Genomic DNA, 230686 nt, shown 5'->3' with positions numbered 1-230686 from the left:
CTAATCCCCCATCTGTCTGAGGGCTACAATGAAGCATTAGAGGCTCTTCAAACCGGACATCTCTCATCGCGGACTGAATATATTCAATTTTATCAGGCGAAGGATGTACAAGATTTACTAAGGCTTATTCCAAGAAAGGATATGATCACGTTTCACCAGCTGCACCTACACCCGTTATCTGAACCATCACAAGTCGATCAAAGTCTTCTTCACACCTTGTCTGTCTATTTAGAATCCCATTGCCACATTTCAGAAACAGCCAAACGATTGTCTATTCATCGCAACACGGTCATTTATCGCCTTGAGAAGTGTGAAGAATTGCTTCGGATCAGCTTAAAAGATCCTGATGCAACATTGCGGCTGCGCTTAGCCTTCCGTATTCAAAGGTTTCTCACATCCCATCCTGATTGAATTTTTTCTTCCGAAGCTTCATATAGTTTGGAAGAGAAAAAAGAGTCTCAAGGAGGGATGACAAATGGATGATGAGCTCCGTCACATCCCGCAGCCCATTCGAAAGGATGGCGCGGGTGCCACCGACTTAGGCCCGCGTGATGTCCTTCGAGATATAGAGAACCCAGATATGCTCGTTCCCCCTAAAACCGATGCCGGAACAATTCCTAATTTAAAATTTTCATTTTCTGATACACACATGCATTTGAATCACGGCGGCTGGTCGAGGGAAATTACGAAGCGGGAGCTGCCTGTTTCAACAACGATTGCAGGTGTCAACATGCGGCTCACACGCGGAGGTGTTCGTGAGCTTCATTGGCATAAACAGGCGGAATGGGCGTATATGATTTTAGGCAAAGCCCGCATCACATCTGTAGATGCAGAAGGGCGAAATATGATCGCTGATATAGAAGAAGGCGATTTGTGGTATTTTCCACCTGGTATCCCGCACTCCATCCAAGGACTTGAGGATGGATGTGAGTTCCTTCTTGTATTTGATGATGGCGATTTTTCTGAATTTGATACATTCACGATCACAGACTGGTTTGCCCATACACCAAAAGAGATTCTATCCGCCAATTTTGGTGTTCCTAAGAAATTGTTTGACCGTATTCCGAATAAGCAGCGCTATATGTTTCAAGGCTCACCGCCGGCATCTTTAGAAAGCCAAACGGTATCTGATCCATACGGGAGCATTAAGCCGCCATTTACGCACCAGCTTCTTCGTCAAAAGCCGCTAACGACCTCAGGCGGAACCGTCCGCATTGTCGACTCACAGAATTTCCCGATTTCAAAAACGATTGCGGCTGCACTTGTCGAAGTAAAACCTGGCGGCATGAGAGAAATGCACTGGCACCCTAATAATGATGAGTGGCAATACTATTTAACCGGTACGGCCAAAATGACGGTCTTTGGAGCAGGAGGTACTGCCCGCACCTTTAATTACAGAGCAGGTGATGTTGGATATGTTCCTTTTGGTATGGGGCATTACATCCAAAATATCGGCCAAACGAGCCTTTGGTTTTTAGAAATTTTTAAAAGTGACCGGTTTGCAGATATTTCGTTGAATCAGTGGATGGCTTTAACCCCGCCTCAATTAGTGAAAGAGCATTTACACGTAGATGATGCGATGATTCGTGCGCTTCATAAAGAAAAATCACCTGTCGTGAAAAATGAGAGATGATGCGATTTTGTTTATAAAAAAACCGATCATTTTTTAGATGATCGGTTCAGATTGTTGACAAAGTGCTAAAATGATCTTGATTTTAGCACTTTGTCTTCTTTTCAGCGTGATAGAAAACCTTTGCAGTCTAGGAAGGACGGCTACCTTTGCGGAGCGAATTTGACATTCGTGAGCATCGGAGCCTAGACCTGACAAAGAATGCGAGGGTTTGTCTACACGCTGGACCGATCATTTTTTAGATGATCGATTTTTTATCATGGTTAACCCTTATCGATACCACGCTTTTGCTAAATTGTTTTTAAAATTACTATCTTTGAAAGGTACGTTTGCACTTCCAAAGTCTGTTGTATTCAATGCATGTCTTGCTGCCGGCGTTAGATCATCCCAGCCAATTAAAGGTTGCATCCCTTTACCGCTCACATTGCCGCTTACATCCAGCTCGTGGTTCAATGGCCAGTTGCTATCATAACCAACCAAAGGATTTGTTCCTAAAATACTTGCGGCACTCGGTGCTGCTTTCTTATATTGCCCATGACCTGAGTAAGCAATCGATTGAACACGCGGGCTCGCTACAGCCGGGTTGTCAATCCAAACGACAATGGATTCCCAGTCATGACGATGACCAAAGCCCGGTGATGGATTATCTTTTGGGAAATACCAAGCATACATAATCGCCCAGCTGCCATTGTACCAATCTGAACGTGAATATACTTGACCGATATTACTGCTGCATCCACCATTATGTGAACCGCTCGTTTTTAACCCTCTGCTTGTGTTTCCAGCAGCATCTACAGCTGGGAATGGTACACATCCATGCCATACTTTCAAATAAGGCTGAAATTTTTTCGCCGCTTTTTGTGTAACAGTTGTTGGATTGACTTCTCTAAAACCAACTACCTTGTCATGATCAATTTCTGCCGCATGAACTGCTGATGGCACCGCTGTACTAAACATGGTGACGATAAAAAATATAACGAAAAACATAAACTTCTTCATTTCCTATCCCCTTTTTTCTTGATTATCTCAGTTACCTCATGCTGTCGAGATTGATGTTAACATTGCAGAAAAAACCAATCAATCAATTTTTACACAAAATGTATACTCTCAAAGACCTAAATAGATGGATTCTTTCTCAGTAAAAGGTTTAAATATTGATAAACTATACTATTCATTTACATAAACTATAAAACATCTACTATTTTTAATTGGAATTTTTCTAAATGCATTTCATTCAATAAAAAAGATTGTAGATCAACTACAATCTTCCTTGCGCTGCATAAGCATGCTGCACTTTTTTCCCCCACACGATGGATGCAGCGAAACTGACGCAAAGCACCAGTGTTCCAAACATAAAAGGAAACTCAATATTCACATCAAATAATATACCCGCAAGACTTGGTCCGACGATATTGGCAAGGCTCATAAAGGATGTATTGAGACCGCCTGCCACCCCTTGCTGATTGCCTGCCATCTTGGACAGCAATGTATTGAGGGCTGGACGGACAAATGACGTAGCCGATAAAAATAAAATCGAACCTGTAAAGATCAACCAAAAGGACGGCGCAAAACGGCAGGCGATCAGCATGAAAGCCGCACCTAACAGCGCATAACGCACGACTCTCATCTCTCCAAATCGTTTCACACAGGCATTCACTAACGCACCTTGGACAAGCACCCCAGCAAGACCCGCAACCGTAATCACAAAGGCAATATCCTTCGGTGAAAATCCGTGTTTTTGGTCTACATATAAGCCGAAAATCGATTCAAAGTGAATGATCCCGAAATTGAGGACAAAGGCCAATATAAACAAAAAGCCGTACGATGTCTTTAGGGCCTCGATCATTTGTACAAAAGGATTGAAATGAATGTCCTTGTTGAGCCGCGCCTCTTCCTGCTTTTCCTTTGTTAATGTTTCAGGTAAGAATAGGATGGATAACAAAGTAGAAAGGGCGGCAAAGGAACCGGCAATGAGAAATGGAAAAGCGATCCCGTACTCAACCAAATAGCCGCCTACGCCCGGCCCAATGACAAAACCTAGTGTCATCGCTGCACTGAATAGACCCATTCCTTTCCCTCGGTCCTTTTCACTTGTGATATCAGCGATGTATGCAAACATGGCCGGCATGAGCAAAGCCCCGGCAGCACCGCCTAAAAAGCGAGACACAAACAGCATCCAAAGCTGATCAGCAAAAGCAAAAATAAACTGAGCAATCGTAAAGCCGGCAATCCCAGCAATGATCAATTTTCTTCGTCCAAATCGATCGGTCAGTGCCCCGGCAACCGGCGATAACGCAAATTGTGTAAAACCTGTTGCAGCGACAAGAAAACCGAGTGTTTTTCCTGTTGCGCCAAAGGCTTCGATGTAACTCGGCATAACAGGTACAATGAGGCCAAAGCCAAGCATGGCAATAAAAATATTGAGCATCAAAATGTATAATCTGCCCATCTTCTTCATACAAAAAACCTCTTTCTGCAAAATAAAAAAATGATGAGAACTACTTCAGTATAGCGATATCTCCGTCTATAAGTCTAGTTTTTCAAAAAATAGTGTTCTTTTCCAAATAAAAAATACCCGCCAATGGCGAGTATGATGTATCTATTCAGCTTGTTCATAGATAGAAAGAGCCGCCTGAAGCCCTGCTCCGCAATGGATAGACGCACCGTGTTTGATGAGAATCGCTTCCAGCCCCGCTAACACAAACAGCACATTTTCCTTTCGGCAGCTGTAGCCCATTGTCCCAATTCTCCATATACGGCCAGCAAGCGGTCCAAAGGAGCTTGCAATCTCAATTCCAAAATGATGAAGCAGGTCGGCACGGACCGCTTCTCCGTCAATACCGCTTGGAATGACAACACAGGTCACAACCGGCATTTTACAATCTGGATCACCAAACAATTCAAGCCCCATCGCTTCAAGACCTTTCATCAAGGCTTTTTCATGATACGCGTGTCTTTGAAAACGTTCAGACAGCCCTTCTTCCAGCACAAGACGAACCCCTTCTCGCAGTGCATAGAGCATAGTTGTCGCTTCTGTATGATGATTTAATCGTCTTGGGCTCCAATAATCCTGAAGCTGGCTTAAATCAAAATAATTGCTTTTGATTGGAGAAATATCGATCTGTTTTTGTAATTCATCCTGTGTCGCTATCCCTTTTTCTACTTTCTTTCTCGATTCAATGACAGCTGCGACTCGGTCATTATATGTAATAGGTGACATGCCTGATGGAACAGATAAACATTTCTGCGTGCCGCCAATCGCCGCATCAATTTTCCATTCGTCCACTTTTACATCGACACCGCCAATGGTTGCCACAGCGTCTACAATGAACAGCGCATCAAGAGCTCGGCATGCTTCACCGATTTGCTTGAGCGGCTGCAATCGTCCGGTGGATGTTTCACCATGAACCATGGCAACGATTTTAGGCTTGACCTGCTTTATTTCTTGGATGATGTCGGCAGGATCAAAAACCGTCCCCCATTCACATTCCATAGTATGTACCTCAGCACCGTAGCGCTGCCCTATTTCAATGAGCAGGTGACCGAAGCGTCCAAAGACGGGCACAAGCATCGAATCTCCCGGCTCAATCACACTGGCGAGCACAGCTTCAAGCCCTGAACGGGACGTACCGTCAATTGGATAAGCCCATTTGTTTTCTGTTTGAAAAAGTGACCGCAATAAGGTCATTGTTTCGTTCATTATGTGTGTAAATGCTGGATCAAATTGACCGAGAATAGGGGTGCTCATCACACGGAGCACTCTCGGGTCTACTTCTACGGGCCCCGGTGTCATTATCGTTCTTGAAGGTGTTTGCAGTTCTTTCACGTTATCCATCCTCTCTCTCCCTTGCTGTCCATCCTTATAAGCCCACTTATACAGGAATGCTCCTAAAATAGCAATCTCTTTTCCTACGAACTTATTACATAAAATTTACGAGAAATCCATTTATTTCTTCATAACAATATGATAGAAATAAAGAGAATACATTCCCTATCAAGGAGGAAATCGAATGAAAAGAACTTTATTTGGAACTGTGGCCGCCGGAATCATGATATTCGGCACATTCGCCGCCCCGCTGCCTCCAGCTGCAAATGCTCAAGCCTTCACGCTGAATGAACCAAGTCAAACGATCACCTTTTCCCCGTTACAGCTTCAAAACGAAACATCAGCTCAACAAACGCAAACTGCCGCCACAAGTCAAATCGATTCCTATTACCAATCTGCTGCTGGCAAATCAGGACCCGCTCTTAAAAAGGCTTTACACGATATCATTGATGATCATACGCAGCTATCCTACAGCCAGGTTTGGGATGCATTAAAGAAAACAGATGAAGATCCCAATAACCCAAACAATGTGCTGCTGCTTTATAGTGGTGGCTCCCGCTCAAAGCAAGCGAATGGCGGAAATGTCGGCCAGTGGAACAGAGAGCATGTCTGGGCCAAGTCTCATGGCAATTTTGGGACAAGCCAGGGGCCTGGGACAGATCTCCACCACCTTCGTGCGACAGATGTGCAAACGAACAGCACACGTGGAAATTTAGATTTTGATACAGGCGGTAATGAATACAAAGGGGCGCCGGGCAATTTCTACGACAGCGACTCATTCGAACCTCACAGCCGGGTCAAAGGAGATGTTGCGAGAATGCTCTTTTATATGGCGGTTCGCTACGAGGGTGATGACCGCTTTCCAGATTTAGAATTAAACGACAAAGTGAATAATGGAAGCTCCCCTCTTCACGGCAAAATGTCTGTGCTTCTCAAATGGCACAAGCAGGACCCAGTCGATCAAATCGAACGGAACCGCAATGAGATCATATATCAAACGTATCAGCACAACCGCAACCCTTTTATCGATCATCCTGAATGGGCAAGTGAGATTTGGGAATAAAAAAGGGCACTGCTACGAGCAAGCAGTGCCTTTCTTTTGTTCAAGAGGACAAACAAGACAATAATCGAGACTCTCCGATTTTTTCCCAAGCTTATAATACATACAGCAGGTTTTCCGGTTGGATGTTTCAAGTAAGCTGTCGTCTAGGTTTAAACTGTGCTGAAATGGATTTTGCTGAGCTCCAAATACATCCCCAGCCGCCTGCTTCAGGTACAGATAATCCTCCCGCACGCGCTGCTTCACCGCAGGTTCTTCCGCTTCCCGCATCATGCTTCGATAAAGAGAGTTGATTCGAACCGCTACATTTTCCCATAAAATACGATAAGAGAGTTTTGATGTGCGGTTCAGCACGTCTAAAAGAGGCGTGACACACTCCGTAAACAGCGCACGTACGACCTTCTCTCTCCACTCATGCCGATCTCCTTCTAGTGGAACAAACGAACACGCCGCCTCATCCACTTCAATTTTCCGATCCTTTCTAAATGCACATGCTGCTGGTGGAAACTGATAGACACCGTCATACAGCGTCATCAAATATAGAGAGGAACTGACGGCTAAATAGGCATACCGCTTTGAAAACATAGAAGCTGCTACCGCAAGATTGGGTGCATGCATCGCATCCTTTTCAGCTTCTAATAAACGTATGACGGCTGCTTCTGAAAAAAGCGCAGCAAGTGTGCGATCAGATGTCATTGGTCCATTTGTGATGTGTACCCCAAAATCAAGTAATTCTCTCTCAACCCACTCTGGCCTCATATCAAAACCCCCATCTTCTGTTTATCGATTGCGCTGTTGATATAACAAATAAATAAAGAACGGTGCACCAATAGCTGCCGTAAATACACCTGCTGGGACGTCTAACGGTAGAAATGCGGTTCTAGCCACAAGATCAGCCAGCATCACGAGAATACTTCCAACAAGCGCAGATGCTGGGACAAGCGCTATGAATGAACGTCCAATGATCATCCGTGCAACGTGCGGCGCCATGAGTCCAACAAATTCAATGCCGCCTGCAAATGCGACTGCAACACCAGCCAATGTCACACTCATCAGGAGAAAGAATAATCGTTTCGCCTGCACTTTTACCCCAAGACCTGTTGCCAGATCATCTCCAAGTTCTTTTACATTCATCGTTCTTGCTAACACCATGACAATCGGTAAAATAATCATCACCCAAGGAAGCATCGCAGTGACGTCTTTCATCGTAGTACCATATAAACTGCCCGTCAGCCAGATATATGACTTTGTCGTTGTCATCGTATCACTAAGAACAAGAGTAAATGTCACACATGCCTTCATAATGGCAGAAATCCCAATCCCCATTAGAACAAGTGTGATCGGTTTGACCCCTTTTTTCCATGAAAGCAAATAGATCAGGCACGATACCGCAAAAGCACCGGCAATCGCCCATAAGGATTGATAAGCAATGGGCACAGTACCCATCCAAAAGACGATGAACATAATCGCACCAAACGAAGCACCACTCGTAATCCCAATGATGTCAGGTGATGCCAGCGGGTTGCGGATCAATCCTTGCAAAATAAGCCCTGATACTGCAAGCGCAGCTCCGACTAAGACAGCCAGCAGCGTTCGTGGAATCCTCAGCGTATTTAACACAAAGGAATTTCCCTCCCCCTGACCGATTAAATGAAGCAGCACATCCACCGGCTGAATGAACCTGCTTCCCATACTGAGACTAAGAATAAATAAACAAAAGGCAATGGCCGTCAATAAAAGTAAAATCAAAAACGTCCGCTTTGAAAATTGAAATGAAATGCGCCCGCCTTTAGAACGCACTGTATATGTTTTAGCCACCTGTCTTCAACCCCTTGCGCACGAGATAAACAAATAGAGGCGCTCCTGCTACCGCCGTCATGACACCAATCGGCACTTCCTGCGGCATGATCAGAAAACGAGCCGCCAGATCCGCGGCAAGTAAAAGCGACGCCCCCACAACGGCACAATACGGCAGTACCCAGCGATGGTCAGGCCCGACAAGCTTTTTCACAATATGCGGCACAAGAAAACCAACAAAACCAATTGAACCGGCAACAGCGACCGAACCACCTGCTAAAAAGACGACGAGTACACCCATCGTGATTTTCAGCAGCAATGTACGCTGGCCAAGTCCTTTGGCAATATCATCTCCCGACAAAAGAACATTAATAGAACGTCCTAGAAGCAGCGCCACAATAGTCGCACCGAGAATATAAGGTAACACAGGGATTAACATATCAATGCTTCTTCCAGACACTGAACCAGCCATCCAGAACAAAATACTTTGAATTGACTGTTCATTCACGATTAAAAGACCTTGTGTAAAAGACGCAAACAGGGCAGATATCGCCGCTCCTGCAAGGACAATTTTGACCGGGGTCAATCCATCTCTTCCAATGGAACCCAATAGAAAAACGAGCATCCCTGCAATCGCTGCGCCTAGAAAGGCTGTCCACATATAGCTTGTTAACGACTCTGTTGAAAAGAAGACAATCGATATCACGATAAAAAATAGTCCACCTGCATTAATTCCTAATAAATCAGGCGCCGCAAGCGGATTTCTTGTCAATGCCTGCATGAGTGCACCTGAAATCGCCAGACTAGATCCAACGACCGTTGCGATTAAAGCTCTTGATAATCTGGATGTCATGACAATGACACTGTTTGGATCCGATTCATCAAATTGAAGAAAAGCATGGATGGTGGCTTTGAGGGAAATTGAGGTTTGCCCAAGGGAAATACTGAGCATAAAAAAGACCAACATCAACACAATGAATCCAGCAAAAAGCAGTGCCTTGCTTGAATCCTTTTTTAATAAACTTCTCATCTGATTCCCGCTTTCAATCTGTTATGGAAAAAAGGAGAAAATGGTATGTTCACATTTTCTCCTCTGTTATGACTTATTTATCAATTCCTAGACGATCGTAAATATCATCAAGCATCATGTTTGCAGCGATAATACCGCCGCCCATGTTCCAAGTGATTTCATCTACTTTATGCACTTGTTTCGCTTTCACTGCGTCAAGCTGCTTCCATAAAGGATGACTCGTCCACTCTTTATATGCTTTCTCAACCGCCTTATCTTGATCATCCATGAAGTAATAGATCACATCTGCATCCATTTGCGGAATGCTCTCTTTGTCTGTAAGTGTAATAATGTCTTGCTTTTTATCTTTGACATTCTTAGGTCCTTCAAAGCCTAGCTCTGTTAAAATCGACCCTGCGAAACCAGTTTGATAGATTCTAGCATGGTCTGCACGGAAGTTCACCACAGACACACTCATTGGCCAGTTTTTGATGTCTTTTTTCGCTTTTTCTTTGAAATCAGCGACACGGTTATCCCACTTCGTCAGCAATTCTTTTGATTTGTCTTGCTTGTTTAATGCTTCACCCATTAATTTCACTGTGTCTTTAAAAGTGAACACTGTTTCTGTTGCAACAGTTGGAGCGATTTCTTTCAGCTGATCAAAAATTTGCTCGTGGCGGATTTTCGATGCAATAATCAAATCAGGCTTGAGCTTTTCAATTTCTTCTAAGTTTGGCTGTGTTTCCTGCCCAACAATTTTAACATCCTTTAAGTCATCTCTTAAATATTTATACGTAGGTGCTTCAAGCCATGATTCAACAACACCCACTGGTTTAATGCCCATAGCGACTGCTGCATCCGTTGCTCCTTGGTACAGTGTCACAATACGCTTTGGTTTATCCTTAATATTGTCAGTTGAACCGATAGCGCTTTCAACAGTCCTTGTTTTCTCTTTACTATCTGACTTACCGTCACTGCTATTGCTGCCGCAAGCTGCAAGTAAAACGATGGAGAGCACAACTAATAGCGACCAGAAAGATTTTTTGAACATGTACCTCACCTATCCATTCTATATGTAGTCATTTCGTTTGATAACGATTCTCATTATCACAATTTGATTTTATCATAGAAAAAGATGGTGTCAATGTAAAATATAAAAATAACAGATGATAATCTCCTAACCACTAAATGACATATTGTGGAAAATATAATTCTTTCGTCTCTTTTTTGCCGACATCTATTTTCCTATAATGGAATTGTAACAAATACAAATTTTGGAAGGGGAATGATCATAATGAATTGGAAAAAAACAATGACTGGTGTCGCTCTTTCTTTTGGGTTACTTCTTTCTTCGTATGTTCCAGCAGCAAATGCTACTTCATCTTCACCAGCAAAAAGTTCAGATGGCGTTGCTCGTACAAGCAATTTCGAGACGCCCTGTCCCGCAGATATCTTACGGAAATTTCGCAACTCAAACAAGCCTTACTTATGTATGTATTCCGACACAGCTATTTTTGCAAACTCTTTCACAGCATACGGAATGAAATGGTATTTTAAAGGAAGCTCTGGACTCTATGCTTATTATGAGGGTGCTATATAATCCATAAAGTAAAAAACACCGATAAGTGAATGTTGTGATCTTTAGCAGCATTTCATTTATTGGTGTTTTTTATAGGAATTATTATCCTACAAAACCTGGCTTGTCTGTTATCTCTTTGAATTTGCAGACAAAGGTGTGTAGGAGAAAGAATTCATGATTTGCTCACTCCATATATCGGACTGATCAAATACAGATAGACCATGATCAATTATCTAACGAAAAAGACGAACGTCCACCGTTCGCCTTCTTTCCTCATTTCACTTCCTCATGCTCTTGAGCAGCATCTCTTTTGCTCGCGATAAAGAGTGCACAGGTCATAGCAAGTATGGCCAGCGCCCACCAGAACGTCGATACCGCCTCTTCATGATCAATAATAATCAAACGGATGACAGCTGTGATCCCTATATAAATAAAATAGCGAAGCGGAAAATGAAAGTTGGATTTAAAGTATTTAATAATTAAGGCAATAAACTCAAAGTACATAAAGAAGATCAGCAGTTCCCCAAGCATTCCATAATAGCTTTCTCCTTTGTTGAATAGTGTCTTATAAACAAATTGAACAATGTACCATGTTTCACTGATTAAGAGAACGCTTAAAGCGATGGCCAAAAAGAACAGACAGATATTGAGAAGGCCTTGTAAGAGATCAGGTATCTTTTGGAAGTTGTTGAATCGTTTCATTGAGTTGTCTCTCCATTCCAGTATATTTATTTGTTGTTTACATTTTGATATTCCAAAATCGCAGCACGATGTAGTAAACATCGTTCCTTTCTATACTTTCAAACTGCCCGTTCATGCGGGTCATCATTCGTTTGATGCTTCGTTCACCAAGTCCATTGCTTTCCGGCGTGACCTTTGTCTCTTTTATCACATTGCTGACATGGATCTCAAAGATTTCTTGATCGGATAAAAACGTGAGATTGATATCCTTTTTAGGATCTGCGTATTTCCGTATATTGGACATCACATTATCAAATACTCGGCCAAGCAGCTCAACATTCACATTGATATAGCTGTCAGGCAGCTCTCCTAAAAGATGAACCTTAAAGTTCTCTTGATGCAGGATGGCCACCTGATCTGACAGGAGATCGTAAACCACCTCTTTGACTGCAACGGTCTCAAGCTCAGATTCATGTTCTTTATCCAGCAAAAAATAGGCAAACAGATTGTCAGACAGATTTTTTAATTGCAGTGCTTTCCCGTAGGCACTCGCTATATATTGATCTTTACGGCTATCCGCTCCAGTCTCCTCTTTTTTCGCAAACTCCAGATTCATCATCAGCGACGTCAGCGGTGTTCTCATATCATGGGACATTTCAGTGACCAAGCTGCGGCTCTCTTCTTGCAGTTCATCAATGGCTTGAAGCTTGTCCAAAAAGGCTTTTCGCAGATCCTCAATACTTTTGGCAATCATCGCTAATTCATCATGCCCTTTTACCGTCATCTCATAGTCCAGCTCTCCGCCTTCAAGAATATGAATCTCTTGATGAATCATTTGCAGGTAGCGCAGACTTTTGCGAATGCCGAGAAGAACAATGAGGAGAAATATAAGCGTTGCCCCGAGCAGCTCGAGTGTAAAGGCAAGATCGTGGTAGCGAGATGAATAGAATCCGTCCACCATGACGCGGCCTTTACCGTCGCTAAACTGAACCGGATACGAATGATGCTTAGCGTACTGGGTCATTCTTTCTTTTCCGTACGCCGATTCATCGGCAGCCGAATAGATGGAGTCATATTGTAGCACCTCATCCTTGAAGATAGTCAAATTAATGTAATTCTCTTTTTTCACCCACTCGCCAAACGCTATTCGATCCGTTGAATACAGCTCATTCTCAGACACGTAGCGGCTGAATTTTTGAATATACTTGGCTGACTCCTGCTCGTAATACTCGTCCGAACTCAAATATCCATCAATTAAATCATTGGTGATCTTTTGCAGCGTCAAAAAGACAATACCACTTACGATTGCAGCAGCTAAAATCAACAGCGCCAGCTTTTTGGCCAGTGTATATTTACGATGTGCCAAATCGATATCCTCTTCCCCATTCAGTTTTGATATATACAGGGCGCGCAGGATCATCTTCAATTTTGGCACGAAGCTTTCGAATATGCACCATCACCGTATTATTGGAACAATAGAAATAGGGCTGCCCCCACACGCTTTCATAAATATTTTGAGCAGAAAATATTTTGTTTCGCCTGCTCATGAGCAGCTTTAACATCCGATATTCTAGATCAGACAGCTTAATTTGCTGGTTTTCTTTCCATACTTCATTAAATTCTTCACTTACCCTCAGCTTGCCCCCAACAAGAAAGGTCTCTTCCTGCTCCTTTTTTTCCTGATAGACGGTATACCTGCGTAATTGTGCAATGACTCTAGCATGAAGCTCCTCTTCTGAGAAGGGCTTTGTCATATAATCATCCCCACCGGCAAGTAATCCTTCAGTTTTATCGAATGTGCTCGACTTGGCTGTCAGAAATAGAATTGGGACGTTTGATGAGGCTCTTATGTGCTGGCACGTTTCGATGCCTGAAAGCCCTGGCATCATCACATCTAAAATCACCAAATCGAGTGAATCCTCCACAAGCTTCAATGCTTGCTCGCCATTCATCGCTCTTAGCACCTCATATCCTGCACGTGAAAGGGATTCCTGCAGAAGGTCACCAATATCCTGATCATCTTCTACGACTAATATTCGATGGGTCATGTCTCTCACCTCATGTAATGTGTTGCTCTTTCTTTTATGTCTTTACTATATATCATCTAGCTATGTGAAAAGATACAGCATAAACCTTAACAGTTTATGAATTTGAGCATACGCCATCAATTTGTCACATTTATTTTCAAAAAATTGGATCTTCATAAATTGTTAAGAATTGGGCCGTATATTGATTCATTGTAAGGATCAATGAATTGATCCGAATGACATTTATCATAACAAGAAAAGGAGCATGGATATGAATGCAAACAAAGTAGCACACGGACAACCGATGAGTCTGCGAGAAAGGGTTCATTTCTTGGACATCGTACGAGGATTCGCCTTAATGGGGATTATTCTAGTCAATTACTTTTTGATCGTGGATTCGGCCAAGGGATTTGACATACAGTCAAATGATGTCTTTCACAATGTGGTGAATTGGTTTGCCTCGGGGAAATTCATTACACTGTTTTCCTTTCTATTCGGGGTTGGTTTTATGATTTTTATGGACCGAGCTGCTCAGAAGGTAGACAGTCCGAACAAGCTGTTTGCCCGCAGATTAACCATTCTCTTAGGATTTGGCCTTCTGCATTTGACCTTTGTTTGGATTGGTGACATTTTGGCCTATTATGCAGTCGCTGGCTTTTTTTTGCTTTTCTTTTACAAACGCACAGCCAAAACCATCCTATACTGGCTCATCACACTCTTTGTGATTCAATTGCTCACACCTATTTTCACGATGCTGTTCAATACCATGGACACAACATCATCAGGCAAGCTGGATTTTACTGATTTCGAGTTGACCAGCCACAACAGTCTGACTTATTTAACATCAATTAGTGATCGGTGGACAGATATGGTCACAATGGCTTCCAGTTCTTTTTCCACCGTCTATTCTATGTTCTTCATGTTTTTACTTGGTGTGTATTTTGTGAAAATGAAGTTTTTCAAAAACATGGAGGCGAAAAAAGCGATTTGGAATCGCATTTGGATCATTTTCACAATTGCATTTCTGATTACACAGAGCAGCACGATCATAGCAGCGGTCAATCCTTTTGAAAATACGCTCTGGATGAATATAGCCTCTGCCCTTGAACAAAACGGCGGATTAACAGGCAGTATGTTCTATATGAGTACACTTGCGATGCTGTTTCTTCACGTCCCTCAGCTGCGAGGTGCTTTGATGGTCTTTACCAAAGTCGGACGCATGTCACTGACCTGTTATTTGCTTCACTCCATCATTGGCACAATGCTATTTCTAAAATACGGAGCCGGACTTGCCAATCATCTTCAGCCAGCTGGCACGTTTATGATTGGACTGGGGGTTTATGTATTCCTAGTGCTCTTCAGTACACTATGGTTAAAGCGGTTTAAATATGGTCCGATGGAGTTTATTTGGCGTCAGCTGACGTATGGGAAGGTCGATGATAAATCGAAAACAAGCACAATGCATGTGGCGAAGTAACTGACATCATAGTAGTTAAAAAGAGTGAGAAAAGGCGAACTTTAGTGGTTCGCCTTTTCTGTAGTATATTAGTTTTTTGTGATTCAATACTGGTCAATCACTTCTCGCAATTGATTCAAATAACTTTCTTTCAATTCATCTGGGTATTCAATTTTCACATGTTTCCCAAATGACATCAAATAGTGTGTCATATACGATAATTCTTCTTGATTATACCCACCCACAATATAAGGAATATGATCAATGATCTCCAATCTCATATTTGGGTAATGATTCTTCAAAAACTTTTCTTTTCCTTGTTCCGTTAATCGACATTTAAATGAGATATCATGATAAGTTTTTTCGTACGCGAGTTGCAGTTCTTTTAATTCTTCCTTCGTAAATGTATCTCTGATTTCTTCTTCAATCATCATTTCCTTCATAAAGTCACATCTATAGATGCCCCACTTTTTATTTTGAACATCATATGCTTGAGAAAACCAAATGCCATTTCGATAAAACAACTCAAGAAATTGCAGCCTCATCCATTTATTTTCATATTGAGTGTAAGTCATCTTCACTATTTGATCTTCCATTATCGCCATTAAAATCAATTCCAAATGATTTTGTTCACTAACTGGTGCGACATTATAGTAATGAATCACATCCAAAGTCTCCGTAATCATTTGCTTTCTCTCTTCAGACATTGTGGCAAACAACTTTTGGCGAATTTGTGAGTAGGATTTTTTAAATGGTGTTGCTGACACCAGGTCTAGCGCTTTAAGAGCGAAAAAAATAGCTTGAACTTCTTCTATATTGAAATATATAGGAACCAATGGAGATTGATTCACCAGTCGATATCCTCCGTGTCTGCCATTTTCAACGTAAAAAGCTAAGCCCATTGACTCTAACTCTTCTATATCCCTTAAAGCCGTCCTTTTAGAAATGCCAAATTCGCATTGTAAATCCTTTAACTGAAAAGAGTGTTTATCACTTAAAAAAATAAGTTCTTGGTTTAATCGTTCTGATTTTTTCATTTGTTTCCCTCTTAAAAAGGTGACTTCTTTTGTCACCTTTATCGTTTATACTCAGCTTATCAAAAGAAAAGGAGCATGTACATGCAAACATTAATTATTAACGCGCACCCAGATTTCACTCATCGAGAAAGTTATTCAAACAAACTGCAAACACTATTTTTAGAACAGTTTAAAGAAAGGTTTCCTCATGAAGAACCAACCATTTTGCATTTATATGGAACTGAAATTCCTCGTATCGAAAAAGAACAGCTGCTAGGTATTTGGGATAAGCAAGCATCCGAACAAACATTAACGGCTACCGAAGAAAAAATCGCCGCTGCGTCATCTGCTTTATTGGCTCAATTCAAAGCACATCATCGAATTGTGATCGTGTCACCTGTTCATAATTTCAATGTGACTTCACGAATGAAAGATTATATAGATAATATCTTTATTGCGAGAGAAACGTTTAAATATACAGAAGATGGTTCAGTTGGTCTGATGACTGACGATTATCGTGTACTTTTGCTTCAAGCAAGTGGCTCAATTTTCACAAATAACGATCGTTATACACCTCTGGAATTTTCACATCATTACCTAAAAGAAATATTTCAAAACTTGATGGGCTTTCAACAATTTTATATTGTCCGAGCACAAGGAACAGCGATTTTAGAGCAAGATGCGATCTTACAATCTGCATCTGATGATATGACGAACACCTTAGATCAGTTTTATGCACCTAGTTAACTTCTATTGAATCAAAAAGACCCAAAACGAAAAATCGTGCTTTTTTTGATAAAAATCACCTTTTTCGTTTTAGGGTGCTATAAAATCTTTCACTTGATGTGTATCGGTGAGACCCCAAGCACTGCGACTTCATTTCAATTACGACATACTTTATTTATCCCACATTCTCAACTGCTAGTAAGACTATTTTTTATAACCAATGATGCCGTTTCACGCGGATGGCTAAGAGGAAAATGATGGCCATACGGAACTAAATCAACCTTACCAAGATGCGATGGAACAGAATAGCCTTTGTCATACTCCCCCCAAATCATGTGAAGATTATGCTTTGTTGCTTCATTGAAATCACCGAGATCGTTTTTCAATAGTAACTGGTTAAGCTGAACCGTCGTATTTAAAATTCTAGGAGACGTAAAACTGTTTCTGATTTTTTCAATATAATGTTCAGGGATGCTCTCCGTGCTTTCAAACAAACCGTTACTTAATAAATAACGCTCTATCATTTTAGAAGTTGCTAATTTTAATGTCCATTTGTTCATCCATTGTGGAACATTTAGCGATTTAGCATTTTCTTTAGCAACAGGCGGCTGAAGTAAAGTGATTGAATACTTCTTATCTATGTACCCTTGTCCCAATGCTTCAAGTAAGATAAATGCACCGAATGAATGACCAATGAGATGTGCACCATTTGTCGCTTTCTCCAATAACTTTTTCACTACATTCAAGTAGATATCTAGAAGGTTTTTCTCTCGTTTAAAAGGAGATCGTCCCAAGCCAGGAAGATCCAAGATCCATACAGGTTGACCCGTTTTTTCATGAAGCTCTTGCGCTAAAGGAAATAAATCCTCTCCATCACTCAATAAACCATGTAATAAAATAAACGGTTTCCCTTCTCCTTGTAATTGGTAAAGGGTGTTGTTATCGCATAATGTTCGCTCAAATACATGATAATGCTCACCATGTTGATCCTTCATGCGATAATCCAGATCAGCTACTACGGCAGGGAAAAAGTTCACGACACTCGTCTTCTTAAACCAATCCCCTCCCATTATGTTTTTCACTGAAGCATTTGAAAATGTTCGTTTAGTCATAAAATTGAGTCCATCAGAAGGAATGTTTGTTATTTTACTTACTCCACTTTTCATTATTGTTTTCATAAGCGGCATTGGGACAGAGATTTTGGGTGCCCTCATATTCATACTTTCCGACATCACACTTAATAATTCAGCAATGTTCGGATCGTTCTCTTTGTCTTCAACAAGTGTATATGTTTGAATAGCCGGCTGTTCGATCCTGAGAACCTGCACAATAAATTTTGCAAACTCATCGTTTGAAATCAGTGGCAGCCTATATCCCTTACCTCCAGGAATCACCGGCATGAGCCCTCTTCGCATACTCGTCACAAGCAAACCTAATCCTGCTATCTGCTCTGTACTCCCTGTTTTACTACTGCCGACGACAGTTGGCGGATTAATGACAGACAGCGGATAACCTAGTGCTGACGCCTGTTGACGGATATAAAGGTCTGCTAAAAATTTTGTTCTCTCATATGGATTTTTGATTTTCAAATAATTGTTTCCTTCTTTAAACACATCAATGGCAATCCTGCTATTTTCATCATCAAAGGGACTCATATAACCGACAACATGAATAAAATGCTGCAAGCCCTTCAATTGATGAATATTTTTAGCTAATTCACCAATATATTTGGCGCCATTTAAAAAGACGGAAGCTGCCTCGTTACTTGTCGCTTGAATATCCATGGGCCCTCCTGCGTGAATCAGCACATCCGTTTTCAACACCATCTCCATATCTTTAGCACTTAGACCTAAATCCATTTTCGTCAAATCACCTTCAATAAAGTGCATCACTTCCTGTTTTAAAATGCCTCTTTCTTGAAAAATACGTGTTGCTTTACTTTTCGACCTCACTAAAAGAAGAATGTTCACATCCTCTTTGGCTAATTCTTCGACCAATTGCCTTCCAATAAAGCCTGTTCCACCTGTTAAAAATACTGTTTTCATATGAAGTCTCCTTTTAGTACTATTTAGTACTAATTTGATGTAAAAAAAATGCTTCTATTATCGAAGCAAGTTAAATAAATGATCTGCTGTTTTTGTGATGACAGTGGCATCCTTCAATGTTTCTGAAATAAATAACGCTCCTTCAAGATTTGTAATAAAAAGTGATGCCACCTCATCAATCTGAATCGTATTTCGGAATTCCCCGCTCTCTACCCCTTGTTTCAGCAATAGAGAAACTTTCTTTTGTAATCCTGTAAAAAATAGACCTATTTTTTCTTTTATTTGCGTGGCCTGTGCAGGACTTTGAATATAAAGAGTAATAAATGGACAGCCGCCCTTATACTCTCTCGACTGAACTCCTTGTGATAATTGCTTTAAAAACATTTGGATACGATCTTCAACTGAAAATTGGGTCTGAGAAATTACGTCGTCTATTGCAGATTGATACATGTCAATCCAATAATCAACGACCCCTGCTAATAATTCCTCCTTATTAGAAAAGTGATAATACACATTAGACTTTGACACTTTGCTTACACGTACCAATTCATCCATACTTGTATAAGCAAACCCTTTTTCCAAAAATAATGTTGCAGCTACTTCAAGCACACGTTTTTGATTCATTAATTTAGCCTTTGTCATAATTAGAACTATACAGTACTAATTTGAATGTAGCAAGTATTTATGTTCATTTAGAAAAAAGTTTAATTCACAGGAAAATATGATGGCTTTAATGATGATGATATTGGAGGGATGGATCTGACTTCACGAACTAAATACATCTGTCGTTTCATCATAAATGTGAATAAGAGCCATTTGTTGAGGATGAATACTGTATACTTCTCCACATTCACATAAAAAAACACAACGCCATGAAGGCTTAATTAACAAGTGGTATCACTCGAAATTAAATGCCTTCAAAAAGCGTTGTGCATCAATATTCTTTATTAACCAATAGAACCTTCCATCTCGAACTTAATCAAACGGTTCATTTCAACGGCGTATTCCATTGGCAGTTCTTTTGTGAATGGCTCGATGAAGCCCATGACGATCATTTCTGTTGCTTCTTCTTCAGAAATTCCGCGGCTCATCAAGTAGAATAGCTGCTCTTCTGATACTTTCGATACTTTTGCTTCGTGCTCTAATGAAATGTTGTCGTTTAAGATTTCATTGTAAGGGATCGTATCAGATGTTGATTTGTTATCCATGATGAGTGTGTCACACTCGATGTTTGAGCGTGCACCTTCTGCTTTGCGTCCGAAGTGAACGATTCCGCGGTACGTTACTTTACCGCCTTGTTTCGAAATCGATTTCGATACGATCGTTGAAGATGTGTTTGGTGCAAGGTGAATCATTTTCGCACCTGCATCTTGGTGCTGACCTTTACCTGCAAGGGCAATACTTAATGTCATACCACGAGCGCCTTCACCTTTTAGGATGACTGCTGGGTATTTCATTGTCAGCTTAGAACCGATGTTTCCATCAATCCATTCCATTGTTGCATTCTCTTCGCATACTGTTCGTTTTGTCACAAGGTTGAAGACGTTGTTTGCCCAGTTTTGAATCGTTGTATAACGGCAGTAGCCGCCTTTTTTGACGATGATTTCAACAACCGCACTGTGAAGTGAGTTTGTTGTGTAAACTGGAGCTGTACAGCCTTCTACGTAATGCACATGTGCGCCTTCGTCAACGATGATCAGTGTACGCTCGAACTGACCCATGTTTTCAGAGTTGATACGGAAGTATGCTTGAAGTGGAGTATCTACTTTTACGCCTTTTGGTACGTAGATAAATGAACCACCAGACCATACAGCCGAGTTAAGCGCAGCAAATTTGTTGTCAGTCGGAGGAATGACTTTTGCCCAGTGCTCACGGAAGATGTCTTCATTCTCTTTTAATGCGCTGTCTGTATCTTTAAACACAATTCCTAGATCTTCAAGGTCTTGTTTCATGTTGTGATACACAACTTCAGATTCATACTGAGCAGATACACCAGCTAAATACTTTTGCTCTGCTTCTGGGATACCAAGCTTATCAAAGGTTTGTTTGATTTCTTCTGGTACTTCATCCCAAGAACGCTCAGAGCGCTCAGATGGCTTTACGTAGTACGTAATTTCATCAAAGTTTAATGCATTTAAATCTCCGCCCCATTGTGGCATCGGCATGTTGTAAAAGTGCTCAAGAGATTTCAAACGGAAGTCAAGCATCCACTGAGGCTCTTCTTTCATACGAGAAATTTCTTCAACGATCTCTTTTGTCAGTCCGCGCTCTGAACGGAAAATGGAAACGTCTTTATCAGAAAAGCCGTATTTATATTCACCAACATCTGGCATTTTTTTAGCCATCCATTTTCACTCCAATCTTATGATTTGCCGTTATCTTCGGCAGATGCGCCTTTTTCAAGCGCCTTCCAGGATAATGTTGCACATTTGATGCGGGCTGGGAACTTTGCCACTCCCTGCAGCGCTTCAATGTCACCAAGATCAATGGAATCGTCGTATTCTTTTCCTTGCATCATATCGGAGAAAATCCGAGACATTTTCAAAGCAGTTTCAATATCTTTCCCTTTAATCGCCTGCGTCATCATTGAGGCAGATGCCATCGAAATCGAGCATCCTTCTCCTTCAAATTTCGCATCGGTGACTTTTTCGTCTTCGATTTTCATCGTGAGACGAATGCGGTCACCACACGTTGGGTTGTTCATATCGACGACAATGCTGTCGTTTAACACACCTTTGTTTCTCGGATTTTTATAATGATCCATAATCACTTGTCTGTACAGTGTGTCTAAGTTTACATTAAAAGACATTCGTAAAATACTCCTTTGTCTTACGGAGCGCTGCAATGAGTAGATCAATCTCTTCTTCTGTATTATACAGGTAGAAGCTTGCTCTTGCAGTCGCTGATACACCAAGCCATTTCATGAGCGGCTGTGCACAGTGGTGTCCAGCACGAATGGCGACACCTTCCGTATCTAGAACAGTTGACGCATCATGCGGATGGACGTCGTCTAAGTTAAACGTCACAAGCCCAGCTCGGTGCTGCGGTCCATAAACAGTCGCACCGTCAAGCTCCTTAAAGCGCTCAAGCGCGTAAGTGGCAAGCTGATGCTCGTAACGGCTGACTTCCTCCATACCGATGTCATTTAAGAAGTCAATTGCTTTTCCTAGTCCAACTGCTCCAGCAATAATCGGTGTTCCCGCTTCAAATTTCCACGGCAGCTCTTTCCATGTGGAATCATACAGATCCACAAAGTCGATCATTTCACCGCCAAACTCAGCAGGCTCCATATTATTCAAAAGGTCCTTCTTCCCGTAAAGCACACCGATGCCAGTCGGTCCACACATTTTATGCCCAGAGAATGCGAAAAAGTCACAATCTAGATCCTGAACATCAATTTGCATGTGCGGAGTGCTTTGCGCACCGTCGACGACAATGATTGCCCCATGATCGTGGGCAATTTTTGCGATCTCTTTAATCGGGTTGATGGTTCCTAATACGTTTGAGACATGTGTGACAGCGACGATTTTCGTTTGATGTGTGACCGTTTGCTTCACATCTTCAAGCGATAGCGTGCCGTCTTCCTGTAACGGAATGTATTTCAATGTGGCGCCAGTTGCTTTCGCTGCTTGCTGCCAAGGGATGATATTCGCATGATGCTCCATATGCGTAATGACAATCTCATCGCCTTCTTTGAGGTTGGCTCTAGCATAGCTGATCGCCACTGTGTTTAGTGCAGTCGTTGTACCTCTAGTAAAAATAATTTCCTGGACAGATGAAGCACGGATGAATGCACGAACTTTCTCTCTCGCACCCTCGTATGCGTCCGTTGCTCTTGTGCCAAGGGTATGAACACCCCGGTGGACGTTCGAGTTGTAAGACCGGTAATACTCATTCATTGCATCAATGACCACTCTTGGTTTTTGAGAAGTCGCTGCACTGTCCAAATACACCAAATCATGTCCGTTCACTTGCTGATGAAGGATTGGAAATTGCTCACGAACGTCTTTGATATTCATTATTTTACTTTCCTTTCAATTACAGAAATCAGCTGCTTTTTAACTCCTTCGATCGGCAGTTCTTTCACAACTGGATTTAAGAAGCCGTAAATCACAAGTCTTTCTGCATCTTCTTTGGAAATTCCGCGGCTCATGAGGTAGTACAATTGAATTGGATCAACACGTCCAACAGAAGCGGCGTGCCCTGCTGTCACATCATCTTCATCAATTAATAGAATTGGGTTTGCGTCACCGCGTGCTTTCTCACTCAGCATGAGGACACGTGATTCCTGCTCTGCATTTGACTTTGTTGCGCCATGCTCAATTTTACCAATTCCGTTAAAGATAGAGGATGCTTGATCCTTCATCACACCATGCTTCAAGATATACCCTTCAGAATTTTTACCGAAGTGGATGATGCTTGTTGTGAAGTTTTCTGTTTGATTCCCTCGGCCGACAACAACTGATTTCGTATCACCGAATGTACCATCGCCCATAAGCTTTGTGATGTTTTCAGACACGACGTCTCCATCATTCATCAAGCCAAGCGCCCATTCGATTTTACTGTCACGGCCATTTGCCATACCACGTCTATTCACATAGACTGTGACACCTTCTGCAAGGTTATCTACAGCACCGTATGTGACGCGGGCGTTTGCGCCTGTGAATACTTCAGAAACGATATTGAAGATTGCTTCTTCTGGTTTTGCTGTACTGATGTAGTTTTCTACATATGTCACAGCACTATGATCGTCTGCTACAACGATGACATGGTTGAACAACGTCGTTTCGTCATTTTCATGAAGATAAACCGCTTGAATTGGTGCTTCAAGCTCTACGTTTTTCGGAACATAGAGGAAAGCTCCGCCATTGACTAAAGCAGCATGTAAAGCTGTAAGTTTATGCTCATCCATTTTCACTGCATCTGTCATGAAGTATTGTTTCACTAAATCTCCATGCTCACGGATCGCTGTATGAAGATCAGTGAAGATCACACCTTTGTCTTTTGCTTCAGCTGAAAGAGACAAATAGGCTGGCGTTTGATCACGCTGAATGTAGACTGTCTTATCTGTGTCCTCTAAATCAATAAGAGATTTCACTTCTTCTGGAAGCTCTTCTAATGATCCAAATGGTGCACTTTCGACTGTATGCTGTTTGAAATTCGTTAAATTCCATTTTGAAATATTCGTTTTGTCAGGCTTTGGCATTGGGAGGTCTTCTGCTTTTTCAAGAGCCTGTAAGCGAAGGGAGCTCATCCATGCCGGTTCCTGATGCTTCTCGGAGAAGCTTTTGACATAATCTTGATCTACTGATAATTTCGTTTCTAATGTCATCAATAATCCTCCTAACGCTTACGCTTCTTGACCAACAGTTTCGTCTTCAATTCCTAACTCTTTTTTAATCCAATCATAGCCTTCTGCTTCTAGACGCTGCGCGAGTTCTGGTCCGCCAGATTTCACGATACGACCTTGCATCATGACATGAACGTGATCTGGTGTGATGTAGTTCAGTAGACGCTGATAGTGAGTGATCATTAAGCAGCCGAAGCTTTCGCCGCGCATTTTGTTAATTCCTTTAGAAACAACTTTCAGGGCATCGATATCAAGACCAGAATCGATTTCGTCAAGGATGGCGATCTTTGGTTCAATCATCATTAATTGAAGAATTTCGTTGCGTTTTTTCTCCCCGCCTGAGAAACCTTCGTTTAGGTAGCGCTGTGCCATATCTGGATCCATTTCAAGGAACTCCATGTTTTCGTCCATTTTGCGGATGAACTTCATAAGAGAGATTTCATCGCCTTCTTCTCTGCGTGCGTTAATAGCAGAACGAAGGAAGTCAGCATTTGTGACACCACTGATTTCAGATGGGTATTGCATTGCAAGGAAAAGACCAGCTTGAGCGCGCTCATCTACTTCCATTTCAAGGACATCTTCGCCATCAAGCAAGATGCTGCCTTTTGTTACTTCATATTTAGGGTGACCCATAATTGCAGCAGATAAAGTAGATTTACCTGTTCCGTTTGGTCCCATTACTGCGTGGAATTCTCCACCTTTTATCTCGAGGTTTACACCCTTTAAGATTTCTTTCCCTTCAATCTCAACGTGCAAGTCCTTAATTGTTAATGTCGAAGCAGTCATATATCGATACCTCCAAAATAATCATTATTCTCAATTTATTCTCATTCTAATTTTATAACAAATTAAAACTGAATACAACACATTCACGATAAGCGTGAGAGGATGCTCTCAAAATTCTAACAAAAAAAGCAGGTAGATAAAAGGATTTATGTCGAAAAGACTGTTTTCATAAAGAAAGGGCGGGAAACTGTTCTCCCCGCCCCTCAGCTATTATTAGCCTCTTATATTCATTTTTGCGAGCTGTCTTTTCTCATCTCGATAGGACTGCTCTCGTTTATATTCCACTTTCATCCTTAAGTCATGGTCTCTTTCGTACTCTGCATAGCTCATGCCATGAGCTTGATGCATGGCCTTTTCCATCTCGGCGGTATAATCCAATCCCAGTGTACTATGGTCCGAACAAATAATAAACCATTCCCTTCCTTGAGTGTAGCTTTATTGTAGCAAACGTATGCGGCTTCACTCAAAAGGGATATGACGCTCTATGACGGCATATTTTCTCACACATTCGGATGAGAAGTACTCAACTCCGTGATATGGAAAAATACCGTGTTTTCCTTCTTTTAATGCGTCTGTCCTCCAAATTCATCAATACATTGCTGAACGACTGTGATTCCTTGGCTTAGTGCTGCCCCGCCGCCAAAAGCTGCTGCCACGCTGACAACCTCCAGTAAATTCTCTTCTGTCGCCCCTTGATCGAGCGCTCCCTTTGTATGATAAATCATGCAGTATTCATCCTGCGCATGAATACTGATGCCGAGGGCAATCATTTGTTTTTCCTTTTGAGTTAATGAATCGCTTTGGAAGCACTGCTCTGTAAATTCATTAAATTTCTTTCCAAACACCGGCATTTTCTTCTGGAATTCACCCATTGCGGTTTTATAATCAGTCAGTGATTGCTGCATGGATCCGCTCATATGCTGTTCATTCATTTTGATTCCATCCCTTCAGGTCATTTGTACGTTTTTATTATGAGCGAGATTTGAAAAAATACACAAAAAACCTCGCTTTGAAAGAAGCGAGGTTGAAATGTTGTTATTCAGATACAGGCAAGACTGCACCGTCATATTTTTTGTCGATGAATTCTTTGATTTTATCAGAGTGAAGAACTTCCATTAATGCCTTGATCTTATCTGATTTTTCGTCACCTTTGCGAACCGCAACGATGTTTGCATATGGGTTGTTCTTTGTTTGCTCAAGTTCGATTGAATCTTTTTTCGGATTCAATTTATTTTGGATCGCATAGTTGACGTTGATAAATACAGCATCGCCTTCACTGTTTTCATAAGCTTTGGCAGTTAATTCAGGCGCGATTTTTTTGAATTTTAGATTCTTTGGGTTTTCTTTAATGTTCTTTACTGTTGCGTTGATTGTATCAACCTTCGGATCAAGCTTGATGACACCAGCATTTTGCAGCAGGGCAAGCATACGGCCTTGTTCAGCTACATTGTTTGTCATGATGATTGTGCCGCCGTTTGGAATATCTTTTACTGATTTGTATTTCTTAGAGTAGATACCGAAAGGCTCAAGGTGAACCGCACCAGCACTCACTAGGTTATAATCTTTGTTTGATTTATTTTCTTCGTTTAAGTAAGGGATATGTTGGAAAAAGTTCGCATCCACTTCTTTTTCAGCTAACGCTTTGTTGTACATTTTATAATCGCTAAGCACTTTCACTTTTAAATCGTAGCCTTTTTCTTTTAGAAGTGGTTTTGCTTCTTCAAGAATTTCGGCATGCGGCGTTTTTGATGCGGCAACCGTAATGGTTTTGCTTTCACTTGCGTTATTAGATGAACCGCACGCAGCTAAAATACCTGCAAATGCTAGAAATAGTGCACTTAGAATCAATTTCTTCATGAATAAATCCTCCCTTAACGTTTATCAATTTTATTTGTAATCAAATCACCGATTATTTGAATAATAAAGACGATGATCAGAATAAACACAGTGGCTACAAGTGTGACATCTGTATTACCAGATTGGTACCCTTCCACATAGGCGAGGTCGCCAAGTCCGCCTGCTCCAATTGCACCTGCAATCGCAGTAGAGCCAATCAGAGCAATTGCTGTTACGGTAATACCTGAAATAAGTGCTGGCAATGATTCTGGCAGCAATACTTTGAAAATGATTGTTGACGTTTTCGCTCCCATTGATCGTGCTGCTTCAATGACTCCTTTGTCTACCTCACGCAGTGCAATTTCGACAAGACGTGCATAGAATGGAGCTGACCCTATGACAAGGGCAGGGAGTGCTGCATTTGGGCCTAGAATCGTATGCATTAAGAATTTCGTGAACCCTAGTAAAAGAATAATTAAAATGATAAAAGGAATCGATCTGAAAATGTTGACGACAGCGCCGATGACAGCATTAATCGGTTTATTTTCCCAAAGACCGCCTTTTCCTGTAAGGAAGAGCAGGAGTCCCAGGATAATCCCGATTGCAAAGGCAAATGCCAATGAAATCAGTGTCATATACACCGTTTCACCTGTTGCACTCCAGATGACGTCTAAATCAACGTTCGGAAACCATTTCTCAAACATGTGTCATCACCTCGATTTCAACCTGTTTGCTTTGGATATAGGCGATGGCTTTTTCTACCTCGGTCTCTTCTCCATTAATGTGGATAAAGAGTGTTCCAAACGCGCCTTCCTGCGTTTGAGAAATCTTTCCTTGAAGGATGTTCACATCTACATGAAAGGATCGAATGATTTCTGTGATCAGCGGCTGCTCGGCAGAATCACCGATAAAGGACAACCGTACGACCTGACCTTCTTTTACTCGCTCTAGGACGTGCTCGATTGTTTCTTTCGCTTCCTCTGGTTCCGCAAGCTGTTTTACAAATCGCTTCGTCATTTCTTCCTTCGGCTGTCGGAAGACGCGCAATACTTCGCCTTCTTCGACAATACGTCCATTTTCCATGACCGCGACGCGATGACAAATTTTGCGAATGACGTGCATTTCGTGTGTAATGAGCACAATCGTGAGCCCTAGTCGTTTATTAATATCGGCCAAAAGCTCAAGGATAGAATCGGTCGTTTGCGGATCTAGCGCAGATGTCGCTTCGTCACATAGAAGAACCTTTGGATCATTCGCTAATGCTCTCGCAATGCCGACACGCTGTTTTTGCCCGCCGCTAAGCTGAGACGGATATGCATTTTCTTTTCCTTCTAAACCGACCAATTTAATCAGTTCATTCGCACGTTCTCTCCGTTTTGATGTCGGTACCCCTGCGATCTCAAGCGGGAACATAATATTTTGTCTCACCGTTCTTGACCAAAGTAGGTTAAAGTGCTGGAAGATCATGCTGATTTCTTGTCTTGCTTTCCGAAGTTTCGCATTCGATACTTCATTGATCCGGTTGCCTGCCACTTCAACAATTCCTTCTGTTGGCAGCTCCAGACCGTTTAATAGGCGAATAAGCGAGCTTTTTCCCGCACCGCTATACCCGATAATTCCGAATATTTCACCTTTATCAATATCCAAGTTGACGTCTTTTACGGCATCAACATTTCCGCTTTTTGAATGATACGTTTTTGATACATTCTGTAAATGAATCACAGTCTGATCACCTGCTTTCTTGCTGAATCTATAGGTTGCCATCACATACGTTATTTATTCTTCCTGCTGTCATGACTCTAGCCTGACGCCAGGTCAGTAAAAAAGACCTAACTGCAACGCAAGCAGAAAGGCCTTTTATGTCAATTACGCCTTTCTCTCATCTTTCAAAGCGCTGCGGCTTTGAGTGAATTGGCACCAATTTCAGCTATGCTGACGGTTGCCGGGTTTCATAGGGCACGTCCCTCCACCTCTCTTAATAAGAGAAAATATGTTGTTTTATGTGATGTTCATGTTTTTACTAACGTAGAATATCATGCTATCTGAGATATGTCAACGCTGTAAATCGCTAATTTCCAAGTAAACAACTACGTTATCATTTTTCGAAAAAAACCGTTCGTCAGCCAAAGCACTGCCTCTAGTCTAAGGAGCGCACGGAATGACCCTTTGACTTTGACTTGTCCTCTGCTGATTAACTGCTGTAAGGACATATCTCCATCTAATAATTGTAGAATCTCTTTCCTCTCACCATAAAAGATGAGATCCGATAACTCAATTGCAGGTAGTTTCTTCACTTCACCACGTTCATCCACAATCAATGTACAAGAGTCAGTTTCCGCCTCAAATGTAATCTTCAAGGATGATGATGAGAGCAGCGGTTTTAATAGTAAACGCTGCCCTGTGTTACCATGGGCTTTCACATTTTCCACATGTATAACCTCCCTGTCATTTGGTTATACATAACATTTCTCTACAAACATCTTCTTGTCCTTTATAAATAACTCGACAAATTTTCAAATGAATTTCTTGAAATATGACAAAAAACCGCTTTATTTAGCGGTTTCAATCATTTCATGAAGATATGGAACTGAGTGAAAGGCATAACCTTTTTGCACCAATTCTCCTTTTTTAAACATTAGAAAGCAAGGAACACTCTCGATCTCAAATGCTTTTGCAAAGCCTGGTGAATAGTTTAAATTGTTTTCGTAAAATGGCACATCCGGCTGCATGGCGTCTACGACTGCCAGCATTTTCTTTGCCAGCTGGCATGTTCCGCAAAACGGTGTATATAAGTATAAAAGAAATAAATCGTCCTCTATCTCTTTGAATTCGTGTTCTTCAATCTCTTTCATATACGTCCACCCTCATAAATATTTCGAATGAACATCAATGTTTGCAGCTAATAGGATAGATGCAATGTGGGCTGACGGTGAAGCGGCCACTTCGCGGTACGTTCTGTCGACAAAAAGATGAAGTGCTTCAGGGAATTCTTTTCGAAATTGCTTCCGCAGTTTGTCGCCTGCATCGTCACTGTCTGCTAATATGTAAACGTCTTTCCCCAATAAATCGTCCACAAGCTGGTCCAGCTTCGATGTACTGATCGTGCCATTGGTGCAAATGATGGTAACAGGTTCACTTATGACTTCTTTCAGCTTTTGTTTGTCTGTTTTACCTTCTACAATGATGACCTTTTCTATCTCGACATTCATCACGATCACCCGGCCCTTTTGACGTTGATTCACTTCTTCCTTAGATTACAATCTTTCATCCAGGTTGTAAAGATTGGGCGCCTCGTCATCAAAAAGACTGCAGTTTTTGTTCACTGCAGTCTCCTCTGTGATTAGCACCAGCCATTTTCATCGTCACAGTCTACATATTTTTCTGTCCCGTGGGTCAATGTATCCGTTAGACGATAAAAACGATTTTGATCATAGGAATATCCCGATTTCAGCTCATATTGGTTTTCACTAATCATTGTGCCAATCTCTTCATTTTGATGATAAAGCACCATGCCGCTTTCTTTGAATCGTCCAGTGACATGCTCTGTTATATCCACCTGTTCTTTTTGAAAAGACAAATTGGACACCCCCCATAAAGGTAGAGTGTCCAATTTTACATGAATTAGTCTTCTTTTGTCATTTCTTCATATTGCTCAGCAGTCATTAAGTTCTCGATTTCAGATGCATCAGCTGGTTCTACAACGATCATCCATGCTTTTTCATATGGAGAGTCGTTGACGAATTCTGGGCTGTCATCTAGCTCATCGTTCACTTCGACGATTGTGCCATTGATCGGTGCATAAAGTTCAGAAACTGTTTTTACTGATTCTACACTTCCGAAAGGCTCGTCCGCTGTGATTTTGTCTCCTACTTCAGGAAGCTCAACGAACACGATATCGCCTAGCTCAGATTGAGCAAAATGCGTAATACCGATACGCACCTTATCTCCTTCTACTTTGACCCATTCATGTTCTTCTGAATAACGTAAATCTTTTGGTGTGCTCATTCAATACCCCTCCAGTCTTTTCTTACAATCTATATTGAAGATACCACAATCTGAATGAAAGTTACATCATTTCCAGACGCTTTTAAATGTATCTTCGTTAAATCCAACTGTCACTCGTTTACCGTCTGTTGTAATCGGGCGCTTGATCAGCATTCCGTTAGACGCGAGTAATTCTAGCTGCTCGTCCTCTGACATTGCAGGAAGTTGATCTTTCAGCTGCAGCTCCCGGTATTTTTGTCCGCTTGTATTAAAGAATTTCTTCAGCTCTAAACCGCTTTTTTCGTAAAGGGCTTTTAATGTTTCTTTATCAGGCGTCTCTTCGACGATATGTATGCTGTTGATGTCTTTATTGTGTGCTTCCAGCCACTTTTTTGCTTTTCGGCATGTACCGCAAGATGGGTATTCGTAAAAATCTAAAGCCACCATTTTCACCTCCTGCAAATTGTGACAACATTTTATCACAAAATATTTTAAAAACCTAAATGTATGCTTACAAAAAGGTGCGGAGTGATTTCCGCACCTTTTAAGCCGTCCTTATACGATATATTTCTCTGCTTCAAAGATTCGTTTCGCCACTTCGCGCTTTTTAGCGATGACATTGATCGGAGTAAATCTTGTCAGCTTACGAAGGGCTGACAGACTCATGCGGAGTGAATCTCCTTCCTCCATCGCAATCAAGGATTCTTTTGCATGGGCTTCAATCTTTAAGAAAGCCTCCTGCGTGAAAATTTGTGTATAAGCCAGCTTTTGAGCGTTCTTTTCTGCGCCTGATGCAGCGATTGCCTTTTCCGTACGCAGAATCGCTGATTCAGCAGCAAAAATTTCATTGACGATATCGGCTATGTTCACAAGAATTTCTTGCTCTTTGTCTAAGGATTTCCCGTATTTCATGGCTGCCATACCAGCCACCATTAAAGCGACCTTTTTCGCATGGGCGAGCAAATATTTTTCTTGATCGAGCGGCTGATCGCCTGGCTCTTCCGGCATCATCATCATCAGCTCTTCCTGTAAGGTTTGCGCTTTTTGAAGCAGCGGAAGCTCTCCCTTCATCGCTTTCTTCAAGAATGTACCTGGTACAAGCAAACGGTTGATTTCGTTTGTCCCTTCAAAGATCCGGTTAATTCGTGAGTCGCGATAGGCTCTTTCGACCTCGTATTCTTGCATGAATCCATATCCGCCGTGAATCTGCACGCCTTCATCCACAATATAATCTAAGGTTTCAGAGCCAAGGACTTTACAGAGAGAGCATTCAATCGCATATTCCGCAATGGATTGAGCAATTTGTTTGCCGTCTTTTTGCTCTTCGTCACTTAATAGACCCATCCGCTGTTCAAATAATCCAACCGTACGGTAAACAGCACTTTCCATCGCATAGAGCTTTGCTGACATATTGGCTGCTTTTTCACCAATTAAGCTGAATTGAGAAATTGGTGTTTTGAACTGCTTACGCTGGTTCGCATATTCTGCCGACAATTGAATGACGCGCTTTGATGCACCGATTGTGCCGACTGCCAGCTTATAGCGTCCAATATTTAAAATGTTAAAGGCAATCACATGTCCTCTGCCGGCTTCACCGAGCAAATTCTCCTTCGGCACTTGGGCATCTTCAAGAATTAATGTTCTTGTCGATGATCCTTTAATACCCATCTTTTTCTCTTCAGGTCCCGTTTTGACACCTGGAAAATCCTTTTCGACAATAAAAGCAGAGAAGTGTTCACCATCGATCTTCGCATATACAACAAAGACATCAGCAAATGCGGAGTTTGTGATCCACTGCTTTTCTCCATTGAGGACATAATGGGTACCCGCTTCATTTAGAACTGCCGTTGTTTTTGCTCCAAGGGCGTCAGAGCCTGATCCTGGCTCAGTGAGTGCGTATGCCGCAATGATTTCACCAGAGGCGAGTCCTGGCAGGTACGTTTCCTTTTGCGCTTGATTTCCGAAGAGCACGATTGGCAGAGAACCAATACCGACATGAGCGCCATAGGAAAGTGAGAAGCTTCCTGCTCTAGCGAATTTTTCAGTAATGATGGCTGAACTGATTTTATCCAATCCAAGCCCGCCGAATTCTTCAGGTACATCGGCTCCTAAAAGTCCAAGCTCACCAGCCTTTTTGAGAAGCCTGACTGAATGCTCGAACTCATGATTTTCAATTTGATCTATATGCGGAACCACATCTTGTAAAATATAATCCTCTGTTGTCTTTCCAATCATTTGATGTTCATCAGAGAAATCCTCCGGTGTAAAGATATGCTCATAATTCGTCTCATCAATTAAAAAGCTTCCACCCTTTTTTACATCTTCCAATGCTTTCATCCTGATTTCCCCCTTTAGATCAATTCAAAAATTCCTGCTGCTCCCATGCCCCCGCCGATACACATTGTGACAATACCAAATTGCTCGTTTCGCCGTTTCATTTCATGAATCAGTGACAGCGTTAGTTTTGTTCCTGTACAGCCGAGCGGATGTCCGAGCGCAATTGCCCCGCCGTTGACATTCACTTTTTCTTCATCAATCCCTAAATGGCGAATGACTTGAATTGCCTGAGAGGCAAACGCTTCGTTTAATTCAAACAGTCCAATATCCTTCAGCTCAAGTCCAGCGATTTTCAGCGCACGCGGAATGGCTTCAACCGGACCGATCCCCATCACCTCGGGCGGTACACCGCCAACAGCAAATGCTCTGAATTTAGCGAGCGGCTGAAGAGAAAGTGAGGATGCTTTCTCGCGGTCCATCATCATCACACACGCAGCCCCGTCACTTGTTTGAGACGAGTTCCCTGCGGTCACCGTACCTTTTGTCGAAAAGGCTGGACGCAAAGTGGAAAGAATCTCCTCCGTTGTACCTGCTCTCACACCTTCATCCTGTGAGAATGTGAATTGATGCTCTTCTAATTGATATTGCTCTCCTACCCGTCGCTCTGTTACATCAACGGGCACAATTTCATCTGAAAACTTCCCTTCTTGAAGTGCCTTTGCTGCCTTTTGATGACTCCTCACCGCAAAGGCGTCCTGATCTTGACGTGTGACCTGATACTTTTGCGCCACTTGCTCTGCCGTGTGCCCCATGCTCATGTAGTATTCAGGTGCTTGCTCTGCCAAGAGAGCATTCGGCCGAATGGAATGCCCCATCATCGGCACCTGCGACATTGATTCGACTCCTCCGGCTAAAATCGTCTCTGCCTGCCCGAGCATAATACGTTCACCCGCATAAGCGATAGACTGAAGACCAGACGAGCAGTAGCGGTTTATGGTGATGGCAGGTACCGTATAAGGCAGTCCCGCTAGTGCTCCAATATTTCGTGCTACATTTAACCCCTGCTCTGCTTCTGGCGTTGCACAGCCAATGATCAAATCATCTATTTGACCGTCGTATTCACCGGCACGCTTTAACGTTTCTTTTACACATAATGCGCCCATATCATCAGGCCGGACATGTTTTAACGATCCCTTTTTCGCCTTCCCTACTGGTGTTCTTGCGCCAGCGACAATGACTGCTTCTCTCATTTTGACTCCCCCTTAGTTACGTAAAGGTTTTCCTTTGACGAGCATGTGCTGCATACGTGCCTGTGATTTCACTTCTCCTACAAGACTTAAAAAGGCTTCTCTTTCAAGCTCTAATAAGTATTGCTCCTCTACCTCTGTTCCAAATGGCAGTTTCCCGCCGGAAATGACATGAGCTAATTTTTTTACGATGGTCATGTCATGCTCTGAAATGTATCCAGACAGTCTCATATTTTCAGCAGCCAAAATCATCGCTGCATAGCCTGTTTCTCCCATGACCGGCACCTTTTGCTTGAGCGGCGCACGATAACCGGCTTCATCAAGAGAGAGCACCAGTTGTTTTGCATCATAGATCAGGTGATCCCCGTTCATACTAATCCGGTCGCTCACGCGAAGCATGTTCATATCCCGCGCTTCCTCAGCTGAAGTTGATACTTTTGCCATTGCAATTGTTTCAAATGTTTTCAGCGTTGCATCCTGTATAGCGGTCTGCGACGGCTTCGCTGATCCTTGCAGGTGACGAAGATATAACTCTTTATTTCCGCCGCCTCCTGGAATCAGTCCAACTCCCGCTTCCACAAGTCCCATGTAAGTTTCGCTGGACGCCTGGATAGCCGCCGCCGGAAGGCAAACCTCCGTTCCGCCTCCTAATGTCATGCCAAACGGTGCGGCTACAACAGGGCGGTCGCTATATTTCACCTTCATCATCGCCTGCTGGAAGCGCCTGATCACAAAGTCAATTTCAAAAAAATTGTCGTCCTGTGCTTCCATTAAAATCAAGGCAAGGTTTGCGCCAACACAGAAGTTCTTCCCTTGGTTTCCGATGACAAGCCCTTTGTAATTCTTTTCCGTCTCATCAACAGCGCGATTGATCATATCAATGACATCTAGTCCAATGGCATTGCTTTTAGAGTGAAATTCAAGCAAGGCGACATCATCACCAATATCAATCAGGCTCGCACCAGAATTTTTGAAGATGACGTCCTGTTTCTTTTTCAATCTAGCTAAAGAAATATGTTTGTCGTTCCCTTTTTCCTGTACGTAAGCCCCTTCCTGATAAAACGCACGCTCTCCATCAGCATTCTCTTGATAGAATGTGTCGTGTCCTTTTGACAGCATGTCTTGCACCCATGATGGGATGCTGTGGCCTTCTGCTTCCATGCGCTCGGCGGCTTTTTTGACACCTATTGCATCCCACAGCTCAAATGGGCCATGCTGCCAGCCAAATCCCCATTTCATTGCGTTATCGATAGACTGAATATCATCCGCAATTTCACCTTTTAGACGAGCTGAATATAGAAGTACTGGCGCTGTCATATTCCAAAGCAATTGCCCTGCACGGCCATCCTGATAAATAAGCGCTTTCAACTTTGCTTTTGCACCCTTTTGCTGTTTCGCCATCTCAATGCCTGGATCTTTTAGCTTTGTGCGCTCTCCATATGTGAGCGTCACTGGATCAAGCTCTAAAATGACCTTCCCATTTTTTTGATAAAATCCTTGTCCTGCCTTGCTGCCAATCCATCCTTTTTCGAGCATTCTTTCAATAAACTCAGGCAGCTGGAAAATCTCTTTTTCCTTTCCTTCTACCTGTTCATATACGTTTCGTGCCACATGAGAAAACGTGTCAAGTCCCACTACATCAAGTGTACGGAAGGTCGCACTTTTCGGTCTTCCAATGAGGGGTCCTGTGACAGAATCCACTTCTCCGATGGTGTATTTGTTCTCAAGCATTTCACGCACTGTGACAAGAAGCCCATAAGTGCCAATGCGGTTTGCAATAAAGTTCGGTGTGTCTTTTGCTTCAACCACACCTTTGCCGAGTACATCCTCGCCAAACGTTTTCATAAATGACAGTACTTCTGGATCTGTTTCCTGAATAGGAATGATTTCTAAGAGCTTTAAATAACGAGCTGGGTTAAAAAAATGTGTGCCTAAAAAGTGGCGTTTAAAATCATCTGATCGGCCTTCTGCCATTTTTTCAACCGAAATACCAGATGTATTGCTTGAAACGATGCTTCCTTCTTTGCGGTGTTCGTCGATGAGAGAAAATACGTGTTGTTTGATGCTGAGCTTTTCAGTGACGACTTCAATGATCCAGTCCGCATCGTGTAATAAGGAAAGGTGGTCTGTGAGATTTCCCGGTGTGATGTATGATAGGTTTTTTGCTGAAGTAAGAGGTGCTGGCTTTTGCTTTAACAATTTTTTCATCGCTTCTTGACTTAATCGATTCCGAACACTAGGGTGATCAAGCGTTCGCTTTTTCGCCGTTTCTTCTTTTGTCAGTTCATTTGGCACAATATCTAGCAGTGTTACTGGTATCCCGATATTGGCTAGATGCGCAGCAATGCCTGAGCCCATGACACCTGAACCAATGACAGCCGCCTTGCGAATATGTTTGCCCATAAATATCCCCCTAAATATTTTGAATGAACAGTCATTCATTTTTTGTCCAAAAAAAAGCAATGCCTCTTTCTTTATCTTAAAAGATTTTCCGAAACAGTTCAATAGCGGATTTCAAAAATTTACACATTCTCATGTGCCTTATTTTGCGGCGTATGAATTAAAGATCAGAGGGAATTGTAAGAATGGAGGTGATGTCCACATGTCTCGTTTGAAGAAAAACCCATCGAAAGCAGGCGTAAGTGCTGCAAGTGTAAAAGGAAACGCAGGTCCATCACAGGAAGCAGACCTAGGCGGGAAAAAAACCAGTCAAAATCAGCAATATAAAAAGAATCAGTAAGGAAACAAAATCGTAAGGAGGAACACAAGTTGAACAATCAGCCAATGAATATGCCCCCAGAAGTCATTTCAGTGAAGGATTCCTTGTACTTAGAGGATATGCTCAACTGGAACTTGATCGCCATGAAAAAGGCTCATTTTATGGCCGAGCATTGCCAGGACCAAACATTGAAACAAGAATTAAATCAAGTTGGCCAAATGCATCATCAGCATTATACACAAATTCTTCAGCATTTAGGCAGCTCAGGGCAAGGCCAGTCTACTGGCTTTATGCAATAGGAGGAAAAAACATGGAACAGCAAAACCAACAAAAAATCGGGAATCCACAAACTCCGGTTCCCACAACAACAAACATGAACGATCGTGATTTCGTTACAGATCTGTTGTCGACTGAAAAATATATGACAAACGGATACAACACAGCGCTCAATGAATTCAGTCATGAATCTCTTTACCAGGATATTCAGCGAATTGCGCTCGAAACACAGAAAACACAAAGACATTTATATGATGTCATGTTCCGATATGGCTGGTATTCTGTTGAAGCGGCTGATCAGCAAAAGCTCCAGCAGGCACACCAGAAATTCCAGCAAACACTGACAGATCAATCTCCGTACGGATCATCACAAATGTCATAAGAAAAAAACTGCCAGTCTGATGCTGGCAGTCAATTGTTGATAAAGGGCTAAAATGATTTTTATTTTAGCCCTTTGTCTTCTTTTCAGCGTGATAGAAAACCTTTGCAGTCTAGGAAGGACGAGCACTGGCGCGGAGCGAATTGAACATTCGTGAGCACCAGCGCACAGGACTGACAAAGAATGCGAGGGTTTGTCTACACGCTGCTGGCAGTTTTTTAACGGTCTTTATTGGCGCGATGAGCTTCGTTCAACTGTTTGATTCGTTGAATCGTGTGTTTGATTTCTTCTTTTGCTTCTGGATACGTTTCATTGAAATGCTTTGCTAGCGGCGGCATGCTTTTGGCAATATGAGAGTAGATCACCCATTGTTTCACATCTTGTTTCAGCTCGTCTGTTGATTCACCGAGCAGCAGCTCTGTATATTTATCAAGCAAGCCTTCCAGCTTTTCATCTAATTCTTTTCCCATTGACGTTCCGCTCCTTTTTCAGAAAAAAGCCTGACTCTGTGAGATACAGATGTCAGGCTTTTGACATACGATTTATCTTGCAGCAAGAAATGTTTCAGCTTGCGCTTGCTGCACAATACAGCGTCCTCTACCGTGCGGAATACATAATGGTGTTCCGAATAGAGGATCTGTTGTCACTTGGCAATTCATATCAAAAACATTTTTCACGAGATCACAATTAATCACTGTTTCTGGTCTGCCTTCTGCATAGATTGACTTGTCTTTAATCGCCACAAGATGATGAGCATATCTGCATGCGAGATTGAGATCATGAAGAACCATCACAATCGTGCGCTGCTCTTTCTCATTTAAATCAAACAGAAGATCCAAAATTTCGATTTGATGCGTCATGTCTAAATATGTCGTCGGCTCATCTAACAAAATAATATCGGTCTCTTGGGCCAGCGTCATCGCAATCCATGCACGCTGCCTTTGTCCACCTGATAATGAATCAACGGTCCGATCAGCAAGGTCTTCCATCTTTGTTGACTTCAATGCGCGATTCACTGCTTCTTCATCTTGCTTCGACCACTGCTTCAGCCAATTTTGATAAGGATATCTGCCTTGCTTCACTAGCTGATGCACGGTTAATCCTTCTGGCGCTTCTGGTCCTTGTGGAAGAATAGCGAGCTGTTTCGCTACTTCTTTTGTTGGTAATTTTGCAATGGAATGACCTTCAAGCAGGACAGAACCACCCATTGGCTTCATGAGACGGGCCAAAGAGCGAAGTAGCGTGGATTTACCGCATCCATTACTGCCAATAAATACTGTGATTTCACCCTTAGGGATTGATACATTTAGTTCATCGATGATCATTGTTTCTCCGTAGCCTAAGCTTAAACCTTCAGTAGAAATGGCACTCATTCCGCTCAAACGCTCCTTTTCTCATCCAAATTTTTATAGTAAATATCGTCTATGTACAGACGTAAAAGATCACTTATCTCAATTTAGTGTATCAGATTTAAGTGATCTTGAAAATCATTTTCAATTAAAAAATGAGAAAGTATCGTTTATTTCTTCCTTTGGAATGTACGTTTGGTCCCATCCTCGAGCTTCAGATCGATCTGAATCCGCTGATAATCATCATCTAAATTAAAAGCAGCTAATAGTTCATTTACATACGCTTCATTGATCTTTGCACTAGGAATCGGCATATCATTCAGCTTCATCTTCATCTCGCGCAAGGCTTCTTCCCCTTCATAGCGGACCCCATTCATATGATCACGAATGATTGCCTCCTCTTTGCCTCTTGCCTGACGGTAGGTCGCTTCGTATAATTCGTTTTTCTGTCCATATTGTACATGCAGATGCATATGCTGAAATGGCAGTTCCTTCATTTGAACAGCTGACAGACTTTCTGCTTCTGCTTCATGTGTTTGTTGTAACGGTTCAATTGATTGACAGCCGGACAGCATAAAGAGCAGCACTCCTATTCGTCCCGCCTTCTTCCAACACATCATGTGTTTCCTCCTATTTCACAGCATCGCTTTTTATTCTTCTCCAGGCTCCTTTTTGTTATTCAATAAAACAGCTCACTATGATAAATTTAAACAAAAAGGAGAACCGGATGATGAAAAAAACAGCCATTGTAACTGGTGCCAATAGCGGCTTCGGTAAGCTCATCACGATGCGTCTCGCCAAGCGGGGCTATACAGTGATTGCAGGCGTCAGACAGGAAGCCAATGCAAAAAAGCTCGCTGAAGAAATCGAGCATGCCTCTTTATCCGGCATGATACATATTGAAGCATTAGATGTGACTGATACGCAGTCGATTCAAGCATTTCAGAAGAAACTTCATGCCTATGCACCTATTACACTGCTTGTGAACAATGCGGGAACAGCCTTTGCTGGTTTTGCGGAGGAGGTTCCTGTTGACACGTACCGCCAGCAATTTGAAGTGAATGTCTTCGGTGTGATGGAAATGACCCAAGCGGTGCTGCCGTTTATGACGAGCGGCGCAAAGATTTTCAATATGAGCAGTATCAGCGGATTAATGGGAATGCCTGCACTTTCTCCATATGTATCCTCTAAGTTTGCGTTGGAAGGCTATACAGAAAGCTTACGGATTGAACTAGCTTCGTTGGGTATCCAGGCAGCCTTAATTGAGCCGGGCTCTTTCCAAACAAATATTTGGAATACCTCCATGAATGAGCAAATGATTCAGCCAGCAGAAGGATCAAAATACACAAAACTCTACCAAAAGATGATGGCCCATATTGATACCCAGAAATCAAACTATGGAGATCCTTGTGAAGTGGCAGAGCTTGTTGTTCGGTTAGCAGAGAAGAAGCGGCTGAAACGGCTGAGATATCTTGTTGGAAAAGGCGTACGACTTTCGTTCACAGCCAAACAGCTTCTGCCGTGGAACATGTGGGAACACCTCATACTGCGTACACTCTCTTCAAAAAAATAAGCACAAAAAAACAGGTGGATATGTTGACCTCCACCTGTTTTTTTCATTTATTCGCTCTCTGACTGTCCAAGGGTAATATCTAGATTTTTGTTCTTTCCTTCACGGATGACAGTCATTGTGGTTTTATCGCCGACTTTTGTTTCTTTGTAAAGAATTTCTTTCAACTGAGAGCTGTTCACTACATCTTTACCTTTGAACTTGATGATGACATCCCCAGATTTCAAGCCTGCTTTTTGAGCAGGTGAACCTTTTGAAACATCCTTTACGTAAATGCCTTTGCCGATTTGTTTATCAAATAAGCCGAGCGTATTTTCCTGATACGTCTCAGGCACTTGCTCAAGGTCAATCATTTGTACGCCAAGGTATGGACGTTCAACTTTTCCATTTTTCAACAGCTCATCTACAATCGGTTTGACATCGTTACTTGGGATCGCAAATCCGAGTGATTCCACACCGCTTTCGCTGATTTTCAAGCTGTTAATGCCAATGACTTGACCATCGGTATTGATCAGTGGCCCCCCGCTGTTTCCTGGGTTAATGGCTGCATCAGTTTGCAGTACATTCATCTCCACTGTACCAGATGACGTATTTGCTTCAACAGTACGATCAAGACCACTAATGATTCCTTCTGTCACAGTACCTGAAAACTGTGCACCGAGCGGATTCCCAATGGCAATGACTTTATCTCCAGCACGAAGCTTAGAAGAATCACCAAAGCTCGCCACTTTATCAATGCCGTCTGCATTTATTTCAACAACGGCTAAATCTGTCATGACATCACTGCCGACAAGCTTTGCGTCTTTTGTTTTTCCATCATATAGTGTGACCTTTAATTTATTGGCACCTTCGACAACGTGGTTATTTGTAATAATGTACGCTTTTTTGCCATCTTTTTTGAAGATGACACCAGAGCCTGTTCCAGCTTCAGCTTCTGTTTGATCACCGCTCAAGCCAAACGAATTTTGTGTAGATTGATAGTTTGAGACACCTACAATGGTGGGCTCTAAATCTTCTACCATATCAGCAACATTTGTGGCATTGGTGATTTGTTTTGTCGAGAAATTATCTGAGGCTGCCGGCTCACTTGATGCTGTCTGTGTTTGCGTGTTGGCAGCTGTATCCTGTGACTGCGGCAAAAGCGGTGTAATGCCAAGTACAAGACCCCCGCCAATAATTCCTCCAAGAATCGGGCTGAGCCATGCCGCCTTCCGCTTTTTCTCCTTTTTCGACGCACGGTCATCCACCATTTGATGAGAATGATTTGTCACACTCTCCTGCGCGGCAGATGCTTCGTTTTCATGCTGGTGAAAAACGAGTTCTTTCTCTTTTTCTGGTGCGTCTATTTGTTTCTCATTCTCTTGATGGGTATCTTTTTGCTGATTCATTTCATTTTCTTGATTCGCGTTTTCTGGATGATTCATCTTATTCTCTTCATCTTCTCTTCGGAAATCCATCGCTTGCACTCCTTTACATCATGTTTCATTCATATGTCTAGATAGGACTCAGGTCCTCTTAATGGAAAGATCATTGAAAAATACTTTATGGCAATATGTCAAATTATATAATACTTATTCATAGAAAAAAAGCAAGGTGCGCACATTGATGAAAAGCACCTATTCATCCGCCTTTTGTCTATGCCCTTTTTTCCCTTGACCTTATCATAATCAAACATTATGGGATAATGATGAGAAGAATATGTGAAATTGTGAAAAAAGCGTGTGATTGTTGACATGCCGCCTTCGTATCCCGTTATAATGACGTTGAGAGGATGTGGAAGACTTTGTCGTACACCATATATTTAGTTGAAGATGAACAAAACTTAAATGAACTGTTAACCAAATATTTAGAGAGTGAAGATTGGAATGTCTCCTCTTTTTTAACCGGAGAAGCGGCACGCGAGGCAATGAACAAGCCGCCGCATCTATGGATTTTAGATATCATGCTGCCTGATACAGACGGCTACACCCTCATTAAAGAAATCAAAGCCGCATCACCTGACGTACCGGTCATTTTCATTTCAGCACGTGATGCAGATATCGACCGTGTCCTCGGCTTAGAACTCGGAAGCAGTGATTATATTGCGAAACCGTTTCTTCCGCGTGAACTGATCATTCGGGTACAAAAGCTGCTGGAGCTTGTGTATAAAAACAGTGATACCCCGCAGCAGCAAAGTGTCACAACCGTTTCTTCTTATGTCATTCATGAGGATGTAAGAGAGGTGTATGAAGAGGATCAGCTCATTAACTTAACTTCTAAGGAATTTGACTTGCTGCTTTTATTTACACATCACCAAGGACATGCTTTTTCTCGTGAAGATATCCTCGTCAAAATTTGGGGACACGATTACTTCGGGACAGATCGTGTAGTCGATGACCTTGTTAGACGGCTGCGCAAAAAAATGCCCGACTTAAAGGTCGAGACCATCTATGGATTTGGCTATAGGATGCTGAAAGGATGAAAAACAAACCGCTCGCTTTTCAAATTTGGGTTGTGATCTCTGGCATTTTGCTCACTATTTCCATTGTCCTGATCATTCTATTTTCTAATACATTACGTGACTTCTTCACAAATGAAATTTATAAAAATATCGAAAATGAACAGCAAGTGCTGACAGAATATCCATTAAACCGAGACGGCTCGCCAAAGTCGACACCGGAAAACCGCTCCGTGCAGCACATTTTGATTCCGTCAGATGAATTAGAACAAATGGCGCAGTTTTTTCCACATGCCTTTATTGAGAAAATCCAATCGTTTGTGAAAAAACAAAAAAGCGCAACGAAACGGTATTCTGAAGAGGTGAACGGTCAGCATATCTTTTTTGTCATCAAAAAGGTATCATCAGGCAATACACCATATATTCTTCTGTCCTATGCACCAGATTCTTATCGAGACGACCTGTCCTTTACGCTGTTTAAACAGCTGATCTTTATCTTAGGCACCGTTATTTTATTAAGCTGGATTCCATCGATTTGGCTTGCCCGCTATTTATCCCGACCAATCGTTGCGTTTGAAAAGCACGTCAAACGGATTGCACAAGAAGACTGGGACGATCCTGTTATCGTTGACCGGCAAGATGAAATTGGCAAGCTTGGTCATACCATTGAAGAAATGAGACAAAAACTCATTCAAAAGGATGAAACAGAACGGACACTTTTGCAGAATATTTCACATGACTTAAAAACACCTGTCATGGTCATCCGCGGCTACACGCAGTCCATTAAAGATGGTATTTTTCCTAAGGGAGATCTTGAACAAACGGTGGAAGTCATTGAAGGTGAAGCGGAAAAGCTTGAGAAGAAAATAAAGGATCTGCTGTACTTAACTAAGCTTGATTATTTATCAAAACAACATCCCGCACATTCTTCCTTCCTACTCAGTAATACAATGCTGGAAGTGGTCGACCGAATACGCTGGTCGAAAAATGAATTGCAGTGGAACGTGGACTTAGATGATGAGGCTGCTCTTGAAGGCGATCCAGAACAATGGAGCAAATTATTTGAGAATGTACTAGAAAATCAACTTCGCTACGCAAAAAGTAAGATTGATATTCAGATGAAACAGGAAGAGGATCAAATCCGCATTGTCATTCGTAATGACGGTCCTCCAATTGAAGAACATATGCTGTCCAACCTATACGAACCTTTTAGTAAGGGAAAAAAGGGCGAATTCGGTATTGGATTAAGCATTGTCAAAAGAATCCTTTCAATGCATCAAGCGTCCATATCTATTGAAAATGATGATCTAGGTGTACGTTATACAATCATAGTTCCAAAGAAGAGACTGTAGGTTTTTGACCGCAGTCTTTTTTAGATGAATGAATACCCATTGAAATCACGGTATGTGGCTTTGATCTTTTTACCGGCTTGATACATCCATTTCTTTTCAATGGTTGTCTCTTTCGGCATTTTGACTTTTTCTACTTGAATCCCTTTTGTTCGCAAGCGTCTAATCATATCATCGATTTCTCTCATGGAACATCATCCTTTCACATATTTTGACCAGTTGGTCACCTTACTTTATAATATAAAGAATTACACTGTAAAAAACAAGTTACAATCTGATTAATTTTTGAAAACTTTCGTCGTTTATGACCGATAAGTCACATCTCTTTACGCACGTTTTCTAAGACATTTGTCTTTCGGTAAGAAAGGATGACACTCATATTGAAAAAGAAAGAAAAAATGATCATTGAGGCTGGCATGAAATTATTTGCCAGCAAAGGCTACAACACAACGTCTGTTCAAGAAATTGCGGATGAATGCCACATGTCAAAGGGAGCTTTTTACCTTTATTTTAAATCAAAGGAAGCATTGCTCATTTCGATCCTTCATTACTATTACGATAAGGTATTTACCCGGATTCATGAGGTTCAAACAGAGGGCGGCACACCAAAAGAAGCCTACCGCAAACAGCTCACTGTCTATTATGATAATATTTTGCAGCAAAAGGATTTTATTAAAATGCAGCTGAGCGACAGGGCGCTTCCACTGAATGAAGAAACGCAGCAGCTCGCAAAACAAATTAGGCTTGCGACCGTCCAGCTTCACATTGATAACATTAAACAAGTATATGGAGATGCTGCTATTCCTTATATGGCTGATTTATGTTTGACGATTGAGGGCATGAGCCACGTTTATTTCGAGCTGGCGATTTTATATGATTTTCAGCTGGAAGCAGAAGAACTTGCCACAACCATGATTCATCGTATCGATGATTTGATGGGCGGTATGATGAAGCGAAATGACCTTCCTCTCATTTCTGTAGATCAAGCGAGCGATTGGTTTGGCCCGATTTATGAACGGTCATTCGATCCGCTCACAGAATCTCTTTTAAAGGAATTAAGAGAGATTGCTGAATCACACTATGAAGTGATGAACGAACCTGAATTATTTGAAGCGCTTGGCATTCTAGAAAATGAATTAAACAAACAAAAACCAAGACAAGTCATCGTGAAAGGCATGCTGTACCAATTAAAATTATACGCACCGCTTCAAACCAACTCTGAGTCACTTTTGCGTATTTTGAAAGAGGATCATTTGTAAACACATCACTTTTAATGAAAAAAACCAGGGGCAGCCGCCCCTGGTTTCTTATTTTGCTTTCGGTGTCACCATTTCTTCTGGTTTCACAAATTGCTCGAACTGCTCCTCTGTTAGCAGTTCTAATTGAAGTGCTGCTTCTTTTAGTGTTAATCCTTCTTTGTGAGCAAGCTTCGCAATTTTCGCTGCATTTTCATATCCGATGTGCGGGTTAAGTGCCGTCACAAGCATCAATGAATTGTTCAAGTTTTTCTCAATTGTTTCTAGGTTTGGTTCGATTCCTACTGCACACTTGTCATGGAATGAGTTCATGCCGTCAGCAAGTAATTCAACGGATTGCAGGAAGTTATAAATGATGACCGGCTTAAAGACGTTCAGCTCAAAGTTTCCTTGGCTGGCGGCAAAACCGATTGTTGCATCATTCCCCATGATTTGTGCTGCAATCATAGTTAAAGCTTCACTTTGGGTTGGGTTGACTTTTCCTGGCATAATAGAGCTTCCCGGCTCATTTTCAGGAATGATCAATTCGCCGATTCCACAGCGTGGGCCACTTGCAAGCCATCTCACATCATTGGCAATTTTCATTAAATCAGCTGCAAGTGCTTTTAAAGCACCGTGTGCATACGTAATTTCATCATGGCTTGTCAGCGCATGGAATTTGTTTGGTGAAGAATTGAATGTTTGACCTGTCAGCTGGCTGATTTCCTCAGCAACATATTGACCGAACTCAGGGTGTGCGTTAATGCCTGTACCAACAGCAGTTCCGCCAATTGCCAGTTCTCTCATTTTTTCAGTTGATTCTAGAATCATTTCTTTTGAACGGTCCAGCATGTATACCCAGCCGCTAATTTCTTGGCCTACTGTCAGCGGTGTTGCATCCTGCAAGTGCGTACGGCCGATTTTCACAATCTCTTGATACGCTTTTGCTTTCTCATCAAGAGTTGTTCTTAACTGGTCAATAGCAGGCAGCAACTTTTTGTACACAGCTAAAACAGCTGCCACGTGCATAGCAGTTGGGAATGTATCGTTTGAGCTTTGGCTGCGGTTAACGTCATCATTCGGGTGAATGCTGAACTCACTATTTTTATCTTTCAAATAAGCAGTTGCTCTATTTGCAACGACTTCGTTCATGTTCATATTACTTTGTGTTCCACTGCCTGTCTGCCAAACAACAAGCGGGAAATGCTCGTCATATTTTCCGCTGATGATGTCATCACATACAGCAGCAATTGCTTCTGCTTTTTCGCTTTCAAGGTTGCCAAGACGTTCGTTGGCAATTGCTGTGCTACGTTTCAAAATTGCAAACGCATTCACAACTTCCTTTGGCATTTTCTCAGAACCGATTTTGAAATTTTCTTTGCTTCGTTGTGTTTGTGCACCCCAGAACTTGTCCTTCGGCACTTTGATTTCGCCCATTGTATCTTTTTCGATTCTAAATTCCGTCATTATGTATCCCTCCATAGCTTCTCATCACTCAACTCTATTCTATACAAAAAACGAAAATCCTTTAAGCGTTTTCAATTAAAATTTTATCTTTATTTTAATTTTAGTTCAATATAAACGCGAACATCCTTCGAATATTTGTATTTTGGGTTCGTTTTTCCGTAATCCTTTGATGTATATGTCACCTCATAATGCTTGTCAAACGACTGTAGAATACGGTCGATCTCCTCTTTTGTTCCTGCTAAACGAATCTGTGCCATCTTGTTTCCTCCAAAACCCTCATTCTTTCTTTTACCACAAAATAATGTAACACAGAATATTGTTTTTTCAAGCAGGTAATGCTAAGAAAAAGATTTGAGGCGGGTGATCCTAATGAATCAAACTCCATTAAAAGAGCACTTATACGATAATCTCTCCGTCATCCTTCCACAATTAAAGGAAATGGACGATTTGGTCCATGAGAAAAAAACGCTGCCTCACGGACAGGTTGTTTACTATTTATACATAAAAGAAATGAACGAAACGATGGAGATTCAAACCTTTTTAAAGCTGCTTCTCCAAGATCATACGTCTCTCACAAAAGAGAAGCTGGAATCCAATTTATCGATGATGACCACCCGTTCGGTGAAGACCTCTGAGGAATTGGTCGCTGCGATATTTGATGGGCATTGCGTGGTACTGATTAACGGATTTCAGCATGCGTATATTTTAGAAACGCATGGAACTCAGAAACGCAGTATAGGGGATGCTACCTCTGAAACAGTTGTGAGAGGACCGAAAATTGGCTTTATTGAGGATTTAGATACGAACTTAGCTCTTGTAAGACAGCGCTTGAAAAACCCCGATCTCAAAACGGTTGACATGAAGATTGGACAAAAGAAATACACCCAAGTGACCATCATGTACATAGATGGTATCGCTCAATCGTCTGTTTTAAAAGAAGTGAAAAAACGACTCAAGCAAGTCACCATTGATGATATACAAGACTCTGGGGTTCTTGAGGAACTGATTGAGGACAATGTGTACTCTCCTTTTCCGCAAATCCAAAACACAGAACGGCCGGATAAAGTGGCATCCGCTTTAAATAATGGACGTGTCGCCATTTTTGTCGATCATTCACCTTTTGTGTTAATTGTACCTGCTTCTCTTGCGACGATTATGCAATCACCTGATGATTATTATGAAAGGTGGATCGCTGCCTCTCTCATTCGGATGCTGCGGTTTACCTCTATCTTTCTGACATTATTTTTATCAGCCATTTATATTGCGCTTGTGTCCTTCCATCAAGGGCTTTTACCTACACCTCTGGCTATTTCGATCTCAAGTACTAGAGAAAATGTCCCCTTTCCGCCTATTGTGGAGGCACTCATCATGGAGATTACGATTGAACTGCTGCGGGAAGCTGGTTTAAGGCTGCCAAATCCGCTCGGTCAAACGATTGGACTTGTAGGCGGAGTTGTCATCGGACAGGCGGCGGTTCAGGCCCATATTGTGAGCTCAATCATGGTGATTATCGTTAGTGTGATTGCCCTTGCATCATTCACTGTCCCTCAATATGGGATGGGGATGTCGTTCCGAGTGCTCCGGTTTGTGTCCATGTTTACAGCAGCTACCTTTGGTTTATATGGGATTGTGCTGTTCATGCTCGTTCTCCTTACTCATTTAACACGGCAAAAAAGTTTTGGTACACCTTATTTCTCACCAGATTTTGTGTTCAGCTATAAAAACAAAGACAATTCCATCATTCGATTGCCTTTAAAAAATCAAAAGAAAGGAGAACGATATGGTCAATCATAAAGAGTCGATCACAAGCTATCAGGCAAGTGCCATAATTGCCAATACAACATTAGGTGCAAGTATGATGATTCTGCCACGAGCAATGGCTCAGGCTGCATCTACACCTGACGGCTGGATTGCGCTCTTACTCATGAGTGCCATTTACATTGTGTTTATTTTTGTGAATGTCCTTATGATGAAAAAAGTCCCCTTCTCCTCTTACTATGATTATACAAATGAGGGGCTTGGAAAGTGGATTGGTGCTCTTACTAACCTGCTCATTATTATTTATTTTCTTGGCGTTGCTAGCTATGAAGTACGGGCTATGTCGGAAATGGTGAAGTTCTTTTTGCTTCAAAACACACCTGTAGCGGTGACCATAATCAGCTTTATTTTGGTTGGTCTTTATCTTGTAGTCGGCGGGATTGGTGATTTTGCAAGACTGTGCCCTTTTTTTCTCATTGTCACCCTGATTATCTTATTTATTGCTTACGGACTCAGTGTTCAAGAGTTTAAGTTAGATAACCTCCGGCCTGTTTTAGGAGAGGGCTTCTCCCCTGTCTTCAAATCCCTTAACGCATCAGCCATTTCGTTTGTCGGCATTGAAATGATATTGTTTATGCCTGCCTATATGAACACGCAAAAACACACCTTTGCTTATGGCGCAGTCGGCTTTTTGATTCCTGCGATCATCTATATTTTCACCTATATTCTTGTCGTTGGTGCGTTCACGGTGAAAGAAACGGCGACTTTGACTTGGCCGACGATTGCCTTATTTCAATCGTTTGATATACAAGGAATCTTTATTGAGCGAATCGAATCCTTTTTGCTCATCGTTTGGCTTGTTCAGCTTTATACGAGCTTCGTAGGATATACGTTTTTTGCTGCAATGGGGATATCCAAACTCACAAAATTCCCCAAAAAGATCGTGCTCACGCTGATGGGAATTGTCATCTACTTTGCCGCCATTTTCCCAAAGGATGTTGATACAGTACGTGATTATTTAACTTATGTGAACCATTTATTTTTCCTTTTATTCGGTATCCTCCCGTTTCTCTTATTTATCATCGTGTTTTTGAAAAGGAGGCGGAAAGCAGCATGAAAAAGAAAACGGTCTTTGCATTACTGGCCCTTGTTCTATTAAGTGGATGCTGGGATAGTACCAATATTGAGGAGCTCAACATGGCGATTGGTTATGGCTTAGATAAAGGAGATAACGGTCATAAGCTTAAAATATCTATGCAAGTCCTTGTTCCTCAAAAAATTGAACAAGAATCCAGCGTAAAAGACCCAACAAAAATTATTGAAACTAGTGGTGATTCCGTACATCAAATATTCCGAACAACGACTCTCAAAAGTCATCGGATTTTCGCCCAGCAGCTGAGAGTGTATTTATTTTCTGAAGAGCTCATCAATGAGAATAATTTCGACCTCGTCATTAATCAATTCATTCGTGACAATGAAACGCGGAGAGGAAGCCTCGTCTTTATGACCTCTGAGAAGCCTGGAGACTTGCTGAAAATCAATGACGATGGGCAGCCAGCTTCTTCTACATTATATGATATTTCTACGAATACTAAATCGACTATACGTATGCTCAAGCCCGTTTCATTAGGAGATATTTCTTCTGCTATGCAAAACAACGTATCTTTTGCTGTTCCGAAAGTTGGTGTAGATCAAGGGAAATTAATGCTAGACGGAGCCTCTATTATAAAGAATAGACGATTTCTCACCAACATCTCTCCGTTAGCAGTGCAGTCATACAACCTGTTGACCGGAGAAGGAAAAGGCGGAGTCATTGAATTTGAATATGATCACAGCATCTATTCGTTTGAGATTTTTAAACTGAAACACAACATTGAAACGAATAAAACAGCCAGCGGAAAATATCAGTTTAATGTGTCAGTGGAGCTTGATGGAAGATTATCAGAGGATTGGAATGAGCGGGAAAATGCATTTAATGAAAAGTATCTTCAAGAGATTGAAGGTGTAGTGGAGCGTCGATTAGAGAAAAACGTAAAAGATTTCATTGGGGAATTACAACATGAGATCAAAGCAGATATTTGTGGGTTTTCTCAAAAAGCGAGTATTGCGTATCCAAAGGACTTTCGAAAAGAAGCGAAGCATTGGGATGAGATTTTTAGTGAATCGGACATTCGTTACAAGGCAAATGTGAAAATCCGTGACTTCGGGACTAAGGGCGCAACACAATCTTTATAGAGTATGTTAAAATGGTAAGAAAAAAAGGGTGTCAATCATGAAACGAGCTTTACTTTCGGCCGGCATTCTATTTTTGATTCTAGGGATACTTCTGTTAATCGTTGTATTCATGCAATCAAAAGAAGATTTCTTCATTGAAGCCGACAGCTTTTCAAGCACATTTTTGATCGTGGTTTATTATGGACAAACCCCTGCGCTCCTTCTGTTGGGAGGCGGATTATTCGTCGGACTTTCACAGATCATTGATTTGCAGGAAAAAAAAGCGGCAGCAGCAAAGGAGAGCGTAAAGCTTTTATCCGAAATGAAGAAAACCCTGGAAGAAAAATCGGCCAAGGAGCAGGAGGCTTTTCCAGTTCCTGAGCTCCATCAACTATCCGAACGTCCGATCACAGGACAGAAGGACTAATTTTACGCATGTTCTAGCAGCTTTCACTTGAAAGCTGTTTTTTTATTGAATCAGCTTATGGCGGTGCGCATACACAGCCGCTTGCGTTCGATCTTCCACATCAAGTTTGGAAAGAATGTTGGTAATATGGGTCTTCACCGTTTTAATTGTAATAAATAATTCCTCGGCAATGACCTTATTCGATTTCCCATCCGCAATCAGCTTCAAGATCTCCATTTCTCTTGCTGTTAATGAATCATGAAGGATGGACCCATTTGATGAATGACGGAGTTTATTCATGACCTTTCCAGCCACTTTCGATTCAAGTCTTGGTTCGCCGATACTTGCCGATCTGATGGCATCAGCAATTTCTCCTGCCTTGGATGTTTTTAATAAATAGCTTAAAGCACCCGCCTCAATCACAGGATAGACTTTATCATCGTCAATAAAGCTCGTCAGAACGATGATCTTGGCATCTTCAATTTCCTGACAAATTCTTTTCGTTGCTTCTATGCCATCCATCCCTTCCATGACAAGATCCATTAAAATCACATCTGGCCTTAATTCAACGGCTAGCTCTACACCTTTTTGTCCATCTGACGCTTCACCAATGACTTCAATATCAGCCTGCGCCTCTAAAAAGGCCGCAAGCCCCATTCTCACCATTTCGTGATCGTCTATTAAAAGCACTCGAATCATCGAACGTTCTCTCCTTTTCCTTCATCAAAAATGGGAACCTTCACATCAATTTGTGTGCCTTTTCCCTCAAATGACATAATCTCTGCGACACCGCCTACCTCACTTGTTCTTTCTCGAATCGATTCCAGTCCGTAGGAGGCCGTCTTCACATGGTCTGTTTGAAAGCCAATACCATTATCAATAATCTTTAGCTGCACTTGCCGGTTTCTGATGAGCAGACGCACTGTCACTTTTGTCGCCTTTGCATGCCTAAACACATTCGACAGTGCTTCTTGCACAATTCGGAAGAGGTGGTCCTCTACTCCTTTAGATAACGGAACATCATCTTCGATTTCCCAATCAATATCAATCGGCTGCTTTGCTTGGAATTCATTTAGCAGCTCAATTAAGCCTTTTTTCAAGTCTTTTCCTTCTAGAGTGATCGGTCTCAAATGAAGCAGAAGAGCACGCATCTCATTTTGTGCATCGCCAGACATTCGTTCGACAAGCTGCATTTGTTTTAAAATCTTTTCGTCCTTTTCCTTCATGCCTTCAAGAATAGCTGAGGTCATCATCGAAATCGCAAATAACTGCTGGCTGACCGCATCATGAAGCTCTCTTGCCAGCCGCTGGCGCTCTTCTGAGACCACCGATTTCTTCATTTGAACCTGCCATTCAGCCCGTTCATTTGAAAGCTTTTGCAAAGAGGCTACTTGCCCTTCCACCCGCTTCGCCATTTCATTTAATTGATCGGCGGCTAAGCCAATTTCATCATCGCCAAGAGACGGCAGTCTGTATGCAAAGTTTCCATTTTCAAACTTCAAAATCGACTCTACAAGCTGATCGAGGCGCTTCTTATGCTGATAGCCAAATACACTCCCGGCAAAAATCCCAATCGCAAGACTAACGATGAGTAAAATACAAAAAAACGGTATGCCAAACCAGCGGGTAGAAAGCAGGATCATTGGATCAAGCTGATAATAAAAAAACATCGGCAATGTCGTCATCGCCACAACACCTAGCGAGATGCCGATTCCAAGACGAACAGATTGCCACTGGATTCCTAAATGCAATTTCCTCATAAGTATCTCACATCCACATCTCCGATCAGTAGCGAGATGGAGATTTTCACTTTTCGTTTGCTCTCATCGTAATCGTTGGTCATCACATACACTTTACTGCCGAATCCGCTTCTTTTTTCATCTATGATTTTCATATCACCAATCGCGGCGGAAGCACTCACACATACTTCAATATCCTGCGGTACGTAAATATCCACATCTCCGATCAGCCCGCTAATCACGATCGTACTCTCTTCTTCTGCGATGATCGCCTTTGATAAATCAATTTTAACATCGCCAATAAAACCTGAAATCGTCAAATCACTTAATTGAAACGGCTTTTTCATGAGCCTGACTTCACCAATAAAAAAGTCATGCTCTTTACGCGGCTTTGTCTGCCTTTTTGTTTTCTTCTGATCGCCCTCTTTTTCAAGATTGACTTTCAGTGAAGGCTTCCCATCGTCTGATGTTTCCTTTTTATCGACATCAAAAACAGGTTTATTTTTCAATAAGCGATAGCCGGCATAAATCAAAAAGGCCGCAAATAAGTAACCTGTTAAACTAAATGTAATATTGAGCAGAAATTTTAAGAAGAGAAAGCCGGCAAAAATATAGGAAACTGAACCGAGCCAACGTTTGGATCGTGAGTGCAGCCAATAACCTGCGAGCGCAAAAAACACAGGCCAAAACAAATCTGCACCGATCCCGATAATTTTGAGAAATAAATTAATACCAAAAATCACAACAATAATGCCTAAAATTTGATTCCTTGTAAAACGCAGTTGACTCGCCTCCTTCCTTTTTTTCATTCATTACCGCAGCTTGAGGTTACCACTTGTCATTTCAATATCGACTAAATGTGTCCCTTTTCCCCGCGTGCCTGTAAAGCCTCGACCTTCACTATCCACTTGATCAAAGTCATACGAGTGATCGACGCTTCCACTTGTTTTTTTCACCTGAACGTTGAAATCTCCGTCATCTGGCAAATTAAATTTCGCGCTCCCTGATGTCATATGAAAGGAGACAGGTGACTCAATTGTATCAAAACTTGCCGTCAATCGGCCGCTTGTCATGCCCAATTGCAGCTCGCCTTTGACATCACTAATATCGGCACGCCCTGAAGTTGCCCCAATATCACTATCCTTCGCATCGATGTGCGACACTGCCATCCTGCCAGAGGTTGCTTTGATTTCTACATTTTTTGCTGAGAAATTCTCGGCTGTGAGGTTTCCACTCGTTGATTTGAGTATCACATCTTGAAGGGACAGCTTTCCTCCTCCGTCCATCTCACTGACGCCGCTTCCACCCGTAATCTTCACATTTTTATGATAATCTGTTGGAATTTTAACTAAAAGCTCTCCTTTTTCAAATTGAGTGAAAAACAAGAAGCTTTTATTTTCAGCACGAATTTTGAAGGTACCACCTGTTTGCTCCGCATACATTTTCCCTTTTCCATTGACAGCAGTCACGGAAATATCGGAACGATTTTCAGGTTTTACCTTCACGCGAAACCCAGAAAGAGAAATATCTAATTGATCAATCTCCTCTGTCTTTGCTGAAGCTGTTGTCACTGGTTTTTCACGGGAAAAACTTAAATGAAAGAGACCTTCATTTTTGAAAAGCATGCCAATCATTAAAAAGATACCTACAAGTATACAAATTAGACCGATTAATCGCTTCATTCATACCATCCCTTTATCTTCTGACCTTTTCATTATAAGGAAAAGCGAAACAGAAAGAAATCAAATATCGGAAGAAAAAGCCTGCTTTTCTTCCGATGTGATCTCTATACGTTTGCTTGCTGCTGTTCAGGCTTTTTCTCGAGCTTCAGCTTCTGCCATTCTTTTTCAACCTCATCGGCATAGTCTAAATGAGCATATGCCCCTTGATCCGCAAATTGTGCATAGCTGCCTGCTTTTGTTTCCATTTCTTCAATACGGTTCTCCATTCGAAGAAACTCTTTATATGCACTTTCACTGTCTACTTTATTGATGGAATCATTCATATGCTGCTTTGCCTGTGCGGCATTGGCTCTTGCAATCAATGCCTGCTTCTTGTCTTTAATATCACGCAGCTTCGTTTCTAAGTGCTGCAATTGCTCTTTCAGTTCTTTTAGTTGTTTCACAGATTGCTGGTACGCTTCCTGATATTCGTTGTGCTTTTCTTCAAAATACTTCATTTCTGTGAGCGCTTTTCGTGCAAGCTCCTCTTCTCCCGCATGATATGCCAGCTCTGCCTGCTTCTTTCGCTTTTCAGCAAATGCTTCCGTCTCTTCTGCTTTTCGCAGGAAGCCTTGCTGAATCGTTTGCTGTTTGATGATGGCATGTTTCGCTTTCGCAACATCATCCTCCATATCACGTACGTATTGATTCAGCATGACACGCGGATTCTCCAATTTATCTAACCCTTCATTGACAGTTGCAACAAACATATCTCTTACTCTTCTTAATACCATTTGATGTTCCTCCTTTTATTTTTTCTTTAAAAAGTCTTCCCATTCTTGATCAAATGACGTGTGAATCGGTTCTTCCGTATTAGGTGCCGTGTTTGGCTCCATATAAGCTCTGCTTGATGTTTTTTTGGTAGATTCACCGCTAATCATCGACCAGCCAAAATAAAGAAGTACCCCTGCAAATGCGATGCCGAGTAAAAACGGCAGGAATTGCACGACGATCAGTACACCAATGACTGCTAGAATGATCCCTAAAGTTTTACTGCCTTTTTCATATTTTTTAACACCTACATAGATGAGCCATGCCCCAATCAAAACCGGAATCAGTCCACCTAATGAACCACCAAAGAAGATGGATAAACCGACAAACAATAAAATTGAACCGATAATGGTTTTACTTGTTATTTTCATCTTCATGCCTCCTTTCTTGCTCCTTGCTTTAACTATAGTCAAAAAAGAAAGCCGGCAAAACGTGTCACAGATTGATCTTTGATTGCGACTAGAGTCGTAACAATGCTCAGACTGAACGGTTGAATCAAACAAAAAACACTCTTCGAAAAGAAGAGTGTTGCAGATTGTTGACAAAGGGCTAAAATGATCTTTATTTTAGCCCTTTGTCTTCTTCAGCGTGATAGAAAACCTTTGCAGCCCTAGGAAGGACGAGTACCGGAGCGGAGCGAATTGAACATTCGTGAGCACCGGAACGCAGACCTGACAACGAATGCGAGGGTTTGCCTACACGCTGAAACACTCTTCGAAAAGAAGAGTGTTGTTAAACGTATGGTAGAATCACAGAATAAGTTGTATCTAAATCAAGTAAGAGGCAGGTGTCGTATATTGATAAATAAAGATCAACTAGCTGATCTATTTGCTAGTCATTCTTTTCACATACAAGAAATCTATCGTTTAGTCATCCAGCCCCATAGTACATTAAGGGAGTTTAAGACAGTAAGTGCTGGCTTTCTTTTCAGTATTCGCGGGGAAGCTAGACTGAATGTTAATGGAAAGAGCTACGATTTGCAGCCAGGGTCCGTCATCCATGTAACACCAGGATGCCAGCTTGCCCTGCAGGTGATCAGTCAATCAGAATACGAGTATCATTCACTTTTCTATCATTTGAATTGTGATAAGGAATCTGACTGTGACACTGTTTTCAAGCTGGAAACGGGAGCAAATCCGAGAATCATTGAAATACTCACCATGCTCCATCAGAATGTCCATACACCTGGCGGAATGGGGAAACTTCGAGTCAAAGAATTATTTTTACGCATCCTATATCAAATACTAATGGGCTGTAAGCAGGAAGAGAGCTCTCCTCATGAAAGGGTCATTGAGGAAGCCATCGCTTATATTAGAGGACAATATATGATTCCATTAACACTTCAGGATCTCGCTGAACTGTTCGATATGAACCCTAAAAGCTTCTCATATTTTTTCAATAAATATACCGGACTTCACCCAATTGACTATGTCATCCAGTATCGTATGGAAAGAGCGCTTGAAATACTAAAGGCAGGTAATATTTCGATTCGTGACGTTGCTATGACTGTCGGCTATCCTAATCCGTTATATTTTAGCAGACTATTTAAAAAGAAATTCGGAGTGCCGCCTAGCGCATATATCGCTAAATAACTCTGTCGTATTTCTTCTCAAAACGATAGACGCCAGCCTCATTCCTTAAAGGAATTCCACAGCTCTCTATGAAATAACCAGCCTAACTGCCTCATAAATTGAAGTCGATCAAGATCATCGCTCTTCTGTCAGTCCAGATTAGATAATAATGCATATGATATTCGCTATTTGTGTATTCGCATTTCACGAGGTCCTTGCTATACTATTAAATGATAATGATTATCAATATCGATTATTACTGACTAATAATCAGCAACGACAGGGAGGCAGATGATGTGAACAAAAAAAGGCAGCTTTGTATCGGATTGTCCTTGTCAGCGACCTGGTTGAAGGGAAAAGGCTGGCAGCATCCGAGCAGCATGGTAGAACACTTATTTTCAACCAACTTTTACGTTGAGCTTGCAAAGAGAGCAGAGATGGCCAAGCTTGACTTTCTTTTTAAGCCGGATGCACTGACACTCCACATAGAGTCATTGGATCACTCCCCTGGCTTTGGCGGTCTTGATCCAACGGTTTTGCTTGCTTCGATTGCTCATGAGACGGATCGAATCGGACTTGTTTCAACTGCCTCGACTACGTTCAATCCTCCCTATGTAGTGGCGAGACAGCTCCAGTCCTTGCACTCGATCAGCAATGGGCGTGCCGGGTGGAATATTGTCCCTTCGATCGACGGGGCTGATAATTTTAGTCATTCACCCATGCCAACCTCAGAAGAAAGATATAAGAAGGCGATGGAATTTACGGATGTTGTACGCAAGCTTTGGGAGAGCTATCCAAATGAGGCGCTGCTCATCAATCGAGCGACAGGACAGTTTGCTGACAAGGAGAGAATTTCTTCTATTCAACATGAGGGTCATTTCTTTCAAATTAAGGGGCCGCTTAATGTGCCGGCTCATCCGTCAGGAACTATTCCTTTGTTTCAGGCAGGTGCTTCGGAAACGGGGCGGGATTTTGCCGCTTCAACTGCAGATGCGATGTTTGCAGCAACCCCTGATCTGGCCTCAGCCATTGAATTACGGAAAGACATGAGGAGAAGAGCATGCAAGCATGGCCGCCAGCCGGATGAGATCCGTGTGCTGCCTGGCTTGTACTTTTTTATAGGAAAAACACGTGACGAGGCGCATGAAATGTATCGAGAGGCGCATTCCCATTTAAGCACTGCACAAGGTTATGCAGCGATACAATCGATTCTAGGTCTCGATATTCGTCACCTTCCCTTAGATCAACCCGTTCCTGCCGATATGCTGCAAGGATTGGATGAGCAGGTACGCAGTCAGACTCATGCTGATTTGCTACGCAGGTTGATTGTACAAACGCAGCCTACCGTAAGAGAACTACTCTCCAGACCAGAGGTCATTGGATCGGCACACTGGGTCATCCTGGGAACAGCTGAGGATGCACAGAGAGAAATAACCAGATGGTTTGAAGCAGGCGCTTTAGACGGTTTCATTGCTCTTCCGGGTTCAGTACAATCACTAGAATTATTTTTTGACGAATTGGTCCCCTTACTCGTCCAACATGGCTTATTTAGAAGTGAATATATAGGATCCACCTTACGTGAGCATCTGGGGATGAAATAAAGCACGACTACAATAGACAGTTTGAGAGGAGTTTTGAAAAGATGAATAAGAAATTAATGATCATCGGCTTCATTTCCTTATTGATGCTGATCATGGCGGCATGCGGCGGAGGAGACAAGCCTAAGCAATCAACTACAGCCTCCGGAAGCAAAAATGCCGGAATTGAAAATTCAGGTGATGCTGCTACGAAAACAATAGAGTATCTTGGGAAAAAGTATACCATCCCGAAAAAAGCCGAAAAAATCGTCATTACTGGGGCAATGGAAGCGATGGAAGATGCCGTTGTACTTGATGTTCATCCGGCAGGGGCAATATCAGTAGGAGGAAAGTTTCCGAAAATATTTGCTTCTATCACAAGCGATTCCGAATCAATCGGTGAAAAACAGCAGCCAAATTTTGAGAAAATATTAAGTTTGAAGCCTGATGTTATTTTAGGCTCCTCTAAATTTCAACAAGTCGTACTGAACAAGTTAGAGAAAATTGCGCCGACCATTCCAATCTCCCATATCGCGACAAATTGGGAGGCTAATTTAGAGCTAATGGCCGAATTAACAGGAAAACAAACGAAAGCAGAGAAAATCCTCACTCAATACAAAACAGATGTCAAAGACGCAAAAGCTTCGTTAAAGGAAAAGCTCAAGGATAAAAAAGTAGCCATCATTCGCATTCGGGGAGCACAAGCCTTCGTATATCCAGAAGATGTGTATTTCAATCCTGTCTTGTATAACGAATTGGGTCTCGCCGTTCCTCAGCCGGTTAGCTTGGCAAAGACACAAGAAGCAATCTCTGTCGAGCAGCTCGGGGAAATGAATCCAGATTATCTATTTGTACAATTTTCTACGGATGAAAATCAAGAGGCAAGGCATGCATTTGATGACATGAAAAAGAATCCTGTTATTCGAAACATGACGGCCTTTAAAAAGGATCAGGTTTATATCAATGTGGTACATCCACTCCTTGAAGGAGGACCTGCTTATAGCCGAATCCAGTTTTTAGAAGCCTTGCAGCAGCAATTAGAAAATAAATGAGACTGCATGATTGAGATTGCATGAATCAGCTATGAAATCATGACTATGGTCATTTTTAAAAATAAATGAAGAAAAAGAAGTGGGGAGAATTGTACGATGCAGGATATGGAAGTATATGATGTAACCATTATTGGCGGCGGACCTGCTGGATTATTTTCCGCCTTTTATAGCGGGTTGCGTGAAATGAAAACGAAACTGATTGAATTCCAGCCTTTCCTTGGAGGAAAGGTTCATGTTTATCCAGAAAAGATGATCTGGGATATAGGAGGATTAACGCCTGTTTCAGGCTCTCAGCTAATCGAACAAATTGTTGCTCAAGGACTGACCTTTGAACCAAAGGTCGTACTTGAAGAAAAGGTCACCTCTATTTCTCAAGACGAAACAGGTCACTTTGTTCTCCACACCGCGTCCAATCAAAAACATTACTCCAAAACCGTCATTTTAGCTGTTGGAGGAGGTATTCTCAAGCCGATTAAATTGGATATCGAGGGTGCAGAACGATTTGAGGTTCAAAATTTGCATTATACGGTCAAATCCCTTGCACGCTTTAAAGATAAAACCGTGTTGATTTCAGGAGGTGGTAATTCAGCCATTGACTGGGCGAATGAGCTGGAGCCGATTGCCAAGCAAGTGTATTTAACCTACCGGAAAGATGCTTTAAAAGGACATGAAGCCGAAATATCACGACTTAATAACAGCTCTGTCGAATGCCTGCTTCATACCTCGATTGAAAAGCTCATCGCAGCAGACAATCATGAGCGGATTGAAACAGTTGTCCTCAAAAATAATCAGGACGATGCCTTATTTGAGCTATCCATAGATGAAGTCATAATCAATCATGGATACGAACGAGACAAAGAGTTACTTGCGAATAGCTCCATTAAACTAGAGCAGAAGGATTACTGGATTTCAGGAACTCCACTGAGTGAGACGTCAGTCCGGGGCATTTATGCAGCAGGCGATATTTTGCATCATAAAGGAAAATTGCATTTGATTGCTGGGGCTTTCCAGGATGCTGCGAATGCAGTAAACCAAGCCAAGCAATACGTAATGCCTGATGCAAGTGCTCGTGGAATGGTTTCTTCGCACAATGACATATTTATTCAAAAAAACAAAGAGCTGATGAAGCATTTGTATACGAAATAACGTGTTCATTGAACAAGCAGACTTGGAATTCCTTATGTGCTTACAGAAGGAAGACGTTTAGCACTCTTCTCATTCGAAGAGTGCTTTTCCTTATTTAGATCGAAACACGTCGGCACTTCGTTCATATTCAACATCAGCTTCACCAAGCCGATGATTCACGATTCGGGCGGCAGCAAATAAATAATCGGATAGACGGTTTATGTATGTGAGCGCAACGGCTGGAATCTCCTCCTGTTTCGCAAGCGTCACAATATGCCGCTCTGCTCTTCTAACGACTGTCCGCGCCACATGTAAGAGAGCAGCGCCTTCCTGACCGCCCGGTAAAATAAACTTAGTGAGCGGCGCAGCTTCTTCTACATAGACATCCATTCTTTGCTCGAGGACTGTCACAGAGGCTTCTGTTAATTTGCCCTCTTTAGGTGGTTTCACTGCTGCCAAATCACCGCCGCAGTCAAACAGCTCATGCTGTATAATGATCAGCTCTGACAAAAGGTCCTGAAACAATTCGCCATGCTGCCGTAATTTTGCATGCGCGAGTCCAATAAAGCTATTCGCCTCATCTAACGTACCATATGCCTCTACTCTCACATCATCTTTATCAGCTCTTCCTCCGATCAAGCCTGTTTGTCCCTGATCCCCGGTTTTCGTATAAAGTTTCAATGGTATTCCCCCTTTTTTACTGCTTTGTCCTTTTTAGTATAACCTGAGCTGAATAAGAAGCAGTTGTTTTACTAAAACATGTTGAATGAATGTCTTCAATGAAACAGAAAAGTGAACCAAATGGTTCACTTTTGAATGGCATTCAACCTTTGAAGAAGCCTTTGCACCTTTTTTCCTAATCTTTCGTGTAAAAGGTCAGCATCTTCCGTTTCTTGCGTATTGGGTGCAGCAATACAAAGGTGATGGATTGGAATGCTTGTTCTTTGCTTCATGATGTGCATAAGCTGCCCCATGAGCTGAACAGCTGCGCCGTCTGATAAAGATCGTTTCAGGATAAGCCAAATAGTCAACTCTTCCTGCTGAAGCATTCCGTAAAGGATCATATCGTCTTCGCCGTCTTCGGCGGCATATTCCGCTAATCCGTTAGCTTTCTCGAAAAACAGCATATCTTCAGCTGATTCTAGCTGCTTATGAAGCGACTCCGTTCCCGTTCCAATCGACCTTTTCCAAAAGAACCCGCCGTTTTTCTTATGTGAGGAAAGGATGCGAAGAGGCTGATTAATGGAAATCGTCATTCCTTCTGAGCCATATGTCCTCCAGCCATCCGCTATGTTTACAATTGATGCTTTAGAAGGGGTTGAAGGCTCAACCATCAGCTGAGGGTTTGCCCTAAATGGATGCTGGAGCGGTGTCACATTTGTTTCATACACACGGTTGATTCGTTCGGTGGTCAAGACGTGATGCGGCAGTCCTAACATGTCAGTCTTTCCTTCATGAAGGAGTAGCAGTCGATCACAATACAAACTAGCGATGTTCACATCGTGAAATACACCAATGACCGTTAACCTAGAAGAAGCCGTCTCTTCTTTAATTAAATCAAGCAAATCTTTTTGATAGGCTAAATCAAGAAAGCTGGTTGGTTCATCCAGCAATAAATATTCAGGCTGCTGCGCCAATGCCTGTGCCAAATACACACGCTGCTGTTCTCCTCCGCTTAGCTCATGAATGGATTGATTCTTAAACTGTGCAACACCCGTTTGTTCCATTACTTTGCTGACGACCTGCACATCTTCTTGCGTGACAGATTGCAGCCACCCTTTTTGATATGGATAACGACCGAATTGGATGGTTTCTTCCACCGTAAATGAAAAAGCTTGTTCCGTTTTCTGCGGCAGAACTGCCATCTTTTGCGCAAGCGCCTTTGGCTGATAGGATTGAACAAGCTGACCGCCGAGACGTACTTCACCGCTCTCAGGGGCTAAAATTCCTGCCACCATTTTAAGCAGGGTCGTCTTACCGCTCCCGTTTGGGCCGAGTATACCGAGAAATTCTCCTTGCTTTACTTCAAGGCTAATGCCACGAATGATCTCTTTCTCCCCATATCCACCTCTGATTTCCTTCACTTGAATCATACGTGCGCCCCCCCTCTATATTGACGAATGAGGATGATGCCAAATACAGGTGCACCAATTAACGCAGTAATGATGCCAATCGGTAATTCAGTCGGCTCAATAATGGTACGGGATAACACATCTGCTAATACAAGAAAGGAAGCACCGTTCAACATAGACAAAGGCAGCAGATGCCGATGATCCGTGATAGTTAAGAGGCGGATAAAATGCGGAATCACAAGTCCTACAAAACCGATCGTCCCTGATACCGCTACTGCACTTCCGGTCAGGATCGAGCCCGCCAGCAGCACAATATATTTGCTCCTTTTCACATGTACACCTAATAGCTTTGCCTTCTCCTCGCCATACGTCATGACATTCAAATCTCGCCCCATCAACATTAACGCAAAGGTCCCAATAAAAAAGAAAGGAAGAAAAAGCACAATATAACGCCAGCCCCTCATGGACACACTGCCAAGCAGCCAATGAATGATCTCTTTTAGATCATCACCTGTTAAAGCAATCATCAATGAAATGAGCGCACCCAAAAAAGAGCTGAAAATCACTCCAGTCAAAATTAAAGAAGAAATGCTCATCCCCCGATGAACAAGACGCGCAAAAAAGAGAACGAGACAGAGGGTCACAAGCGCTGTTGTCATACTGAATAATGGCAGTGTGAAACTGCCAAAAAGCGGGAGCTGCAAGCTGAAAAACAGGGTCGCTACGGCTCCAACTGATGCTCCTTGAGACACTCCCAGCGTATAAGGGTCAGCGAGAGGATTTTTTAATAAACCTTGAAAAGCTGCACCAGATAACGCCAGTGCTGCTCCGACTAATGCCGCTAATATGACTCTTGGCAGCCGAATGTTCATCATAATATTGCGATCGATGGAATCAATGGTTCCAAACTGTACTCCGATTAGTTCATGAACAAATATGCGAAGAATAGAAGGAATGGGAATCCCTAAGCTTCCAAAGGAGATTCCCATTCCAATGCTCATCACTAGAAGTAAAACACTTAGTGTATATGCGATGATCAATTTATTTGAACGTGTCAGGATAGACGCTTTTCGCAAGAGCCTCGACTCCTTCAACCAATCGCGGTCCCGGTCTTGATGCGAGATCCGTATTCAATTGAAAGACTTGTTTTTCTTTCACTGCTTTCATTGCATTCCAGCCGTCTCTTTTTTTCAAATCAGCTAAGCTGGAACCATCAATTGTCACGATGACATCAGGATTTCGTTTGATGATCGATTCTTCTGTCATTTGCACCCAGCCAGTTTGATCACCAGCAGCATTTTTGGCATGAATAACAGAAAGCATTTCATCCATAAATGTATTTTTACCAGTTGTATAGATTTCAGGAGCACCTGAGACTTCGACAAAGACTGTTTTTTGTTTGTCTTTCGAAATCCCCTCTGCTTGTTTCTTGATGTCATTCAGTTTTGTTTTCATCTCGTCTATAAGTGTTGTTGATGCTTCTTTCACGCCAGCTGCTTCACCGATCATATTGATTGATTTGTACACATCCTTAAAGGAGGTCGCATCATTTACAGTCAGCACTTGGATCCCTGCATCTTCAAGCTGTTTAAATCCTTCTTTTGATCCCATTTGAGATGCATGTGCTAATACAAGATCTGGCTTTAAGGAAATGACCTTCTCGACATTAAATTCAAGTCCGCCAATCTTCTCTACCTTTTCGACTTCCTTTGGATAATTGTCAAAGTCTGATCGTCCAACCATTTTATCTCCAAGACCGAGTGCATAGGCAACTTCCGTATTACTTGGAATTAACGAAACAATTCGTTTAGGCTGTTCTTGGATTTCGACCGTTTTGCCAGCTGCATCTTTAATCGATACTGGAAATGCCGCAGTGGCCGTTTCTTTATTTTGTGACCCTGTTGCTTTGTGATCTGTCTCAGCGCCTGCACATCCTGCTAAAACACCCATCACAAGCAATAACGATAGCCAAATAGCTGTTAACTTTTTCATGAGTGAACCCCCTGGTTTATGTACTGCTTAACGAAATCTCTTTCGTCAATTCTTTTCTAATTTCGGGAATATTATACTACAGTGCAGATAGGTTGTATATGTGATTTCTAAAAGCGTCTTTTCTGTTCATAAAACAAAAAAACAGCCTCTAAAAAGACTGTTTTTCACTCTTCTATTGATTGATTTGTTTTCCATTGATGACGACTTTCTGAAAAGCAGGAGAAACTGCATGCTCTAAAGATAAGGGGTACGCCACATCATCTATGACACAATCTTTCATTTTAAAATGAGTAACAGGAGAATGTGCGTATGCGGCTATTTTCACACCATATCGTCCGCCGCTGCTTTTGAGTCCTTCTACTTCAATATGACGTACAACAGGACGATACGGACCAGCATCTCCTTCCTCATACATCATGTCGATACAGATCACTTCATGCTTTAGACTTTTGACTGTATTGTTTTTAAAATAAATATGTTCAATCGTACCGCCTCTGACAGAGTTAGTTTTAATACGCAATGCCCGGTCAAGGTTCGGACTATCCATTACATTATTTTCTGCATAAACATACTTTACCCCGCCAGAAATCTCGCTCCCGATCGTCACACCGCCGTGTCCATCCCGCATCTCATTTCTACGAATGACGATGTTTTCAGATGGAACCCCCAGTCGCCGTCCATCCTCGTTTCTGCCCGATTTGATGGCAATACAATCATCTCCGTTATCAAAATAACAATCTTCAATGAGCACATTCCGGCAAGACTCCGGATTGACACCATCTGTGTTTGGTCCATGCCCAATAATTTTAACGCCGCGGACGATGACGTTACTACTTAATACAGGATGAATTTGCCACATTGGTGAATCCTTCACTGTCACTCCCTCGATTAGAACATGATGACATTGGTATGGCTGAATAAAGCTCGATCTTAAATAATGGCCTTCTCCAAACTCCCTTTCTTCTACCGGTATTCTCTTTTCCGCCATTTCAAACAAAAGCTGACGATCCTGATCTTGAGAGGGCTGGCCATTTGTCCCATACTTCCAAGGCCACCAATGATGCTCATCCCCTCTGCCATCAAGTGTTCCGGCCCCAGTAATAGCGATATTTTCTGCATGGTGTGCATAAATGAGAGGTGAATAATTATAAAGCTCAACCCCTTCATATCTTGTCAGTACAAGAGGCAGATAATCCTTTGGGTCTTGACTGAATGTCACATAGGCTTTCTCATGCAGATGAAGTTCTACATTGCTTTTCAATTCTAAAGCACCTGTCACAAACGTCCCTTCTGGGATCAGCACCCTTCCCCCTTTCAACAGATGTGCATCATCAATGGCAGACTGAATGGCATTTGTAGATAGCTCTTTCCCTTCAGCATCTGCTCCATAATGAACCACATTCAATTCACGATCTGGGAACTGCGGCGCTTTTATCTGCTTTAGCACTTGATCAATTCCGTTTGCTTTTTTATCTTTCTTCCCTCGCTTTGCTAAACGAGCAATTCCGACTCCCGTTAGTACCGTTCCTGCTGTGAGATACATCAAATCCCATTTTTTAGACACTTTCTCATCCCCCAGTCGCCTTAAAGTGTGACACCTGTTTTGAAAATAGCCAGCTCTCTAAAATTGTTTTTCTCATGATTTAACAGCTTCCCACTCGCCACATCAATAACCGTTGAAATGAATTTTTCTAACACAACATCTTCCGGTACATCTTCAAGCAGTTCTCCGGCATTAAAGTCAATCCAGTGCTTTTTTGTTTCATATAAAGCTGTGTTTGTCGAGATCTTCATTGTCGGCACAAACGTACCAAATGGTGTCCCCCTGCCTGTTGTAAATAGGACCATTTGACAACCGGAAGCAGCAAGAGCGGATGAAGCAACCAAATCATTACCAGGTGCACTTAATAAGTTCAATCCCTTTTGTTTCAGCAGCTCTCCATATTTCAATACATCTTTAATATCAGAAGTACCTGCTTTTTGTGTACAGCCAAGAGACTTATCCTCTAATGTCGAAATTCCACCTGCTTTATTTCCCGGGGAAGGATTTTCATATACTGGCTGTCGATGATCCATGAAGTATTGTTTAAAGTCATTGATCATTTGCACAATATTGTCGAAAGTCGTTTCTGATGCTGCTCTCTCCATTAAAATCGTTTCAGCACCAAACATTTCGGGCACTTCTGTCAGCACCGTCGTTCCGCCTTGTGCGACAATAAAATCGGATAGTCTGCCTAAAAGCGGATTTGCAGTAATACCGGAAAATCCATCTGATCCTCCGCACTTCAAACCAATTTTCAGCTCAGATAACGGAATGTCTTCACGATGATCTTCTTTCGCCGCATCATAAATTTCCTTGAGTAAAGCGACTCCCGTTTCTATCTCATCTCCTACTTCTTGGCTTCTTAAAAATTTCACTCTCGTACGGTCATATTCACCTAATGTGGACTGAAAATCCTCAATGTCATTGTTTTCACACCCAAGCCCAAGAACAAGTACTCCTCCAGCGTTAGGATGCTTCACCGCATTTTGTAAAATGGTTTTGGTATTTTCATGATCGTCCCCAAGCTGTGAGCATCCATAATTGTGCTTTAATACGAGGGCTGTTTCAAAAGGATGGATGTTTCCACCCATTTCAGCAGTGAATATTTGGATCATTTGATCGGCGATGCCATTCACGCATCCAACGGTGGGAACAATCCAAAGCTCATTGCGGATTCCGCTTTCGCCATTTTTTCGTTTATATCCTTTAAATGTAAGATTCGTTTTTTCATAGGGGTTTTCTGATAATGAAGGCTGGTATTCGTATTCTAGCTTGCCAGATAGATTGGTTTTAATATTATGCGTATGCACCCATTCTCCAGCAGAAATGGCAGTCACTGCATGACCAATGGGATAGCCATATTTGATAATATTCTCTCTTTGCTTGATATCAGCCAATGCAAACTTATGACCTTTGCCAACGGTCTCTTTTAAGATAATCGTATGTCCTTGATGCTGTAGCTCTTCCCCTTGCTGCAATCCTTTTAAAGCAATACCGACATTATCTGAAGGGTGGATTACAATAAAGTCTTTCATGCCTTCTCCCCCTGATTTTCATATTGATGAAGCATCATTCGGTGAACAGCCGCTCTCATCCCGTGCTTCTGTATGAGGGTAAGCTGATCAGCTACAGCTTGACTCAATCCATTTACATCCGTTAAATCTCTGCCCCATAATGATTTGCATGAAAGGATCCTCGCTGCAACCATTTCATTGGAACGATTTTCCCATGCTTCCTTCATGAGCGTGAGCACAGTTTCATCATCCTTTACCCTTCCTGCATGTGCTCTGTAGAAATAAATGAGACTGCTAAGTGAAAACACAAGTTTCATTGGCAGCTGTTTCTTTTGCTCGACATAATCAAACAATGACGGAAGATTACGGGTTCGGAATTTGGATACCCCATTCAGTGCAATATCCAGCAATTGATGCTTTACAAATGGATTGCAAAAACGATCCCAAACGGATTGTGTATAAAGAAGAAGCTCATCTTTAGGAATTTCAAGTCCTGGCAGTACTTCCTCCTCCAGCATACGCCGGATGAACGGACCAACATGCTCATCATCCACAGCTTCTTTTACAGTTTCTATACCGCATGAGTAAGCAATCGGCGCCATCGCTGTATGTGCACCATTTAAAATTCGTACCTTACTCATACGATAAGGCGCAATATCCTCTACAAAAAGAACATTTAACCCTGCTTCTTGAAAGGGGAGCTCCTTTTGTACGAAGGCAGGTGCTTCAATGACAAAAAGATGATAATATTCTGCCGTGACAAGCAATTCGTCAATATACCCTTCTTCCTTTTCTACGATTTCAGCCGCTTCCTTAGAGAATCCAGGGACAATCCGGTCCACAAGCGTATTACAAAACGTGTTGGCCTCTATTATCCATGTCATAAACGCAGGCGGCAGTTCCCACTCAGCTGCCATACTGATCACATATTCCTTCAATCGATCACCATTTTGTTCAACCAATTCACAAGGCAGAATGATCAGTCCTTTCTGCTCATCTCCAGCAAATGCTTTAAACCGGTGATACAAGAACGCTGTCAGCTTTCCTGGAAAACTGGCTTGCGGCCGATCCTCCAAACGGTCCTCCTTTTTGAGCACAAGTCCTGCCTCCGTCGTGTTTGAGAAGACAAAGCGGAGATCGAGGTTTTCCGCTACGTGTAAAAACTCCTCGTAATCCGTATACGTACTAATTCCTCTGCTAATCGATTGGATGACCATACGTTCATTCATTTCTTGCTCGGCATGATATCCCTGAATACATAATGTGTACAAGCCATCTTGTTCATTTAAAGCTGCCACTGATCCTTTTCGAGGAGGGACAACAACCGCTCTTCCTTTAAAATCTGTGCAGTCGTTCAGCTTCTGGATGTGCCAATTGATAAATCCTCGCATAAAATTTCCTTCGCCAATCTGCAAAATCGTTTCCGGATACTCAGGTGCCGGGTATATGGCTTTTGATAATCGTTTCAAATGGATTCCCCTCTCCAAGCAATATGCACACGTGAACATTTTTCTAAAAAGGTGCTGATTACTGCACCTTTTTAACTGAATCTCTGATCATCAGCTCTGTGTGAACATACACTTTTTCCATATGATCTTCTTCCTGCTCTTCACCGTTTATTACTGAAAGGATAGCTTCTGCTCCAAGTGCACACATTTTTTCAATCGGCTTTTTCACCGTTGTCAATGCAGGTGTGGTATAGGATGAAAATGCAATATCATCAAAACCAATAATAGAAATATCATTTGGACACGTTTTTCCTTTTGCAAATAAAGCATTCATTGCACCGATCGCCATGTCATCATTTGAGCAAAAGAGCGCTGTTGGCGGTTTATCAAGGGCCAGCAGCGATTCCATTGATTCATAGCCGCTTTTCATGTGATAATCGCCTTTCATCATATATTCTTTCTTCATAGGTATTTGGTGATCAATTAACGCTTGCAGGAAACCAGCTTTTCTTTCTTGAGTTGATTTAAAGCCTTCTTTCCCTTCAATGATGGCGATTTGTTCATGACCTTGCTGAATGAAATGGTGTGCAGCCTGGTAAGCTCCTTGACTATCATCTGCTAATATATTCATGACTTCATGACTTTCTACACGGCGATTCAGCACAATGATGGGAATGCCCTGTTTCTTCACATGATGGATAAACGCTTCATCGTGCTCGCTTTGACTCATGAGCAAAATGCCATCATAGCGTTGTTTATGAATGGTTGTGTAATCGTGAAAGTCGTCAATTCCTCTTACAAAGAGATTATAATACTCTGTCATGACGCTATTGACACCTTTTAACGCATCCACAAAGAAGCTTGAAGATGTGCCCTCTGTTAAACTCGTAAAAAACAGACCGATTGTAAATGATTTTTGTGATACAAGGCCTCTCGCATGGACATTCGGTGAATAATTCAGCTGTTTTGCAATCGACAAAATCTTTTGTTTTGTCTTCTCTTTAATAAAAGGACTGTTATTCAAAGCCCTTGATACCGTGGTATGAGAGACGTTTGCCAATTTTGCTATGTCTTTAATTGTGACTGTCATGCTATTCCGCCTTTTATGATTTTTTACCATCTTATCATAAAACCGCTTTCATTTTCTTCATGTAATTTTATTCGGATGCTGGAGCTGCTTCGCCCGGTCAAATTGGAAATACTGTCTGGCATTTTCATAGCTGATTCCTTTCACGATTCCCTCTAACAGATCAAGATCATATGGAGCTTCCCCTTTTTCTACCCAATCTCCGATGATATCGCAAAGCAGTCTTCGAAAATATTCATGCCTTGTATACGACAAAAAGCTTCGTGAATCTGTCAGCATCCCAATGAAACGGCTGATCAGACCAATACTGGATAGAGCCATCATCTGCTCTGTCATCCCTTGTTTCGTATCATTAAACCACCAAGCTGTACCATGCTGGATCTTCCCAGGTGCCGTCCCGTCTTGAAAGCTTCCAGCCAATGTGGAAATCACAACATTATCCCTAGGATTCAAGGAATATAGAATGGTTTTTGGCAGTGCCTGTTCTTGTTCTAAACGATCCAATATTCGGCAAAGCGGCTTGGCAATGTCTTCATCATTCATCGCATCATACCCTGTATCTGGCCCAAGCCGCTCAAACATTTTCGTATTGTTGTTCCTAAGCGCATTGATATGAAGCTGCATCGCCCAGCCCCGCTCATAGTAAGCCTGACCTAGCTTAATGAATGTTTGAGTTTTAAATTTGATCTTCTCTTTTTCCGTCAATGAATGCCCAGACATTCTTTTACGAAAGATGGCTTCCACTTCTTCTTCCGTCGTTTCTTCAAACGTCATTTCGTTAATGGCATGATCTGAGATCAGGCAGCCCTGTTCATGGAAAAAATCAATTCTTGCACGGAGTGCTGTTAAAAAGTCTTGATAGGATTGGATTGGAGTAGATGAAACCTCTGCCAGTTCATGAACATACGCTGTAAATAGGTGATTCGTTATATCAAGAGCCTTATCAGGCCGAAATCCGGGCAGCACTTGCACAGTGAATCCTTCTTCCCGCAGTTTTTGATGATAGCAAAGCGAATCGACTGGATCATCTGTAGTCACGACTGTTTCAACGTTCGATTTCACAATGAAGTCTCTTGCACCAAAACCCTCTCCTTGCAGCTTTTCATTTACTTTTTGCCAGATGATGTGTGCGTTTTTTTCGTTTAAAAGTTCCTCAACTCCAAAATATCGTTTCAATTCTAAATGAGTCCAGTGATAGAGCGGGTTTCCAAGGGTCATGGGAACAGTCTTCGTCCACGCCAGAAATTTCTCATAGTCTGAGGCATCCCCTGTGACGTGTGATTCTGGTATTCCGTTTGCTCTCATGGCACGCCATTTGTAATGATCTCCGTAAAGCCATGCTTCGGTGATATTATGGAAGGTTTTATTTTCATAGATTTCTTTGGGGCTTAAATGACAATGGTAATCTATAATTGGAAGGTCCTTAGCAAACTCATGGTATAGCTTTTCAGCCGTTTGGCTGTTGAGTAAAAACTGATCATCTAAAAAGGCTTTCATCAAACTCCCCCATCTCTCTTATAAATAAAAATGATTTGTTCACGTTAACAATTTTATTGTAATCGTTTACAAAATTGATTTCAATCCTAAAACAGGAAAAAACGATCTCCTTTAGAAAAGAAAATCGTTTTTTGGCTATTTTACAGGTGATGATTTTTTTAGGATAATCGCAATAGTTGTTCCAGTGCCTAGTTCACTTTCAACTTGAATATCACCGTCATGCAGCAAGACTAGCTCTTTTGCTATGGCAAGCCCGAGACCAGTTCCGTTCGTTGGATCATTTGTATTTGTCCCTCTGTAGTAGCGGTTAAATAGGTGATCCACCGTTTCCTGTGCCATTCCGCGGCCATTGTCTTTCATTTCGATCCGAACTTCTTCATCTGTTTCAGATAAAACAGCTGTAATATGAGTGCCTTTTTCGTTATGCTTCACTGCATTCGCCAGCAGGTTCTCAATCACTCGTCTGAACCAGGCTTTATCGATCTCAAATATGACACCATCTGTTTGATCTTCAAAGGAGGATGGATAATCCTCAGATGAGGAGCTTCTTGAGAACTCGTCCATAATGGAAGCTAAAAATTCACTGAGTTCAACCGGTTTCCGATTAATAGGCAGGGCACCATTCTTCAATCGGTACGTGAGGTTTAAATCCTCAATCAATGTCGACATGTATTCTGATTTCTCACGAATCACCTGTCCCATTTCCATGACTTCTTCCTTGGACCATTGATATTGATCGGACTCAAGCATGAGTCCATAGCCGTAAATCGTACTTAAAGGCGTTTTCAAATCATGAGACAATCCTGCAATCCATTCTTCTCTTGTGGTTTGAATTTTTCTTCGGTTTGCTTCATTCTCTTTTAACGTATGTGTGAGCTGATCCATTGTTTTTAGGATATCCTCAAATAAACGGTATTCCCGCTTAATACGGCCTTTTTTATTTTTACTGACTGGAATTCCCTTTCTATTTGTTGGTTCCTGCAATTTATTTTTTGATAAGAAAATCAGCCAGCGAATAATGTGATAAATTGGCAGCCCATAGCGATACGAATACCATAATGTCATGACAATGATAATAGTGAGCGCAAGACCTGCAATTAAGATGGTTGTATATTGATTTAAAGCGTCTGTCTCCTTATCGTAAAGCTCGTCTGGGCTGTATACTTTATTTGGAACCGAAACGATAATATAGAGGTTTTTATTCACCTTCATATAAGTGAGGTCACTTCTAAACTCCCAAGGCTTCGATTGATACTTAAGCAATTCAATATCTGTAACGTTATGCTTCAAACTTGTGTTGGTCCGAATGCCTTTTAAATATTTTCCTTCTTCATTGAACAGATGAACCGATCCGTTCATTCTCTTCAAGAATTCTTTCGTTTCAACCGAATATTGAGATAATGCAGCCAAATTTTTCTCGTGTTGCTTCAGATAATTGGCTACCTTTGTACTGTTCGTTTTGAACCCATATAACACAATAAAGCTTTCTTGATCAATCTCAATTGGCCAGAAGTACATCTTGTAATCTTTAAATTCTCTTTTTTCAAAGATCTTGATCATTTCATCCTTTTGATAGGATGTTGGAATGGATTTAGGGCGGTGATAGCTATAAACGTTTTTCTTTTTCGAATCAATCACTTGCAGCCAGCCGTCTCGTTTTTTCACTGCTTGCTTGAGCTGATCGTCGGCTTCCATTTTTCCATCCTCGTTAAAATAAAGCCAGCTCATGAGTGTATCTCCATCAGCTTTAGTTAAACCAGTTTCGGCCATGTTCTCGTAGTGTTTTGTTAAATATAAGTTCTCAGAGAACGTATTCCCCATCATCAGAATGGCAATCACAATAAACATTTGTCCGACAAAGTGAAAGAAAAGTTTTGATCGTAAATTCATAAATTATTGAAGGACCTTTGCAGGGTGTGGTATAAATTTATATCCCATACCACGGATCGTCACAATATATTCGGGCTGACTCGGATCTAATTCGATCTTTTCTCTCAGCTTTCGAATATGAACCATGACAGTGTTGTTATCACCATATGATGGGACGCCCCATACTTTCTCATAGATTTGATCTTTTGAAAGAACCACATTCGGATGATCACAAAAGTACTTCAGCAAAGAAAGAAGCTGAGCTGAGCATGCCGTCACCTCTCCTCTTACTTTCAATTCGGCTGCATGAGGATGATAGGAGAAATGGGCATAATGATATTGGCTTTGAGTGTCTTCTTGCTCCTCCTGTAAGGAGATATATGTTCGGTTTAGGTGAGCCTTAATTCTAGCCACTAGCTCAAGCGGGTTAAATGGCTTTGTGATGTAATCGTCTGCCCCCTGCGCAAAGCCCGTCAGTTTATCGACATCAGACGTTCTTGCAGTTAAATAGAAAATGGGTGCTTTCGTATATTTTCTCATTTCAGGAAGAACATCAAAGCCAGACTTACCAGGCATCATCACATCTAGAAGTAAAAGGTGGATGTCCTCGTTTTTGACAACATCTAATGCTTCATCTGCATGGTAGGCTTTATATATATGCTTGAATCCTTCTTTTTTTAGTACGCGTTCAACCATTTTTACAATTGCTTCTTCGTCATCTGCAATCAATATTTTTGCTGTTTCCACGCATCTCTTTCCTTTCTAGCTATGATCTCTAACCGTATATTACCATTGTCTAAAGTAAAAAAGTACCTCTTTTCTGCATAAAAGCGAAAAAATATGCACTAGAGAAAATAGCAGCACTAGGAAGTTTCAAACACGCAAAAAAACCCGGCAGCAGCACCGAGTTCCTTTACATCTATTATCCATTTACAGCTTCTAGCTTTCGTTCATGATTCATTAAATCATATGTTAAACAAATCGGCTTGTTCGTTCTAGGATCAAGCACAATTTCTGCATCAATATGGAATACCTGACTGAGTACCTCTTTGGTCATGACCTCATGAGGCGTACCGTCTTTTATGACTTTCCCTTGATTGAGGGCAATCATGTAATGTGAAAAACGCGCCGCATGATTTAAATCATGGATGACCATCAACACAGTTCGGCCCTGCTCTCTATTTAAGCGTTCTAACAGCTGAAGAATCTCGAGCTGATGTGCAAGATCCAAATACGTCGTAGGTTCATCCAATAGGAGCAGCTCTGTTTCCTGGGCAAGTGCCATCGCAATCCATACACGCTGACGCTGCCCGCCGGAAAGTGCTTCAATTGGCCGATCATGAAAAGCGATCATTCCCGTTTCCTCAAGTGCCCATCTGATGATTCGTTTATCTTCATTTGATAAGCGGCCAAACCCATTTTGATGCGGGAAACGTCCATATGACACAAGCTCATACACTGTCAGTCCACTAGGTGCTTCAGGCGTTTGCGGTAAGATCGCCATTTGTTTTGAAATTTCTTTTGTCGGCGTATCATGGATAGCCTGGCCATTTAAATAAACAGCTCCTCGATTGGCCTTCATAATACGAGACATCGTTTTTAAAATGGTTGATTTCCCGCAGCCATTCGGTCCAATCAGTGTTGTCACCTTGCCTTTTGGGATACTGACATTCAAATCTTCTACAATCAAACGGTCTTGATAACCGATACAAAGCTTTTCTGTTTCGAGCGATTTCATATGTTGTCTCTCCTTCCTCATTAGTTCGATTTCATCAATAAGTAAATGAAGTAAGGTGCGCCTAAAGCAGAAACGACAAGGCCAACTGGCACTTCTGATGGTGCAAGTATGACGCGGCCAAGTGTATCTGCCAGTAATAATAACAGCGCGCCAATCAACGCGGAGGCCGGTATCATTCCTTGGTGCTTTGGCCCAACAAGCTTTCTAGCCAAGTGCGGTGCGGCTAATCCTAGGAAAGAGATACTTCCTGCAACAGCAACACTCGCACCTGCTAATGCAACGGCAATCAGCATGAACAAACTTCTTTCTTTATGAACTGAAATGCCCAATCCATAGGATAGCTGATCACCCAAATTCATGATATTTAAATAGCGTGATCTGACAATCGCGAATATAAGGAAAATCACCATCCATGGCAAAACAGACAGAACATACGTCCAGCTCGAGCCATAAATACTTCCAGATAACCACACGATGGCTTGGTTAAAATCATTTGGGCTCATTTTCAATTGGATGACCACAATCGCTGCTGAAAACGCAGCATTCACACCAATACCAGTTAAAATCAATCGAACGGGTGTGATGCCTTTTTTCCACGCTAACACATAGATGAGAAATGCAGCAAAACCTGCACCTACGAACGCGAAAAGCGGCAGTACAAAAATCGTAAAATCGCCTAAATTCGCCATCGTGCCTTGAAATGCAAAGATAAATAGCACAACGGCAAAGCCAGCGCCGGCATTGACACCGAGAATACCTGGGTCAGCTAAACCATTTTGAGAAACACCTTGCCAAATCGCTCCTGATACAGCGATAGAAGCACCGACAAGTAAAGCGATGACCATTCTTGGAAGTCGGAATTCGAATAATACGAGCTCATCCATCTCACTTCCGAATCCAAAAAGTGTTTTCAATGTATCCATCGGAGAGATCCGAATTTCTCCGGTATTTAAACTAATAAGGAACACAGCTACGATCGCGAAAAAGATCATGAGCATCGTTCGTTGATATTTCTTTTTCTTTGCTTGCTGCACCATTTCCATTTAGATTCCGCTCCTTTCACGTCTAGCTAAATATAAGAAGAAAGGAACGCCTATAATCGCCGTAATGGCACCGACTGGCGTTTCAAACGGAGCGTTGACCAGCCTCGCAGCAATGTCTGCATAAATTAACAAAGTGGCCCCTAAAATAGCGGAGCATGGGATAATCCAACGATAGTCCACTCCAACTAAGAATCGAGTGACATGAGGGATCACAAGCCCGATAAAACCAATAGAGCCTGCTACCGACACGGCAGCACCCGTTAAAAGAATAACAACTAATACGCCAAGCACCTTGACCGTTTTTGTATACTGTCCAAGTCCTTTCGCCAATTCTTCACCTAAGCTCAAAACCGTGATCGAACGGGCAAGGATCATTGCAATGATTAGTCCTGCAATGGCAACTGGAATGATGATACGAATGTTGCTCCAATTCACACCTGCCACCCCGCCAGCATACCAAAAGCTCATATCTTGAGCGACATCAAAACGGATGGCAATGGCTGAGGAGATGGAGCTCAAAAGTGCTCCAACCGCCGTACCAGCTAGTGCCAGCTTTACCGGGGTCAGTCCCCCTTTTGACATAGTACCGACACCAAATACAATAGAGGCACCGAGTGCGGCTCCAACAAATGACCAAAGAATTAATGTGATAGAAGATTGGCCAGGGAAAAATGCTAATGCAATGGCAATCGCAAATGCGGAGCCATTTGTCACACCCATAATCTCAGGTGACGCCAGCGCATTTCTTGTCATTCCTTGCATAATGGCACCTGATACGGCTAAAAAGGCACCGACGAGCGCGGCTCCAACTGTGCGCGGCAGCCTCAATTCCCGAATGATTTGATGTGAAGTTTGTTGTGGATCAAAATGAAAAACGGCCTCCCATACAGTCTGTAGATGAATGTTTGCTGCTCCTAATGATACTGATAAAAACAGACCAAATGCTAAAGCGATCATTCCTATGATGATAACAGCTGCTGTTCCAAAAGGTTTCGTGACAATATCGATCGTATCGTCGCTGGTTGGCAGCTGTTTATTCGATTGTGAGCCCAAAACCAGTCTCTTCCTTTCCGTTCATGTTTATTCTCTATTAGTGATAATGATTATCAATCTCGAAGTCTAGTATATCACTTTCTTTTCTTTTTGAAATCATTGTTCTGATAAATTTCTTTATTTTCACAAAAAAATTGTGAGAATTTCACCATTTTTCTTTAGGTCTAAATTAGCCGATGCATTTTGGTTCCTATCATGTTACGATAAAAATGAAATTGAGAATCATTATCAATGAAAAATGAATAGGAGAGAATCTTTGTGAAAAAACGAACTGGATTTTTTTTGATTTCTTTATCGATCCTTATGCTTTTTACAGCCGCTTGCGGCAGCACTTCAAATAAACAATCTGCAGCGAAAAAAAATGACATGATGACATATCAGGATGTCAAAGGTGAAGTGGAGCTTTCGAAAAATCCAAAACGCATTGTGCTTCTTGCAGAAAGCTACTACGGGGACCTCGTCACACTCGGCAAGACGCCGATTGCTACAACTGCTCCCATCTTTAAAAACCCTTTTTATAAAGGAAAAACAGATGGAGTCGAAAATCTTGGAAGGACCCCATCTGTCGAAAAGGTAGCCGCTTTGAAGCCAGATATGATTATTGCTTGGGGAGAAGATGAGAAATTTGATCAATACAAAAAAATCGCCCCAACTGTAGCGGTAAAATACAACCAATACTCTTTCAAAGACCAACTAAAAGAATTCGGTAAAATGACTGGTACACCGAAAAAAGCAACAGAATGGATCACAAAATGGGATACCAAAATTGCTGAGGTGAAACCAAAGGTAAACAAAGCTGTCGGCAGCAAAACAGTCTCGATCGTATCACCATTTGATAAAGGCATTTATATCTTCGGAAACACCTTTGCCCGCGGGGGCGAAATCATTTATGACGAACTGAAATTAAAAGCACCGAAGGCGGTCAAAAAAGAAGCGATCGACAGCGGTGTCGGCTATGCGAATATTTCTCTTGAGAAGCTGCCAGAATTCGCAGGCGACTATATTTTCACAGGTCCATGGAGCGGCTCAAAAAGTAAAGGTGACCAAGTGTATCAAAGCAGCATTTGGACATCACTTCCTGCCGTCAAAAATAAACATGTATTCGAAATAGATCCAGTTGGTTTCTTCTTTAATGACCCAGTGTCACTAGAAGGTCAGCTAGAGTTTATTGTGGACCGATTGACATCTGCCTCATAAAAAAACGTTTCTCCAGAAATGGAGAAACGTCCAGATTATTGACAAAGGGATATTCCTTTGTCTTCTTTCAGCGTGATAGAAAACCTTTGCAGCCCTAGGAAGGACGAGTACCGGAGCGCAGACCTGACACCGAATGCGAGGGTTTGTCTACACGCTGAACGTTTTTCCAGAAATGGAGAAACGTCTTTCTTATACCGTTTCTTTGGCAAATCCTTTTGCCATGAATGGATAAAGCAAAATACCTACTAAGAATAGACCGATTCCAAGACCAAAGGTTTTCAAGTCGGCTGTACCTGAAATAATGACCCAAGCTGAATACCCCATCGCAACAAGTGCAATGATGCCGTCTCTCGTTCGATTTCCTTTTTGAAGCTCATACGTGTCACCTTGCATAATGACCTTAAAGCTGTAGATTGAAGACACAATATACGGAATAAGATACGCAAGTGTCGCTGATGTAGTTAAAAAGGTAAAAGCTTCATTAATCGTACGTGACATTACAGAGAAGATAAACAACTGTGACATAATATTTGTAACAGTCAAAGCGAAAGCAGGGCTTCCTTTTTTGTTTGTTTTTGCAAATACTGCTGGAAAATCACCAGCCTTGGCTGCTTGATACGGTACTTCTGAACCGAGTAAAATCCAGCCAAGCATCGAACCAAATAAACAAATAATCGCCAGCAGTGCCATGACAATTCCGCCAGCTGGCCCAATAATAAGCTGAAGCACGTCCACGAACGGTTTGTCAGAGCCTTGCAATTGATCGTGCGGCAGAACGCCCATCGTAATCAACGTGATAATCATGTAGATCGAAAGTGCGATTAAAAGACCTGTAATCGTCGCACGTTTCACATCACGCTGTGAGGATGCTCTTCCTGATAAAATGACAGCTGATTCAATTCCAATAAATGCCCATAGTGTGGAAATGGCCGCATGATGAATTTGGCCTCCAAGTCCGAGCACTCCTTCGCTGCCTGTTTCAACCGGGAAGTAGTAATGTTCAAATAATGCCGTTTGAAATGCAAATAATCCCGCAACAATAAAAAGGACGAATCCAAGCACCTTTGAAAAGGTCGTAATAAAATTCAATTTACTTGCAGCACTTAAGCTTGTAATTAAAATGGTATGTGTTCCCCATAGAAGAAGGGTACATACGATAAACGTCATGAGCTGACCAAGCGTGACCGCTTCTTTTCCAAAGGTAAAAACTTCAGTCTTCACTGTGAGAATAGGGAAAAAAGTCGTTAAATAACCAGCAAGACTTGTAATAATTGCGACATTACTAATCCAGCTTGCCACCCAATATCCCCAAACCATTGTAAATCCAGCCGCTTTCCCTTTTTTCGGATCTTTAAAAAGCGCCCTTGCATAACTTTGTGGTCCAGCCGTCAGCTGCGGCTTATGAATGGACAAATGCCCAAATACAAGCGCAATCATCAGCACACCGCCGCCTGTGACAAGCCATGCCATCGTCACACCTAAAGGACTTGCGTGCTGGGCAAGCGTACTTGGCAGCATAAAGATGCCTGAACCTACCATATTTCCGACGACAAAAGCCGTCAATAACCAAAAACCCCATTTTTTTGTCTGTTCCATTTCCGTACCTCCGTTTTATTCACTTTGGACCAGACCCGGCAGTATCTTCATTGATATATTTGTGAAGCAATGACTTGCATTCTTTATGTTCATAATGGATTACTTTTTAACAGCATACCCTTATTTTTGTGACTCAGAACATAAAAAAAAGCCTGAACAAAAGTCCATGCTTTTCAAAACATACACCTTGATCTCCGGATAGCCCTCCACGCTTCAAAGACGTGGCAGTCCTGCATTTATTCAATGCAGACCCAGCATAAAGAAAGTTGGAGCTCTCTCTACACTTCGGCGCTGATGCCTTTTTTCTCATGATCTACGATTCCATCTCTCCTATGAGTGACTCATCATCCGCGCAACCTCTACCTCACTGAGACATAGCGTGAGGATTTCTATTCATTTTTACTACACGAAGGTTATCAAACATTCTCACATCTGTCAAAGGGAAAAACATAGAAAAAAGGCAGAGAATCCTTTCTCTGCCCTTTACCTGCTTATTGTTGGTTGTTTTTCTTCTTTTGTACAGCTTCTTGAAGCGGATCGCCTGCTAGCTCTTTACTTGCTTCCTCTAACAGCTGATCTACCTGCTGATGGTCTTTCTCACTTTTCGCTTTTTTATCCTTTTGGAAAAATGACATCGCTGTTTCCTCCCTTTTCATATAATGCGGTTGCCTGTTTAATTTGTGCTACAGCGATCAGCATTATACAAGGGAAGAGGCTCAATCATCATGAAAGGTCTGTCTCATTTTTTGCAAGTACGTCAGAAAGGATTTTAAATCATCCTTTGTGAAGTCTGACATCATATGCTGAATCACCTTTCCGAAAAGACGTGTATGCTTTTCATAAATAGCCACCCCTTTTTCCGTGACTTCTAAACGGACAAGTGATGAATCGTCCTTGTCCCGTTCTCTTTGAATATAACCCTGCTCACATAATTTATTGAGTGCAATAGAGGCTGCACCAGGGTTTAAAGAGAGTCTTTGCTTCAGCTCTTCGGCATATGATACTTTGCCTTGTATCAAAATAGAAAGAGCATATATCTGTGGGGGCGTGATGTCTTTCTCTAACTCAAGTAACTTGCGGTTTAATTTACGGCTGACTTCATAATGTACAAGAACAATTTCTTTTAAAATGTCTGCATTACCCATCCGAATCGCATCCTTATCGTTAGTATCAACATGACTTCCTCCTTATTATAGAATGTTTTTCCATTCAGCCAACCTTTTTGGTCTCTTTTTCTTTAGAAATAAGCCTTGCTGAATGAATCCACCCTTGATATAGTGAGTACTTGAACTAAAGATAGAACAGGAGTACGCATCATGACAGGAAAAACACACATCATGGGCGGAATAGCCGCCTCCACAGCCGTTGCCTACTATTATGGATTCGACCCAGTGACGATGGCTGCTGCTGGATCAGCAGGTGCTCTGATCCCTGATCTTTGCCATACAAAAAGTAAAATCGGCAGAAGATTCCCGCTGCTCTCGACAATGATCAGCAGTGTGTTCGGTCATCGCACATTTACACACAGTTTATTATTTTTGCTGATCATTTATTTTCTAGCAACAACATACATTCCAAATGACAGCCTAAGTATCGGTTTACTAGTCGGGATGGCAAGCCATCTCATCTTGGATGCAGGGACAGTGAACGGGATTAAATTTTTATTTCCAGCTTCCATTAAAGTGCGTCTTCCCTTCTATGTCAAAACAGGCAGCACAGGAGAACAAGTCGTACTAGCTGCTCTCACCGTCGTTACCTGCTATTACATCGCTGTCATCTGCGGCATATCTATCCCATTCTAATGAATCAAAAAGAGTTTTCCGAAAAACACAGGATATGAATTGATCATTCCTCATTTTTTTAGTAGGTTTAAGATAAGTGTTTTTGCCTTGCAGCTGAATACAGAATGGTGAGGAGCTACATAAATGAAAGCGTTCTTCAAAAATCACTGGTTTTTAGTGTACTCCATCCTCTTCATGTGGATGAAAACATATATCATTTATCAATTCGGATTTCACATACGAACGGCCAATCTGTTTCATGAATGGCTGCTTTTGATCAATCCACTTAGCTTTTTGCTCCCTTTGTTTGGGATTGCTCTTTTTTTAAATGGAACGAAGCAAAAGGTTTTTTTATTGACCGCAAATTTGATTTTGACCGCGATACTCATTTCAAATACGATCTTTTATGGATTTTATATTGATTTCATTACGATTCCTGTATTATTTCAAGCGAAAAACATGGGAGATATGGGCAGCAGTATGACAGAATTATTTCACCCGCTGTTTTTGCTGATGCTCATTGACTTCGTGGTGCTGGCGTGGCTGTTAAAACGCAAACCTTTAGCGCCAAAAGCCTCCTTCAAGACGATCAAAATATATTATGCTGTGTGCTGCAGCTTTCTATTGTTTCATGTCAGTTCAGCCATGATGGATCACCCTCGCTTTCTGACAAGCTCTTATGATCGAGAAGTGATTGTACGAAACCTTGGGCTGTTCCAGTTCCACCTGTATGACGGCGCTGCCCAAACAGCGCGTATTGGACAAAAAGCCTTCGCAGACGAAGATACGCTTTCTACCGTAGCAAACTACACAAAAGCTGATTACAGTGCACCAAACGAAGAGTACTTTGGACTTGCTAAAGGCAAGAACGTTGTGTTCATTTCACTCGAATCAACACAGCAATTTGTCGTTGATCAAAAGGTGAATGGACAATACATCACTCCCTTTTTAAATCAACTCGCTAAAAAGAGTTTTTATTTTGATGAATTTTATCAGCAGACTGAGCAAGGAAAGACGTCAGATTCAGAGTTTATTGTCGCAAATTCCCTCTACCCATCTAGCAGCGGCGCTGTCTTTTTCACAGCGAGTGACAACGAATATGACACGTTATACAAGCAGTTGAAAAAAGAGAACTATCAATCCGTCCAATTTCATGCGAATAATAAAACGTTTTGGAATCGAGATGTGATGTATGAATCACTTGGGATTGACCGTTTTTATGATGTCGATTCGTATCAGGTCAATGAACAGAATTCAACTGGTTGGGGCTTAAAAGATATCGACTTCTTTGACCAATCCATTGATTATTTAAAAAAGTTGAAGGCGCCTTATTACAGCACGTTTATTACCTTGACCAATCACTTTCCATTTGAAATCGATCCAAGGGATCAATTGATTGATGAATATGATTCGTCCAGCGCCATTTTAAACCGCTATGTGACGACCGTTCGCTATCAGGATGAAGCCATTAAGAATTTTTTTGAACGTATGAAAGAAGAAGGATTGTATGACAATACAATGTTTGTCCTCATGGGGGATCACTATGGTATCTCCGAAGCACATCATCAGGCAATGGCAGAGCTGCTCAAAAAAGACGAGATTACACCGTTTGATGCTGTGAAATTGCAGCGGGTGCCCTTTTTAATTTACATTCCGGGGGTCACAGATCAAGCACCGCAGACAATTTCTGAAACAGCTGGGCAAATCGACGTGAAACCGACACTCCTGCACTTACTCGGTATTGAAACGAAGGATGCCATTCAATTTGGCAATGACTTATTTTCAAACGAACGGACGCCTTTTGCTGTTTTGAGAAACGGGAACTTTATTACAGATGATTATCTCTATACAAAGAACACCTGCTATGATCAAAAAACAAAAGAACCTGTTGAACAGGATGAGGTGTGTCAGCCTTATATCGAAAAAGCCAATAAAGAACTTTCCTTATCAGACAAAGTGATCAATGGGAATTTGCTGCGTTTTTATCAGCATTAAAAAGTCGCCATCTGGCGGCTTTTTCTTTTCTCTTTTTACTGAAAGCCTATGAATGGTCAAATAAGTTTGCTTATAATAAAGGATACATATGATATTGAATAATAAGAGGTGTGAACATGAAGTATGCGTTCTTCGCCTTCATCGCCATCTGCTTGCTCCTGAGTGGGTGTCAAACAGAGATGAAGTCATCGGATACAAGCAAAAAAACAGAGCTTGTGATTTCAGCTGCGGCAAGTCTTCAGGATGCACTAAAAGAAATTGAATCTGCCTTTAATGATGAGCATCCGAATGTGACATTAACAAATAACTTCGGGTCATCCGGCGCATTGAAGCAGCAAATTGCGCAAGGGGCAAAAGTAGATCTCTTTTTCTCAGCAGCTGAAGCACCCTTTGATGAGCTTGTACAATCTGGAGACATCGATCAACATTTTATCAAGGATGCCATCCAAAATGAGCTTGTACTCATTGTGCCAAAAAATCACTCTTCCTCTATTAAAAGCTTTCAAGACGCCCAGCACATAAAAGGGAAGATTGCTCTTGGCACACCTGAATCCGTCCCTGCTGGTACATACGGCAAAGAGATTTTCATAAAGCTGAACATCTGGGATCAAGTGAAAAAGAATGCTGTGTACGGCAAGGATGTGCGGCAGGTTTTAAGCTACGTAGAAACAGGAAATGTGGAAGCAGGTGTTGTGTATAAGACAGACGCCCTCGTTACCAAAAAAGTAAAGATTGCAGCTGAAGCCAATCAGGACATGCACTCCCCGATCATTTACCCAGTAGGAATCGTCAAAGGGACAGAACATGTAGAGGAAGCCAAGTCCTTTTTTCAATTTCTTCAATCAGAAACAGCCAAATCAATTTTTAAGAAGTACGGCTTTCAAGTGACATAATGCCCATGCTGACTGAAGAATTCGTATCTCCCATTTGGCTGTCCGTGCAAGTTGCCGTTGTAAGCGGGCTGCTGGCAACTGTTTTTGGTACATTGATTGGCTATTGGATGGCGCGAACATCATTTAAAGGGAAAATGATCGTAGAAACGCTCTTGATGATGCCGCTTGTCCTCCCGCCAACGGTTGTAGGGTTTTTATTGCTCGTCATATTCGGAAGGCATAGCTTGATCGGGGGCGCGATTGAATGGATCTTTCACCAGCCAGTCATTTTCACATGGTGGGCTGCAGTTATTGCATCGACGGTTGTTGCATTCCCGCTTATGTATCAATCAGCAAAGGCTGGATTTTCTACGATTGAGTCAGACATTGAAGGGGCTGCAAAAGTAGATGGTGCACATTCATTCCAAGTCTTTGCCTATATTACAGTACCACTTGCCCTGCCTTCCCTCTTATCAGGCAGCATCCTCAGCTTTGCCAGAGCCCTTGGAGAATTTGGGGCGACCTTAATGTTTGCCGGCAACATCCCAGGAAAAACGCAAACACTCCCAACCGCTATCTATGTGGCGATTGATTCTGGACGAATGGAGCTTGCTTGGGCTTGGACGATTTGTATTGTGATCCTATCTTTTATCATGCTATTGGCTGTGCGCCGAAGCAGTACATAAAAAATCCCCTTTCTCACATGAGAAAGAGGATTTTTTTATTTATTCAAACCCAACCGTCATCGTCTCTGGATTCGAGCCGACGCGCTCGTTATTGTTTAATGCATCGATTTTTTCCATGTCTTCTTTAGAAAGCTCGAAGTCAAAGATGTCTGCATTTTGTTTAATGCGTTCTTCATTGATTGATTTAGGAATTGTCACGACACCGCTTTGCAGATCCCAGCGCAAGATGACTTGAGCAACAGATTTGTTGTAGCGTGCAGCAATGTCTTTCAAAACGTCATGATCTAATAGCTTCCCTTGCATCAGCGGAGACCATGCCTCAATTTGAATCCCTTTTTCCTTTGCATATTGACGCAGTTCAACAAGTGTCAGTTTCGGGTGAAACTCCACTTGGTTCACAGCTGGAACAACCTCAGCATCTTTTAACAGCTCTTCTAAATGCTGAATATAGAAGTTGCTGACTCCAATGGCTCTGACTTTCCCGTCTTTATAAAGCTTCTCAAGTGCGCGCCAAGTGTCTTTAAATGTATCTGCATTTGGTCCAGGCCAATGAATCAAATAGAGGTCTAAATAATCAAGACCTAATCGGTTTAAGCTTGCGTCAAACGCCTCAAGTGCTTTATCATAGCCTTGATCTGTGTTCCATACTTTAGACGTAATAAATAAGTCTTCTCGTTTCACGCCAGATTCTTTAATTGCTTTTCCTACGCCTGTCTCATTTTTATAAACAGCTGCCGTATCAATGCTGCGATATCCGTTCCGTATGGCTGCTTTTACGGCATCTACCACTTGATTGCCGTCCTCCACTTTGAATACACCTAAACCAAACCAAGGCATTTCCACTCCGTTATTCAGTGTTACGGTATCATTCAAGCTTTTGACCATTTTAACAACCACCTTTTTTATAGATTCCATCTCTTTCATTATCTCATGTTGTGCTTCAAAACTCTATTATCAGGCGTTTCTCTTCGCTTCGATGGCTAAGAGCAGCGCACCAGTCATGCCAGCCTTCTCCTCAAGTCTAGGGGAGACAATGTATGTATCAAGCGGCGGCAGGTCTACATAATCATTTACATAAGCAGCTAGTTTCTCCCGAATGAGTGGGAATAGCTGCTTTTGCTTCATGACACCTCCGCCCATGATGATGCGCTCTGGGCTTAAAATGAGCGAGTATTGCATAAGCGCCTGCGCTAAATAATCGGCTTCAAGTGCCCAAACCGCTTCGTTCTGCGTCAGCTCTTTGGCAGGTTTCCTCCACCTTTTCTCAATCGCTGGTCCAGCTGCCAGTCCTTCTAAACAATTTCCATGTGACGGGCAGACACCTGCAAATGGGTCAGATTCATGCTGCCTGACAAGGATATGCCCCATCTCAGGATGTGAATGACCGTGTAGAAGCTCATTTTTCACAACAGCTCCCGCACCAATGCCCGTACCGACCGTGATATACAAACAGCTGCTTAGCCCTTTGGCTGCCCCTTTTGTTAATTCACCTAGTGCTGCGGCATTGACATCGGTTGTAAAGGATACGGGGACACCTAATTGCTTCTCAAGCTCAGGAATGAACGGGTAATGCTTCCACTCCACTTTCGGTGTGTTCATGATATAACCGTATGAAGGATTGTCCTTTTGAACACAAATGGGTCCAAAGGAGCCAACCCCTAATGCTGCAATGTCATGCTCCTCGAAAAATGGAATGAGCTTTTCTATTGTTTGATCCGGGTGCTCTGTCGGAATCGTCATTTCCTCTAAGATGTCTCCATGCTCATTACCGATTGCACAACAAAATTTTGTACCCCCAGCTTCAATTGCTCCATAATAGGTCATCATTGATCTCCCCCCTGCTCGTTCTCTTTCTTCATCATAAAACACGGGGGAGAAGATGACAACATCACGTATTGGTGAGCAGAACTGCTTCCATGTCATTAATATATTCCCTTAAATGATGGGCAATATCACGATTGATCTCACCATCTTCATATAAGGTTTGTATTTCATTTCGAATCGTCTGTACAGCTTGGAAGTTAAGCTCTTTTTTCTTCCGGTCAAATGAACGGTCTTTTTGCTGGAAGAAGCTTGGACCGTGTTCACAGCGGTAAATCACTTGGTTGTAAAAACCAATAACTTGGTGACACGTTTGCTGGTTTTCATCTGTCATATGCTGTTTGATCGAGTCTACCGCAGCTTCAGCCGTTTTCTTACGGATTTGTTTGTACGAGTCCTCTTTTTCTAAAATACCGTTTGAAATGTGCTGATTCGGCCGCCATAATTGCAGCCATTGAAGCAAGCGGAGAAACTTCACCTTTGAAAAACGAATTTTGAATGAGTTTGAATACAGCATTTCCAGCTCATGAAATCTCTCTTGCAGCTCATAAGCTTCTTCCTTGTCAATTTTCTCTTCCTCAATTAATTGTTGAAGTTTCATCTGCTCTGCTTTGATACCATGCAATCTGATTTTTCGCTCTTGTTTTCTCATCCCGAATTGGTATGGTTCACGCTGGATATTTCTCAGCTTCATGCGGTAATCATTGATAAGTGCAAGGGATACTTCCCTGTTGTCCTCATTCATCCCTTCTTTTAACGTTTTAATAGCACTTCTCAGCAGTTTTCGTTTTGCATGCTGAATCTTTGTATCCAAGTCCACATCGACTTGTTTATCTTTTTTCTCAGATAAAAGAGGCAGTAACACACTGGCTAAAATGAGTGTACATAAGATCACGCCTGCTGCGAGGAAAATAATCAAGTGCCGCTCTGGAAATGGTGATCCGTCCGCGAGCGTAAATGGGATAGAGAAGGCACCGGCTAATGTCACAGCCCCGCGGACACCAGAGAATGTCATGAGCATCGAGGCGCGAAACTTCGGCTTTTTCACATTTTGCTTTTTCGTTGCACTCCATTTTCCTGCCCAGAACAGCCATACCCATAAGAACCGCAGCACCATGAGACAGAGCGTAATAATTAAGATGTAGCTAATCACCTGCATGTTGTTAAAGGATTCATCTTGGAAAATGACTGTAGAAACATCCGGAATCTGCAATCCAAGTAAGACGAAAACAAGTCCGTTTAAAATAAATAAAATAATATTCCATGTGTTTGATGAAGCAATTTGCAGTTTGGCTAAATTCGCTTCCATTCGGTCTTGCTCAATGGCATGTGTCACACCGCCAGCCACAACGGCTAAAATTCCGGATACACCGATTTCTTCCGCTGCTAAATAGATCACAAATGGTGTAAGGATTTGCAGGATGATATGCATTGTGACATCGTCCATTCCTAAACGGCGGAGAAAATAGCGAAAACGAATGATAAAAAAGGATAGAATAAATCCAGTCAATAAGCCGCCTGCTGCAATCAGTACAAAACTAAAGGATGCCTGAGCAATTGAAAAGGCTCCCGTCACCGTTGCGGCAATGGCAAATTTAAAGGCGACAAGTCCTGAGGCATCGTTCATCAGCCCTTCGCCTTCCAGCAGTCTCATGATGCCCTTTGGCATATTCACACGGCTGGATAAAGCACTTACTGCCACCACATCTGTCGGTGATAAAATCGCTGCAAGCGCAAATGCTGCTGGAAGCGGTATGCTTGGAATCATCCAATGAATGGTATATCCCGCTACAACGACGGTCGCAAACACTAAACCAAGCGCTAAAAGGAGAATCGGTGCTCTTAATTTCCATAGCTCGTCCCTTGGGGTACGCTTCCCGTCATTAAATAACAGCGGCGCAATAAATAGAACGAAGAAGAGTTCAGGATTTAAAGAAATATGTAAACCTGAAGGAAAAGCTGCCACCAATATTCCTAAACCCACTTGAATTAACGGAACGGGAATAAAGGGGACAAAACGATTGATAATATTAGATGCTGCAATGAGTGCCAGTAGTACGAGCACTGCCAAAAAAATCTCCACTAGTACATGTCCCTCCTATGTATATTTTTCGTCAAGTTTTGCTTACATGCAAAGATGTGTTCATTTCATCCATCCGTCCGATCAGAAGTGCTTCTTTAGTATTCCGCAAAAAGTGAAACCAACACATAACAATCCATCTAGGCAAAAAAAGGCTGAATCTAGATATTCAGCCAGCTGACAAAATTTTCATCATATGTATTGTTCAAATGATGAACAAAATACCCTGCTTTTATTTTACACGAAAACTCCATCATCTGCTGATATTCAGCTCTTATTAAACACAAAAAAAAGAGCGGAATCGCCCTTTTTTCGTTTTACCCTTTATTTAAAAAATAAGACCTGGCGGGAAGACGCCATTTGAATAAGTAGGAACAAACCCTGCATACTACGAGGATGACAAACAGCAAATATAAAGCAAGCTCTCCTTGCGCTAAGCCGAGTCCGACGAATAAGCCTCCAAGAGCTGCCCATACGGCGTAAATCTCTGCTTTTAGCACAAGCGGCTTTCGTCCTGCTAATAAATCACGCACAATTCCGCCGCCGCTTCCAGTCAAAATGGCTGCCACAATGACTGCACTGAGCGGGAGTTCTCTTTGCACAGCAAATAATGCGCCTTGAATCGCAAACGCTGCTAAACCGATCGCATCCGAGAAATTTCCCCATGTGCTCCAGTGTTTGAGCAAAAGCTTTGGAAAAAGAAACACAATCGTAATGGATACAAGGGCAATCGTAAACATTTTGCCCTGTGACCATAAAGCAGACACCGGCAGACCAATTAATAGATTCCGAATCGCCCCACCGCCAAATGCTGTCACAATCCCTAAAATGTACACACCAAGAATATCGTACTCTTCCTCCATTGCCACAATCGCTCCACTGATGGCGAATGCGACAATGCCAATGATACTTAAGACTTCCCATGCCATTTTCCGCTTATCTCCTTACCTTTATCTGATCATCTAACACTACTCCCTTAATGTATATCTGACACAGGTGAAAAGCAATACAAATTTTCTTTAAATTTTATCTTTTTGCAAAAATAAAAAATAGCCCGCTTTGAGCAGGCTATATTATTCAATCTTCTTTTGCATTTAACAGCAGCATACTTATGATGATGAGAATAAATGCAATAAGGGCTAGTAATGGAATGGTAATAAAACCAAACCAGTTCAAATAATCAACGGAACAAGGAATACCGCTCAGGCAAGGGCGAATCGATGCAAAGCCAGGTATCTTTTGTTCCATATAATGATAGATAGAAAAACAAGCGCCAATCACAGCCAAAGGCAGAACGTAATATTTCACTTTCACATCGCCTCTGAATGTCGCAATTCCAAGTAGAAGCACGAGCGGGTACATGAAAATGCGCTGAAACCAGCACATATCGCATGGGATAAACTTCTTTACTTCACTTAAATACAGGCTGCTCATCGTCGCAACGATAGAGACGATCCAAGCACTGTATAAGTAAACAAGCTTATTCTTCATGATTTTTTCCCTTTGAGCTCTTGATCAATTAATTCTTTGATTTCATCATAGTCATAAAAGTTTTGGACTTGTTTATTGTTAATGAAAAGAGTTGGTGTTGCATTCACTTTATATTGGTTCACAAGCTGATCGTCTGTGTTCAGCTGCGGCTGATATGTTTTCTTCGATAGGTTATCTTTAAGCTTGTCCGTATCTATTTTTGTTGTCTTCTTCGCTAGCTCCGTCAGCTTAGCAGGCGTAACCCATTCTGCTTCACTATCTGGCTGTGCTTGATAGACAGCTTCATGAAATGCCCAAAAGTTTTTCGGATCTTCTTTCCACACTTCTTCAGAAGCTAGTGCTGCAAGCACAGCGCCATCTCCATGAACAGGAAGTGGTAAGTTAATAAACGAAAATGATACATCGCCTTTATCTATGTAGTCCGCTTTCAGTTTTGGGAAAATGTCTGTTTCAAATGATTTACATGAAGGACATTTATAATCCCCAAACTCGACAATTTGCACGGCTGCGTTTTTATCTCCCATGACAGGCTGTCCTTTAATAGAAGGCTTACTGTCAACCGTTTGTGCTTCTTTGCTGTTGTTGTTCCCAATGACGACGAATAATCCGATGAGAAGAGCTGCGATAATGGTTAAAATGACAGCAAATTTAATGGATGAAGATTGATTATTTTTTTTACTCACAAAAGCACCTACCTTATCTTTTTCATTCCTTCAAAAGAAAAAGGATAATAGCTTAGAATAATGCCATTATCCAACTTCTTCTATTTTAACAAGAGGGGATTCATTATGAAAGATGGTATTCATGAATTTTTCCTTACAATTTTATTTCATCACCCTCATGGCATTTAAAACAGCGAGTACGGTCACACCGACATCCGAGAAGACGGCTTCCCACATGGTTGCAATACCAAATGCACCGAGTAATAGGAAAACCCCTTTAACTCCAAGAGCAAATGCAATGTTCTGCCATACAATTCTTCTTGTTCGTTTAGCGACAGCGATGGCTTCTGCAACTTTTGATGGCTGGTCTGTCATAATGACGATATCAGCCGCTTCTACCGCTGCATCTGAACCAAGCCCGCCCATCGCAATACCTATGTCTGCTCTTGCTAATACCGGTGTATCATTAATGCCATCCCCAACAAATAATAATTTTTCTTGAGGCGCTTTTTTCTGATCAATTTCTTCTAATTTTGTTACTTTATCCTGCGGCAATAATTCTGCATGAACTTCATCAATGCCAATTTGCTGGGCGACCGCTGTTCCGACTTGCTTGGCATCACCAGTCAGCATGACAGTTTGAATGCCAGACGCTTTTAGAGCAGATACGGCTTCAATTGCATCATCCTTTAATTCATCTGCAATCAAGATCGATCCGGCAAACTCACCGTTAATCGCCATGTACACAACCGTTCCGCTTCGTTTTTCTTTTTCATACGAAATGCCTTCTCGTTCCATCAAGCGATGATTTCCCGCTAAGACTTGTGAACCACTGATGGTCGCTTTAATTCCATGTCCTGCAATATCCTCATATGCTTCAATCTGGCTTTCATCAAGCGGCGAACCATATGCCGCTTTAATTGATTCAGCGATCGGATGTGAAGAATGAGCTTCTGCTAAAGCTGCAAAAGAAAGCAGCTCCTCTTCTGACCACTTTTCGCTAGTTGTCACGATATTGGTCACCGTAAAGTTTCCTTTTGTGAGTGTGCCCGTCTTATCAAATACAGCATAGCTCACAGAGTTCAGTGCTTCTAAATAGTTACTACCTTTTACAAGGATGCCTCGTTTAGAAGCTGCCCCAATTCCCCCGAAGAATCCTAATGGGATGGACACGACAAGCGCACACGGACATGAAATAACAAGGAAAACGAGTGCCCGGTAAACCCAGTCAGACAATTGTGCTGATGGAATGAGAAGCGGCGGCACAAAGGCAAGCAGTAATGCCAATACAACAACAGCCGGTGTGTAGTATTTTGCAAACTTTGTGATAAAGTTTTCTGTCTGCGCTTTTCGGCTACTCGCATTCTCAACCAAATCTAAAATTTTCGTCACTGCCGATTCGCTTAGCCCTTTTTGTACTTCAATTTCAAGAATCCCGTTTTGATTCACAAATCCTGCAAGAACTTCCTTACCTGCTTCTACATCCCGCGGCACAGACTCCCCTGTTAATGCGGAGGTATCCACGAGTGAAAAGCCTTCAATGACAAGGCCATCAAGTGGAATTTTTTCGCCCGGTTTCACGACGATACGGTCACCGACTTTTACTTCTTCCGGCTTCACTTTTTTCGTTTCATTTCCTACTTTGAGATTCGCATATTCAGGGCGAATATTCATTAATTCACTAATGGATCGTCTTGAACGATTCACTGCTGCCCCTTGGAACAGCTCTCCAATTTGGTAAAACAGCATCACTGCCAGTGCCTCTGGATATTGCTGAATCACAAAAGCGCCAGCTGTTGCAATGGTCATTAAGAAGTTCTCATCAAATACTTGGCCTCGCACGATATTTTTCAGCGCTTTAAAAACCACATCACCGCCGACTAGTAAATAGGCTGCGAAAAACGTAATGAATTTTAGTAAGCCATCTTCTGGTATAAAATAAGCTGCTGTTCCAATGACTGCACCGCCAATTAATTTCAGCACAATCGCTTTTAAATTCTTTGTCCCATGATCATGATCGTGATGATGGCCTTCTTCTTTTGGTGATACACTCACATGAGGTTCGATGGATTGAACCGTTTTTTCAATACGCTTTGACATCGTTTCTTGCTTATCTGCATGTGTGACAGTCAATGTCCCTGTCGCAAAATTAACGGAACAAGCTTCAACGCCATCCATTTTGCTGACACCTGTTTCAATTTTACGTGCACAGTTTCCACAATCAAGACCGTTTAATACGTATTCATCCTTCATTTTTTTCATGTTCTCACCTTTTTTCTATATGATAAGTAACGTTCCCTGGATCAATGAAACCTATTAAAAATCAAAAACTTTATATATGAGCATATATTCATATATTGGATTACCTTTATTATATGAGGAGTTCTTGTCTTCTGTCAATCATTTATGAAGAAATCATTGTTTTTTTGTGTCCGATTCTGTCATACAGATTTTCAATAAATCAAGCCTCATGTCCCCTGCTCCCCGCATAACATAAAAACGATCATTTTCAGTTTTTCTCTTTACAAAAGAAGGACAGACGCTTAGAATAAAATAAAAGTTTCCCTAAGGAAACAAATTAGCATTAGAGAATCATTTCATCCTTTAGTCAAAATTATTTATTTTATGCATATATCTTTAGGAAGTGCAATCATGATTGAAAGGGGCCGCAAGAGATGTCAAATGCTTTAACAATCGACCGTCTTCATGTCTCATATCACGGACAGGATGCATTAGAGAACGTCTCTCTTTCCATACAGGAAGGGACAATGACAGGAATCATCGGTCCAAATGGTGCTGGTAAATCGACGTTACTCAAGGCATGTTTGGATTTAATTGAAAAAGACCAAGGGGATATTCGTTTTTTTGAACAGCCCTTTAAACAAGTGAGAAAACAGATCGCCTATGTACCGCAGAGAAATGATTTAGATTGGACGTTTCCCATTCATGTACTGGATACCGTACTACTTGGAACATATCCGAAGCTCGGACTAATGAAACGTCCAAAAAAAGAAGACCGGGCATATGCGTATCACTGTTTAGAAAAAGTTGGAATGCAGGACTTTGCCAAAAGACAAATCGGTGAGTTATCCGGCGGGCAGCAGCAGCGTGTCTTCCTTGCAAGGGCTCTTGCTCAAAACGCACAGCTCTTCTGTTTGGATGAACCGTTTGTCGGGATTGATATGGCAAGTGAAGAAACGATGATGCGCATTTTGAAGGAATTACGAGATGAAGGGAAAACCATTTTGGTTGTCCATCACGATTTGAGTAAGGCGGATGATTATTTCAGCCATCTTGTTCTGTTAAATAAAAAACTCATCAAAGCAGGGCCTGTACACGACATCCTTCGCCCAGAGATCATGCTGGAAGCATATGAAACACAGCTGCCATTCTTAAAATCAGCAGGAGGAGACGTGTAATGGAATTTTTAACCGGACTCTTTGAATATGCTTTTTTACAAAAAGCACTATTTACATCCGTGATGGTAGGCATCATTTGCGGCGTTATCGGCTGCTTTATCATTTTACGCGGCATGGCCCTGATGGGAGACGCCATTTCACACGCCGTACTGCCAGGTGTCGCCATCTCTTATATGCTTGGAATTAACTTTTTCTTCGGTGCCGTTTTAACTGGCGTATTAACAGCGATTGGGATCGGTTACGTGAGTCAAAACAGCCGCATAAAAAATGATTCAGCCATCGGCATTGTCTTTACAGCCTTTTTCTCAATCGGGATTATTTTGATCACATTTTTGAAAAGTTCAAGTGACCTATATCATATTCTATTTGGAAACGTACTAGCTGTTCGATCATCTGATATGTGGATTACACTTGGCATCGGCATTTTTATTTTGCTAGCCGTTATCGTTTTCTACAAGGAACTGCTCATTAGTTCATTTGATCCGGTGATTTCTTCAGTTTACGGTTTGCCGAATCGTATGATTCATTATTTTCTCATGACCTTATTGACCCTTGTAACCGTTGCATCACTGCAAACCGTTGGGATTATTCTTGTCGTTGCCATGCTGATCACGCCGGCAGCCACCGCTTATCTCTTGACAGACCGGCTCTGGATCATGATTTATTTATCTGCTTTTTTCGGTGCTGTTTCTGCTGTCATCGGGCTAGGGCTTAGCTTTACGTATAATTTATCGTCTGGTGCTTCCATCGTGCTGGTCGCCACCATTTTATTCGGCAGTGCCTTTATCTTTTCACCAAAGCAAGGCATTCTATGGAGATCATTAAAATCTAAACGAAAACGAACACACTTAAAAAAGGAAGCGTCTATGTAAAAGGAGGACATATATGAAGAAGGTATTCGCAATCCGTTTGACCGCAGTATTCATTGCCCTTATGATCATCGCAGGCTGTTCGACCCAGCAAAGTAATTCCGGTAAAGATGACGGCACAATAAAAGTTGTAACGACCTACTCCATTCTTTATGACATTGTGAAGGAAGTAGGCGGGCAGCATGTCTCTATTCACAGCATTGTTCCCATTGGTACAGACCCACACGAATTTGACCCACTGCCAAAGGATGTTCAATATACGACGGATGCAGACCTTGTTCTATATAATGGCTTGAACCTTGAAACAGGAAACGGCTGGTTTCAAAAACTGCTCGAGTCGAGCGGCAAGGACGGGGATGATGCACCTGTAGCCGAGCTGAGTAAAGGCGTCAAAGTGAAGCATTTGTCTTCAAAAGGGCTCGAAAGCCAGCAGGACCCCCACGCATGGCTGAATGTTGAAAATGGGATCCTTTATGCCCAAAATGCCCGAGATGCGCTCATTCAAGCGGACCCTGAGCATAAAGAGGATTACAAAAAAAATGCAGAAGCCTATATCAAAAAGCTTCAAGCTCTTCATGATGAAGCAAAAGACAAGTTTGATCAGCTGCCAAAAGACAAAAAGCTCCTAGTCACAAGTGAAGGAGCATTCAAGTATTTTGCAGAGGCGTATGGACTGAAAGCCGGCTACATTTGGGAGATCAACACAGAAAGTGAAGGAACACCAGGACAAATGAAGCGCATCATTCATTTTGTCAAAGATCATCAAGTTCCTGCTCTCTTTCTTGAAACAAGCGTTGATAAACGAAGCCTTGAAAGCCTCTCTGAGGAAACCGGGGTTCCAATCAAAGGGAAAGTCTTCACTGACTCTATTGGAAAAAAAGGTGAAGATGGAGACAGCTACTATAAGATGATGAAATGGAATATTGACACCATTTACAAAGGGTTGTCATCATAAGGAAAGACAGGTGGAGTGAATCCGCCTGTCTTATTTGTCAGCCTGCTATATTTTCTGGGTGTTTTTTCGGCCAAATGACGTAGCTGATGCTAATGACAAAATCAATGGCTAGGATCATTCCCCATGTATTGACAAGCTGCATCAGGGCTTCCGTCCGCTCTGGTGCTTGGATGAGATAGGTCAAACCATATAACAGCCCCGCTCCGATGACATAAGAAATGACATGCCGAGCCCAGCCGACCATTTCATACATAGAACGCTCTTTACCGTACTTTGGTTTTCCCTTTGGCTTTGGGCCTCCTGCAAATCGATAGGCAAACCTAGCATCTGCCCATTTCACCATTTGATGTCCGAAGGCAAGACTCACACCAATATAAACAGCCGCAAGCCCGTGGATGACAGTCGCCACAGCACCCTGTCTTAAATCTATAAAAGTAGCCGCAAGAAGGATGAGATCTAACACCGGCGTACAGACAAGAAAGAAAGCACCCCACTTTTTCTGTTTAAACACATAACGAAGCGTTAGACCCATTAGAATAAACAGCCAAAAACCAATTTCACATGCCACAATCAATAACCCGACCAATTCCCCCACATCCTTTTTAATACGATTGTATTAAATAAAAAATAACACAGGTGTGTTAAAAAAACAACTGCTATGCTAAAATCAATGTATGCCAAAAATCGTCGATCACCATAAACAAAAACAAAAGGTCGCTCAAGCTGCAATGAGAGTGATTAAACAAGAGGGATTGGAAAGCGCTTCTGTACGAAAAATAGCAGTAGAAGCTGGAATTTCAGCCGGCTCTATGCGTCATTATTTTTCCACACAACAAGAGTTGTTTCTATTCTCCATGAATTTAATTCAGGAAAGAGTCAAGGAGCGGATTACAGGGCTTCCATTAAACGGTTCAACGGAGGAAAATGTCATCAATTTATTGGAGCAAGTTCTTCCACTTGATGAAGAACGAAAATTTGAAATGGAGGTGTGGCAGGCTTTTACAGTCAAGGCACTGACTGAACCAGATTTACAGCCGCTCAATGCAAAGATGTATGACGAGCTTTTTCAAACGGCCCAATATTGTTTAATGAAATTGAAAGAGGATGGGCTGCTGCTAGATGATATCGATCTTTTATTAGAAACTGAGCGGCTTTATGCGGTCATCAATGGGCTTGCATTGAATGGAATCGTGCAGCCCGAACGTATACCGCCTCAGCTCATACGCTCCGTGCTGCAAATGCACCTGCAATCCATCACAAAAAAAGACATGTCTCCCTAATTGGAGAGCATGTCTTTTTTAATCTTCCATAAAAATACGTTTTGCTTCGTAGTAAAGCACCTGCACAAATTTCTTCACATTGATACGGGTGTGTTCTTCTCTTCCGCTCATCTCTTTCGTCAATTCACTCATTTTCTTTCGCACGATGGTGAAATCGAAAAATTTTGATGCGTAATTTTCAAACGTTGGATGGGAAAAATCGGTTAGTCCAAGTGATGCGATGTGTTTCAATGATTGGTTGATCGCACGCCTTACCCGCTGCTCGGCTGCCTTTGCTTCTCTTGCGATGTCTGCCGATGTGTAGGGCTCACTTAATTTATCCTCCGTAATCCCAGTGAAAATGATCTTTAAAGAAGGAAAGGAATCATGATGATCAGCATGCAGCGCTAAATACTGGTCTGTAAACAGAATCATATCTAATAAATCTTTAGACCCCTTCTCACCAACAATACCAAGCTCCGCCAGCAAAAACTGCCCTGCCTCTGCAAGACTTTTCCCCCGCTGCTTCGTTTTCGTCTGACCGCGCTGCTGAAATTGCATGACCGATTTAAGTGAGTGCTGAATATTTTCAATTGAATGCTCTAAATGAAGACGTTCAATCATGAGATGGAGGACGCTTAAGACCTCTACCCGATTGATCGGCTTTGTCACATAATACTCAACGCCAAGCGTATACGCCTGTCCGATTAATTCCTTTGTTTCAACCTGTGACAGCATTAAATATTTCCCGTGAAACTCATCCTTGATTGCTCGAATCGTTTCAAGCCCGTCTCTTTCTGGCATCAATAGATCAATACATAAAATATCAATGTGCAAATCATTTAAGTAGCTGGCTGTTAACTCTGCGCCATCCTCTGCTTCCCCAGCCACAATGCCAAGCTCTTCATCTTCAATGAGCTGAGCCAGTGAAGAACGAACGGCTTCATCATCATCAACAATAAAAAATCTCATCTCCCAATCCCCTCTTTTCTACTGACTTGATCTACTGGTATCGTTAATGTGAAAATCGTTTGTTTATTTGGGATACTCTTCATCTCAACACTTCCGCCAAGCTTCTCCGCTGTATCCTTTACATACGCAAGCCCGATACCGCTTGATGGATTCCCAACCTGGTCGTATTTTAAAGTGAAACCTGGCTTAAAAATAACATGATGATTACGTTCTTTAATGCCAGGCCCGTTGTCGCTGATTTGAAAAATCACCTGGTTCTCTTTCTGTGAAATAGAGAGCGACACCTCTCCATCTACAGGAATGGCTTCAACAGCGTTGGATACGATGTTATTTAACAAAGATAGAATGGTATACACGTGATAGGCGGGGTGCTGCCCATCTTCATCATAATGAAAGACGATGTTTTTTTTAAGAGATTCAGCATAATTTTCATGAATGCGAATGACAAGCCCAGCAATATGAGAAGGACTCTCATAAGCCTGGAAATTTTCCTCATGAATCAGCTTTGATAAGGCAGAAAAAATCCGCTGGTTATCCTTTTTGATTTCATGTACCTCTCCTGCAATCTGCAAAGCGGTTTTACCGAGCTTTTTTAAATCCAATGATTCCGCATCCTTTGCGTGGTGAAGGGATTGATACAATTGATAGGATGTGGCCGTAATGTGCTCAGCATGTGCGAGTGTTTTATGAAAATATGTAGATTCCGTGTAAAGGTTAGACAGAAGCATCAGCAGATGTTCCTTTTCCTTTTTCATCTGACGCTCTCTCGCCTGCTCTTCATATAAGCGAATCATTGTATAACAAGCTAACACGAAAAAGCTTCTGAAAATCGCCAAAACAAATAATTGAAACAGCGTCCGCACCGTTAAAATTTCATCCATGGTGCCTCGAAGTGCAATGATCTCAACAATGCTTGCGCACAGCTCCATGATGATGCCTGTTGCTCCAATCAGCCAAGGCTGGTCGCGGAAACGTCTGACCTTCAATAAATAAAAGAGTGTACCATAGACGACATAATAAAACAGAGAAGGAAATCTTAAAGAAACCGCCTCTTCCAGAGGAAGATGCCCTGTCACGGCTGTATCAAGCAGCACGCGAAACGCAAAAACAGATATCCCAGCGATGATGCCGCTTGCCCATGCAGGGAATCTTTTCATTTGAAGCAGGATAAAGAAAAAGACAACGGTTCCAAAGCTGACCCGAAAGCTGTCCTCAAATGGATAAAATTTAAACTCTCCGCCAATCGGCGTCAGTACAATGAGCAGCACAATTAAATAAGGCTCTGTATTCAGCCATTTTTTCAGTAGATTCAAACGCAGTCACATCCCTAATAATTGACGATAGTATACTATGTGAGCTAAAGAAAAACAAACCTCCATGAAAAAGCGCACACCGGAACTTTGCCGGTGTGCGCTTCTCATGATGCCGCTTAATCTTCTAAACGATCCTTTTCTAAAAGTGATGCGCCAGCAATACCTGGTTTTGTCATTTCAAAAGGATTTAAGATGACATCAAGCTCTTCCTCTGTTAACACATCATTTTGCAGACAAAGCTCACGTACAGATGCGCCTGTAAGGATGGCTTCTCTTGCAATTCGTGCAGCCGCTTCATAACCAATATGCGGGTTCACCGCCGTCATGACACCGGCACTCTTTTCTACATATTCTTTTAATCTAGATTCATCTGCTTTTAGGTCACGCAAGCAGTTGTCCACGAAGGACTCGAATACATTTTTCATCATGCTGAGAGATTGAAGCAGGTTGAACACCAACACTGGTTCCATAACGTTCAGTTCAAGCTGGCCAGCCTCTGATGCAAGACAGATTGTGTGATCGTTCCCAATGACTTGGAATGCCACTTGGTTCATGACCTCAGGCATAACTGGGTTGACTTTCCCTGGCATGATGGATGAACCAGGCTGTCTCGGCGGCAAGTGCAGCTCACCAAAGCCTGCTCTTGGACCTGAAGCCATCAGACGAATATCGTTCGCCATTTTGGACATGTTCATCATACATACTTTAAGCGCAGCAGATACTTCTGTATAAGCATCTGTATTTTGCGTTGCATCGACTAAGTCTTCAGCACCAACTAACGGTAATCCGCTAATGTCAGATAGATAGCTAACCACTTGGCGAATATATTTAGGATCTGCATTCAATCCAGTTCCGACTGCTGTTGCACCCATATTGACTTCATATAAATGCTGTCTAGACTGCTTGATACGTTTAATATCACGAGCAAGAACTTTTGCATACGCACTAAACTCTTGTCCAAGTCTGATTGGAACAGCGTCCTGAAGATGCGTACGTCCCATTTTGATGACATGATCGAATTCCTGCGCTTTTTCGGTCATGACTTGATGCATGTTTTCCATCGTATAAAGTAGTTTTTCAATCATATTCAATGTTGAAATATGAATCGCTGTTGGGAAAACGTCGTTTGTTGACTGCGACATGTTCACATGCGTGTTTGGACTTAGCTCAGTATAAGCGCCTTTTTCCTTTCCTAGTAGTTCAAGCGCTCTGTTTGCAATGACTTCATTGGCATTCATATTCATTGAAGTGCCAGCCCCGCCTTGAATTGGATCGACAATAAATTGATTGTTCCATTTTCCTTCGATGACCTCATCTGCGGCTTCAACAATTTTTTCTCCAAGGCCAGAATATAGTCGCTGTGTATCCATATTTGCAAGTGCGGCTGCCTTTTTGACAATCCCTAATGCTTTGATGAGTTCCTCATGAATACGGTAGCCTGTAATTGGAAAGTTCTCCACTGCACGTAATGTTTGAATTCCATAATATGCTTGAGTGTCTACTTCCTTTTCACCTAGAAAGTCACGTTCGATTCGAACTTGCTTGTCCTGTAGCTTCGTCATTTGAAAAGATCTCCTTTTTACGCTGCTTTTGTTTGTTGTTTTAATTCCTCAATATACTTCTTCGATTTCTCTTGATCAAATACTTTTTCCCACTTAGACATGACAATGGCTGCAAGTGAGTTACCAAATACGTTCACTGTTGTACGAACCATGTCAAGAAGTCGGTCGATCCCAACGATGAAGGCAAGTCCTTCAAGCGGCAGTCCCATAGCACCAAGAGTTGTGATGACAACCACGATTGATGCACCTGGTACACCAGCCATTCCTTTAGATGTCAGCATTAAAATTAATAGTAACGTAATTTGCTCATAGATGGAAAGCGGCATGCCGTACATTTGTGCAACAAATATCGCAGCAATGGATTGATAGATAGCACTTCCATCTAGGTTAAAGGTGTAGCCTGTTGGAATAACGAACGACGTGATCGCTTTCGGGCAGCCGAACTTCTCCATTTTGTCCATTAATCTAGGCAGTACAGCTTCTGAACTTGCTGTTGAGAATGCAAGAATGATTTCTTCTTTTAATACTTTGAATAGTGTAAAGACGCTTGTTCCAGCCATTTTAGCAATAATGCCAAGTACAACAATGACGAAGAATGCCATTGTACCGTAAACGACAAGTACCAGTTTACCTAGCGGGAGAAGCGCTCCGACCCCGAATTTGATCACCGTCACACTGATGAGCGCGAATACACCAAATGGTGCAAACTTCATCACTTTATTTGTCACCCAGAACATGGCTTCGAGTATGCCCTCAAAGAATCCTAATACTGGTTTTCCTTTGTCTCCAACTGCGGCAATTCCTAATCCGAATAAGACTGTAAAGAAGATGGTTGGTAATAGATCACCTTCAGCAATAGATTGGAAAACGTTTGTCGGTACAAGATGTACCAACGTTTCAGAGAAAGTCGCTTTTTCAGAAGAAGCCTTAGATGTCTCTTCATATTTAGAAATATCGCCTTTCTCCATGTTGCTCATATCAATTCCTGTACCAGGATGGAAGACGTTTGCTGCAAGCAGTCCAACTGCTAAAGCAATCGTAGTCACAATCTCGAAGTAAAGAATGGTTTTTCCGCCGAGTCTTCCGATCGTTTTCATATCCCCTACACCTGCAACTGCTACAATCAATGCAGCAATAACAATTGGAAGAACGATCATTTTAATTAAATGGATGAATATATCGCCAATCGGCGTTAACACATTAATAACGGTTTCATTTTGATAAAACAGCGCTCCCACGACAACACCCAGAACAAGTGCAATGAGTATTTGAGAAGCTAACCCTAACTTTTTCATACGTGAACCCCCTTTTTTTGATAACGCTTTCTTTGTTGCTTAATCGCATCTTAACGACGAACCTACAAAAAACGACAAAAAGGAACAAAAAGAAGTGAATTTTTTATGAAAAATCTTTAAAAAGGTGGGTTTTTCCACAATATTGTTAAAAAAAGACTTCGCTTTTGGCGAAGTCTTAATGATTTTGCATCTGTTCACTTGGTGTATGTTGATTTGGAAAAAATTCATCATAAATCGCATATCCAATGAGTACAAGAGCAACATAGAACAATGCACTAATGGTCCAAATCCATTTGACATTCAGCTTCATTCTGCCACTCCCTCTCTGACTGGCTTCAATCGCTGCAATCTGAGCGCATTTAGCACTACGGACACGGAGCTAAAGGCCATTGCCGCTCCTGCAAGCCATGGCGCAAGGAAACCAAATGCAGCGATCGGTATCCCAATACAGTTATAGGCAAGCGCCCAAAATAGATTTTGCTTAATGTTTCTCATTGTTTTTTGACTAAATTCCAGCGCATCTGCAATCGCATGGAGATCTCCCGTCATGAGCGTAATATCTGCTGCTTCCATGGCAACGTCTGTCCCTGTTCCCACAGCCATCCCAATATTCGCTGTTGCAAGAGCTGGGGCATCATTGATACCGTCTCCGACCATGGCGACTTTCTTTCCTTGTTTCTGAAGCGCTGCAATGTGAGCGGCTTTTTCTTCAGGCAGCACTTCAGCAATGACATGATCAATGCCTGCCTGTTTCGCAATCGCCTCTGCTGTTAGTTTATTATCACCTGTCATCATCACAATGTGAATCCCCTGCTCTTTCAGACGAGCGATGGCTTGAGGAGAAGATGATTTGATCGTATCTGCGACCGCGACAATGCCAGCGACTTCGCCGTCAATCGCGACAAGCATAGCCGTTTTTCCTTGCTCCTCCAGCGTTGTGACAGATGATTCGACTTGATCATATAGGATATGATGTTTCTGTAATAGCTTACGCGTTCCAATCAAAAGCTTGTGTCCTGCTGCCTTTGCTTCAATTCCATGACCTGGATCTGCTTGAAAGGCTTCAACTTCGACCGCTTCAAGACCTTGTTCCTTCATACCGTCTGTGATCGCTCGGGCAAGCGGGTGTTCCGACTGCTGTTCTGCCGATCCTGCTAGCTGCAGCAGCGTATCTTCTGTCCAATTGGCATATGCCAGCACATCTGTCAGACTAGGCTCTCCTTTTGTCACAGTACCTGTTTTATCTAACACCACCGTGTCGAGTGATTGAGTCACTTCTAAATGCTCTCCGCCTTTAAACAGAATGCCTGATTCAGCCGCACGGCCGCTGCCAGCCATAATAGAGGTAGGTGTAGCAAGTCCGAGCGCACATGGACATGCGATAACAATGACGGCTATAAAGGTTTCAAGTGCTGACGTCACATTTCCAGGGTCAACAAAGAAAAACCATATGAGGAATGTGAGCACAGCAATTCCTACAACGATGGGAACAAATATCCCTGATATTTGATCTGCCATTCTTTGAATCGGTGCTTTTGAGCCCTGCGCTTGTTCTACGACTCGGATAATCTGGGAAAGTGCCGTCTCTTTTCCGACTTTTGTCGCTTTTATTTTCATAAATCCATTTTTATTGATCGTTGCTCCGATGACCATATCTCCTGCGGTTTTATCAACTGGCAGGCTTTCTCCTGTAATCATGGACTCATCTATTGCGGTTGTCCCCTCTATGATCTCTCCATCTACCGGCACTTTTTCACCCGGTTTGACAAACACAAGATCATTCACTTTCACGTCAGAAATAGGCACAGTCATCTGTTTGCCATCTCGCTCGATAACCGCTTCTTTCGCTTGTAAGCCCATCAGTTTTTGAATCGCTTCTGATGATCTTCCTTTTGCTCTTGCTTCCATTAATTTTCCGAGCACGATCAACGTAATGAGGACAGCACTTGTTTCATAATAGAGGGCTGCCTCATGTGTGCCTCGAATCGCTGACTGGATGCTTTCGTATAAACTATAGAAAAACGCGGCAGATGTCCCAAGTGCGACAAGAACATCCATATTGGCACTTTTATTTCTTAAAGCCTTATACGCACCTACATAAAATGGCCAGCCGACAATAAACTGCACAGGCGCTGCTAACGCCAGCTGAACCCATGGATTCATGAACGCTTCAGGCAGCCATATAAAGGATGTGAAAGAAAAATGGCTAACCATTGCCCAAAGAAGCGGCAGTGATAAAATCATTGAGAATAAAAAGCGTGCCGTCTGCTTCTCTATTGCTGCTTGGCGGTGATCTTTTTTTCCTTCCTCTGCTTGATCTACGTCTGGTTCAATTAAAGAATATCCTATAGACTGCACTGCATCTTTTATATCATTTGTAGACGTTTGGCCCGGATGATATGTGACCTGAAGTGTCTCAAGCGCAAAGTTTACAGACCCTTGTTCGACACCGTCCATTCGGTTAATTTTTTTCTCGATTCGGTTTGCACAAGCCGCACACGTCATTCCCTCTATATCAAATTCTGCTTGCTCCATCGCCACATCATAGCCAAGAGATTGAACTTTTCGCTTCAAATCATCTGGTGTTAGCTGCTCCGTTTCGTAGACAATATGGGAAGTTTCAAGCGCCAAATTCACACTAGCATCTTCCACACCTTCCAGCCTGTTCAATCCCTTTTCGATGCGGCCTGCACAGGCAGCACAGGTCATCCCCGTAATTTGAAAGTCAATTTTCTTTTTCATTGATCTCACCTCTCCATATACTCCATGGGGGTATTATATTTTTAAAAAAATACGTGCTGTCATGCAGCACATATCAGATTGTTAAAATGATCTTTATTTTAACTCTTTATCTGCCTTCTTTATCATCGTGATAGAAAACCTTTGCAGTCTAGGAAGGGCGAGCACTGGCGCGGAGCGAATTTGACATTCGTGAGCACCAGCGCACAGACCTGCGCGCGAATGCGAGGATTTGTCTACACGCTGAGACGTGCTGTAATACAGCACGTATGTTCATTTATACGACATCATACCCCTGTTCTTCAATCACATCAGAGATACGGTGTAATGTGACTTGATCCGGGTGAAATGAAACCTCCACCTGTCCTTTGTCTAAATGGACTTTCACAGATTCCACACCTGCTAATTCTCCTACATTTCCTTCGACTGCTTTCACGCAATGTCCACAAGACATGCCCTGCACTTGAAGTGTTGCTTGTTCCACTTGTCATCGCCTCCATCAATCATTTTCTACAATTTACTATACCCTAGTAGGGTATCAATGTAAACATATATGCTACGATTTTGTCAGTTTCGTAAAGACCGTCATTAACTCTTCAATAGCTTCATCCCCATTGCCGCTCTTGATAGCATCTGCTACGCAATGATGTGTATGCTTTTCCATCAAATGAAGACTGACTTTTTTCAAAGCAGCATTGACTGCGGAGATTTGATTCACAACATCTATACAGTAACGATCGTTTTCAATCATTTGCTGAATCCCGCGAACTTGTCCTTCCACTCGTTTCAAACGATTGATCAATTGGTCTTTTTCCTTCTCGGCTCTAGGCGAGGCCATATGTCTTTCTTCATGTTCTGTCATGTGATCACCTTTTTTCCATTATGACTTGTCTTTACCTAAATTAAAGCATATCTCCACCGGAAAAGGCAAAGATATGCTAAGAACCGCATATAAAGCTATGTTTGTCCTAATTTGTTAATTGTTCGATATCCTGCAAAAGATTGACGGATTGCTGAAGTTGTTTCATCAATTCCTGCTGATCCTCCAGTATGGAGGCAGCATCGATATCGCCTGCTTTCAATTGTTGTAAATACGTTTGGATTTCCTCTGACAGCACTTTATTTTTTTCAATGATTTGTGCATGCAGGTCTTCTGCCATTTTTGGCGCTGTGACTTCATTAAAATCTTGAATATCTGCCTTCAATGATTCAAGCTGCTGCGTTAATTCTGCTTTTTTGGCGGCATTTTGCACAGCTTCTTCAGCGAGTTTTGGAAAGTCCTCTGTAAATTGCTGAATGTCTGTCACATAGTCATTTGCCTCAGTGACATATGTCGTTGTATCGTTGACCTGATCAAGCAAGCCGGAGCACCCGCTTAATACAAGCGTTCCGGAAAATAGGAAAGACATCACATATTTTTTCAAGATCGATCATCCTTTCATCTGTAGGATTAAAAGCATCATTTGTTCCGCTTCCCTATCACACAGATGCAAAAAGACCTTAAAAATAGCCAGACCTTTGCCTCATATGTGATGGGCAAAGGTCTGGCTAACATTGTTCATGCCGGAATGGCCGAGAAACAACGAATGTTTCTGTAATGACGACCAGACCGTAAAAGCTACTCCCCTTTAGGAAACCGTTCAAATGTTATAGTTATCATATCGAATGTCGGGACAACAGTCAATTCAGAAGATCCTGCTCATGATACAGCACATGGCCCTTACCAGTTGATGCATAAATCCGGTTCCGTCCTAGGCGTTTTGACATATACAAGGCCTGATCCGCTTCAAATAGAAGTGTTTCTAATACACAAGGATCATTGGCTGTATGAGCAATTCCAAAGCTCGCTGTCACTCGAACTTTTTCCTCTTCATTCGTAAAGAAACTCGCTTCAAACGAATGTCTGATTTGTTCAGCGATATGACATGCCTCTTTAAATGACTGATGAGGCAGACAAATGGCAAACTCTTCTCCCCCATATCGTCCAAATAAATCATCCATTTGTAAGTGCTCCTGACAAATAGAGACAACATGACGCAGCGCTTCATCTCCAATATGATGTCCGTGTGTGTCATTGATTTGTTTAAAGAAATCAATATCAAACAGCATAATAGCCGTATCCTGTACATCCTCTTCCAAGATCATCTGCGTTCGTTCAATGAAAGAGGAACGATTGAAAATATTTGTCAAACCATCGATATACGCACGACGCTCCAGCTCTTCCTGCAGCAAACGCTGCTCTGTTACATCACTGATCACAATTTGCCTGCCCTCGATCTCTCCTCTTCTATTAAATAGAGACGAAGCGGTCAAATGATAATAGCAGGACTGGTCTTTTTCCTTTTTCCACATTAAATCATATTGCGAATGATCCTGCGGAGAGCGCAGCCATTGAATGAACGCTGAATCTTTGATGATTGCTGAGAAAATATCGTCGACTTTATAGCCAATTCCCTTTTTATTCGCAAGTGCTGGAATAATCGATGCAGCAGCGGGATTGTAGTCAATGAGTGTCCGATATCGATCTAAAATCAGAACCCCTTCAGACATATGCTCAAACACACGCTCCATTGCAATGGGAGACAGCTTAAACAGCTGGAACGACATAATTGCCCATAAATAGAGTGCGTTGGTGATAAACATTACCACAGGAACCGGATCAATATGTAGGGGTGTAACGCCTAATAAATAAATAAAAGAAGTCATAATTGGTAATAACATTCCCACTAACAGTATCAGAATCTGCTTTAAATATTCTTTTTTTGTGACACGTAAAAACCAAAGCAGCATAAAAATAGCAAGCATCGAACAGCCAAACGTATAAACGCCATGGATGATATACCAATAGCCAATCGTAAAATCAGCCAATAAAAACCCATCTACTGGATTCATCGTGATGCCTCGATAAAATAGTGAATGTAAAGAGTTGGTGAACACCATAATGGTTGTGAGAGTTGGAATCAATAAGATGAGAAGCACGCGGCGCTTTGTGAAATATTGGTGGAATCCCGTAAATTGCAGCACAATCAGCAGACTGAGCGGTGCGATAAACGGTAGACCTATGTATTGAAAACAAACCCAGAACATGATTTCTCCAGGGGTACGAGCCAATAATTCAAACGTATGCCCAAAGATATAAATCGCAGTTGCTCCAGACATGTACATAAACAATTGACAGCCAATATACCGATGGCGGTTTGCATGAGCAATGATTGATAATATCACGGACAGAATGCCAGAAACACTCATGATCACAATAAAATGTAAAACAATCGAATCCATGTAAACGCCCCAATTTCAGTTATTTAGAACTAGTCTAATCTTACTATATATGAGGACGTCTCAAATGGGAAGATGTGATTTTGAATTGGTTGGAGGTTTTTTGTAAAATTTCGGGCGTTATCTATTCTCGATCTCTTATATTTTCACTACTTTTTGCTTAATTTGAGGAAGAAGTATGTTGCACCCAGAAAAATATCTGTACAATGTGGGGATGAATGGAGAGGAGACTCGAAAGGAATATGACTTTTTGGATGATTATGACGGGGCTGTTTATGCTGATTCTTTTGGAAAAACCGTTTAAAAAGAGAAGTTCTGGATTGTTATTTTTGATCAGTTACTTGCTGCTGATTGCGGTTTATGTGATTCAGACAACGTTTGTGGAACTTGTGCCGGATGGATTTTTGATGATGATTGCGGCGGTTGTCGTTTTTCCTTTGTTTGTTCGGTTGGTGACTTCTTTGAGAGACCGTACATAAGAAAAGAGATGCTAGATCAGGCATCTCTTTTTCTGTTGTGAAACAAGTTCAGTTAATCATCCCTTAAAAAGTTCCAGCATTATTTTTCTAAATCAAGGTTTTGATTTGTCCTTTGGTGTATCTTTAGCTTTCTCATCTTCAATTTTACTAACTTTCTGTTTTTGCATGGTCCATTTCTTCTAATACTCAAGAATCCTTCGATGGATGAACTTAAACGAAAAGCTGGTAAAGATGAGCCGACGATCCTAAAGGAGTTAAAAATCTTGTGTCAAGAAATGAATTAGAATGGGGATAAAGAGAAGAAGGAATGGTGGCTTAAGTAATGTAAAAAGGCCGCCCAGGTGGACGGCCAATTTTACATATTACTCTTATTCATATTGAGCAGGAGCAATTTTGGCTACTGGCGCACCACAAAATAGCATGAATACGAATAACACGCTCGGCTTAATTGCAAGGCCCATACCGCCTAAGTATACTGCCACTGTCATCCAATCTCCCTTATCTATTGCTTTTTGCAGATGCTTTAAAGTACCTTTAGCGATGCCAACTGCATCCTCGACACAGCGAGTTACCGTGTTACTTTTCGTGGTCGCTTCTTGATTCATTAATTTTGCGAAAGCGATCATTCCATTTTTTTCTGCATCTGTATAAGGTGATTTTGCAAGCTCTTCTTTATTAATGGTGTAGCCTTTTTCTTTATCAGAAATGATAATCTTTGTGAAAATGTATTCAATTTCTTTTAAAGACTTCTCAATTTGCTCTTCTGTCAAACCTTCTAATCCCTTTGTGCTTTGTGTCTTTGCAGCAGCAGCTGGAGCAAAGGCAGTCACAGCCAGAACTAATGCTAACATTAAAAAAACCAATCTTTTCATATTAACTTTCCTTTTTTTAACTCAAAATTACCTTATCATACATTTATGTAAAATAAAGGGTTTTAAGAGAAGGTTAAACCCATTAGACATAATCAGACATACATCAACATATTACGCCCACAAGTTTAAACATAAAAACGAGAGAAAATAAATGACCATACCTAACATTACAAAAAATTTAAGGAAATTTTCGTACTTTGTGAGAGGTCGCTCTTTTTTTGTTTTGACTAGTTTCCAATAAAGAGCGTATCCAGAGAAGAAAAGAATTAATTGACCAAGTCTTGAAGCGTCCTCTAATATATCTATTCCATTCATTATAGTTCACCTCCCAAATCACAGAAAAATCAAACATTCTACACATCTATTTTTCATGTATATCCAAGGTAATTTCAATTCATTATCTCAAATTTCCTTTTACCTTCCAACATTTATGTAAAAATAAGTAATAAGAAGCATCACAAGATAGATGTATTCCTCCTTTCTCTACTTGTTTTTTTGATATTCCAAAAATACGGATGATAGATAGGTGTACTTGAAGTAACTGAATTAAAACAAAAAACCCCTCCAAAAAAATGGAGGAGTTCTCAGAAACACTAAACAATTATAGCCATATATACCCTTCCACACAAAAGGAAGTTGTAGCTTTTATGAAAGAAGAAGTTTTTTAAAATGTTGCCAGACCCGCATCAAGGACTTTCAAACCCTTGATGCGCTGCATTCTAAAAGTTTTGATGGAGACGGTGGGAGTCGAACCCACGTCCAGAGACATCGATTACTTAAGCGTCTACGAGCGTAGTCAACATATTTACGTGTTCACTCATCCTCATGCCTGCTGACGGGCGCTTGGAGAGCTAGTCTGATGGTTCTCTTCTTACGTCCTCAGACGGAAACGTAAGCGTAGCCTACTTCATTGGGCTCCTCACAGACACATAGGCGATGTCAGGAAGAGCTCGCTGCGCTTATTAGGCAGCTAGTGCTAAGTTTTGGTTAAAACTTTTAGTTTTGCCAGTTACATTTAAGTGCGTGTTAACGAGATCGCCTCTCGGCTCGCAGCCTAAGCTCGAACCATCCCTGTCGAATCCGTAACGTCCCCTTGTAAAAGGGATATACGGGATGGAAGTTCAGCTTCACTGCTTCCGTATATAACTATTATAACAATCTCACTGCTCGAAACAACTGGTGGTTTCTGTCAAAACAGCGATGATTGTTTACTGCATAACATATTGTAGCATAATGCTTCCGCTCTCAGCAAGCCATCTGCATCAGGCTAGAATTGCTTTTGACGATCGCGGAAGGCACGTTCGATTTCACGTTTTGCATCTTTTTTCTTCAGATCTTCACGCTTATCGTATTTCTTCTTCCCTTTTCCGATTCCGATCAGCACTTTAGCAAAGCCATTTTTCAAATAGAGTTTCAGAGGCACAAGAGAGTAGCCTTCTTCCTTCGTCGCACCAATCAATTTGCTGATTTGCTTGCGATGAAGAAGCAGCTTTCTCGTTCTTAGCGGATCATGGTTATAACGGTTCCCCTGCTCGTATGGGCTTACATGCATGTTATGAAGGAACACTTCTCCTCGCTCGATTTTGGCAAAGGAATCTTTTAAATTCACTTTTCCTGCACGAATCGATTTGATTTCAGTTCCTTGTAATACTAGGCCGGCTTCGTAGGTTTCTTCTATAAAGTAATCATGATTTGCTTTTTTGTTTTGGGAAACAACCTTTCCCTCTCCCTTTGGCATTGGCGTACACCCTCCTTTTGACACAAACACGGTCCAAATCGTACGGATTATTTTATCAAACAATCCAGCTTTCGACAATGCTGACGCCATGTGGTCAAAAAGCAAATAGAGCGTGATGCCCTATTTGCTTTTTGGCACGTTACTTTTTCTTTTTGCGTTTTTGTTTCGGTGCGTTTTCAAATACGCGTTTTTTCTTTTTCTTCTTTTTACGACTTGTGAACCAGTCACTTCCGCTTTTATCCTCTTTGCCTTTTTCCCCAGAGGCTTTTTGACCTCCACGCCCTTTTTTCGCTGGTGGATCTGTTCGTTTTTTGAACTTGAAATCTTTTGGTGATTTACGGCGAGTGCCCTTCATACCGACGATTTCAAAATCAATTGAGTGCTCATCTTTATTGACATTCACGACTTTGACAGTGATTTCATCACCGATTCGGTAGACATTTCCTGTCCGTTCACCGATCATGGCAAAGTGCTGCTCATCAAAGCGATAATAGTCGTCAGTCATGTAGCTGACATGGACAAGACCTTCTATCGTATTTGGCAGTTCAACGAATAGTCCGAAGTTCGTCACGGAACTAATCATGCCATCAAACTCTTCACCGATTTTATCTAGCATAAACTCTGCCTTCTTCAGATCATCTGTTTCACGCTCTGCATCGACTGAGCGGCGCTCCATTGTCGACGCATGATCTGCGATTTCAGGCAGCAGCTGGCCCCACTTTTCTAGGGTCGCTTCATCTGTCTTTTTCTGAATCAAATAGGTTCTAATCAGTCTATGCACGATTAAATCCGGGTAACGTCGGATCGGTGATGTGAAGTGTGTATAGAATTCCGTTGATAATCCAAAATGGCCAATGCTTTCTGGATCATACTTCGCCTGTTTCATAGAGCGAAGCATCACAGTTTGAATGACGACTTCTTCTGGTTGATCCCTGACAGCATCGAGGACACTTTGAAGTGCGCGCGGGTGAATATTCGTTGACGTTCCTTTTACAATGTAACCAAACGTCGTCACGAACTCTAAAAAGCGCTGAAGTTTCTCAGGATTTGGTTCTTCGTGAATTCGGTAAATGAACGGAACATTCATCCAGTGGAAATGCTCTGCAACTGTTTCGTTTGCAACAAGCATGAATTCTTCAATTAATTTCTCTGCAACGGAACGCTCACGAATGACAACGTCTTTCGCTGCGCCTTCATCATCTACAAGTACTTTTGCTTCCTTGAAATCAAAGTCTACAGCTCCGCGCTCCATTCGTTTGTCACGTAGAATCTCTGCAAGCTTCTCCATCTCTTGAAACATCGGAACAAGCGGCTCATATTTGTTTAGAAGCTCTTCGTCTTGGTCGACTAAAATCTTATTCACATCGGAATAGGTCATTCTCTCTGTCGTTTTGATCACACTTTGGAAAATCTCGTGTTTGACGACTTTTCCGTTTCGATCAATGACCATTTCACAAGACAGGGTGAGACGATCGACCTTGGGATTCAATGAACAAATACCGTTAGACAAACGATGCGGAATCATCGGAATGACGCGGTCGACGAGATACACACTCGTTCCACGTTCATAAGCTTCCTGATCAATCGGCGAATTCTCTGTGACATAATGAGAAACGTCTGCAATGTGCACGCCGAGCTTATATTTGCCATCATCTAGCTTTTGCACAGTTACGGCATCATCTAAGTCCTTCGCATCTGCACCATCAATCGTCACGATCGTTTCATTGCGCAGATCACGTCTGCCTTCAAGGTCCTTTTCATCAATCGTTTCCGGTGTGTCCGCTGCCTGCTGAAGTGCTTCTTCTGGGAACTCACCTGGCAGACCGTGCTTATGAATGATCGATAAAATATCAATGCCAGGGTCATTTTTATGACCGAGAATTTCAGTCACTTCACCCTCTGCACTCATTCTTCCTTCAGGGTAGCTTGTGAGCGTCACAACGACTTTATGACCTTCGACCGCTCCGTTTTTAGCGGATTTCGGAATGAAGATATCGTTTGTGATTTTTTTATCATCAGGAATGACAAAGCCAAAGCTTTTCGTTTCAGTATAGGTACCGACAACCGTCTGAGTATTACGCTCCAGAATGCGGATGACAGTTCCTTCTTTTTTCGTGCCGTTTGATTTGTGGCTGACACGAACCATGACTGTATCGCCATTCATCGCTGTGCCTAACTCATTTGGGGGGATGAAAATATCATCCTGTCCAAATTCTTCTGGCGTTACAAATGCAAATCCTTTTGCATGAGCAGACAGCTTTCCTTTTACTAAATTCATTTTTTCTGGTACACCGTAACGGTCGCTGCGCGTGCGAACGATGAGTCCTTGATCTTCCAGCGTCACAAGTGCTTTGACGAGCTCTTTATAATCATCAGGATTGGTAATCTCCATCATGACTTCCAGCTCTTGAACGGTTAACGGTTTATACGCTTCTTCTTTCATAAAAGCGAGTAATTCATCCATAAATTCTTCTTTTTGCACACTCTAACCCCCTATATATTTAAATTGACCAATCAAGTGATTCTAAGAATGCATGGACATCCTGATGAACCTTCTCCCGCTCTTTATCAAGCGTGATGACATGCCCTGATTCTTCATACCATTTCAAATGCTTATCATCTGTCTCTACTTCGTTATAAATGATATTTGCACTGTCTGTATTAATCATATGATCATGACGTGCCTGCACAACAAAAGTAGGTGAATAGATCATGTCGACATTGTTTCTGACATCTGCAATCAGTTCTTGCAGGCTCTTGAGAGTATCCATTGGTGTTTTCTTGAACGCTTCCATTTCTTGTTCAATTTGGTCCTCTGACTTACCCTCAAATTTCTTATAGTTACGGGCATAATCTAGTACACCCTGGTACATGACTTCTTCACTTTTTATGTACATAGGTGCACACATAGGTACAATTCCCTTTACAGGTACAGTGTAACCTAATTTCAATGAAAAAACTCCTCCGAGGGATAGTCCGCAAACCGCAATCTCCTCATAGCCCTCATCTTTTAAGAATTGATAGCCTTCTTCTACATCTTTCCACCAGTCAGCCGGGCCTGTATGGACAAGCTCTTCTGGCGGCACACCGTGACCTTTATATTGAGGTGCATGACATGTATATCCTCTTTCGTTCAAATAACGGCCAAGCATTCGAACATCGGCTGTATTCCCAGTAAAACCGTGAAGAAGAAGCACCGCCTTTTCTCCACCTTTAAACGTAAATGGTTTTGGTGTAACAACTTTCATGATGATGTGACTTCCTTTCCTTCTGATATGGTTTATATTTTCCACTTGTATGTATGAAACAAACACAAAAGAGTGCTGATAATAAAAAAAGGTCTGAAAAAAGATCAGACCTTCTGTTACTCGCGCTTTACACGCCTAAATATGCCAATGCAAGTGTTAAGATGAAGAAAAGCACTGACAAAATAACCGTTAATCGGTGAAGAATCAAGTCAAGGCCTCTCGCTTTTTGTTTACCGAAAAGCTGCTCGGCTCCACCTGAAATAGCGCCTGACAGTCCAGCACTTTTACTTGATTGTAGTAATACAACGATGATAAGTGCGATACTGACAATTACGAGTAATGTGATAACAAATGCGTGCATGAAAACACCTCCAGACAAACTGGTACACATAACTTTATTTTACATGAAAACAAGGTGCATGTCACGAAACATCAAAATAAAGATTTCCTATATATTGTCGACTTGATTCGTTATTTTGATACAATTTCGTTCCAAAGTGCTGGCTGCAGCATTTTTTTATGCAATTTTTCGGTTAAAAACTCATTTTTAATGAGTTGCTTCTTCCTTCAATAGCTGTTTTAATTCTTCTAACAAACGTTCAGCTCCTTCAGGACTCAGCATCACGCTTCCATTTCCATAGCTTTTGTTGTACTTCGTCACTTGTCCCGTTAGCAGGCAGCTCTTATCTGCATCATATTTTTTCAGCATAATGGTTTGATCTTCAATGAAAATTTCTAACAGCTGCTCTTCTTTAATATTGAGTACCTTGCGCATTTCTGAGGGCAGAACAATTCTGCCGAGAGAATCAATGTGTCTGACCATCCCAGTCCTTTTCAATGACATTTCCTCCTTGGTGATGATATCAATTATTGACTTTTGTCAACATTTTCATAGTAAAATAGATCTTCAAATTTTTTATCAAAGTAATGAATCATTTTGCCAATGACAAGCTGTCCTGGTTTCCGATGACCATTTAATACCCTGCTAAGTGTGGCAGGAGAGATGCCAATTTCATCAGCGAGCTGATTTAACGACATATCGTTCTCGATCATATACTGCATGACAAAAGCCCGCCTGATCTGAATCTTTTCGACCATCATTACAACCTCCTATGGAATCAATATGTACAACATGTAAGGCTCTCACATCAAGAAGTTCATTAACTTATGTCAACACTTTTACCCCTCTGCTATTTCCTTTGGTCAATGATCATACTAAAATAAGTCATATACTGAAATGTGAGGTTCGATGTCATGAATCACTTTGGTGAACAATTACGCATTTTAAGAGAAAATAGAAAAATGTCGGTCAATCAACTTGCCATGTATTCAGGTGTAAGCGCTGCTGGTATTTCTCGTATTGAAAATGGAAAGCGCGGTGTGCCAAAGCCTTTAACCATCAAAAAATTAGCACACGCCTTGAAGGTGCCTTATGAGGATTTAATGCTGCTTGCCGGTCATATTGAACAGGAACAAGTTCATGAAATGAAACCGAAATATGAGTCCATGTTAAAAATCTATCAAACGGCGCTTCAAAAGGATGTAGAACATCTTCCCATTTTTGACGGGGACAAATGGGAAAGGCTCTCCGCACAAGACATCAGCCAGCTGAATGAATACTTTCTCACGCTCATCAACCAAAAAAAGGCGAACAAATAGCGGGGCATAAACCTAATGTACATCCACCATTAACTAATGTCAATATTTTCATGGTATCCTTATTGCCAATAGTCAACAAATCAAGTAAAATAGACATATCGAATCTATAACCATGTGAGGTTTTGCCTTGATGAACTTTGGTGCATATTTAAGAGCATTACGTGAAGAAAAGAAGCTGTCAGTAAACCAATTAGCGATGTATTCTGAGGTCAGCGCTGCCGGTATTTCTCGTATTGAAAACGGGAAACGCGGCGTTCCGAAACCTCCTACGATTAAAAAGCTAGCTGGTGCGTTAAAGGTACCTTATGAAGACATGATGCAGGCTGCGGGCTATATTGAGGAAGTCTCTCCTGTCCATCAGATCAAGGAAGAGGATTTGGCTTTATCCAAAATAAAGGAAGCTGCAGCGAAATATGAACTTGATGATCTCGAAATATTTGATGGTGACATATGGTCGACCCTTTCGAAAAAAGAAATAGAGGACCTCAACCGCTATTTGTTATTTATGTTAAACAGCCGATCATCCTCATAAATGTTTTCATCATTGACAAGCTTTTTACGCCGATTTATGACAGATTTACGGTATAATGGGTTCAGATTGGAGTGAAGGAAGATGAATCAATCTGACATGTGCCCGCGGTTTGAAAAAGCAGTTGAGTTATTGAGCAAACGTTGGGTGGCACTGATTGTTTTTCAGCTTCTCTCAGGTCAGCAGCGTTTTAGTGAAATTGAGGCAGCCCTGACAAATTTAAGCGGTAGAGTATTATCTGAGAGATTAAAAGAGCTGGAGGCAGCAGGTATTGTAAAACGGGAGGTTTTTGCTGAAACACCCGTGCGCATAGAGTATTCTTTAACAGATATGGGGCGTTCACTTGCACCCGTTTTTGAAGAAATTGCGAAGTGGTCCTCTGAATGGATCACGCTTGAATCATAAAAAACAAGCATGTGAACTGCCTGATCATCATAAAACAACCTCCCTTACAGATGTAAGGGAGGTTTTGTCTTTTCAACCGCTTAAGCAGATGTGATGTTTTTTTCAGCTAACGCTTTTCTTTCTTTTTTCTTGTTTGTCGGGCTTAAATAGCGTTCGAGCCAGCCCATGACAAGGTCAGCAATGATAGCCATGAGTGCCGTTGGGATCGCACCTGCTAAAATGATGGCTGTTCCGTTTGTGGCGTTTGATCCTCTGATGATGATATCACCAAGACCTCCCGCGCCCACAAATGTTCCAATCGCTGTAATACCGATGGCGATGACCAGTGCGGTTCTTAAACCTGCCATAATGACTGATAAAGCAAGCGGTAATTCAACCATTCTCAGCACTTGCCATTTCGTCATGCCCATCGCTTTACCTGATTCTAAATAGGCATGTTCAATGCTGACAATGCCTGTATACGTGTTTCGGATGATCGGCAGAAGCGAATATAAAAAGAGTGATAGAATGACTGTATTTGCGCCAAGACCTAATACAAGCATCAATACGGAAAGCATCGCTAATGCCGGTATCGTTTGAATGACGTTGGTAATGGCGAAGACCCAATTGCTCAGCTTGCGGTAATGCGCCACAAAGATGCCTACTGGAATCCCGACAATCGCCGCAAACAACACCCCATACGCCGACATGAGAAAATGCCGATAAAATTCTTCTAACACATATGACCCATTCTGCTGATAATACGTCCATAATTGCTGCAGTGTGTCCATCAGCCGTGACACCTCCCCATCTTACTCAAAGTAATTGTGTTTTTTTAGGAAATTCTTCGCAACGGTTGCTGGTTCTTGAAGCTCCCCGTCGACTTGATAGTTCAGCTCTTGCATTTGTTCTGTATCGATTTTTCCGATCAGCCTGTTGATCACCTTATCAAGCCCTGGATTTTCTTTTAAGACTTTCTCCGGGACTACTGGTGATGCATCATATGGCGGGAAGAACCGTTTATCATCTTTTAAAATTTTGAGGTTATAGGCTTTGATTCGTCCATCTGTTGAATAGGCAAGCACAATATCCATTTTTTCATTTTTTAATGCATCATAGACTAAACCAATTTGCATCGGATATGTGCTGCCAAATTTAATTCCGTATGTTTTCACAAACCCGTTATAGCCGTCGCCTTTCTTTTTAAGCCAAACGTTATCGACACCAAATCGGTAATTGTTCGCATTCTTTTTCAAATCAGAGACCGTTTCTAGCTTGTTTTCCTTCGCCATCTTCTGCGTCACGGCAAAGGCATACGTATTATCAAATCCATAAGAATCAAACCATTTGTAATCATAGCGTTTCTTAAATTCTTTTTGGACGATCTCCATCGCACGCTCCGGATCTTTTTCTGCATCCATTCCAAGCGTACTTGTTAAATCCGTGCCTGAATATCTTGTGGCAGAGATGTCGACGTCTCCGTTTTCCATTGCTTTCTGCTGTACAGTGTTGGAACCTAGATTTTTCACAATGGTCGTCTTTTTATCTGTGTAATGTTCGATCATATCGCCAACCATATAGGCCATAATTTCTGATTCGGTAAAGTTTTGTGCTCCAATTCGCAGCGTGCCCCCTGAGGAGCCGGCTAGTCCAGGAAGTGAACAGCCGCTTATCAATAGCAAGCATCCGGCAAGCAGTGCACTGATCCATTTTGTTTTTCGATTCTTCACATAAGCCAACTCCTTATGAAACTTCCTTCAATCCTTTTAAGCCTTCTGGTGTTACTTTTTTCTCCAGCTTCATTAATGATAGGTCGATGATGACTGCTAAAATCGTGACTGGGATCGCACCCGCAATAATAAATTCCGGCTGATACAGCTGAAGTCCAATCAAAATGTAGTCACCTAGACCGCCTCCACCGATAAAGGCTGCTAGTGTTGTCCAGCCAATCAAATAAATCGTTGACGTTCTGACACCTGCCATAATGACCGGTACAGCAAGCGGGAGTTCAACAAGACGAATTTGTTCCCATGTTGTCATCCCGATTCCTTTACCGGATTCAATCAAGTTTTTGTTCACACCCTGGACCCCGGCATACGTATTTCTTAAAATAGGTAAAACCGAATAGAAAAAGAGAGCAACGATCGCAGGTATTTTCCCAACCCCCAAAATAGGAATAAAAAAGGCAAGAATCGCTAAACTAGGGAGTGTTTGAAAGATATTCACGATACCGATGATAAAACCTGCGCCTCGTTTCATTCGTGTGAGAACCACACCTAAAGGAACGGCAACAAGAATACCGAGCACAACAGCAATTAAGGAAATATATAAATGCTCCCACATTTTTGTAAGGAGTTCCCCACCATTTTTCTCTAGAAAGTCGATGATTTGATCCATGTGTACACCTCCCTCAATTCATTTCAGTGACAGCCGCTGGCGTATCGTCTCCCCAAATGGAGTCGTACACAACATCTACAAGACTTGCACGTGTCACAATGCCTTTTAAGTGCCCTTCTGCATCCACAACCGGTACATATTTAATGCCGCGTATTAAGATTTTCCGGACAGTGTCTCTTAGAAGTGCGCCTTCTTGTACGGTATAGAACTCTGTATTTAAAATATCACCAACGAAAGCTGCTTTTCTGCGGTTCGCATCGATTGTTTCAATGTCGATATAGCCTTTTAGCACATGATGTTCATCTACTACAAGCAAGGAATCGACCCGCTTTTCTCTCATGATGTAGATGGCATCTGTTAATGTTTTTTCAACTGTAATGGTGACTGGTGACGTGTTCATCATTTGTTCTACACGTTCCATGTTCGGGTTCGATTGAAGCAGTCGTTCTTTGCCGATGAATTCTTCTACGAATTCATTGGCAGGGTTCCGCAGAATATCGTCAGGCGTACCTACTTGGACAATCTCTCCATCTTTTAAAATCACAATTCGATCAGCTAGTTTAATGGCTTCGTCCATGTCATGTGTGACGAATACGATGGTTTTATTTAACGTTTTTTGCAGTTTCTTAAATTCTTCCTGCAATGAATCTCGTGTGATTGGATCAAGTGCTCCGAATGGTTCATCCATGAGGATCAGAGGGGGTTCCGCTGCTAGTGCGCGAAGAACACCAATGCGCTGCTGCTGTCCTCCGCTGAGTTCATGAGGGTAGCGCTCTAAATATTCCGGTCCCATGTCGACAAGCTTCAGCAGTTCACGTGCCCGTTCTTTTCGTTTTTCTTCCGGCCATTTTAACAGCTTTGGAACAAGTGAAATGTTTTGTGCGATGGTCATATGGGGGAACAGTCCAATTTGCTGAATCACATAGCCAATTTCTCTTCTTAATTGAACTGGATCTTTTTTCATAATGTTTTCTCCCTCGATGAAGATGTTTCCTGAGGAAGGTTCGATGAGTCGGTTGATCATCTTCATGGTTGTTGTCTTGCCACAGCCACTCGGTCCAATAAAACAAATAAATTCTCCTTTTGCTATTTCTAAATCAATATTTTTGACAGCCTTTTTTCCGCCTTTATACGTCTTAGATACATTCTCTAGTTTCAGCAAATGAGACACCTCCATTAGTCGGATCAATATTTTCAGAAAATTTACACCTTATTTATTATAGTGCAAACTTTATAAAATAAAAAGTTTACGATGTGTTTGTATTGCATAACATTTATTTAAAATTTTCAGTTAACGGTCTGATAGATAGAGATATCTCCTTTTTCCTCCAAATTACGAGCAAATACTCAATATTTATTGTTTTCATCAACAAACAGGTATATGATATATTGTGTTACAAATTGTCAGTCGTGAAGGGATGAAGCGGGGAGTGGACAAGCTAGCGTTAGGCGCCATTCAAAAAGCACAGGATCATTATATTGAAAAAGCTGCCGAGAACATGAATGCCTTTGGTCTTTCTTCTACAGTAGGTAGAGTGCTTGGTATCATTCACATGAACCGTAAACCAATGACGCTTGGAGAGCTATCAGAGGCGACAGGCATGAGCAAAACGAGAATGAGTCAAGTCGTTCGAGAAATGCTCGATTTGAATATTGCGGAAAAGGTTTATGAAAAAGGAATACGTAAAGATCTATATGACGTTGAGCAAGATCAATACCAAACGTTTATTTCCTTGTTTGCAGCCAATTGGTCCCGAGTTGTCAGCAAAAACCGCAAAGCACATAAGAAAACGTGCAAGGAATTGCTGGAATTGCTGGAACAGGACGACCTGCCAGAAGAGACAGAGGATAAAATCAATCTCCTTCTTTCAGAAATTAAGGAAAGTCTTGATTACTATGATTGGATTAGCCGCTTAATTGAATTCTTTGAAAGTGAAGAAGTGTTTAAGCATGTGCCGAAACCTTAAAAAAAGCTGTTTTATTTTACATCAATGTAGAAAAAACAGCTTTTTTATATACACTTATGACATAAACATCGGAAACATCCCTTTTAAGCCCGCGCCAATCATTTCAACTGCCACTACAGCAAGAATTAATCCCATTAACCGCGTCACGACATTCATCTCTGTTTTCCCCATTTTCCGCATAATGAAACTTGAATAATGAAAGGCATAAAAGGTCATTGCCAGAACGATGACAATGCCGATTAAAATTGCAAACATGTGAAGCATCCCTTGACTTCCCGGGGTTAAGCTCATCACTGTAGCGATTGTACCGGGACCAGCGATGATCGGAATTGCCAGCGGCGTAACGGAGACATCCGCCTTTTCTTTGCTTTCTGCCTTTTCCTCAGAATGAGGATTTTGGACATGTGACTCCTTTGCATTCAGTAAATTGTAAGCGATACCAAAAATGAAAATACCTCCGGCGATACGGAGTGCATGAATATCGATCCCAAACAATTTGAAAATGAGCCTCCCTGCCAATAAAAAGGCAACCAAAATAATGAAAGAGACCACAATGGCTTTTTTGGCTGTTTGGGAGCGTTCTTTCTCTGTATACCCTTCAGTTAAGGTGATAAAAAGAGGCACGTTTCCAATGGGGTTTGATACAGCAAATAATGAGACCACGACATGAATCATAAAGGAAATCAACAGACACCCTCCTTTTTTCTTAGTGTCTGCCAATATGATGTGAATATTCCCTTGTGATGTTAAAACCTGTATATATTTAACCGATGATAATAAAGGTTTAAAGAAAGGGGAATGACACATGAAGAAAACGATCACCATCATCCTTTTATGTGCTGTGGTTTTAGGAGCAGCCGGCTGGATTGTTTGGCAGCAGCAGTCCATCAAAGCATCAGAGGAAAAACATCAGCAAGAAAGCAAAACGAACACTGAGCAGCTTTCGAAGTTAAAATCAAATCAAGCAGATATGAAGCATAAAAACGAAGATCAAAAAAAGAAACTGTCTATCATCACGAAAAAGCTCAAAAAAGAAAAGAAAGCCTATCAAAAAGAAGTCAAACAGCGTAAAGCGCTTGAGGCAAAAATCGCCCAGCTTCAAAAAGAGCTGACAGCAGCGAAAGCCACTGCTCAAGCGAATAAGCAGACTTCACAGACTCCAAGGAAAACAACTGTCAAAAAAGACCCAAATGTCACCCACAATCCGCCCTCACAATGGGTACAGGATCAATATGATTGGGGTGTGAAACAAGGATATATTAAAGAATAGAAAGGATGAAAAACATGATACAAATTCGGCCATTGTCATTGTCAGGTGATCAATCTGCCCCTATGGATCTTTTACTCTTAGCTGATCCTTCAAAGGAAAAGGTTCTTAACTATGTGCAATCCGGCTCTTGTTATGCCGCGTATCATGAACAGGACGTGATTGGTATCTATGTGCTTTTATCTCTGTCTCAGCAGACAGTCGAAATCATCAATGTCGCCGTGAAGGAATCATGGCAAGGAAAAGGAATTGGAAAGCAGCTGATCCGCCATGCCATTGCTGAAGCGAAAGCCGCCAGCTTTCACACGATTGAAATCGGCACAGGTAACTCGAGTATCCAGCAGCTCGCACTTTATCAGAAATGTGGCTTCCGTATGACATCTATTGACCACGATTTCTTTCTTAAGCATTATGATGAACCGATTTTTGAAAATGGCATTCAGTGTATGGATATGGTACGGCTCTCACTCACTTTGCAAGCAGACTGATGTTTTGTTCCGTCTGCTTTTTTTATGTTCTACGCTTTTTCACCACATGCTTCACATATTGAATAAAAAAATAGAGCACGGCGCCAGCTAAAAAGCAGACCACACATCCAAAGAGCGTCGCCTCTGAACTGAATTGATACTCTTCAATTTTCATGATATAAAATGGCATGCCAAACATTGTTGGACTTGATTCAACATGATTGACCTCTAGCAGCAGTAAAAAAACAGGGGTCATAAACACAGCAAATACATACAGCATCGCAAGTGTTAAACCGCTGGAAAACGAATGAAATACTTTAATCATCTCTTTCTCTCCTTCATCTCTTTTAAACTGGCTGTGATATTTTTCCCGTCTGGACAAGCTGGATGCAGCATCACCGTATTCAGTAAAGAAAAAAGCAGCAGCTGATGACTGACCGGATGCTTCCATATCATAAAAAGAACAATCGAACAAAGCACCGGAAAGAGCGGGCCTGCAAGTGCCACCATCATATTGAAGCTCGGCCGGACAAATTTCTCATGGACGACCGCCACATGCTTCCAATCAATCGTTACAAAAAAATCAAAGAGCGGCCTTTTTTCGATTTTGTTACACAGCAAGATCATCAGCATATGACCGAGTTCATGTATCAGCACAACCGCTAGGAAACTACACACAAGCTCTATCATCGCAAGACAGGCCTCTTTAACATGACCGCATATATACAGCTAAAAAATGCAAGTGAACCTAACAGATAGGCAGTGGCGATAAGATACACATCGGTTGAAAGCCATTTCACTAAAAGCATATCGATGAAGCTGAATACAGCAATCATCATCACGATGACAAACAGTTTATTAAACTCACTGATCTTCACGATAAATCCGGTACAGGACGCCATGGCAGTGATCAACAAAATGGACAAACTTGCAAGGACATGGCCTTCACTTTCAATGCCTATCACTATAGATGCAAGCCCAATAAACACAAAATATGTCAACAAATTAATAGCGTAATAAAATAAAATTCTCGACAATAAATAAGCGCCCTTTGATGTATTTAACATAAAAATAGCCCTTTGATTCATATGATATTCTCTGCCAATCATCAGCGGAAGCATGATCAATATTTCCTTTAACGCATACTGCACAATAAATGCATACAGCCATCCAGTTTCTACCGGTGTAAAAACAAAAGGCAGCCCCGCCGTCAAACAAACGAGAAATAGAAACAAAATGCCCTGTTCTTTAAAAATAGCTGAACGGCTGAAATAGACCAATTCCTGCCGCAGTTGCGTCAGAAAGGAAGATTGCGTTCTGATTTTCTTATAAGAAAACGACTTCACCTCTCTTTTCAGCTGCAAAAACATCCGATGGACATAAGAAGCCGCTAACCCCTTCAGCCATAGCCAGCCAGCGCTTAGGAGGATCACGAGAAATATGAGATAGATGAATGGCCATACGCGGATCATCTCCATTGCTTTTTGCAAAAGGAGAAATACCAATAGATTCAGCACCGCAAAGCCGATCGTTTGCAGCAGCAAATGCTCTTTTGTTTTTGATACGAAATAGCTCACAGCAATCCGCATCCCCATCCAAGAAGCAAGTGCAAGCAGCGACAATACCCAGCAAGTCATGCATACAACCGTTATCCAATACAGAGATGGCGTAACACCGCTGATCAAAAGGCCTAATACAATCGGTAAAAAAAGTAGTCCAACCACGAGGAAACAAAAGAGCATCGGAAAGAAATATACACAAAGGACAAATGGCACACTTTGTATCGCACTATTCAAAAAGTAGAATTGATATTCCTGACGCTTTAATTTATTTCGGGATAACACAATGCCTGCGCCTAAAAGTAAAAGCGTCATTTTCATCAGTTGGAGGTATAGAGCAGCCGGCTCGCTTTCTCCTGCCTGCATGAAAAAGCGCAGGCTGATAACGACGTATATCGCATACATGAGCAAGAAAAAAGCCGCTGCTGCGAGAAGCTCTATAGGGTACTTTTTTGCGAGCTGCTTAACTTTCGTTGTCAGCATCCCCCATTCTATTTTATGAAGAACGTGTCGTGTCCAGATCATTGAGTAACCTCTCCACCTGCATATAGTAATCTCGATTCACTTCTTTATAAATCTCTTCAAGTGCCTGATGAGGAAATGTCTGATTCGTTTCTTGGCGGGACATATCCAGCTTGACGTCACCATTTCTCAAGATCATGAGATGGTCATAAAGCGTATCACCAAAACTCAAATGATGGGTTGAAATGAGAATGCCAGCGCCTTGCTCTCTCAGCTTCATGAGCACCTTTTTTAAGATGATCATCATATCTGGATCAAGTCCGTTTGTTGGCTCATCGAACACATAATAATCACATGACCTGAGGAGCTGTGAAATAATCTGCGTTTTCTTTTGATTGCCATGAGACAGCTGAGCGATAGGCTGATCCATATACGAACCCAGCTCAAACAGATCAATGAACGTCTCTTCCCGTGTGACATCTTGCTCATTTGGCAGCTGAAGTAATTGAAAGTATTCCCTCGGCGATAAATAATCGAACAACGAATGGTCGTCAGGAATATAGGAAACATGTTTTTTCAACAAGGAGATATGTTCTGAGGATTGAAGGTTCAGCTGTTTACCATGTAAAGTGACGCACCCTATAAATGGCGTCAGCCCAAACATAGATTGGATCATCGTTGTCTTTCCCGCACCATTATGCCCCAAAAGCAGCAGCATCTGCCCTTTCTCTACATTCATTTGAATATTGCGGAGAGAGAATGTGCGGCTATATGTTTTTTCTTTTAATTGTAATGTCAGCATCATATCCCTCCGTTTGATTCAGATAGAACAGATGACCTTGCATCTGTTCTCATCCCTGCTTAAAAACCGCACTGGATTTTAACGTACATGCCTAGTAATTTGAACTCTCCTAAGAATTTCGAGCCCTGTCCAAAGGTCTTGCATGCCCAAATCAATGCTCCAAGTGAAATAATGCCCAATATAGCGGCAAGGACATAAATCCAAAATGCGTTTTTCTGTACATTCTTAGAAGTTAGAATTCGTTGCTTCCTTTCATCATATGCCGCCAATAGGTGAAGGACATACATATACACACCTACTGGAAAACGAAGGCTAAAAGGATTCAGCATCTCATCACCCCCTAATATATGTAAAATGATACCACCCCCTTACAGAAAGCATAAGTTCATTTCAGATCATATTTTTAGACGAATTTTCATGATTTAGTGCTTATAAATGGAGGGGGGTTTGACTTCTTCTCTAACTGAAGGAGGAGGTTTTACAGAAATAGGATAAGTCAAATGAATTAGCTAGCGGATTTCGCTCAACAAAAAAACGCTGCGTCCCGCTCTCATGAAAGAGTGGAACGCAGCGCATAGCTGACATTATTTATTCAAGTTATAGAATGTTGCAATGCCATGATATTGTGCTGTTTCAGCCAATTGATCTTCGATGCGAAGTAATTGGTTGTATTTCGCCACACGGTCCGTACGAGACGGAGCACCTGTTTTGATTTGTCCAGCGTTTGTTGCAACTGCGATATCTGCAATTGTGCTGTCTTCTGTTTCACCAGAACGGTGAGAGATGACTGCTGTGTATCCTGCGCGTTTTGCCATTTCGATTGCATCAAATGTTTCAGTTAATGTACCGATTTGGTTTACTTTGATCAGGATTGAGTTACCAACGCCGTTTTTGATTCCTTCAGAAAGCTTCTTCGTATTTGTAACGAACAAGTCGTCTCCTACTAACTGAACCTTGCTGCCAAGGCGTTCAGTTAATAGTTTGTGACCTTCCCAGTCGTTTTCATCAAGGCCGTCTTCGATAGAGATGATTGGGTATTTCGATACCATATCTTCATACCAGTCAACCATTTCAGCAGATGTTTTCACAACACCTTCGCCTGATAAATGATATTTACCGTCTTCTTTGTTGTAGAACTCAGAAGATGCAGCATCCATTGCAAGTTTCACTTCTTCACCTGGTTTGAAGCCAGCTTTTTCGATCGCTTCAACGATTGTTTGAAGTGCTTCTTCGTTAGAACCAAGGTTTGGAGCGAATCCACCTTCGTCACCTACAGCTGTGTTTAAGCCTTTTGCGCTTAAAACAGATTTCAGGCTATGGAAGATTTGAGCGCCCATGCGAAGTGCTTCACGGAAGTTTGGAGCACCTACAGGCATAATCATGAATTCTTGAATGTCTACGTTGTTATCCGCATGCTCTCCACCGTTGACGATGTTCATCATCGGTACTGGAAGCGTTTTGGAGTTGAATCCACCAAGGTATTGATAAAGTGGAATTTGTAAGAAATCAGCAGCCGCACGTGCTACAGCGATAGATACGCCAAGGATTGCGTTTGCACCTAATTTCCCTTTGTTTTCTGTTCCGTCAAGTTCGATTAACATTTTGTCGATCGCTACTTGTTCTGTTACATCAAAGCCTAAAAGCTCTGGTGCAATGATTTCGTTTACGTTGTTTACAGCTGTCAGAACACCTTTTCCAAGGTAACGGTCTTTGTCTCCGTCACGTAGTTCTACTGCTTCATATTCACCAGTAGAAGCACCACTTGGAACAAGCGCACGGCCAAAGCCGCCAGATTCTGTGTAAACTTCTACTTCAACTGTTGGGTTACCGCGAGAGTCTAATACTTCGCGTGCATATACGTCAACAATGTATGGCATTTTTAATTTCTCTCCTTTTGAATCAATTTGTTATTTTTGAATCAATGATGTTCCTGTCATCTCTTTTGGTTTTTCAAGACCGAGTAAGTCTAAAAGCGTTGGAGATAGATCGGCTAAAATGCCGCCTTCTCTAAGCGTCGCACCTTTTTTCGTCACGATGACTGGCACAGGATTCGTTGTATGTGCAGTATGTGGCTTTCCTTCTTCGGTAATTAGCACGTCTGCGTTACCGTGGTCTGCCGTGATGATGGCATGTCCGCCTTTTGCCAGGATTGCGTCGACTACAGCTCCTAAGCACTCATCTACTGCTTCAATAGCTTTGATTGTTGGCTCGAGCATACCTGAATGACCAACCATATCCGGGTTAGCAAAGTTCAGAATGATCGCATCATGCTTGTCAGCATTGATGTCTGCAACAAGTGCATCCTTTACCTCATAAGCGCTCATTTCCGGCTTGAGATCATAGGTTGCCACATCTGGTGAATTGATTAAGATGCGGTCTTCACCAGGAAATTCTTCTTCACGGCCACCGCTCATAAAGAACGTCACGTGAGGATATTTCTCTGTTTCAGCAATCCGCAGCTGTTTCAATCCGTTTTGAGCAAGCACTTCTCCTACTGTGTTATCCAAATTCACTGGTTTGAAGGCCACATAGCCGTCAACCGTTTCACTGAAGTGTGTGAAGCAAACGAAGTGTAAATTCTTCGGATGAGCTTCTCCGCGGTCAAACGAGCGGAAATCTGCATTTGTGAAAGTGTTCGAGATTTGGATGGCACGGTCTGGACGGAAGTTATAGAAAATCACAGAGTCGCCGTCGTTTACTTTGGCAACCGGCTCACCATTTTCTCTCGTAATGACAGATGGAATAACGAATTCATCGTAGATTCCATTTTCATAGGAGTCATCAACGACATCATAGATGTTTTGATAACTTGGGCCTTCACCATACGCCATCGCGCGGTACGCTTTCTCCACACGATCCCAGCGTTTGTCACGGTCCATTGAGTAATAGCGTCCAGAAAGTGTTGCCACTTCACCGACACCGATTTCTTTGATTTGTTCTTCCAGCTGTTTTAAGTACACTTTGGCTGTCTTCTGACCAACGTCACGTCCGTCCAAGAAGCCATGAATGTATACTTTTGTTAAGCCTTCTTTTTTCGCCAGCTTCAGCAGGGCAAAAAGATGCTGGATGTGACTGTGCACACCGCCGTCTGACAAGAGACCAAATAAATGAAGCGCCTTGTCATTCTCTTTTGCATAAGTCATTGCCTCTAGGAACGTTTCGTTTTTCTCAAATTCCCCATCACGAATGGCAACATTCACTCTTGTTAAGCTTTGATACACAATGCGTCCTGCACCGATGTTCAAATGCCCCACTTCAGAGTTCCCCATTTGACCTTCTGGGAGACCTACTGCCTCACCTGAAGCCGTTAAGGTTTGATGCGGAAATTCGTTCCAGTAGCGGTCAAAGTTCGGTTTTTTTGCTTGTGCGACAGCGTTACCGACTGTTTCGCCTCTTAAGCCGAACCCGTCTAAGATGATTAATGCTGCTGGTTTCTTACTCATATTGACCTTCCTCCAATAATTGAACGAAAGACTGAGGTTCTAAGCTTGCGCCGCCTACCAAAGCACCGTCAATATCGGATTCTGCCATATATTCTTTAATATTTGCAGGCTTCACGCTTCCGCCATATTGAATGCGAAGGCTGTCTGCCGCTTCTTGACCAAATTCGCTTGCAACGGTTTGGCGGATGTGTGCGCAAACATCGTTTGCATCTTTCGCTGTAGAAGATTTTCCTGTACCGATAGCCCAGATTGGCTCATAGGCAATCACAGATTCAGCCACTTGCTGCTTCGTTAAACCAGCTAGTGCTTTCTTCACTTGATCAGCGACAAGTTCATTTGTTTTGCCAGCTTCACGCTCTTCAAGCGTTTCACCTACACAAATAATTGGAACGATGCCATGCTTGAATGCAGCATGTGCTTTTTTGTTCACTGTTTCGTCTGTTTCTGCAAAGAATTCACGGCGCTCTGAATGCCCAATCACTGAATAGCCGATGCCTAGATCTTTTAGAGCAGCAGGGCTGATTTCACCAGTGAATGCACCATTTTCTTCAAAGTGCATGTTTTGTGCACCAATTTTAAGGTCTGTTCCGTTTGATAGGCTGTTTAGCTTTTCAAGGAAAAGAGCTGGCGCACAGACAATGGATTCCACTTTGTCAGGAGATGGAATAGATGACTTAACTTCTTCAACGAAGCTGACTGCTTCGCCAAGTGTTTTGTTCATTTTCCAGTTCCCAGCTATAATTGGTTTTCTCATGATTGACACTTCCTTATAGCAGTTTTGGTCTTATTTATCGTTTAATGCAGTAACACCAGGAAGTTCTTTGCCTTCCATAAATTCAAGTGAAGCGCCGCCGCCTGTAGAAATATGGCTCATCTGATCGGCAAGACCAAATTTCTCAACAGCTGCTGCTGAATCTCCACCGCCAATGACAGAATATGTATCTTTTGCTTCTGCCAGTGCTTCTGCGATTGCTTTTGTTCCTTTAGCGAATGCATCGATTTCAAATACACCCATTGGTCCGTTCCAGACAACAAGTTTGCTGTTTTTAATCACGTCAGCATACTTTTCTCTTGTCTCTGTTCCAATATCAAGTGCTTCTAGATCACTTGGAATTTCAGAGATTGGCACAATGCTTGTATTCGCATCATTTGAAAAGTCGTCGGCTACCAGAACATCTGTTGGAATCAGGAAGTTCACGCCTTTTTCTTTTGCACGGTCCATAAAGGATTTCGCTAAATCGACTTTGTCTTCTTCTAATAGAGATTTCCCTACCTCGTGACCAAGTGCTTTCACAAATGTGTAAGCAAGTCCGCCGCCGATGATGAGGTTGTCTACTTTATCAAGAAGACTTTCAATCACACCGATTTTATCCTTTACTTTTGCGCCGCCGATAATCGCTGTAAATGGGCGATCAGGATTTGAAATGGCTTTTCCTAACACCTCAAGCTCTTTTTGCATGAGGAAGCCCGAAACAGCCGGAAGATAAGCTGCAATTCCTGCTGTCGATGCATGTGCACGGTGTGCAGCACCGAACGCATCATTGACATACACATCGGCTAAATCAGCAAATGCTTTTGATAATTCAGGATCGTTCTTTTCTTCACCAGGATAGAAACGAACGTTTTCAAGCACTAGCACATCTCCTTCTTTTAAGTCAGAGATTTGCTTTTTCACGTTGTCGCCGTAAGCTTCATCTGCTTTTTTCACTTCTTTTCCAAGAAGCTCTTGCAGACGTTTTGCCACAGGTGTCAGACGCAGTTCTTCAGTAACTTGACCCTTCGGACGACCCAAATGACTAGCTAGCAGTACCTTTGCGCCTTGTCCTGTTAAATACTCAATCGTTGGTAATGCTGCGCGGATACGAGTATCATCCGTCACTTCTCCGTCCTTCATTGGAACGTTAAAATCTACGCGGCAGAACACAACTTTACCTTTTACGTCAATGTCTTTTACTGATTTCTTATTCATGCTCGTCAGGAGATCCTCCTTTATTCTGGTTTCCTTACGCATTGGACAAGACTCTCTTTATCCTTTTCCCATTTTGCCCTCATCAAAACGAGAAATCGTGCAGAACGGATAAAAACAGAGAAAAAGGGAAAGGGATGCTTCCCCTTCCCTTGTCCGTCTTCATTATATCGTGTCTCTAGGAAAGAACCAAGTGAGTTCCTTCAGTGTGAGAAATTAAAGACCTTGTTTTGCAATGTAAGCTGCAAGGTCAACAACGCGGTGAGAATATCCACTCTCGTTATCGTACCAAGAGATCACTTTCACCATGCTGCCTTCCATCACCATTGTAGAAAGAGCATCGATTGTTGAAGAGTTTGCATTACCATTGTAGTCACCAGATACTAATGGCTCTTCACTGTAGCCAAGGATTCCTTTAAGTTCTCCTTCAGCTGCTTCTTTAAGTGCTGCATTTACGTCTTCAGCTGTTACATCTTGGTTTAATTCAGCAACAAGGTCAACTAAAGAAACGTTAGGTGTTGGAACACGCATAGCGCCACCGTTTAATTTACCTTTAAGTTCAGGCAATACAAGTGAAACAGCTTTCGCAGCACCTGTAGAAGTTGGGATGATGTTTTCCGCAGCTGCACGAGCACGACGGTAGTCTTTGTGCGGAAGGTCAAGAATTTGCTGGTCATTTGTGTATGAGTGAACAGTTGTCATCATACCGCGTTTGATACCAAATTTATCGTTAAGTACTTTTGCAAATGGTGCTAAGCAGTTTGTAGTACATGATGCATTAGAAATGACATCGTGGCTAGCTGCATCGTATTTGTCTTCGTTTACACCCATAACGATTGTGATATCTTCTTCGTTAGCAGGAGCAGAGATGATGACTTTTTTAGCGCCAGCTTCTAAGTGTTTCGCAGCGTCTGCACGTTTTGTGAAGAATCCAGTAGATTCAACAACGATTTCTACGCCTTGTTTACCCCAGCTTAATTTCGCAGGGTCACGCTCAGCTGATACTTCGATTGTTTTACCGTTCACTACTAAGTTTGTACCGTCTACAGAAACCTCTGCATCTAGTTTTCCGTGAACAGAGTCATATTGTAAAAGGTGTGCAAGCATGTTAGCATCTGTTAGATCGTTAACCGCTACTACCTCAACTTCAGGATTATTTAATGCTGCACGAAATACGTTACGTCCAATACGTCCAAATCCGTTAATACCGACTTTTACTGCCATGATGTTTCCTCCTTTTATAGGTCACAATGTTTTATATTGAGGGATCAATTGACTCCCTTAATAACTCTTTTGCGGCTCCTTCGTCTGTGACGAGAACCGTTCGGCGTGGTTTTTTGAAATAAGCTTCAATCGCCCCCGCCTTTGATGATCCACCTGCAACAGCAATGATATGTGGAATGCTTTCTAGATCATCTAGCTGCATGCCGACGGAGTGCACTTTGTGTACGACCTCACCATCACGATTAAAGTAATAGCCAAAGGCTTCTGTCACTGCGTCATGCTCATCAATCTTTTTTAAATCTTCAGCTGGTGTATTTCGTCTCATCGCCATTGTTTTTGCTTCACCAATACCATGAATGAGCATCGTGGACGATTTAATCGTTTGAAGCACTTCTTTGACGGACGGCTCTTCAATAATGGAAGAGTATGCACCTTCTGACAGCTGTCCTGGAACAAACAGCAGTTTGTAAGTACCGGAAGCTTTTTCAGCCATGTGGGCACAAATGGTGTTTGCCTGATTTTTTACATTCTCCCCAAGACCGCCTCTCGCAGGGACAAACATCATATCGCGGTTTTTGGCATCAGGGGTCATCATTTCGGCAACGGCTTCCATCGTCGTTCCGCCAGTGACGGCGACGATATTATTTCCAGTAAACCTTTTTTTCATACATTGGACAGCAGCTCTTCCCATTTCTTGCTTCACCCACGGGGATTCGTCACTGTCACCAGAAACGATCATGACTTCTTCCAGGCCTAACTTTCTCTTTAATGTATTTTCCAAAAAAGTTAAACCTAAAACGTCCTTCATCATTCCTTCAAGCATTTCAAGCAAAGCGTGACCCTCACTCGTCAGCATCATGCCGCTCGTTTTGACATCCAGCAGATTTTGTTCTTTTAAAAACTGAACTTCAGCACGTAAGATACGCTCACTGAGACCAAGACTCGTCGCAAGACTTCTGCGGCCAATTGGTTCAGCTAATCTGATGTACTGCAAAATGTCGTAGCGTTTTTGCATAACGATGAGAAGATCTGGCAATAATTTTTTTTGAGCTTCCAATAAACGATTCATGGCTAACGACCCTTTCTTTTCACGTTGGACTAAAAACGTCCCACTGTGACAAAAAACGTCCCGCCACAGCCAAAAAAAATCAATCCCTGCTTTCTTTAATTATTTTAACAGGATAATCTTGCATTTTCAACTCTTAGAAACACATTTAGACAAAAAATAGACACATTTTCACCGATAACCTGCTTGTCATCAAGGTTCTTGCGATGATATTTCTTTTCAAAATATTTATTTCCTTTATATAGAATGAATATACGATTGAAAATGTGCATGCTGGTGATATCAGCATGCACATTTTTTTCAGGACCTGCTTATGTTTTTGTGATGGTTCCAAACTGTTTTACCTCTTCCTTCGGTTTGATTTTGAGATAATAAATAATGTAGCAGGCAGCCATGAACGGGATTCCGCAATAAAGGCCGATTCGCTGATCCTCGATAAAAAATAAGCTGATGAGGACGATGCCAAATGCGATAAAGCCTGCTAATGGAACAAATGGATAGAGCGGTGTTCGGAAGACGAGATCCTTTACATCTCCGCCCGCCTTTATGAATTGTTTTCTAAAGTAATACTGAGACAAGCAAATAGACATCCACACTACAACAAGGACCATACCAGAAATTGAAATGAGCCATACATACACCGTTTTTGGTGCTACAACACTTGTAAGCAGGGATAGTGCAGATACACCCATTGTCACCAATAATGCATTGATCGGAATTTTACGCTTGGACAGTTTTTTCGTAAAGTCGGGACCTTTCCCATCTTTCGAAAGCGCCCAGAGCATACGTGATGATGCATATAATCCAGAGTTTGCTACAGATAAGACGGCTGTGATGATGATAAAATTCATGATATCTGCAGCATATGGTATGCCGACCTTGTCCAGCACGACGACAAACGGGCTGTCGACAGTGCCTGCTGTCTGCCACGGAAGAAGAGCGGCCAGAACTGCAATGGATAAAACGAAGAAGACCATCGTTCTCCAAATAATATTTCGTATAGATCGCGGCAATGTTTTTTCAGGGCTTTCACTCTCTCCTGCTGCAATCCCTACAAGTTCTGTTCCTTGAAAGGAGAAATTGACCGTGACCATGGTTAATAAAATAGCAAAAACGCCGTTAGGAAATAGTCCGCCATGATCCGTCAAATGACGAAATAGAGGGGCTGGTTCTCCATCTTTCAGATGAATCATTCCGAAAATTGCGCCAATTCCAATGATAATAAATAATAGGATGGCAGCGACCTTAATGGCTGAAAACCAAAACTCGGTTTCAGCGAAGCTGCGAGCTGAGATGGCATTCACGGCAAATAAAATCACACTAAATGCAAGACACCACAGCCAAACAGGGATATCTGGGAACCACCTTTGGAGCAAAATGCCTGCTGACGTAAACTCCAGTCCAATTGTACATGCCCAGCTAAACCAATAAAGCCAGCCGATCATAAAGCCTGTGGACGGGCCTATATATTTGGTTGCATACTCTTGAAAGGAACCCGCTGTCGGCATCGCCACTGCTAATTCTCCAAGACAGAGCATCACCAAATACATTAACAATCCCCCAATAATAAAGGATAGAATGGCTCCCCCGGGTCCAGCCTGATGGATAATGAGTCCTGACCCAAGGAAAAGACCAGTACCAATGACGCCGCCTAAGGCAATCATAAAGAGATGCCTGCTTTTCATGGAACGTTCTAGTTCATTATGCTGTTCTTGCTTCAAATCCGTTTCCCCACTTTCACTCTTCTATTCATCATCCTTTGACAAAATTCGCTGTTCGTTGAAAGAGAAAGGGAGAAAGTGAAGGCTTCTCCCCCTTTGACATTTATGCTTGAAATAATGCTTCAATATGACCAATCGCCCAGTCTAAATCTTCTTTAGATATCGTGAGCGGCGGTGCAAAGCGGATGACGGTCTCATGGGTTTCCTTACATAACAGTCCTGCTTGTTTCAGCTTCTCGCAATAAGGTCTCGCAGCCTCTGTCAGCTCCATGCCGATAAATAATCCGCGGCCGCGCACTTCCTTGATAACAGGACTTTGAATGCGCGTGAGTTTGTCTTTTAAGTATTCGCCAAGCTCCATAGAACGCGCTGCAAGTTTTTCGTCGATTAAGACATCTAGTGCAGCCAGCGACACCGCACACGCAAGAGGATTGCCGCCGAAGGTAGAGCCGTGAGATCCAGGGTTAAACACACCTAATATATCGCGGTTTGCTACCACACACGAGATTGGGAATACACCGCCGCCTAAAGCTTTCCCAAGAATCAGCATATCTGGTTCAATATCTTCCCAGTCACATGCAAACATCTTGCCTGTTCGCGCTAATCCGACCTGAATTTCATCTGCAATGAACAGCACATGTTCCTTTTCACAAAGCGCTTTCGCTTCCTTCAAGAAGCCCTCTGGCGGCATGACAATTCCCGCTTCTCCTTGAATAGGCTCGACCAGAAAAGCCGCTGTTTGTGGTGTAATGGCTTCACGTAACGCTTCAATATCTCCGTAAGGAATCAGTTTGATGCCTGGAAGCATTGGACCGAAACCTCTTTGATATTCTGCTTCAGAAGAAAGGGAAACTGCCGTCATCGTTCTGCCATGGAAATTTCCGACGCACGCAATGATTTCTGCGCGATTGTCTTCGATTCCCTTGACGTCATAGCCCCAGCGTCGTGCTGCTTTTATAGCTGTTTCTACCGCCTCAGCTCCAGTATTCATCGGGAGTGCCATCTCTTTATTCGTCAGTTGACAAATTTTTTCATACCAAGGGCCAAGCTGATCATTGTGAAAAGCTCTTGAGGTCAGTGTCACACGGTCTGCCTGTTTTTTGAGCGCCTCAATAATGCGGGGATGGCGATGGCCTTGGTTCACTGCGGAATACGCACTCAGCATATCCATATATCGATTACCTTCAGGGTCTGTCACCCAAACTCCTTCAGCCTCTGAAATCACAATTGGCAGCGGATGATAGTTTGCCGCACCGTATTGTTCCGTTTGTTGAATCAATTCATTTGTCTGTGTCATCGTCTATTCCTCCTTCTATAAGCTAGCCTTTTTCAAATTAGGTTCATCTACACACATATGATATGCAAGGATCGTGCCAACTTTCTGCCTGCATCATGGCGATGATTGTACAGGTTATTTGTGCAAAATATTTTTGCACCAGCAAAATTTTTTAGAGGAAACCGCAAAATTTTTCATGTAAAATAGAGGTAACGTCTGGAGGTGGCGCAATGAAAGAAGATTCGTATACTGCAAAGCTGGAAAATGAGATTGATCTGTATAAGCAAATGCTCGATTTAATAGATGTCGGGGTTCATGCAATTGACGAGAATGGCAATACTGTTGTTTATAATAAAAAAATGATGGAAATTGAGTCTTTGAAACGCTCTGATGTTCTCCATAAAAATGTATTAGACCTCTTCGTCTTCCAAGACGAAATGCACAGTACGCTTGTCCAAGCGCTGCGAACTGGGAAACAAACCGTTCATGCAAAGCAGACGTATCATAATTACAATGGAAAAGAAATCACAACGATTAATCATACATACCCGCTCGTTCGAGATGGTCTCATCCAAGGAGCGGTTGAAATTTCGAATGATGTGACCAAGCTGGAACGGCTGATTCACCACAATATGAAGAAAAAAGGAAGCACACGCTTTACCTTTGATTCCATTATTGGACAAAGCCCTGCGTTTTTAGAGGTGATTGAGCATGCAAAACGAGCGACACGTACCTCTTCCTATGTGCTCATTGTAGGAGAAACAGGGACAGGAAAAGAATTATTTGCTCAAAGCATTCATAACGGCAGCAGCCGGTCATCTGAACCATTTATTACCCAGAATTGCGCGGCACTGCCTGATAATCTCATTGAAAGTCTGCTCTTTGGTACACAAAAAGGGGCTTTTACCGGCGCAACTGATCAGCCCGGTTTATTTGAACAGGCGCAGGGTGGTACACTTCTGCTTGATGAGATCAACTCATTAAATCCTGGTCTTCAAGCAAAACTGCTGCGCGTATTACAGGAGAAGCGGGTGAGAAGGTTAGGCAGCACAAAAGAAATCGCTGTTGATGTAAGAGTCATTGCCAATATGAATGAGGACCCTGTGGATGCTATCGCAGGCGGACGCATGCGCAAGGATTTATTTTATCGGCTAGGTATTGTCACCTTATTTATTCCGCCGCTTTCTGAGCGAAAAGAAGATATTCCTACGTTTGTCAGTCATTTTATTCAAAAATATAATGAGCTGTTTCAAATGGAGGTGAAGGCGGCTGACGAAGAGGTACTAGCCCTTTTTCAAGCGTATGATTGGCCGGGGAATGTACGGGAACTGGAGCATGTGATTGAAGCGGGGATGAATATGATGATGGATGAGGATTACTTAAGCATGCATCACCTTCCATATCATTTTAGATTTAAGCACGGGGAAGGTCGTCCTGCAGCGCAATTACAGACGAATCCTTTGCAGCATACCGCAGCAGCTGACACGTTTATTTATACAAGCCCAGAACATACGACTGATTTTCAAACCCAAATGGAACGATTCGAAAAACAATACATCGTCCATTACTTAGAAAAAATGGACGATAATATTTCACAGACTGCAAAGATATTGGGCATGAGCAGGCAAAGTCTGCAATATCGCATGAAGAAACTGCATATTTCTCGTTCATAATAGAGCTGTGCCCTCATTCGGCACAGCTTACTGTGGTTCTGACTGTCCTGCCGGTTCTTGACTCACATCACTCAGCAGTTTTTCTACATTTTTTAAATGCGTGAGCATCGCTCTTTCTGCTTCTTCTGGCTGTCTTGCCATAACAGCTTTGTAAATGTGTTCATGTTCTTTGTAAAGCTGCCGAATGGAGGCTTTCCTTGAAAACAAGACGACTTTTCTCGTTTCCCGCATTGTTTCTACCAGCAAGGTGGAGACCTGATTCATTAACGCCTTTAATAAATCATTCTTTGAGGCTTTGGCTAAAGCGAGATGGAAGGAGAGGTCTGCCTCTTCACCAATTTCTTTATTCGCTTCTGCGAGTTTCATTTGTTCGAGTGCCTCATGCAGCTGATGAAGGTCATCGTCCGTTCGCAAAAGCGCTGCCTTTTTGACAGCACCCGTCTCAATAATGGTTCTTAATTCAAGGAGCTGCGTGATATCATGCTGCTTCATCAAAAATGCAGGAGACAGACTAAATGTGAGCTGCTCAGGATCGAACTGCTTCACATACGTGCCTTCCCCTTGCTTCATATCTATTAATCCGATCGCTTTAAGAGCAGACAGTGCCTCTCTTACAGCGGAACGGCTGACTTGAAAGCTTTCTGAAAGCGCTTGAACCGAATCTAATTTTTCCCCTGGAAGAAGCTCACCTGTACGAATGGATTCAATTAATGCATCCGCAATTTCTTCATATATTTTTTTTGTTTTGATTTGTTTATATTTCAATTGGTCTCACCTCATCACTGTTGTCTATCCCTATCGGCTCATGCCCTATCTTATACTTTACCCCAAAATTTCCGATCACACGTCTCCCCTCTTTAATTTTCAAGAAATCTTCGGCTGCCTTGCTTCCAACAAAAAAGAAGCACGTGCCATGTTCTGGCAAGTACTTCTTTTTAATCGTAGCGCTTCCTCAGCGTTGAGGCTGGAAGATTCATTTGTTCGCGATATTTTGCAATGGTTCTGCGCGACACGCGGATGCCAAAGGTTTGCTGAAGCAGCGTCATGATTTGCTGATCTGAATACGGTTTTTTCTTATTTTCCGTTTGAATGAGCTCTGCAATGTGCGTTTTGACTGTGTAGCTGGACGCCTCTTCTAGCGAATGCCCTTCTAATTTTGCTTGGAAAAATTGTTTCATTTCCATGAGACCATAAGGGGTTTGCACCATTTTCCCTTTTACAGTACGGCTCACTGTGGACTCATGGACTTGCAGTATATCTGCGATCCGTTTCATGGTAAGCGGTTTCATTTTATGTTTCCCTGTTAGGAAAAAATCCGTCTGATGTGAGATAATCTCACGAACGACATGAGTCATCGTTTGCTTTCTTTGCTTCAGCGCTTGGGCAAGCCAATTGTACTGCTGCTCTTTTTCCTTTAAATACGTGTATGCTTCGTGCCTCTTTTGTTCTTGAATCATGGCGAAGTAGCCTTCATTCATTTCAACGTCTGGAAAAGCGCGCTGATTCAGCTCAAATGTAATGTGATCCTGCACCACAGTAATCGTCACATCAGGCTCGATATACACATGCTCTTCATCAAATGAGAAATGAAGGCCTGGTCTTGGTTCAAGCTGAGACACTTCATCTTGTACGGCTTGGAGTGTTTTCATTGAAACACCTGTTTTCGCCGCAATTTCCTTCCAAGCCTTTCTGGCAAAAAGAAAGAAATGCTCTTCGATGATCCGCTCGGCTTCATACCAGCGATCCTTTTTTCTTCTCAGCTGAAGAAGGATGCATTCCTGTAATGATCTTGCGCCAATCCCGGCAGGCTCTAGCGATTGCAGCTGATGAAGGACGGCTTCTACTTCTTCAGGTGGCACTTCTAAGACAGCTGCCATAGCGTCAATCGGTTCATTTAGGTAGCCATTGGAATCAATGGACTCAATCATAAAACGAAAGATTCTTTGATTCTTTTCACTTAAATTCAAATCAATCGCCTGTTTTTTTAAAAACATTTGCAGGCTTTCTTTTTGATGCGTTCGATACGGCTCTGTCATTCGTTCTTGTGATTTTTTATGATAAACTGGTTGATAGCTGTCCGTGTCTTTCCGCTCAATCAGAGGGTTCTCAAGCGCTAACTGGTCAAGATACTCGCCGAGCTCTGCGCAATTCAGCTGCAGCAGCGTAATGGCCTGCCTGAGTTCTTGTGTGAGCACCTGCTTTAATACCTGTTCTTGTTGCAGTTTAAGGCTCATTGTCTCCCCTCCCTCTCATCATTTTACATGAAGATTGACGGACCGTATATACGAAATAGGAGTGATTTCTATGTCTGAACTTTTTTCCGTCCCATACTTTGTCGACAACTTGAAACAGCACATCGCCATGAACCAAAATGAAGACAAAGTTCATGCGATGAATGCCTATTACCGCTCAGTAGTGTCGACGCTTGTTCAAGACCAGCTGACCAAAAATGCGGTTGTATTGAGACGAATTCAGCATCTTGATGAAGCCTATCAAAAGGTGAAAAAAGAAAGCGAATGAACGAAAAGAACACCCTTTGTCAAGATGGCAAAGGGTGTTTATCATATGCGGAAAGCTTCTGATCCAGCCGCGATTTATACATCATCAAAAAACCTGACCGCCCTACAGTATAGATGATAAAGGCAAACCATAGACCATGATTGTGCCAAATGGGCGTGACCGCGGTTTGAACTACGATAAACAAAATCATTGCAAACAGCATCGAATTTCTAACAGGGACAATTTCTGTCGCACCTGTAAATACGCCGTAAATGACCAAACCGAAACAAGCCGCAAACGGATAAAGAACAAGCCAGTCTGCATAGCGTAATGTCACGTCAAGCAGCTGAGGGAGACTTGTAAACAAGCTCAATATCGGTTCTTTTAATAGAAAATAAACCGCCGCAATGACACATGCCATAACAAGTGCCCACTGCCTTGAAAGGGTTAAAGTTTTTTCATAAAGAGAACGGTCATTTGCACCAACTGACCGCCCAACAAGGATGCTGGACGCATTGGCAAAACCATCGAACAAATAAGCCATGATGTAGTGAATTTGAAATAAGATGGCATTGGCTGCCAGCAGCTCTGTACCAAAAGAAGCACCTTTTGCTGTAAACATGTTGATGACCACTAGCAAACAGATCGTGCGGATAAACAAATCTTTATTCACATGAAACATTTTCTGCACTGCCTGTGTATCCATGATTTTCTTAATGGAAGGCATCTGGAATCCGTTTGACGAATGCTTCATGATGATCCATGCCCCTAACACAAAAGCGGTTAGTTCAGATATCAAAGTCGCTGCCGCAACTCCTTTGACCGCAAACGAAAACACATGAACTAGCAGAAATGCAAGAGCCATATTCATGACATTGATCAAGATTTGTAAAGAAAGGGCTTCTTTCATTTTTGCCATCCCCATGAGCCAGCCCAATATGACATAATTCATTAAAGTAAATGGCGCTCCCCAAATGCGAATATGAAAATAGTCTGCGGCAAATTGACGGACATCAGCATCAGGAGAGATCACTAGAAAAGCAGATTGAATAATCGGCCATTGCAGGGCAATAAAACAAAGTCCGACGATGATGGCGACGAAAAAAGGTCTTAGAAAAGCAAGAATGCCCTGCTCCTCATTCTGCGCTCCGTTTGCCTGGGCGGCAAAAGCAGATGTACTTACCCGTAAAAAACCAAACAGCCAATATAATGTACTGAAAATGAGACTGCCGACCGCAACGCCTCCAATATAAGCGGGATTTGCGAGCTGACCGACAACCGCTGTATCAACAGCTCCAAGTAATGGAGTGGTCATCGTTGAAATTGTTAAAGGAATGGCCAAAGCTAAATACGCTCGATGGTTCACGATGCCACCTGCCTTTCATGAAAAATAGCCTCTTCTCAAAGAGGCGCAAATTGCCTGCAAAGGGCTAAAATGATCTTTATTTTAGCCCTTTGTCTTCCTTTCAGCGTGATAGAAAACCTTTGCAGTCTAGGAAGGACGAGCACCGGAGCGGAGCGAATTTGACATTCGTGAGCACCGGAGCGCAGAACTGACAAAGAATGCGAGGGTTTGTCTACACGCTGAGCCTCTTCTCAAAGAGGCGTTGTTAATAAACCTTTACCGAACCGGTCTGCCAATCGTTCGTGACAAAGGATGGTCTGCGAGCATTGCATCTCTCATTTTTCGCACCGCTTCCTCTTCTGATGAAAAGAATTCTTCTTTTGATTGAAATTGGGCCACAAGCTCTCCTTGATCAAGAATCGCCAATTGATCACTTAAGTGATAGGCTGCTGTCATATCATGTGTAATAAATAAGTAAGCCACACCCAGCTCCTTCTTTAATTCTACTAATAAATCTAAAATGACAGCCTGTGTAACCATGTCTAAGCTGCTGACAGATTCATCAAGTACAATGAGCTTTGGCTGGAGCAATAAAGCTCTAGCGATGTTGATCCTTTGCAGCTGGCCGCCGCTGAATTGGTGCGGATATTTAGACAAATCCTTTTCAGCGAGCCCGACTCTTTCCAGCCAGTGAATCAATACATTTTTACGTTCCTTTCGGCTCATGGTTTCATAGTTTTCAAGCGGTTCAGATAAAATTTGTTCAACTGTCCATCTTGGATTTACCGCGGAATAGGAATCCTGAAACACTGCTTGCACATGCCGGCGAAAATGCTTACATGTTTTCTGATCTGCACGATAGACATCCTGACCTTCAAAAAGTACCTGTCCAGCTCTTGGTTTCTCTAAACCAAGTATGATACGGCCAAGTGTACTTTTCCCTGCGCCGCTTTGTCCCAGCAGCCCAAGACAGGTGCCTTCTTCAATATTCAAATTGACGCTTTTCAGGACGGGGGCTGCGCCTTTTTTTCTCATTAGAAACGACCGGCTGTTGTATGCATGACTGACTGCTTTTACTTCTAATAAATGCAAGGGCCTTCTCACCTCAAATCGGGCAAACAGCTGGGATGGATGGACGAGCTGCTAATAGTTTTTTTGTATAATCATGCTTTGGTTGTTCAAAAAGTTCAAGAACTCCTGCCTTTTCAACAATTTCTCCTTGTTTCATGACGACAACTTGATCTGCCATTTCAGCAATGACACCAAGATCGTGGGTAATGAGTAAAATGGCCGTTCCATAGTCATGACGAATTTGGTTCAGATGCTGAAGCACCCGTTTCTGATTGTGTACATCTAAAGCAGTTGTCGGCTCATCTGCAATGATGAGAGGCGGGTGCATACAGGCAGCCATGGCGATCATGATACGCTGCAGCATCCCTCCGCTTAATTCAAAGGGATACTTGTTGAACAGCTGGTCTGGCTGAGGCAGGTTCATTTTCGCTAACGCATCCATTGCCTGTGCTTGCGCCTGCCTTTTACTGACAGAAGTATGCCGGCGGATGGTTTCAACCAGCTGATGTCCGATTGTCCATACCGGCGTAAAACTGTTCATGGGATTTTGCATAATATACGAGATGTCTTTGCCGCGAATGGACCGCATATCCTTTTCACTTATACCGATCAATTCTCGTCCCTGTAATGTGATACTGCCAGTGACTTCAGTTGTTTTTCGATCAAGCATACGTAAGATCGACATACTTGTCACTGTTTTCCCGCAGCCGCTCTCACCAATTAATCCAAGGATTTGACCGCGCCCTACTTCAAACGATACTTCTTGAATAAGAGGGGTTGTCCCTTGAGGTGTTTTCGTATGCACATGCAGGTTCTCTATTTGTAAAATGGACTCTTGCACATTGATCATTCCTTTACACACGGCGTTTGATGCCATATTTCTCTGAAAGGGCTTCTCCTAGTAAATTAAACAGAATCACCACAGTCATGATCACAAGACCTGGGTACAGCATCAACTGAGGATACGTTTGAATATACGACTTCCCTTCATGAATCATTGCTCCCCATTCAGGCATAGGAGGCTGAACCCCTAATCCGAGGAAAGACATCGCAGAAATGTCCATAATCGCCCAGCCCATTTCGAGTGTTCCAATAACTGCTAATGGCGGCAGGACATTGGGAATCATATGCTTTCTCATGATATTCCAGTGCGAGGTCCCACTGATTTTTGCAGCTGCAATAAAGTTCTGTTCTTTTAAACTGAGCACCATCCCTCGGAAGACGCGGGCATAATACACCCATTGCACAAGCATCAAGGCTAGTACGACTTGAGAAAGTCCCGGACCGAAGATGCCGACTAATCCAAGGATCAGCACTAGGTTTGGAAATGCCATGACACCGTCACAGATTCTCATCAAAACATGATCAATCCAGCCGCCTTTGTATCCTGAAAACAGGCCGACAATTAAACCAATGAATAACGAAGAAAGAAAGATTAATAACGCACAGCCGAGCGAAACACGTGCACCATATAAAATACGAGATAAATTGCACCGCCCTAATTGATCTGTTCCAAGAGGATACTCCCACGAAGACCCCTTTAGCTTCATCGCTAGATTGACAGCTGCCGGATCATGTGGAGCGATCCATGGTGCACATATTGTCACAATCAGCAGGAGACCGAGCAGCAGGGCGCAGATCGAGATCATCTTTTGATGAGAGAAGAGATGTTTTACTTTTGTCGTCATTGCTGGCGGCCTTCCTTTCTAGAAATACGGGGGTCAATAATCAGCTGGAATAAGTCAACGATCAAGCTGCTCAAGATAAAAATACAGGCTGACATGAGGACATAAAATTGAATGACTGGCAGATCCCGGTTAAAGATCGATTCAATAAAAAAGCGGCCAAACCCTGGCCATGAGAAAACGGCCTCTACAATAATGGTTCCGGTTAACAGCTTGCCGAGGTTCACCCCAAGTCCGGTCAGCATCGGCGATATCGCAATTCTGAACACATGCTTGAACATGATCGATTGTTCCTTCAATCCTCTGATTCTCGCATATTGAACGAAAGGCTCTTGAAGCGCCTCACTCACACTTGACCGTAACAGCCTTGTATACGTAGCAATTAAAGGGACTGCCAGTGTGATGGACGGCAGAATGAGATGCTCCCATGTGCCAATCCCTTCAACTGGTAAGAGGTCAAGCTTCACTGAAAAAAAGAAGATGAGCAAATACCCCAAGACAAACGTCGGGATAGATGCTCCTAAGAAAGAAATAAGCCGGCTCACATGATCAACGGCACCATTTTTCCTCATGCCGCTGAAAAAGCCGAGTGGAATGCTGACACAAATAGCGATCAGTAGACTGGTAAGTGCCAATTGAATCGTCGCCGGTATTCGATAAATCACGTCATCAACGACAGGCTGATTCGACATATACGACCGGCCGAAATCAAGGTGAATGACTTTTTCAATGGTACGAAGATACTGCATATAAAATGGCTCATCTAAGCCGAATTCACTTCGTTTTTGCGCTAATATTTCATCCGTAGGCTGGATATGAGCCGCTGCTAAATATGCCTCAGCCGGGTCAACTGGCGAAAGGTGAATCATACCAGTTGTGAGCAGTGTGGCTAATAAAAATACAGGAATAATTGATAGCACTCGTTTGACGATATAGCGGCCCATTTCCTTACCTTCCTTCTGTTACTTCAGCTTAATGCCTGTGAAAGGATGTTCATCACGATTCGCAGGGAATTCAAAGTCCTTCACAGCTTTTTGATAAACGGCTGTCTTTTTAAAATAAGAGATTGGCACAATTGCCCCTTGATCCTGTAAAGAGGATAAGACGGACGAATACAGTGCTTTACGTTTCTTTTCATTTGTTGTTGATGGAATTTCCGTCATTTCTTTGATCAGCTTTTCCTTATTTGAGTAGGCTGAGATGGCTTCTTTGAATCCAAAACCATCTGATGAGAGAACGTTCATAAATGTATGCGGATCATACGGCGCTCCGTAATTACTAAAGAAGTTCATATCAAACTTATTGGCTTTAAACCGCTGAACCTGTGTAGCCAAATCCACACCCTCAAGTTTGACACCAACACCAACGGCTGCCCATTCTGCTTGCAGCGTCTCAGCCATTGCTTTTTGAATCGATTCTGCCGAGTCATACATCATGCTGAACTCAAGCTTTTTCCCATCTTTTTCTCGAACGGATTTTCCTTTTGGAAGTGTCCAGCCCGCTTCATCCAGCAATGCTTTGGCTTTGTCCACATCATATTTGAAAGACTTCACTTGAATGTTTGACGTATACGGCATGTTTGTCGGCAGGATGTGATCTGCTTCATCCTCTAAACCAGAGGTGACCCCTTCTACCATTGATTTTTTATTGAACGCATATTGAAGGGCGTGACGCACTTTCTCATCTGACAGCTGATCCACTTTTGTGTTCATGACAAGCTGTCTCGTTGCAACAGGCTCTGACATTTTCGTTTCATACTTGCCGCTTGCCTCTAGCTGTTTGTAAGAATCAAGGCTAATGGTTCCTTCTCCGTAAAGTAGATCCACATCTCCTTTTTCAAATGCCATGACTCTCGTTTCCGCATCTGGGATGACCTTTACCTTGATTTCTTTTACCTTTGGTTTTTCTCCCCAATAATGATCGTTTCGTTCGAAAATGGCATAGTCATCTTTTTTATATGTTTTTAAAACCCAAGGGCCTGTCCCGACTGGTTTTTCAATTCCTTTTGACGTATCTCCGTTTTTAGGGAAGCCTGCTTCACCTAAGAAACGAACTGGACGAACAACGGCTAATTCTTGCACAGTTGGATAATATGGTGCTGTTAATGTGATTTTAAATGTCTTTTGATCAACGGCTTCTGTCTTTTTGATTTTCTTAATGACACCTAACCAGCTATGTAAATCTTTATTTTTTAAAATCGTATCAAAGTTCTTTTTAACAATATCCGCATTAAATTCAGAGCCATCTGAGAATGTTACTCCGTCTCTTAAATGGAACGTATACACCTTGCCATCCTTTGAAACATCCCATGATTTCGCTAATTCTGGTTTCAGCTTTCCATTCTTTTGATAGCTCACCAACGGCTCATAAATCATTGATTGTGCAAACAATTGTGATGGGTTGTATACGTGTGGATTCATTTCACCAACATCTCTTGGCCACGCCATTGTGATCATGTCAGGGTGATCCTTATTTCCATCCGCTCCATTGCTTGTTTGAGAGCATCCTACTAATAAAAAGAGAATAAGCAGGAAGGGTAACACAGTATTTATTTTAATTTTCGGAAAATTATTCCAAATAGTCATAAGTTGTTCCTCCTAATTGATGCTGATAATCATTTTCATTTTAAGGAGGAAGAGAGCCCTTGTCAATATCATATTTGAAACGAAATGACAACGATCGTTCCTAATTAATCCATAAATTGAGAAATTTGATAGAAAGAGAGGCAGGCTGCTTACGAATGAGCAGCCTGTGAAGAGGTAAATGTTTTTTCTCGCAGCATGTCATGAAGTATATGGATGATACGCTCCTGTTCTGCATCTGTCATGCTCGTTCCAGACGGGAGACAAAGCCCCCTCTCAAATAACAGCTCGGATACAGGCGTCCCTTTTTCCGCAGTATAAAAAGGGCAATGACGAAAGAGCGGCTGCTGGTGTAGCGGCTTCCATACATGCCTTGCTTCGATTTGTTCTTTTTCTAAAGCAAGAATGATATCTGCTGGAGACAATTTTGTATCACGTTCAATGGTCAATGCCGTCAGCCAGCGGTTGGATTTCGTTTCTTGATATTCTGGCATCAAATGAAGACCCTCCGCTTCTGATAAAGCGTCCTGATAACGCTGGAAAATGCGGCGCTTTTGATCAACACGTTCGTCCAGCACTTCCATTTGAGCAATCCCGACACCTGCTAAGAGGTTGCTCATGCGATAGTTGTATCCCATCTCTTGATGCTCATAGTGCATGGCTTGTTCTCTTGCCTGTGACGCAAGAAAGCGGCATCGTTCAATCGCTGCTTCATCATCACTCACAAGCATTCCGCCCCCTGATGTTGTAATGATTTTATTTCCATTAAAAGAATAGATACCGAACCTGCCCATTGAGCCGCTTTTCCTTCCTTTATACAGCGAACCTAACGATTCAGCCGCATCCTCAATGACGGGTACATCATATGCTTCACACAGAGCCATGATCTCGTCCATTTTTGCACTTTGCCCATATAGATGGACGACAATGACCGCGCGAGGTTTTTTACCAAGACGTTTTGACTCAACAAAGGCTTTCTCTAAAGAGAGCGGACACATATTCCACGTCTCCCTTTCAGAATCAATAAAAACGGGCGACGCTTGTTCATATAAAATCGGATTTGCCGTTGCAACAAACGTGAGGGTGGAACAAAAGACAATGTCTTCTTTTTGTACACCTATCAGCTTTAAAGCAAGGTGAATCGCCGCTGTTCCTGAGGATAAAGCCGCGCCTGTCTTCACTCCTGCATAGTCCGCTACTGTCTGCTCAAATTCATTCACAAGCGGTCCAAGCGGCGCAATCCAGTTGCTCTTGAAGGCTTCCTCTATTTTGAGATACTCTTTTCCGCTCATATGCGGAGGAGATAAGTAAATTCGCTTCTTTTCTTTCATCACTTTCCACCTTCTTTCCGATCTTTGATTTCCATTGCAGGAATTCCTACCGCAACCTTCTGATCATGTATATCTCTTGTCACTGCTGCTCCAGCGCCAATGACCGTCCAGCTTCCAATCGTTGTACCCGGTATCACCACGGCACCTGCCCCAATATGTGCACCCTCCCGCACGGAAACACCGCCAGTCAGAACCGCGCCTGGTGACAGGTGCACAAACGATTCGAGTATGCAGTCATGCTCCACGATAGATCCTGTATTCATAATCGCATGCTCACCGATGGCTGCATCTGCTTGTACCACTGCCCTTGCCATCACGACAGTCCCCCTTCCAATGACAGCTGACGGACTTATGACCGCCTCTGGATGAATGAGTGTGGCGTACGCTGTGTTTTCAAATGAGAGGCGTTCCTTCATGAGCTGTCTGATCTCATTTTGTCCGATCGCAATCAGCCATTTCATATGTGGCATGGTCTTTCTCAGCTGCTCACTCATGTATATCGGTCCATACAAAATCCCGCTTTGAGTGACCTCCTCTTCAAATTGATCATCTAACACCGCACATAATGAGTAATCGGAATGTGCAGAAATGAGATCTTGGATGACTTTGCTATGTCCTCCAGCCCCAATTAAACCAATGGTTTGCTTCTTACATATCGGTTCCTTTGAATTTTTCAGCTGTGGCATGATCCGGCTGCTGCACCCCCTCTGTTTTCATGACTTTCAGCAAGGTCATCCATAGAATTTTCATATCGAGCCAAAACGATTGATGCTCGACATACCAAAGGTCATAGGTGAATTTCTCCTCCCAGGAAAGCGTGTTTCGGCCGTTCACCTGTGCCCATCCTGTTATGCCGGGCTTTACAAGATGACGCCTTGCTTGTTCCTCTGTATACATAGGCAAATACTCCATCAAAAGCGGTCTTGGCCCGACGAGACTGAGCTCTCCTTTGAGTACATTGACAAGCTGCGGCAATTCATCAAGACTAAGCTTTCGAATCAAGGCGCCGGTTTTTGTTAAACGCAGATGATCTGGCAGCAGCTCCCCATGTTCGTCGCGTTCATCGGTCATTGTCCGAAATTTATAGAGCATAAAAGGCCTGCCATACAGACCAGGCCGCTTCTGCCGAAACACCACAGGCGTTCCAATTTTCCATCTAATCAGTCCATAGATGAGAAGAAAAAGAAGACTGCCTGCGATGAGCAGCGTCAATGCCACCATCACATCGATCATTCTTTTCATCATTGCATCTCCTTTTCATATTAGCGGGAGACCGCATGTTTTACCTTACGCATCAGCTGCATCCGCTCTCGTTTCGTTCCTGCAAACAGATACAAGTAGCCTATATAGAGAATGAAACAAAGCCCGCCAATACAAAACAGCTCCCACCATGAAGTCACGTTATATACCGCTTGAATTCCTGCGCAGACGCCCCAAATAAATAGCGCTCCTGCAAGCGGAACCAGCGTATGCTTGTAAAAGATGGTGCGTTTCTGATTCGTGATGCTAGCCGTATAAAATGGCAGAAACACAATATTTTTGATCAATAAAACCATTGCCCCCGCGGATGCAATGCCATATAAACCGAGCTGCAGCATATGAGTCAATCCATAGGCAAAAAGCACATTAGACACACCTAATATAAGGGTGACAACCGCAGGAACTTTAAAACGATTAAACACGGTTGGCACATATGTGAGCGGTAAAAACATCAAGGTCAAACATAAATAAGCCGCATGAATCATGAGAAGCCATTTCAGCTCCTCAAAAGCAGGGCCAAGCCATAGAAGCATGAGCGGACCAGCGAGACCTCCTAAAAGCGCGGCTGGGAACGCAACAAATAAGCCGCTCCACTTAATAGCGTTTGCAGCATATTGAATGAGCCCCTCTTTGTCCTGATTCGAATAAAATTTCGTGATTGTTGGTGCAAACACAACGGCCAGTGTCCCTGCCAGTGTGCGTAATAATAATGGAAACTGTAAAATCGCCGCATATTTGCCTGTCGCTTCAGCTCCAATGAGCAAGTTGGTCATCAATAAATCAATTTGTAAAAACAACAAAATCCCCATTTGCTCAAATGAATGCCAGACCCCTGATCGAACAAGAGTGAGACTAGACGATAATGAGACATGCCGCCACTTAAACGAAAACCAAGGGATGAGTTTCTTAAAATAATAGATACCGATTCCCATAGCCGCTAAGCTTCCAATGACGGCCGCAAGTGGAATATGCCAAATGGCTGGTGTCGTCCATGTAAACAGGATGACAATCATCAGTGCTCTCAGAAACATTTGAATTGCCTGTCCAACACTTGATACATAGAGCTTATTCGCATAAAACGGTGCAGCCCCAATGCCAGACATGACGAAATTGAGCATAAATAAAAGACCCCCTAAAATAAAGGCGGTCTGTGTGTCTTTTGCGAGATGAACGGGCACATGAAGCCACTCAACCAGCTGATGAGATATGAAAAGACAAAGCAAAAAGAGACTGATAGATAGTAAAAACGAACTGACGAAATAGGAAGCGAGATAGCGCTGCGCCTTCTCCATCTCTCCTTTATGAGCCGCCACAGAAAAAAAACGCACAACAACCGCACTTAACGAAGCGGTAATGACCGATAAATAGTTGATCATATTTTGCGTCAGATGGATTAAGCCGAATGCTTCCACTCCAAGCGTATGAACAATATAAGGTGTTAAACAAACAGACATGAGCATCATCAGGACAAATGTGATTAAGTTCGCACTGGCATTATAAAGAAACGCTCGATTCATTGTGCTTTCACGCAGCGTTTAAGAGCCCTCATCCAGCTTCCTCTCCCTTTTGACCACTTGTTTTCATCAGCTGATGAACGGCCTCTTTCACAGCGGTCTCATTTGGTTCTTTTAAAAGGGTCATAAACGGAAGGTGAGCCACCCACTCAAATCCCTCCATCACCTTATGATCAAACGACCTAAGGACAACACACGGTGTATGAGTGATCGCACAAAAGATCATGCCATGCAGACGATCTGTCACGACGACCTGTGCTTGTTTTAACTCCGTCCATAAAGCCGTTAACTCCTCCAAGCGAGTTGTTCGATCGACCCGTCTGCCAATTGTCGTTGTGATCAAACCGACTTGATCATATGTCTCTTGAATATACTGCTGCAGCTGCTGGCGCTCCTCCTTTGTGAGATATGCTTCTTGATCCTCACGCAGACAAAGCAGAACCCCTTCACGTGTTTCATCCTTTGATGATTCGTCTAATGACAGCACCATATCAGGCTGTTTCCACACATCTTGATCAGGAAAATGCTGCTTCATCCATTCATAGGTTGTTTGATCTCTTGCCATGAGGAGCAGTCTTGGGTGCTGCTTATACGTGTGTATGGCGCGTCGTTCCTCCCTTTTCCCTTTCTTTGTTTCTGTAAAATGAACAGTGGCAGGCAGTTGAATCATGGGATAGGACTTGAAGGTCTTGATGATAAATTGTCTCGTCCATTCTTCGTACCGGTATAAATCCCCAATATTGCCCCCACCGATGATACAGACGATGTCATCTGGATGCCGGCTGCGCTTTAGCGGACGGGCGAGGCGATAGATCTCTTTCATGTCCACTTCTATGATGTCATAGGCTGGAAAGTGTTTCTTTAAAAAACAATAACTCGCATAGGCAATCGCATGATCCCCTAAATTATCATGTCCCGGCAGCAGCGTGAGAATGATTTTCTTCTGATGACTCAGCTCTGGCAGCCTTTGGCGGCTCAGTCTATACTCAAGCGGATATTTGACCTTTAAGAGCAGCCACTCTGCGGCGTTTGCCTTCAATTGCTGCAATGTCAATCCCATCACCCCTATTTCCTTGTCTGATATTCGATCCATTTTTGATAGCTTGATGCCGCAGCAGAAAGCGGATAAATCAATCGACACTTAGCAAGAAATAAAATCATACGCTTTCGAGCTGTGAGCTTCGATGGTTCCACTTGTTTGACAGCATGCTGGAAAGCATCGTGTGTCACCATTTCCCGCATGTGACCAAGCTTTTCCTGAATAGAGAGATCATTTTGGCTCTTCCATTCGTTGAGCATACAATGAAGCGTATGATTGACGATAAAAAAGTCTAATGCTTTCTCATACAGAGAGACGTCATCATACTCTTTTAAAAACGAGTGCTGTGCATGATAAAAGGTCAGTCCATGATGGAAATACTGCTTCTGATATCGCTGTACAATAGATGACAGATGAACCCTATAGTAATAAAGGGGCTCATGAACAAAATCGATGCTGCGTGATAAAGAAAAACAGCGCAGCGTCACATATTGATCTTCAATGTTTTCAAGCTCACCCCGCAGCGGAAATCGAATGTGGTGTTTTTCCATAAAGGTACGCCGATACAGCTTATTCCATGAGAATCCAGTCAAGTCTCCGTGTAATAATGCTTTGATTAAATCCGTTTTTTCGGCTGACCGCTTGTCTAACAGCGTCGTTGGTATCGTTCTCTTTGACTGTTCAAATTGAATCCAATACTCACTCACAACAAGATCTGCCCCGGTCATTTCGGCTTTTTCGTACATAGCTTCACAGTAATGAGGAGCGAGAATATCATCTGAATCCACAAAGGCGAGATACGTCCCTTTCGCTTCCTCGATGCCCCTGTTTCTCACAGCGCCTAACCCTTGATTGGATTGATGGATCACCCGGAAACGCTCATCACGCTCAGCAAATGCTTCAAGACATTCTCCGCTGCGGTCGGTCGATCCATCATTGATAAGAATGACTTCTATATCAGAAAAGCTTTGATCCGCAATTGATTGAAGACATTGCTCCACATATTGACTCGTATTGTAAACTGCGACCAATAGACTGATAGCTGGCATTAAAGCATGCCCCACCTTTCTTCAAATCTACTTTGTAAAAATCGTTCTATACGGCAAAACCGAAGAATCGAACGGCATCAGCATGATGCTGTACAGAATATAGCAAACAGCAATCCCTACATACATAAACACATTAGACCGCTGATCAAAAATACGTGTGAAATATGGCAGTAAAATGAGCTGATACAAACCAAAATAAATATGAAATCTTGCATAAATGATATCCTTCGTTGCAAGGATGCCAAACAAGAAACCAAGCAAACAAAAATTCACAATGTAATCACTCTCAGGTGTCAGCTCACGAAGTCGTTTCCGATAAAAGAAAGCGAGCAGAAGCGGCAAAATCAAGACACCGATTTTTGTCACATTCATTCCATTCGTATTCGTTGTGAGCCATTCCTCGTAATGACCATATGAACTTCCTTGCAGCATCACGACAAACACTGAGACAAAACGGTCATAAAGCGCGGTTAAGCCTAAGAAAATCAGGCATAAGAACAGCATCATCCAAGACCAAGCCTTTGTCCTCACAATAAAATAAACAGGAATCATGATGAGAGCCGATGAATGAAACAATGAACATACAAGGACGAGCGGAAAATACAATTTCCACTGACCATTGATCACCAACCGGATGGCATAAAAAAGAATCGCTGCCACCATATACTGACGCATGCCATTAAATGACGCATAATAATGAAAGGTCCCAAGAAAAAGCAACATACTCAGCTCAAATGGACGGCCATATTGAATAAGTGTCTTGATAATAAAAAAATAAGTAATGGCTCCGACTGAGATATACATGATTTGCGGATCATGAGACAGTTGATTAAGCATCCATAAAATAAACGTAAACCCCGGATCCGTTGCGGCTTTATCCACACCGAATCCGAATATATGCCAAGGCCTTTCATAGTTGATGGAGAACTCATACATCTGTCCATATGTGACAAAATCGGTTCCTACTTTGTACCGAATCCCAGAGACAATACAAAGAAACAAAAACGGAAAAAACACAAGAAGCTTGTTAGGCCGCCATCCGCTTTGAATGGTATCATCACGTCTGCCGTAAAATGCGGCAAAGCTCGACCATAAATAGACCATGATCATGTTCACCAAATAAACCGCCATCTGCCATTCCTTCCTTACAGTCCATATAGATTCATCACACGTGTAATATTCTGTTTCACATCAAATCCTCTTTGTTCAAGCTGTGAGGTAATGGTCTCTTGAAGAGGAGGTTCTGCATGATATGCTTCAAGCACCGCCTTCATCCATTCATGCGCGGAATCTCCCAGCGACATCCTTTTCACAAGCCCGCAGCCTAAATCTACTTCCTCTGTAATATGATCTGAAATCACACAAGGCAGCCCAGACGCCTGTGCTTCCACTAATACAAGCGGAAGACCTTCAAACAAAGAAGGCATCACAAAAACGTCAAATGCTTTCATATACTGCGGAACGTCTGATACGACGCCTGTAAAGACAATGTCCTCCATCAAGCCAGCCTTCTCCGCATACGATTCGACTACTTGCTTCAGCGGTCCATCCCCTACGAGGACAAGCTGAAATGAAACGCCTTGCTTCTTTAAGGTCTGTGCCAGCTCCATAAAAAAAACATGATTTTTTTGCTCATGGAACCGCCCAATATGACCGATGACCATGTTTTTTCCGTGAAGATGGAACTGCTTTTTCATCTCTGCCTTTTCGTCTGGATCAGGCTGAAAAAAAAGGGATAAATCAATCCCATTTGGTAGCACCTCAACTTGCCCATTCTGCATTTTTTTCTGTCCAAATAAAAAGACTCCGGCATCCTCGCCGCATGCAACAAGCTGTGTAGAGAATGCAAAGATCAGCTGACGAAACCCTTTGAGCATCATATGATCCAGCCAGTTTGGCGACTGCTTCCACGCTGTATTATGGGAATGGCAAATGCGAACCTTCACACCCGCTATTTTTGCAGCAAGTGCGGAGAAGCCTGTCTGAAAATCCGTATGTGCATGCACTGCCTGATAGGGTCCTGTTTGCCTAATTGTCTTTGTCAATGTTTTCACAAAAGCAACCGGAGAGGACGCCCCAATACTCGGGACATAAAAGATGCGTCCCCCAAGCTCGCGAATTTCCTCATCATAATCACAGACGTCCTGCCGGTGGGTAATGAAATCAAATTGAAGGACATTCCTGTTGAGTGCACGATAGATGTTCATAATCATCGTTTCAGCACCGCCGCGGTTCATCCCGCCCACAATATGAAGCACGCGCTTTGGCTTACTCATCCCGAACAGCCCTCCTCTTCAGCATAGACGACGCCAGCTTCCGGCGATGATAAAGCTTCATGACCTTCGGTGACAAGCAGGCACGGACCACCGGCTTTAGAGCAAATAAATAGTCAAGCGGCGATAGCTTTAATAGCCAGCATGCTTTCAAAACGAGCCAGGCATTATCCATCGAATATCGAAACTTTCGCCGTTGAAAGGCCGCTTCATCCTCTCTCACAAAATATAACGGCTCTTGTAAATTAAAGCCTTTCCTCCCAGCAGCAAAAAAGCGGATCCAAAGATCGATATCTTCCATCCGCCTCGTTGTTTTCACAGAGCGATATCCATTTAAAGCTTTGTAAGCAGAAGCCCTCATCATAATGGTCCCATGACAAAAAGGAGTCCCTCTTGCCATCACCTTCCGATCAGGCTCTGAAACAAGTGCCCGCACACCCCTTGTTCCCGTTTCATCAAAAACCGTCATCGCCGTACCGACCACATCGTATTCAGGATATGTATCGAGGAAATGAACCTGTTTTTCTAAACGAACAGGCACCGATAGATCATCGCCATCCTGCCTTGCAATCAACTCTCCCCTCGCTTCAGCCAGACAGCGATTGAGACTGGCAGCGAGCCTTTGATTTTGTTTATTACGGATCAGGCGAATTCTTTCAGGGTGTCGTTTTGTATAAGACAGCACTTTCTCATAAGTGCCATCTGTTGATGCGTCATCACATATGATGAGCTCCCAGTTTTCATATGTTTGATGAAGAATGGATTCAATACTTTCTTCTACTGTCTCTTGGCAATTGTAGACGCCCATGATAATTGACACCTTTGGTTTACGCATGCTGTATCACCTTCTCTGCTTGATCCATATAAATTGTATAAATTTCTTCCATTGCACTGACCGTCTGCTCCTGTGCAAATGCATGAGCGATAGAACGTCCCGCTTTTCCCATGAGGGGCAGCTGATCCTTTTTGTCATAGAGCTGCTGCAAATAATCAGCTAAACCATTCACATCCTGCGGTTTAACTAAAAAACCATTGACGCCATGTTTGACAAGCTCACAATGCCCTCTATTCTCCGTTGCAATGACGGGTTTTTCTGCCGACATCGCTTCAAGCAGGTTCATGCCGAGCCCTTCTCTCAAGCTGGTGGAAACACACACATCGCTCATATGCATCCATTCCTCCATTTGTTTGCAAAACCCAGCAAAGTGAACATGCTTTTCAAGCTGGAGCTGGCGGGTAAGCTTTTCGTAGTTTGGCCTCATTGTCCCTTCCCCAGCAAACACGATCTTTATATTTGGTATTTTCCTAGACAGCTGTGCACATGCTTTGATGAGCATCCCTTGATTTTTATTCGTATTTAATTCGCCAGCACACAGCACGATAAAATCTTCCGCAGAAAAGCCGTAGGCTGCGCGGAGACGCTGTTTCTCTTTTTCATCAACTGGTGCGAACCGTTTCATATCCACACCCATACCGGGCACATAATAAACAGATGTCCGCTCTTTTGATAGACGGTCTGCTCTTTTAAAATCCTCCCCATTAATGGTGATCAGTGCGTCTGTATAGCGGGCAAGAAATCTCTCAATTGGATAATAGAGCAGCCAGTTTTGAAGCGGCGCCCCCTGCCAAAAGTGAAAGCCATGTGCCGTGTAAAGAATCTTCGTTCCTTTTTTGCGCGCGCCTTTGGCTGCAAGCCTGCCAATGACACTTCCCATTGGTGTGTGGCAATGGATGAAATCATAGTGCTCTTTCGCTAACAGCTTCTTCAGTTCTACATACGCAAGCCGGTTGCGGACATGAAAAGGAGAGCGCTGAATCGGAATCGAGTGAGCTTGATTCACATGGGGCAGCTCCAGCTGGCCATTTGCCGCTGTATGCACTTCCCATCCTTTTTCCTGAAACCACCGGAAATATGGAAGATGAAAGGCCTTAAAGTGATAATCAACCGTTGCGCAAAACAAGACTTTTTTCTTCATTGGCAAGCGGCTCCTCCTCTCGTTTCATCTGTTCGGACAACATATCATGCGACTCAATGGCAGCAAATAATGCTTGTCTCATTTGCTCTTCACTCATCATGTCAAATTCATGTATAAAGCGGTTCAGCACATATGGGTCACCATCCAGCGCATGGCCGATATGAATTTTCGGGAAGATTTGTTCCTGTGCTTTTTCATGCTGGTTCAGTAGTTCTTCGTACATTTTCTCCCCAGGACGAATGCCTGTGAAAGTGATCGGAATCTGGTCTGTGGTGTAGCCTGAGAGGTGAATGAGGTTTTCTGCGAGGTCTACGATTTTCACTGGCTCCCCCATATCTAAAACAAAAATCTGTCTTCCTTCTGCCAGTGCACCTGCCTGAATCACAAGCCTTGATGCTTCTGGGATGGTCATAAAATATCTTGTCATGGCTGGGTGCGTGACTGTCACCGGCCCGCCTTGCTCGATTTGTTTCTTAAAAATAGGGATGACGCTCCCTCTGCTTCCAAGTACATTTCCAAATCGAACGGCGACAAATTTTGTTTCGCTGCTTGCCCCCATTTGCATAATCAGCATTTCAGCAAACCGCTTAGTGGCTCCCATCACATTGGCAGGGTTGACTGCTTTGTCAGATGAGATGAGGACGAATGTTTCAATGCGGTGCTCGTGTGCGGCTTCCGCGACATTTTTTGTGCCGATAATATTGTTTTTCACAGCTTCTTTCGGACTGATTTCCATGAGCGGAACATGCTTATGTGCCGCAGCATGATAAATCATATCCGGTTGAAACTGACCAACGATTTCACTCATTTTCTGTTTATCTTGAATATCCGCAATTTGTGGATAGAGTCTGATGCTGTCTCCATATAATTCTTTCAGCTCTAGTAAAATAGAATGAATGCTAAATTCTCCATGTCCCACAAGTACAATCGCTTGAGGAGCAAACACACAAATTTGACGGCAGATTTCTGACCCAATTGATCCGCCTGCCCCTGTGACCATGATCGTTTTTCCTTTTAAATGAGCAGATAGACGGCTCGTATCTAATTGAATCGGTTCTCTCCCTAGTAAATCCTCTGGCTGTACATCCCGTAATTGATTCAGCGCATGGGTTCCTTTTAAAATCTGCTCCATTTCCGGCATGATCTGTGTTTTGACTCCAGTCGCTACACATTCCTTATACAGCCCTTTTAAGGTGTGGCTGCTTTTAGATGGAATGGCAATGATGATCTTCTGAATATCCATCATCACGACAGCTGTTTGAATTTGTTCTTTTCCTCCTATGACAGGCAGACCCATAATTTCAAGCCTATGTTTCGTCTTGTCATCATCGATGAAGGCGACTGGCTCAATATGTACATCACTCGATTGCTGTAGCTGACGAACGAGCATGGTCCCCGCTGATCCGGCGCCAATGATTAATGCCCGCTCCTTTTCTGCCTGAAGCCGCTTTGCTCCGTCATGAAATAGCCTGGAAGCCATCCGAGAGGCACCGATGAATAAGATATGAAAAAGCCACACGATGAATAAAAACCGAAATGGCCATGTCTGCACGAAAAGGTACAGCATCGTCATCGAAAATAAAAAAGAACACACAAAGGTCTTCATTAAAGAAAATAACTCTCTTACTCCTGTATAAGCCCATACTTGCTTGTACACATGAAATATGCAGGCAAATAGATGGTGCCCAATGAGCAGACTGAGTGAAGAAATGGCGAGCATTTCAAATGTATAAACGGTTAAAGCCGCCTCTTGGACAAATTGAAAACCAAAAAAGACGGCAACTAAGATGAGATATGAATCTAGTGCTACGATGATTGATAATCTTTGGGCGTAAGTCAACGCTCCTCCCCCTTTTTAAAGCATCACTATTCTTACGTAACATGGGCATCAAACCCGTCCTCACATCCCACTACTGATGACGAGCATCTAAGGCACCGGTTGTGCCCACAGCAGGATCGAGTGCCTCCATTGTTAAAGATTAGGAGACATCACCTATCAATCTTTTTAATACATGTACAGCCTGCCCTTTTTCTCTTTCTTGCCATTTAGCATAGCTCCAAGCAGTTTACTTGTTGTTCCCTCTAATACTTCTTTTGATTTCTTCACAGCAGCAATCTTTGTTTTGCCGCTTAAGACAACGAGAATGCTCCCATCCGTCCGGTTCGCCAAGATCTTTGCATCTGCAACTGGCAGAAGCGGCGTGGAATCAACAATCACCATGTCATATTGCTGTTCAATCTCATAAAATAGCTGCTTCATCACAGAAGAGGAGAGCAGCTCAGCTGGATTCGGCGGAATGGTTCCGCTCGGAAGCAGCTCTAAATGCTCAATCGGTGTAGGTAAAATGGCTTCTTCCAAGCTGCAATTATTTAATAGCACATTCGTCAAACCGGTGTGATGACTCAGGTCAAAATATTCATGAACGGCCGGCTTTCGCAAATCAGCGTCCATGAGCAGCACCCGCTTGTTCTGCTGTGCAAAAACAGCTGCTAAGTTTGCAGCCGTAAATGATTTCCCTTCCTTCGGCAAGGAGGAGGTCACTAATATCGATTTCAGCCTTGTTTGGATCGATGTGAATTCGATGTTTGTTCGGATTGTACGGAATTGTTCCGCAATGACAGAGTGAGGATTTAATACAGAAATACAGGATAAATCTCTCTTTTCTCTTTTCTTCCTCTTAAAGATCAATGTTCTGTCCTCCCGTTATGACGGACTGCTTGTCTTTTTTGGCCCTCCTGTCTGCCTGCATCTGATAGACACTGCCTAGCGACGGCAATCCGATCTCTTCTCTTATTTGATGTGTTCGTTTTACAGTATCATCGAGTAAATTCATTAAGAAAATGAGTGTCATTCCCCCTAATAAAGAGGCGCCTAATGCCAGAACGATATGAACGAATTTCCTCGAATTCATCAGAATCGTGTTAGACAACTTGGCTTCAGACAAAACATTAATGCGATCCATATTCATTGTTTTTTTGATTTCTTCTTGCAGCACCTCTGTTGCCGTATTGGCAATGGCGACTGCCTTCGCGCGATCCTCATCTTGTACAGAAATATTGATGACCTCAGACTCATTTTCTGTACTTGTGGCAATTTTGTGTTTTAGTCCTTCTGCTGATTCTGTGAGATGGAGTGTTTCTTTTACTTTTTCAATGACGATTGGGCTTTTTAATAAAACTTGAAAGGTACGTGTATATTGAAGGTTCATCTGAATATCGTTTAAATCTGCTTGTGCGTCATTGCTGCGTTTATGAACAAGAATTTGAGTGGTTGCCTGATATACAGGAGTCGAGACATAGAACTGATAATAGGCCGAAATGCCCGTTACGATCAGGACAATCAGGATCAGAAGGGCCATTTTCTCTTTAATGACAGAAAACAGCTGCTTAAAACCTATATTCTCATTCATAGATACCTCCCGATTTCATCACAAAAAGGTTATATATGGTTTCTTTTTGTTAATGATTGGATTATAAAAGATAATACCCGCAAAGAAAAATGTCATAATAGGTCTTATAGTTCTTTTTAAAGAACGAAATCGTTCGTTTTCTTTTGTTTACTTCCTGATTCTTACGTTTTTGAATTTTATAAAGAACAATTTATTTCTTATAATGAACGAAAAGGTCGCAGAACTATTCGCCGGGGAGAAGGGAGATCATTGATCGAATGATAGGCAAGGTGATACGCATTTACCGAAAGAGAAAAGGATACTCGATTCAGCAGCTGGCTGAAGATGCCCATGTCTCTAAGTCATATTTAAGCAAAATTGAGCGTGGTGTCCACAGAAATCCATCTGTCCAGTTCTTAAAAAAGGTATCCTCTTCACTAGAGATTGATTTACAAGAGCTGTTTGATGCAGAGACGATGATGTTTCATTACGCTGAGGGTGGTGAACACGAATGGCGGGAGCATATCGTCAATGCCGTCCAAGCCGGCATGCCTAAAGAAGAGCTCTATCAGCTGCTCCAAACGTACCGAAAGGAGCAGGAAGAAAAGTCGTTACATGTCACCCATAGAAAGCTGACTGATTCAAATATAGCAGAGTGGAAGCGTCTAATGAGTGAAGCGAAGGCAATTGGCTTAAGCATTGAGGAAGTAAAAGCTTTCCTCAACAACATGGGAGAACGCCGGGCGTAAGCCTTTCAGGAAGAATGATTGCGGGGAGAGGCGTTTGCGCTTCGATGAAAAAGAGCCTTTGATTCATGAAAGGCTCTTTTTTCTCTTATTCTTCTTTTTTTGTTCGTGCTTTTTTCGTTATATCATTGTTTTTCCAATAGGCCCATAGTGATGTAATCCCCAGAAAGGCAAGTGTGATGAATTGCTGAACGCCTTCTTCATCAATAGGAATTGGGCTTTTTCCCGCAGCAGTTAGCGCACTGTTAACAAGCGCCAGTAAAAGCAGCACAAGCCTTGCAATTGTACCTGCACTAATTTTTTGAACCTCCAACTGTAACCCCTCCCTTTCCTCTTCTTACGGACGGTATTGCTCGTTCTCTCTCATATGTATGCAGCAGCCAAATGAATAGAAGAACGAATCAAAAAAAGAGACATCATTCCTATATGCGGAATGATGCCTGATTTCATTTGCTATTTATTTAGAAAACATCTCTTTTGCTTCATCCAATGCCATTTTATTGCCTAGAGCTGAGTAATCGAGCCAAGGCTGATCGGCAATCGGATAGACTTGGTTTTTCTTCACTGCTTTTAGACCCTTCCATATCGGAGTCTTTTCTAATTGCTTGAATGCCTGCTGCGCTTTATCATCACGGTTGACAACGACAAAGATAGCATCAGCATCATAATCAGGAAGAACCTCTTGAGAAATCACTTCAAATGGGCGCTTGCTGTCCAGCTTTTTCACACCATCGACAGGAGTCAGGCCTAAATCCTGATATAAAATAGGACCCATTGGGCGCTTCATGCTAAATACGCGAAGCTCCTTTGCCGTCACACGGATCGCCATGACTTTTCCGTTTCCAATCTTTTTCTTGATGAGCGATTTGACTTCTTTTGCTTCTTGATTGTAATTCTTAATATATTGATCCGCTTCTTTTTCTTTATTGACGTGTTTGGCGATTTTTTTCAAATGATCCCGCCATGTGCCATCATTTAAATTAAACACTTCTGTTTTGGCGATCTTCTTATATTTCGATAAGTCTTGTCCGGCTAATTCTTCATCAACATAAATAACATCTGGTTGTAACGCAAGCAGTGATTCCATATCTGGATCAGCTGCAATGCCGAGCTTCTTCGTCTGACTCAGCTGCTTTTTCGCATGTGGAAGGAAATCTTTTAAGTCTCCTCCTACAACAGAGCCCGCCGGTTTGATACCGAGTGCTAACAAGTCATTTGTTAAATGAATGGACAAGGAAGCAATCTTTGGTGTTCCATTCGTCTTTTCATTTGTTGTATTCTTTGTTTCCTGTTGTCCGCAAGCGGCAAGCAGCAAGAAACAGAGCGTTAATCCAAACACTAGTAGTTTTTTCATGATGAGTTCCTCTTTCATGTTTATTTCGTTTTAGTTAATAAATAGAGAAAATACGGGGCACCGATAAAGGCCACGACCACACCCGCCGGTATCGCATTTGGAGCAAAGATAGAACGTCCGATTGTATCGGCACTGACCAAAATCAACAAGCCAAGCAGCGCACTAACTGGTAAAAAATACTGATGCAATGACCCGACAAGCCGCCTGGCCAAATGCGGGGCCACGAGGCCTATAAAGCCAATACCGCCTGTCATCGAAACACTGGCACTCGCGAGGCCTACCGCTAAGGTCAAGAGGAGAAGACGTTTACGCTGAACACGAACACCTACACTTGAGGCGACAGCATCTCCTAATGTCAATGCATTGAGCGTGTTTGACTGCATCAGCGTGAGCGGCACAAGGCATACAATCCAAGGCAGAAGCGCCAGCACATGAATCCAGTCTCTCCCCCATACATTGCCCACAAGCCATCTTGAAGCAAACGTGTATGTATCTTCATCAAGCTTCAATGACAAATATAAGGTGAGTGCACTAAAACCCGCAGCAACCGCAATGCCAACTAAAATCAGACGGATAGGAACAAGGCCTTCATGCCGGTCATATGCAAGAAGTACGATGACCGCTGCCGCAAGCAGTCCGCCGCCAAACGTAAAGAGCGGAATAAGAAGAGACGGATTGCCTTCAAGTGCGTGAAAATATGTCACAAACACAATTAAGCCAAATGCTGCCCCTGCATTCAGTCCAATTATCCCAGGATCGGCCAGCGGGTTACGGGATAAGCTTTGCAAAATGCCGCCAGCAATGCCAAGACCAATACCAGCTAACATCGTCACCACGATTCGAGGCAGACGATAGTCAAACAGCACCGTTTCACTTTGGAAATCTCCAAAGCCAAATAGTGTCTTGACGACCATGACAGGGCTTAGTTTCAGCGTACCGGTATTTAAACTATACAGCACAACAGCCGCACTCAGGCAAAGCAAAACGACTGTCACGGCAAGAGCACGCTGTTTCTCTCTCATGACAGGTTCCTCCCTTCTTTTCTGGCAATGTATAAGAAGAAAGGAACACCAACAAGTGCCACCATCACGCCAATGGCAAGCTCTCTTGGCGGATTGACTGTACGGCTGGCAAGGTCTGCAAAGACAAGCAGCACTGCGCCTAATATCGCTGACATCGGAATAACAAAACGATAGTCTACACCAACAAGCTTTCGTGCAATATGCGGGATGACAAGACCGACAAACCCAATCGACCCGACTGCTGATACAGAAACCCCTGCTAATAACACAGCAGCGGTCATGCCTAGTATTCGCACTTGCCGGGTTTTCACCCCTAAATTCGCCGCTGTATCTTCACCGAGCGATAGTAAGGAAAGTGACCGGCCTAATAGCATTGCCCATACGATCACAATCAGAATAACCGGGGCGAGAATCGTCAGCTGCGGCCATTTCACACCAGCTACCCCGCCTGCATACCAAAAAGCCAAATCCTGACTCAGATCAAAATAAATCGCAATCCCAGAGCTGAGCGCATGAAGCAATGCGGCTACAACCGCTCCTGCTACAGTGAGACGCAGCGGTGTCAATACGCCGCCAGCCGCCCCAATCGCAAAGATCAGCAGCGTACTGAGCACAGCACCAATAAAGGAAAAAAACATCAGTGCCGAATAAGGCATTCCTGGGAAAAAAGCAAAACAGAGAGCGACCACAAACATCGCACCGCCATTAATACCTAAAATCCCCGCATCTGCCAGAGGATTTCTTGTGATGCCCTGCATAAGAGCACCCGCTACAGCAAACGCCGCTCCCACTAGAGCTGCCCCTAAAACACGAGGAAGTCTTAATTCATGGATGATCTGCTGCTCTGTGACATTTGACTGGTAGTCAAATACAGCTGTCCAAACCGTTTGCAGAGACAATGTTTTTGCACCGTATGACACAGCAAAAAACATGGCAGCTGCTAATCCAATAACGGCGACAAAAAATATCAAAAAGAACAGAATATGTGATGATCGTTTTTGTTGAGGTTTTCGCTTATCCTGCAAAATCGGTGTCATCCTTTTCTTCATTAAAAGTCAGTTTGAAAATGAGAATCATAATCAACAAAATTATAGCCGCCAGCCTCTAAAAAATCAATGTACACGCTATTTTTTAATTAAATGAAGGTATGTGCGGAGCAGAGAAAGGAGATTTCTTTTTGCCGCTCAGAACGGCCAATCATGTTTTCTCATATTTTAATAGGAAAATAGTTGACATTTTGCATGAATATCCACTAAAATTACAAAAGTGAGTCAAATATTATAAAAATATTACAAACAGATGTCAAACTAATAAAGAATGACCCGTCATGAGAGGAGATTTGAAAGTTGTGTCAGTAAAGGGAAAATGGAGTATCGTCCTATTTGCGCTTGCAGTCGTCATTGGAGCAGTTGCTTTCTTTCAAAATCAACAAGCAAGCGGTACAGAGAAGAAAAATGTAAAGCAAGATACGAACTATAAAAACGTGGAAATTGTCACTCTCGTAAATGACGGGAAATTTATGAGATATGCAGTCAACTATCCTCTTTTTCATCAAAAAGAGCTAGATGACAAGATTCAAAGCTATGCCAATTCAGCATTAGAGCATTTCAAAAAAACATTCAGTGAAGCAAAGGATATCGATGAACATAAACGCTATGAACTGAATATTGATTATGAAATGATACATTATGCGAAGCAGTCTGCTGCCATTCGCTTTACGACCTATACGTATACTGGCCAGCAAAATGGAACCACCAATCATCTCACGATTAACTATGATTTTCAGAAAAAAACCTTTCTTGACACAAAAGATTTATTTCTACCTAAAACCAATTATTTAAAGAAATTATCCTATATTACATATACGGAGCTTCGAAAGGATAAAACCTTATCTAAGGATCAGCCTCTCCTTCAGAAAGGAACAGCCCCTGATGCTCAAAACTTCAGTCAATTTGCCTTGAAAGACAAATATGTAGAATTTTATTTCCCAGCATCTCAAGTAGCCGCGGAGGATCTCGGTCCGCAAACACTCGCAATCAAAAAGACATTGCTGAAAGACATATTAAAGCCAGAATATATGGATAAAATCAAAAATAAAAATGAAATGAAAGAACCGAACCCAAAAAGAAAAGCCATCAAGCTTCCGCAAAAATCAAAGCTTGACCCGAATAAAAAAGCCATCGCACTCACATTTGATGATGGACCGAATCCAGCGACAACCTCAAAAATTTTAGATGCGCTGAAGGCAAATAAAGGACATGCCACCTTTTTCGTCTTAGGCAGCAGGGTGCAATATTATCCTGGAATGCTTGCCGACATTCTAAAAGGCGGGAATGAGATCGGAAACCATTCCTACAATCACCCTTTATTAACAAGACTGCCTTTAGAAGAAGCCGTGAAACAAGTGAAGGACACTCAGCAGCTGATTGAGAAAGCAAGCGGATATACACCTACGCACTTTAGACCGCCATATGGCGGTACAAATCAAGACATCAATCAGGCGATTGGGATGAAAGTCACTTTGTGGGATGTTGATCCTGAGGATTGGAAAATCCGCAACAGCCAGCAGATCACAAACCGCGTTCTCTCACATGCAGCAGATGGCAGAACAGTGTTAATGCACGATATTTATGAAAGCTCAGCTCAAGCAGCAGTAAAGATCATCCGTGAACTCACCAAACAAGGCTACCAGCTCGTCACAGTGAGTGAACTTGAACAATTAAAAAAAGAACGACATGAACAAACCCCTGTAGAGTAAACAGGGGTTTTCTTTTAGGACTCCAAAGACTTTTTTTGCTTCAATAATGCTTGAAATGTCTTTTCAAGCTCTTGCGACGGCTCAATACTTAAACGGCTGAGCACTTCAGACAGCTGCATATCAATTAATAGAAGCTCCTCTTCTCTATTTGTCACAGCTGGTTTTTCTTCCTTTTGTTTATATGCTTCATATGTGCCGTCAAATCCTTCAATACGTTCCTCATGAATATGGAAAATACGAGTGGCAACCTCCTCAATCAGCCTGCGATCGTGGGAAACAAACACAACGGTACCTGGATAATCCTTCAAGAGACCCTCAAGTGCTTCAACTGCGGCTAGATCTAAAAAGTTCGTCGGTTCATCCAGCATGAGAACATTGGCATCACTGACGAGTAAGGACGCAAGCATCGTTTTCACCCGTTCTCCCCCGCTTAATACGCCAACAGGCTTATGCACATCATCCCCTCTAAATCCTAGTCTCGCTAAAACCGTTCGAACCACTGACTCTTCTTGAACCGCCTCTTTCAGCGCATTTTGTAAAATCGATTCGTCTACCTTCAGTCCTGAAAGATCCTGACGGAAGTACGCTAGCTTGACAGCCTCTGAGCAAGTAACTCCGGAATGTCCATTCACTAACATTCGGAGAAATGTCGTTTTTCCGCTCCCGTTCTTTCCGATAATGGCAACCTTGTCTCCGCCCCTCACTTCCACATTCGCCTTCTTCCAAAGCACTTTATCGCCCGCCTTGCCATCTACATTTTCCACTCGCAAAATGGTACGGCTTGCTACTTCCTTCATCGTATGCTGAGTCATTTGGATCGGCTGAATGTCCTTTACCTTCTCAACCTTTTCTAATTTCTCCATCCTGGTTTCAATGGATTTGGCTGTTTTTTGCAGCTTTTTTTGCTTATTTGCATAGTATGGCTTTGCAATTTTAGGCCCTGAGGATTTCACCTTTTGGGAGGGCTTTGTTGCTTTGTCCGCCTTTTTCTTTTTCTTTTCCAGCGCATGCTCTAACTGTTTTTTCTTTTGTGTATAAGCTTCGTACGCTTCCACCTGCTGACGATGTGCCAGCTCTTTTTGCTGTGCAAAATGTGTGTAGTTGCCTTTGTAATGATGAAACTTCCCATGATCCAGCTCCCAAATCTCCGTACATATTGCATCTAAGAAAGCACGATCATGTGAAACAACAATAAGAGCACCTTGATAATGACGCAGCTTTTCTTCCAGCCACTCAATATGCTCCGTATCCAAATGAGTGGTCGGTTCATCTGCTAATAAAAGGGCAGACGGCCGACTTAATGCTCTTTCAATATAAGTCTGGGTCATTTCACCGCCACTCTGTCTGCCATCTCCTTGTTTCAATTGAGGAAGCAGTGTACAAGTCGCAGTGGCGGCCACCGTGCCGCTGTCTGGTGTTTCCTGCCCCGCCAGCACATGCAATAAAGTCGTTTTGCCGCTGCCATTTGTCCCTACAAGACCAATGCGATCACCTTGATGGATGACTAGTTCCTCAATATCAAATAACAAGCGATCTTTCCGAAATACCTTTAACTGATTGGCTTTTAATAACATCCAATCCTCTCCTTTCGTATCAGGAGACATGAAAAAGCCTCCCATTCTCAGAATAGGAGGCAAAATGGTGTACAAAAATAAGCAGATTGATCCAGTATGGTGTGCCGTTCATATTTGAACACACACATCCCACGTATCAATCACTTCATTTTTTGATTCCCAAGCTGTACCATCCTATTCCGAAGCTAAAAAATGAAAACGCAACAAACATGGCAAACCGATCGTTTGCTCACTGCCTTCGTTCGTTCATTTTGCTTACAAGTCATAGGATTAGTACTTCATTGCATTGGGTCACCCTTCCGTCGTTTGTTACGTATACGATAAAAGATTGGTTATTTTTTGTCAAGCTGAAATGGCATAAGTGAATCGATTAACTGGAGTGTAAATGGATGGGACACTTCAAACAGTTCGTCCTTTTTGCATTCTTCCACTAGGCTTCCTTCATGTAAAAATAGAAGGCTGTCACATAGATACACCGCTGCTTCTACATCATGAGTAATGAGAAGCATGGTCATGTCTAGCTCTTGTTTTAATGTCTCAAGCAGCTCCAATATTTGTACTTGAACAGAGACATCCAGTGAGCTCAAGACTTCATCTAGTATAAGAATGGCTGGATGCGTCGATATGGCTCGTGCGATGCACACTCGCTGGAGCTGACCACCGCTTAGCTGATGAGCATATTGATTCAGCACAGACGAAGGCAGTCTGACTTGCTCAAGTAATGACAAAACCTTCTGATCCAGATTCTGATTCTGCTTTAACAAACGCATCGGTTCTGCTATGATCTCTTTCACCGTAAAGGAAGGATGAACAGAAGATAGATAATCCTGAAAGACAACACTCATTTTCCCCCGGTTCATCCTTCGCCACTTGTCAGCTGACATGCCCTCAATCTGCACATCGCCTCTATCTAATTTTTCTAAACCGAGCAGTATACGTGCCAATGTACTTTTGCCACTGCCGCTCTCACCGACTAATCCGGCACATTGTCCTTTTTCGATTTGAAACGAAACATTTGATATGCGGTCTTTTGGTTTCTTTTGTTTTGAAAAAAGCCCTTTCTTCTCACCGTGTTTGACTAGATCGAAAGCTGTGATCAACATGGGAACGCCTCCACTCTCTTCTGCTGCCGCAGTGCTTCAGTAGGGGCAGATAATCGAAGCCTCGTCTCAAGTAAATGCTTTGTTTGGGGATGCTCGGGTGATGTGAACACTTCCTTGGCTGACCCATGCTCAAGCATTACTCCTTGGTGCATGACCATCAACTCATCGGCGATTGCCTGAACGACGCCTAAATCATGCGATATAACGATCAAGGTAACACCGGTTTCTTCCTTTAGCCTGTGTAATTGTCTGATGACTTCACGCCGATTGAAGGCATCAAGCGATGCAGTTGGCTCATCTGCAATGATCACGTCAGGAGAAAGCATCATCGTGATGCCAATCATCACACGCTGAAGCATCCCTCCAGACAGTTCATACGGATATTTTTTCATCAAATCATATGGATTTTTTAAATGGACACGTGCAAGCCCAGCCATAGCATGGGCTTTCCCTTCTTTTCCGCGTAAGCCCAAGTGCTGCTGAAATGTTTCCATCATTTGATGACCAATCGTTTCAATAGGGTTGAATGCATTCATGGCATCCTGTGAGATGAAACCTATTCGTTTCCCCCGCCATTGATGCGCTTCTTGATTTGTCAATGTTTTGCCGTCAAAAATGATCGTTCCTTTCACTTCTAGCGAAGGTGAGACAAGGTCAATTAACGCTTTTGCGACAGTTGATTTTCCACTGCCACTTTCTCCAATGACGGCTAAACAGCGTTGTTGGTGTAAAGAAAATGTGATATTCGTCACTATATTCCTTTGCTGCTGTGGATCATGTATGGACAGATTTTTTACGTCGATTAAAGGCAAATGGCCTCACCCCTTTCTTTCTGGTATGATGCATGGCAGGATTCACGGCATGCTGAAGGCTGTCTCCTAAAAAGTTCAACGCCATGACCACAAACAAGATGGCAAGTCCAGGGGCAAGCATATGGGCTGGATGTGTCACCATAACATTCTTCGCCTCGTTGAGCATCATGCCCCATTCTGGTGTAGGTGCACTCACACCTAACCCAAGAAAAGACAGTGCTGATATATTTAAGATTACCCAGCCCGCATCAAGTGTCGCAAAAACAGCAATTTCTCCTGAGATGCGAGGAAATAGATGTCTCCTCAATATGTAAAAGGGTGTGCCGCCAGATACCTTTGCAAACTGAACAGAAGGTTCATTCGCATATTGAAGGACAGACGAACGAATCATTCTTGTATACCAGGCCCATTTCGCTAGGACATTCGCCAAAATAATATTGAATAGTCCAGGTCCGAGTATTCCCACAACTGCAAGAATCATCACCTCTGCCGGAAAGGACAGCATGACATCACACAGCCTCATCAAAACTCCATCCACCTTTCCTCGAAAGAAGCCTGCCATGAGTCCAAGTGCGCTGCCAATGAGCATCGTGATACACATCGTCAGCATGGCCGCAAGCATTGTTGTCCGAATTCCATATAAAAGCCGAGACAATACACATCTCCCTAGATGATCCGTTCCGAGTGGATAAGTAAGACTGATACCGGCATATTTTTGAAGAATGTTCGTATTTGTTGGGTCATGTGGTGCTAACACTGGCGCAAACAGTCCAGCTAATGCGACAAGTACTAACAGCCAGATTGAAAGAATCGCCATACGGTCTTTTCTTAATTGATGCCACCCTATCATCGTTGTCAGACCTCCTTTCGCAACTGCGGATTCATGGTCATTTGCATCACATCAGCAATGAGGTTGCACATAACAAACAGGAACCCCATCACAAACAAATAGGCTTGAATAATGGGGAAATCAGCATGGAAAATAGCTGTTACACACAACCGGCCAACCCCTGGCCAAGCAAAAAGGTTCTCAATAATAACAGTTCCCGCAATGAGCTTTGGAATAGACATGCCAAGTGCTGTCACCGCTAATTGCAGGGCATGCCTCATGACCTTCAGTTGAACGGTTCGTTCCTTTAAACCACGTGCTCTTGCATAAAAAACAAAGGGCTCATGCTGAAATTTTAGAATTTGATTGCGTATCAGTCTCACATAGGTCGATAAGTAGCCAAATGATAATGTGACAGCTGGAAGAAGAATCGATTTGAACCCTTCCATTCCACTCGTATTGACCCAATTGAATTTGACTGAAAAAAGCCAAATCAACAAAATCCCCAGCCAAAAACTAGGCATTGAAGCGGCGATAAATACAAAGGCTCTCAATATCCGGTCCACCCAGGAATGAGCAGCATATGCACAAATCACCCCGAACAACAAACTGAGCACTATGATAAAAAAGAGCGCTGCTCCTGCAAGCTGCAATGTAGCTGGCAGCGCCTCCATGATAAGATCAAAAACCGGATCCTGTGTGACATAGCTCTTACCAAAATCACCTGTTAATCCATCTTTAAGCCATGTGGCATAGCGGATGAAAAACGGCTCGTCTAAGCCTAACTCCTGACGCATCGATTCAATCATTTCTTCTGTTGGAGTGACTTGATTCACTCGCAAAGCGACCTCAGCTGGATCACTTGCCCTCATCGTCAGCAGTACAAAAGCAAAGAAGGTGATGAAAATCATCAGCGGGAAAAGCATCAATATTCGTTTTAAGAGATAGCGAGTCATGTCTCTACCTCCGTTTTATGACGCAAAATACATACGGTCAAATGGGATTTCATACTGTGACACATGAAAACCTACGCCTTTCAGGCGCTTATTATAAACAGCCTTTGTCACAGAATAAGAGATTGGGATGTAGACATTTTCATCATGGATATACGTCAATATTTCTTGATACATTTGTTTCCGCTTTTGCTCATCTGGTTCTACTAATACTTCAGTAATCGTCTCATCCAGCCACTTTTTCTTTTTCAGTCCTAATTGGGCTTGATAATCAGCATGAGAAGCTACACGGAATGAAGAGACATAAGTTTGTGGATCATAAGGAAGTCCCCAAGACAGCGAGTACATCAGATCGAACTTCCCTGTTTTTTGGCGATCTAAAAATGCCTGTTTTTCTTCTCCTCTAATATCCAGCTTGATTCCTACCTGCTTGAAATCTTGTTGGATCGATTCACTGATCGTTCTTTCACCCGCATTATCGGAATTATAGTAAATAGCCACACTCAGCAGTTTGCCATTTTGATAGCGATAGCCATCTTCTTTCATCTTCCAGCCTGCCTCATCCAATATTGCCTCTGCTTTCTTCTTTTGATAAGTTTTCTTTTTCAATGGAATATTTGCGTAAGGGACAGAAGGGGCAAGCAATGTGTGTGCCACCTTTTCCGTTCCATTTAAAATGCCTTCTGTGATCATATCCTTTTGAATGGCGTATTGAAACGCTTCTCTTACTTTCGGATCTTTTGTGATTGGCTGGTTTGAATTAATGACAATCGATCTTGAACCAACAGGAGGGCTCACGGTTACACCATATTGACCTGCTTCTTTTAAAGCCTGGAATGAGTCTCCATCGATCATGTCACCATCTGCTCCAAATAAAAGATCTACCTCTCCTTTTTGGAGCGCAAGTAAGATGGTCTGGTGATCCGGCATGACTTTCCATTTCACGGTTAAAATTTTCGGCTTTTTCCCCCAATAGTGGTCATTCATTTCAAAAACAGCATATTGATTTTTCTTATGTTCCTTTAGAACATAAGGACCTGTACCTGCATAGCTTTTGACTCCTTTTGCAGTCGTTCCATCAATGAAGCTTTTTGGAGAAATAAAACGGAAAGGGCGTGTTAAGCCCAGCTCTTCTAACGTAGGATAATAAGGCTCTTTCAACGTGAGAACAAATGTATCGTCATCTAACGCCTTTGTGGATTTGATTTCGGATACGAGATTAAGCCAAGCGTTCTTTTCAATATTTTTGACGACAGCATCAATGTTCAATTTCACTGCCTTTGCATTAAAAGGCTCACCATCTGAAAAAGTCACACCTTTTCGAAGATGAAAGGTGTAGGTTTTTCCATCTTTTGAAATGTCCCAGCTTTTCGCTAAGGCAGGCTGAACGCCCTTCTCTGTATTGACGACAAGCGATTCAAACACCATATTTTGAGCAGCCATCTCTCCGCCGTATAGATGGGGATTAATGTCCCTGATATCTTTTGTACTTGCATACACGAGCTCATCTTCTTCTCTATCATTCATGCTGGAAGATGCTTTGTTTCCAGAGCATGAGGCCAATAAAAAACAAGCCATCACTGAAAACAGCATCAAGGTGTATGTCACATAGGGATGCTTTTTCTCATATTTCTTCTTTATGTAAACAGATTGATCACTCATATGTACTTCCTCCAATTCAACATTATCGTAATCATTACGATTATTAATCGAAATGATTACGAATTGAATATTAGCATACAGAAATGGGAAATACAACGTCTTTTCATAAAAAAACAGACTCATGATTGAGTCTGTTTCGCCTGCATGAATTGGTCGATCACCCTTAATGCTTTTTCTGTTCCACCTGCTGCTTGGAAGCTTTCTTCAATTTTCTCAATCCCCGCCCGGTACGTATCACTGCCTAAAACCGTCTCAACGGTCTCTCTTAGCTGCTCTGCTGTCAGATGATCTTTATCAAGTGCACAGGCAGCAGATAATTCGGTCAGTCTTTGTGCTACCATCGGCTGATCTTTGTCGACCGGAATGACGACCATCGGAACGTGGTAATGAATACCTTCATTGACACTGTTCATTCCGCCGTGCGTTACAAACACTTCTGTCAGTTCGAGCACCTCAAGTTGCGGCACATAAGGCTCGATCAGAAAATGAGCAGGCGCCTCTTTTAAGAGAGAACGATCTACTTTTTCACCTGTTGCGATGATTACTTTTCCGTCAAAGTCTGCGAAGGCATCTATACACATATTAAAAAATGCTTCTGTATCCCCAAGAACGGTACCCATGGAAATAAAAACGACTTTTTCTTGCTCAAGTGCTTCCAGCGGGAAATCATGCTGGTCGGCTCTTTTTAGAAAGCTCGGTCCAATGAAGACAAACGAATCGTTTAATGAATCAACAGACGGCTGGAAATATTCACTTGTATAGACGATATTCAGTTCTCCACGGTTTTTCATAAATTGCATCAAACGCGTTGGCTGAACGCCAAAACGCTCTTGTATTTTTTCTAACAGATGCTCGGCTTTCTCATCCTTTCTGTATAACGGTGTATCAAAATGCGCCTCTTGCAGCACAAAAGATGGGTTGGACCCAATGCTCGGAATGCGCAAGTAATCTCGAACAAGCTCCCCTGCCCCAAACATATCGAAGTAGACCAAATCAAATGAATGCTTATCGGAAAGTGTTTCCACTACCTCTAAAATATCATATGATGTCTGCAGCATGGCATGAAAGAACGGCTGCATGGAATCTAAATCTCCTTCTTCCACATGTAATGTCCGAATATAATCTGGATGTATATGTACGTGAGCGCCTAAGCGTTTGATTCGTTCCTCATAATGTACAGTTGTGACCGCATGCACTTCATCACCTCGATCCGCCCAAGCTTTAATCATTCCTAACATAGGGTTCACATGTCCTTCAGCTGGAAACGTAATCAATAAAATCTTCGCCACAAGAAATCCCTCCTCATTGTCAATTCCCTTCCATGTTAATCATATACAGCAAGCCAGCTCAACAAATACGCCTGAAAAGGGGAGAAATGAGTCTTATGTCCAGTATTTCATGGAGAGACATGAACATGATAAGATTGTTACAAAGCATATAATGCACTTCTCATACGAACATCCAACATAACCCTTTATTATTCATTTTTGAATAATTAGTATATTATTTATAGATTCATATTGGAGGGATATTTTGTGAAAGTCTTGGAGAAATACAGTTATTTAATCATCATTCTTTGTCTGGCGGCAATGATCGTGACAAACTTCACTGTGAATGACAATACAATAAAAAATACTGTATCCGTGATTGGATTTATCATTGTTCTTCTTACAATTATACCTGCGGCTATTTACAGGAAAGGCCAAAAAGGCAGGTAACCCCTTTATAGCAATAACCCCCATTCTTATGTTAAGAGTGGGGGTTATTTTATTATCCTCGGATAGATGTTGCTGTGTTGCAACAAGATCATTTTTTCACTTGCTTACCCTAGCTTTATTAGAAGAGAACGATCAATCCGATTGAACATACAAAAACCCCTCTTCTAAATGAAGAGGGGTTCATGAATGACCTTTATCATCGTAAACAAGGTCAAGTACGCGCTCGGAGGGATTCGAACCCCCGGCAGACGTGGTACCGGAAACCACCGCTCTATCCAACTGAGCTACGAGCGCACGATATGTTTTTTGAACGTCAGCATATCAAATTATAAGGGAAATGCTGCAAGAAAGCAATGATTAATCATTCATCATGATGATGTATTTTCTTACTTTGGATACATAAACTAATATGATGGTTTGAAGTGGAATGATTTTGGGGAAAATGGATAGGGGTATTTGAATTTAGGTCAGCGTTTTGTTTGACCTTTATTGACCAAAAATGTATCATTGAATTACATACTTACCTAAAAGGTGAAGGAGGAACATTATGAATTTAATACCTACAGTCATTGAGCAAACAAATCGTGGGGAAAGAGCTTACGACATTTATTCTCGTCTTTTAAAAGACCGTATTATCATGCTTGGTTCTGCGATCGATGACAATGTTGCCAACTCCATCGTGTCACAGCTACTTTTCTTAGAAGCTGAAGATCCAGAAAAAGATATTTCTATCTACATTAACAGCCCTGGCGGTTCAATCACAGCTGGTATGGCCATTTACGATACGATGCAATTTATTAAACCAAAGGTATCAACTATTTGTATTGGTATGGCTGCATCTATGGGTGCGTTCCTGCTTGCTGCTGGTGAAAAAGGTAAGCGTTATGCTCTTCCAAACAGTGAAGTCATGATTCACCAACCACTAGGCGGAGCCCAAGGTCAAGCAACAGAAATTGAAATTGCGGCAAAACGAATCCTTTCTTTACGCGATAAACTGAACCAAGTACTTGCTGAACGTACTGGTCAGCCAATTGAAGTCATTGAGCGCGATACAGATCGTGACAACTTCAAAACAGCGGAAGAAGCACTTCAATACGGACTCATTGACAAAGTCTTGACCCGTAATACAGAAGACCAAAAATAATGATCACAACACAAACCGTCTGTTCCTTGAACAGACGGTTTTTTGTCATTTAAACATACTTTAAGACAGCTCCGTCCATTTCTGCTGAAGAGACGGTGTTTGATAAGAAGCCATCTGCGTGATTAATTCCTCCGGTTCGCTCGAAGCATGTAACAATTGAAGGTGTGATTCATTTGAAAAGCCTTCCTGTACACTAAACTTCACCATGTCCATAAGCGGGTTGAAATAGTCATTCACTTGATACAATCCAATCGGCTTTTGATGGATACCGATTTGTGCCCAGCACAGCACCTCAAATAATTCTTCATATGTACCAAAGCCACCTGGCATCGCAATAAATCCATCGGCCAGCTCGCTCATTTTCGCTTTTCGTTCATGCATGCCTGTTACCTCAATTAACTCTGTCAGCTCTTGATGCACGACTTCTCCTCTAAAAAGCCCCTTAGGCATGACACCGATCACTTGCCCGCCATGTCTCATGACCTCATCGGCAATCGCGCCCATTAACCCAATACGCGATCCGCCGTAAACAAGACGAATGCCCTGCTTCGCCATATAAGCCCCCAGCTCTACAGCCTTTTGTTTGTAGACATCGTTTACACCTGGATTTGAACCAGCAAACACACAAATCGTTTTCATCAAAACAGCTCCATCTCTCTCTATGATTTCTTCACTCACTCATTCTACTATAATGATTTGTAAAGAAACAGCCGTTTCTTCTATATATAGTGTAAAATCATAAGAGTGAACACCATATAAGGAGCTGTATAGAGAGAATGCAAACAACTGAAATGGAGAAGTGGATCAAGGATTTTTATCAAATGAGAAATTGGACAGAATATGGACCGTTTATCCGGTTAGGCTTCTTAATGGAAGAAACGGGAGAACTCGCTCGTGCTGTTAGAACAATAGAAATTGGACGAGACCGGCCTGATGAGCAGAGACAGGAATCATCTGAGCTGAAGAAAGAACTCATTGAAGAAATGGGAGATGTCTTAGCAAACCTCCTCATTTTAGCGGATCTCTATGACGTCACAGTAGAAGAGGTCTTCAGCGCTCATCAACAAAAACTCACAAAGCGTTTTTCTGGAGAAAAAGAGTCAGTAAAAAACACGTGACCAAGCTGTCACGTGTTTTTCTAAGCCTTAAAGATGCTGTGGTGAGATGTCATCTGTTCGTTCAAAGAAATGCTGCTTTCCGATATGATGGAAAAGACCTGTTCGATGCAAAAGCTCCTTAGGCTGTGATTGCAGCCCAACGATCATCAGCTTTCCATTATGATGCTTTAACCGATTGGAGATATTCATTAAAACTGCTTCTGCCGATGTGTCCATATAATTGACTTTATTCATAAGCAGAATGAGCGTTTTCGGTTTTGTTTGAACATGGTCCAAAATCGAATTTTCCAATGAATCTGTTGTTCCGAAAAAGAGCGGCCCTTCAATGGAATACATACTGATCCCTTTCTCGTCTGTCTGTTTTTCTAAAGCAGCTGCTGTTTCCATTTGAGGAACAGCGACATTTGTATGGATATTGGTCGTCTGGCTCATTTTTTTGATAAAGGCGATAAACGCTAAAATGAGACCAGCGGTGACGCCAATAATCAAATCACCGATCACTGTGAGCAGGAAGGTCACGACAAGTACAAGCGAATCGGCATTTTTCACTTTCACAATATTGATAAATTCTTTTCTCTCACTCATATTCCAAGCAACAAACATTAAAATTGGTGCCATTGCAGCAAGTGGAATCATTGACGCATATGGCGCAAATACCATTAAGATTAGCAAGACGACAACGCCATGCACAACACCAGAAATCGGACTTGCTCCGCCATTTTTTATGTTCGTTGCCGTGCGGGCAATAGCGCCCGTCGCTGGAATTCCTCCGAAAAGCGGTGCCGCCATATTGGCAATCCCTTGCCCAACAAGTTCTTTATTGCTGTCATGCTTAGAGCCTTTCATATTATCAGCAACCATTGCGGACAAAATCGATTCCACGCCGCCTAACAGTGCAATGACAATTGCTGGAGGCAGGAGGTATATCATTTTTTCAATCGTCAATTCAGGAAAAGCGAAGGTTGGCAGCTGACGAGGGATTTCACCATATGCAGAGCCAATCGTTTCAACTTGTCCTTGAAAAAAAAGAACGGCGAGAAACGTAGAAGCCAATAGACCTAATAGAGCACCAGGTATTTTGGGAATGTATTTTTGTGCCGCCAAAATCACAATGAGCCCGGTGACGGCTGTGATGATGGCGAGACTGTTTGTGGTACCGAGATGGACCACGATTTCTCTCATATTGAGGAAAAAGCTTTCATGTTTTTCAACACCCTTTAATCCGAGGAAGTTGGCAATCTGTCCTGAAAAAATAATGACAGCAATGCCAGCAGTAAAACCGATGATAACCGGACGAGGAATAAATTTCATGAGCTTTCCTAGTTTGAATATTCCGAATAATACAAGCATACAGCCTGCCATAAAACCGGCAATGAGCAAGTTTTCAATTCCGTACTGGCTGACGATCCCGAATAAAATTGGAACAAACGCCCCAGTCGGCCCGCCGATCTGATACTTTGAACCACCAAACAATGAAATCAAAATGCCGGCAACGATGACTGTGTATAATCCATATTCTGGTCCGACACCAGATGCAATGGCAAATGCCATGCCTAAAGGAATTGCCACAACCCCCACGACAAGCCCAGCGATTAAATCGCGTCTAAACTTTGATGAATTGTACCCTTCAAATCTTCCATAAAAACGCATGGTATGTGTTGGCCTCCTTTAAGTATGTGTAGATGATTTAGGTATACTGCGGGTCAATCAGTTTATCTTTCACAACGACATCCAGCTTTCCTGTTGCTGGATGAATCACCAGTCCATGAACAGCCACATCACTTGGCATCAGTGGATGCTCTTTCACTAATTTCACACTTTGAGCCACGCTCTCTTCAACTGAATCAAAGCCTGTCAGCCAGCCCTTTAAATCGACACCTGAGTTTTTCACAATGCTTAAGCATTTCTCTTCGATTCCGCGTGCTTTCGCCTTTTCAAGTAAAGGGTCCGCCGCAAGACCTGCCATTCCGCATTCATGATGCCCTACAATGCATACTTCCTCTGCCTTTAGCTCATAGATTGCTAGCAGGATACTCCGCATCACACTGCCGAACGGATGTGTCACGATGGCGCCTGCATTCTTAATGATTTTTGCATCCCCATTGCGCAGTCCCATAGATTGCGGCAATAATTCCAATAGACGGGTATCCATGCACGTTAAAATGACCAGTTTTTTCTCCGGAAATTTCCCCGCTTTGTAAGGCTCATAATGTCTCTCATTCACAAACTCTGAATTGTGCTGAAGAATCTCTTCTAATTTTGATCCCATTTTGCCATCTCCCATCTTTTTTTAGTAACGTAAGCTCGTGCCTGTCCCCCTTTTCTTTCTCGTGTTCTCAAGAATAGAGAAGAAAAATGATAGAAAAAAAAGAAAAAAATGAGAAAACGATGAGAAGAAATATCATCATTTTCTCTATTTTACGCTGCATCCCAACGGATACGCGGGTTTGTTTTCAATCTATTATTCTCATCACACTAAAAGACAATAAAATGGTTTAGTAGAAAATGACCTTCCCGTTTAATACATTTCAAATATAATAAATTTTCTATCAAAAAGTCTCGATCTATTTTCCAGTTTGTCAGATAATCTCTCGTAAAATCTTGCAATTTCACATGTCTCATCTACCATCTACTTATTTTTATATAGATAAAAAAATGCATCAGATGGCATATGAATCTACTTTTTCACTAAGCAAATGTCTTTCTTTACCGTTATTTTAGTATATTAAATATTGAGCTGCTAACATTCAAACGTGTTCTGCCGAAATGGTTGCTTTATAATAAAAGGAGTAAGATGACCATGTGAAAGGAGCGAATTGACTGTGATACCACACATTTTTGTCGCCAAACCCTTACCTGCTTCTTTTGAGGAAATGCTAAAGGAACATTGTACATACGAGGTTTGGCAATCCAAAGACCCTATTCCAAGAGACATTTTGTTTGAGAAGCTGCAGCACGCTGATGGTCTTTTAACGTCTGGAACGAAAATCGATCAAGAGCTGTTAGATCACGCACCAAAACTCAAGGTAGTCAGTAATAACTCTGTCGGTTATGACAATTTTGATATAGAAGTGATGAGACAAAGAGGCGTGATTGGTACGCACACTCCTTATACGCTCGATCATACCGTGGCTGACCTTGCCTTTTCGCTCATACTCTCCTCTGCGCGAAGAATCGCCGAGCTGGATCGTTTTATCCGTGAAGGAAAATGGACGAAATTCGTACAGGAAGAAGAGATCTTTGGTATCGATGTACATCACCAAACGCTCGGTATCATTGGCATGGGGCGTATTGGCGAACAAGTGGCCAAACGGGCAGCACATGGTTTTGATATGAACGTCCTTTATCATAACCGAAGCCGGAATGAAAAGGCTGAATCGACGTATGGCGCTGTATACTGCGCACTTGATGATCTTTTAAAACAAGCTGATATCATCGTGTTGATTACACCGCTGACCGAGGAAACGTATCATATGATTGGGGAACGAGAATTGAAGTTAATGAAGCAAACGGCTTTATTTGTAAACATTTCCCGCGGGAAAACAGTGGATGAAAAAAGCCTCATTCAAGCACTTCAGGAGGGATGGATCAAAGGCGCTGGTCTTGATGTGTATGAGCAGGAACCGCTTCAAGAGGATCATCCTTTCAAAGAGATGAACAATGTCACCCTAGCCCCTCACATCGGTTCCGCTACTGAAACAACAAGGGATCTCATGCTGAAACGAGCCATTCATAATGTGATTCATGGAATAGATGGGAAGGCGCCTGTTGATGTTGTGAAGGAGCTTACTTTATCTTGATCGGATAAGACGCAGGGAGCTGAACTGCGTCTTTTTATTTATTTCTTTAGGAGACATCAGGAGAAAAGACTCATTTTAGCAAAGATCCTGATTCTTTACATTTCCTTCATGTTCGGGTGCTATAATATGAGCTAGACAAGCATCAAGAGGACGGCATCCGATTTCCTTAATAGGAGGATGAAGATGAAAAGATTGAGTTCGGTTTTTACTATGTTCGCTCTGATCGCTGCTATTCTGTTTTCTGGATTTGTCCCGCAGCAAGCTCATGCAGAAACACCTCTTACACCAACAGCCACAACTGAAACTGCTTCTATTCAGCTCACGCCAGATGTGCGTACCCTTGCCGTCATTAATACGTTTGATGGTGTAGCAGATTATTTAATTCGCTACAAACGATTGCCTGATAACTACATTACGAAATCACAAGCAAGTGCTCTCGGATGGGTGGCATCTAAGGGAAATCTAGCAGAAGTGGCGCCAGGTAAAAGCATCGGTGGAGATATTTTCTCAAACCGAGAAGGACGTCTTCCTTCAGCAAGCGGCCGCACATGGCGTGAGGCAGACATCAACTACGTTTCAGGCTTCCGCAATGCTGACCGTCTTGTGTATTCAAGCGACTGGCTCATTTACAAAACAACAGACCATTATGCGACTTTCACACGTATTCGATAATCAATAAAAAAGACAGCCCTGTTTCATCAGGGGCTGTCTTTTAGTATGGGTTTACGGTATAAGCTTTTTCACGTAATCCTCAAAAGGAACCGGAAGCGGCTTTTTCGACACTTCTTCATGTTCATGTGTGGTGACATGATCCTCAGTAACGACCACACGTCCTGTTGGCGTGAGCTTTGACGCAAGTGGTCTTTTGTTAAAAGTAGAGGATTCATTTTCATAAATCTCGTGTCTCAATTGGACCAATGCAGCCTCGTCCACCTCGTTCAATGTGAAAGCATAGCCTGTTTCAGCACCATCTCCCTTATCTAATTGGAGCAGATATGTCCCCTTCTCGGTTTTCTCTGCTTTGACGCGAAACCGAATAGACGCTCCTTCCACCCAATCTTCTGTAAAAGGCACAGGCTGAAGAGGTAAATTCACACCAAATCCCGCATCAATGAGAAAGCGTTCGTTATGATGCTTCAACATGATGGCTACATGCGTGCCATCAATGGCCCACGTGTCCGCTTCTTTGATATACACTGTCCCTTGAAGAAGCTGTACAGAGAGCCCAGCCTCTTTTAATACATAGTATAAGAGAGGATTGAGATCGTAACAAAGACCTCCTCTGTTTTCTTCCAGAAGATGCTGCTTCAATCCTTCTTGATTCAAAGCGTAGGATTGTTTGTTCAAAACAGATCTATTTTCGAATGGAAAGGTATAGGCCATTTTTTTTAATAATACAGGCAAGTCATTAAAGGTGATGGACTTGCCTTCATAACCGATCTTCTGTAAAAAAGCTGATTGAATCATGACATTCCCTCCTAAAAAAACTGAGCCTTTGAAGAGACTCAGTTTTCTTGATTGATAAAATCTGTTAACGCCTCAATGGCTTCTTGTTCATCTGCACCATCTGCAATCAGTGTGACAGTAACCCCAGAGCTGATCGCAAGACTCATGAGACCCATAATGCTTTTCGCATTGACTTTTTTTCCATCTTTCTCAAGAAAAATATCAGCACCAAAGCGATTGGCTTCTTGTACGAACAAAGCAGCTGGACGTGCCTGCAAGCCTGTTTTCAGCTGGATGGTGACCGTTTTTTCCACCATATGATCTGCCTCCCTTTTTCATTCTCCTATTTGAGTGTAACAGCTTGTCCGTTTCGTAATTGTTCTGCGATTTGATCTAGCTTTCTTAAACGGTGGTTAATCCCTGACTTGCTAATCTTGCCGCTTTCCACCATTTCTCCAAGTTCCTTCAGCGTGACCTCTTGATAGTCGACTCGCAGTTTGGCAATTTCACGAAGCTTATCCGGCAGGGCATCAAGTCCAATTTTTTCATCAATAAATTGAATGTTCTCGACCTGACGCAGTGAAGCACCAATCGTTTTATTCAAGTTTGCTGTTTCACAATTGACGAGCCGGTTGACGGAGTTTCTCATGTCTCGGACGATTCGCACATCTTCAAAGCGAAGCAGTGAGTTATGAGCGCCCACAACACTTAAAAATTCCGTGATTTTTTCTGCTTCCTTCATGTACGTAATGTACCCTTTTTTGCGCTCAAGTGTTTTACTATTGAGATGAAATTGATTCATCAGCTCACAAAGGGCATCATTATGTTCTTTATATAGTGAAAAAATCTCAAGGTGATAGGAGGACGTTTCTGGGTTATTCACAGAACCGCCTGCTAAAAAAGCACCTCTCATATAGGAGCGCTTGCAGCATCTTTTCTTCACAAGCTCTTCTGAAATATTGCGCTCAAATACAAATTGCTCACCTAATATTTTCAAGTCCTCTAAAATGGTTTTCGCTCGTTCTACCAGTCTGACAATATACACGTTATTTTTTTTCAATCTCATTTTTTTACGTACGAGCAGTTCGACTGTCACATCGTATTTTTTCTTGAGCAGCGTATAAATCCGTCTTGCAATGGCTGCGTTCTCTGTCTGTATATCTAAAATCAATTTTCGATTAGAGAAAGATAATGAACCGTTCATACGGATGAGGGCAGAAAGCTCTGCTTTTGTGCAGCAGTCCTTCACGTCCAGATTAGTCAGCTCTTTTTTTGTTTCGGATGCAAATGACATCCTTGCCACCCCCATTCCTATTTTTTCTGATGCAGCAGATCGACAAGCAGCGAGGCTACTTTCAGCGTGTCATGACGAATGACATGCTGGTCATATGTAATGATTTCTCCAGGAATCACTTCTAATCCCATTGCTTTCAGTGCATCTGTGTCGAATTTGACAGGCTGTGCCTGTTCTTCTGCATATTTTGCTTTGATTTCTTCTGGAATTTCTTTATTGTTCACAAAAATTGTATCAATAAATGGACGATCCATATGATCATTTAATGCCTGAACATGATCAGCTGCACTGTAGGAAAGCGTTTCCCCCGGCTGCGTCATGACATTACAAATATACACTTTTTTCGCCTTTGAGCGAATCACTTCTTCTCCAATATGCGGGACAAGCAAGTTTGGCAAAATACTCGTATACAGACTGCCAGGCCCAATGACGATCAAATCCGCCTCACGAATGACTTGAATAGATTCTGGCAGCGGTTCAATCGTATCGGGTGTGAGGAACACTCGTTTAATTCGCTCACCATAGGTGGGAATTTTCGATTCTCCTGTCACCATTTGCCCATTTTCTAATTCCGCATGAAGGACAACACTTGAATTTGCTGCTGGCAATACTTTTCCTCTCACATTTAAAACCTTGCTCATTTCAGTGACGGCATGAAAAAAATCACCGGTTATATTTGTCATGGCCGCAAGAATGAGGTTGCCGAGTGAGTGGCCTGTTAAGTCATTCCCTTTGTTAAAACGGTGCTGAAATAAATCTTCTACAAGCGGTTCAACATCAGAGAGAGCCGCAAGGACATTTCGAATATCACCTGGAGGGGGAATATTCAAATCATGCCGCAGTCTGCCTGAGCTGCCTCCGTCGTCAGCAACCGTTACTATAGCGGTAATGTCCACTGGCTTCGTTTTTAGCCCTCTGAGCAAAACAGATAAGCCAGTGCCTCCGCCAAGAATGACCACCTTTGGTAGTGTTGTCATCTATTTTCTGCTTCTCTTTTCAATGTCCCGGTGAGTGACATGTGTATAGTAATCGTTTTTAAAATACTCCGATAAATAGTTGGCTAGTGTCACGGATCGATGCTGCCCGCCTGTACAGCCGATGGCAATCACAAGCTGGCTTTTTCCTTCCCTCTTATACGACGGAAGCATAAAGCTGAGAAGATCGATTAATTTCTCTGTGAATTTTTGCGTTTCAGTCCATTTCATCACATAAGAGCGCACTTCTTCATCGTTTCCAGTCTGTGGACGCATGCTCTCAATATAGTAAGGATTCGGCAGGAATCTCACGTCAAAGACAAGATCAGCATCAATCGGCAGACCGTATTTAAAGCCAAAGGACATCACGTTTACTGTAAACACCTGACCTTGGTTCGTGGCAAAGTGCGTGACGATTTTTTCTCGCAGCTGTTTTGGTTTTAAATCCGATGTATCAAAAATCATTTGAGACCGGCCTTTTAACTCCTCTAACAGCTCACGCTCCATTGCAATTCCTTCAAGCGGCAAACCTGTTGTCGCAAGGGGATGCGAACGTCTCGTTTCTTTGTATCTTGAGACAAGTACCTTATCATTTGCATCTAAAAATAGAATTCTTGGCGTGATCCAGTCAAGATCACTCATTTCATCTAATGCCGCAATTAAGCTGTCAAAAAATTCGCGACCGCGCAAATCCATCACAAGAGCGACCTTGCTCATCTTGGAATTCGATTCCTTCATGAGTTCTAGGAATTTCGGTAAAAGTGATGGCGGCAGGTTATCAACACAAAAGTAGCCTAAATCTTCAAAGCTTTGAATGGCTACGGTTTTCCCCGCACCTGACATTCCTGTAATAATCACAAGCTGAATATCTTCTTGTTTTTGTGTATTCATGCCTGCTTCCTCTCCTTCTTTATGAAAACGGTTCATGTATTATTCTCCCTGAGGATCTAACCGATAAGCAATCAGCTCAAAATCGGGTGTATACGTAAAAGTGCCGTGCAGAAGTCCTTTTCCTTTGAGCATGAAATCAAGAATATGGGAATCTCCTGGAGCCATCGGCAAATGAGGCACATCCTTTACGTCATGCCATTTTAAAATGCCTTCCTCTGACTCTGTTACGTTTTTTCCGGTAAATGAATCTGCCATAAAGGTGAACATCATCCATTCTTGAACGATTTGATCGCCTTCTTTTATGATAAAGGTAAAAACACCTTTCAGCTGCGGATTTAAAATATAAATACCTGTTTCTTCTCTATATTCTCGAACGACTGAATCCTTGACCGATTCTCCGCTTTCCATTTTGCCGCCCGGTGCTACCCACCAGCCCCGTCTTGGCTTTTGCAGCAAGAGAACTTGATCTTCGTGATGCAGCACACAATTGGTTACTCGTTGCATCAGCTGTCACCTACTCTTTTATGTCTTTAACTTATTATACAGGTTCAACCTGACTCCCACAATGAACATGCCCGTTCTTCCCCGAAAACAGACCGGTTTTCGTTTGAATGATGTAACGAGCCATTTCTCTACTCTTTATTTTACAGCATCTAACGGCTCTCCATGCGTCATTTGTGAACATCTCGTGAATTTCTGATTTTAGGCAAAAAAAAAGGACACGGATTCACATCCGTGCCAAACATGTATTCCTTATAAAAGGGGGTCAATTACTAGTTTTATCATAACGGAAAATTATTTCACCCGTGTTACATTCCAGTTAAAAGCCCATGACGCTATATTAAGGATTTACGACAGCCAATTATTTCGTTGCTTTGAGTTTTTCAGTAAGCTCTTCTACATAATGCTGTGCGCTTTGTGCTGCAATACTACCGTCACCTGTTGCTGTGACAATTTGACGAAGTGTTTTTTCCCGAATGTCACCAGCTGCGAAAATACCTTCCACTCTCGTTTCCATTCTTTCGTTTGTCTCGATGTAGCCTTCTTTATTTGTAATGCCGAGATTTTCAAACGGTTTAGACAGTGGCAGCATTCCGATATAGATAAAGGCACCGTCTGTTTTAAACTCTTCTTCTTCACCAGTCACCGTATCAACCAATGTCACACTGCCGACTTTCCCGTTTTCTTCATTGATCTGTTTCACGGTTTTGTTCCACATGAAGTCAATTTTTTCATTATCAAAGGCACGTGCTTGTAAAATGCTTTGTGCACGAAGCTTATCGCGTCTATGGATAATCGTTACTTTAGAAGCGAAGCGTGTGAGATACACACCCTCTTCTACAGCAGAATCTCCTCCGCCAATGACGACAAGCTCTTTGTTTTTAAAGAATGCTCCGTCACATACTGCACAATATGATACGCCGCGGCCGCCAAGTTCTTTTTCACCTGGTGCACCGATTTTTTTGTATTCAGCCCCTGCCGCGATAATGACAGAGCGTCCTTTGTATTCTTTTGAGCCGGCTTTGACGATTTTGTACTCTTCACCGTTCACGATTTCTTTGATATCGCCATATGCATATTCTGCGCCGAATTTCTTCGCATGCTCAAACATTTTATTTGAAAGTTCCGGCCCTAAAATACTTTCAAAGCCAGGATAGTTCTCGACATCTTCCGTATTCGCCATTTGTCCGCCAGGAATTCCTCTTTCAATCATTAATGTTGAAAGATTTCCCCGTGATGTATAAACAGCGGCTGTCATTCCGGCAGGACCCGCTCCAATGATGATCGTATCGTAGATTTTTTCTTCTGACACAACTGTCACTCCCTCTTCAATTGCTGCTCGCATTTCTTATTAGAATGCCCTTGGGTGATGCTTCCATTCATGACAGAGAGCATCATTTCCACTCTTAGCTTTTATTCCTTACCCATATCCTATTAAATCTGCGGGGAATAAGCGAATCATTTGCTCATATCTTCAAAAAAAGAAAAAGCTTCCTTAAACTGCTGTTTAAGGAAGCCTGTTTACGGTTATATAAAAAGTAATGATTTATTCAACGACTCTTCTTACAACGCCATTGAATGCTTTTTTCCAGTATACGTTGCTCATTGAGTCAACTGAAACACCGCGAGAGCTGTTATCGTTCAAGAATGTACCATTTCCTAAGTAAATACCAACGTGTCCATTTACTTTATACGTATCAAAGAACACAAGGTCTCCGCGTTTCATGTCAGATGCACTTACAGCTCTTCCTTTACCTACAAGCGTATCTGTTGTTGTACCGCCAACTGGTCCAAGGTTGATGCCTGCTGATGCAAATGCCCAGCGAACGAATGAAGAACAGTCAAAACGACGAGCGTCAATATCGGCTTGTGATCTGCCGCCGCCCCATTTATATGGAGATTGTCCAACAATAGTAGAACCTGTGCTGATCGCACCTTCGATTCCGCCTACGTTACTGCTGACAGGTGATCCACCGCCAGTAGATGGCTTCTTGCTTGGTGAACTGCTGTTGCTGTTATTGTTGTTATTAGATGACCCACTGTTACTTGAAGATGGGCTGCTATCGTTATTTGAGCTGTTGTCTTCCGCTTGAACACTAGCTTGACGCTGCTGCTGTTGTCTTTGCGCTTTTTCTTCTTTTGCTTTTTGTGCTGCTTCTCTTGCTTCTTTTTCAGCTTGTTTTTGTGCAGCGATTGTTGCGTCCTTTTCAGATGCAATGCTGTTAGCCTCACTGTTTAACTCGCTGATTTCAGAAAAAGCACTTCCTTTTTGCTTTTTCACTTGCTTGAATAGCTTGTCTTTTTCATCAAGCTGTTTATTCAAGTCTGATTGAAGTGTTTCAAGCTTTGCAAGTGTGCTTTGCACATTTTCAAGCTTTGTGTTTAATTCGTTTTCAGACTTTTGAAGCTCTGCTTTGTCTTTTTCCTGCTCTTTAATGATTTCACTGTCTGCGTTGATCAGTGTAGAAACTGCTCCTGCACGGCTGATGAAATCGCTAAAGCTTTTTGCTCCCAGTAATACATCTATGTATTTTGTAGAACCGCCGCTCTCTTGAAGGGCACGTACACGCTTTTTCAAGAACTCGTTTCTTTCTTCAATACGTTTTTCTGTATCAGCAATTTCTTTTTTCAGTGCTTTGATTTCTTTTTTTGTTTTTTCATTTTCTTTTTGTTTTTCTTCGATTTGATCACTTGTTTTTAAAGCTTTCTCATCAATATCTTTAAGCTTTTGTGCAAGTGCCTCTTGTTTTGCTTCAAGCTTTGAAAGCTCTTCTTTTTTCTTTTGAAGATTCTTGTTTACCTCAGATTGTTTGCTGTCTAATTCTTGTTTCTTTTGTTCAAAGTTCTGTGCGTTTGCTTCATGTGTAAATGGAATAAATAAACCGCTCGCTCCGATCACCGAAGCTAAACCGAAAGTAATAAACTTTTTCACGAATAGTTCCTCCTTTGACAATTTCCCAAGCGACATTAGAAAGCAGCAAATTCTCTGCGACCAATCTGTGCTCTCTATGTCTTTCTTCCTGATTGTTCAGTCAGATGTTGACCAGATTGTTTCTATCACTAGGTGTTTCATTATGTATAGTAAAATATTTAAATATCTATCTTTGTTTTAATCCACGATTTTCATTATACATGAGACATCGACAAAATGAGCTAATATTTTTATTACATTTATGTTTCAAAAACATGTCGTGATTGTCATACTTCGCCAATTCCTTGCAAATCCCACCTTTTTATCCAAGAAAAAAGCATGACCTTTTCGGCCATGCTGGGACGTTCTGAATCTATTTACCTATTTAATCGATTAACGTACAGATCTCTCGTTCGTATTTTGACAGTGTTTGAACACTGATTTGAAAAGCAGACGCAATGTCTTTTTTGCTGACAGCTGATTCTTCTTGTTCATTCATCCATAGATAATAAGATGCTGCTGCCCAGGCAGGCGCATTTTTCTTATCAATACCAGAAGCACGTGCCTGCTGAATAATATGGAATAACCAAAAATAAGGCATATGGCTGTCAGGCTGAACGGCTTCCTCCAAACTGGATGCCGCCTGTTTTGCAAAAACTGCATCTTCTGAAAAAGACTTTTCTTTCATTTCATCTTCATACAAAAGCAGTTCTATGAATTGCTGTTCAAAAGCGGTTTTCGCGGCGCGTGCATCAAGGACAGACTGCAGAACGTCACGTTCCCCTTTTTGTTTACTGACATAATACGCAGTCAGCCGTTCCTCAATCGAGACCATTGGCTCAGTCACCTCAGGTTTATCCTGCCACGGCTTGATTTCATCTGCGTCGATGTCTTCTTCGACCATCTTATCCCAAACCGTTTGGGCGAGCGTCTTGTGGCCTGTATGATAGGCTGCGCTTGCAAGCCAGTATAAAAATGTACTATCTCCTTGAAAACCTGTTTTGTACAAAGAATAAAGCCATTTAAAGGCCCATTCAAATTCTCCCACAAGGGCAAATGTTGCACCAAGCTTATAACGCTGTTCACTTAGTATTGGATACACGTGCGTTAATTGCTTCGCTAACTTGTTGACCTTCTCTTCTTCTTTTTCATAATGGTAGAAGACTAGCTGATTGCAAAGGGCATGCAGATTACCGGGATTTTCATGAAGGACCCGGTTCAACATTTCTTTCGCCTGATGGATTCGACCAGAATAAAAATAGGCCAAAGCGAGATTATTATACGCTGACCAAAATTCTGGATACTCAACAATCATCTGTTCCAGCATCTCAATGGCTTCATCGAGTCTGCCGCTTTCTAGCAAATGGTTTGCTTGATCCTGCTTCACAATCAGGTCATCCTGATCATAAGGAAAATCTTCGTCTTCTTCGTCGCTCATATCGAGCAAGTCAAGAAGGTCCTCATTTTCATCCGCAAATTCCCCGTTCTCTTCCAGCGCGGCATAAGCAGTAGCTGATTTATATGCCTCTTGAAATAGTCCGAGGTTGGCATAATTATTGGCTTTAAAGTAGTGACACTCAGACATGTTTTCATCGATGTGTTCGAGGATGAAATCAAGCAGTTCATTTGATTGCTGGTAATGACCCATTTCAGTATAAATAATGGCAAGCTGTGACAGCATCTCTACATTTTCAGGCTCAAGTACGATGGCCCGCTGTATCAGCTTACTTGCCCTAGACAGATTTCTTTCTCTATATGCTTTAAGACCTTTATGAAAAAAGTAATGCCCATCTTGAAATAGCTGGACGACTTGTGTGTGATTATTTTGAGAAGTGTATTTACTCACCGATACCCTCCATTTCGAACAGTGTACCGTGTGTAGTATAACATACTTCACCAGTCGTCACATAGAACAAAAGGAAAGGAAGGATTTGTTTTTCATTTAAAAATAAAAAGCCTGGGATATCCCCCGGCTTTTCATTCACCTTGATGACGCTTTTTTAATACCTTTAATACATCATCAAGCGGCAATTGCTGTTCACGTAATAATACAAGAAGATGATAGAGGAGGTCCGCTGTTTCCCATTTCAATTCTTCTTGATCCCGGTTTTTCGCTGCAATGATCACCTCAGACGCTTCTTCCCCTACCTTTTTCAGGATTTTATCGACCCCTTTTTCAAATAGATAGGTAGTATAAGCACCTTCGGGCATTTCCGCCTGACGCTTTGCAATGACCTGTTCAAGTTCATTTAATATCGCAAAACGATCCTGCTCTTCGCCTTGACGCTTTACGCCTTCTTCCGAAAAACAGCTATAGCTGCCAGTATGACAGGCTGGGCCGCTTGGCGCGACAAGGACAAGCAAAGCGTCCTTGTCACAGTCATATCGAATAGACATCACTTGCTGGGTATGTCCAGAAGTGGCGCCTTTGTGCCAAAGCTCGTTTCTCGACCGGCTATAAAACCATGTTTCACCTGTCTCCAGCGTTTTTTCATAGGATTCTTGATTCATATATGCCAGTGTCAGTACTTCCTTACTTTGAGCATCCTGTACAATCGCAGGAATCAGGCCTGCTTCATTAAAAGTTAATTCATTTGCCTGTTTCATCTGACCTTCACCCCGTGTTCTCTCAAATATGTCTTTACCTCATGAATGGACGTTTCTTTATAATGGAAAATGGAGGCTGCTAATGCTGCATCAGCTTCTCCTTTTGTAAAGGCCTCCAGCATATGCTGAGCATTGCCAGCACCGCCAGAAGCGATCACTGGCACAGTGACTGCCTGTGATACAAGCTTTGTCAATCGATGATCAAAGCCTGTCTTTTCACCATCGGCATCCATACTTGTCAGTAAAATCTCTCCTGCACCTCTTTGCACAGCTTCCTTCGCCCAGTCGCTAACCTCTAAATCTGTTTGACGGCGTCCTCCGTGTGTATAGACCATGTATGCTTTTTTCTCTTCATTGTATTTTGCATCAATTGCGACAACGATACACTGGGAGCCAAAAAAGTCAGCACCTTCTGAAATCAGTTCCGGCCTTAACACAGCTGCTGTGTTGACAGATACTTTGTCTGCACCCGCTCTTAATATACGCTTCATATCATCAAGATGGTTAATCCCGCCTCCCACCGTAAATGGTATGGCAAGAGTGGACGCGACTTGTTTGACCACATCCACCATCGTTTTCCGGCCTTCATGCGAAGCAGAAATATCAAGAAAGACGAGTTCATCCGCCCCTGCCTCATCATATATCTGCGCTAATTCTACCGGATCACCAGCATCCTTTAAGCCTAGGAATTGCACTCCTTTGACAACACGCCCTTCCTTCACATCAAGACATGGGATGATTCGTTTTGTCATCATATGCGGTCAAGCCCTTCAAATGCTTCCGCTAAAGTAAACTGCTTCGTGTAAAGTGCTTTTCCAATGATCGCACCAGACACACCAGTCTCTTTTTGCGCTGACAGCTTTTGAAGATCAGCTACCGCGCTGACACCGCCTGAAGCAATCACTTGTTTGCCGGTTGCTTCTGCTAAGCGAACCGTGCTTTCCACATTGGGACCAGTCAGCATGCCATCCATTTGAATATCGGTGAAAATAAAGACCTCTGCGCCTTCCTTTGCCAATTCCCTGCCGAGTTCCTCTGCCTTCACTTTAGACGTTTCAAGCCATCCTTCAGTCGATACAAAGCCATTTCGTGCATCAATCCCAATCGCGATTTTCTCTCCATATTGCGCCAGCATTTTTTTCACAAAGGCTGGGTTCGAAACAGCTGAGCTGCCGAGAATCACTCTATCTACGCCGCTCTTTAAATAAAAGGCAACGTCTTCTTCCGTTCGAATACCGCCGCCGATTTGTACCTTCACATCTAAAGATGATGCAATCGCCAGCACATGCTCATGATTGACACGTTTCCCTGCTTTTGCACCATCTAGATCCACAAGATGAATCCACGTTGCTCCATCCTTTACAAATTGCGCGGCCATGTCGAGCGGTGAATCTCCATAAATGGTTTCTTGATCATAATCACCTTGTACAAGACGTACACATTTGCCATTTCTCATATCAATCGCTGGATATAATGTAAACTCACTCATTTGCTCACCCTCTGTTCGTTTGCTAATTGAATAAATTGTTTGAGCAGCGCCATTCCCGTTGTACTGCTTTTTTCAGGGTGAAACTGTGCACCAAGCACATTTCCCTTGCCAACGATTGCTGGTACTTGAACACCATAGTCCGCGCTTGCTAATTGCTCATCTGGATTCATATCACTCACATAATAAGAGTGAACAAAGTATGCAAATCCTTCTGGTACACCGTCAAACAATGGGGAGGGCTGATGAAATGTGAGCTCATTCCACCCCATATGAGGCACCTTCAGCCTTTGCCCGTCCTGATCACGATCTTTTAAAAGAACGACACGCCCTTTTAACAGCCCCAATCCTTTTGTGCGGCCTGCCTCTTCGCTTTCTTCAAATAACAGCTGCATGCCAAGGCAAATGCCAAATAACAGCTTTCCTTCCTGCACAACTTGATGGATAAACGCCTCAAGTCCAGTCTCTTTTAACAGCTGCATTGCATCACGAAACGAACCGACCCCGGGCAAAATATAAGCATCTGCTCTTTTCAGCTCCTCCACATCAGAGGAAACGATATAACGGGCACCTGCTCGTTCCAGTGCTTTTGATACGCTGAACAAATTCCCCATTCCGTAATCAATGACTCCGATCATTAGAGCATCCCCTTTGTCGAAGGAATTCCTTTCACACGTGGATCAATGGTTGTTGCTTCATCTAAGGCACGTGCCATCGCTTTAAAAATGGCTTCAATCATATGGTGTGTATTGGTTCCGTAGTGAACAATGACATGAAGGTTGATCCGGGCTTCAAGTGCAAATTTCCACAGAAATTCATGTACTAGCTCTGTATCAAAGGTACCTACCTTTTGACTTGGAAAGGCCGCTCTCATTTCCAAATGAGGACGATTGCTTAAATCGACCACGACCTGGGCAAGAGTTTCGTCCATCGGAACAAAGCTTGAACCATACCGCTTAATTCCCTTTTTATCGCCTAATGCTTCCTTAAACATTTGCCCAAGCACAATGCCGATATCTTCTGTTGTGTGGTGATCATCAACATCCGTATCTCCTTTCGCATCGACAGTCAAATTAAAGTGTCCATGCTTCGTAAATAAATCAAGCATGTGCGTCATAAAAGGGACGTCTGTTTGAATATCCGCTTTTCCTTCTCCATCAATTTCTAGTGCTAATGAAATGTTCGTTTCATTTGTTTTTCTCGCTGTTTTCGCCTGTCTCATTACGATTCCTCCCGCTTTCTCGCTTCAATCGACCTTGCATGTGCTTCAAGCCCTTCTAATCTGGCAAAAGCGGCAATGCTTTCCCGGTGTGTTTCAAAGGCCTCTTGACTATATGAAATAATGCTCGTTTTCTTTTGAAAATCAGTCACACCAAGCGGGCTGGAGAATCGAGCTGTTCCGTTTGTTGGCAGCACATGATTCGGTCCTGCAAAATAATCGCCCACCGGCTCTGGACTATAGCGTCCTAAGAAAATCGCGCCCGCATGCTTGATTTGACCAAGAAGTGATTCTGGATATGCTGTCAGCACCTCTAAGTGCTCAGGCGCTAATTGGTTGACGACGTCTACTGCACGATCGATTGATTCCGTCACGTAAATACGGCCATGATCTTGAATGGATTGTACTGCGATTGATTTCCTCGGCAAAGTATCAAGCTGCTTTCTGACTTCAGCCTGCACGCTTTCAGCAAGTGTCTTAGACGGTGTCACCAAAATACTAGATGCCAGCGCATCATGCTCTGCCTGCGAAAGTAAATCCGCCGCTACCTCATGCGCGACTGCTGTTTCGTCTGCTAGAACTGCAATTTCACTTGGACCTGCAATCATATCAATATCTACCTGACCAAATACTTCCCGCTTTGCCAACGCTACATAAATGTTCCCTGGACCTGTGATTTTATCAACAGGCTTGATGCTTTCCGTTCCATAGGCAAGTGCCGCAACCGCCTGTGCTCCGCCCATTTTATACATCTCAGAAATACCAAGCTCTTTCGCCGCAGCCAGGACAGCGTCAGAGAGACGTCCATCTTTACCAGGGGGTGTCACAAGAACGATACGTTCAACACCAGCGACTAGCGCAGGGATCACATTCATTAAGACGGATGATGGATACGCCGCTGTTCCGCCCGGGACATACACACCTACCGCATCAAGCGGTGTTACCTTTTGACCAAGCATTGAGCCGTCCTTTTGGTGATAAAACCAAGAAGAGGTCAGCTGGCGCTCATGGTATGTTCGAATATGCTTGATGGCCGTTTGGATAATCTGAATCACCTCTTTGTCCAAGCGGTCAGAGGCTTTTGCCATTTCATCCTCTGTAACAAGCGGATCTTCAATCAACACACCGTCAAATTGCTTTGTAAAAGACCGTACAGCTTCATCACCATTTGTTCTCACTTCTTGTATAATGCGCTGAACAGCCTGACGCTGCTCTTCTGTTCCTGTATCTAAAGACCGTTTGAGTGAGAGAGTATCTGTCTCACCTTCTTGTATGCAGGTGATGTTCATGATGATTCCTCCCCTTCTCCTTCAATAATTCGTGCAAGACGCTGTGCCATTTCATCGATCACCGTATCCTTCATCCTGTAGCTCACAGGATTGACAATAAAACGTGACGTGATATCACAAATATGCTCCGTTTCCACAAGTCCATTTTCCTTTAGTGTTTGACCTGTAGAGACGATGTCTACAATGCGATCGGCAAGCCCAATGAGCGGTGCTAATTCAATGGAACCATTCAGCTTAATGATCTCCACCTGCTCCCCTTGCTCTCTAAAATAGGACGATGCAACATTTGGGTACTTTGTTGCCACACGCGGTGCGACACCACCCCAGCTCGCTCCTGGCAAACCAGCAACAGCTAAATGACATTTACTGATGTTTAAATCGAGCACTTCATACACATCACGAGCTTCTTCGAGCATGACATCCTTCCCTGCAATGCCAACATCCGCCACACCGTGCTCTACATAGGTGGTCACATCCATTGGCTTGGCTAAAATAAAGCGTAGGTTTTCTTCTGGTACATCTATGATTAATTTTCTTGAATCCTCGAATTCCTCTGGCAGCTGGTATCCCGCCTGTCTTAACAGCCCGGCTGCTTCTTCAAATATCCGGCCTTTTGGCATCGCCATCGTCAACACTTTACTCATTTCGCTCTTCCTTTCTAGCGCCGATAAAATAAGTCACCTGTTCAAATGTCTTGGTCATCGCGTCAATATTTTCAATCCCCGCTAAGTCTTGCAGGACGACCTTTTTCCCTTTTGAACGCTCCTTTTCTGCAAAAGCAAAAGCTTCAAGTCTTTGTTCTTTGCTAAAAATCACAGCCTCCTGCGGCTCATTGATCTCTTTTGCATCGAGCGCTTCAAGAAGACGATCTAGTCGAAGCCCGAACCCTGTAGCTGGTGCGGGTGCATTAAAATGAGCAAGTAATTGATCATATCTACCGCCACTTCCGATGACCGATCCAACATGATCAGCAAATACTTCAAACAAAATACCCGTATAATAGCTCATATGACTCACCATGCTTAAATCTAAACGGATATATTCTGTACAGCCGTAATCTTCAAGTGTCTCCCATAGCGACTTTAGCTGTGCGAGCACCTCTTTTCCTTCTTGTGAAACAACGATTTCCTCTGCCCGCTCTATAACCTCTTGGCCGCCTCTTAACTCTAAAAGCTGTAACAGCCTCATTTTATCGATGGAGGAAAGCGGTAATTGTTTCACATGCTGACGGTACCCCACATAATTCTTTTCATATAAGAAGCGGCGAAGGACGTTTGCACGCTCTGTATTTCCGAGTACATCGACAAATAACGTTTCTGCTAAAGCGACATGCCCGATCGCGATTTTGAAGGACCTTAGCCCGGCATTTTTTAAGGCAAATACGGCAAGTGCGATGACTTCAGCATCTGCACTAATTGAACCATCTCCAATCAGTTCAATTCCGACCTGCTCAAATTCTGACGGCCTTCCGCCTTCTCTTTCCTGCGCACGAAACACATTGGCTGCATACCCGACACGAAGCGGATACGCCTGTTCATGAAGCTTAGAAGCCGCCACCCTTGCAATCGGACCTGTCATATCAGGTCTCAGTACAAGAGTTTGCCCGTTTTGATCAAGAAGCTTAAAAAGCTGTGTATCAGTAATCGCCGATTGCACACCGACTGTATCGTAAAATTCAAGCGTTGGTGTTTCCATCAAACGGAAACCCCAACCATTCATGACCTCTATTAAAGAATGTCTCACTTTTTTCTTCGTCTCATACAATCCAGGTAATGAATCCCGCATACCATATGGTTTCTCAAACATAAACATGTTTCTTCCGCACCTCCAACACATTAAAACAAAAAATTCCGAATCCTTTAGTTCGCTAATATGATAATATGCTAACAAAATAAAGTGATTAAATCAATCATTTTTATTTCTCTCTATTTTCATCAGCATATTCTGGAATTATTACATTCAAGTGACACCTGTGCCTTTTCTGCATGTTCGGTGAAGGAACGTGCTATAATACTTAAAAATATTGAATAACACAGGAGATTAACAGTGAAGTTCATCCAGACATTAATCTTAACTTTGTTGTGCGCATGTCTTGTTTATTTCGGCTTTATATACGTTTCACAAATCGACCAAGTCAAGAAAACAGCTTCGCCGCAAGAAGCAGCAAAAGAAAAAGAAAACGATACGGCACTCGCGGCTGAAGAAACTCGTTCAACAAAAAAAGCAGAAACCACACATCATTCACTAAAAGGAAGCAAAAAAGCCATGGACGTCATTCTCTACAATCAAATGGATGCACCAAAGCTTTATAATGGATGCGAAGTCACGAGCTTAGCGATGCTGCTTCATTACAGCGGCTATGAGCACGTAACGAAAAACGCATTGGCAAATGAAATCAAACGTGTTCCGCTCAATTATGAAAATGGCTTAAAAGGTGACCCTCATGACGGGTTTGTAGGCGATATGGAGAATGGCCCGGGCCTTGGGGTTTACCACGAACCGATTTATCAGCTTGCGAAAAAATACGCGGGCGATCAAGTGGTCGACTTAACCGGAAAGCCTGTTAAAAAGGCCATCTATCAGTCACTTGAAAAGGGCTATCCTGTCTGGGTGATTACGACATCCACCTTCGACAAAACCGATAACATCGAAACTTGGAATACACCAAATGGCAAAATAGATGTAAGCTTTAATGTGCATAGCGTAGTCATCACAGGCTATGACAAGGAGCATGTCTACTTGAATAACCCATATGGAGAAAAGAATCAAAAGGTCGACCGTGATCAATTTGAAGATTCTTGGGAACAGATGGGCAGTCAGGCGATTATCATTAAAGCGTAAAAAAACAACCTCTATCCGCATAGAGGTTGTTTTTAAATGATTTATTTTTCTAGAAATTCCTTCAGGCGGCCTTCAAGCTTTTCAGCCGTCATCGCACCTCCGCCCAGGCTGAAGTATTCATCCCCTCTTTTTAATAAAAGTGTAGGATAGCCATTCACATGAAGTTGATGAACCTTCGCAAAGTCAGCATATGCATCATTGATCGCTTCTTTTGTTTTCATACGTTCAATGACGGCGTCAGGATCAAGATCATGCGCCAAAGCGATCTCCCGATACGTTTCTTCATCACTCAGACTTTTTCCGTCTTGATAAAAAGCCTTTTGCATCGATGAAGCCAAGTACAATGAACGCTCAGGTGCGATGGATCTTAATGCAGAAAAACCAATGGCCGCAGCCTCAGAGTCTAAAAGGAGCGTTCCGTTTGCTAGAACCTTCTGATAACGTTCACCAAACTCGACACCAGTCAGCTGACTAATACGCTGATTTGCTTCTGGAATGTGTGGATAATCCTTTATCGGAAGACTCCTATCCCCTACAAATAAACCACCCGACACAAGTGTTAGTGATATATCCGGATGATTTTCATGCAAAGTTCGGATACTGTTTGAAAATCCATAACACCAGCCACAATACGCATCCCATACATAGATGAAAGACAATTCCTCATTCATACGTTAGAAACCCCATTTATCATTTACAGGCTGCCATGAAACCGCTTATTCAGCTTCAGATACAACGGTAAAACGTTCTCCAACATGGGCTGCCTGCTCCACTTCATCAACCAGTGCAATGGCGTAGTCAGCATAGCTTACATAGCTGTCACCTTTAGAATTGACAATTAGATTGTCTTTCCCTTTCACATAAGAACCCGTACGTTTGCCAGCTGGATTAAAGAATGCAGCAGGGCTGAGGAATGTCCATTTTAATCCCTCTGACTGTTGAAGATCTTTTAGGTTTTCTCCTTGCTGTGAAGCCGTAGCAACATATTCTTTAGGAAATTCTGGTGTGTCCACAAGTCTTGTTGTTTTCGCCTCATCTACAAATAGACTTCCTGCTCCGCCCACAACAATTAAACGAGTCTCAGGTGCCTCTTTTAAAATATCGATCAGCTTTTTCCCAGCTTCTACGTGAAGATGCTCCCTTCCAGCAGGTGCGCCAAATGCATTCACAATCACATCAAAGCCTTTGATGTCTTCTGCTTGCAAGTGAAACACATCCTTCTCAAGTACAGCTAGTGATGAATCAGTCACCTTTTGTGCATCACGGACGATTGCCGTAACTTCATGTCCTCTTGATTGAGCCTCTTTCACAATCTCTTGTCCTGCTTTACCTGTTGCGCCAATAATTCCAATTTTCACGTTAACTCCTCCTGCAATATGGTTTTATGTTGATAAAGAAAGATGTAACTAATACGGTTACAATAGAGGTAAAAAAAATTGAATAGATCATCCAATTTTTTTGATTAACACATGCGTTAGTTCACTTAATTTGATCTCAGCAAGTACTTGCTCCATCGCACTTTGAGCCCGGCATAAAATTAATTCAAGCACCGCTTGAATATTTGCACCGATCGGACAGTCAGGATTTGGGCTTTCATGAATTTGAAACAATTCACCCTCATCTACGACTTCAACCGCTTTATACACATCGAGCAATGTGATGTCGTCTTCACTGCGGTTCAGCTGAGAACCACCTTTGCCAAGACTCGTTGAGATTAGGCCTGCTTTTTTTAATTTACTCATAATACGGCGGATGACCACTGGGTTGGTATTCACACTTCCTGCGATATCCTCCGATGTCTGTAAAGATCCTTTTTCAAGTGATAGCAAGGCCAGAATATGGACAGCGACAGTAAATCTGCTGCTGATTTTCATGTTTTCTCACCTCTGTTGTAATCATTATAGTTACACCATGTCACATTGTCAACAAAAAAGTCTGCCGAGCTACTCAGCAGACGTAGATTGACGCGCTTCCATTTCTTCCTTCGTATAAATCATGCGCATTGGATTTCCTCCAACAAATGAGCCTGCTGGCACATCCTTATGAACAAGTGTACCAGCCGATACGATCGCTCCATCCCCAATGGTCACACCAGGTAAAATAGTGGAATTAGCTCCAATTAAGACTTCATCACCAATATAGACTTCCCCAAGTCTGTACTCTTTAATCAAATACTCATGGGATAAGATGGTCGTGTTATAACCGATTACACTATTTCGACCGACGGTGATTTTCTCAGGAAACATCAGATCCACCATCACCATTAAGGCAAACGCCGTATCCTCTCCGACCTTCATACGAAGAAAGGTCCGGTATATCCAATTTTTCATTCCCATAAACGGCGTGTACCTTGCCATTTGAATAAAAATGAAATTTTTCACCACTTTGAAAAAGGGAACTGTCCGATAGACTTGCCGCAGCGAATTGACCCCTTTTACAGGATATCGATCTGTTTTTCTCAACTTAATCAGCTCCAACAATAGCCAGGAGATCACTCATTTTCTTCAGCATGAAGTCAGGGCGATGCTTTAAAAGGGCCTCTTCTCCCTTAATAGACCAAGCCACACCTGCCGTTTTTGTCCCTGCCGCTTGACCAGACAAAATGTCGTGATAATTATCACCGACCATCACCGCTTCATGCGGATCACTGCCAAGCTTTGATAATGCCAGCTGAACAGGCTCTGGATGCGGCTTCTCATTTTGCACATCATCGAGCGTCACAATGACCTCAAAGAACGGCTCTAAACCGGTCAGCTTCAATCCCATTAAAACCGTATCCCGTATCTTCGTTGTGACAATACCGAGCTTAAATCCTCGATCCTGCAGGACTTTCAATGTGTCTAAAACGGTCTCATATTCAGTCACAAGCAGATCATGCTGCTCATGATTAAACGTGCGGTACATCTGGATCATATCATCCGTCAAATCAGGGTCCATCGCAGAGAATGTATCAAACAAAGACGGACCAATGAAATGAAGAATATCCTCACGACTGTACTGACCAGGGTAATAATGATCCAGTGTATGCTGAAATGAAGCAATAATTAATTCATTTGTATTGATTAATGTGCCATCTAAATCAAATAGCACTGTGTTGATCGTCGATTCGTTCATATGGCTTCCTTTCTAACAGCTGCAAGTTCCCGCTTCCGCCAAATATAGCTAATGGCAGCTGTCAATAAAATTGCAGAAATCAGGCGGATAACAAGAAGCGGCCATACTGGAATACCCAGTGGAAGAAAAATCAGCGTATCTTCGACCACTGCATGGCAGGCAACGAGGAAAATAAAAGCAAGGGTTAAGTCCTTTTTGCTCACACCATCCTCTTCCACTGCCTTCATCATCACGCCAGCTCCGTACGCCAGACCAATCGTTAATCCAGCCACCATCGTCATAGACGTATTTTCCTTCATTCCAAGCATTCTAGTAAAAGGTGACAGCCACTTAGAGAGCGTATGAAGCCACCCTAAATCTCTCATGAATTGAATAATAATCATGAGCGGGATGACGATACAGGCGAGCTGGAGCACACCGAGTACAGCTTTTTGTAAAGCAAGCAGGACGATCATGTACCAGCTAGAAGGCACATCAGCCGCCTGAGCTGCACTCAAAAGTCCATATTGCGCCGGCTCCTCGCCTCCCTGCCAAACGAGATGAATGACAATTGCAGAAATAACAGCAAGACTAATTCTGACCAACAAAATCACAGACACTCTCAGTCCAACCTTTGCTGCCACTGTCGATTCGATGATCAGGTTATGGCAAAAGGACAGCATGACTGCCAAAATAAACACTTCCTTCACAGGAAGCTCTAATGTCAAAATGGCTGCAATCCCCGCATACAAGTTCAGCATATTTCCTAATACAAGCGGAATCGCTGCTTCTCCCGAAAGACCAAACAGTCCCATAAACGGTCGAATGAATTGGATGATCCAATCCATGACAGGCGTATGCTGCAAGATACTGACGAGAATGGTCACTGGAAAGATGACTTTGCCAAGTGTCCAGGTTGTCGATAGCCCTGCTTTCAAGCCGTTTTTCCATGTCTCTCTCATCTCTTCTGATCCCCCCTGCTTAATTCGATGAGTTGTTTTCTTTATACGGAATCGAGGCGTATCCTTTCATTCTTCTAAAGAAAATTAGTAGAACAGCCACTGCGAATATCGCAATCGAAATCATCTGTGCGATTCGAAGGTGCTCTGTCAGCATTAAGCTGTCTGTTCTCATCCCTTCTATGAAGAAACGGCCGATTGAATACCAAATTAAATAAGACAAGAAGATTTCGCCTCTGCGCAGCGATGTTCTGCGTAATAAAATCAATATGACAACACCAACAAGATTCCATAATGATTCGTATAAGAACGTCGGGTGATAATAGGTACCATCAATATACATTTGATTAATGATAAACTCAGGCAGATGCAAATTTTCTAAAAAGGTTCTTGAAACCGCCTCACCATGCGCTTCTTGGTTAATAAAGTTCCCCCAGCGTCCAATTGCTTGCCCTAGTAAAATACTAGGTGCTGCTACATCCGCTATTTTCCAAAAGGATATCTTTCTCACTTTTGTAAAAATGATGGCTGTCAGCACGGCACCGATTAGCCCGCCGTGAATCGCAATTCCACCATTCCAAATCTTGATGATTTCGTTTGGATGCTGCTGATAGTAATCCCATTCGAAGGATACATAATAAATTCGCGCACAAATAATCGCTATTGGAATAGCAAATAAGATTAAATCAATAAACAGATCTTTATTGATTCCTCTTTTTTCACATTCTCTCAATGCGAGCCAGAGTCCAAGCAAGGCCCCGACCCCAATAATCACACCATACCAATGTACCGAAATAGGTCCGAGCTGAAAAGCGATCGGATCAATTGGCTGAATTGCTTCGTTCATATAGTCAACTCCTATTCATCCTGACCATTGTCTTCAATGACATCGGCAAGTTTACTTGTAAATTGTTCCGCTGCATTATGTCCCATACGTTTCAGCCTGAAGTTCATCGCAGCCACCTCAATGATGACCGCTAAGTTTCGACCTGGCCGCACAGGGATTGTCAGCTTCGGCACATCTGTATCGATGATACGCATTTTCTCTTCTTCAAGTCCTAAACGATCATACTGTTTGCCTTGTTCCCAAAGCTCAAGGTTCATCACAATCGTAATTCTCTTATAGCTTCTGACAGCGCCTGCTCCAAATAAGGTCATCACATTAATAATGCCTAACCCGCGGATTTCTAAAAGATGTTCAATCAGCTCTGGTGCACTTCCGACTAACGTATCCTGATCCTCTTGACGGATTTCCACGCAATCGTCTGCAACCAGGCGATGTCCCCTCTTCACTAATTCTAAGGCTGTTTCACTTTTTCCTACTCCGCTTTTCCCAATTAATAATACACCTACACCATATACATCTACGAGCACGCCATGAATGGCAGTCGTTGGTGCCAGCTTACTTTCTAAAAAGTTGGTCAATCGACTCGAAAGTCTTGTCGTTTTTAGGCTAGATCGTAAAACGGGCACGCCATTTTCATTTGATGCTTCGATTAATTCCTTCGGTACATCACGATCTCTTGACAAAATAATGGCAGGGGTAATATCTGTACAAAGAGACATCATTCTCTGCTTTCGTTCGCGTTCTGGGAGCTGTTCAAAAAAAGAAAGCTCTGTTTTCCCTAAAAGTTGAACTCTTTCTTTTGGGTAATATGTAAAATAACCAGCCATTTCAATACCTGGTCTGGAAAGATCACTAATTGTAATGGGACGATTAATCCCTTCTTCCCCACTTACCAGTTCAAGATGAAATTGTTCCATTATGTCCTTCGTACGAACTTTCGGCACGCTTCTTCCTCCTTTTATCACAGGCGATTCAGAAATACAGCTCTATTTTATCACTTTCAATGATGAACCCAAAACAGTATTTTATCCTGATCCTGTTTCACCGACCTAACTGGTATAGACAACTATACTTAAAAAGAGTAAACTTAAATGAAAGATAACGAATAAGGGGGCTCAAACATGAGCGGTTCTTTATTGCTCTCCAATATTCATATTGTGACAAAGACAAAGATCATTGAAAACGGTTTTGTCGGTTTACGCGATGGCAAGATTGACTATATTTCAACATTACCGCCGACAGGAAATTATGAAAAAGTATATATTTCCCGGGAAAACTTTTATTTACTCCCTGGAATGATTGATATTCACATCCATGGCGGATATGGTGCAGACATGATGGATGCGACAGAAGAAGCGATGAATACACTCGCTGACAACCTTCCATCAGAAGGAACGACAAGTTTTTTAGCGACAACCATCACACAAAACCATCATGAGATTGAGCAGGCACTTAAAAATGTCGCTCAGTGGAAACAAAGTAATGAAGAACAAGCAGGAAGTCAGGCGCAATGTCTAGGAATCCATCTAGAAGGTCCATTTATTTCTAAAGATAAGGCAGGGGCACAGCCTGTTCAATGGATTAAACAGCCCGATATTCCGCTTTTTAAAAAATGGCTGGATGCTTCTGATCAACTCATTCGAATTGTCACGTTTGCGCCTGAGGAAGACACAGATTTTGCTTTTCTTTCCCTGTTACAGGAAAAGAACATGATTCCTTCTATTGGACATACGAATGCCCATCATGACATGATAAATTTAGCAGCTAAGCATGGTGCACGCCATGTAACGCACCTTTATAATGCTCTGAGTTCGTTTCAGCATCGTGAACCGAACGCTGTAGGTGCTGCTCTTACGAATGAGAACCTTTTTACCGAGCTAATCACAGATGGGATTCACTCCCATCCTCTTTCCATTAAGCTTGCGTATTTGGCAAAAGGAAGTGATCGTTTAATCATGATCACAGACTCGATGCGTGCAAAAGGGCTCGGTAATGGATCGTACGAATTTGGCGGTCAGACGGTCACAGTCAGCGGCGAAAAAGCATTGCTGGAAGATGGTACACTTGCAGGATCGATTTTGCAAATGAAAGATGGCGTCAAACGGATGAAACAGCTCACAAATTGTGAGTGGACAGAGATTGCGAAGATGACCTCAACCAATGCAGCCGCCCAGCTGGGACTTGATCAACAGCTCGGTTCCATCGAAGTTGGAAAACTAGCAGATTTGGTGATTTGGGATGAATCTGGTGAACTGATGATGACGATCTGCCGTGGACAAATCGTCTTTGAAAAAAAGGAGGTCAACCACTAATGAACATCATCGAATTTGAAAGCAAGGACCAATTAGGAAAAGAAGCAGCCGACATTATTGCACATGCAATAGCTGCTAAACCCGATGCCGTACTTGGCCTAGCAACGGGCGGTACACCTATTGAAACTTACAAAGAGTTAATTCAACTTCATCAAGCGCATCAATTGTCTTTCATGCAAACAACAACAATCAATTTAGATGAATATGCAGGACTTGATCCAGGACACGAAAATAGTTATATGACCTACATGAAACGTCATTTATTTGACCATATTGATCTCCCTCAGGGCCAGTATTTTCTTCCTAATGGCAATGCAGCTCATTTAGAAAAGGAATGCTTAAGATATGACCAGCTCATTGAGGATGTAGGCGGCATCGATCTTCAGCTCCTTGGAATCGGTCAAAATGGACATATCGGTTTTAACGAACCCGGTACCCCTTTCAACTCAAAGACTCATGTCGTGCAATTAGATGAAAACACGAGACAGGCTAACGCAAGATACTTTTCTTCTATTGATGAGGTACCTACACATGCGATCACAATGGGAATTGCGAGCATTCTTTCAAGTAAAAAGATTCTCCTTCTTGCTTCGGGAAAATCAAAAGCGAAAGTGATACAATACTTAGAACAGGCAGAGATTCATCCAGACTTCCCAGCATCTGCACTGAAACTTCATGAAGATGTGACGGTTTTGATTGATCGAGAAGCTGGATCACTACGCTAAAAACGAGAGGATTTTCACATGTTTATTGATAAGCAGTCACCTATTCCGATGTACCATCAGATTATGGAGAACCTGAAAAAACAGATTGAGGATGGAACATTAGCACCTGATACACTCATTCCTTCGGAAAGAGAATATGCCGAACGCTTTGGTATTAGTCGAATGACTGTCAGACAAGCCTTATCTAATCTTGTGAACGAAGGATATTTGTATCGACAAAAAGGAAAAGGCACCTTTGTTAGCCGGAAAAAATTTGAACAGCCGCTTCAAGGCTTAACAAGCTTTTCAGAGGATATGCACCAGCGAGGGCTCAAAGCATCAAGCCAGCTGATTGACTTCAAAAAAACCTCATGTCCAGAGCACTTGCTGCCAGTCTTACAGCTGTCTAATAGTGACGCTGTATTTGAACTAAAACGGATACGCCTTGCAAATGATGAACCGATGGCGATTGAAACGAGCTATATACCTGAAAGATTTGCAGGAGATTTAACAAAGGAACATTTAACTGGCTCTTTATATGAATATATAGAAACTCACACTGGCCATGTTATTGCTCATGCCAAACAGGAGCTTGAAGCCAATGTTGCCTCAAAGGAAGAAGCACACTTGCTGTCTATTCTAGCAGGAGACCCTGTGCTGTCCATAACAAGAACGACTTTTTTTCAACAAGACATTCCATTTGAGTATGTTGTTTCCGTTTATAGAGGAGATCGTTACAAGCTTATTCATACAATGGAAAGATAAACAGTGCCCCTGACACGGAGCACTGTTTTTTTATTTCCTAAGAAATTTTGTTTCGCCATCATCTTTTGTATGAATTTTCCATATTGGTGAAATGGCTTTTCCTTGAAAACGATCTTTTGCTACAGTGTACCAATAATAATCTTCATTTGGCTTTAAGCCTTTCCACTCAAAGCTTGCTTTTTTGCCGCTTTTTACGCCGCGCGCTTCTCCTAGAAGAACATTCGTATACACATTGAGTTCAAAATAATTGGTTTTGACAGATTTCATTTTCGGTGTCAAATCTACATCGATTGAAAATTCATCCTGATCTCCATACGTTTTAGGATCGTAAAAATGCTCTTTATTCAAGTAAGGTGAATATGTCGTAAAATGAAGCTGATTTTTTTGTTGATCGGCTGTTATCACCCTCATAAACCCTTGACCACCTTCAGGTCCTGACTGATAATCGGCGAGTATTTGATATACTTTCCTGTCTACTTTTCCATCATGATCATCATCAAGCTCATCCACTTTCCTGCTTGCTCCATGGTAGTGACCGCTAAATACTGCCACAATATTAGGATGGCGTTTCACCACTTGATGGAAGATGAGATCGCCAATCGGGCTTCGATTGCCGCTCACTAACAAATACTCATGGAAATTTAAAATGACAATACGATCTGGATGCTCAGAAATAACACGGTTTAGCCAATCAATTTCATCTTGCTTAATCCCCCAGCCCATGTACACCATCATATAATCATTGCCGCCGGCAGAGATAAGATCATAATGACCCTTATTGTTTCGATAGGATTCACCATAGTAAGGCTTATCAGCAAAGCGTTTTTCCCCGAAATATTTCCCGTATTCCGCATATAAACCGTCCTTGTGCCTAACATCATGATTTCCTGCTAAAACACCATATGGAATTTGATTCTCATCTAATATACGCATAAATGTATCAGCACGGTGCCATTGCTTATCCTTTGAATCATCCACAATATCGCCTGTATGGAACACATACTGAATGTTTAATTTTTCCCTCTGATCTCTGATCCATTCGACCATTTGTTTAAAGATATGTGGATAGCTCTTTGCATAATATTGGGTGTCAGACATCCATACCATCTTATATGGCTTTTGTGATTTGCTGATTTCATCCTGTACTAGCAAATCAAACGTTTGATTCTTCATGTACTGTCTCACTGACAGCAGCCCTTTCAGGTAAAACTCCTTTTGATCCTTGGCAAAGTGATGAGTGATTTTATCCCACTTTTCCTGCTGGTGATTCCATGCATACATTGTCACCTTTCTCCCTGACAATGAACTCCCTTTCCATACAGCTTCGACGACATCCTTTTCACGTACATCATGATGAACCTTAATTTGAAAACGATGATAAGGAAAACGCTGTAAATCCTTCGTTTCAACTGCTTTCCCATCAACAAATGCAATGCGGTTCCTTTCTTGATCAGAAAAAATCATTTCTCCTTTTTGAAGAAAACTCTTTGGCGGCTCTGTCTCTGCTGCATACTTAAAAATCTTCATTGAAGGATGAAGCGATGTATATTGATAGGCACGATAAAAAGAGTAATCTAACTTATCATTCGTTGGATCCTTGGTTAGCACAATTTGTTTTGATGATTTCATTTTCGTCTTATCTGCCACCCGTTCTGGTGTTTCTGGATGCTCATGTACCGTCTTGAACTCTTTTTTCAACGTCGACATGTTCCCAGCAGCGTCTTTTGCTTTGATCGTAAACGTGTGCTTCCCAGGCTTTAATTCACTAGAGGACGTCTGATATGGCAAAGAAACTGGTTTACCATCTACATATGCCTTCAACTCCTCTATATCACTCCAACGATCTGTTACCTTTGCTTTTAATGTAAAGGCGCCTTTATATTGATCCTTTGCTTGTACGTTGGTCTTAATTCTCGGCCCAGTGTTATCAACTTTCACATGTACTGAAACATGCTCTTCTGAGGTTTTGGCCTCAATTAAGTGCGTCCCCTCTTTCAGCCTTCTTGTGTTCCACTTCATATAGGTTGAAACATAAGCCTCTTTTGGAATCTCAAATTGAAATGTTCTAACCTTTTTTGCGTTCCCGCTGTCTCCCATCCTCCATTCTTTTTGCGGCTTCGCATTGATTGGCTGAATTTGTGTTCCATTCGATAAGATCATCCTGACGTTTTTCAATTCAAAATCATCATGATTCTCTCCAGGCAGCCGGTCTATCGGAGAAGACTTTGTGCCAGCGTGGAATGAAATCGTTTGGAGACCTACCTTTTTTATCTCTTCTTCTGGTATTGGCATTGTATAGGTACGATACACTTTTGTCGAATCATCAAAAATAGAAAGTAAACGCTTACCTATAGATACACCATTTTTAAAATATAAATTTGTTCCTTTGACATCAAATGCGATATATGGATCTGCTTCAAGGGCAGAGGATACTTGCTGATTCCGGTTTCCATCTATCCGTAATTCGATGCTTTTTTTCTGATCAGACGTTGCCTTTAATGAAAATAACCCTGAAACCGTATCTCCCTCTTCTACATTGAATCGGAGACCGTGGGCTTTGCTGACCTGCTCCACATCAATCGTTCTTTTCAACGTCTTCGCTTCATTTTCGCCGTCTGACGCTTTAAGCTGATATTCCAATTGGTCCTTCCCAATCAACTCAGGTGAATAAATAATATGATGAAATAACCGGTCATTATGGTCTTTTTGCAGCAGTATTTCCTTGAACGCATCTTTTCGATTCGTTCGATAGCGCAGCTTGACGGTTTTCACGGCCTGATCATCTTGGACACCTGCTTTAATCTCTACGCTTTCAGTTGGTTTCACCGGTTTCCTTATCGTCATATCTTCAATCACAGGTTTATGGATATCTTGAGAAATTTCCTTTTTCTCGGATGGAATTTGTGCTTTTAGCACTTTACCTGGCGTGGGTTCTTCCTCAATTTTCGAAATTAGCTTCATCTGTGTCGTACCATCCATCGGATACTTAAACAGCAAGGATTTATGCTCGCTAAACCATGATGGCTTCAAACGAAATGCGGCAGAAGAAATCTCTTCACCTATATTTGTTGTGATCGAAACAAGACGTGATTTAGAGTTGGACAGCCCTTTGCTCTCGATAATGGATAGATGCTCGCCCTCTTTTAATTGGCTTTTGTACATGGCATTAAAGTCCGCTGCAGTTAAATGCTCCTGCCCTTTTTTTCTCAGCCAGAATACATAAGGTTTTCCAGGTGAAATGGTGACTGGATTTGCGTGAAAGGAATATACATCATCCATTTCAATGCCCTGTGCAGGATTGCGGTAGCGGAGCTGATAATGTTTAAGAGAGATAGGCGCATGTGTCGTGTTATACACTTCGATAAACTCGAAAGCATCTTTGCCTTTTCGATTTTTTGAATTGACGACAATTTCTGTGATGAATAAGTCCGGAATATGTGAAATATCTTCTTCAAATCCATTTAAATGAACCGATTTCTCTGCCGTTTTGATTACTGATTTTTGCGTAAGGAACTCTGTATAGTAACGAACGGTTGGATTCCATAATTGATCTGGTGGAATTTTCGCTGTAAATTCTGGCTTCATCCCTGGCAGCCGTTCCATTGGAATCAAGCGGTACCCCAGTTCATCACTTTGTTTATAATACAAGTTCGCAGACAAAATCTGTTCTTGGTCACTAATGGACGCACGAAACTGTAGATCATGACTTTTTCCTAGAACCGGGCGGACGTCCACATGAAATTGGTCAAAGATAAAAGGAGAAAAAGGCTTGTCCGGTACATTCACTTCTTTTTGAAGAAAAGGCCCTGCTGAAGCAGGCTGACTGAAACAAAAAAGAATGATAAAAAAACAGAAAAGCATGATTTGTCTGCTCACATTCACCATCTTGCACCGCCTCCCTTCGGATATTGTGTCTCCTGAAGGTGGTTTTTATGTCAGATGGAATGAAGAAACGATGCAAAATTGCACAAAAAAACCGTTAGCTTTTTTTCGCTAACGGCTCTACAATTCCTTTTTGTATCAACAGATGGAAAATGGACAAAATGACAGCCATCCAAATGGCCGTTCCGAATCCATCAATGTTAAAGCTATCTCCCATAAAGCTCGATGTCATCATGAGTGTAATGGCATTGATGACAAATAAGAACAATCCTAGTGAAAGGACGGTCACTGGAAGCGTTAAAATGATCAAAAACGGCTTCACTAAAATGTTGAGCAAGGACAAAATGATACTTGCCACAATGGCTGCGCCAAAACCTTCAATATACACGCTCCCGAGTCCAGGCAGAATACCCGAATCAAAATATCCAGCAATGACGATTAAAAGTAATGCATTTACTAAAATACTGACGATCCATCTAAGCATTTATTTAGTGCCTTCTTCCGGAACAACAAAATACCAGATGAAGTAGATCAGGAAGATCGGCATAAATGCTGTCAAAAATCCGATGATGACGGTTAAAATGCGAAGCAGGGATGCATCCACACTTAAATATTCCGCAAGTCCACCAACAACACCCGCTATTTTTTTATCTGTTGCTGAACGATAAAGTTTCTTCATGTAGAATCACTCCTTGTCTGATTGGTGCTTTACTTGTATTGAGCCTGTTTTTGTTTCTGCAAAAATGGATATACTGTGCGCCGCTTGTTGATTGGCTTTGATCATTTTCTCTTTTTGTAATGTTTCATTTTTTTCTTTAATCATCTCTGCATCAAGTAAATCGTGAGAGATAGACCCGAGATTGCTTTTCAGCTCAGCGGTCACTGCACATGCACGCGGGATCTGAACGTCCACACTGCCTGTTGTCGTTTTCGCATAGATGGAACGGCACTTTTCATCTGACAGCTGAACAGCAATATTTCCATTAAAGCTTTGGGCATCAATTGATTCACTTTTCCCGCGCAGGTCTATGAGCCCATTGATGGTTTCTACTTCAATCATACCACACTCGTGATCTGCCAGTTTGATTTGTCCGTTTGCTGTTTCAATTCCGACTTTTTCTGCTTGTAACGAAGCAAAAGAAACAACACCGTTTGTCGTTTTCGCGGCAAGTTCTTTTGTCTTTAGCTTTTCCCCGCGAATCGGCCCATTAAACAGCTTGACCTTGACCTTATCGTATTGGATACGCGGTACGTACAATGTAACATTGACTTTCATCGTCTTCTTTTCGGTTCGAATAAAAAATTTATCTCCTTCAAGCCCGCAGTCCAATTGATTGAGAAATTGCTGTCTTGCCTGCTCCCCATCCTCTGCACGGTAGATTTTCGCATGACACTCTGCTCGAATATCTCGATCGTCCCAAGGCATCACATTGAGGCTGCCGTTCGCTAATTGAATATCTAAATGAGAGAGCGATGCGTCTTTGAACTGAAAAATGTGCTCAACATCAACGGACTGTCCAAAGTTCAAATCAAGATCCACGTCTTTTACCTTTTTCACCGCAGAATCTAACCAGCCAAACAGCTTTGCCCCAAGATTTTCAGTGCCGTTTCCTTTACTCTCTGCTCCAGCCTTTTCTTCATGAAAGGTGTGATCAGCCGTAGACTTTTCTAATGAGACGGACTGACCTTCTTCTAATTTTTCTAGCAGCGTAATTGCTTCTTTTGCTGATAATACTCCGTCTTCTACTAATTTTAAAATTCGTTCTTTTTCATTCATACAAAGCCCTCCTAAGATTTGATGGATTGAAGTACTTTAATACCTTGAATGATATTCCAAATGACAGAGATCAAAAAGCCAATGACTACTAAAAAAGACAAGATGAACACCGTCATGACTGGAATAAGCGAGTCGCCTGCCTGTGTCGTCAATAAAAATGGGATAGACCCAAAAATCAACAGAATGCATGCTGCGACCGGCAAAAGATGTGACCATAATGCCCGCAATGCGTGCCGTTTCGTTTCCTTTTGGTCTACTACAAAAAACGCCACGATCGGTACGATAAACGGCATAAATAATACACTAAAATAACAAATAGAAGCAATAATCGACTGATCTCTATTCATATATATTCGCTCCTTCATAACGAAAATCCCTTTCTAACTCATACGTTTATTGCGTATAAAAAGTTTCAAAATCATCCGATTTACATATGACCTTAGACACAAATTATTTCTTTTTGCACCTAAGAGTAGATTCTTCACAGATTACCCTTTAAAATATGTTGAAAAGATGGTGATTATCATTATAGGGGGTAATTATTTTGACAGATCATCATAATTCAAACCACACGGCTCAAGCGCTTTTAGACCTTATACAGAAACAGAAAAGCATGAACAGCGATATGATCAAGGAGCTTGAGACCATTCATCCGTCTCATCCAAAGTATGGTGATATCCGTTATTTAAAGGTACTGCTCGACAGCAGCAGCACCCATATTTTAAAGGATTTAACGCACCTCAGTAATTTAATGCCGAAGGAAGATGTGCAATAAAAGAAAAACCCCTCTTATCGAGGGGTTTTCTTTATGAAGAAGTCACACTTTCCGTTTCTTTAACCAGCTGTTTCATGCGCTTACGGTCACGCTCTAAAATAGGCTTCAAGTATTGACCTGTGTAAGATGCTTCTTCTTTTGCAATGTGCTCAGGAGTGCCAGAGGCAATGATTGTTCCGCCGCCTGCACCGCCTTCTGGTCCGAGATCAACGAGGTAATCAGCAGCCTTGATAATATCAAGGTTGTGCTCAATGACCAGTACCGTATCCCCGTTCTCAACCAAACGCTGAAGCACTTTTAATAAACGGGCAATATCATCCACATGCAGACCTGTTGTCGGCTCGTCCAAAATATAAAGAGACCTTCCGTTTGAACGGCGGTGAAGCTCAGATGCCAATTTCACGCGCTGCGCCTCTCCTCCCGACAATGTCGTTGCAGGCTGTCCAAGTGTAATGTATCCAAGCCCCACATCATAAATCGTTTGAAGCTTCCGCTTAATTTTCGGGATATTCTCGAAAAATTGGAGTGCGTCCTCCACAGTCATTTCAAGCACATCAGCAATATTTTTCCCTTTATATGTGACCTCAAGAGTTTCGCGGTTATACCGTTTCCCGTGACACACTTCACAAGGCACATACACATCTGGCAAAAAGTGCATTTCAATTTTAATGATGCCATCTCCGCGGCACGCCTCACAGCGCCCGCCTTTGACGTTAAAACTGAATCTGCCTTTTTTATAGCCTCGTACCTTTGCTTCGTTAGTTTGTGCAAACACATCCCGCACATCATCAAAGACACCTGTATACGTAGCAGGGTTCGATCTAGGTGTACGGCCAATTGGAGATTGATCAATATCAATGACCTTATCTAAATGATCCATTCCTTTGATTTCTTTGTGCTGCCCTGGCTTCGCCTTCGCTCTGTGCAATTTTTGCGAAAGTGATTTTAATAGAATTTCATTCACAAGCGTACTTTTCCCTGAGCCGGATACTCCGGTCACAGCTGTAAAGACGCCCAGAGGAAACTTCGCATTCACGTTTTTTAGGTTGTTTTCTTTTGCACCTTTTATCTCAATATAGCGGCCGTCAGGCTTTCTTCTCTCAATTGGCAGCGGGATAAATTTCTCACCAGATAAATATTGTCCTGTTAATGATTTCGGGTCCTTCATGACTTCTTCTGGCGTTCCAGCTGAAATCACTTCTCCCCCATGAACTCCTGCTCCAGGTCCAATATCTATTAAATAATCAGCGGCTAGCATGGTATCTTCATCATGCTCGACGACAATTAGTGTGTTCCCGATGTCACGCATGTTTTTCAACGTCCCGATCAACCGGTCATTATCGCGCTGATGCAGACCAATGGATGGTTCATCTAATATATAAAGAACACCTGTCAACCTTGACCCGATTTGAGTCGCCAGGCGAATCCGCTGCGCCTCTCCGCCTGATAGTGTCCCGGCCGACCGGCTCAAATTCAGATAATCTAATCCCACATTATTTAAGAAAGACAAGCGCTCTTTGATTTCACGCAAAATGAGCTGGGCAATCTGCAAATCTTTCTCAGACAACTCGATTTTTTCATAGAAATCAAGGGCATCAGAGACAGACAAATCGGTGATTTCTCCGATATGCTTGCCATTGATGAGAACCGCCAGCGTTTCTTTTTTCAGACGATTTCCTTTACATGTCGGACATGGCTGATTCGCCATATATTTTTCCATTTGCTCACGAATATAATCAGAGCTGGTTTCCTTATAACGCCGTTCAATATTCCGAAGAACGCCTTCAAACTCAATTTCATTTTCACGTACCTGACCAAAATCATTTTCATATTTAAAATAAATCCGTTCAGATCCGCTTCCATATAAAATTTTATCGAATAAATGCGATGGGATATCTTTCACAGGGATGTCCATGTCGATGCCATAATGTGTACATACGGCCTCAAGAAGCTGAGGATAGTATTGCGAGCTTTGCGGCTCCCATGGTGCAATGGCATGTTGACGTAAAGTCAGATCCTTATTAGGAATGACAAGCTCAGGGTCGACTTCTAGTTTGGAACCGAGCCCATCACAGCTCGGGCAGGCACCAAAAGGACTATTAAATGAGAACATTCTCGGCTCAAGCTCACCAATAGAGAACCCGCAATGCGGACAAGCATGATGTTCGCTGAATAACAGCTCTTCTTGTCCAATCACATCAATCATCACTCGGCCTTCGCCCAGCCGCAGCGCGGTTTCAAGTGAGTCAGACAGACGAGCAGCCACGCCTTCCTTCACCACGATACGATCAATCACCACTTCAATGGAATGCTTCTTGTTCTTTTCAAGCTCGATATCTTCTGAAAGGTCTTCCATCTCTCCATCGACTCTCACTCGCACATAGCCCTGCTTCCGAATTTGATCAAGTACTTTCACATGTGTTCCTTTACGGCCGGATACAACTGGGGCAAGCACTTGTAATTTCGTTCTTTCAGGATACTCTAAAATACGATCTGTCATCTGCTCAATCGTTTGTGACGTAATTTCAATCCCATGTATAGGACAAATCGGTTTTCCGACTCGAGCATACAAGAGACGCAAATAATCATAAATTTCAGTGACAGTACCAACTGTTGATCTAGGGTTTCGGCTCGTCGTTTTCTGATCAATACTAATCGCCGGAGAAAGACCTTCAATGGCATCTACATCCGGTTTATCCATTTGCCCAAGAAATTGGCGTGCGTACGCTGAAAGAGATTCAACGTACCTGCGCTGACCTTCTGCATAAATGGTATCAAAGGCAAGCGACGATTTTCCTGAACCAGATAACCCCGTAATGACCACTAGCTGGTCACGCGGGATATTCACATCAATATTTTTAAGGTTGTGGGCTCTAGCACCTTTCACCTCTATTCGTTCCATAGCCATCAGGCAATCATCCTTCCGCTTTTAGCTCTAGCAATAGATCTCTTAATTCTGCTGCTTTTTCAAAATCAAGCGCTTTTGCTGCATCTTTCATTTCCATCTCGACTTTTTCGATCACTTTTTCTCTTTCTTTTTTGCTCATTTTCGAAAGCTTTGGTGCTGCTTTTGTTTCGTATTCTTCCGAATCCTCATGTATCTTTGTTGCCTTAATAACATCTCGAATTTTCTTATGGATCGTTTGCGGGGTAATCCCAAATTTCTCGTTATATGCTTCTTGCTGTTCTCGTCTTCGCTTCGTTTCTTGAATCGCAATGTCCATCGATTTCGTCATATTGTCTGCGTACATAATGACCCGGCCTTCTGCATTTCTCGCTGCACGGCCAATCGTCTGGATGAGGGATCTTTCAGAGCGCAAAAAGCCTTCTTTATCCGCATCTAAAATGGCCACGAGCGACACCTCTGGAATATCCAGTCCTTCACGAAGAAGGTTGATTCCAACAAGCACATCATATTTACCGAGACGCAAATCACGGATAATCTCAATCCGCTCAAGGGTCTTAATTTCTGAATGCAGGTAATTCACCTTGATTCCGATTTCTTTTAAGTAATCAGTAAGATCCTCAGACATTTTCTTCGTCAATGTGGTCACGAGCACACGCTCATTTTTCTCAATTCGCGCATGAATTTCTCCAATTAAATCATCAATTTGTCCTTCAATCGGACGGACTTCAATAATTGGATCAAGTAATCCTGTTGGGCGGATAATTTGTTCCACAACCTCTGGCGTTTTCTCAAGCTCGTATGGACCAGGCGTTGCTGATACATGCACAATATGATTGATATGCTTTTCAAACTCATCAAAGGTGAGCGGTCTATTATCAAGTGCTGATGGCAGGCGGAATCCGTGATCAACCAACACTTGCTTTCTCGCTTGGTCCCCGTTGTACATGGCGCGGATTTGCGGAATCGTCACATGCGACTCATCGACAACAATCATAAAATCATCTGGGAAATAATCAAGCAGTGTGTACGGTGTTGAACCAGGAGGACGCAAGGTCAGATGTCTTGAATAGTTCTCGATTCCTGAACAAAAGCCCATCTCTCTCATCATCTCAAGGTCATATCTTGTCCGCTGCTCAAGGCGCTGCGCTTCAAGCAATTTTCCATTTTCACGAAGCTTTTCGAGCTGTTCTTCAAGCTCTTGTTCAATATTAATAATTGCCTTTTCCATTTTTTCTTCTCTTGTGACGAAGTGAGATGCTGGGAAAATAGCCACATGATCACGATCACCAAGTATTTCTCCAGTCAGCGCATCCACTTCACGAATACGTTCAATTTCATCACCGAAAAACTCCACTCTGATACAATGCTCATCTCGTGAAGCAGGAAAAATCTCAACGACGTCTCCTCTGACTCGGAAGGTTCCACGCTGAAAATCTATATCATTACGAGAATACTGAATATCGACCAGCTTACGAAGGAGCTGATTGCGTTCAATCTCCATTTCAGTGCGCAAAGACAGCACAAGCTCTCTGTATTCCTCTGGCGAACCTAAGCCATAAATACAGGACACACTGGCAATAATGATGACATCTCTTCTCTCAAATAACGAGGACGTAGCCGAGTGTCTTAGCTTATCAATCTCATCATTGATGCTGGCATCCTTCTCAATAAATGTATCGGTCTGAGGTACATATGCCTCTGGCTGATAATAATCATAGTAACTCACAAAATATTCAACAGCATTATTCGGGAAAAATTCCTTGAATTCGCTGTATAACTGACCGGCAAGTGTCTTATTATGCGCAATGACAAGTGTCGGTTTGTTCACTTCTTTGATCAGGTTGGAGACAGTAAAGGTCTTTCCCGTACCTGTTGCACCTAACAGCGTTTGATGCTGTTTCCCCTGATGGATCCCCTCAACAAGCTTTTCAATCGCCTTTGGCTGATCTCCTTGGGGCTGATAGTTAGAAACTAATTCAAAGCGGTCACTCACATCAAAGCCTCCGTTTCGTTACGAAATCTATTTAATGAATATATTATCATAAAAGAACACAAAAATACGAACTAAAGTTCGGCTCTTACTTGATTTTTATTTCCAATACAGTCATACCCTCTCTCCCATGGCAAATAACCCTCTTAAGAAAGCCTTCCTTTCAGTATGGAACATTCTGGGGTGAGATATTCGATGAACAGAAAAAGAAAGCTGTGCTTACTAGAAATCGTAAGCACAGCTCTTGTTTAAAACATGTCAGCTTTCGGCCATCATGCTCTTGATGACGATGTCATCATTGATGCTTTTCAGCTTTTTCTCTCTTTTCGATTTCTTTTTTAGCCATAAACAAAGCCCCAGCTACTAAAGAAATAATATCTAATCCCACAATAAAGTAGGTTTCTGTATAGCCTTTCATGTACGAAGCAAATAAAAGCGCTGCTGTTAACGCAATGCCCACGTAATGATTATAAGTAACCTTTGAAAATAAAATAACGAGCAGGAAAGGAAAAACTAGTGCAAATATGGCTTTTGTAATCACAAAAACCCTCCCTCTTCATGGTCTACTTCCTTGATTATAGTAAAGATTGGCATAATGAACAATTCACAGTTTTCAATTTCTCCTTTTTTCTTCATGTTCGGAGACTTTTGTTATAGAAATAGAAGGAAATTAGTGAGATCGTCCCCTTTATAAAGATAGGTCTTTACGTCTTTGACAATAACATCCAATAAATTCTATGATTAAAATGATAGTGCGCACTATCATTTTAAAAATATAGAGAGACATACAAACATTGGCTATTTGGATAAGGGGGCATTCCCATGTATTCAGTTTTATTTCATGCGGCTGAAGAATCCGCATCACTCGCAGGGGCAAAAGGCCTAAATTTAATCAAATTAAACAATCACGGCCTGCCAGTCCCAGATGGATTTATTATCAAAACCAAAAGTTTTGCAAGCTTTCTTTCATATCACAATCTGCAGCTATCAGAACAAAAACTTGAACAACAAATCAAAGAAGCACCGTTTCCTTCACAAATGGAAACAGAGCTGCTTTCGTCTTTTCAATCATTGCTGAAGACTTATCCCTCAGTTGCAGTCCGCTCCTCTGCTGTTGCTGAAGATCTCGAAGGCGCCTCATTTGCAGGACAGTATGAGACCTATTTAAATATCAAAACAAATGAAGAATTTTTACAGGCGGTCAAAGAATGCTGGTCTTCTTATTTTGCAACGAGAGTCGCACAATATAAAGAAGAGATGGCTGAAAACGAAGAAGACATGCCGCTTATGGCTGTTGTCGTTCAAGGATTGGTCCATTCTGACGTCTCCGGTGTCATCTTTAGTGAGAATCCAGTATCGGGGAAAACAAATGAAATGATGCTGACCGCAAGCTACGGATTGGGAGAAGCAATTGTCTCCGGTCTTGTGACACCAGACACATATATTGTAGATAAAGAGAATTTTTTGATTGAAAAAACACTTGGAGCGAAAGAGCTGCAAATTGTTCCTTTTCAAGAGGGTGTCATCGAACAGCCAGTAGCGGAGAAAATGGCTGGCCAGTTTTGCCTAAATGATGATCAATTGAAGGAAATCACACAAATCACGAAACAAGTAGAAGCGCTTTACGGACATGGAGTCGATATCGAATTTGGAATTGCAGATGGGGCGTTTTATTTACTTCAAGCAAGACCGATTACCACAGCTCTCCCAAAAGCAGTAAATGAAACAGCGGGTGCTTCTTTTCAAATGCAGCCAGAAGAGCTGCATGATTTCTGGATTTCAATGGATGATCATATGCCTGGTCCAACGAGCCCTCTTTTCTCAAGCCTGATCATACCAGCCTTAAAAAGCGGGATGAAGAAAAACGGAGAAAAGTATCGAGTACCTGATATGAACATCAAAGATATAAAGCTTTACAGAGGCCACCTATACTCAGCACCGGATCTACCACAAACGGAAGATGGAGCTGCACCTGTTTTTGATGAAAGTATATTTGAGTTATTTCCGCATTTAAGTGAACGGATGTATGAGATTCTAGAAAAAAATTTCTTTCCATTTTACGAAAAACTCGATCGCCAAATAAATGAACCTATGACCATTGAAAAAGCCATTATTGGCTTTGAAGAATTAAAGGATTTTTATATACAAGCATATGATGATCATTTTGATATCATCATGCCACAAGTCATTCTATCATCCATAATCGAAGACATGCTTGTGACGTATACCGGTGATCAAACACAAGTCGTCTTGCTGCACGAAATGATGATAGGCGTAATGAACAAATCTCTTGAAATAGATAAGATGCTATCGGATATAGCAAAGGAAGTCCTTCAAGATCCAGAACTTCATCAAACATTTATTCAGCATGAAAAGAACTCAGAGCTTTTGTATGCACTCAATCACTCGAAAAAAGGAAAACACTTCATTTCCAAATTAGAGGAATTTCTCCAGGTTTACGGCTGGCGATCTGTTAAAAGTCATGACTTTACGGAAGAAACATGGATAGAGAACCCTGAGTATATATTAGATATCATTAGAAATAACATTCAGTCCCAATGTGATTTTGATGAAGAATTTGCAAAAGCAGTGATCAAAAGACAAGAGACGTATAAACATTTTATGAGTCAAGTGAAGGATGAGTCGTTTAAAACAAAATTTGAGATGCTGTATCAATTTGCCCTTCAAGCAGCGAATATCCGAGATGACCACCATTTCTACATTGATGCCATGTTAGATGCTAAAGCCCGGGTATATCTATTAAAAATTGGTGAACTTCTTACACAAAAAGGAGCCATTCCTCATCAAGATGATATATGGAATCTCTATGATGAAGAGGTACACAAAGCGCTCACAACGTCTACCTCATTCGAATCGGTTGTCCAGCAAAGAAAAATAGAAATGAAAGAAAATGAAGACATTCAACTCCCAGCTTACACAGGCACACCAACTGAAGCTGAATTGCAGCAAGTGGAAAGAATGCTTGGTTCGTTAAGAGAAAACGAAAACAACACAAACAATGTGATCCATGGAATTGGCGCATCCAGCGGTATTGTTTCTGGAAGAGTAAAAGTCATTACATGCGCTGAAGAATTCTCACAATTTCAAAAGGATGATATTTTAGTTTGCAAATCGACTACACCCTTATGGACGAGCTTATTTAGAGATGCAAAAGCAGTCATCACAGATGCTGGAGGCATTTTATCTCATTCAGCTATTATTGCTAGAGAGTATATGATGCCAGCTGTCTTAGGGACTAGAAGAGCGACTGAAACACTCCAATCCGGTGACCTTGTGACAGTAGATGGCAGCAATGGACGCGTTCAGATATTAAAGCAGCATTCACGTTCATAAACTTATCATATTGGCGGTCATAGATTTTATCGGTATACTTACTTTGTTGCAAACACATTCATAATCTGAGGTGAGTATGCTTGTTAAAATCTACAAATCAACGAATCATTCGCGCAACAATGGATTTATTAACTGAAAAGGGCTATCAAAAAACAACAACCAAAGAAATAGCGACAAAAGCGAATGTGAGTGAAGCAACTATTTTCCGCAACTTTAAAAACAAACGTGGCGTCATTGCTGCCATTATGAAGATGAAATCATTACCGACAAAAACCCTAGAAGCAGAATTTAAAGGCGATTTATACACCGATTTAAAGTTTCTCGGTACCTATTTCCTTGAAAATTTAGCTTCCAAAAAAGAATTTATTTATATCAGCATGCGAGAACCGGATATGTTTAAGGATTTAACGAATCATGAAAAGATATATCCTCAAGAACTGAGAGAAATGCTGATACAATATTTCAAAAAGATGGGTGCCAAGCATCATGTATTAAAAGGAAAAGAAGACATTTATGCAGACATCTTCATTAGTACGTATTACGGATTTTTCATTCAGCAGCTAGAGCAAGATTTCCAACTCGTGCTCACACAAAAAGAAGATTTTATTGAGACATGCACACACATTTTCATGAGAGGAATTTCCCCCGCTTAAAGGGTGAAATTCTTCTTTTTTACAAAAGGTGGTATACACATTGAGGTTAAAAAAAGAGAGTTTGGTCATCTATTCTTTGTTGCTTGGGGCTATACTAGTTCCAGTCAACTCAACGATGATCGCAGTTGCTCTATCATCCATATCAACGTATTATGATCAATCCCTTTCAAACATCACTTGGGTTGTCACAATTTATCTTATTGTCATGGCAGTCACTCAGCCTATTGCTGGTAAGTTAGGAGATATATACGGACACCGGCGAATGTATTTAATTGGGGTCACGCTCTTTTTAATTGGCTCGATTGGATGTGCTTTAGCACCTAATCTAGCTTTTCTCATCATTTTTCGTTCCATTCAAGCAGCTGGTGGTGCTATTTTAACACCGAATAGCATTGCATTGATTCGTGCAACAGTATCCCCCGAAAAACTGTCTAAAACAATGGGATACTTTGGGTTTGGAGCCGGTATTGGTGCCGCACTTGGACCTTTTATTGGTTCGATTCTTATTCAGAGTTTTGATTGGCACTCTATATTCTTTGTAAATATCCCATTCTTGTTCCTTACACTTGTTACAGGCGTATTACTCATTCCAAAAATAAACCATACACGCTTACAAATAAATGTCGACATCATTGGTTCATTGTACTTAACCATCGGGATTGCCACACTCATTCTATGCACAAAAAGCCAATTGCTCAATGAATACTTGATCTATGGAATTCTAGCGTTGATCGTGATTCCTTTATTCTTTAAACACGTACGGAAAGTAAAGAATCCGATCATTGATTTGTCGCTTTTTAAAAACAGTTCATTTACAAATGCAAACCTGTCGATCATGTTAAGTAATTTTGTGATGTATGCCATCCTTCTAATTATGCCGCTGTTTATGGAACAACAACTTGAACTTTCTCATACACAAAGCGGTATTATTCTATCAGTATTTTCTCTTTGCATGTCTATTAGCGGCTTGTTAGGGGCAAGACTCCATCCGAAAAAAGGCGCGAAAAAAATGATTGGCTTTTCATTTCTCTGTCTCACTTTATCAGGCATCATGTTAATCACACTCAGTCAGTACCCTACCTTACCTCTGCTTATCGTAACACTTGTCGCAGGTGGAATTTCATCAGGGATTGGGATGACCAGTATGCAGATGGCTTCTTTAACATCTGTTGATCAAAGCTTATCTGGTTCAGCATCTGGTATTTTCTCTACCTTTCGATATTTTGGCAGTATCATTTCGTCTACATTGATTGGGATCATGAGTGGTTTTCAATCTTTATTTATTGTATTAATGGGTGCAGGCATTCTTGGTTTCTTTTTATCTCAACGTGTAAAAACCAAATCAACCTCTCCATCATCTGAACATTCCGCCTAATGACTCCCTTGCTCTATGTCTATTTAGAGCGGGGAGTTATTTGTATCACTGTAAACTATAGCGAGTGCAGCTATCAAATCCTGAAAATCATCTTTTAAAGAAGAGAAAATGGCATAATTCCAGACAAAAAAAGAACTTCAGGTGCAAATGGTCTCCCTCACTCACCTAAAAGCTTTTTTTCATTCTTTTCAGCATAGATAACTTCAATTTTTTTTCACAATTTTTGTGGTATGATTTTGAAAATAGAGAACGCAAAGGAGCGGAATAATGGAACGTGTGAAATATGTTTTAATCTGTTTATCAGCTCTACTTTTATTCCTGACAGGCTGTGGAAAAGAACAGCAATTTACGCCGCCAGGCAGCTCTCAAACCATCGCTGTCATCTCGCAATTAAAAAAAGCCTCCTTTTCAATAGTTGATATACAAAAAAATAAAATGCTCTCTTCTGTGGATTTGAAACACCCACTCACTGATCTTATTCAAATCAATAAAGACGTCATCATCGCTACAAGTAAAGAGGAAGAATCCCTTATCGAAATTAATTTAAAAAACGGGACAGCAACAGATTATATGGACGTGGATAAAGGACTGACTTCCCTTACATATGATAAAGCTTCTCATACATTAATTGCTGCCAACTCACAGAAAAATGTCGTTTATTTTATTGATACGGAGCGTAAAAAAATAAAATCGACTGTGAAAACCGAAAAATTACCTTCTTCTATGACTCTTTCTTCATCAGGTATTTTATTTGTTTTAAATGTCGAAAGTCATACTGTCTCCGTCATAGATATAAAAAAGGGGGAAAATATACGTACGTTTTCTGTACTTGAACGGCCTTCTGGAATTCATTTTGATGGACAGTCCATTTGGATCGGCGGCCATGGTAAACAAGGCACCTTAAATAAGAGTATTTTTGCTTATGACCCTAAAACAGGAAAAAAACAGCGAGAAATAAAACTAGGCGTTATGCCTGTTGCATTTTTTTCAGAGAAAAATTCTTCTACTTTATATGTACTATGTCATGGAGATCATACGCTATACAAAGTAGATACCAAAACAAATAAGCAGCTTGCTTCTGTTGAAACTGGTCAAAATCCAAATTATATCACCGCTGATACGACATCAATTTATGTGAGTAACTTGGATGACAACTCAGTATCCATCATTGATAAACACTCACTTATCATGAAAAATCAACTGAATGTCCCATCAGGACCTTATGCTATCGTGTTGGAGGAAAAGAAATGAAGGAACAAATGCGTATTTTAATCGTAGATGATGAGCTTGATATGCTTGAGTTAATCGGGTCTTTTTTAAAGAGACATGGCTTTCACATTACTACTGCGAATAATGGAAAAGATGCCTTGTATCAGCTTGAAAAGGAATCTATTGACCTTGTTGTATTAGATATCATGATGCCTGACATGGATGGATTTGAAGTCTGTCAGCGTATTCGACAAACATCTCAAATTCCAATTTTATTTTTAACAGCGAGGAGTTATGAGGAGGACCGAATTAGAGGCCTTGAAATTGGAGCAGATGACTACATCATGAAACCTTTCAGTCTGCGTGAGCTTGCAGCAAGAATTGAAACAACCCTGAGACGAATTAGAGGTCTTTCGCTAAAGCGCAGCCGAATACAAATTGGTGACATGGAGATTGATCAAGATGGCAGACAAGTTTACCTCCATCAACAGCCCGTTAATTTAACAAGAAGAGAATTTGATTTACTCATGTTTCTTTTGCTCAACCAAGGACAAGTGTTTTCAAGAGAACACCTTTATCAAAAATTGTGGGAATCACATTCAACGAGCGGCTCTTTAAGAACAGTCGATACACATATCAAAACGCTGCGACTGAAATTAAAGGAAGCAGAACGATATATTAAAACCGTTTGGGGTGTCGGCTATAAGTTTGAGGAGGAAGAATGAAGCCATTATCGATTAAAAAGAAAGTACTCTTCTTAATCCTTGCAGTAATCGGAATCGTTGCAGCCTCAGCGCTTGCCCTTACCTTTTACTTATACCAGCATTTATATATTGATAAACAGATCGATTCCTTAAGTTTGCAAGGTAAGAAGCTGGCAGAAATCTATCACACACACGGGAAAGACAAGTATTTTACCGACAGAATGAAATGGGCAAATGACTCAAGTCAGGCGAACGTTATTTTTACAGATGATCCAATGGAACTTTCAAGTGGACTTCCTTTTGATACGGACACAAATGACAATCTCATTACGTTCAAGGAACGCCAAAAGCTCCTTCAAGGTGAAACCGTCGTGTTAATTAGAGAACACCCGAAGTTTCACCAAGATATTCTTGGCATCGCCATTCCTGTTTTCTCAAGCAATGATGATCTATCGGGAACTATTTTCCTCTCTATGCCATTATCAGATGTATATGAGCCCTTTGTCCAAATTAGATTGACGCTTGGTATATCCATCTTATTGATTTTGCTCCTGATATTCTTGATCGGTTATAAGAGCTCCAATCACATTGTGCAGACAATTAATAAAATGAAAGAAATTGCAATGGAAATGGAATCTGGTGATTTCTCAAAACGAATGGCCGTAACAAAAAAAGGAGATGAGTTAAACCAGCTTAGCCGCTCCTTTAATAAACTGTCTTCAACTCTCGAAAAAGTTGAACAACACCGCAGAGAATTTCTTGCGAATGTCTCTCACGAACTTAGAACGCCTTTAAGTTATATGAAAGGCTATGCAGAAGGAATTGAAGAAGGGATCATTGATCAAAAGAAAGGGATGCAAATCATCCAAGATGAGGCCACACGTTTAAGCCGTCTTGTGCACGATCTTTTAGATCTTGCACAGTTAGAAGGAGACTCTTATCCACTAACGATGGAGCCAATTGTCTTTGCACAGCTGATCCACGATGTTCTTGATCAAATGGCATTCGTCGCAGGCAATAAAAGCATTACTTTCAAACGAATGCTTGAAGAGGATTGTATTGTTTATGGTGATAGCGACCGTCTCCAACAAGTGATACGTAATTTACTGGACAATGCCATTCATTACACGCCATCTGGGAAATCAATATCGATTGAATTACAAGCTCACCAAAGTGTTGCTCAATTGAGAGTGACTGACGAAGGCAATGGTATTCCAAAAGAAGATCTTCCACATGTTTCTGAGCGATTTTATCGTGTAAATAAAGCACGAACAAGAAAAGATGGCGGCTCTGGCCTTGGATTAGCCATTGTCTATCAAATCATCAAAAAACACCATGGGACATTCAACATTCAATCTGAGCCTGGCTTTGGTACAACAGCCATCATTCAACTTCCCAATGCTCCATTCAATGAGAGCTCACCTACTCTATAGCTACTCACATATTTTACTCTCATTGGAATCACTATTTTATCTGATAAATTCAGTATCCATAGAACTTTCTACAACTTGAACAGCTCTTTTCATTAAGAGCTGTTTTTATTTCTAAAAAATAAAAAAATGGCCTTTTTTTATTAACATTTTATTCATATTTGCTTGTTACACTTTTTTCAAGTGAAGAAAAAGGAGTGACATGCTTTTGATCAGACGTTTTCAGAAATTTGATATTTATTTATTTTTCATATTGATCTTATCTGCCATCTTAAACATTTATAACATTTGGGAAGATGATACGGTGAATGCGTATTATACTGCGGCTGTCACAAGTATGATGCAAAGCTGGCATAATTTCTTCTTTGCTTCATTTGATCCAGCAGGATATGTCACGGTGGATAAACCCCCGCTCACCTTCTGGCTGCAAACGATGAGTGCCAAAATTTTTGGTCTCCATGGATGGAGCGTCATCTTGCCTCAAGCTTTAGCAGGCATTGGATCTGTTTATCTGATCTATCGTCTTGTCAAACCAACTTTTGGTCAAGCAGCGGCAAGATTAGCGGCACTTATCATGGCGTGTACACCTATTGCGGTTGCTGTATCTCGAACAAATAATATTGACAGCTTACTTGTCTTTATACTTTTACTAGCAACAGGAATGATGTTCAAGGCTGTAAAACAGCAAAAGGTTCTTTGGGCGATTGTTTCGTTTGCGATGATTGGCGTCGGCTTTAATACAAAAATGCTACAAGCCTATATGATCGTACCAGCACTCATTCTTTTTTACATCATTGCCTACCGAACGACATGGAAGCAAAAATTACTCTCGCTGATCGTTTCAATGATTGTCCTTTTAGGTGTATCTGCTTCATGGTCAATAGCGATTGATCTCACTGCCAAAGACAATCGACCTTATATCGGTTCAAGTCAATCGAA

General features: G+C 42.2%; 232 protein-coding genes, 1 tRNA gene, 1 other RNA gene and 2 riboswitches (2 of these 236 cut by a window edge). Of the genes, 57 read left to right on the top strand and 177 right to left on the bottom strand.

Translation table 11 applies throughout. From position 1 onward, the window contains the following. Both V6Z54_RS11305 and V6Z54_RS11300 read left to right on the top strand, forming a co-directional pair. A protein-coding gene (locus V6Z54_RS11305) for a helix-turn-helix domain-containing protein (protein WP_338527338.1) crosses the window boundary here: on the top strand, positions 1 to 411 show its final stretch. Its footprint begins 759 nt before the window's first position; 411 of the gene's 1170 nt are visible here — the last part of the coding sequence; its start codon lies beyond the left edge, outside the window; its stop codon occupies positions 409 to 411. A 64-nt stretch (positions 412 to 475) separates the two neighbouring features. After that, positions 476 to 1633 carry an oxalate decarboxylase family bicupin gene (locus V6Z54_RS11300; protein ID WP_041088389.1) on the top strand — a complete coding sequence of 386 codons (1158 nt, stop codon included), beginning with the start codon at positions 476 to 478 and terminating at the stop codon, positions 1631 to 1633. A 267-nt stretch (positions 1634 to 1900) separates the two neighbouring features. Here the strand turns inward: V6Z54_RS11300 and V6Z54_RS11295 are convergent, their stop codons facing one another. The 3 genes from V6Z54_RS11295 to V6Z54_RS11285 all read right to left on the bottom strand — a co-directional run bounded on the left by V6Z54_RS11295 (position 1901) and on the right by V6Z54_RS11285 (position 5465). Then, the gene (locus V6Z54_RS11295; RefSeq protein ID WP_338527337.1) at positions 1901 to 2629 is read right to left on the bottom strand and encodes an NPP1 family protein; all 729 of its coding nucleotides are present in this window, start codon (positions 2627 to 2629) and stop codon (positions 1901 to 1903) included. Positions 2630 to 2888: 259 nt separating this feature from the next. Beyond that, positions 2889 to 4088 (bottom strand): MFS transporter, encoded by a 1200-nt coding sequence (locus tag V6Z54_RS11290; protein WP_338527336.1) that lies wholly within the window; start codon positions 4086 to 4088, stop codon positions 2889 to 2891. A gap of 141 nt (positions 4089 to 4229) precedes the next feature. Beyond that, positions 4230 to 5465, bottom strand: coding sequence for an alanine--glyoxylate aminotransferase family protein (locus V6Z54_RS11285; protein ID WP_338527335.1), 1236 nt, complete (start codon positions 5463 to 5465; stop codon positions 4230 to 4232). A gap of 175 nt (positions 5466 to 5640) precedes the next feature. Between V6Z54_RS11285 and V6Z54_RS11280 the strand changes: the two genes are divergently transcribed. After that, positions 5641 to 6519: an endonuclease gene (locus tag V6Z54_RS11280; RefSeq protein WP_269102439.1), complete on the top strand. Its 879-nt coding sequence runs from the start codon at positions 5641 to 5643 to the stop codon at positions 6517 to 6519. A gap of 12 nt (positions 6520 to 6531) precedes the next feature. On the opposite strand, the gene V6Z54_RS11275 is transcribed toward V6Z54_RS11280, so the two are convergent. From V6Z54_RS11275 to V6Z54_RS11255, 5 genes are all read right to left on the bottom strand, one after another. Then, the gene (locus V6Z54_RS11275; RefSeq protein ID WP_338527334.1) at positions 6532 to 7275 is read right to left on the bottom strand and encodes an IucA/IucC family C-terminal-domain containing protein; all 744 of its coding nucleotides are present in this window, start codon (positions 7273 to 7275) and stop codon (positions 6532 to 6534) included. Positions 7276 to 7296: 21 nt separating this feature from the next. Then, positions 7297 to 8334, bottom strand: a complete 1038-nt coding sequence (locus tag V6Z54_RS11270; RefSeq protein ID WP_041088377.1) for an iron ABC transporter permease — start codon at positions 8332 to 8334, stop codon at positions 7297 to 7299. After that, positions 8327 to 9343: an iron ABC transporter permease gene (locus V6Z54_RS11265; protein ID WP_034623828.1), complete on the bottom strand. Its 1017-nt coding sequence runs from the start codon at positions 9341 to 9343 to the stop codon at positions 8327 to 8329. The genes V6Z54_RS11270 and V6Z54_RS11265 overlap by 8 nt, the downstream gene beginning before the upstream one ends. 73 nt (positions 9344 to 9416) lie before the next feature. Beyond that, positions 9417 to 10373, bottom strand: a complete 957-nt coding sequence (locus V6Z54_RS11260) for an iron-siderophore ABC transporter substrate-binding protein (RefSeq protein WP_338527333.1) — start codon at positions 10371 to 10373, stop codon at positions 9417 to 9419. 194 nt (positions 10374 to 10567) lie between these two features. Continuing rightward, complete coding sequence (locus tag V6Z54_RS11255; RefSeq protein ID WP_041088371.1) at positions 10568 to 10747, bottom strand: hypothetical protein; 180 nt, start codon at positions 10745 to 10747, stop codon at positions 10568 to 10570. A 67-nt stretch (positions 10748 to 10814) separates the two neighbouring features. On the opposite strand from V6Z54_RS11255, the gene V6Z54_RS11250 reads away from it, so the two are divergent. Continuing rightward, positions 10815 to 10922, top strand: coding sequence for an LCI fold-containing protein (locus V6Z54_RS11250; protein WP_117616635.1), 108 nt, complete (start codon positions 10815 to 10817; stop codon positions 10920 to 10922). A 252-nt stretch (positions 10923 to 11174) separates the two neighbouring features. Here V6Z54_RS11250 and psiE read toward each other — a convergent pair whose 3' ends face one another. From psiE to V6Z54_RS11235, 3 genes are read right to left on the bottom strand one after another with little or no spacing between them, the layout of a single operon-like run. Beyond that, the gene (gene psiE, locus V6Z54_RS11245; RefSeq protein WP_039181241.1) at positions 11175 to 11603 is read right to left on the bottom strand and encodes a phosphate-starvation-inducible protein PsiE; all 429 of its coding nucleotides are present in this window, start codon (positions 11601 to 11603) and stop codon (positions 11175 to 11177) included. A 37-nt stretch (positions 11604 to 11640) separates the two neighbouring features. Next, positions 11641 to 12948, bottom strand: a complete 1308-nt coding sequence (locus V6Z54_RS11240; RefSeq protein ID WP_041088368.1) for a HAMP domain-containing sensor histidine kinase — start codon at positions 12946 to 12948, stop codon at positions 11641 to 11643. Next, complete coding sequence (locus V6Z54_RS11235) at positions 12935 to 13630, bottom strand: response regulator transcription factor (protein WP_338527332.1); 696 nt, start codon at positions 13628 to 13630, stop codon at positions 12935 to 12937. Before V6Z54_RS11235 ends, V6Z54_RS11240 begins: the two co-directional genes overlap by 14 nt. Positions 13631 to 13880: 250 nt before the next feature. Here V6Z54_RS11235 and V6Z54_RS11230 point away from each other — a divergent pair, with 250 nt between their 5' ends. Continuing rightward, positions 13881 to 15086 (top strand): DUF418 domain-containing protein, encoded by a 1206-nt coding sequence (locus V6Z54_RS11230; protein ID WP_338527331.1) that lies wholly within the window; start codon positions 13881 to 13883, stop codon positions 15084 to 15086. Between the two features lie 83 nt (positions 15087 to 15169). Here V6Z54_RS11230 and V6Z54_RS11225 read toward each other — a convergent pair whose 3' ends face one another. After that, a complete protein-coding gene (locus tag V6Z54_RS11225) occupies positions 15170 to 16102 on the bottom strand; it encodes a WYL domain-containing protein (protein ID WP_338527330.1) in 933 nt (310 codons plus the stop codon). An 81-nt stretch (positions 16103 to 16183) separates the two neighbouring features. On the opposite strand from V6Z54_RS11225, the gene V6Z54_RS11220 reads away from it, so the two are divergent. Next, positions 16184 to 16828: an NAD(P)H-dependent oxidoreductase gene (locus tag V6Z54_RS11220; RefSeq protein ID WP_269102453.1), complete on the top strand. Its 645-nt coding sequence runs from the start codon at positions 16184 to 16186 to the stop codon at positions 16826 to 16828. Between the two features lie 167 nt (positions 16829 to 16995). On the opposite strand, the gene V6Z54_RS11215 is transcribed toward V6Z54_RS11220, so the two are convergent. The 21 genes from V6Z54_RS11215 to V6Z54_RS11115 form a co-directional block, all read right to left on the bottom strand. Next, positions 16996 to 18852 carry an alpha/beta fold hydrolase gene (locus V6Z54_RS11215; RefSeq protein ID WP_338527329.1) on the bottom strand — a complete coding sequence of 619 codons (1857 nt, stop codon included), beginning with the start codon at positions 18850 to 18852 and terminating at the stop codon, positions 16996 to 16998. 57 nt (positions 18853 to 18909) lie between these two features. Then, on the bottom strand, positions 18910 to 19476 hold the full coding sequence (locus V6Z54_RS11210; protein ID WP_338527328.1) for a TetR/AcrR family transcriptional regulator: 567 nt from the start codon (positions 19474 to 19476) through the stop codon (positions 18910 to 18912). Between the two features lie 323 nt (positions 19477 to 19799). Beyond that, the gene (gene sufB / locus V6Z54_RS11205; protein ID WP_007500362.1) at positions 19800 to 21197 is read right to left on the bottom strand and encodes a Fe-S cluster assembly protein SufB; all 1398 of its coding nucleotides are present in this window, start codon (positions 21195 to 21197) and stop codon (positions 19800 to 19802) included. A 17-nt stretch (positions 21198 to 21214) separates the two neighbouring features. Continuing rightward, positions 21215 to 21661, bottom strand: a complete 447-nt coding sequence (gene sufU / locus V6Z54_RS11200; RefSeq protein WP_039181277.1) for a Fe-S cluster assembly sulfur transfer protein SufU — start codon at positions 21659 to 21661, stop codon at positions 21215 to 21217. Next, entirely contained in the window at positions 21651 to 22871 is a 1221-nt protein-coding gene (locus tag V6Z54_RS11195; RefSeq protein WP_075611888.1) for a cysteine desulfurase, read from the bottom strand. Before V6Z54_RS11195 ends, sufU begins: the two co-directional genes overlap by 11 nt. Continuing rightward, positions 22871 to 24184 (bottom strand): Fe-S cluster assembly protein SufD, encoded by a 1314-nt coding sequence (gene sufD, locus V6Z54_RS11190; protein WP_338527327.1) that lies wholly within the window; start codon positions 24182 to 24184, stop codon positions 22871 to 22873. The genes V6Z54_RS11195 and sufD overlap by 1 nt, the downstream gene beginning before the upstream one ends. Positions 24185 to 24202: 18 nt before the next feature. After that, positions 24203 to 24988, bottom strand: a complete 786-nt coding sequence (sufC, locus tag V6Z54_RS11185) for a Fe-S cluster assembly ATPase SufC (RefSeq protein ID WP_007500355.1) — start codon at positions 24986 to 24988, stop codon at positions 24203 to 24205. 213 nt (positions 24989 to 25201) lie between these two features. After that, positions 25202 to 25336, bottom strand: coding sequence for a hypothetical protein (locus tag V6Z54_RS11180; protein ID WP_254965641.1), 135 nt, complete (start codon positions 25334 to 25336; stop codon positions 25202 to 25204). A gap of 215 nt (positions 25337 to 25551) precedes the next feature. Then, positions 25552 to 25920: a carboxymuconolactone decarboxylase family protein gene (locus V6Z54_RS11175; RefSeq protein ID WP_003212803.1), complete on the bottom strand. Its 369-nt coding sequence runs from the start codon at positions 25918 to 25920 to the stop codon at positions 25552 to 25554. A gap of 103 nt (positions 25921 to 26023) precedes the next feature. Further along, entirely contained in the window at positions 26024 to 26845 is an 822-nt protein-coding gene (metQ, locus tag V6Z54_RS11170) for a methionine ABC transporter substrate-binding lipoprotein MetQ (protein WP_024423400.1), read from the bottom strand. Positions 26846 to 26859: 14 nt separating this feature from the next. Next, the gene (locus V6Z54_RS11165) at positions 26860 to 27528 is read right to left on the bottom strand and encodes a methionine ABC transporter permease (RefSeq protein WP_024423401.1); all 669 of its coding nucleotides are present in this window, start codon (positions 27526 to 27528) and stop codon (positions 26860 to 26862) included. Next, the gene (locus V6Z54_RS11160) at positions 27521 to 28546 is read right to left on the bottom strand and encodes a methionine ABC transporter ATP-binding protein (RefSeq protein ID WP_058838173.1); all 1026 of its coding nucleotides are present in this window, start codon (positions 28544 to 28546) and stop codon (positions 27521 to 27523) included. Before V6Z54_RS11160 ends, V6Z54_RS11165 begins: the two co-directional genes overlap by 8 nt. Positions 28547 to 28700: 154 nt before the next feature. Beyond that, a riboswitch (SAM riboswitch) is annotated at positions 28701 to 28809 on the bottom strand. 102 nt (positions 28810 to 28911) lie between these two features. Then, entirely contained in the window at positions 28912 to 29253 is a 342-nt protein-coding gene (locus V6Z54_RS11155; RefSeq protein ID WP_024423403.1) for an SCP2 sterol-binding domain-containing protein, read from the bottom strand. Positions 29254 to 29373: 120 nt separating this feature from the next. Next, positions 29374 to 29676, bottom strand: a complete 303-nt coding sequence (locus tag V6Z54_RS11150) for a thioredoxin family protein (RefSeq protein WP_041088351.1) — start codon at positions 29674 to 29676, stop codon at positions 29374 to 29376. A gap of 12 nt (positions 29677 to 29688) precedes the next feature. Further along, on the bottom strand, positions 29689 to 30033 hold the full coding sequence (locus tag V6Z54_RS11145) for a toprim domain-containing protein (protein WP_034281437.1): 345 nt from the start codon (positions 30031 to 30033) through the stop codon (positions 29689 to 29691). Between the two features lie 131 nt (positions 30034 to 30164). Further along, the gene (locus tag V6Z54_RS11140; RefSeq protein ID WP_041088349.1) at positions 30165 to 30401 is read right to left on the bottom strand and encodes a YusG family protein; all 237 of its coding nucleotides are present in this window, start codon (positions 30399 to 30401) and stop codon (positions 30165 to 30167) included. Between the two features lie 44 nt (positions 30402 to 30445). Next, entirely contained in the window at positions 30446 to 30829 is a 384-nt protein-coding gene (gene gcvH / locus V6Z54_RS11135) for a glycine cleavage system protein GcvH (RefSeq protein WP_008347039.1), read from the bottom strand. Between the two features lie 66 nt (positions 30830 to 30895). Next, a complete protein-coding gene (locus tag V6Z54_RS11130) occupies positions 30896 to 31252 on the bottom strand; it encodes an arsenate reductase family protein (RefSeq protein WP_024423406.1) in 357 nt (118 codons plus the stop codon). A gap of 111 nt (positions 31253 to 31363) precedes the next feature. Then, positions 31364 to 33145 (bottom strand): acyl-CoA dehydrogenase family protein, encoded by a 1782-nt coding sequence (locus tag V6Z54_RS11125; protein ID WP_338527326.1) that lies wholly within the window; start codon positions 33143 to 33145, stop codon positions 31364 to 31366. Between the two features lie 14 nt (positions 33146 to 33159). Continuing rightward, complete coding sequence (locus V6Z54_RS11120; protein ID WP_041088345.1) at positions 33160 to 34335, bottom strand: acetyl-CoA C-acetyltransferase; 1176 nt, start codon at positions 34333 to 34335, stop codon at positions 33160 to 33162. Positions 34336 to 34347: 12 nt separating this feature from the next. Next, positions 34348 to 36735 (bottom strand): 3-hydroxyacyl-CoA dehydrogenase NAD-binding domain-containing protein, encoded by a 2388-nt coding sequence (locus V6Z54_RS11115; RefSeq protein WP_338527325.1) that lies wholly within the window; start codon positions 36733 to 36735, stop codon positions 34348 to 34350. A gap of 199 nt (positions 36736 to 36934) precedes the next feature. On the opposite strand from V6Z54_RS11115, the gene V6Z54_RS11110 reads away from it, so the two are divergent. From V6Z54_RS11110 to V6Z54_RS11100, 3 genes are read left to right on the top strand one after another with little or no spacing between them, the layout of a single operon-like run. Further along, positions 36935 to 37072 (top strand): YuzL family protein, encoded by a 138-nt coding sequence (locus V6Z54_RS11110; protein WP_003212904.1) that lies wholly within the window; start codon positions 36935 to 36937, stop codon positions 37070 to 37072. A gap of 44 nt (positions 37073 to 37116) precedes the next feature. Continuing rightward, on the top strand, positions 37117 to 37350 hold the full coding sequence (locus V6Z54_RS11105; protein ID WP_224426662.1) for a hypothetical protein: 234 nt from the start codon (positions 37117 to 37119) through the stop codon (positions 37348 to 37350). 11 nt (positions 37351 to 37361) lie between these two features. Further along, positions 37362 to 37709 (top strand): spore coat protein, encoded by a 348-nt coding sequence (locus V6Z54_RS11100; RefSeq protein WP_041088340.1) that lies wholly within the window; start codon positions 37362 to 37364, stop codon positions 37707 to 37709. A 215-nt stretch (positions 37710 to 37924) separates the two neighbouring features. On the opposite strand, the gene V6Z54_RS11095 is transcribed toward V6Z54_RS11100, so the two are convergent. The 3 genes from V6Z54_RS11095 to V6Z54_RS11085 all read right to left on the bottom strand — a co-directional run bounded on the left by V6Z54_RS11095 (position 37925) and on the right by V6Z54_RS11085 (position 39672). Beyond that, positions 37925 to 38176: a YusU family protein gene (locus V6Z54_RS11095; protein WP_041088338.1), complete on the bottom strand. Its 252-nt coding sequence runs from the start codon at positions 38174 to 38176 to the stop codon at positions 37925 to 37927. Between the two features lie 72 nt (positions 38177 to 38248). Further along, the gene (locus V6Z54_RS11090) at positions 38249 to 39079 is read right to left on the bottom strand and encodes an ABC transporter ATP-binding protein (RefSeq protein WP_008347057.1); all 831 of its coding nucleotides are present in this window, start codon (positions 39077 to 39079) and stop codon (positions 38249 to 38251) included. 146 nt (positions 39080 to 39225) lie between these two features. Continuing rightward, on the bottom strand, positions 39226 to 39672 hold the full coding sequence (locus V6Z54_RS11085) for a YusW family protein (RefSeq protein WP_196770534.1): 447 nt from the start codon (positions 39670 to 39672) through the stop codon (positions 39226 to 39228). Between the two features lie 113 nt (positions 39673 to 39785). On the opposite strand from V6Z54_RS11085, the gene V6Z54_RS11080 reads away from it, so the two are divergent. Continuing rightward, a complete protein-coding gene (locus tag V6Z54_RS11080) occupies positions 39786 to 40628 on the top strand; it encodes an oxidoreductase (RefSeq protein WP_206742501.1) in 843 nt (280 codons plus the stop codon). Positions 40629 to 40675: 47 nt separating this feature from the next. Here the strand turns inward: V6Z54_RS11080 and V6Z54_RS11075 are convergent, their stop codons facing one another. Further along, positions 40676 to 42082, bottom strand: a complete 1407-nt coding sequence (locus V6Z54_RS11075; protein WP_305960636.1) for a trypsin-like peptidase domain-containing protein — start codon at positions 42080 to 42082, stop codon at positions 40676 to 40678. A 326-nt stretch (positions 42083 to 42408) separates the two neighbouring features. Here V6Z54_RS11075 and V6Z54_RS11070 point away from each other — a divergent pair, with 326 nt between their 5' ends. Both V6Z54_RS11070 and V6Z54_RS11065 read left to right on the top strand, forming a co-directional pair. Continuing rightward, the gene (locus V6Z54_RS11070; protein WP_041088328.1) at positions 42409 to 43086 is read left to right on the top strand and encodes a response regulator transcription factor; all 678 of its coding nucleotides are present in this window, start codon (positions 42409 to 42411) and stop codon (positions 43084 to 43086) included. Then, positions 43083 to 44414, top strand: coding sequence for a HAMP domain-containing sensor histidine kinase (locus tag V6Z54_RS11065; RefSeq protein ID WP_073979040.1), 1332 nt, complete (start codon positions 43083 to 43085; stop codon positions 44412 to 44414). The genes V6Z54_RS11070 and V6Z54_RS11065 overlap by 4 nt, the downstream gene beginning before the upstream one ends. A gap of 20 nt (positions 44415 to 44434) precedes the next feature. Here V6Z54_RS11065 and spxO read toward each other — a convergent pair whose 3' ends face one another. After that, entirely contained in the window at positions 44435 to 44599 is a 165-nt protein-coding gene (spxO, locus tag V6Z54_RS11060) for an anti-adapter protein SpxO (protein WP_003212782.1), read from the bottom strand. 192 nt (positions 44600 to 44791) lie between these two features. On the opposite strand from spxO, the gene V6Z54_RS11055 reads away from it, so the two are divergent. Next, positions 44792 to 45670, top strand: a complete 879-nt coding sequence (locus V6Z54_RS11055) for a TetR/AcrR family transcriptional regulator (protein WP_041088324.1) — start codon at positions 44792 to 44794, stop codon at positions 45668 to 45670. Positions 45671 to 45718: 48 nt separating this feature from the next. On the opposite strand, the gene fumC is transcribed toward V6Z54_RS11055, so the two are convergent. Continuing rightward, positions 45719 to 47113, bottom strand: coding sequence for a class II fumarate hydratase (gene fumC / locus V6Z54_RS11050; RefSeq protein WP_024423418.1), 1395 nt, complete (start codon positions 47111 to 47113; stop codon positions 45719 to 45721). A gap of 89 nt (positions 47114 to 47202) precedes the next feature. Further along, complete coding sequence (locus V6Z54_RS11045; RefSeq protein ID WP_003213147.1) at positions 47203 to 47370, bottom strand: YvzF family protein; 168 nt, start codon at positions 47368 to 47370, stop codon at positions 47203 to 47205. 112 nt (positions 47371 to 47482) lie between these two features. On the opposite strand from V6Z54_RS11045, the gene V6Z54_RS11040 reads away from it, so the two are divergent. The 4 genes from V6Z54_RS11040 to V6Z54_RS11025 are packed head-to-tail and all read left to right on the top strand — an operon-like array spanning position 47483 to position 51512. Continuing rightward, entirely contained in the window at positions 47483 to 48907 is a 1425-nt protein-coding gene (locus V6Z54_RS11040) for a spore germination protein (RefSeq protein ID WP_041088322.1), read from the top strand. After that, positions 48894 to 49988 (top strand): endospore germination permease, encoded by a 1095-nt coding sequence (locus V6Z54_RS11035; protein ID WP_073979038.1) that lies wholly within the window; start codon positions 48894 to 48896, stop codon positions 49986 to 49988. The genes V6Z54_RS11040 and V6Z54_RS11035 overlap by 14 nt, the downstream gene beginning before the upstream one ends. After that, on the top strand, positions 49985 to 51106 hold the full coding sequence (locus V6Z54_RS11030; RefSeq protein WP_073979037.1) for a Ger(x)C family spore germination protein: 1122 nt from the start codon (positions 49985 to 49987) through the stop codon (positions 51104 to 51106). Before V6Z54_RS11035 ends, V6Z54_RS11030 begins: the two co-directional genes overlap by 4 nt. Positions 51107 to 51143: 37 nt before the next feature. Beyond that, positions 51144 to 51512, top strand: coding sequence for a hypothetical protein (locus tag V6Z54_RS11025; protein WP_039181321.1), 369 nt, complete (start codon positions 51144 to 51146; stop codon positions 51510 to 51512). Between the two features lie 42 nt (positions 51513 to 51554). Here the strand turns inward: V6Z54_RS11025 and V6Z54_RS11020 are convergent, their stop codons facing one another. The 6 genes from V6Z54_RS11020 to V6Z54_RS10995 all read right to left on the bottom strand — a co-directional run bounded on the left by V6Z54_RS11020 (position 51555) and on the right by V6Z54_RS10995 (position 56093). Then, positions 51555 to 52190 carry a response regulator transcription factor gene (locus V6Z54_RS11020; protein WP_024426015.1) on the bottom strand — a complete coding sequence of 212 codons (636 nt, stop codon included), beginning with the start codon at positions 52188 to 52190 and terminating at the stop codon, positions 51555 to 51557. Beyond that, positions 52187 to 53251: a two-component system sensor histidine kinase LiaS gene (gene liaS / locus V6Z54_RS11015; RefSeq protein ID WP_041088315.1), complete on the bottom strand. Its 1065-nt coding sequence runs from the start codon at positions 53249 to 53251 to the stop codon at positions 52187 to 52189. The genes V6Z54_RS11020 and liaS overlap by 4 nt, the downstream gene beginning before the upstream one ends. Then, on the bottom strand, positions 53248 to 54039 hold the full coding sequence (gene liaF, locus V6Z54_RS11010; RefSeq protein WP_305960633.1) for a cell wall-active antibiotics response protein LiaF: 792 nt from the start codon (positions 54037 to 54039) through the stop codon (positions 53248 to 53250). The genes liaS and liaF overlap by 4 nt, the downstream gene beginning before the upstream one ends. 3 nt (positions 54040 to 54042) lie before the next feature. Then, complete coding sequence (locus V6Z54_RS11005; RefSeq protein ID WP_073979035.1) at positions 54043 to 54912, bottom strand: DUF4097 domain-containing protein; 870 nt, start codon at positions 54910 to 54912, stop codon at positions 54043 to 54045. 104 nt (positions 54913 to 55016) lie between these two features. Further along, positions 55017 to 55685 carry a PspA/IM30 family protein gene (locus V6Z54_RS11000; protein WP_024423427.1) on the bottom strand — a complete coding sequence of 223 codons (669 nt, stop codon included), beginning with the start codon at positions 55683 to 55685 and terminating at the stop codon, positions 55017 to 55019. A 15-nt stretch (positions 55686 to 55700) separates the two neighbouring features. After that, positions 55701 to 56093 (bottom strand): membrane protein, encoded by a 393-nt coding sequence (locus V6Z54_RS10995; protein ID WP_041088311.1) that lies wholly within the window; start codon positions 56091 to 56093, stop codon positions 55701 to 55703. A 426-nt stretch (positions 56094 to 56519) separates the two neighbouring features. Here V6Z54_RS10995 and V6Z54_RS10990 point away from each other — a divergent pair, with 426 nt between their 5' ends. The 4 genes from V6Z54_RS10990 to V6Z54_RS10975 all read left to right on the top strand — a co-directional run bounded on the left by V6Z54_RS10990 (position 56520) and on the right by V6Z54_RS10975 (position 61068). Next, complete coding sequence (locus V6Z54_RS10990) at positions 56520 to 57314, top strand: AraC family transcriptional regulator (RefSeq protein WP_338527324.1); 795 nt, start codon at positions 56520 to 56522, stop codon at positions 57312 to 57314. A 275-nt stretch (positions 57315 to 57589) separates the two neighbouring features. Then, positions 57590 to 58894: an NtaA/DmoA family FMN-dependent monooxygenase gene (locus V6Z54_RS10985; RefSeq protein WP_338527323.1), complete on the top strand. Its 1305-nt coding sequence runs from the start codon at positions 57590 to 57592 to the stop codon at positions 58892 to 58894. Positions 58895 to 58935: 41 nt separating this feature from the next. Continuing rightward, a complete protein-coding gene (locus V6Z54_RS10980) occupies positions 58936 to 59922 on the top strand; it encodes an ABC transporter substrate-binding protein (RefSeq protein WP_073979033.1) in 987 nt (328 codons plus the stop codon). 96 nt (positions 59923 to 60018) lie between these two features. After that, entirely contained in the window at positions 60019 to 61068 is a 1050-nt protein-coding gene (locus V6Z54_RS10975) for an NAD(P)/FAD-dependent oxidoreductase (RefSeq protein ID WP_041088305.1), read from the top strand. Between the two features lie 90 nt (positions 61069 to 61158). Here the strand turns inward: V6Z54_RS10975 and V6Z54_RS10970 are convergent, their stop codons facing one another. From V6Z54_RS10970 to V6Z54_RS10905, 14 genes are all read right to left on the bottom strand, one after another. Next, complete coding sequence (locus V6Z54_RS10970; RefSeq protein ID WP_338527322.1) at positions 61159 to 61728, bottom strand: cob(I)yrinic acid a,c-diamide adenosyltransferase; 570 nt, start codon at positions 61726 to 61728, stop codon at positions 61159 to 61161. Between the two features lie 125 nt (positions 61729 to 61853). Then, on the bottom strand, positions 61854 to 63140 hold the full coding sequence (locus V6Z54_RS10965) for a heme ABC transporter ATP-binding protein (protein ID WP_338527321.1): 1287 nt from the start codon (positions 63138 to 63140) through the stop codon (positions 61854 to 61856). Then, positions 63137 to 64195 carry an iron ABC transporter permease gene (locus V6Z54_RS10960; protein ID WP_338527320.1) on the bottom strand — a complete coding sequence of 353 codons (1059 nt, stop codon included), beginning with the start codon at positions 64193 to 64195 and terminating at the stop codon, positions 63137 to 63139. Before V6Z54_RS10960 ends, V6Z54_RS10965 begins: the two co-directional genes overlap by 4 nt. Then, on the bottom strand, positions 64161 to 65111 hold the full coding sequence (locus tag V6Z54_RS10955; protein WP_338527319.1) for an ABC transporter substrate-binding protein: 951 nt from the start codon (positions 65109 to 65111) through the stop codon (positions 64161 to 64163). The genes V6Z54_RS10960 and V6Z54_RS10955 overlap by 35 nt, the downstream gene beginning before the upstream one ends. A gap of 172 nt (positions 65112 to 65283) precedes the next feature. Continuing rightward, the gene (locus V6Z54_RS10950; protein ID WP_073979028.1) at positions 65284 to 66675 is read right to left on the bottom strand and encodes a glycoside hydrolase family 28 protein; all 1392 of its coding nucleotides are present in this window, start codon (positions 66673 to 66675) and stop codon (positions 65284 to 65286) included. Between the two features lie 20 nt (positions 66676 to 66695). Continuing rightward, positions 66696 to 68189, bottom strand: a complete 1494-nt coding sequence (locus V6Z54_RS10945; RefSeq protein ID WP_338527318.1) for an altronate dehydratase family protein — start codon at positions 68187 to 68189, stop codon at positions 66696 to 66698. Continuing rightward, complete coding sequence (locus V6Z54_RS10940; protein ID WP_338527317.1) at positions 68186 to 69637, bottom strand: tagaturonate reductase; 1452 nt, start codon at positions 69635 to 69637, stop codon at positions 68186 to 68188. The genes V6Z54_RS10945 and V6Z54_RS10940 overlap by 4 nt, the downstream gene beginning before the upstream one ends. Before the next feature lie 58 nt (positions 69638 to 69695). Beyond that, positions 69696 to 70706, bottom strand: a complete 1011-nt coding sequence (locus V6Z54_RS10935) for a LacI family DNA-binding transcriptional regulator (RefSeq protein WP_338527316.1) — start codon at positions 70704 to 70706, stop codon at positions 69696 to 69698. Positions 70707 to 70763: 57 nt separating this feature from the next. Further along, positions 70764 to 72200, bottom strand: coding sequence for a glucuronate isomerase (uxaC, locus tag V6Z54_RS10930; protein ID WP_073979025.1), 1437 nt, complete (start codon positions 72198 to 72200; stop codon positions 70764 to 70766). A gap of 135 nt (positions 72201 to 72335) precedes the next feature. Further along, on the bottom strand, positions 72336 to 74090 hold the full coding sequence (locus tag V6Z54_RS10925) for a HAMP domain-containing sensor histidine kinase (RefSeq protein ID WP_041088289.1): 1755 nt from the start codon (positions 74088 to 74090) through the stop codon (positions 72336 to 72338). A 3-nt stretch (positions 74091 to 74093) separates the two neighbouring features. Beyond that, the gene (locus tag V6Z54_RS10920; protein ID WP_041088288.1) at positions 74094 to 74816 is read right to left on the bottom strand and encodes a response regulator transcription factor; all 723 of its coding nucleotides are present in this window, start codon (positions 74814 to 74816) and stop codon (positions 74094 to 74096) included. 175 nt (positions 74817 to 74991) lie between these two features. Beyond that, complete coding sequence (locus V6Z54_RS10915; RefSeq protein WP_073979024.1) at positions 74992 to 75807, bottom strand: ABC transporter ATP-binding protein; 816 nt, start codon at positions 75805 to 75807, stop codon at positions 74992 to 74994. Positions 75808 to 75827: 20 nt separating this feature from the next. Continuing rightward, entirely contained in the window at positions 75828 to 76850 is a 1023-nt protein-coding gene (locus V6Z54_RS10910) for an iron ABC transporter permease (RefSeq protein ID WP_064498048.1), read from the bottom strand. Continuing rightward, positions 76851 to 77903, bottom strand: coding sequence for an iron ABC transporter permease (locus V6Z54_RS10905; RefSeq protein ID WP_073979023.1), 1053 nt, complete (start codon positions 77901 to 77903; stop codon positions 76851 to 76853). A 258-nt stretch (positions 77904 to 78161) separates the two neighbouring features. On the opposite strand from V6Z54_RS10905, the gene V6Z54_RS10900 reads away from it, so the two are divergent. Further along, positions 78162 to 79100 (top strand): iron-hydroxamate ABC transporter substrate-binding protein, encoded by a 939-nt coding sequence (locus tag V6Z54_RS10900; protein ID WP_305960625.1) that lies wholly within the window; start codon positions 78162 to 78164, stop codon positions 79098 to 79100. 189 nt (positions 79101 to 79289) lie between these two features. Here the strand turns inward: V6Z54_RS10900 and V6Z54_RS10895 are convergent, their stop codons facing one another. From V6Z54_RS10895 to V6Z54_RS10885, 3 genes are all read right to left on the bottom strand, one after another. Beyond that, positions 79290 to 80696 (bottom strand): amino acid permease, encoded by a 1407-nt coding sequence (locus V6Z54_RS10895; protein ID WP_073979021.1) that lies wholly within the window; start codon positions 80694 to 80696, stop codon positions 79290 to 79292. A gap of 191 nt (positions 80697 to 80887) precedes the next feature. Beyond that, positions 80888 to 81066: riboswitch (Lysine riboswitch) on the bottom strand. Between the two features lie 121 nt (positions 81067 to 81187). Beyond that, positions 81188 to 81331: a small acid-soluble spore protein SspJ gene (sspJ, locus tag V6Z54_RS10890; protein WP_034280900.1), complete on the bottom strand. Its 144-nt coding sequence runs from the start codon at positions 81329 to 81331 to the stop codon at positions 81188 to 81190. 81 nt (positions 81332 to 81412) lie between these two features. Continuing rightward, entirely contained in the window at positions 81413 to 81841 is a 429-nt protein-coding gene (locus V6Z54_RS10885) for a MarR family winged helix-turn-helix transcriptional regulator (RefSeq protein WP_338527315.1), read from the bottom strand. Between the two features lie 171 nt (positions 81842 to 82012). Between V6Z54_RS10885 and V6Z54_RS10880 the strand changes: the two genes are divergently transcribed. The 4 genes from V6Z54_RS10880 to modB all read left to right on the top strand — a co-directional run bounded on the left by V6Z54_RS10880 (position 82013) and on the right by modB (position 86030). Then, positions 82013 to 82498, top strand: a complete 486-nt coding sequence (locus V6Z54_RS10880; protein ID WP_041088275.1) for a metal-dependent hydrolase — start codon at positions 82013 to 82015, stop codon at positions 82496 to 82498. A 123-nt stretch (positions 82499 to 82621) separates the two neighbouring features. Next, positions 82622 to 84472, top strand: a complete 1851-nt coding sequence (locus tag V6Z54_RS10875; protein WP_041088273.1) for an LTA synthase family protein — start codon at positions 82622 to 82624, stop codon at positions 84470 to 84472. 116 nt (positions 84473 to 84588) lie between these two features. Beyond that, positions 84589 to 85365: a molybdate ABC transporter substrate-binding protein gene (gene modA, locus V6Z54_RS10870; RefSeq protein ID WP_338527314.1), complete on the top strand. Its 777-nt coding sequence runs from the start codon at positions 84589 to 84591 to the stop codon at positions 85363 to 85365. Then, positions 85365 to 86030, top strand: coding sequence for a molybdate ABC transporter permease subunit (gene modB, locus V6Z54_RS10865; RefSeq protein ID WP_073979016.1), 666 nt, complete (start codon positions 85365 to 85367; stop codon positions 86028 to 86030). Before modA ends, modB begins: the two co-directional genes overlap by 1 nt. Positions 86031 to 86069: 39 nt before the next feature. Here modB and V6Z54_RS10860 read toward each other — a convergent pair whose 3' ends face one another. The 7 genes from V6Z54_RS10860 to V6Z54_RS10830 all read right to left on the bottom strand — a co-directional run bounded on the left by V6Z54_RS10860 (position 86070) and on the right by V6Z54_RS10830 (position 94346). Continuing rightward, positions 86070 to 86915: an aldo/keto reductase gene (locus V6Z54_RS10860; RefSeq protein WP_039181397.1), complete on the bottom strand. Its 846-nt coding sequence runs from the start codon at positions 86913 to 86915 to the stop codon at positions 86070 to 86072. A gap of 69 nt (positions 86916 to 86984) precedes the next feature. Further along, on the bottom strand, positions 86985 to 87854 hold the full coding sequence (locus V6Z54_RS10855; RefSeq protein WP_338527972.1) for an ROK family protein: 870 nt from the start codon (positions 87852 to 87854) through the stop codon (positions 86985 to 86987). Between the two features lie 64 nt (positions 87855 to 87918). Further along, the gene (locus tag V6Z54_RS10850) at positions 87919 to 89934 is read right to left on the bottom strand and encodes a Na+/H+ antiporter (protein ID WP_041088266.1); all 2016 of its coding nucleotides are present in this window, start codon (positions 89932 to 89934) and stop codon (positions 87919 to 87921) included. Between the two features lie 314 nt (positions 89935 to 90248). Then, the gene (locus V6Z54_RS10845) at positions 90249 to 90860 is read right to left on the bottom strand and encodes a trimeric intracellular cation channel family protein (protein ID WP_024423463.1); all 612 of its coding nucleotides are present in this window, start codon (positions 90858 to 90860) and stop codon (positions 90249 to 90251) included. Positions 90861 to 91008: 148 nt separating this feature from the next. After that, entirely contained in the window at positions 91009 to 91422 is a 414-nt protein-coding gene (locus V6Z54_RS10840) for a disulfide oxidoreductase (RefSeq protein ID WP_024423464.1), read from the bottom strand. Beyond that, positions 91419 to 92105, bottom strand: a complete 687-nt coding sequence (locus V6Z54_RS10835) for a thioredoxin domain-containing protein (protein ID WP_025094107.1) — start codon at positions 92103 to 92105, stop codon at positions 91419 to 91421. Before V6Z54_RS10835 ends, V6Z54_RS10840 begins: the two co-directional genes overlap by 4 nt. Before the next feature lie 141 nt (positions 92106 to 92246). Beyond that, positions 92247 to 94346, bottom strand: coding sequence for a heavy metal translocating P-type ATPase (locus tag V6Z54_RS10830; protein ID WP_073979015.1), 2100 nt, complete (start codon positions 94344 to 94346; stop codon positions 92247 to 92249). A 413-nt stretch (positions 94347 to 94759) separates the two neighbouring features. Here V6Z54_RS10830 and V6Z54_RS10825 point away from each other — a divergent pair, with 413 nt between their 5' ends. From V6Z54_RS10825 to V6Z54_RS10815, 3 genes are read left to right on the top strand one after another with little or no spacing between them, the layout of a single operon-like run. After that, the gene (locus V6Z54_RS10825; RefSeq protein WP_041088261.1) at positions 94760 to 95503 is read left to right on the top strand and encodes a metal ABC transporter ATP-binding protein; all 744 of its coding nucleotides are present in this window, start codon (positions 94760 to 94762) and stop codon (positions 95501 to 95503) included. After that, positions 95503 to 96375 (top strand): metal ABC transporter permease, encoded by an 873-nt coding sequence (locus tag V6Z54_RS10820; RefSeq protein ID WP_041088259.1) that lies wholly within the window; start codon positions 95503 to 95505, stop codon positions 96373 to 96375. Before V6Z54_RS10825 ends, V6Z54_RS10820 begins: the two co-directional genes overlap by 1 nt. 13 nt (positions 96376 to 96388) lie before the next feature. Next, on the top strand, positions 96389 to 97327 hold the full coding sequence (locus tag V6Z54_RS10815; protein WP_269102500.1) for a metal ABC transporter substrate-binding protein: 939 nt from the start codon (positions 96389 to 96391) through the stop codon (positions 97325 to 97327). Between the two features lie 37 nt (positions 97328 to 97364). Here V6Z54_RS10815 and V6Z54_RS10810 read toward each other — a convergent pair whose 3' ends face one another. Continuing rightward, positions 97365 to 97913 carry a hypothetical protein gene (locus tag V6Z54_RS10810; protein WP_041088257.1) on the bottom strand — a complete coding sequence of 183 codons (549 nt, stop codon included), beginning with the start codon at positions 97911 to 97913 and terminating at the stop codon, positions 97365 to 97367. Between the two features lie 88 nt (positions 97914 to 98001). Here V6Z54_RS10810 and V6Z54_RS10805 point away from each other — a divergent pair, with 88 nt between their 5' ends. Further along, complete coding sequence (locus V6Z54_RS10805; protein ID WP_041088256.1) at positions 98002 to 98607, top strand: TetR/AcrR family transcriptional regulator; 606 nt, start codon at positions 98002 to 98004, stop codon at positions 98605 to 98607. A gap of 18 nt (positions 98608 to 98625) precedes the next feature. Here V6Z54_RS10805 and V6Z54_RS10800 read toward each other — a convergent pair whose 3' ends face one another. The 10 genes from V6Z54_RS10800 to V6Z54_RS10755 form a co-directional block, all read right to left on the bottom strand. Beyond that, complete coding sequence (locus V6Z54_RS10800) at positions 98626 to 99558, bottom strand: response regulator (protein WP_034280916.1); 933 nt, start codon at positions 99556 to 99558, stop codon at positions 98626 to 98628. Next, positions 99555 to 100871, bottom strand: coding sequence for a sensor histidine kinase (locus V6Z54_RS10795; protein ID WP_269102502.1), 1317 nt, complete (start codon positions 100869 to 100871; stop codon positions 99555 to 99557). The genes V6Z54_RS10800 and V6Z54_RS10795 overlap by 4 nt, the downstream gene beginning before the upstream one ends. A 116-nt stretch (positions 100872 to 100987) precedes the next feature. Next, the gene (gene aspA, locus V6Z54_RS10790) at positions 100988 to 102433 is read right to left on the bottom strand and encodes an aspartate ammonia-lyase (protein WP_041088250.1); all 1446 of its coding nucleotides are present in this window, start codon (positions 102431 to 102433) and stop codon (positions 100988 to 100990) included. Between the two features lie 17 nt (positions 102434 to 102450). Continuing rightward, positions 102451 to 103728, bottom strand: a complete 1278-nt coding sequence (locus V6Z54_RS10785) for a cation:dicarboxylase symporter family transporter (protein ID WP_024423473.1) — start codon at positions 103726 to 103728, stop codon at positions 102451 to 102453. A 175-nt stretch (positions 103729 to 103903) separates the two neighbouring features. Then, positions 103904 to 104038 carry a hypothetical protein gene (locus V6Z54_RS10780; protein WP_269102503.1) on the bottom strand — a complete coding sequence of 45 codons (135 nt, stop codon included), beginning with the start codon at positions 104036 to 104038 and terminating at the stop codon, positions 103904 to 103906. Further along, positions 104035 to 106470 (bottom strand): heavy metal translocating P-type ATPase, encoded by a 2436-nt coding sequence (locus tag V6Z54_RS10775; RefSeq protein WP_305960621.1) that lies wholly within the window; start codon positions 106468 to 106470, stop codon positions 104035 to 104037. Before V6Z54_RS10775 ends, V6Z54_RS10780 begins: the two co-directional genes overlap by 4 nt. 274 nt (positions 106471 to 106744) lie before the next feature. After that, positions 106745 to 106951 carry a copper chaperone CopZ gene (gene copZ, locus V6Z54_RS10770; RefSeq protein ID WP_024423475.1) on the bottom strand — a complete coding sequence of 69 codons (207 nt, stop codon included), beginning with the start codon at positions 106949 to 106951 and terminating at the stop codon, positions 106745 to 106747. Between the two features lie 72 nt (positions 106952 to 107023). Further along, complete coding sequence (locus V6Z54_RS10765; RefSeq protein ID WP_012011272.1) at positions 107024 to 107329, bottom strand: metal-sensing transcriptional repressor; 306 nt, start codon at positions 107327 to 107329, stop codon at positions 107024 to 107026. Positions 107330 to 107435: 106 nt separating this feature from the next. Beyond that, the gene (locus tag V6Z54_RS10760) at positions 107436 to 107891 is read right to left on the bottom strand and encodes a DUF6376 family protein (protein WP_305960620.1); all 456 of its coding nucleotides are present in this window, start codon (positions 107889 to 107891) and stop codon (positions 107436 to 107438) included. Between the two features lie 256 nt (positions 107892 to 108147). Next, entirely contained in the window at positions 108148 to 109749 is a 1602-nt protein-coding gene (locus V6Z54_RS10755; protein ID WP_338527313.1) for a histidine kinase N-terminal 7TM domain-containing protein, read from the bottom strand. Between the two features lie 239 nt (positions 109750 to 109988). On the opposite strand from V6Z54_RS10755, the gene V6Z54_RS10750 reads away from it, so the two are divergent. Then, positions 109989 to 110225, top strand: a complete 237-nt coding sequence (locus V6Z54_RS10750; RefSeq protein ID WP_041088242.1) for a hypothetical protein — start codon at positions 109989 to 109991, stop codon at positions 110223 to 110225. A 368-nt stretch (positions 110226 to 110593) separates the two neighbouring features. On the opposite strand, the gene V6Z54_RS10745 is transcribed toward V6Z54_RS10750, so the two are convergent. From V6Z54_RS10745 to V6Z54_RS10705, 9 genes are all read right to left on the bottom strand, one after another. Then, positions 110594 to 111097, bottom strand: a complete 504-nt coding sequence (locus V6Z54_RS10745; RefSeq protein ID WP_041088240.1) for a hypothetical protein — start codon at positions 111095 to 111097, stop codon at positions 110594 to 110596. Between the two features lie 111 nt (positions 111098 to 111208). Continuing rightward, a complete protein-coding gene (locus V6Z54_RS10740) occupies positions 111209 to 111412 on the bottom strand; it encodes a hypothetical protein (RefSeq protein ID WP_338527312.1) in 204 nt (67 codons plus the stop codon). 414 nt (positions 111413 to 111826) lie between these two features. Beyond that, positions 111827 to 112190: a transfer-messenger RNA gene (gene ssrA / locus V6Z54_RS10735) on the bottom strand. 174 nt (positions 112191 to 112364) lie between these two features. Further along, a complete protein-coding gene (gene smpB, locus V6Z54_RS10730) occupies positions 112365 to 112835 on the bottom strand; it encodes an SsrA-binding protein SmpB (protein WP_012011279.1) in 471 nt (156 codons plus the stop codon). 139 nt (positions 112836 to 112974) lie between these two features. Then, positions 112975 to 115317 (bottom strand): ribonuclease R, encoded by a 2343-nt coding sequence (rnr, locus tag V6Z54_RS10725; protein WP_025094047.1) that lies wholly within the window; start codon positions 115315 to 115317, stop codon positions 112975 to 112977. Between the two features lie 19 nt (positions 115318 to 115336). Then, the gene (locus V6Z54_RS10720; protein WP_041088235.1) at positions 115337 to 116083 is read right to left on the bottom strand and encodes a carboxylesterase; all 747 of its coding nucleotides are present in this window, start codon (positions 116081 to 116083) and stop codon (positions 115337 to 115339) included. A gap of 127 nt (positions 116084 to 116210) precedes the next feature. Beyond that, positions 116211 to 116444, bottom strand: coding sequence for a preprotein translocase subunit SecG (secG, locus tag V6Z54_RS10715; RefSeq protein WP_003212746.1), 234 nt, complete (start codon positions 116442 to 116444; stop codon positions 116211 to 116213). Positions 116445 to 116630: 186 nt separating this feature from the next. Then, a complete protein-coding gene (locus V6Z54_RS10710) occupies positions 116631 to 116921 on the bottom strand; it encodes an AbrB/MazE/SpoVT family DNA-binding domain-containing protein (protein ID WP_039181465.1) in 291 nt (96 codons plus the stop codon). Positions 116922 to 116950: 29 nt separating this feature from the next. Further along, positions 116951 to 117184, bottom strand: coding sequence for a helix-turn-helix transcriptional regulator (locus V6Z54_RS10705; RefSeq protein ID WP_024719830.1), 234 nt, complete (start codon positions 117182 to 117184; stop codon positions 116951 to 116953). A gap of 153 nt (positions 117185 to 117337) precedes the next feature. On the opposite strand from V6Z54_RS10705, the gene V6Z54_RS10700 reads away from it, so the two are divergent. The 3 genes from V6Z54_RS10700 (at position 117338) to V6Z54_RS10690 (ending at position 118676) form a co-directional block, all read left to right on the top strand. After that, positions 117338 to 117742 carry a helix-turn-helix transcriptional regulator gene (locus V6Z54_RS10700; protein ID WP_034660010.1) on the top strand — a complete coding sequence of 135 codons (405 nt, stop codon included), beginning with the start codon at positions 117338 to 117340 and terminating at the stop codon, positions 117740 to 117742. Between the two features lie 130 nt (positions 117743 to 117872). Then, on the top strand, positions 117873 to 118274 hold the full coding sequence (locus V6Z54_RS10695; RefSeq protein ID WP_338527311.1) for a transcriptional regulator: 402 nt from the start codon (positions 117873 to 117875) through the stop codon (positions 118272 to 118274). An 81-nt stretch (positions 118275 to 118355) separates the two neighbouring features. Then, complete coding sequence (locus V6Z54_RS10690; RefSeq protein ID WP_024423485.1) at positions 118356 to 118676, top strand: helix-turn-helix domain-containing protein; 321 nt, start codon at positions 118356 to 118358, stop codon at positions 118674 to 118676. A gap of 80 nt (positions 118677 to 118756) precedes the next feature. Here V6Z54_RS10690 and V6Z54_RS10685 read toward each other — a convergent pair whose 3' ends face one another. The 4 genes from V6Z54_RS10685 to V6Z54_RS10670 are packed head-to-tail and all read right to left on the bottom strand — an operon-like array spanning position 118757 to position 122214. Further along, entirely contained in the window at positions 118757 to 119446 is a 690-nt protein-coding gene (locus tag V6Z54_RS10685) for an ABC transporter permease (protein ID WP_034280931.1), read from the bottom strand. A gap of 21 nt (positions 119447 to 119467) precedes the next feature. Beyond that, positions 119468 to 120385 carry an osmoprotectant ABC transporter substrate-binding protein gene (locus V6Z54_RS10680; protein ID WP_269102531.1) on the bottom strand — a complete coding sequence of 306 codons (918 nt, stop codon included), beginning with the start codon at positions 120383 to 120385 and terminating at the stop codon, positions 119468 to 119470. A gap of 13 nt (positions 120386 to 120398) precedes the next feature. After that, positions 120399 to 121052: an ABC transporter permease gene (locus V6Z54_RS10675; RefSeq protein WP_041088230.1), complete on the bottom strand. Its 654-nt coding sequence runs from the start codon at positions 121050 to 121052 to the stop codon at positions 120399 to 120401. 13 nt (positions 121053 to 121065) lie between these two features. Next, positions 121066 to 122214, bottom strand: coding sequence for a betaine/proline/choline family ABC transporter ATP-binding protein (locus V6Z54_RS10670; RefSeq protein WP_039181485.1), 1149 nt, complete (start codon positions 122212 to 122214; stop codon positions 121066 to 121068). A gap of 268 nt (positions 122215 to 122482) precedes the next feature. Here V6Z54_RS10670 and V6Z54_RS10665 point away from each other — a divergent pair, with 268 nt between their 5' ends. Then, positions 122483 to 123019: a GbsR/MarR family transcriptional regulator gene (locus tag V6Z54_RS10665; RefSeq protein ID WP_034280936.1), complete on the top strand. Its 537-nt coding sequence runs from the start codon at positions 122483 to 122485 to the stop codon at positions 123017 to 123019. 54 nt (positions 123020 to 123073) lie between these two features. On the opposite strand, the gene V6Z54_RS10660 is transcribed toward V6Z54_RS10665, so the two are convergent. After that, positions 123074 to 123706: an NAAT family transporter gene (locus tag V6Z54_RS10660; protein ID WP_047202979.1), complete on the bottom strand. Its 633-nt coding sequence runs from the start codon at positions 123704 to 123706 to the stop codon at positions 123074 to 123076. A 118-nt stretch (positions 123707 to 123824) separates the two neighbouring features. Here V6Z54_RS10660 and V6Z54_RS10655 point away from each other — a divergent pair, with 118 nt between their 5' ends. Next, entirely contained in the window at positions 123825 to 124289 is a 465-nt protein-coding gene (locus V6Z54_RS10655) for a hypothetical protein (protein ID WP_269102532.1), read from the top strand. 14 nt (positions 124290 to 124303) lie between these two features. After that, positions 124304 to 124774, top strand: a complete 471-nt coding sequence (locus V6Z54_RS10650; RefSeq protein ID WP_269102533.1) for a GNAT family N-acetyltransferase — start codon at positions 124304 to 124306, stop codon at positions 124772 to 124774. A 22-nt stretch (positions 124775 to 124796) separates the two neighbouring features. Here V6Z54_RS10650 and V6Z54_RS10645 read toward each other — a convergent pair whose 3' ends face one another. The 13 genes from V6Z54_RS10645 to V6Z54_RS10585 form a co-directional block, all read right to left on the bottom strand. Beyond that, the gene (locus V6Z54_RS10645; RefSeq protein ID WP_048237467.1) at positions 124797 to 125078 is read right to left on the bottom strand and encodes a hypothetical protein; all 282 of its coding nucleotides are present in this window, start codon (positions 125076 to 125078) and stop codon (positions 124797 to 124799) included. Further along, positions 125075 to 125443 carry a hypothetical protein gene (locus V6Z54_RS10640; protein WP_075611922.1) on the bottom strand — a complete coding sequence of 123 codons (369 nt, stop codon included), beginning with the start codon at positions 125441 to 125443 and terminating at the stop codon, positions 125075 to 125077. Before V6Z54_RS10640 ends, V6Z54_RS10645 begins: the two co-directional genes overlap by 4 nt. Further along, a complete protein-coding gene (locus tag V6Z54_RS10635; protein WP_338527310.1) occupies positions 125440 to 126837 on the bottom strand; it encodes a hypothetical protein in 1398 nt (465 codons plus the stop codon). Before V6Z54_RS10635 ends, V6Z54_RS10640 begins: the two co-directional genes overlap by 4 nt. Beyond that, complete coding sequence (locus tag V6Z54_RS10630; RefSeq protein ID WP_269102536.1) at positions 126809 to 127576, bottom strand: ABC transporter ATP-binding protein; 768 nt, start codon at positions 127574 to 127576, stop codon at positions 126809 to 126811. Before V6Z54_RS10630 ends, V6Z54_RS10635 begins: the two co-directional genes overlap by 29 nt. 59 nt (positions 127577 to 127635) lie before the next feature. Then, a complete protein-coding gene (locus V6Z54_RS10625; RefSeq protein WP_039181508.1) occupies positions 127636 to 127905 on the bottom strand; it encodes a hypothetical protein in 270 nt (89 codons plus the stop codon). Positions 127906 to 128160: 255 nt separating this feature from the next. Further along, complete coding sequence (eno, locus tag V6Z54_RS10620) at positions 128161 to 129453, bottom strand: phosphopyruvate hydratase (protein ID WP_003212752.1); 1293 nt, start codon at positions 129451 to 129453, stop codon at positions 128161 to 128163. A gap of 30 nt (positions 129454 to 129483) precedes the next feature. Continuing rightward, positions 129484 to 131019 (bottom strand): 2,3-bisphosphoglycerate-independent phosphoglycerate mutase, encoded by a 1536-nt coding sequence (gpmI, locus tag V6Z54_RS10615; protein ID WP_107163049.1) that lies wholly within the window; start codon positions 131017 to 131019, stop codon positions 129484 to 129486. Next, complete coding sequence (tpiA, locus tag V6Z54_RS10610) at positions 131012 to 131773, bottom strand: triose-phosphate isomerase (protein ID WP_017359213.1); 762 nt, start codon at positions 131771 to 131773, stop codon at positions 131012 to 131014. Before tpiA ends, gpmI begins: the two co-directional genes overlap by 8 nt. Positions 131774 to 131803: 30 nt before the next feature. Then, positions 131804 to 132988 carry a phosphoglycerate kinase gene (locus tag V6Z54_RS10605; protein ID WP_024426073.1) on the bottom strand — a complete coding sequence of 395 codons (1185 nt, stop codon included), beginning with the start codon at positions 132986 to 132988 and terminating at the stop codon, positions 131804 to 131806. 213 nt (positions 132989 to 133201) lie between these two features. Beyond that, a complete protein-coding gene (gene gap / locus V6Z54_RS10600; RefSeq protein WP_007500174.1) occupies positions 133202 to 134209 on the bottom strand; it encodes a type I glyceraldehyde-3-phosphate dehydrogenase in 1008 nt (335 codons plus the stop codon). A 31-nt stretch (positions 134210 to 134240) separates the two neighbouring features. Further along, entirely contained in the window at positions 134241 to 135278 is a 1038-nt protein-coding gene (locus V6Z54_RS10595) for a sugar-binding transcriptional regulator (protein WP_041088211.1), read from the bottom strand. A 308-nt stretch (positions 135279 to 135586) separates the two neighbouring features. Next, complete coding sequence (locus V6Z54_RS10590; RefSeq protein WP_052468279.1) at positions 135587 to 136960, bottom strand: amino acid permease; 1374 nt, start codon at positions 136958 to 136960, stop codon at positions 135587 to 135589. A 139-nt stretch (positions 136961 to 137099) separates the two neighbouring features. Continuing rightward, positions 137100 to 138293 (bottom strand): ornithine--oxo-acid transaminase, encoded by a 1194-nt coding sequence (locus V6Z54_RS10585; protein ID WP_338527309.1) that lies wholly within the window; start codon positions 138291 to 138293, stop codon positions 137100 to 137102. Between the two features lie 209 nt (positions 138294 to 138502). On the opposite strand from V6Z54_RS10585, the gene V6Z54_RS10580 reads away from it, so the two are divergent. After that, complete coding sequence (locus V6Z54_RS10580; RefSeq protein WP_338527308.1) at positions 138503 to 139945, top strand: sigma 54-interacting transcriptional regulator; 1443 nt, start codon at positions 138503 to 138505, stop codon at positions 139943 to 139945. A gap of 27 nt (positions 139946 to 139972) precedes the next feature. On the opposite strand, the gene V6Z54_RS10575 is transcribed toward V6Z54_RS10580, so the two are convergent. Both V6Z54_RS10575 and rpoN read right to left on the bottom strand, forming a co-directional pair. Continuing rightward, positions 139973 to 140710 carry a FadR/GntR family transcriptional regulator gene (locus tag V6Z54_RS10575; RefSeq protein ID WP_073978998.1) on the bottom strand — a complete coding sequence of 246 codons (738 nt, stop codon included), beginning with the start codon at positions 140708 to 140710 and terminating at the stop codon, positions 139973 to 139975. A 170-nt stretch (positions 140711 to 140880) separates the two neighbouring features. Beyond that, positions 140881 to 142179 carry an RNA polymerase factor sigma-54 gene (rpoN, locus tag V6Z54_RS10570; RefSeq protein ID WP_073978997.1) on the bottom strand — a complete coding sequence of 433 codons (1299 nt, stop codon included), beginning with the start codon at positions 142177 to 142179 and terminating at the stop codon, positions 140881 to 140883. A 70-nt stretch (positions 142180 to 142249) separates the two neighbouring features. Between rpoN and yvfG the strand changes: the two genes are divergently transcribed. Continuing rightward, on the top strand, positions 142250 to 142465 hold the full coding sequence (gene yvfG / locus V6Z54_RS10565; protein ID WP_338527307.1) for a protein YvfG: 216 nt from the start codon (positions 142250 to 142252) through the stop codon (positions 142463 to 142465). Positions 142466 to 142484: 19 nt separating this feature from the next. Here the strand turns inward: yvfG and V6Z54_RS10560 are convergent, their stop codons facing one another. The 19 genes from V6Z54_RS10560 to V6Z54_RS10470 all read right to left on the bottom strand — a co-directional run bounded on the left by V6Z54_RS10560 (position 142485) and on the right by V6Z54_RS10470 (position 162979). Continuing rightward, complete coding sequence (locus tag V6Z54_RS10560) at positions 142485 to 143810, bottom strand: MATE family efflux transporter (RefSeq protein ID WP_338527306.1); 1326 nt, start codon at positions 143808 to 143810, stop codon at positions 142485 to 142487. Positions 143811 to 144065: 255 nt separating this feature from the next. Continuing rightward, entirely contained in the window at positions 144066 to 144881 is an 816-nt protein-coding gene (nikE, locus tag V6Z54_RS10555) for a nickel import ATP-binding protein NikE (RefSeq protein WP_041088196.1), read from the bottom strand. Between the two features lie 13 nt (positions 144882 to 144894). Then, on the bottom strand, positions 144895 to 145710 hold the full coding sequence (gene nikD, locus V6Z54_RS10550) for a nickel import ATP-binding protein NikD (protein WP_338527305.1): 816 nt from the start codon (positions 145708 to 145710) through the stop codon (positions 144895 to 144897). A 4-nt stretch (positions 145711 to 145714) separates the two neighbouring features. Continuing rightward, positions 145715 to 146548 (bottom strand): nickel ABC transporter permease subunit NikC, encoded by an 834-nt coding sequence (nikC, locus tag V6Z54_RS10545; RefSeq protein WP_338527304.1) that lies wholly within the window; start codon positions 146546 to 146548, stop codon positions 145715 to 145717. Continuing rightward, on the bottom strand, positions 146545 to 147489 hold the full coding sequence (gene nikB / locus V6Z54_RS10540; protein WP_041088194.1) for a nickel ABC transporter permease subunit NikB: 945 nt from the start codon (positions 147487 to 147489) through the stop codon (positions 146545 to 146547). Before nikB ends, nikC begins: the two co-directional genes overlap by 4 nt. Positions 147490 to 147507: 18 nt before the next feature. After that, positions 147508 to 149130 (bottom strand): nickel ABC transporter substrate-binding protein, encoded by a 1623-nt coding sequence (gene nikA / locus V6Z54_RS10535; protein ID WP_338527303.1) that lies wholly within the window; start codon positions 149128 to 149130, stop codon positions 147508 to 147510. Positions 149131 to 149279: 149 nt separating this feature from the next. Then, positions 149280 to 150458, bottom strand: coding sequence for a DegT/DnrJ/EryC1/StrS family aminotransferase (locus V6Z54_RS10530; protein WP_338527302.1), 1179 nt, complete (start codon positions 150456 to 150458; stop codon positions 149280 to 149282). Then, positions 150458 to 151144, bottom strand: a complete 687-nt coding sequence (locus V6Z54_RS10525; RefSeq protein ID WP_338527301.1) for an acetyltransferase — start codon at positions 151142 to 151144, stop codon at positions 150458 to 150460. Before V6Z54_RS10525 ends, V6Z54_RS10530 begins: the two co-directional genes overlap by 1 nt. Then, positions 151107 to 151700: a sugar transferase gene (locus tag V6Z54_RS10520; RefSeq protein WP_039181552.1), complete on the bottom strand. Its 594-nt coding sequence runs from the start codon at positions 151698 to 151700 to the stop codon at positions 151107 to 151109. The genes V6Z54_RS10525 and V6Z54_RS10520 overlap by 38 nt, the downstream gene beginning before the upstream one ends. A gap of 20 nt (positions 151701 to 151720) precedes the next feature. Further along, positions 151721 to 153235, bottom strand: a complete 1515-nt coding sequence (locus tag V6Z54_RS10515; RefSeq protein ID WP_338527300.1) for an MATE family efflux transporter — start codon at positions 153233 to 153235, stop codon at positions 151721 to 151723. 28 nt (positions 153236 to 153263) lie between these two features. After that, positions 153264 to 154286, bottom strand: a complete 1023-nt coding sequence (locus V6Z54_RS10510) for a polysaccharide pyruvyl transferase family protein (protein WP_338527971.1) — start codon at positions 154284 to 154286, stop codon at positions 153264 to 153266. Between the two features lie 11 nt (positions 154287 to 154297). Then, the gene (locus V6Z54_RS10505) at positions 154298 to 155320 is read right to left on the bottom strand and encodes a glycosyltransferase (RefSeq protein WP_041088184.1); all 1023 of its coding nucleotides are present in this window, start codon (positions 155318 to 155320) and stop codon (positions 154298 to 154300) included. A 27-nt stretch (positions 155321 to 155347) separates the two neighbouring features. Beyond that, positions 155348 to 156451 carry an EpsG family protein gene (locus tag V6Z54_RS10500; RefSeq protein WP_338527299.1) on the bottom strand — a complete coding sequence of 368 codons (1104 nt, stop codon included), beginning with the start codon at positions 156449 to 156451 and terminating at the stop codon, positions 155348 to 155350. Between the two features lie 14 nt (positions 156452 to 156465). Further along, complete coding sequence (locus tag V6Z54_RS10495) at positions 156466 to 157596, bottom strand: glycosyltransferase family 1 protein (protein ID WP_041088180.1); 1131 nt, start codon at positions 157594 to 157596, stop codon at positions 156466 to 156468. Further along, a complete protein-coding gene (locus V6Z54_RS10490) occupies positions 157589 to 158428 on the bottom strand; it encodes a glycosyltransferase (protein WP_041088178.1) in 840 nt (279 codons plus the stop codon). Before V6Z54_RS10490 ends, V6Z54_RS10495 begins: the two co-directional genes overlap by 8 nt. Beyond that, positions 158421 to 159569, bottom strand: a complete 1149-nt coding sequence (locus V6Z54_RS10485) for a glycosyltransferase family 4 protein (RefSeq protein WP_338527298.1) — start codon at positions 159567 to 159569, stop codon at positions 158421 to 158423. Before V6Z54_RS10485 ends, V6Z54_RS10490 begins: the two co-directional genes overlap by 8 nt. Next, positions 159535 to 161409 (bottom strand): nucleoside-diphosphate sugar epimerase/dehydratase, encoded by a 1875-nt coding sequence (locus tag V6Z54_RS10480; RefSeq protein ID WP_058837588.1) that lies wholly within the window; start codon positions 161407 to 161409, stop codon positions 159535 to 159537. Before V6Z54_RS10480 ends, V6Z54_RS10485 begins: the two co-directional genes overlap by 35 nt. A gap of 165 nt (positions 161410 to 161574) precedes the next feature. Then, a complete protein-coding gene (locus tag V6Z54_RS10475) occupies positions 161575 to 162258 on the bottom strand; it encodes a CpsD/CapB family tyrosine-protein kinase (protein WP_024423527.1) in 684 nt (227 codons plus the stop codon). Continuing rightward, a complete protein-coding gene (locus V6Z54_RS10470) occupies positions 162248 to 162979 on the bottom strand; it encodes a Wzz/FepE/Etk N-terminal domain-containing protein (protein ID WP_024423528.1) in 732 nt (243 codons plus the stop codon). The genes V6Z54_RS10475 and V6Z54_RS10470 overlap by 11 nt, the downstream gene beginning before the upstream one ends. 257 nt (positions 162980 to 163236) lie before the next feature. On the opposite strand from V6Z54_RS10470, the gene V6Z54_RS10465 reads away from it, so the two are divergent. Next, positions 163237 to 163707: a helix-turn-helix domain-containing protein gene (locus V6Z54_RS10465; RefSeq protein WP_073978959.1), complete on the top strand. Its 471-nt coding sequence runs from the start codon at positions 163237 to 163239 to the stop codon at positions 163705 to 163707. Between the two features lie 85 nt (positions 163708 to 163792). Here the strand turns inward: V6Z54_RS10465 and V6Z54_RS10460 are convergent, their stop codons facing one another. From V6Z54_RS10460 to V6Z54_RS10445, 4 genes are all read right to left on the bottom strand, one after another. Continuing rightward, positions 163793 to 164017, bottom strand: a complete 225-nt coding sequence (locus tag V6Z54_RS10460) for a phage holin (protein ID WP_024423530.1) — start codon at positions 164015 to 164017, stop codon at positions 163793 to 163795. A 144-nt stretch (positions 164018 to 164161) separates the two neighbouring features. Then, on the bottom strand, positions 164162 to 165058 hold the full coding sequence (locus V6Z54_RS10455) for an iron-hydroxamate ABC transporter substrate-binding protein (protein ID WP_269102560.1): 897 nt from the start codon (positions 165056 to 165058) through the stop codon (positions 164162 to 164164). A 20-nt stretch (positions 165059 to 165078) separates the two neighbouring features. Further along, a complete protein-coding gene (locus V6Z54_RS10450) occupies positions 165079 to 166080 on the bottom strand; it encodes an iron ABC transporter permease (protein ID WP_039181585.1) in 1002 nt (333 codons plus the stop codon). After that, positions 166077 to 167105: an iron ABC transporter permease gene (locus V6Z54_RS10445; protein WP_175297118.1), complete on the bottom strand. Its 1029-nt coding sequence runs from the start codon at positions 167103 to 167105 to the stop codon at positions 166077 to 166079. The genes V6Z54_RS10450 and V6Z54_RS10445 overlap by 4 nt, the downstream gene beginning before the upstream one ends. Positions 167106 to 167428: 323 nt before the next feature. Between V6Z54_RS10445 and V6Z54_RS10440 the strand changes: the two genes are divergently transcribed. Then, the gene (locus V6Z54_RS10440) at positions 167429 to 168838 is read left to right on the top strand and encodes a polysaccharide deacetylase family protein (protein WP_338527297.1); all 1410 of its coding nucleotides are present in this window, start codon (positions 167429 to 167431) and stop codon (positions 168836 to 168838) included. Between the two features lie 14 nt (positions 168839 to 168852). Here V6Z54_RS10440 and abc-f read toward each other — a convergent pair whose 3' ends face one another. From abc-f to V6Z54_RS10400, 8 genes are all read right to left on the bottom strand, one after another. Further along, positions 168853 to 170412 (bottom strand): ABC-F type ribosomal protection protein, encoded by a 1560-nt coding sequence (gene abc-f, locus V6Z54_RS10435; RefSeq protein ID WP_338527970.1) that lies wholly within the window; start codon positions 170410 to 170412, stop codon positions 168853 to 168855. 332 nt (positions 170413 to 170744) lie between these two features. Continuing rightward, complete coding sequence (locus V6Z54_RS10430; RefSeq protein ID WP_338527296.1) at positions 170745 to 171515, bottom strand: dipeptide/oligopeptide/nickel ABC transporter ATP-binding protein; 771 nt, start codon at positions 171513 to 171515, stop codon at positions 170745 to 170747. Further along, positions 171509 to 172327 (bottom strand): ABC transporter ATP-binding protein, encoded by an 819-nt coding sequence (locus tag V6Z54_RS10425; RefSeq protein ID WP_041088158.1) that lies wholly within the window; start codon positions 172325 to 172327, stop codon positions 171509 to 171511. Before V6Z54_RS10425 ends, V6Z54_RS10430 begins: the two co-directional genes overlap by 7 nt. Continuing rightward, positions 172290 to 173177: a nickel/cobalt ABC transporter permease gene (gene opp1C / locus V6Z54_RS10420; RefSeq protein ID WP_338527295.1), complete on the bottom strand. Its 888-nt coding sequence runs from the start codon at positions 173175 to 173177 to the stop codon at positions 172290 to 172292. The genes V6Z54_RS10425 and opp1C overlap by 38 nt, the downstream gene beginning before the upstream one ends. A gap of 5 nt (positions 173178 to 173182) precedes the next feature. Then, positions 173183 to 174112, bottom strand: coding sequence for a nickel/cobalt ABC transporter permease (opp1B, locus tag V6Z54_RS10415; protein WP_073978955.1), 930 nt, complete (start codon positions 174110 to 174112; stop codon positions 173183 to 173185). Between the two features lie 15 nt (positions 174113 to 174127). Further along, entirely contained in the window at positions 174128 to 175771 is a 1644-nt protein-coding gene (gene nikA, locus V6Z54_RS10410) for a nickel ABC transporter substrate-binding protein (protein ID WP_338527294.1), read from the bottom strand. Positions 175772 to 175890: 119 nt separating this feature from the next. After that, a complete protein-coding gene (locus tag V6Z54_RS10405) occupies positions 175891 to 177060 on the bottom strand; it encodes a macrolide family glycosyltransferase (protein ID WP_338527293.1) in 1170 nt (389 codons plus the stop codon). A gap of 647 nt (positions 177061 to 177707) precedes the next feature. Then, positions 177708 to 177783, bottom strand: a tRNA-Arg gene (locus V6Z54_RS10400). Between the two features lie 253 nt (positions 177784 to 178036). On the opposite strand from V6Z54_RS10400, the gene clpP reads away from it, so the two are divergent. Further along, entirely contained in the window at positions 178037 to 178633 is a 597-nt protein-coding gene (gene clpP, locus V6Z54_RS10395) for an ATP-dependent Clp endopeptidase proteolytic subunit ClpP (RefSeq protein WP_024427684.1), read from the top strand. A 60-nt stretch (positions 178634 to 178693) separates the two neighbouring features. Here clpP and V6Z54_RS10390 read toward each other — a convergent pair whose 3' ends face one another. Next, positions 178694 to 179272 carry a TIGR00730 family Rossman fold protein gene (locus V6Z54_RS10390; protein WP_041088147.1) on the bottom strand — a complete coding sequence of 193 codons (579 nt, stop codon included), beginning with the start codon at positions 179270 to 179272 and terminating at the stop codon, positions 178694 to 178696. A 137-nt stretch (positions 179273 to 179409) separates the two neighbouring features. On the opposite strand from V6Z54_RS10390, the gene V6Z54_RS10385 reads away from it, so the two are divergent. Continuing rightward, the gene (locus V6Z54_RS10385) at positions 179410 to 179751 is read left to right on the top strand and encodes a MazG-like family protein (protein WP_073978950.1); all 342 of its coding nucleotides are present in this window, start codon (positions 179410 to 179412) and stop codon (positions 179749 to 179751) included. 27 nt (positions 179752 to 179778) lie between these two features. On the opposite strand, the gene V6Z54_RS10380 is transcribed toward V6Z54_RS10385, so the two are convergent. Both V6Z54_RS10380 and V6Z54_RS10375 read right to left on the bottom strand, forming a co-directional pair. Then, positions 179779 to 181401: a SulP family inorganic anion transporter gene (locus tag V6Z54_RS10380; protein ID WP_073978949.1), complete on the bottom strand. Its 1623-nt coding sequence runs from the start codon at positions 181399 to 181401 to the stop codon at positions 179779 to 179781. A 37-nt stretch (positions 181402 to 181438) separates the two neighbouring features. Further along, positions 181439 to 182020 (bottom strand): carbonic anhydrase, encoded by a 582-nt coding sequence (locus V6Z54_RS10375; protein ID WP_041088636.1) that lies wholly within the window; start codon positions 182018 to 182020, stop codon positions 181439 to 181441. A gap of 553 nt (positions 182021 to 182573) precedes the next feature. On the opposite strand from V6Z54_RS10375, the gene V6Z54_RS10370 reads away from it, so the two are divergent. Both V6Z54_RS10370 and V6Z54_RS10365 read left to right on the top strand, forming a co-directional pair. Continuing rightward, positions 182574 to 183551 (top strand): D-glycerate dehydrogenase, encoded by a 978-nt coding sequence (locus V6Z54_RS10370; protein ID WP_338527292.1) that lies wholly within the window; start codon positions 182574 to 182576, stop codon positions 183549 to 183551. A gap of 183 nt (positions 183552 to 183734) precedes the next feature. Further along, positions 183735 to 184223 (top strand): ribonuclease, encoded by a 489-nt coding sequence (locus V6Z54_RS10365; RefSeq protein ID WP_024423547.1) that lies wholly within the window; start codon positions 183735 to 183737, stop codon positions 184221 to 184223. Positions 184224 to 184274: 51 nt separating this feature from the next. Here V6Z54_RS10365 and V6Z54_RS10360 read toward each other — a convergent pair whose 3' ends face one another. The 17 genes from V6Z54_RS10360 to V6Z54_RS10280 form a co-directional block, all read right to left on the bottom strand. Further along, positions 184275 to 185018 carry an arylamine N-acetyltransferase gene (locus V6Z54_RS10360; RefSeq protein ID WP_075611970.1) on the bottom strand — a complete coding sequence of 248 codons (744 nt, stop codon included), beginning with the start codon at positions 185016 to 185018 and terminating at the stop codon, positions 184275 to 184277. A gap of 38 nt (positions 185019 to 185056) precedes the next feature. Then, positions 185057 to 185314 carry an HPr family phosphocarrier protein gene (locus V6Z54_RS10355; RefSeq protein WP_024423549.1) on the bottom strand — a complete coding sequence of 86 codons (258 nt, stop codon included), beginning with the start codon at positions 185312 to 185314 and terminating at the stop codon, positions 185057 to 185059. A 26-nt stretch (positions 185315 to 185340) separates the two neighbouring features. After that, positions 185341 to 186291: a DNA-binding protein WhiA gene (whiA, locus tag V6Z54_RS10350; protein WP_003213321.1), complete on the bottom strand. Its 951-nt coding sequence runs from the start codon at positions 186289 to 186291 to the stop codon at positions 185341 to 185343. Positions 186292 to 186308: 17 nt separating this feature from the next. After that, complete coding sequence (locus V6Z54_RS10345; RefSeq protein ID WP_338527291.1) at positions 186309 to 187268, bottom strand: YvcK family protein; 960 nt, start codon at positions 187266 to 187268, stop codon at positions 186309 to 186311. Continuing rightward, on the bottom strand, positions 187269 to 188156 hold the full coding sequence (rapZ, locus tag V6Z54_RS10340; RefSeq protein WP_269103012.1) for an RNase adapter RapZ: 888 nt from the start codon (positions 188154 to 188156) through the stop codon (positions 187269 to 187271). 39 nt (positions 188157 to 188195) lie between these two features. Continuing rightward, entirely contained in the window at positions 188196 to 188660 is a 465-nt protein-coding gene (locus V6Z54_RS10335) for an 8-oxo-dGTP diphosphatase (RefSeq protein WP_024423553.1), read from the bottom strand. Positions 188661 to 189018: 358 nt separating this feature from the next. Beyond that, on the bottom strand, positions 189019 to 189969 hold the full coding sequence (trxB, locus tag V6Z54_RS10330) for a thioredoxin-disulfide reductase (RefSeq protein ID WP_139037419.1): 951 nt from the start codon (positions 189967 to 189969) through the stop codon (positions 189019 to 189021). Positions 189970 to 190203: 234 nt separating this feature from the next. Further along, the gene (locus tag V6Z54_RS10325) at positions 190204 to 191589 is read right to left on the bottom strand and encodes an NlpC/P60 family protein (protein ID WP_073978945.1); all 1386 of its coding nucleotides are present in this window, start codon (positions 191587 to 191589) and stop codon (positions 190204 to 190206) included. Between the two features lie 364 nt (positions 191590 to 191953). Continuing rightward, complete coding sequence (locus V6Z54_RS10320; protein WP_041088129.1) at positions 191954 to 193414, bottom strand: tetratricopeptide repeat protein; 1461 nt, start codon at positions 193412 to 193414, stop codon at positions 191954 to 191956. A gap of 131 nt (positions 193415 to 193545) precedes the next feature. Beyond that, positions 193546 to 194175, bottom strand: a complete 630-nt coding sequence (gene hisIE / locus V6Z54_RS10315) for a bifunctional phosphoribosyl-AMP cyclohydrolase/phosphoribosyl-ATP diphosphatase HisIE (protein ID WP_041088127.1) — start codon at positions 194173 to 194175, stop codon at positions 193546 to 193548. Beyond that, the gene (gene hisF, locus V6Z54_RS10310) at positions 194172 to 194930 is read right to left on the bottom strand and encodes an imidazole glycerol phosphate synthase subunit HisF (RefSeq protein ID WP_041088125.1); all 759 of its coding nucleotides are present in this window, start codon (positions 194928 to 194930) and stop codon (positions 194172 to 194174) included. The genes hisIE and hisF overlap by 4 nt, the downstream gene beginning before the upstream one ends. Further along, positions 194927 to 195664 (bottom strand): 1-(5-phosphoribosyl)-5-[(5-phosphoribosylamino)methylideneamino]imidazole-4-carboxamide isomerase, encoded by a 738-nt coding sequence (gene hisA / locus V6Z54_RS10305; RefSeq protein WP_041088123.1) that lies wholly within the window; start codon positions 195662 to 195664, stop codon positions 194927 to 194929. Before hisA ends, hisF begins: the two co-directional genes overlap by 4 nt. Next, a complete protein-coding gene (gene hisH, locus V6Z54_RS10300; RefSeq protein WP_073978943.1) occupies positions 195661 to 196299 on the bottom strand; it encodes an imidazole glycerol phosphate synthase subunit HisH in 639 nt (212 codons plus the stop codon). The genes hisA and hisH overlap by 4 nt, the downstream gene beginning before the upstream one ends. Continuing rightward, complete coding sequence (hisB, locus tag V6Z54_RS10295) at positions 196299 to 196883, bottom strand: imidazoleglycerol-phosphate dehydratase HisB (RefSeq protein ID WP_024423560.1); 585 nt, start codon at positions 196881 to 196883, stop codon at positions 196299 to 196301. Before hisB ends, hisH begins: the two co-directional genes overlap by 1 nt. Further along, positions 196883 to 198169 (bottom strand): histidinol dehydrogenase, encoded by a 1287-nt coding sequence (gene hisD, locus V6Z54_RS10290; RefSeq protein WP_338527290.1) that lies wholly within the window; start codon positions 198167 to 198169, stop codon positions 196883 to 196885. The genes hisB and hisD overlap by 1 nt, the downstream gene beginning before the upstream one ends. Continuing rightward, the gene (hisG, locus tag V6Z54_RS10285; RefSeq protein ID WP_039181668.1) at positions 198166 to 198813 is read right to left on the bottom strand and encodes an ATP phosphoribosyltransferase; all 648 of its coding nucleotides are present in this window, start codon (positions 198811 to 198813) and stop codon (positions 198166 to 198168) included. Before hisG ends, hisD begins: the two co-directional genes overlap by 4 nt. Further along, a complete protein-coding gene (locus V6Z54_RS10280; protein WP_338527289.1) occupies positions 198806 to 199981 on the bottom strand; it encodes an ATP phosphoribosyltransferase regulatory subunit in 1176 nt (391 codons plus the stop codon). Before V6Z54_RS10280 ends, hisG begins: the two co-directional genes overlap by 8 nt. A gap of 234 nt (positions 199982 to 200215) precedes the next feature. On the opposite strand from V6Z54_RS10280, the gene V6Z54_RS10275 reads away from it, so the two are divergent. Beyond that, positions 200216 to 201010 carry a C39 family peptidase gene (locus V6Z54_RS10275; protein WP_073978941.1) on the top strand — a complete coding sequence of 265 codons (795 nt, stop codon included), beginning with the start codon at positions 200216 to 200218 and terminating at the stop codon, positions 201008 to 201010. A gap of 41 nt (positions 201011 to 201051) precedes the next feature. Here the strand turns inward: V6Z54_RS10275 and V6Z54_RS10270 are convergent, their stop codons facing one another. From V6Z54_RS10270 to hprK, 8 genes are all read right to left on the bottom strand, one after another. Beyond that, positions 201052 to 201681 carry a DsbA family protein gene (locus V6Z54_RS10270; protein WP_041088110.1) on the bottom strand — a complete coding sequence of 210 codons (630 nt, stop codon included), beginning with the start codon at positions 201679 to 201681 and terminating at the stop codon, positions 201052 to 201054. Positions 201682 to 201726: 45 nt separating this feature from the next. Beyond that, the gene (locus V6Z54_RS10265; protein ID WP_073978939.1) at positions 201727 to 202368 is read right to left on the bottom strand and encodes an NAD(P)-dependent oxidoreductase; all 642 of its coding nucleotides are present in this window, start codon (positions 202366 to 202368) and stop codon (positions 201727 to 201729) included. Between the two features lie 87 nt (positions 202369 to 202455). Beyond that, positions 202456 to 202884, bottom strand: coding sequence for an Rrf2 family transcriptional regulator (locus V6Z54_RS10260; RefSeq protein ID WP_024423567.1), 429 nt, complete (start codon positions 202882 to 202884; stop codon positions 202456 to 202458). A gap of 69 nt (positions 202885 to 202953) precedes the next feature. Next, positions 202954 to 203472: an acyltransferase gene (locus tag V6Z54_RS10255; RefSeq protein WP_024423568.1), complete on the bottom strand. Its 519-nt coding sequence runs from the start codon at positions 203470 to 203472 to the stop codon at positions 202954 to 202956. 1 nt (position 203473) lies between these two features. Further along, a complete protein-coding gene (gene ppaX / locus V6Z54_RS10250; protein ID WP_041088108.1) occupies positions 203474 to 204124 on the bottom strand; it encodes a pyrophosphatase PpaX in 651 nt (216 codons plus the stop codon). Then, positions 204121 to 205065: a nucleoside recognition domain-containing protein gene (locus V6Z54_RS10245; protein WP_041088107.1), complete on the bottom strand. Its 945-nt coding sequence runs from the start codon at positions 205063 to 205065 to the stop codon at positions 204121 to 204123. The genes ppaX and V6Z54_RS10245 overlap by 4 nt, the downstream gene beginning before the upstream one ends. Before the next feature lie 19 nt (positions 205066 to 205084). Continuing rightward, positions 205085 to 205909 carry a prolipoprotein diacylglyceryl transferase gene (lgt, locus tag V6Z54_RS10240; protein ID WP_041088106.1) on the bottom strand — a complete coding sequence of 275 codons (825 nt, stop codon included), beginning with the start codon at positions 205907 to 205909 and terminating at the stop codon, positions 205085 to 205087. An 11-nt stretch (positions 205910 to 205920) separates the two neighbouring features. Then, a complete protein-coding gene (gene hprK, locus V6Z54_RS10235; protein WP_024423572.1) occupies positions 205921 to 206853 on the bottom strand; it encodes an HPr(Ser) kinase/phosphatase in 933 nt (310 codons plus the stop codon). Between the two features lie 177 nt (positions 206854 to 207030). Here hprK and nagA point away from each other — a divergent pair, with 177 nt between their 5' ends. Genes nagA through V6Z54_RS10220 form a run of 3 tightly spaced genes read left to right on the top strand, consistent with a single transcriptional unit; the run spans position 207031 to position 209690 of the window. Continuing rightward, the gene (gene nagA / locus V6Z54_RS10230; RefSeq protein WP_338527288.1) at positions 207031 to 208221 is read left to right on the top strand and encodes an N-acetylglucosamine-6-phosphate deacetylase; all 1191 of its coding nucleotides are present in this window, start codon (positions 207031 to 207033) and stop codon (positions 208219 to 208221) included. Next, complete coding sequence (gene nagB / locus V6Z54_RS10225) at positions 208221 to 208946, top strand: glucosamine-6-phosphate deaminase (protein ID WP_041088102.1); 726 nt, start codon at positions 208221 to 208223, stop codon at positions 208944 to 208946. Before nagA ends, nagB begins: the two co-directional genes overlap by 1 nt. Before the next feature lie 18 nt (positions 208947 to 208964). After that, on the top strand, positions 208965 to 209690 hold the full coding sequence (locus tag V6Z54_RS10220; protein ID WP_041088100.1) for a GntR family transcriptional regulator: 726 nt from the start codon (positions 208965 to 208967) through the stop codon (positions 209688 to 209690). A gap of 30 nt (positions 209691 to 209720) precedes the next feature. Here V6Z54_RS10220 and V6Z54_RS10215 read toward each other — a convergent pair whose 3' ends face one another. The 5 genes from V6Z54_RS10215 to V6Z54_RS10195 form a co-directional block, all read right to left on the bottom strand. Further along, on the bottom strand, positions 209721 to 213575 hold the full coding sequence (locus V6Z54_RS10215) for a metallophosphoesterase (RefSeq protein WP_338527287.1): 3855 nt from the start codon (positions 213573 to 213575) through the stop codon (positions 209721 to 209723). A 94-nt stretch (positions 213576 to 213669) separates the two neighbouring features. Beyond that, positions 213670 to 214056, bottom strand: coding sequence for a phage holin family protein (locus V6Z54_RS10210; RefSeq protein ID WP_024423577.1), 387 nt, complete (start codon positions 214054 to 214056; stop codon positions 213670 to 213672). Beyond that, positions 214057 to 214251, bottom strand: coding sequence for a PspC domain-containing protein (locus V6Z54_RS10205; RefSeq protein ID WP_024423578.1), 195 nt, complete (start codon positions 214249 to 214251; stop codon positions 214057 to 214059). Between the two features lie 6 nt (positions 214252 to 214257). After that, positions 214258 to 215349 carry a DUF4097 domain-containing protein gene (locus V6Z54_RS10200; protein ID WP_269102590.1) on the bottom strand — a complete coding sequence of 364 codons (1092 nt, stop codon included), beginning with the start codon at positions 215347 to 215349 and terminating at the stop codon, positions 214258 to 214260. Positions 215350 to 215360: 11 nt separating this feature from the next. Then, positions 215361 to 215696, bottom strand: coding sequence for a hypothetical protein (locus tag V6Z54_RS10195; protein WP_024427655.1), 336 nt, complete (start codon positions 215694 to 215696; stop codon positions 215361 to 215363). 197 nt (positions 215697 to 215893) lie between these two features. Here V6Z54_RS10195 and V6Z54_RS10190 point away from each other — a divergent pair, with 197 nt between their 5' ends. Further along, positions 215894 to 216124 (top strand): hypothetical protein, encoded by a 231-nt coding sequence (locus tag V6Z54_RS10190; RefSeq protein WP_073978935.1) that lies wholly within the window; start codon positions 215894 to 215896, stop codon positions 216122 to 216124. A 31-nt stretch (positions 216125 to 216155) separates the two neighbouring features. Here the strand turns inward: V6Z54_RS10190 and uvrA are convergent, their stop codons facing one another. The 3 genes from uvrA to V6Z54_RS10175 form a co-directional block, all read right to left on the bottom strand. Continuing rightward, complete coding sequence (uvrA, locus tag V6Z54_RS10185; RefSeq protein ID WP_338527286.1) at positions 216156 to 219032, bottom strand: excinuclease ABC subunit UvrA; 2877 nt, start codon at positions 219030 to 219032, stop codon at positions 216156 to 216158. A 7-nt stretch (positions 219033 to 219039) separates the two neighbouring features. Further along, complete coding sequence (gene uvrB / locus V6Z54_RS10180; protein WP_039181713.1) at positions 219040 to 221025, bottom strand: excinuclease ABC subunit UvrB; 1986 nt, start codon at positions 221023 to 221025, stop codon at positions 219040 to 219042. A gap of 292 nt (positions 221026 to 221317) precedes the next feature. Further along, complete coding sequence (locus V6Z54_RS10175) at positions 221318 to 221563, bottom strand: CsbA family protein (RefSeq protein ID WP_025093987.1); 246 nt, start codon at positions 221561 to 221563, stop codon at positions 221318 to 221320. Positions 221564 to 221844: 281 nt separating this feature from the next. Here V6Z54_RS10175 and V6Z54_RS10170 point away from each other — a divergent pair, with 281 nt between their 5' ends. From V6Z54_RS10170 to V6Z54_RS10140, 7 genes are all read left to right on the top strand, one after another. Beyond that, complete coding sequence (locus tag V6Z54_RS10170; protein WP_338527285.1) at positions 221845 to 224376, top strand: PEP/pyruvate-binding domain-containing protein; 2532 nt, start codon at positions 221845 to 221847, stop codon at positions 224374 to 224376. A gap of 80 nt (positions 224377 to 224456) precedes the next feature. Further along, positions 224457 to 225029: a TetR/AcrR family transcriptional regulator gene (locus tag V6Z54_RS10165; protein WP_041088087.1), complete on the top strand. Its 573-nt coding sequence runs from the start codon at positions 224457 to 224459 to the stop codon at positions 225027 to 225029. A 40-nt stretch (positions 225030 to 225069) separates the two neighbouring features. After that, positions 225070 to 226404, top strand: coding sequence for an MFS transporter (locus V6Z54_RS10160; RefSeq protein WP_041088085.1), 1335 nt, complete (start codon positions 225070 to 225072; stop codon positions 226402 to 226404). 267 nt (positions 226405 to 226671) lie between these two features. Then, positions 226672 to 227655 carry a YncE family protein gene (locus tag V6Z54_RS10155; RefSeq protein ID WP_338527284.1) on the top strand — a complete coding sequence of 328 codons (984 nt, stop codon included), beginning with the start codon at positions 226672 to 226674 and terminating at the stop codon, positions 227653 to 227655. Continuing rightward, positions 227652 to 228338, top strand: coding sequence for a response regulator transcription factor (locus V6Z54_RS10150; protein WP_041088081.1), 687 nt, complete (start codon positions 227652 to 227654; stop codon positions 228336 to 228338). The genes V6Z54_RS10155 and V6Z54_RS10150 overlap by 4 nt, the downstream gene beginning before the upstream one ends. Next, positions 228335 to 229750: an ATP-binding protein gene (locus V6Z54_RS10145; RefSeq protein WP_338527283.1), complete on the top strand. Its 1416-nt coding sequence runs from the start codon at positions 228335 to 228337 to the stop codon at positions 229748 to 229750. The genes V6Z54_RS10150 and V6Z54_RS10145 overlap by 4 nt, the downstream gene beginning before the upstream one ends. Before the next feature lie 205 nt (positions 229751 to 229955). Continuing rightward, on the top strand, positions 229956 to 230686 hold the 5' portion of the coding sequence (locus V6Z54_RS10140) for a glycosyltransferase family 39 protein (protein ID WP_041088077.1). It continues 1384 nt past the right edge of the window; only the first 731 of its 2115 coding nucleotides appear in the window; the start codon lies at positions 229956 to 229958; its stop codon lies off the right edge, out of view.

Origin of the sequence: Bacillus sp. MAG717A (assembly GCF_036884855.1) — a bacterium.
Lineage (GTDB): Bacteria > Bacillota > Bacilli > Bacillales > Bacillaceae > Bacillus > Bacillus safensis.
This window is presented reverse-complemented; position numbering and strand designations above follow the sequence as displayed.

Bases quoted from the DNA above. Each gene is read 5' to 3' on its own strand.
- V6Z54_RS11300 (WP_041088389.1), top strand. From the start codon at position 476: ATGGATGATGAGCTCCGTCACATCCCGCAGCCCATTCGAAAGGATGGC.
- V6Z54_RS11295 (WP_338527337.1), bottom strand. From the start codon at position 2,629: ATGAAGAAGTTTATGTTTTTCGTTATATTTTTTATCGTCACCATGTTT.
- V6Z54_RS11290 (WP_338527336.1), bottom strand. From the start codon at position 4,088: ATGAAGAAGATGGGCAGATTATACATTTTGATGCTCAATATTTTTATT.
- V6Z54_RS11285 (WP_338527335.1), bottom strand. From the start codon at position 5,465: ATGGATAACGTGAAAGAACTGCAAACACCTTCAAGAACGATAATGACA.
- V6Z54_RS11280 (WP_269102439.1), top strand. From the start codon at position 5,641: ATGAAAAGAACTTTATTTGGAACTGTGGCCGCCGGAATCATGATATTC.
- V6Z54_RS11275 (WP_338527334.1), bottom strand. From the start codon at position 7,275: ATGAGGCCAGAGTGGGTTGAGAGAGAATTACTTGATTTTGGGGTACAC.
- V6Z54_RS11265 (WP_034623828.1), bottom strand. From the start codon at position 9,343: ATGAGAAGTTTATTAAAAAAGGATTCAAGCAAGGCACTGCTTTTTGCT.
- V6Z54_RS11260 (WP_338527333.1), bottom strand. From the start codon at position 10,373: ATGTTCAAAAAATCTTTCTGGTCGCTATTAGTTGTGCTCTCCATCGTT.
- V6Z54_RS11250 (WP_117616635.1), top strand. From the start codon at position 10,815: ATGTATTCCGACACAGCTATTTTTGCAAACTCTTTCACAGCATACGGA.
- psiE (WP_039181241.1), bottom strand. From the start codon at position 11,603: ATGAAACGATTCAACAACTTCCAAAAGATACCTGATCTCTTACAAGGC.
- V6Z54_RS11235 (WP_338527332.1), bottom strand. From the start codon at position 13,630: ATGACCCATCGAATATTAGTCGTAGAAGATGATCAGGATATTGGTGAC.
- V6Z54_RS11230 (WP_338527331.1), top strand. From the start codon at position 13,881: ATGAATGCAAACAAAGTAGCACACGGACAACCGATGAGTCTGCGAGAA.
- V6Z54_RS11225 (WP_338527330.1), bottom strand. From the start codon at position 16,102: ATGAAAAAATCAGAACGATTAAACCAAGAACTTATTTTTTTAAGTGAT.
- V6Z54_RS11220 (WP_269102453.1), top strand. From the start codon at position 16,184: ATGCAAACATTAATTATTAACGCGCACCCAGATTTCACTCATCGAGAA.
- V6Z54_RS11215 (WP_338527329.1), bottom strand. From the start codon at position 18,852: ATGAAAACAGTATTTTTAACAGGTGGAACAGGCTTTATTGGAAGGCAA.
- V6Z54_RS11210 (WP_338527328.1), bottom strand. From the start codon at position 19,476: ATGAATCAAAAACGTGTGCTTGAAGTAGCTGCAACATTATTTTTGGAA.
- sufB (WP_007500362.1), bottom strand. From the start codon at position 21,197: ATGGCTAAAAAAATGCCAGATGTTGGTGAATATAAATACGGCTTTTCT.
- sufU (WP_039181277.1), bottom strand. From the start codon at position 21,661: ATGTCTTTTAATGTAAACTTAGACACACTGTACAGACAAGTGATTATG.
- V6Z54_RS11195 (WP_075611888.1), bottom strand. From the start codon at position 22,871: ATGAATATCAAAGACGTTCGTGAGCAATTTCCAATCCTTCATCAGCAA.
- sufD (WP_338527327.1), bottom strand. From the start codon at position 24,184: ATGACATTAGAAACGAAATTATCAGTAGATCAAGATTATGTCAAAAGC.
- sufC (WP_007500355.1), bottom strand. From the start codon at position 24,988: ATGACTGCTTCGACATTAACAATTAAGGACTTGCACGTTGAGATTGAA.
- V6Z54_RS11180 (WP_254965641.1), bottom strand. From the start codon at position 25,336: ATGCATCAAGCTCATGGCATGAGCTATGCAGAGTACGAAAGAGACCAT.
- V6Z54_RS11175 (WP_003212803.1), bottom strand. From the start codon at position 25,920: ATGAATGAACAGCATATGAGCGGATCCATGCAGCAATCACTGACTGAT.
- metQ (WP_024423400.1), bottom strand. From the start codon at position 26,845: ATGAAGAAATTGATTCTAAGTGCACTATTTCTAGCATTTGCAGGTATT.
- V6Z54_RS11165 (WP_024423401.1), bottom strand. From the start codon at position 27,528: ATGTTTGAGAAATGGTTTCCGAACGTTGATTTAGACGTCATCTGGAGT.
- V6Z54_RS11150 (WP_041088351.1), bottom strand. From the start codon at position 29,676: ATGAAAGAGATTGAAGAACACGAATTCAAAGAGATAGAGGACGATTTA.
- V6Z54_RS11145 (WP_034281437.1), bottom strand. From the start codon at position 30,033: ATGAATGTCGAGATAGAAAAGGTCATCATTGTAGAAGGTAAAACAGAC.
- gcvH (WP_008347039.1), bottom strand. From the start codon at position 30,829: ATGAGCACACCAAAAGATTTACGTTATTCAGAAGAACATGAATGGGTC.
- V6Z54_RS11125 (WP_338527326.1), bottom strand. From the start codon at position 33,145: ATGAAAGCATTGGAAGATGTAAAAAAGGGTGGAAGCTTTTTAATTGAT.
- V6Z54_RS11120 (WP_041088345.1), bottom strand. From the start codon at position 34,335: ATGAGAGAAGCAGTCATTGTCGCTGGCGCAAGAACACCAGTAGGGAAG.
- V6Z54_RS11115 (WP_338527325.1), bottom strand. From the start codon at position 36,735: ATGGGCAAACATATTCGCAAGGCGGCTGTCATTGGTTCAGGTGTCATG.
- V6Z54_RS11110 (WP_003212904.1), top strand. From the start codon at position 36,935: ATGTCTCGTTTGAAGAAAAACCCATCGAAAGCAGGCGTAAGTGCTGCA.
- V6Z54_RS11105 (WP_224426662.1), top strand. From the start codon at position 37,117: ATGAATATGCCCCCAGAAGTCATTTCAGTGAAGGATTCCTTGTACTTA.
- V6Z54_RS11100 (WP_041088340.1), top strand. From the start codon at position 37,362: ATGGAACAGCAAAACCAACAAAAAATCGGGAATCCACAAACTCCGGTT.
- V6Z54_RS11095 (WP_041088338.1), bottom strand. From the start codon at position 38,176: ATGGGAAAAGAATTAGATGAAAAGCTGGAAGGCTTGCTTGATAAATAT.
- V6Z54_RS11090 (WP_008347057.1), bottom strand. From the start codon at position 39,079: ATGAGTGCCATTTCTACTGAAGGTTTAAGCTTAGGCTACGGAGAAACA.
- V6Z54_RS11085 (WP_196770534.1), bottom strand. From the start codon at position 39,672: ATGTGTTGGAAGAAGGCGGGACGAATAGGAGTGCTGCTCTTTATGCTG.
- V6Z54_RS11080 (WP_206742501.1), top strand. From the start codon at position 39,786: ATGAAAAAAACAGCCATTGTAACTGGTGCCAATAGCGGCTTCGGTAAG.
- V6Z54_RS11075 (WP_305960636.1), bottom strand. From the start codon at position 42,082: ATGGATTTCCGAAGAGAAGATGAAGAGAATAAGATGAATCATCCAGAA.
- V6Z54_RS11065 (WP_073979040.1), top strand. From the start codon at position 43,083: ATGAAAAACAAACCGCTCGCTTTTCAAATTTGGGTTGTGATCTCTGGC.
- spxO (WP_003212782.1), bottom strand. From the start codon at position 44,599: ATGAGAGAAATCGATGATATGATTAGACGCTTGCGAACAAAAGGGATT.
- fumC (WP_024423418.1), bottom strand. From the start codon at position 47,113: ATGACGGAATTTAGAATCGAAAAAGATACAATGGGCGAAATCAAAGTG.
- V6Z54_RS11045 (WP_003213147.1), bottom strand. From the start codon at position 47,370: ATGGCACAGATTCGTTTAGCAGGAACAAAAGAGGAGATCGACCGTATT.
- V6Z54_RS11040 (WP_041088322.1), top strand. From the start codon at position 47,483: ATGAATCAAACTCCATTAAAAGAGCACTTATACGATAATCTCTCCGTC.
- V6Z54_RS11035 (WP_073979038.1), top strand. From the start codon at position 48,894: ATGGTCAATCATAAAGAGTCGATCACAAGCTATCAGGCAAGTGCCATA.
- V6Z54_RS11030 (WP_073979037.1), top strand. From the start codon at position 49,985: ATGAAAAAGAAAACGGTCTTTGCATTACTGGCCCTTGTTCTATTAAGT.
- V6Z54_RS11025 (WP_039181321.1), top strand. From the start codon at position 51,144: ATGAAACGAGCTTTACTTTCGGCCGGCATTCTATTTTTGATTCTAGGG.
- V6Z54_RS11020 (WP_024426015.1), bottom strand. From the start codon at position 52,190: ATGATTCGAGTGCTTTTAATAGACGATCACGAAATGGTGAGAATGGGG.
- liaS (WP_041088315.1), bottom strand. From the start codon at position 53,251: ATGAGGAAATTGCATTTAGGAATCCAGTGGCAATCTGTTCGTCTTGGA.
- liaF (WP_305960633.1), bottom strand. From the start codon at position 54,039: ATGAAAAAAAGGAAGGAGGCGAGTCAACTGCGTTTTACAAGGAATCAA.
- V6Z54_RS11005 (WP_073979035.1), bottom strand. From the start codon at position 54,912: ATGAAGCGATTAATCGGTCTAATTTGTATACTTGTAGGTATCTTTTTA.
- V6Z54_RS11000 (WP_024423427.1), bottom strand. From the start codon at position 55,685: ATGGTATTAAGAAGAGTAAGAGATATGTTTGTTGCAACTGTCAATGAA.
- V6Z54_RS10995 (WP_041088311.1), bottom strand. From the start codon at position 56,093: ATGAAAATAACAAGTAAAACCATTATCGGTTCAATTTTATTGTTTGTC.
- V6Z54_RS10980 (WP_073979033.1), top strand. From the start codon at position 58,936: ATGAATAAGAAATTAATGATCATCGGCTTCATTTCCTTATTGATGCTG.
- V6Z54_RS10975 (WP_041088305.1), top strand. From the start codon at position 60,019: ATGCAGGATATGGAAGTATATGATGTAACCATTATTGGCGGCGGACCT.
- V6Z54_RS10965 (WP_338527321.1), bottom strand. From the start codon at position 63,140: ATGATTCAAGTGAAGGAAATCAGAGGTGGATATGGGGAGAAAGAGATC.
- V6Z54_RS10955 (WP_338527319.1), bottom strand. From the start codon at position 65,111: ATGAAAAAGTTAACAGCTATTTGGCTATCGTTATTGCTTGTGATGGGT.
- V6Z54_RS10945 (WP_338527318.1), bottom strand. From the start codon at position 68,189: ATGAAAGACTTTATTGTAATCCACCCTTCAGATAATGTCGGTATTGCT.
- V6Z54_RS10935 (WP_338527316.1), bottom strand. From the start codon at position 70,706: ATGACAGTCACAATTAAAGACATAGCAAAATTGGCAAACGTCTCTCAT.
- uxaC (WP_073979025.1), bottom strand. From the start codon at position 72,200: ATGAAAGCCTTTTTAGATGATCAGTTTTTACTCAACAGCCAAACGGCT.
- V6Z54_RS10925 (WP_041088289.1), bottom strand. From the start codon at position 74,090: ATGAATTTACGATCAAAACTTTTCTTTCACTTTGTCGGACAAATGTTT.
- V6Z54_RS10915 (WP_073979024.1), bottom strand. From the start codon at position 75,807: ATGAAATCGCTCGAAACAGAAAAGCTTTGTATCGGTTATCAAGACCGT.
- V6Z54_RS10910 (WP_064498048.1), bottom strand. From the start codon at position 76,850: ATGGAAATGGTGCAGCAAGCAAAGAAAAAGAAATATCAACGAACGATG.
- V6Z54_RS10895 (WP_073979021.1), bottom strand. From the start codon at position 80,696: ATGGAACAGACAAAAAAATGGGGTTTTTGGTTATTGACGGCTTTTGTC.
- sspJ (WP_034280900.1), bottom strand. From the start codon at position 81,331: ATGTCATTTTTCCAAAAGGATAAAAAAGCGAAAAGTGAGAAAGACCAT.
- V6Z54_RS10885 (WP_338527315.1), bottom strand. From the start codon at position 81,841: ATGGGTAATGCAGACATTTTAAAAGAAATTGTTCTTGTACATTATGAA.
- V6Z54_RS10880 (WP_041088275.1), top strand. From the start codon at position 82,013: ATGACAGGAAAAACACACATCATGGGCGGAATAGCCGCCTCCACAGCC.
- V6Z54_RS10875 (WP_041088273.1), top strand. From the start codon at position 82,622: ATGAAAGCGTTCTTCAAAAATCACTGGTTTTTAGTGTACTCCATCCTC.
- modA (WP_338527314.1), top strand. From the start codon at position 84,589: ATGAAGTATGCGTTCTTCGCCTTCATCGCCATCTGCTTGCTCCTGAGT.
- modB (WP_073979016.1), top strand. From the start codon at position 85,365: ATGCCCATGCTGACTGAAGAATTCGTATCTCCCATTTGGCTGTCCGTG.
- V6Z54_RS10860 (WP_039181397.1), bottom strand. From the start codon at position 86,915: ATGGTCAAAAGCTTGAATGATACCGTAACACTGAATAACGGAGTGGAA.
- V6Z54_RS10855 (WP_338527972.1), bottom strand. From the start codon at position 87,854: ATGACCTATTATGGAGCAATTGAAGCTGGGGGTACAAAATTTTGTTGT.
- V6Z54_RS10845 (WP_024423463.1), bottom strand. From the start codon at position 90,860: ATGGCATGGGAAGTCTTAAGTATCATTGGCATTGTCGCATTCGCCATC.
- V6Z54_RS10840 (WP_024423464.1), bottom strand. From the start codon at position 91,422: ATGAAGAATAAGCTTGTTTACTTATACAGTGCTTGGATCGTCTCTATC.
- V6Z54_RS10830 (WP_073979015.1), bottom strand. From the start codon at position 94,346: ATGAAAAAAATGAAGGATGAATACGTATTAAACGGTCTTGATTGTGGA.
- V6Z54_RS10825 (WP_041088261.1), top strand. From the start codon at position 94,760: ATGTCAAATGCTTTAACAATCGACCGTCTTCATGTCTCATATCACGGA.
- V6Z54_RS10820 (WP_041088259.1), top strand. From the start codon at position 95,503: ATGGAATTTTTAACCGGACTCTTTGAATATGCTTTTTTACAAAAAGCA.
- V6Z54_RS10815 (WP_269102500.1), top strand. From the start codon at position 96,389: ATGAAGAAGGTATTCGCAATCCGTTTGACCGCAGTATTCATTGCCCTT.
- V6Z54_RS10805 (WP_041088256.1), top strand. From the start codon at position 98,002: ATGCCAAAAATCGTCGATCACCATAAACAAAAACAAAAGGTCGCTCAA.
- V6Z54_RS10800 (WP_034280916.1), bottom strand. From the start codon at position 99,558: ATGAGATTTTTTATTGTTGATGATGATGAAGCCGTTCGTTCTTCACTG.
- aspA (WP_041088250.1), bottom strand. From the start codon at position 102,433: ATGACGAAGCTACAGGACAAGCAAGTTCGAATCGAACGTGACTTTCTA.
- V6Z54_RS10785 (WP_024423473.1), bottom strand. From the start codon at position 103,728: ATGAAAAAGTTAGGGTTAGCTTCTCAAATACTCATTGCACTTGTTCTG.
- V6Z54_RS10780 (WP_269102503.1), bottom strand. From the start codon at position 104,038: ATGAAGCTGAATGTCAAATGGATTTGGACCATTAGTGCATTGTTCTAT.
- V6Z54_RS10775 (WP_305960621.1), bottom strand. From the start codon at position 106,470: ATGAAAAAGAAAATTGACTTTCAAATTACGGGGATGACCTGTGCTGCC.
- V6Z54_RS10765 (WP_012011272.1), bottom strand. From the start codon at position 107,329: ATGACAGAACATGAAGAAAGACATATGGCCTCGCCTAGAGCCGAGAAG.
- V6Z54_RS10755 (WP_338527313.1), bottom strand. From the start codon at position 109,749: ATGGATTCGATTGTTTTACATTTTATTGTGATCATGAGTGTTTCTGGC.
- V6Z54_RS10750 (WP_041088242.1), top strand. From the start codon at position 109,989: ATGACTTTTTGGATGATTATGACGGGGCTGTTTATGCTGATTCTTTTG.
- V6Z54_RS10745 (WP_041088240.1), bottom strand. From the start codon at position 111,097: ATGAAAAGATTGGTTTTTTTAATGTTAGCATTAGTTCTGGCTGTGACT.
- V6Z54_RS10740 (WP_338527312.1), bottom strand. From the start codon at position 111,412: ATGAATGGAATAGATATATTAGAGGACGCTTCAAGACTTGGTCAATTA.
- smpB (WP_012011279.1), bottom strand. From the start codon at position 112,835: ATGCCAAAGGGAGAGGGAAAGGTTGTTTCCCAAAACAAAAAAGCAAAT.
- V6Z54_RS10720 (WP_041088235.1), bottom strand. From the start codon at position 116,083: ATGAAAGTTGTTACACCAAAACCATTTACGTTTAAAGGTGGAGAAAAG.
- secG (WP_003212746.1), bottom strand. From the start codon at position 116,444: ATGCACGCATTTGTTATCACATTACTCGTAATTGTCAGTATCGCACTT.
- V6Z54_RS10705 (WP_024719830.1), bottom strand. From the start codon at position 117,184: ATGATGGTCGAAAAGATTCAGATCAGGCGGGCTTTTGTCATGCAGTAT.
- V6Z54_RS10700 (WP_034660010.1), top strand. From the start codon at position 117,338: ATGAATCACTTTGGTGAACAATTACGCATTTTAAGAGAAAATAGAAAA.
- V6Z54_RS10695 (WP_338527311.1), top strand. From the start codon at position 117,873: ATGAACTTTGGTGCATATTTAAGAGCATTACGTGAAGAAAAGAAGCTG.
- V6Z54_RS10690 (WP_024423485.1), top strand. From the start codon at position 118,356: ATGAATCAATCTGACATGTGCCCGCGGTTTGAAAAAGCAGTTGAGTTA.
- V6Z54_RS10685 (WP_034280931.1), bottom strand. From the start codon at position 119,446: ATGGACACACTGCAGCAATTATGGACGTATTATCAGCAGAATGGGTCA.
- V6Z54_RS10675 (WP_041088230.1), bottom strand. From the start codon at position 121,052: ATGGATCAAATCATCGACTTTCTAGAGAAAAATGGTGGGGAACTCCTT.
- V6Z54_RS10655 (WP_269102532.1), top strand. From the start codon at position 123,825: ATGAAGAAAACGATCACCATCATCCTTTTATGTGCTGTGGTTTTAGGA.
- V6Z54_RS10650 (WP_269102533.1), top strand. From the start codon at position 124,304: ATGATACAAATTCGGCCATTGTCATTGTCAGGTGATCAATCTGCCCCT.
- V6Z54_RS10645 (WP_048237467.1), bottom strand. From the start codon at position 125,078: ATGATTAAAGTATTTCATTCGTTTTCCAGCGGTTTAACACTTGCGATG.
- V6Z54_RS10640 (WP_075611922.1), bottom strand. From the start codon at position 125,443: ATGATAGAGCTTGTGTGTAGTTTCCTAGCGGTTGTGCTGATACATGAA.
- V6Z54_RS10635 (WP_338527310.1), bottom strand. From the start codon at position 126,837: ATGATCTGGACACGACACGTTCTTCATAAAATAGAATGGGGGATGCTG.
- V6Z54_RS10630 (WP_269102536.1), bottom strand. From the start codon at position 127,576: ATGCTGACATTACAATTAAAAGAAAAAACATATAGCCGCACATTCTCT.
- V6Z54_RS10625 (WP_039181508.1), bottom strand. From the start codon at position 127,905: ATGCTGAATCCTTTTAGCCTTCGTTTTCCAGTAGGTGTGTATATGTAT.
- eno (WP_003212752.1), bottom strand. From the start codon at position 129,453: ATGCCATACATTGTTGACGTATATGCACGCGAAGTATTAGACTCTCGC.
- gpmI (WP_107163049.1), bottom strand. From the start codon at position 131,019: ATGAGTAAGAAACCAGCAGCATTAATCATCTTAGACGGGTTCGGCTTA.
- tpiA (WP_017359213.1), bottom strand. From the start codon at position 131,773: ATGAGAAAACCAATTATAGCTGGGAACTGGAAAATGAACAAAACACTT.
- V6Z54_RS10605 (WP_024426073.1), bottom strand. From the start codon at position 132,988: ATGAATAAGAAATCAGTAAAAGACATTGACGTAAAAGGTAAAGTTGTG.
- gap (WP_007500174.1), bottom strand. From the start codon at position 134,209: ATGGCAGTAAAAGTCGGTATTAACGGATTTGGACGTATTGGACGTAAC.
- V6Z54_RS10595 (WP_041088211.1), bottom strand. From the start codon at position 135,278: ATGAATCGTTTATTGGAAGCTCAAAAAAAATTATTGCCAGATCTTCTC.
- V6Z54_RS10590 (WP_052468279.1), bottom strand. From the start codon at position 136,960: ATGAAAAGCAGGCATCTCTTTATGATTGCCTTAGGCGGCGTCATTGGT.
- V6Z54_RS10585 (WP_338527309.1), bottom strand. From the start codon at position 138,293: ATGACACAGACAAATGAATTGATTCAACAAACGGAACAATACGGTGCG.
- V6Z54_RS10580 (WP_338527308.1), top strand. From the start codon at position 138,503: ATGAAAGAAGATTCGTATACTGCAAAGCTGGAAAATGAGATTGATCTG.
- rpoN (WP_073978997.1), bottom strand. From the start codon at position 142,179: ATGAGCCTTAAACTGCAACAAGAACAGGTATTAAAGCAGGTGCTCACA.
- yvfG (WP_338527307.1), top strand. From the start codon at position 142,250: ATGTCTGAACTTTTTTCCGTCCCATACTTTGTCGACAACTTGAAACAG.
- nikD (WP_338527305.1), bottom strand. From the start codon at position 145,710: ATGATCAATGTGCAAGAGTCCATTTTACAAATAGAGAACCTGCATGTG.
- nikC (WP_338527304.1), bottom strand. From the start codon at position 146,548: ATGACGACAAAAGTAAAACATCTCTTCTCTCATCAAAAGATGATCTCG.
- nikB (WP_041088194.1), bottom strand. From the start codon at position 147,489: ATGGGCCGCTATATCGTCAAACGAGTGCTATCAATTATTCCTGTATTT.
- nikA (WP_338527303.1), bottom strand. From the start codon at position 149,130: ATGACTATTTGGAATAATTTTCCGAAAATTAAAATAAATACTGTGTTA.
- V6Z54_RS10530 (WP_338527302.1), bottom strand. From the start codon at position 150,458: ATGAAAGAAAAGAAGCGAATTTACTTATCTCCTCCGCATATGAGCGGA.
- V6Z54_RS10525 (WP_338527301.1), bottom strand. From the start codon at position 151,144: ATGCCACAGCTGAAAAATTCAAAGGAACCGATATGTAAGAAGCAAACC.
- V6Z54_RS10520 (WP_039181552.1), bottom strand. From the start codon at position 151,700: ATGAAAAGAATGATCGATGTGATGGTGGCATTGACGCTGCTCATCGCA.
- V6Z54_RS10515 (WP_338527300.1), bottom strand. From the start codon at position 153,235: ATGAATCGAGCGTTTCTTTATAATGCCAGTGCGAACTTAATCACATTT.
- V6Z54_RS10505 (WP_041088184.1), bottom strand. From the start codon at position 155,320: ATGCCAGCTATCAGTCTATTGGTCGCAGTTTACAATACGAGTCAATAT.
- V6Z54_RS10500 (WP_338527299.1), bottom strand. From the start codon at position 156,451: ATGGCGGTTTATTTGGTGAACATGATCATGGTCTATTTATGGTCGAGC.
- V6Z54_RS10495 (WP_041088180.1), bottom strand. From the start codon at position 157,596: ATGAGTAAGCCAAAGCGCGTGCTTCATATTGTGGGCGGGATGAACCGC.
- V6Z54_RS10490 (WP_041088178.1), bottom strand. From the start codon at position 158,428: ATGCGTAAACCAAAGGTGTCAATTATCATGGGCGTCTACAATTGCCAA.
- V6Z54_RS10485 (WP_338527298.1), bottom strand. From the start codon at position 159,569: ATGAAGAAAAAAGTCTTGTTTTGCGCAACGGTTGATTATCACTTTAAG.
- V6Z54_RS10470 (WP_024423528.1), bottom strand. From the start codon at position 162,979: ATGAATGAGAATATAGGTTTTAAGCAGCTGTTTTCTGTCATTAAAGAG.
- V6Z54_RS10465 (WP_073978959.1), top strand. From the start codon at position 163,237: ATGATAGGCAAGGTGATACGCATTTACCGAAAGAGAAAAGGATACTCG.
- V6Z54_RS10455 (WP_269102560.1), bottom strand. From the start codon at position 165,058: ATGAAAAAACTACTAGTGTTTGGATTAACGCTCTGTTTCTTGCTGCTT.
- V6Z54_RS10450 (WP_039181585.1), bottom strand. From the start codon at position 166,080: ATGAGAGAGAAACAGCGTGCTCTTGCCGTGACAGTCGTTTTGCTTTGC.
- abc-f (WP_338527970.1), bottom strand. From the start codon at position 170,412: ATGTTATTAAAAGCCAATCAGTTAAAGGTATTTCGGAAAGATCGCTTG.
- V6Z54_RS10430 (WP_338527296.1), bottom strand. From the start codon at position 171,515: ATGTTGATCACAGCTTTCGATCTAGTCAAACACGGTGAGAAGAAAGGG.
- opp1C (WP_338527295.1), bottom strand. From the start codon at position 173,177: ATGATAGGGTGGCATCAATTAAGAAAAGACCGTATGGCGATTCTTTCA.
- opp1B (WP_073978955.1), bottom strand. From the start codon at position 174,112: ATGACTCGCTATCTCTTAAAACGAATATTGATGCTTTTCCCGCTGATG.
- nikA (WP_338527294.1), bottom strand. From the start codon at position 175,771: ATGAGTGATCAATCTGTTTACATAAAGAAGAAATATGAGAAAAAGCAT.
- clpP (WP_024427684.1), top strand. From the start codon at position 178,037: ATGAATTTAATACCTACAGTCATTGAGCAAACAAATCGTGGGGAAAGA.
- V6Z54_RS10390 (WP_041088147.1), bottom strand. From the start codon at position 179,272: ATGAAAACGATTTGTGTGTTTGCTGGTTCAAATCCAGGTGTAAACGAT.
- V6Z54_RS10385 (WP_073978950.1), top strand. From the start codon at position 179,410: ATGCAAACAACTGAAATGGAGAAGTGGATCAAGGATTTTTATCAAATG.
- V6Z54_RS10380 (WP_073978949.1), bottom strand. From the start codon at position 181,401: ATGCGTTTTTATGGAAGATTTGAAGGGTACAATTCATCAAAGTTTAGA.
- V6Z54_RS10375 (WP_041088636.1), bottom strand. From the start codon at position 182,020: ATGGGATCAAAATTAGAAGAGATTCTTCAGCACAATTCAGAGTTTGTG.
- V6Z54_RS10365 (WP_024423547.1), top strand. From the start codon at position 183,735: ATGAAAAGATTGAGTTCGGTTTTTACTATGTTCGCTCTGATCGCTGCT.
- V6Z54_RS10360 (WP_075611970.1), bottom strand. From the start codon at position 185,018: ATGATTCAATCAGCTTTTTTACAGAAGATCGGTTATGAAGGCAAGTCC.
- V6Z54_RS10355 (WP_024423549.1), bottom strand. From the start codon at position 185,314: ATGGTGGAAAAAACGGTCACCATCCAGCTGAAAACAGGCTTGCAGGCA.
- whiA (WP_003213321.1), bottom strand. From the start codon at position 186,291: ATGTCATTTGCATCCGAAACAAAAAAAGAGCTGACTAATCTGGACGTG.
- V6Z54_RS10345 (WP_338527291.1), bottom strand. From the start codon at position 187,268: ATGACAACACTACCAAAGGTGGTCATTCTTGGCGGAGGCACTGGCTTA.
- rapZ (WP_269103012.1), bottom strand. From the start codon at position 188,156: ATGAATACACAAAAACAAGAAGATATTCAGCTTGTGATTATTACAGGA.
- V6Z54_RS10335 (WP_024423553.1), bottom strand. From the start codon at position 188,660: ATGCAACGAGTAACCAATTGTGTGCTGCATCACGAAGATCAAGTTCTC.
- hisIE (WP_041088127.1), bottom strand. From the start codon at position 194,175: ATGAAACAGGCAAATGAATTAACTTTTAATGAAGCAGGCCTGATTCCT.
- hisF (WP_041088125.1), bottom strand. From the start codon at position 194,930: ATGATGACAAAACGAATCATCCCATGTCTTGATGTGAAGGAAGGGCGT.
- hisA (WP_041088123.1), bottom strand. From the start codon at position 195,664: ATGAGTGAGTTTACATTATATCCAGCGATTGATATGAGAAATGGCAAA.
- hisH (WP_073978943.1), bottom strand. From the start codon at position 196,299: ATGATCGGAGTCATTGATTACGGAATGGGGAATTTGTTCAGCGTATCA.
- hisB (WP_024423560.1), bottom strand. From the start codon at position 196,883: ATGAGACAGGCGAAAACAGCGAGAAAAACAAATGAAACGAACATTTCA.
- hisD (WP_338527290.1), bottom strand. From the start codon at position 198,169: ATGAACATCACCTGCATACAAGAAGGTGAGACAGATACTCTCTCACTC.
- hisG (WP_039181668.1), bottom strand. From the start codon at position 198,813: ATGAGTAAAGTGTTGACGATGGCGATGCCAAAAGGCCGGATATTTGAA.
- V6Z54_RS10280 (WP_338527289.1), bottom strand. From the start codon at position 199,981: ATGTTTATGTTTGAGAAACCATATGGTATGCGGGATTCATTACCTGGA.
- V6Z54_RS10270 (WP_041088110.1), bottom strand. From the start codon at position 201,681: ATGAATGAGGAATTGTCTTTCATCTATGTATGGGATGCGTATTGTGGC.
- V6Z54_RS10260 (WP_024423567.1), bottom strand. From the start codon at position 202,884: ATGAAAATCAGCAGCAGATTTACTGTCGCTGTCCATATTCTGGCCTTG.
- ppaX (WP_041088108.1), bottom strand. From the start codon at position 204,124: ATGAACGAATCGACGATCAACACAGTGCTATTTGATTTAGATGGCACA.
- V6Z54_RS10245 (WP_041088107.1), bottom strand. From the start codon at position 205,065: ATGAGAGAGACATGGAAAAACGGCTTGAAAGCAGGGCTATCGACAACC.
- lgt (WP_041088106.1), bottom strand. From the start codon at position 205,909: ATGAACGAAGCAATTCAGCCAATTGATCCGATCGCTTTTCAGCTCGGA.
- nagA (WP_338527288.1), top strand. From the start codon at position 207,031: ATGAGCGGTTCTTTATTGCTCTCCAATATTCATATTGTGACAAAGACA.
- nagB (WP_041088102.1), top strand. From the start codon at position 208,221: ATGAACATCATCGAATTTGAAAGCAAGGACCAATTAGGAAAAGAAGCA.
- V6Z54_RS10220 (WP_041088100.1), top strand. From the start codon at position 208,965: ATGTTTATTGATAAGCAGTCACCTATTCCGATGTACCATCAGATTATG.
- V6Z54_RS10215 (WP_338527287.1), bottom strand. From the start codon at position 213,575: ATGGTGAATGTGAGCAGACAAATCATGCTTTTCTGTTTTTTTATCATT.
- V6Z54_RS10210 (WP_024423577.1), bottom strand. From the start codon at position 214,056: ATGCTTAGATGGATCGTCAGTATTTTAGTAAATGCATTACTTTTAATC.
- V6Z54_RS10205 (WP_024423578.1), bottom strand. From the start codon at position 214,251: ATGAAGAAACTTTATCGTTCAGCAACAGATAAAAAAATAGCGGGTGTT.
- V6Z54_RS10200 (WP_269102590.1), bottom strand. From the start codon at position 215,349: ATGAATGAAAAAGAACGAATTTTAAAATTAGTAGAAGACGGAGTATTA.
- V6Z54_RS10195 (WP_024427655.1), bottom strand. From the start codon at position 215,696: ATGAATAGAGATCAGTCGATTATTGCTTCTATTTGTTATTTTAGTGTA.
- uvrA (WP_338527286.1), bottom strand. From the start codon at position 219,032: ATGGCTATGGAACGAATAGAGGTGAAAGGTGCTAGAGCCCACAACCTT.
- V6Z54_RS10170 (WP_338527285.1), top strand. From the start codon at position 221,845: ATGTATTCAGTTTTATTTCATGCGGCTGAAGAATCCGCATCACTCGCA.
- V6Z54_RS10155 (WP_338527284.1), top strand. From the start codon at position 226,672: ATGGAACGTGTGAAATATGTTTTAATCTGTTTATCAGCTCTACTTTTA.
- V6Z54_RS10150 (WP_041088081.1), top strand. From the start codon at position 227,652: ATGAAGGAACAAATGCGTATTTTAATCGTAGATGATGAGCTTGATATG.
- V6Z54_RS10145 (WP_338527283.1), top strand. From the start codon at position 228,335: ATGAAGCCATTATCGATTAAAAAGAAAGTACTCTTCTTAATCCTTGCA.